The following is a 230,686-nucleotide window of genomic DNA, read 5'->3' on the forward strand; positions in this document are numbered from 1 at the left end:
GCTCAGGGCTAAAAAGCCTTGCTAGGGCGTCTTTCTTTTTTCTTAACGACTCTTCTGATTGGGCGCACCCTACAAAATATCCGCTTTCCATGCTTTTGAGTAGGTTGGTGTCGAGGCACGAGACCCAACAAAAACTCAAACCGTTGAGTTTCCTTCGTCAACCCAACCTACGTGCTAAATTTCCATATCATCGGTGCGCTGGATGCACCCTGCACCTATGATTTCAGCTTTTCCCCCAATGGTAAGCCCACACCTTTAGGAAATGGTTTTTCACCAGTTAGATAGCAATCTTTATCAAATTCGTAGGGTATAGCAGCGAGACTTCCATCAAATAGTCTTCTCACAATATGTTCATCCAACTTTTTCTTATAAAAGCTAGGTAGTCCTCCTGTATAGACATTTCCTAGAAAAGCTAAAGTAAACTCTGCTAAATACTTTGGATACTTATTGCTAGGATATAAAACAGTTAAACTTAAAGCTCCAGAAAATGTGACTACCAATGGACAAGTTTTTTTATTTAGTTCTAGCTTGAAGTTACCTAGAAGAAAAATTAAACAAAACATAAATTCTCTGAAAGATGGGCTATGTATATTTCTAGAGGATGGATAAATTCCCACCATTCCAAAAACCGAATACAATTCATCTAAGATTTCATTATTAAAGCCTATCGAAAACGGTAATTCTATTGTTGGCCGTTTGCCATCCAACATATCATCAGTGTTTTCTTCAAAATACTTGATAACAGGTTTGAGATTCTTAATTACCATTCCACGATCTTTAAGATTAGGATGCGCTATAAAGTCTCCTAATTCTTTAAAAATACTTCCATGATCAGTATCATCTCGACTTGCAGTAATAAAAAGCGCTATATCGTCTTGATCGAAAGTTTGATCCTTATATTTCTCATAGAAGTTTTTTATCTGATACTCGGTATATGCATTCATATGATTCCAGTACCTTATAGATAAGAATAAACAGCGGACTCAACTAAATAAGCCAAACCCGCCATCAATCAATAACCTAGATCTTACATGCACCGCCAGCACAATCATCTTCCATATCCGCTTGGGCATCGTTCGCACCATCACGAGTGTTATGGTAGTACAACGTCTTCACACCCATTTTATAAGCGTTTAGCAAGTCTTTTAGCAATATCTTCATTGGTACACGGCCACCAGCATAACGAACTGGATCGTAGTTGGTGTTGGCAGAGATACTTTGATCGACGAACTTCTGCATGATAGCGACCAGCTTTAGGTAACCGTCATTGTTTGGCATTTGCCATAGTAGCTCGTACTGATCTTTTAGCTTATCAATCTCAGGCACGACTTGCTTTAGGATGCCGTCTTTTGACGCTTTGATAGAGACCAGACCACGTGGTGGCTCGATACCGTTGGTCGCGTTGGCGATCTGACTAGAGGTCTCAGACGGCATCAAGGCGGTTAGAGTAGAGTTGCGTAGACCGTGCTCAGTGATATCCCTACGTAGCGTTTCCCAATCGAGATGTAGCGGCTCTTGGCAGATTTTGTCCAAGTCGGCTTTGTACGTATCAATCGGCAAGATACCTTGTGAGTAAGTGGTCTCATTGAACGCAGGGCACGCGCCTTGCTCTTTGGCTAATTTGTTTGACGCTTTTAGGAGATAGAATTGCAATGCTTCAAACGTCTGATGGGTTAGACCAAGCGCGCTGTCGTCTGAATAGCGTACGCCATTCTTGGCAAGGTAATAAGCATAGTTAATCACGCCCACACCTAGTGTACGACGACGCATGCTGCCGTTTTGAGCGGCTTTAACAGGATAGTCTTGATAATCGAGCAGGGCATCAAGCGCACGGACGATTAGCTCGGCTGGCTCTTCGATATCGCTGACGTTTTCGACTTTACCCAAGTTGACCGCTGATAGCGTACAAAGAGCGATTTCGCCTTCTTCGTCATTGATGTTATCCAGTGGCTTGGTCGGTAGCGCGATTTCCATACATAGGTTTGACTGGCGAATCGGGGCAACCGTCGCGTCAAACGGGCTATGCGTGTTGCAATGATCGACGTTTTGGATATAGATACGACCCGTACTGGCACGCTCTTGCATCATTAGGCTGAACAAATCAGCAGCTGGGATTTGACGGCTACGAACGTTAGGATCATTTTCGTACTTGGTATATAGCTCTTCGAATTTGTCTTGATCTTCAAAGAATGCATCATACAGGCCTGGCGTATCGCCTGGTGAGAATAGCGAGATGTCTTGGCCTTTGATCAAGCGCGTGTACATTGTCTTGTTTAACTGTACGCCGTAGTCCATATGACGGACACGGTTGTCTTCGACGCCACGGTTGTTTTTGAGTACCAGTAATGACTCAACTTCTAAATGCCATAGTGGGTAGAACAACGTCGCAGCACCACCACGTACGCCGCCTTGTGAGCAGCATTTAACTGCCGTTTGGAACAGTTTGTAGAATGGGATACAGCCAGTATGCTGCGCTTCGCCGCCACGGATAGGGCTACCAAGGGCACGAATGCGACCTGCGTTGATGCCGATACCAGCACGCTGTGATACATAGCGTACGATGGCGCTAGTGGTTGCGTTGATAGAGTCTAGGCTATCACCACATTCGATCAATACGCACGAGCTAAACTGGCGCGATGGCGTACGTACACCTGACATGATTGGCGTTGGTAGTGAGATTTTGAATTCTGAGGTCGCATCATAGAAACGTTTGACGAAATCAAGACGATCTGACTTGTCGTATTGGCTAAACAGACACATACCGACGAGCATGTATAAGAACTGCGGGCTCTCATAAACAGTTTTGCTCACACGATCTTGTACCAAGTACTTACCAGCCATTTGCTCAACAGCAGCATAAGCAAGGTTCATATCGCGCCAGTGATCCAGATACTCTTCTAACTCATAAAATTCAGCACGGCTGTAGTCAGCTAGGATGTGCTGATCGTATTTACCAGCGTCAGTCAAAGTTTTGACATGGTCATACAGATGCGGCGGGGTGAATTTGTTATAAGCAATCTTACGTAAGTGGAAGATAGCCAAACGCGCAGCCAGATATTGATAGTCAGGCGTGGTTTCAGAGATTAGGTCGGCGGCAGACTTGATGATGGTTTCGTGAATGTCACGAGTTTTGATACCTTCATAAAACTGGATGTGCGATTTTAGCTCAACTTGCGATACTGACACATTTTCTAAACCATCAGCCGCCCACGCGATTACCTTGTGAATTTTGTCTAAATCAATAGGCTCTAAACGTCCATCACGTTTGGTTACTTGGATTTTGTCAATATGTGTCATGCTGGCCTCTATTTTGATTGCTTATTGTGATGCTGCGCGCCAAAGCAGCGGCAGACATTCTTTATAACGCTATTATGCGGGGTTGTGCTAGCTGTTTTTTTGGGCAAAAAGCTACCACTACTCGTAGTGACGGTTAAAATCACTGAGTACTACATATAGCGTTTTTGTTAATTGGTAGGCACAATATAGCGGGAAAATTTTGAAAATACTATATTGATTTTAGAATAAAACTATGTTGCTACAAGGTTGTAGGCAGTCCAAATTTTGGCAAAGGACGATGGGATAAGGGTTAGACGCAAATGCGGTCAATAATAAAATTTTTGTAAAAATATCGTGAGATTTACTTTTCATTCTCTCGGTTATTGTCGACTGATAATGGGAGTCATGGCGGCAATAATGCGGGCGCAGATTGTACATCAAACCACAAAAAATCGCCACCCATATCTTATTACTAGCGAGTGACGATTTGGAACAAAAAGGCGTTAAAGTTTTTTATGCGACTTATAAAACAATACGAACCGTTTTTGCATTATCGAGTGAGGCATAAAGCGCATTCACTTGCTCAGCAGCCGTTAGGTACAAATTAACCCGTGCTGAGTGAAAACGACCCGTTTTAGACGGCTTAACTTCGATAGACGCCAAATCAAAATCAGGGAACTGGCTACCCAAAATTAGCTTTACTTCATTAAGCAAACTCTCACGCTCGCCTTCATGACCGATGATGCTTAATGGGTAGTTCATCGGGAACTCCCAAAGCTCTGGGTTTTGAATATCAGTCTTTTTGCCTACCAATGCGCCTTTATTTGGCGTCAGGTCAGTGACTTTAACTGATGGCTGATTGCTGGTTGGGTTATTTGCATTGTTGTCGTTGCTGTTGTTGTTGTTATCTTTTGAATCATCACTCATGATATGAGCCTCGCTTATATAGGTAAATAGAAAAAAGTTAATCAGTCATTAGCGGTAAATAAGTAACTAACATTAAGTCATTCGAAAATCGCTGCTTGCTATAGACATTTAGTTAGTTAGACATCTGCTCAAATCATGCCAAAAGCATAACGCCAGAAACTGAGACAGGCTCAGTATGGTCGTAAGTGGCATTTAAATCGGTCAAGCTATAGTCGATTCAATTTAAAAGTAGTACAAGGCAACCGAGTGTAGATGTACATGTGATACTTCAAGCGAGGTTAACGCTGTCATACTTTTATAGTGGAATGGCTATATTAGGCAGAGAATATATGCACTGTTTATAGTGGTCTATGGACGATTATTCAAGTAAAGTCTGTATTTAGTCCGTTCCATCTTGAAGTAAGCTAAGTGGCTTTTATTAAAACTGTTAATAGAAGCTATTGCAAATAACCATTGATAGGAGTGATATCAGGCGGAATATCCGTCTCTCCCAATGCTTCTCTTAGATTAATCTCGATGGTGCGTGATAAGGCAGTCAAAGGTAACTGATTAGCCGCCAAGCCAAAAGGTTCTTCTAACTCTTCACTAAGCGCGTCCAAACCAAAAAAGGTATAAGCAATCACCGCACAAACCAACGGGGTTGCCCAACCGAGTGATGCCACCAAACCGAAGGGCAACATAATGCAATATAAATAGGTCGTGCGATGTACCAGCAGCATGTAAGCAAAGGGCAGTGGTGTGTTATGAATGCGCTCGCACGCTGCCAGTACAATTGTCATGGAGGTCAGGCGTTCATCCATATTTTGTATGACTTGTTCCGATACCAGTCCTTGACGCCGAATATCGCCAAGCTGTTTACCCATTAGGCGCATTATATAATCAGGTACGTTTTTCGCTTGGCGCATACGGTCATGGTGTATCGCTGCAACAAGAGGCTCGATATCCGCCCAAGGTGGCGTACCACGCAATCGGTGGCGCACAGCATGGGCAAAAGAAATGGTCAGATATACCATCGTTCGCTGAGTATCGTGTGCAGTCGCATTGTCATCCTCGCCATCATCTATGGCATTCGCATCGTCATCATCTATAAAAGATAGCACTTGGCGCGTTAAGCTACGAGAGTCATATACCAGCTGACCCCACAGTCCGCGCGCTTCCCACCAACGCTGATAACTGGCATTGTTTCGAAACCCAAGAAACAACGATAAGGCAATCCCGAGCAAGGTAAACGTTGCCATACCATAATAAGGAAACGAGTCAGGCATCCAGTGCTGAATAATCGTGATGAGCGTACTAAGAATAGTAATCAGCAAAATTTGCGGATAAATTTTTGGAATGATTGATCCACGTAGAGTGAAAAATATCTTAAGGGCATTGGGTGTTTGCCGGACAATCATGTCAGTTTCCTAGCGATGGGGTACATGTAGACACTATTAAATGTCTCGTGTAATTCTAATACAGAATCAAGATCTGTAAAGCCCAAAAGACTATAAATTTATTCAAACTAAGAAGTAGGGTGGTCACTTAAGCTCGGTAATTGGGATAGCTAAAAAGTTAAATCCTCGGCGAAAAGGGCGATGTTTTTATTAATCTACTTTATGTATATTAAAATGACGCCAAATATCACTTCTTAACTCTATAAAAGCTGTCACCACAGAGATGAATACGCCACCCTAGTTGTACCCCTCCTCAGTAGTGATTGCTTCCTATAGCAATTACTCTCATAAAGCGTCTGACGCTTTTTCTTGTGCGCATGCACTGCTTTAACGTTTGTATCACTATTCGATATATCTAATGGATCGTAAAGATTACCCCACTAAAAGTACGTTATGACGATCACTCGCTAACTATGAACGTTCACATTTTTATATTTGTCATTTGATAGGCAATGGGCAAAGTATCTAGATAAAGATGTACCTAGATCGAGATGCGTCAAACTTTTCATGTGAGCTGATTTTTAACTACTTTTTAGATACTTTCCAAATAGATGTTTTCTAAATAGTGATTAGATACTTCGTTTATTGACAGACTAAAGCAGTTCTCCAAAACTGAGTTAAATATGTTAAATACAATTAAAGAGCATTGGCTATCCAATGCGCGCGGCGATGTCTTGGCTGGCATGGTCGTCGCTTTGGCGCTTATCCCTGAAGCGATTGCGTTTTCTATCATTGCTGGTGTCGATCCCCAAGTAGGGCTTTATGCCTCATTTTGTATCGCGGTAGTGATTTCGTTTGTCGGCGGTCGTCCAGCGATGATTTCGGCGGCGACTGGTGCGATGGCGCTACTAATGGTGACGCTGGTCAAGGATTATGGATTGCAGTATTTGTTAGCAGCCAGTGTGCTGACAGGTGTTATACAGATTATCTTTGGCTTCTTAAAGCTAGGGAATCTGATGAAATATGTATCGCAATCCGTAGTGCTCGGCTTTATCAATGCCTTGGCTATTTTGATTTTTATGTCGCAGGTTCCTGAGCTGATGCCGCAGGCAGGTTCAAATTTAGTACATGTATACGGTCTTGTGGCGCTAGGTCTAGTTATTATCTATGGCTATCCATATATTCCAAAGATCGGTAAAGTGATTCCATCGCCATTGGTCAGTATCGTACTGGTGACGGCTATAGCCATCCTATTAGGTGCAGAGGCTCGAACCATCAATGATATGGGACAGCTGCCTGACACCCTGCCGATGTTTTTGATACCTGATATCCCGTTGAACTTAGATACGTTGATTATTATTTTTCCGTATTCTATCAGTTTGGCGATAGTGGGCTTACTTGAGTCTATGATGACCATGACGATCGTAGATGATTTAACCGACACCAAAGGCGACCGTACGCAAGAGTGCAAAGGTCAAGGTATTGCCAATGTTGTTAGTAGCTTTTTTGGCGGTATGGCAGGCTGTGCGATGATTGGGCAGTCTATCATCAACGTCAAATCAGGCGGTTATACGCGTCTTTCTACCTTAGTAGCAGGCGTATTTTTATTATTGATGGTAGTGTTCTTAAGCGATTGGCTAAAGATTATTCCAATGGCCGCATTGGTCGCTGTGATGATTATGGTGTCTATCGGTACTTTTAACTGGGGTTCGTTTAAGGAGCTAAAAACCAAGCCGCTGCAAAGTAATGTGGTCATGATTACGACCGTCGCTGTGGTGGTCGCAACGCATAATTTGGCCTATGGCGTATTGATTGGTGTATTGCTGTCAGCATTGTTCTTTGCCAATAAAATAGAGCGCTATATGAGTGTGCATAGCCACATGGATGAAGCAGCGCAAACGCGTTATTATCAAGTTGACGGACAAGTATTTTTCTCATCAGCAGAGCGTATGACTGACTCCTTCGATATTAAAGAATCTGTCTCTAACGTGGTCATTGACGTGTCGCGCGCGCATTTTTGGGATGTGACAGCAGTCGCTGCCATAGATAAAGTGATTATTAAATTTCGCCGCGAAGGCACTGAGGTAGAGCTCATCGGTTTGAACGAGGCGAGCCAAGCGATGATAGACAATTTCGGTGTGCATGATAAGCCAGATGCTGAGCAAAGCTTAGGCGCGCATTAAATTAGCTACGTATTAGTAGTATTATATTCACAAATATAAAAAAGCTGAATGTATCTCGGCTTTTTTTATGCGAATTAAAACCAAGAATACATGCTATTTATTGAGAGAATTTACTATTCATTATTGGCTTATTAAGGACGACAGAAATGTAATGAGTATTTAGGCATCTGTTCTGGCGACTGACTAGAAGACTATATTCTTTTATGAATAAATATTTTAGAAGGTAATATGTCGGCAGAAGAGAAGGGATAGCTAGAAGGGAAGAAGTAACTGGTTTGGATAATGCGGTATGGAGATAGTTAATCGTTATATTGAAATATCTAGATGTTTTGTAACAAAGGAAAATAGCTCTATAGATTATGAGAATTTTTTAAAGCTTCAACAGCTCTTTTTCAACTTCATTGAGAAATGCTTCGATATTAGCTTCATGACGCTGATAAAACGTCCATTGTCCATGGCGTTCGGACGTAACCAATCCTGCTTTTTTTAACACACCCATATAGTTTGAAATGGTTGATTGCGACAATCCAGCTTTTTCTTGGATGTAGCTAACGCATACCCCATCCAGATTAGCATGCTCTGGTAATGACGCTGGAAAGTTCGACCTGTCCTTCAACCACTTTATGATTTGGCGACGCATGGGGTTGTTAAGTGCAGATATTATGTTTTCTGTATTCATAAAATATGTGATATCGATACCTAGTTAATAATCAACAACTGTCAGAGTGGAACATTAGATTTTTAGCTTACTCAATATGGGTCTAGACACCAAAGCGGTGTAGATTCTATTTACCGCCAATGTGCCAACCATATACAAATAAACGGCTACTAGTAGGATACTGCTTATAACTAGCGTTTATATTATGACTATACGTTTCTATAACAGTAGAGTATACAGCCAAAACTAGATTAATTATGACAGTTGTACTGTCTAGTCATCGGAATATTGTCGAATAGTAACAATATATGATGGACAAAAAAAGACTGTTTCAAATCGAACTTAACACTAAACGTTGTTACGACTGACTTATTAAATACACGTAAGTTTTGACATAATAAGCAGTAAAATAGTATTAGAAAGCTTCTGACATGACAAGGGCGTATTGAATATTCAACACGCCCTTAATGCTTTATGTTTTTCAATTTTATTAAGCTTTTTCATTAATCTGGTTAGCATCGCGGTAGAGTACCGAAAAACCTAATAAGCATAGTTGTGATATCTTAGCTTTTTAGAAATGCCTCAATTTTTGGTTTAATAGTCATAGAAACGATGACCATTAACGTCAATCCTACTGGTAATGCAACTAGAAACCCTTCTAACCAGCCATTTAAAAATGCCGTTTGATTAGCAAAACCAATCGTCTTTGAGGCAGTACTAAAGGCCAACATAGACTCCATTATACAAGCCATCAACACACCTGTAATGAGATTGCGCTTGTACGCTTTGGTATTAGGTAGCTTATGATTAATAAATTTTGTGACCAGACCCATCAGTAAGAAACCAATCGGCATGATCGCATACGCCGCTAGTAGCGCTCTAGACCAGTCTATAAAAAATGTATCGGAATATCCGACATTCATATAGGTCATCACACCTGTTAAGAGACCACCTATGATAGTCATTAAGACAAGGATTAATAACACTTTGTAGAGCAACGGTGTTTTTTTAGTGCCATCACTCTTAGCGCCACTATTTTTATTGCCACCAATGAGCAGGGTCTCGGTATTTGCCGGCATCGTTATTTTCCTCTCATAAAGAGCGTTTAATTAGTCAGTGTTTTTTTCTGCCTGTCGATCGCTTACAGATTGGTCTTCTGCAACACCTGCTTTCCAGTAAGAAAAGGCATATAGCTCATCTTTAGACCACTGTTGCTCGACCTTTAGATAATGACGAAGGGCTTTGATAGATGAGAATTCGCTAGCGATATAAGCAAAACGGCTCTGTTCTGCAGTTGGCAAATCGAGAGATTTCACTATGTCGATTAATTGGCTACCTTGCGTTGGATCTGGGTTGTGTAACCATGTCATGGTGATATTGGCTGCTGTCGACAACTCTTGCTCATCTTCTACACCGTGTACTTCGATGATGCATTGACCAGTCGCGCTGGCAGGCAAGGTTTCTAGTATTGAGCCGAGCACTGGTATCGCTGTGGCATCGCCAATCAGTAGAAAATTATCTGCATCAGGACAAAGCGCTTTGGTTTTAGGCTTCATTAAGATACCGAGCTCGTCGCCAACCTCAGCATGAGTGGCCCAGCCTGAAGCGGGTGCCTCATCACCATGAGCGACAAAATCAATCCAGATCTGTTGTTTTGCTACATCGGCGCCGCGATGAGTATAAGTGCGAACAACGAATGTAGTATTGTCATTTAGGTCAATTGGCTGAGCTTTATCGATGGGAATAAGCACTTTATTGTTTGCGCCAACTGTCATGGTCGCGATATTGGCAATAGTATCTGCTTGGCCTGTGAGGTATATACGGATGTAGTGCGGAGTAATCATTTGCTTGTGAGCAACGGTCATGATTTCGCGTACTGGTTTTTGATTTATTGTGTTATTCATACGGATCTGTCCTTACTTATTTATCGGTAGTCTTGCTGGTGCTAACGTTGTCTATCATGGTGCGACTGACACGGAAAAATAACGCAAGCTCTACGAGGCTTAAATCTTTTGTTAATTGCTGTCTTGTCCATTCTTCTGCTGCATCAAGCTTTGTCATAACATCTTCGCCTTTAGATGTCAGCTGTAGTAATTGGCTGCGACCATCAAGCGGGTTATCTGTCTTCAAGATTAGCTCAGCCGCCAAAAGGTCATTTAAGGCACGAGTGATTTGCGCTTTGTCTCGCTGCATATGTTTAGAGATAGATAGCGCAGTGCTATTGGGGTTATAACACACACCTTTTAAGGTTCTGATATTGGTTACTGACAACTCTACCCCTTGCTGGCGAATGCCTTCTAGCAATAGATTGGTATAGGTATGCATCAATTGATGTAGTGTTTCGCTCAATGAATTATTAGACATAAAAACTCTTTGATATAGTTGATAGAAGCAACTATATAGAATAAGGTTGATAGTGTCAACTATAAAGTGGTTTTTGAAAGAGTGTGTCTATCTATAATTTGATAATTTTGAATAAGAGAAGACAGTAGAGGGTTAGGAAAATAGGGATATATTGAACGAGGAGCTCTTAGATTGAAGGGTTTTATGAGTAGGAGACTTTGTAATTAAGAAGCTTTGTAATTAAACAGCTTTGCAATTAAAAAAATTGTAATTAACAAACACTATGATTAATAATTTCTAGAATTAAAAAACAGGCACAAAAAAAGCTGAGATATACTCAGCTTTTTTATTTTTAGCAACTATCTGAAACCTATTAACTAGGCTCAGTATTTCTCTGAGAATCTAATCATTTTCAAGGAAAGAGCGCAAGTGCTCAGAACGTGATGGATGACGCAATTTACGTAATGCTTTTGCCTCGATCTGACGAATACGCTCACGCGTTACATCAAACTGCTTACCGACTTCTTCCAAAGTATGATCCGTTGGCATATCGATACCGAAACGCATTTTTAGGACACGTGCTTCACGCTCAGTGAGGTTCCCCAGTACATCACGCGTCGCTTCTTGCAGACCAGCAGCAGTCGCATCATCAACAGGGCTTGAGATCGTACCATCTTCGATAAAATCACCTAGGTGCGAATCTTCATCATCACCGATAGGGGTTTCCATAGAGATAGGCTCTTTGGCAATTTTCAGCACTTTACGGACTTTAACTTCGTCCATCTCTAAGCGTTCGCCTAATTCCTCAGGTGTTGGCTCGCGACCCATTTCCTGTAGCAACTGACGTGAGACACGGTTGATCTTGTTAATCGTCTCAATCATATGCACAGGGATACGAATGGTGCGCGCTTGGTCAGCGATAGAACGAGTAATCGCCTGACGAATCCACCAAGTAGCATAGGTCGAGAACTTATAACCACGGCGATATTCGAACTTATCAACGGCTTTCATCAGACCGATATTACCTTCTTGGATAAGATCCAAGAACTGTAGGCCACGGTTGGTATATTTTTTGGCGATAGAGATAACCAGGCGTAGGTTAGCTTCAACCATTTCTTTTTTCGCGCGGCGAGCTTTTGCTTCACCGACAGCCATGCGACGTGCCACATCTTTCATGTCGTGGATTTTCATGTCGAGCTGCTGCTCATAATCACGGATACGACGTTGTAGTAAAATAACGTCATCAGTAACTTTTTCTAGCGTACCAGCAAATGCAGGCTTACCTTTGATACGCTCAATCAACCAATCAACATTGGTTTCATTGCTAGGGAAGGTCTTACGGAACTCTTCACGCGGCATACGACCACGGCGAATTACCAAACGCATGATTTGACGCTCTTGCTTACGCACGTCGTCATAGACATCATGCATGATGGCCATGACTTGGTCTGACAAGCGATTGTTTAGCTTTAGCATCATAAAGCGTTCAGCAAGTAGGGCATACGCGGTATCAGCCTGTACGCTACCACGGCCATAATCAAGCAATGCTTGCTTGGCTTTAATAAATAGATGCTCGATCTCTTCTAGGCGTAAACGAACTTCTTCTGGATCAAGACCGCTGGTTTCTTCTTCAGCTTCGTCTTCAACGTCATCTTCATCTTCGTCGTCATTATCAAGCGCGGCTGCTTTCGCATTGACCTTAGCTTTGATAACTGGTGGGTTTTCTTTTTCTTCTTTAATGCGCTCACGCTCTTCTTTCGCCGCTTCCTTTGCTTCTTGAGCTGCGATTTTGTCTTCTTCGGTCTCAGGGTCTAAGAAACCAGTGATGACGTCAGATAGCTTTTTTTCGCCGTCTTGGACTTTTTGATACTCGTCAAGGACAAACTGTACGGTACCAGGCCAGTAAGACATGGCATGCTGTACATCACGAATACCTTCTTCGATACGCTTAGCAATGGCAATTTCGCCTTCGCGAGTCAGTAGGTCAACCGTACCCATTTCACGCATATACATACGTACAGGGTCAGTGGTACGACCAGGCTCAGTTTCAACAGAGGCGAGTACTGCCGCTGCCTCATCTGCTGCCATATCATCATCACTTGAATCATCGTTCATCAAGATGTCATCGGCATCAGGAGCTGATTCAAAGATTTTGATACCGACATCGGTCAGCATTTGCACAATGTCTTCGATCTGATCGCTTTCGGTAATAGAGTCGGGCAGCTGGTCATTCACCTCAGCGTAGGTAAGATACCCTTGCTCTTTGCCCATTTGGATTAAGGTGGCCAGTTGAGATGTGGACTTAGAAACTGACTTATCGTTCATAAATACTCGCTTACTTGCATCGGACATTTTTATATTGTGACACGCTATCGCTCGCTCTTTGCGTTGATCTTATCAATCGATTGATCAAAATATGGCGTAGAGGTTGTCAATAATATCAAAAATGAGTTGATATGAATAAAGGCTCAAAACACTACAATAACAATGCTGATAAACAGCTAAAAATTAGAAAAGCTAAAAAGACTTCAATACAGTACCCAAAAAAATATAGTACTTAAAATTTAATACTCAAAAATAGTATCTAAAAGCTGATACGTAAAAATAATACCTAAAATTTGTGCTTAACGATGCATGCTCACAATCATTCACCAAGCAGTGCTGTCAATATACAGCGACACAGTTTAACACAGACCACAGTCGTCAAGCACGAGCTAGTGATAGCTACCGACCATTTTTTACTGATTATTTGCCATCAGCTAAATGATTTAGGAGCGACTCATGCTACTGGGCATAATCATTAGTAGTGGGGGCAGCTGCTAGACTTTTAAAGGGTCAACATTTGAAATTAAACATTAAGACTGCACAGTGACCATCTGTGCCGATTGCTCTGCCTGCTGTGCGCGTAGCCAATCATTCAATAATTGGGTTTGTTTACGGACGATCGCAAGCTTAATATGATCTGGGTTCTGTATCAGCTCTTGTATTTTTTTCTTCATGTTGCGCTCAAGCAGCTGACTGACTAGCTCTTCGATTAGGCCATCAAGCCCCAAAATATTACGTGCGGTTAGCGCTTTATAGAAGCCGCCCCAATTACGGCTGAGCATATCTTGAGTCGCAGGTTTTACGTTTGATAAAATAAAATGCGCCGCTGCATTGACGTCTTTTGGTAGGTAATTAAGACAGCGCTTAATAGTGCTTACGATGTCTAGCAGGGCAGCATCTTGCAAGTCTTCCCACGCAAGCGGACGCAGGGTATCAGGTGATGCTTTTTGTTTGATATGAGCAGGTAGGTGTAAACCATTAATCCCTGACTGTTGCCAAATCGACTCAATAGGGTCGTCGATTAACGCGCGCGGCTGAAACAAAAAGCAAAGCTGCAATTGCTGACTGATGGTCATATCACCATCAAAATCCAGCAGCGCATCTTTAGCCTCGACATTCTGACTGCGTTTACCGCCAAGCTTTTGATAAACGTCATTGTTGAGCAAATAGCGAAAGCTACTGCCTTTGGGCAAGGCGGTCGTCAATGATCGTACTTGGGACATAAGCTTGGCTTTGCCTTCAGCCAGACTCATGTCATAACGTTCACTCAAATACGCAAAAATATACTGTGATAGCGGCATGGCATTAGCGATTTGCTCACGCATGGCATCGCTGCCCTGACTCTTAATAAAAGTATCAGGATCATGATTGTTAGGCAGGGTTAAAAACCGCAGTTCTTTATCATCGGCTAGTACAGGCAGTGCAACTTCAAGTGTACGCCAAGCGGCTTTTTGTCCTGCGCTATCTCCATCAAAGCTCAAAGTAAGCGTTGGGTTGAGTGTCAGTAGACGCGATATTTGGCTTTCATTAATCGCTGTACCCATCGAGGCAATTGCCCCATAGATACCCGCTTGATAAAGGGCGATCACATCCATATAGCCTTCGACCACCAGCCAGCTGTCTGCGCGCTGCTGACGTGATTCATAATAGCCGTATAGTACATGCTGCTTATGAAAGACGGGCGAGTCTGAGGAGTTGATATATTTAGGCTTTACTTCGTCATCGAGCGCCCGACCGCCAAAACCAATAGTGCGGCCTTGGTTATCACGGATTGGGAAGATGACTCGGTCGCGCAATAGATCGTAGTCGCGGCCAGACTCTGACTGACGTACCAATCCTAAAGCTTTTAGACCTTCAATATCCTGTGGAAATTGATGCTCAAGATGCTGCCAACCAAATGGTGCATAGCCAAGACCGAAGGTCTCAAAGATGTCTTCAGTGATACCGCGCGATAAAAAGTAGTGCTTGGCATGGGGATGCGTGGTTAGGTTGTGCTGATAGAATTGTTGGATTTGCTCTAGTAGCTCATATAGATTGCCATCTTTATCATCGTTTTGGCCAATGTCATGAGCGCCCTGCATACCAGCGCTAGTATCGGTATCTGTCAGCCATGCTGGCGGATAGCCACTGTCAGCTGAATGGTTTGGTGAATACGGCTCTGAGGAATAGGAGTCCATCGAATATGACGCTGAATCATACGCCTCTAACGGCGGGAAATTCTCATAGCCCTGATTGTCATCATAAATGGGCTGGTCGATGTAGTTTTGGTCACTTTGGACGACATTGTTTTGATGACTGTCTTGATAAATGTCTTGACGATTATTTTGATGGTTGTCTTGATTTGTACCGTCTTGGCTTACTTTGCTATGTTCTACAGTTGGGCTAGGCACATTGTGCACAGGCGGCGGTGCAATAGGTTTGGGTGCGCGACGTTGATAACTAACGTTTTGCTGTTCTTCTTTCGGTACTTCAATGCCTGTTTGCTTTGCTAGTTCATTAACCGCTTCAATGAATGTCAAATTCTCATAATCACGCAAAAAACTGATGGCATTGCCACCGACGCTACAGCCGAAGCAGTGATAGATGTTTTTTTGTGGATTGACATAAAAGGAAGGCGATTTTTCACCATGAAAAGGGCAGCAGCCTTTATATTCACTACCAGCCCGTTTAAGCGTGGTGTGTTTGCCAATGATGCTGATCAGGTCAGCTTGGCTATTTAGTTGTTCAAGAATATGGTTAGGAATGCTCATACAAAAAACAGTTTACCATAGGTCGATTATGTTGGGGCAGAGGTAATAAGGTACTGCTAGAAAAATAAGGCCAACATAATGTTGACCTTATTATCAATGAATACAGACTGTGTTAGTTAGGCTAAGCTAAGAAGAGACTTAACGTAATCAATTATTATCCATATCACTCACACTGTCGTCATTTAGCGTAGTGCGACGTGTCGGATTGGTATTTAGGGGATCGACGTTGGCTTCTCTTGCAGTTGAGCCAGTGCTTGATTGACTGGTTACGCGCTCAGCTGACGCTTCAGGTAGACCTAAGCCTACGCTAATACCATTACGTGCAGCAGCATTATTAGCGACTGGAGTATTAGCAGGCGTCGTGTTAGCCCCTGCTAATCTCAACTGAGCCGCATTACGAATCATTTGTGTCTTAGTTGCGCCGTTATACTCGCCAGATGCGACTGATTTGTCAGTCGTGTTCGAACGACCAAGCTTGCCAAAGGTGATCTTGTTGAGCCAAGTACGGTCACGTTTGGTGCTTAATTTCACACTACCATTACTAGTTAGCATTTCTGGGTAGTTGATCTGCAACAGCGTTTTGTACTCATTGGCCAAATCGGTTAGACCCAGTTTTTCATGGCTATAAGCTAGTACCGCAAGAGCATCTGGGGTTGACTCACTCAGCGGGTAGTACTGGAATACCCATTTGGCACGGTTAACCGCTGCTACATAAGCTTCACGCTCGATATACCAGTTGGCTGCGCTCATTTCGCTCTCAGCAAACTGATTGTAGATGAACGTCATACGTTGAGCGGCATCTGGTGCATACGGGCTGTTTGGATATTTATTGATAAGCTCTTGGAAGTTGGCAAAGGCAATACGCAAATACGCGGTATCACGCTCAGCTTGGTTCAGTTTAAATAGCTTTAGGCTTTCAGATGAACCTTCCATATTGGCAACGCCGCGCACATAGTAGGCGTAGCTGACTTGTGGGTTAGACGGATACAGGCGGATGAACTGCTCAGCACTTGCTGCCGCCATTTCATACTTGTCGCCTTCGTATTGTGCATACATCATGTCAAGCAAGGCTTGCTCAGCGTACTGTCCGGTTGGGTAGAATGTGCGTAGATTGGTCAGCTCTTCGATACCTTGGATATAGTGACCTTTGTCAATTTGATTGACGGCTTCGTTATAATACCCTTGCTCTGATTTTTCAGCTGTTTCTACTGCCTCACCATCTTTGGCGCCAGTTAGATTTTTAAAAGTCTGGCAACCCACTAGGTTGACGCTAAGCGCCAGTAGGGTTATTGAGGACAGTTTGATAAACGTATTGCCAACAGCTTGCATACTTCTTCTCCGACACAAGACGCATAATAGCAGCGGCGCTATCATGCTATATAAAAGGTTAGTGATAAAAAACGACGCTAAATATTCAGCGATCCACCAGCAAAAATTTTTTATCGAATGCAGTTTTTGTTATGACGTATTGTACTGATAGATTGGGTCTGATACATAGTGCTTGTATAGTAAGCCAGTCATAGACCACGTGCATTCAACCATAATCAAACGGTTTAAATGGCAAACACGGTCAACAAAACCCAATGCCATTTTCAAACTGTATCTAAGTACGGCATTCGCATACAGTGCCATAGCATACAGCAAAACATGGCTATACTTTATAGAATAACATTTGCTACGTCTATTTTTTCGCCATCTATATTGTATAGGCAGTTTAACATGAGCGGCTGTCACGAGCGATATCGAATGTCGCTAGCATGAGTAAATATACAGTAAATTACAGCAATGTCATGTTCTAGAGAGTTAAACGATGCATCTTACAGCCCAAAGGTACGCTCAAAAATTAACAGATAGCATGCAGCTTCTATAGGGCTTATGCCTGCAACATGGTACACTAGAGCGGTATTGTCTTCGCTTTTTTGTACCTTGAAGGTTGTTATTTGCCATTTATAGGCAAAAAACGATAATTAAAAAACGACAATTTTTTATACTGCTATTTATAATACTATCTTCGAAGTCACCTCACAAAACACTGTCAGGGGCTTTGCCACGTATCAATGTATCAATCCGCTATGAATAATGATGCCATGACTACCAATTTATCACCGAATCAATCGCTAGATACTGATTCATCAGCACAAGAGTCACCAATGCCAAATGAAGTTTTGAACAATAATGAGTTACCTGATAATCAACCAATGATGAGTGATCAAGTGCATGATGATGCGCTTGATAATGAAGAGTTGCTCATCGATGATGGTAATGATCTGAACGATAGCGACATTGATGATAATGATATTGATGACAGCGACATGGACGGAGACGACGATGAAGCCCCAGTAGCGGGCCAAGCTGTACCAGTGATTGTAGACATGACGCATGTGGTCACAGAAGATCAAGCTGGTCTGCGTATTGATAAGGTCGCCTCACAAGCGTTTTCGGACTTTTCGCGTGTACAACTTCAGAACTGGATTACTGACGGCAGTCTGCTCTATAACGGCAGTGTTCAAAAACCGAAAGTTCGTGTCAAAGCAGATGATGTATTGCATCTATCAACGACGTTACAGCAGCATGGCGAAGACCAACCAGAAAACATAGATATCGATGTTGTCTATGAAGATGATGACGTACTGGTAATCAATAAACCTGTCGGTATGGTGGTTCATCCTGGCGCTGGTAACCAAAACGGCACTTTGGTCAATGCATTGCTATATCACTATCCTCAGCAGCATCATCTACCGCGTGCAGGTCTCGTGCATCGTATTGATAAAGACACCTCTGGATTGCTATTGATTGGCAAAACCAAACCTGCTCAGATGGCACTGATGGAACAACTAAAAGACAAGTCTGTTTATCGTCACTATAAGTGTGTGGTGGCAGGGGACCAAGCAAGTTTATCTCGTCATCGTCGTATCGATGCACCGATTGGCCGACATCGTAATCAGCGTACTAAAATGACGGTGATGACCGCTGGCCGTGAAGCGGTAACGCATCTATTAAATGTCACACCATTGAACGAAAACTACTGTCTGCTAGATGTCGGACTTGAGACCGGACGTACGCATCAAATTCGTGTGCATCTAAGTCACATTACTTATCCACTAGTCGGTGACCGTGTCTATGGTGGCCGTCGTCAGTTGCGCTCTGGATTGACAGAAGCTCAGCGTCAAGCTATTAATAATTTCCCGCGCCAAGCACTGCATGCCTATACGTTAGGATTCGTGCATCCGACGACAGGTGAGGACATTGAAGTCACGACGCCACTACCTGAAGACATGCAAAAACTGATGGCCGTACTAAGCGACGGTTATTATGAAGAGTAAACGCTAACGTTTACTAGATGAGAGGTGAGAGCGAGCAGCCATGACGAACACGTTCCCGATGACAATGATTGCGCAAATTGATGATGTGGCTGTTTTTCAGACGGCTGCTTTTGTGTATGATGATATTGATGATTCTGCTGCTAAAAACCAGCGTACAGGGTATGAGGGTCAGTCAAATTACGGCGAGCTAAATCTAGGTCTGCATGTCAATGATAATGCACTACAAGTATTAGATAACCGCATGAGTCTATTGGCTGCTATCAATGAGCAACTGACAGATAAGTCTGCACAAAATGAGCAGCATGAGGCTATTAATCGCTTGCATTGGGTCAGTCAGGTTCATGGTAAACATATTCATGATGTCGATGCTACTACACTGAATATGGCGCCACTGTCTGCTGATGCGATGGTCAGTCAACAAAATGGTCGCGGTCTGGCAATCATGACGGCAGATTGTGTGCCTATCGTGTTATATCAACCTACCAGTGGCAAAATCGCAGCGATTCATGCAGGCTGGCAAGGATTGGCCTGCGGTGTGATACAAGAAACTGTTAATCGCTTTACCGATTCAGGCCCTATACAAGCTTGGATAGGCGTTTGTATCAGTCAGGAAAACTATGAAGTAAATACAGACGTTCGCGATAAACTATTATCTGGGTGTATAGCTAACCAGACTTTATCACAGGCACATATCGATAACTTTGTGTCGCTATTTTCTATATCGTCTTATGATGACAAGATAAAGTTGGATTTACCGAAGCTTGCTGCCATGCAGTTAGAAGCTGCTGGTGCTACAGTCATGAATGACTTACCTGTTGACTGTAGTTACGCTGATACTCACTATTACTCGTATCGCCGTCAGACTCATATGCAGCAACCTGCAACGGGTCGGATGGCACTGGTCATCGTTCGTCGTTAGCAGCTTTATAGTCAGCGAACTACTAAACCGCTACGGTGTTACCCTCCCTAGATGTACAATCTACGGTCGGCTGCCTTGTAGCTGTTTTAGATTTCTTTGACTATATAATAATGAATAGTAGAAACAAAGTGATAAACAAATAAAAAACAGCAGATTATTCTGCTGTTTTTTATTTGAATGCTACATTTGTATTAATACAAGGTCTGTATTGGTACAAAATCTGTATTAACAAACAGAGTCGCTAGATTTTGGTACTGATAAGCCAAATAGAGGACGTAAATACAGTGCCAAGAACGTACCTGCCATTGCCAGTATGCCCCAGATATAACCATGTAAGCTAAAAGAAGCGATACCACCGAAGTAAGCGCCGATATTACAACCGAACGCGAGACGTGCACCGTACCCCATCATCAATCCGCCAATGACTGACGCTGCAAAGTTACCTGCAGTAATCTTAGTAAACTTAAACAAGCCACCCGCAGCAGAGGCGATAAACGCGCCAATGATAATGCCGATATTCAATACAGTGGTCGAATCTGCAAAGATAGAAGCTTCAAGAGCCGCTGCATTAGCCCCTTGCCAATAGCCCCAGCTAGCCACATCCATGCCAAAGCCGCTTGCAATTTTAGAGCCCCACAATGTAAATGCTGACGTAATGCCCCACGGTTGACCACGTGTAAGTAATGTCAGACCGTTAAGTAAAGCCAGAACGATTGCGGCAGCAAAAAGCGGCCAAGAACCACGAAAGATTCGTTTCCAACCAGACTCAGAAGGTACGGGCGCCATCTTTGGTGCGTTTCTTTTTTTCTCAACGACTAACGTCACCATGCGATAATGCCGAATATGGCCAGCGACACCAGCCATGCACCTGTATAACCAAGACCTGTAGAGGTTGCCAAAGAGAAAGGCGCATAAGCGGGCATCTCTTCTGTCCAGAATGGCAAGTGATAAGCACCAATCGTGGCGCCCACTATGAAGAAAATAAAGGTGATGAACATAACAGAGCGTCCACCGCCTACCGCATAGAGCGTACCAGAGGCACAGCCGCCACCAAGTTGCATGCCGATACCAAATACAAATGCACCTACGACTAGACTGACCCCTAATGGCGCGACATAACCTGCGACAGGACCGCCAAATAGCGTCGTGCCATAAGCAAGGATTGGCGCAAATAGCGTGACAGCAACTGCCAACATCAGCATGTGTGAACGCATCGCCTGACCGTTACCCACTGCCATCATACGTCTAAAAGCAGAGGTAAAACCAAAGCGAGCATGAAAAAGGGTATAGCCTAACAAAAGACCTATGCCAAGCAAGAGTGATTGAGAGATATGTTGAGTGGCTAGTAGGTATGCAAGCACAATCAATCCTACGATGCCACCACCCATAATTAAGGGTTTTTGTGGTGCATTTAGGGCCATATCATCTCTGACGATAGGATCTTTTGTGTCGTTTACAGGTTGAACGAGAGTAGTCAAGGTAATAGCTTCCTTATCCGATGATGTTATCAGATATCATTTTTATAAGAATTTATATGAGTATAGTTGCGCAGGTTTGCAGAATTGGAAACTGTACGGCTGTTAATTCGATTGATTTGGTTTAGCAGTAAGAAGCGCTACATCATAATCCTATTGTTATCAATGTAAATACGAAGTGGTTAGAAAAAGTAGAATTAGTATATGATGATATGGAATAAATAAACCGCTGTGTATATGACCTTATATCAATAGTTATCTATAGTGCTGATAATTATAGGTTTATTAGGTATCAGGAATTTGTTTGTGTCACATTATCAGTTAACGCGACTGACCCATTTATACAAAATATATTAAAAGTATATGTGATCTGATTAGCCAGACTTTAATAAATAACTTAAAAACAAAAATACGTCTGATACAATGGGCTTGAATTCAATGAAGGTCGTCGCATATATACTGGTATGTATACGCTGACGTATAGAGACTATGTAATTAAAGACAGTGCAGTTAAAGACTATGCGATTGCTCTATCATTATTGATGTTTTTACCAGTTAAATTGACTCAAAGAAACGTTGCTCGGCTCGATTCTATTGTATCGCCTGAAAGCTTAAGAGCTTGAGCTATCGATAAGCATTTATTGTGAAAGTGAGGCCACTAACTATCGACTGTGGCTAAGTATCCAATATTTTATAAGTTTCATTATTCAACCAATTATTTATTATTAGAGTACGTATGAATACACCTGCTAAATCGTCTAACACCTCTACATCTACTGATAACGCGCCTAATGTCTCAATCGCTGTTATCTTCCATAGTAATTATGGTCATACCAAGCGTGTCGCTGAGGCGATAGTACAAGGTGCGCATCAGCAGTTGCCAGAAGCGCAAGCCAAGGCTGTCGATGTGTATGATGTTGATTGGGACTACTTAGATCAGGCAGATTTGCTGGTTTTCGGCAGCGCAGTGTATATGGGCAGTGTGACGGCTGAATTTAAGACTTTTATGGATGAGACATCTAAGCGTTGGTATCATCGTAAATGGGAAGGTAAGTGGGCAGCAGCGTTTGCCAATTCGGGCGGCCTGAGTGGTGATAAACTTGCTGTATTGCAGCAGATTTCTCTATATGCGATGCAACATGGTATGAACTGGATTGGTTTGCCATTGATGCCGACAGGTCATGAGGCTCATGATTTGAACCGTCTGTCTAGCTTTTTGGGTCTAATGACTCAGTCGCTTGATGGCCCACCTGAAGAGACACCAGGTTCGGGCGATATTGATACTGCTATTTGGTTTGGTGATCATCTGGCCAAAACGATTATTAAGCATCAACCAGCTGATGCTAAGCTATAAAAGCAGCTAGAACCGACAGAGCAATCGAATAAAAAAGCAGACATTATTGATGTCTGCTTTTTTTTGCGCCAATTTTTATTGAGCGGTAAGTTCTATTAAGTGCTAGGATTTTTATGGAGTAACAAGCTTAATAGGGGCGGGCTTCACGGGGATAGGACTGTCAACGAATTGAAACGATTGACAACCTCCTAACAACATCGTTGCCACTAGCAAATAGGTAAAGGCAAATGACTTCATAGTAATATCTCAAAAACGATGCTAGCCCAACGATATGTCACGATTATCCATCATTAGAAATAATAGTAGTGAAGAGTCGGGCTTATTTGCAGACATTATATATAAAAATCAGCTGCTCATAGCAGTTTAAAGGCGATATATGTATTTGACACTGTTTTTACGCAAGCTATTATGCAAGCTATTATGCAAGCTATCTCACTGTTTGGAGTACGGCTTATCTAACGCTCAGCTTTATTATTCACTATGTATAAAATTAGAAATATTTATAAAAACAGTGTCTGGTTTTGAGTGGCTGAGTAATGAATAAAATCTACAAACCGTATAGATATTCCCTTAGATTTAAGTTATTCACCAATTATTTGCTAACTGTTCGATAGTATCTATAGGCATTTTAACGGGTTGTGTTATAAATAAGAATAGTGATAATATGTTGAAAGCTGACCAAATAGTCAAGTATCCTATAGTACGAGTTTTCTAACAAAATTGTTCGATGCTTGCTGATATTTGCAACCGATTTACCTGATATAAAAAGTGCGCTGTGCTGATTTTTTTATCTCTTAAGAATGTATTAGCAAATAAAACAGAATAACCGTACTTAAAAGGTTGCAGCATGATGTAAACCAAGTGCTTACGTTCAGCATTTAAGCCGTCAAATTCCTTAAGCCTTATGCTTATCTTCATTATTTTATTTTAGCCGAGTCTTGCTATGATTAGTTTTTACTTAAATGGGAAACGCCATGAGCTAACCCAGCTTAACCCTAATACGACGGTGCTTGAGTATCTACGATTGCATGAAGGCCAAACGGATACGAAGGAAGGCTGTGGTAGTGGTGATTGCGGAGCCTGTACTGTGATGGTTCAGCGCCTGGCTAACGCTAGTCAACCAACGCTTAATGATGAAAATGGCGACGAAAAAAATGCTACGCCACCGTTCTATACAGTCAACTCCTGCATTACGCTAGTGTCGCTTATGAATGGTCATCATCTGATGACGGCTTCTTATTTAGCAGATAATCCAGAACATCATCCAGAACGTGCTTTGCTGCATCCAGCGCAGCAAGCGATGGTTGAATGTCACGGATCACAGTGCGGTTTTTGCACGCCTGGGTTTGTGATGTCGCTGGCTTGTGTTTACGAAAACAATCGTATGCAGACAAGTCAAGAAGCAGCAAGTCAGAAGGATACCAAGCAATTAAGTTACGATGAAGTGGTTGCTTCAATATCTGGCAACCTATGTCGCTGTACAGGCTATCGACCGATTATCGAGGCAGGCCTATTGATGAGCGATATCGGTCAGCAGAGAGAGGCGGAGCATTCAGCGGTGAAAGACTTGACTATCAGTCTAGCCACAGACGCGATGCGTAGTACAAAAGAATCAGCAGTATCTGGAAACGTGCCAGATAACGTCGAATTAAAGAATGAAGAGTCGCAAGCGATTGCACCTGTAATCAGTGATGCTGGGCGACAGTTATATATGCCCAAGTCACTAGATGAACTTAATCAAGTATTAGCGGCCTATCCGCAGGCTACGATTTGGGCAGGCGGTACGGACTTGGGATTGAGCGTAACTCAGCACTTAGTCGATCACGAGGTCATTATCCAGCTTTCAGCTGTTGAGGCACTAAAATCATGGTCATTATTTGACGCAAAGTCTGACTCAAGCAATGAAGAATCGGATAACGAGCAAAGTTCTAGTCAAACACTAGTACTGGGCGCTGGCATGAGCTATCAGCAGATGTTGCCTGTGCTTGAGCAGTATTTTCCAAGCTTTGCGCAAGTATTTGAGCGTATTGCCTCTCCGCAAATCCGTAATATGGGCACCATCGGCGGCAATATAGCCAACGCTTCTCCAATTGGTGATTTACCACCGATTTTATTAGCGTTAGATGCGTCAATTCAGCTGCGTTATTGCGCGCCTAATCGTAAAGAATCAGGTGAAAATTTAGATAATAGCGATTCGATTTATACGGATGAAATCATACCGTTATCAGAATTTTTCTTAGATTATAAAAAGACCAAACTGCAAGCAGGCAGTTACGTAGTCGCTATCCATATTCCTCTGATGCATGACAATCAGCACTTATTTATTCATAAAATTAGCAAACGTTATGAGGATGATATTTCTGCTTGTTTACTAGCGGCGCGAATTGATATATCAGCAGACGGCATGACGATAGAGAATGCAAAGCTTGGACTTGGCGGAATGGCTGCCATACCATTATTAGCCACCAAGTGTCAGCAAGCGCTCATTGGGCAAGCGGCAGAAGTTGCGAGTTTTGAGCAAGCAGCACAAGTCTTGTCTGCAGACGTTACGCCTATGACCGATGTCAGAGCCAGCCGTGAATATCGCTCACATGTGGTACAGCGCCTACTGGTGAAGTGCGGTAAGCAATTGGTAGCAAGTAGAGAGACCGAGATTGCTTAACTAGCAGAGTTGTTGTTTGCTAATACTGCCTAATCGTTATATTTGCCAAGAATAAAAGAGCATTCATAAAAGCGTCCTAATAAAAGAGATCCGCCATGAGCCATCATTCGTCCTTATTTGACAGTTATAGTATCCGCCGCGTGCGTCCGCCAAAAAATAAAATTGGCACCTCGGCTAAGCATGATAGTGCGATTAGCCATGTCATGGGAACGGCGACTTATGTGGATGATATTGCAAAGCCGCAAGGCACGCTACATCTGGCAGTAGGTAAAAGCAGCCACGCTCATGCACGTGTACTGAGTATGGATTTGAGTGCTGTCAGAGATGCTGATGGGGTAGTAGATGTTTTAAGCTTCAAAGATTTGCCTGCGCAGACGGATATCGGTGCGGTGTTCGACGGTGAGCCACTGATGGTGGATGACATCACAGAGTATGTGGGTCAAACGCTATTTGTAGTAGTAGCGAGTAGTCATCGCGCTGCCAAAAAAGCGGCGACCAAGGCAGTGGTAGAATATGAGCCATTGCCAGCAGTACTTAGTATAGATAAAGCGTTAGAGCAAGAGTTGTTTGTGCGTCCGAGTCATTTTATGAAGCGTGGTGACGCAGCGACTGCGCTTGAGAACGCACCGATTCGCATTGAAGGTCATATTCATATGCGCGGGCAAGAGCACTTTTATCTCGAAGGCCAAGTGTCTTATGTGGTGCCTTGTGATGATGGCGGGTTAGAGGTGTACACGTCATCGCAGCATCCAAGCGAAGTACAACAGCTGGTCGCCGAAGTGACGGATTTACCATTTCATGCGGTAAACACAGTCGTGCGCCGTATGGGTGGGGGCTTTGGGGGTAAAGAAACGCAAGCCGCTGCTTGGGCTTGTCTGTGCGGTATCGTCGCCAAACGCCATAATGTGCCTGTCAGTATGCGTCTAGATCGTCAAGATGACATGGTGGTGACAGGTAAGCGTCATGAGTTTGCCAACCGTTATGAGGTTGGTTTAGACGAGTCTGGTCGTATATTAGGCGTCGATATGCAACTGGCTGGCCTGTGTGGTTATGCGCCAGATTTGTCTGATGCCATTGTTGATAGAGCGATGTTCCATTGTGATAATGCTTATTATTATCCAGCTGCTCATGTAGCAGGGCATCGTTGCAAGACGCATACCGTATCCAATACTGCCTATCGAGGGTTCGGTGGTCCACAAGGTCTGATGACTGCTGAGTATATGATGGACCATATTGCCTATACATTAGGGCAAGATCCGCTACAAGTGCGCCTAGCAAACTTATATCAAGATGGTCAAAGTACCCATTACGGTCAAACCATTGAGCATTTCGATTTGGCGACCATTATGACCAAACTGGCAGACGATTGTGATTATGACAATCGTCGTCAGCAAATCCTAGAAGCCAATCAAAAAGCTGCCGCTGAAGGCAGTGATAAACGTTTGGGTCTTGCTTTAACGCCAGTAAAATTCGGTATTTCATTTACGGTGCAAACACTAAATCAGGCAGGTGCATTGGTACATATTTATACTGATGGCAGTATCCACCTCAATCATGGTGGTACGGAGATGGGGCAGGGTTTATATATTAAAATTGCCCAGATTATTGCCAATGAATTTGATGTTGATTTGGACACGGTCAAAGTATCAGCGACACGTACCGACAAAGTGCCTAATACCTCACCAACTGCCGCGTCATCAGGGACAGATATCAATGGTAAGGCAGCACAGAACGCTTGTCTAAGTATCAAAACGCGCATACTCGAATTTGCCGCTGAGCATTTCGACGTAGCGCAAGAAGACATACGTTTTGAAAAGAATCATGTCTATATCGGTGATAAAGAAACGCTGACTTTTGCTGAGATGATTCAACTGTCGTACCAGAACCGTATCAGCTTGTCGTCTACTGGCTACTATAAAACGCCTAAGATATTTTATGATCGCTCTAAAGCATGGGGACGTCCGTTCTTCTACTTTGCCTTAGGCGCTGCCTGCGCTGAGGTTGAGATTGATACGTTGACAGGTGAGTACAAAGTACTACGCTGTGATGTGCTGCATGATGCAGGACAATCGATCAACCCTGCCATTGACATTGGTCAGATTGAAGGGGGGTTTGTGCAAGGTATGGGTTGGCTCACGGCAGAAGAGCTGATCTGGAATGATAAAGGTAAGCTCGCATCTGATAGTCCTGCTAATTATAAAATCCCAACCGCGCATGACTTGCCTAAGCAGTGGAATGTCAAATTGTACGATCGCAAAAACGAAGAACAAACGATTTATAACTCTAAAGCCGTTGGTGAGCCGCCGTTTATGTTGGCAGCCAGTGTTTGGTGTGCCCTTAATAATGCGGTCGCGAGCCTTGGTGATTACAAAAAGAATCCAGAGCTGACCATGCCTGCGACACCAGAAGCGGTATTAAAAGCTGTTATGCGCATGCAAGGCACGTCGTGGGATTTAACAACTAAAGCAGATACAGATACGATTGATAGTTTGGTCAAAGGCGCAGAAGAGAACAGTGACCTTTACAATGAAAAAGCAATGCCGCAAGACGTACGTCATTCCAAAGACATCGATCCAAAAGAAGTCGAAGGCAAACAAACCGATGACCAGCCTAAAGCGATAGAGCATCCAAATGTAGCAGGGGCAAGAGGTCCTGCGCACAGTGAATGAGTCGTTAGCACCGCCAGTCGTCTGGTATGAAGGTCTAGCGCAATATCAGCAGCGCGGCATCGCTCATGTGTTAGCGACGGTCGTAGCTGTGAACGGATCTGCTCCTCGAGCGCTACAGGCAAAGATGATTGTTACGCAAGATAGTATCGTGGATACGCTGGGCGGCGGCGGTCTAGAACACGACGTTGTCAATACAGCACGGCAGCTATTAAATGGTGAAATAGCGGCAACGGTATCAAAAGAAGTAAAACCAAAAGTTGCTGAAACTGACAGTGAAAGCGCGTCGACACCTGATAAAGCGGTACGTCGTGATGCTGTCTATACTAAGCACTATCCGCTAGGTGCAAAGTTAGCACAGTGTTGCGGTGGTAGCGTCACCGTTATGTTCGAATGCTTCAATGTAACGCCGCCGATGTCAGTACTAGTGTTTGGTGCAGGGCATGTAGCATCAGCGCTAATGACCATCCTCGCTGAGCTACCTTGTCAGGTAGATTGGGTGGACAGTCGCCCAGAGATGTTTAAGCGTTACTTAGTTGATGAATCTACTACTAATCAATCCAAAATTTATAACTTACCAGCGCATATCCGTCCGCATATCGATGATGAGCCTGTAGATTTTGTGCGCCCATTTATCGAGCAGGGTGGTCAGCGTTTTATTCTGGTTATGACTCATGACCATAGTGTTGATTTTGAGTTAGTGCGGGCGGCATTAGATACTATTTCTGACACTAGCTCACCTCATGATAAAAGCTCAGATATTTCAGCACCTTACATAGGCTGCATTGCCTCGGCAACCAAAGCCAAGCGTTTTAGAGATCGTTTGATGCAGCGTGGCTACAGTGAGCAACTGGTCAATCAGTTGGTCATGCCAATTGGATTGCAAATTGGCGGAAAAGAGCCGATGGCGGTGGCGATTTCTATCGTGGCACAGCTCCTACAGAAGTATCATCAGGCTACTCCTTGAACGGCTCACTTCATATAACCTTTATACTTTTTATCAAATTATTAAAGCGCTCAGTACTATTTATCAAAACGCTCAGGACTACTAAGCCATTGTGAGATCTACGAATGACCATACATATCTATCAAGCTCGACTGCTACACTATTTGACCGAAAGCGATCGTACTGAGCGTACAACCTCTGATTATTCACAGACATTAGCTGTGGAACGAGACATTACGTTGCTACCAGTGATTGAAGGTGTACAGGTTTATCCTGAATATATCACTGATGGTGCGCTTGTCGTAGATGGTGTGACAGGGTGCATTGTAGAGTATGGGCATAACGAGACAATATTAACGAAATATGTTAATACCACTGAGCAAGCAGGACAGTTAGTAGTCAAAGTACATGATTATCGCGACAAACTTATCATGCCAGGCTTTATTGATACCCATGTGCATTATCCGCAAATAGATATGATTGCTGCTTATGGTGAGCAATTACTTGACTGGCTTAACAATTATACTTTCGTCACTGAGGCCAATTTTGGCAATCCAAAAGTAGCACATGATACGGCGCAGTTCTTCTTAAACCAATTGCTTGCTAATGGTACAACGAGCGCAATGGTATTTTCTACCAGCCACCCTGAATCAGTGAACGCATTTTTTACGGAAAGTCACAAGCTCAATACTCGTATGATCACAGGTAATGTCTTGATGGATCAAAATGCGCCTGATAATTTGTGTGTGCCTGCTGAGCAGGGCATTCGAGATACCCAAAATATCATTGATAACTGGCATGAGCGCGGACGTCAGCATGTGGCGATTACCCCGCGCTTTGCTATTACTTCGACACCCAAGCAACTACAAATGGCAGGTGAGCTGTATGCCAGTTACGATAGTGTTTATCTGCAGACGCATCTTGCAGAAAATCATGATGAGATAGCTTTTGTGAAACAGCTGTATCCCAATCATAAAGGCTATCTAGACGTCTATGATACGATGGGATTACTGGGTCGACGTACGACTTTGGCACATGGTATTCACCTTGAAATATCTGAGTATGAGCGTCTGCGCGCAACTGGCACACAAATATCACACTGTCCGACGTCCAATCTGTTTTTGGGTAGTGGACTATTCGATTTACCCAAGACGTTAAGTTATACCGGTGTCAGTATCGCCACTGACGTTGGAGCAGGGACGAGTCTGTCGATGCTGACGACTTTGTCAGAAGCGTATAAGATCCAACAACTACAAAGCAATCAGCTATCCGCTCATCAAGGGCTATATCAAATTACGTTGGGTAATGCCCAGTCGCTATTATTGGACAATAAAATCGGTAACTTTATGCCAAATAAAGAAGCGGATTTTGTGATCATCGATATGGGTGCAACGGAATTGCTTGAGCGACGTATGGCGCAGACCAAAACACTGGAAGAGCAGTTGTTTGTACTAATGATGCTAGGCGATGATAGAGTAATTGATCAGACAGTCGTCGCAGGCGTGAGTCGCTATCGTAAATCTACTGCTTAATAAATGGGGCTGTAGTAGATAAGGATTAAATATCACACCATTTTCTCAAGGTTTTCAGCTGATTAGATGGTGAGCCATAGTTGAATCTAAACTCGCACTCTTTTAAAAACAAATGGAAGTTCTTCTTATTAATCCCATTATACTTTCTGAGTGTTCGTTTGGACTGATTCCAGAAGTTCTCAATGCCATTGATGTGATTGTTCTTACCGCAAATGAACTCTATAGAGTGATTGACTCTGAAATGTTTAAACTCGCTCACATCCAGTGCATTGTAACTTCGATAGCTATCCGTATAAACAAAGCTGTCAGGCTTGATTTTACGCTTAATAACAGGCATTAGGGTAGTCTGTTTGGTGTCTGCTACGACAATGGTATAAACCTTACCGTTTCGTTTTAGAATACCAAATACAGCGGTTTTACCAGCAGCCCCGCGACCTCTTTTGCCTTTGCGTACACCGCCAAAGTAACTTTCATCTAATTCGACCTCACCATCAAAAAGCTCATCAGCTTCTAATGAGAGATGGTAATCTATCACAAGTCTTATTTTATGATAAAAAAGTGCAGCAGTATTAGGCTGAATATCAAGCAAATCTGCGGCTGTTCTAGCAGTCACTTCAGCCGTAAAAAACTCTAACAGCCTTCGCTGTGCTTTTTTACTTAGTTTACAACGGGTTATCTTCATAAAAGTAGTCTAGCATAGTGCTTATCTACTACAGCCCCTAATAAATTAGCGAAAAATATGAATAACGAAAAAGCCCTGTTTATGTTAAACATAAACAGGGCTTTTATCAGATTGATTTGTGCTTAATGACAGCTTAGTTGCATTCATCTTTTAACTCAATAGACACATGCCAATCCGTGATATCAACCTCATGACAATTATTACCCTCGCCATTGATACGGTCAATAACTAAAAAGTCACTGTCACGCCCAAGCGCGAGTAGAGGGTGATGCCAGACATTGGCATCGTACTGTACACCTTGGTGAGATTTTGCATAAAATACGGCCAGATCGTCAGCAGACTGCGGCGGTACACTAGCTTTGGCCACGACGACAATGTAGTCTTGGCCTTCCATAGATACAAACGCCTGTGTTCCAAGCGGATGGTATTCCATGACTGAGAGTGCAATCGGATTCTCACGTTTCTTGGCCCGAAAGATACTCATACCAACTGTGCCGCCATCAAGCTTGCTTTCGGCGAGTGCATGATGGCGAACCGCATAGCCATTATTGATCTCATAAGTATTGTCAGCGGTTTGTTCATCAATACTATAGCGCTCAATGACCGAGCCGTAAGGTGCAAAATTTGCCTTAGTCAAAGGCTTAGCAGTTAGAGTGACACTCATTATTTAGCCTCTTTACTGTTAGTACCAGCACCAGTATCAACCTCAGCAATTTTGCCATACACGCGAACACGGCTAATGCCACCATCTGGGAAGATGTTGACCCGAATATGAGTAATGGGTGTATCAAGTTGAAGCTTGTCTTTGCCAAAGTGATGAACGTCGTCAGCACTGGTTTTTTGTGGTTCAAGCAAGGTATCCCAAAACATGCTTTGAGTCACTAAGGTTTGCTCTGGTGTATTTGGTGAGTAGACGGCTTGAATCGAGACTTTATCAGGATAATTGCCTTTAAAATGAGCAGTATCTATCTCGATAGAATCAACGATACCTGCTTGGCCTAGCGCAATGATACTCCAATCGTTACCTGGTTCACGGCGACGACGAGTCTCCCAGCCATCTCCCATATTAGGCGCTTTAGTCGGCAATAGTAAATTACTAGCAGCACCAAAATGCGCGTCGTTACTGGCAATAGCACGACCACCATTTAGCGCACCTGCCAAATCGAGCATTTCGCTCTGTTTGTTCAGACTAGCGTCAAGTTGAATATCACCATAAACCCGTAGTCGGGCAACGCCACCATCTGGATAAATATTCAAACGAATATGGGTTACCGTTTGTCCATGATCAATCTCGATAAGCTCATGATTGTGACCTTGTAGTGGAGTCATACCCACTAGCGCCTGCCATTTTTTACCATCCCAGTCTTCTTTGTTTAGACCAGCAAGCTCAGCTTCATCTTGCTGCAGCAGCTCGGGCGCGTATAATGCATCGACACTGGCAGAAGATGGAAAGTTACCCGTAAAATGACTGGTATCAATATCGAGACCGGCTATTTTGGTTGGGCGGGCCAGTTGGATAACCAAGTAATCGTAACCCAAATGACGCTTACGACGTGTTTCCCAGCCGTCCATCCATTTACCATTATTATCGAATTTACCCACAACAAAAATAGGCGCATCAGGGTTTAGAATACGGCTTTTATCTGCAAAGAAATCATCGGTAGCGAATAGGGATTTTGCACCCAAGCGACTGTCGGCTACGTTTGATTTTTTGGTGAATGCTGGCAGAGTATCAGGTAGATTGTTTGCGGAGATAATTTGTCCAACTTCTGAAGTGTTTTGACTCACAATGATTCCTTTTTTAATAATGGTGTTTATTAATAACGTATGGCTTATTTTATATATTAATCTATGCCAATTCGTACGCGCTTAGCTAAGCAGAACGAGTGCTATGACGATAGCCTAAGCTTACATCCAGTTAGCAGTGTTGTCTGACGTAGCAGGATGGTTTTCGTACCAGTGTTTAGCGATATCATCACGGCGGCATATCCATACGTCGGGCTTATTGGTGATATATTGCAAAAACTGCTTTAGTGCTTTGATGCGTCCTGCACGCCCAATAATGCGGCAATGCAAGCCAATGGTCAGCATTTTAGGGGTATGTGCGCCTTCTTCGTATAAGGTGTCAAAGCTGTCTTTTAGATATTGATAAAATGGTTCGGCATGAGTGAATCCTGGGCTAGAAGAAAAACGCATGTCATTGGTCTCGAGGCTATAAGGGATGACCAAATGTGGTTTACGCGTGATCAGATTGCCATCTTGGACCTTTACATTGAGCCAATACGGTAACTCATCACCGTACGAGTCAGAGTCATAGGTATAGCCGCCTTGCTCGGCGACCAGTTCACGAGTATTTGGACTATCGCGTCCTGTATACCAGCCGAGAGGTTGTCCGCCTAGCATACGTTTAAATATCTGGGTGGCGCAGCGAATGTGTTCACGCTCCGTCTCACGGTACATATCCTGATAAGTAATCCAACGTAGGCCATGACTGGCAATCTCATGACCGTCTTCTAATACACGCTCGATAATATGAGGGGTCTTTTCAGCAGCGGCGGCACAGGTAAACGTGGTGATAGGAATACCATAATCTTTAAAGACATCTAGCACACGCCATACGCCGACACGGCTACCGTATTCGAATGCAGATTCAATAGACTGGTGACGGTTGTTAAATTCTGGTGTGCCTAAAATATCAGACAAAAAACGCTCTGATTGACCATCGCCATGGATGACGCTATTTTCTGCACCTTCTTCGATGTTTAATACAAATTGTACGGCGATTTTTGCGCCGCCTGGCCAGTTCGCTTTTGGTGGATTGCCAGCATAGCCTTTTAGGTCGCGGGGATACGTGCTCAGATCAAAGTCACTGGTAATTTTTTTGCTCATTATCTATATTCCTATATCGCTTAGAGCCTTAGATATTTACTAAAATATTGCTTGTGAAGGACAGTTATTTTTTATCACAAATTAAAGTGATGACGCATATACCACAAGCTGTTGGCGCTCAGCATCCGTCAACTGAGTAATATTACCAAGCGGCATATAGCCAGTCTGTACCGCAGTGACGATTTTCGCTTTATAAATTTTTAAGTCTTCTGGTGTCTGCAAAATAATACCTGCTGGCGGCGCGGCGAAGCCTTGTTGCGTCGGTTGTACCGCATGACAGGTGCTACAGCGCGTATGCACGACATCCATCATGGCGTCATCTGCTGATGCGCTCACGGGTACGGCTTCAGCAGTAGCTGCATTAGTACTAATACGGTTATTAGCACTGTTAGTAGCATTACTATTAGAACTGTTATTAGCGTTAGCAACAGTATCAGTGCTTGAGTCAGTAGTCGCGCTCGTAACTGGCGGCGTGCTATCAGTCGTTGTAGGTGCTACGGAGGCAGTAGCAGGCATTGCAGGCACTGGCTCAATTGGTTCAGGTCGCATCCAGATAATCAACAATACGGTCAATACGGCTGGAATAACCAAGTAGCGTGGTTTTTTATGACCTAAATGCTTTTGGTTAAAGTAATGACGGGCAGTCGCGGTAATGATACCGACGAAGACCAATACCAACCAACCTTTCTCATGAGCATACATCATTGGGTAATGGTTGCTGATCATGGTAAAAATCAGCGGTAGGGTAAAATAGTTATTCATCAGTGAGCGATTTTTGGCTTGTAATGCCAATTCAGCCACTTCTTTACCCGGTTTTTCGCCGCGCCGTACACAGTCAACGAGCGCACGCTGAGCCGGCATAATACCGAAGAATACGTTACCTACCATCACCGTGCCCAAGATAGCACCGATATGTATAAATGAGGCGCGATCACTGAACAGCTGGTAAGAACCCCAGCTCGCGATGACCAGCAAGATAAAAATCAGCGTACTAAAGATAAAGGCGTTTTTACCCAAATGACTGCGCACGATAACTTCATAAATGAAGTAACTACCAAACAAGAAAAGCAAGCTGGTGGCAATGGCACCGATACTAGTAAAGGGCACTTTGCTTGGGTCAATTAGGTAGGCAGTTGCATTGGCATAATAGACGATAGACATCATCGCCGCACCCGTCAGCCAAGTGGTATAAGCTTCCCACTTAAACCAATGTAGCGTCTTTGGCATCTCTTCGGGTTCGAGTTTGTATTTGGCAATCTCATAAAACCCGCCGCCATGGATGGCCCAAAGATCACCCGAAATGCCTTTGTCTGTTTTCCACTGTGGCGGTTTGCGTAGGCTTAAATCTAGCCACACAAAATAAAACGATGCACCAATCCATGCTACCCCAGCGATAACATGAAACCAGCGGAAAAATAAACTCAACCATTCGAGAAGATAGGCGCCCATGTAATAGATGTCCTTTAATGTGACAGTGTCTTAATAAAATGTCTTGGTAATTTTTTTTGATAGTATTTCTTGAAAACTAAAAATAAATCAGAGAGCTAAACAGCACCAAAGCTATGATCCGCGATAGGTACTATAACCGTGCGCACTAAGCAGAAGTGGCACGTGATAATGACTGGCATCGTTTACCACAAAGTCGATAACCACTTGCGGGTAAAATGCTGTTAGCTGCTGAGCATCAAAATAAGACTGAGTATCGAACGTTACGGTATAGCGTCCGGTATCTAGCTGACGGTCAGTACTATCGATGGCTGTATCAAACTGCCAAGCGTCTGGTGTGACACGGCCATCACTATTGGTTGTACCATGCGCTAGTAATGTGGCGGCACCGTTGTCTTGTATGCGGTGTAAGGTAACGGCGACATCAGCGGCAGGTTTGCCAAGATGAGTGTCTAAGATATGTGATGATAGGGTGGCAGACATAGTGCTTCCTTTAAATTAGTGAAAAATATAAATAGGGTGAAAATGCTAGTCTAACTCTGCAACTACTATTTGCTTGTCTCAGCATTACCTAGCAATTTAGTTAAACGTAAACGCGTAATTTTGTTTTGTTCAGCGGCTGCATTTGCCAGTTCAGTAGCACGATCATTAGGCAGGCGCGCTAATAACAGATCCAGCATTTGCTGCGCGCTTTTACCCGTCGCAAAGACAATAAAAATAAAACCAAATTTATCGAGATAGTCTCGATTGCCTTTGGCAAGTGCTTTGAGCACCTCATCTGCTGCATCGTTAGCGCCTGATTGTTCGTGTGCAGCGCTACTTTGTGTGTTGCGGTATTTTTCTTTTAGAGATGCCACGTTACCGATTTGCGGATGCCCATCAAACGCTTCTAATAGGCTAGCCTCATCGTTTTGTACTTTGTCCCAGATAGCGTCGCTACTTGCTAACAGTACATCAAAGTCTGCAAAAGGGCGGGCGACTGCAAGTTTATAGGCCCAGCTTTTACTGGTGCAGCAAGTCAATAGCTGAGCGATGGCGACTTCTTGTGATAGGTCGTTGAATTGCGCTAAGGTTAAGCTCACGATGACATCCTTTTCTAATAGGGTAGCCCGTTATCTGTATTGGGCGATAAATGTTTGATAGAGGTTTATACCTTATGATTATTTGCATAAACTTATAGGTACAAGCAGTAATTTTGATAAGTAGCGGTTGCTTCAGCTTCATAGATGATTTGATTAAGCTAGCAGCTATTAATTGGCTTGAAAACAAAAGCCAGTAATCTATGTGTTCGTAGTCAGACCTTTAGCGCTTATATACGCTTTGCATAATTTCAAGTTATAGTGAACTGACAATATGAAACAGATTTGCTAAGGAAACACTGATATTTTGACCGTCCAAAACGTCTGGCAAGAAGTGATTAATGACGGCGTAATTGATTTACAGTTCCCATTTTGCTAAAACCTGACTAATTGGTCAACTGTTTTATGCGAAATATTTTTATTTAACAGGTTATGCTGCTCAAATCTATGTATTTACATAAGAATACACAGCAAAATATAGCGACTATTTTGTCGAACCTGTCTCTTAGAGTGAGATACCACTGCTATGACTCAAAACAATCAAAAGGAAGAAACCTCAGTGACTGATACGCCCTCGCACCGTAGCCAACAAGCCATTCGCGCACAGAATCAAGCGCTTATCTTAGCGGCAGCTGAAGAAGAGTTTGTGCTCCAAAGCTATCGTGGCGCTACGATGCAGGGCATTGCCGATAGAGCAGGCTTACCTAAAGCCAATGTTCACTACTACTTTAAAAACAAAAAAAACCTCTACATGGCAGTGCTACGCTCGATCATTCAAGAATGGAATGAAGGCTTGGTAACCATGACGGTAGATAGCGACCCAAAAACGGTCATCGAAAAATTCGTCCGTACCAAGCTACATCAAGCCTTTGTCAATCCAAGTCGCCATAAACTGTTTGCGATTGAAGTCATCGGCGGCGCACCGCATCTGCATGAATTTATGTCCACTACGATGAAGGAGTGGGTACACGATAAAGCACAGGTAATGAAAGAGTGGCACAAGCAAGGCAAAATTGGGATTACTGATCCTCTCCAACTACTGATTTTGATTTGGGCGACTACCCAACGTTATGCTGAATTTGAGATTGAAATCGTTGGATTGATGGATAAGACATCATATGACGCAGCAGATGAAGCGCGTGCGGCAGACTTTCTGGTGCCCTTTATTTTAAAAGGCTGTGGCCTTGAATAATGACAAGGTACCTATTTGACAGGGTGCCTATTTAATAAGTCAGGTGCTTAATCAGCGAAGTGCACAGATTATTTCTATTTTTCTGTGCACCTCGTTTACGGCGAAACACTTCGATATGTTCAGCCCTAGCTTGTGTTTAGCATTAAGCGACTTCTTGCGTTGGTTCTAATTTGTCTTTTGCATGCTGTGCTTTGGTATCAAACTCGATGCCATAGTTTTGAGGTAAAATCATATCAAGGGTGATGGCCACAATCCCTGCCATCGTTACCGCTGAGCCAAAGATATTCTGAAAGAACTGGGGCGTTTGTGACAGTACATCAGGGACAAAGGCGATACCCGTTGCCAGACCCAGTGAGGTGGCAATGATTAAGACATTACGATGCGTGAATTGCACGGTAGATAAGATACGAATACCAGCAGTCGCTACCGTCGCAAACATCAGTAGCGTGACGCCGCCAACAACAGGCTTCGGTAATTGGGTAAAAATAGCACCAAGGACGGGGAATAGCCCCATCAGGCATAGAATGCCGCCCACATAGAAACCCACATAGCGACTGGCAATACCCGTCATCTGGATTACACCGTTGTTTTGGCTAAAGGTTGTCACAGGGAAGGTATTGAATATCGCCGCAATCAGAGAGTTAACACCATCTCCTAGTACACCGCCTTTGATGCGTTTCTCATAGAGAGGGCCTTTGATCGGTTCACCTGATATCATTGAGGTAGCGGTCAAATCACCCGAGGTCTCAATACTGGTAATGATGTACATAAAGGCAATGGGAATAAATGCCTGCCAATCAAAACCAAAACCATATTTGAAGGGAATGGGAACGGTGAAAAAATCCGCTTCAGACACCAATGAAAAATCAATGCGCCCCATAAATACGGCCGCGATAAGGCCGAGCATCAGACCGATAAAGATAGCACTTGAGCGAATAACCTTATTGTTAATAATGCTAATGAGCACCACACTGACGAGTACGCCACCACCTAAGAGTAGGTTTGGAATACTACCGAAATCCTCAGCACCAAACCCACCTGCCAAATCAGTGAGACCTACCTTTGTTAGGGACAAACCAATCGTGACAATCACACAGCCAGTAACAATAGGGCTCATAAATGATTTGAGTTTGGTGATAAATTGACTCAAAAATATCTCAACAAATGCACCGAGAAACGACACACCAAAGATAACGGATAAAATCTCTTCAGGACTACCACCGCGGTTTTTTACTACAAATCCTGCTGTCAATACTGCCGCCAAAAAACCAAAACTGGTGCCTTGCAGTGCCATAAGGCCAGAGCCGATGGAACCGATTTTTCGAGTTTGAATAAAAGTCGCTACCCCAGATACGATCAACGACATGCTAAGAAGATAAGGAATATGTTCCCCTAGACCTAAAGTGCCACCGATGATTAATGAAGGGGTAATAATACCAACGAAAGCAGCAAGTACGTGCTGTATGGCACCTAAGAATGCTTTGATAGGGTTGGGGCGGTCGTGCAGTCTATATAATAAATCAGTATTTGCTGGAACGTTTTCACTCATGGTGGTTTCCTCCTAGAATAACTGCTTAGCACCCAATTAACTGTATATATCAGACAACGTAACAAATCATTAGATAAAAATTAAAACCCAATCCTTGACCTGTTTTTTATCGATTCAAATAATAGGGGTAAGTTCCCGACCTTAAAATAGACAACAGCAATAGTTTATATTTGTTGGCCAATATCTAAATAACCTGACCAATTAGTCAGACCTATTTAGGATATAGGTAAAATGAAAGTTAATGCAATGTTTTTTTTGGTACTACCAGGTTTACGGGTTTGTTACTAATAAAAAATAAAAATGAGTTCGAATGAAGGGTGCCTAAGAAGAGTGCATAAGACGGCAGGCAGGTTTTACTAACAGTAGGCTTTATCACTTTTCTTCTAGCAGCTTATGACACAAAAAAGCCTTAATCATAATGAATATGATTGAGGCTTTTTGTATGAGTAAATTCTAACGTTGTGTTTCAGTTGCCTAAGCTGCCTAAATTACTTTGGACTTGATGACCATACGGGTGAGCGGATGATGCCTTGTCCTGATTTACCGAACGCTTCGCCACCATTCAATGATTTAATCGTTAGTACACCTTTGCCGCCTTGGGTTGACGCATAGACCACGCGCTTGCCATTGGGTGAGAAGCTTGGGGCTTCATCGATACCCGTATTACCAAGGTTGGTCGTCACCGCACCATTGCTATTCATAATCGCGGCTGAGCGTCCACTTAAAAAGGCGATTTGTGTTCCGTCGCTGCTAAACTGCGGGCTAGTCGCATAGCCACCATTTGATACTTTGGTTGTGCGTCCCGAGCCAAATTCATAACGATAGACTTGTGGTTTATTGAATCCAGTTTTGTCACTGACAAATACAAATGACTTGCCATCAGGAGCGTAGCTTGGCTGCACCTCACTGCTTGGCAAATTAGTGAGGCGTCTAGGCGTACCGCCGCTTGCGCTTATCTCATAGATATCGGCGCTACCCTCAAAGCTACTAGAAAATAGGATTTTGCTGCCATCAGGAGAGAATGACGGACTCAAGTTACTACCAGAAAAAGGCGTTAGCACACTGGCGCCGCCGCCACTGACGTTTTGAATGTAGATGACGGGATATGATTTTTCACGTTGTACCGAGTAGGCAATGCGATTGCCGTCAGGTGACCATGCTGGTGAGAAGATAGACCCTGCTACCTCAGTGATGGTTTTGGCGTTTTCACCATCAGCATCCATCACTTTTAGACGAGAGACTTTTTGTTTGCCAGTGCCTGTTTCTTCTATATAAGCAATACGCCCTGAGAAATCCCCTGGAATGCCAGTAATCAGCTCATAGACTTTATCTGCGATGACGTGACCGGCGTAGCGCATGCTTTCTCTGTTATTGTCAGCGGTTAGGCTTTGCTTGCCTTCTATCACGCGACCAGATTTGACATCGATGACCTCATAATCGGTGACGATTTTGCCGCGATTGGTACGAGTGCTGCCGACGACCAAATAAGGTATGCCCATACTTTGCCATACTGGCAGTGTGCCTGCCAGCTCGCTACTGCTGCGTGGCTGCTGCGGTAGGTTTTGGCTGGTGACTTTTAGTTCTGTATTATTCAAATCATTTAAAATAATAGGGGACAAAACAGAATCGCCTGCGAATAGTACAAACGCGACTTGGTTTTGTTGGACAGGAATCTCATAGTCCAATTCTAGTACAACAGGTGCAGCGAGCACGCTTTGCGATATTAGCAATGCTGAAGTGCTGGCGAGTAATGAGACTAGTAGTTTCTTGTGGGTACGCATGAGTAAGTGGAGCTCCTAAAATTAGTATGATATTCATTTTTTATTTAATGAGACAAGCATCTAGATAAGGCAGCAACCTATGCGAGACAAGCCGCTTAACGTCACGTTACCAATATTATAAGAACCTAGCAACTGATTAATTGCTGCCTTTAAACTGTATGGTAAAAGTCGGGTATTTAGGGTCATCAGCATCAATTGGGAGACTGCCAGTATTGAGCACCGCTTGTCTGGCAGCTTCATTGACGACGCTATCAGGACCAGATGCGGTGACATTGACCACGTCACCATTGGCATTAACGGTGATGGTTAAGGTGGCACGCTGGGTAGAGCCTTTCGCTGCGGTAGGCGGCGTATAGTTGCGCTTGATTAGATTGATGATTTCACTATTGCTGGCACCGCGACTACCACTTGAGGCAGAGCGACTACTACCTTTAGAAGTGCTAGAGGTTGAGGTGTCGCCGGAGATGGTTGATTGACCATCTGAGAGACTAAAGGTTCGGCCTGCATTGCCAGAGCCGGCAGTATCAATCTCAATATTGCGATCGCTAGCAGTGGGACGTTTTATCTTTGGTGGATTGTTCTGCTTTTGACGAAACTCTCCCAGTCTTTTTTGTTCTTCTATGAGCTGGTCGCGTTTGCTTTGATCGACTTGGTCAAGCTCTTCCATGGCGGATTCGTCTAGTTGTGCTGCCCACTCAGCCATTTTGCGCTCATACTCTTGATTTTGCTCAAGCAGACGTTGTTGATGGTCTTCGCTCATCAGTATGGGTTGACCAGCTGGCTCCTCAGATCGTGTAAATACAGGCACGCGCTGAGAGCTTGACTGACTTGAATTTTGCGCACTGACGCTACTACCAGATATTTCTGGCTGGGCACTACTGGATGAGTCGCTAGTGCTACTATCCATCTGCATTGCGCTAGCTGCTGCACGGTTGGCCAGTATTTGTCCTTGCATTTCAGCAAGTTGCTCAGGGGATACCATGACCGTCTCAATACTACCAGCAATCTCAACTTCAGTGGTTTGATAGTTATAAACCAGTATGCCAATGACAAGGCCATGCGCCAGTAAGCTTAGCAACGTAGGCAATGTTAGGCCGTTGCTTTCTGGTTCGGTAGGTACATAGACGGCAGGAGCATTATGCATGGTAAGGATACTCATGAACGTGATTTGTCAGATTGATTACTAGGATTGGCTATCATGATATGAAACGTTTACTAAAGGATATTTATCACTATAAAGAAGGCGTGGGTAGAGGCGCACCGGTCAGTAATCCAACTTTTTCGATACCTGCTTGCTGCAAAGTTGCCATGAGCGTCATGATGGCACCATACTGATTGTTTTGATCGGCATTGATCATCACCTGTACTGGCTCAGCATTACTATTATCGCTCTGAGACTGTAGGTTAGATAATGTATTAATCAGCTCAGGCTCACTTACAGGCACGTCAACATTGCTTTCATAACTGATAAAAATATCACCCTTGTCAGTCAACGAGACAATCACAGGTAATTGGCTTTGACTCATGGTATTGGTTTGTTCTTTTGGCAAATCAACATCGACGCCTGTAATCAGCATCGGCGCTGTCACCATAAAGATCACCAGTAGCACCAGCATGACGTCAATGTAAGGTACGACGTTCATTTCTGCATTAAGAGCTTTTTTTTCACGGCCGTAGGGGTTTGGTTTCATAGCCCTGTCACCTGACCTGCATTAACTTGGGTTTCTTTGCTAATAGGTGCTTGTACGCTGGTCTCACGCTGCAGCATGCCCGTCATCTCATCACAAAATAAGGCACGCGAGTCATATAGCTGGCTCGATTTTGCTGTGAAGTGGTTGTATGCCAATACCGCAGGGATAGCGGCAAACAAACCCATGGCTGTGGCAATCAGTGCTTCGGCGATACCGGGCGCGACAGAGGCGAGGGTAGCTTGCTCAGTTTGAGACAGTCCCAAAAAGGCATTCATAATGCCCCACACTGTACCGAACAATCCGATGTACGGAGCAACGGAGCCAATGCTGGCTAGCGTCGTCAGTCCCGACTCTAGCAATTGCTGCTGGCGACCTAGGCCGACGCGTAGCTTGCGTTCAACACCATCGATAATGTCGTCTTTAGGTTGACGCTTTTTATGCATTCTTAGGTATTCTGAAAAGCCCACATAAAAAATCTGCTCAAGTCCCTGACGATCAGGAGAGCCTTGAATGCCTTGATATAGTTTGGCCAAGTCTTCGCCTGACCAAAACCAAGTCTCAAATTGTTGATCAAAGTTTTTGGCTGTACCAAGTCGAGCACTCATGCGAAAGATAATAACCCAGCTGAGCAAAGAAGCTAATAACAATAGTGCCATCACAATCTGCACCAATAGACTGGCTTGGGTAATAAGATCGACAATATTTAATGATTCAGGCATGTAATGGACTCACGAATAATTGATAACAGCTGGTTTAAATAAAGACATCCAAACCAAACGAACCCTAAAAATAATACTCACGCTTTCTTGCTCAATTCTCAAGATAGTACTGATATCAAAAATCTTGTTTGATAAAGATCCTCTGATCATAAGTCCAACCACTGAGACATCAACATAATAGCCTGTTAGTTTACTTCTAAATGAAAGAAACGTCATTATTAATGTGTTAAACGACTATTTAGTTGGGCTACTACTGATTCATTCAATAGTTAGTTGGATAACATGGATAATGACCGAGCAAATACTTATTACCTAAAACTTATGACTCAAACCGAATATTTCCTCAATGACGAGTAGAAAGTAGTTTTTCGAATAGCGTCGAGCAGCATGACTATATATAGCTTTTCATGTGGCTTTTCTGACCGATAGTCTTGAAGTCTCTCAAAATCCTATTTTGTACGAGATAGACATTATCAACGATTGAGTTTGTAAGATAACTGGTCTAATATGTTACGCTTTGTTACTACATTATTCTTATTGTGGCATCGTTATTTTTTCGCTGAGGTCATGTTCAATTTTAGGTAATGATGACTTTTTATTAGCCAGTCGGGGGCGACACTTATGAATGCAATTGAACGCTATTTTGGGATTAATGGTGAAAATACCACGATCAAAACAGAAATCATCGCTGGTATAACCACGTTCTTGACGATGGCTTATATTATCTTTGTCAACCCTAACGTCTTAGCCGATGCAGGTATGGATAAAGGGGCCGTATTTGTAGCGACCTGTATAGCAGCAGCAGTAGGTTGTTTCATTATGGGTATCTACGCCCGACTACCAGTTGCGCTCGCACCAGGTATGGGTCTTAATGCCTTCTTTACCTATGGTGTGGTGCTTGGTATGGGCTACGCATGGCAGACAGCGCTAGGTGCGGTGTTCTTGTCTGGTTGTATCTTTGTACTATTGAGTCTATTTAAGATTCGTGAAGCAATTATTAATGCTATTCCAACATCCCTCAAGAACGGCGTAGTTGCTGGTATTGGTGCGTTCTTGGCGTTTATTGCATTGCAAAGTGCAGGTATCATCGTCAATCATGATGCAACCTTAGTTGGCCTTGGTGACATGACGTCATTTGGTCCTGTCATGGCTTCATTAGGTTTTGTTGTTATCATTGGCCTGTCTTACAAGAGAGTCCCAGGTGCGGTAACCATTGGTATTTTATTGGTTGCACTGATTAGCTTATTAATGGGCTATACGCAGTTCACAGGTATCATCTCTTCACCGCCTTCTATTGCACCGACGCTGATGCAGTTAGACATTGCTGGTGCATTTGATGTGGGCATGATCAGTGTTATCTTTGCTTTCTTATTTGTCGATTTGTTTGATACTGCTGGTACTTTGATTGCTACCACTAGCCAAGCAAAGCTAACGGACAAAGATGGCAATATCCCGAACATGGGTAAAGCACTACTCGCTGATTCAACAGCGACAGTAGCGGGTTCTTTACTGGGTACTTCATCGACGACCAGTTATATTGAGAGTATCTCTGGTATTGCCTCAGGTGGCCGTACAGGCTTAATGGCTGTTACGGTAGGTGTGTTATTCCTGTTCAGTATTTTCTTCTCGCCACTAGCGGGTATGATTCCAGCTTATGCAACGGCTGGCGCTATCTTTTATGTAGCCGTGCTCATGATGGGTACCCTAAAGGACATTAACTGGAGCGACTTAACAGAAGCAGCACCAGTGGTCGTGGTATTGCTATTCACGCCGCTTACATACTCTATCGCTGACGGCATCGCACTTGGTTTTATTACCTTTACGGCTGTAAAAGCAATTGCAGGCAAGTTTGCAGATATCAGTATCGCTGTCTGGATTTTAACTGCTATATTGTTGTTCAAGATTATTTTCTTATAATGCAAAGTGTAGTAAGACATTAATAGTGTCTTAAACAAGAAACCCTCCTTATCAGCTGATGATAAGGAGGGTTTTTTTTGTCAGCATTATAAGACTATCGTCTTAATTTAATCCCGATATTCTTATGGTTAATGTTTAGTATTTCTGATACCAGTATTAAGTAGGGTGATGCCAAACTATGGGCAATAGTAAACAAAAAAACGTAACCAAAGCGTCATGGCCAATAAAGTGCTTGTAAGTTATTGTTATTTAGATATATATTAATTTATGAAAACAATAAATTTCGTTAGTTTGAAAAAAACTTTCGTGATATTATAGCCGAGTTAAGCGCATCACCTCAATCAACGCCGTAGAGGTTTTTCTTACAGTGAATTAGCATCATCAAAGATGACAGATTTGTAATTATTAGAGCGATTTTTCGGTTCAATAAGGCGATATTTGGTCATCACACTCCTTTCACTACTAACAAGAAGAAGGCACTAATGCCGCTTAGCTTTTCGTTGTTGCCTTTGTATTGTTAACGTAGCCCGTTTAACAGTCGAACGACCTACTTAACCGTCTCCAGCCTATGCTGGATTTTTAGTTTTGTGATGGCGCCGTTTGGTCTTTTGATTATTGCTGTGAATCTCCGTCAATAACCACTATTTTTTGATAGCGGTTATGAGCAGTTATACAGGACGATCAGACTTCCTAAAGCACCATTTATTATGGTTTTTAAACGATAGTTATGGAGTTATTATGAACCCAGTAGACCAGTTTACCCCGCAAGAGCCGATCTTGTTTAATCCTGTTGATATGCTGTCGCCTGAGTATCTCGCCCAGTCAGCAGAAGCGCTAAATAAGCGTATTTCGCCGCTATATAGCGCCGATGAAGAACGTTGGTTGTCTGAGTTATTGCCACTTGCCAAACCCAGTATAGAAGAACGCGATGCTGCTGCTGAGCAAACGCGCAAACTGGTCGAACACGTGCGTAATGATGGTAAAGCCGTCAAGATGGTTGACTCATTATTGCTTGAGTATAGCCTTGATACCCAAGAAGGTATTTTGCTAATGAGCTTGGCAGAAGCCTTGATTCGTGTGCCAGACAACTATACGGCTGATGCATTGATTCATGACAAAATGAGTGTGGCTGACTGGAAAAAGCACATTAAAAATGACAATGGCTTTATGGTCAATGCTTCTACTTGGGGCATGATGATGACTGGTCGCGTTGTCAGTATTGACAGCAGCACCACTGCATCAGGTTTCTTGGATCGCATGACTAAGAAGATGGGTGAGCCTGTCATTCGTAGTGCGATGCAAAAAGCCATGCGTATCATGGGCCATCAGTTTGTATTGGGCGAGACCATCGAAGACGCCAATAAAAACAGTCAACCATATCGTAATAGAGGCTATACCTATTCATTTGATATGTTAGGTGAAGCGGCCATCACGCATAAAGATGCGGAAAAATACTTCAACGACTATCTACATGCGATCAGAGCTACGGCGAACGTAAAAGTCAAAGAAGGCATGCCGAAGCCGTCAGTGTCTATCAAATTATCAGCACTGCATCCTCGCTATGAAGCGACGCAAGAAGCGCAAGTAATGGGGCTATTGCGTCAGCGCTGCCTGCTATTGATTGAAGCGGCACGTGAAGTCAATGTCGATATCAGTATTGATGCTGAAGAAGCAGATCGCCTCGAGATTTCTCTAAAACTGTTTGAGTCTTTGTACCGTGATAATTTAACGGCGGACTGGGATGGTTTAGGTATCGTTGTACAAGGGTACTCTAAACGCGCAATCGCTGTATTAGCGTGGCTTGCTCGTTTGTCTACTGAAGTCGGTGATCGTATTCCAGTACGTCTAGTAAAAGGTGCTTACTGGGATACTGAGATCAAACTTGCTCAGCAAAAAGGTCTATCAGGCTATCCAGTTTGGACACGTAAAGAAGGTACGGATACTGCATACCTTGCTTGTGCGCGCTTCTTATTGTCAGACCATCTGCGCGGGCTAATCTGGCCACAGTTTGCGACGCATAATGCGCATACACTGTCTTCAATCATGACCATGAGTGCACATAGAGACTTTGAATTCCAACGTCTGCACGGCATGGGCGATGCACTTTACGATCATATTTTGCAAGCTTATGAGATTCCTGTACGTATCTATGCGCCAGTAGGTGCACATAAAGACTTGCTACCGTACTTGGTACGCCGCTTGCTTGAGAACGGTGCCAACAGCTCGTTTGTTCATCAGTTGCTAGACAAATCTTACCCAATTGAAAAGCTAACGGTGCATCCATACGACAAGCTACTTGGTAATGCAACATTGCACAATCCAGACATCCCGTTACCGTTAGAGATTTACGGTGAACGCCGTGCAAGTTTTGGCCCTAATATCTTTGTAGAGTCACAATGGCTGCCGTTCAAATCAGCTATTGATAGCCATCTGCATAAGACATGGTCAGCAACCTCTATCATCAATGGTAAAGCTGTTGATACCTACGAAGTAGATGGTCAAACGAATCAGCTTGATACGCAGACTGTACTTGCGCCTTGGAACCACGAAGTTAGTGCTGGTAAAGTAACTTATGCCAACGCTGAAGTGGCTCGCCAAGCGATTGACGTTGCTGTTGCTGGTCAAGAGGTATGGAAAAATGTACCAGCTGCTAAGCGTGCTGAGATATTACGTAAGATTGCTGAGCTATACGAAGAAAACTACGCTGAGCTAATGGCACTATGCCAAGTTGAAGCGGGCAAAACCATGCAAGATGGCATCGATGAAATCAAAGAAGCCGTTGATTTCTGTCGTTTCTATGCTGACGAAGCAGAGCGCCTAGATGATGTCGTGCATGAATTTACAGACTTGGCTGGTAAGCAGTCTCGTCAAGTGTATAAAGCACGCGGTACTTTTGTCTGTATCAGTCCATGGAACTTCCCATTGGCTATCTATACGGGACAGATTGTAGCTGCACTTGCTGCAGGTAACACCGTAGTAGCGAAACCTGCTGAACAAACCAGTTTGGTCGCTCACTTTGGTGCACAGTTGATGTATCAAGCGGGTATACCTGCAGAAGCATTGCAATTGGTCATTGGTGCAGGCGACGTAGGTGGTGCTTTGACGGCGGCTGACAATATCGCAGGTGTGATATTTACAGGTTCGACTCAAACAGCCCAACGTATCAACCAAAGCTTAAATGACCATGCACAAACCAGTGGCGAATTGCCTGTCTTTATCGCTGAGACTGGCGGTCAAAATGCGATGATCGTTGACTCAACAGCATTGCCAGAGCAAGTCGTTAGAGATGCGGTACTATCAGCATTTGGTTCAGCAGGTCAGCGTTGTTCAGCTTGTCGCATATTGTGTGTACAAGAAGAGATGGCGGATGATTTAATCGAGCTGTTGCAAGGCAATATGGCTGAGCTGTCTGTAGGTAATCCTCTATATGCTGCGACAGATGTAGGTCCAGTGATTGATGCGGATGCTAAGCATGGTTTAGAGGCGCACATCGAACGTATGAGTGCTGAGCCGACTGCTACTATTTTGGCACAGACGCCGATGAGCTCAAGCTCAGTCGTCAGTCAAGAGAAGTCTACCTTTGTACTGCCAACCGCAATCGAAGTGAAGAGCATCGATGTGATCGGTGGTGAGCACTTTGGCCCAATCCTACACGTACTACGTTATCAAGCGCGTGATTTGAATAAGCTGATTGATGCCATCAACAATATAGGCTTTGGTTTGACGTTAGGTATCCATAGCCGTATCGAAAATACTGTTGAGCACATTGAGCGCCGCGCATTTGTCGGTAACACTTACATCAACCGTAACCAAATCGGCGCGGTCGTAAACGTACAGCCATTTGGTGGTTGTGGCCTATCTGGTACTGGTCCTAAAGCTGGTGGCCCGCACTATGTCGCGCGTCTCATGCAACTTAGCTCAGAATCAGTCAACGCTGAACAGTCAGCTGCTCATATGACAGCGACCGAAACCCAAACTACCACTCAAACAGAACTCGCATAAGGAGTAGCAACATGGCGACTGAATTCAAAAAAAATCATGCCCAGGTTTGTGAATCTTGGCGATTACTCGGCGCAGTGAATCGCGCAACGTATCTACAAGCAGCCATTCCAAAACTGGCATTGCTCACTGGTGATGCCAATAAAGCAAAGCGTTTATTCAACCATTTGTTGAGCGCTGCGCCTAGCTTGGATGAGATGCATCGTATGACAGGGGCAACAGGCGAGTCTAATGACTTGTATGTGACTGGTCGTGGTAAGACGATGGTCATCGGCGGCGAAACTGCTAGAGCCATGGCAGTATTAGGTCAGCTTATCGCGGCATTGTTGACAGGTAATGAAGTTATATTGCATTGCCCAAGCCAAGATGAGATGTGTAATGAAGCTGCTAAGATACTGCACGACACAGGTATCAGCGAAGATGTATTGAGTGTGGCTAACGATTCGCAAACTGTGACACTTTTATATATCGATCGTCTAGCACAAGTGGCTGTCTCTGGTAGCCGCAGCGAAGTGCAAGCCATCAGTCAAGAGCTTGCCAATACTGACGGTATTTTGACACAGGTTATTAGTGTCACTGATATGGAAGGCTTGTCAGAAATGCTAACGCCTGACTACCTACATCGTTTTGTCACTGAGCGAGTCAAGACTATCAATACCACAGCAATCGGTGGTAACGCGAGCTTGCTTGAGCTTGGTACAGAGTAGAATCACTGCATTAATTACGAATCCGCTTCGCTTTTATATCAACTTTCATAAAGGCTAAGCGGTATTTGGTAGCGCTATAACTACCAAACTAGTGATTGCATAAGATGTATAAGAAAAAACCGCTATCTGAGTCATTATCAGTTAGCGGTTTTTTTTGTTTGCGTTATTTAGCTGAAGATTGATTATGGGGCTGTAGTAGATAAGGATTAAATATCACACCATTTTCTCAAGGTTTTCAGCTGATTAGATGGTGAGCCATAGTTGAATCTAAACTCGCACTCTTTTAAAAACAAATGGAAGTTCTTCTTATTAATCCCATTATACTTTCTGAGTGTTCGTTTGGACTGATTCCAGAAGTTCTCAATGCCATTGATGTGATTGTTCTTACCGCAAATGAACTCTATAGAGTGATTGACTCTGAAATGTTTAAACTCGCTCACATCCAGTGCATTGTAACTTCGATAGCTATCCGTATAAACAAAGCTGTCAGGCTTGATTTTACGCTTAATAACAGGCATTAGGGTAGTCTGTTTGGTGTCTGCTACGACAATGGTATAAACCTTACCGTTTCGTTTTAGAATACCAAATACAGCGGTTTTACCAGCTGCCCCGCGACCTCTTTTGCCTTTGCGTACACCGCCAAAGTAACTTTCATCTAATTCGACCTCACCATCAAAAAGCTCATCAGCTTCTAATGAGAGATGGTAATCTATCACAAGTCTTATTTTATGATAAAAAAGTGCAGCAGTATTAGGCTGAATATCAAGCAAATCTGCGGCTGTTCTAGCAGTCACTTCAGCCGTAAAAAACTCTAACAGCCTTCGCTGTGCTTTTTTACTTAGTTTACAACGGGTTATCTTCATAAAAGTAGTCTAGCATAGTGCTTATCTACTACAGCCCCTTGATTATAGAATGTTATTCAGCAATATCAACCCATACCCAGCCGTTCTCTAGCCATTCGCTCAAATCATCTGCATCAACATCGGTGACGTCGCTATGTTGTAAGGCTTCACCATTGGCCAAGCGTACTAGTACTGCTATCGCCGATTTATCAAGCCCATCGATACGTTGACCATTAGCATACAGTACAGTGCCATCATCGGTCTGGCTATAGAGTAGGCGGTTGCTATAGTCCGCCTGCAATGTGGCCCCTTCTGATAGGGCCTGTATTAGCTCATCGGTATCTAACGTCTCTTCTGGCATCAGCGCATCATATTGGCGTTTACTAACTACTTCAGAAACTGCTTGGCGAATCATATCATCACCGCGATCAGATTGTAGCATCTCTAGCAATTGCGCCTTGATAGCGGCAATACTATCTGCTTGCAATTCACCTGACGCTTGTAGCGCTTGCGGTAGTAGCATCGGGATAAATAGCTTGCTGTCGTTAGTCGCAATATCGGCCACACTATCGATGATTTGCATCAGGTTTGGACGGCGGCAACCAAACGAGAAAGTCAAACAGTCATTTTGTGCTACACCGAAATGTGATAATTTCGGCGGTACATAAAGCACATCACCCGCTTCTAGTATCTCATCAAAAATAAGCTCGCCCATGTCGTCAAATAAACGAAGCGGCTCATCAGCAACAAATTCTGTCTGGTCATCACAGAATTTGCCTAACTGCCAACGTCTAGAGCCATAGCCTTGTGCCAAAAACACATCGTAGTCGTCATAATGCTTACCGACCGAACCACCTGCTGGCGCATAAGAGACCATGATGTCATCGCGCTGCCATTGCGGAATAAAGTCAAACGCTTGCCACAACTGACCAAGCTCTGGCGACCATTGCTCAAGATTCTGTACCAATACGGTCCATTGCTCTGGTAGGTTTTCAAAATCAGTCTCATTCAGTGGGCTTTTTTTAAGTTGCCACTGTGCCTGACCTTCTTTTTTACTGGCTGCTTGAGTCAGCAGTCTTGCGCTAGCATCTTCTTCAAGTGCAAGACCAATCATGTCATCTGGCTCAAACATATCAACTAGCTGCGGCAACCCTTGCTTAATAAGCAGTGGCTTCTTTTGCCAGTATTCAGTCAGGAATTGCTTAGGCGTGATAGAGTCGGGTAAACAAAGAGGAATAGAAGTCATTGATAAATCCATATTTTGGCGGTGTACAAGATTAATAATAAAGGATGCTTTATAGGAAGGTTTTAATAGTTTAAGATTGTCATCTATTTGATGTCTATTATTTTGGTGACGTTTATATAGTACATATAAGCAATAACGATTATCAAAATAATAGCTGTCAGCAGAGCACCCACTCAATCGTAGGAACGTTATGAAAAAGCTGCATTTTGTTGTCATCATCGCTAGCGTATTTTTGCTACAGGCCTGTGTCCATAAAATTGTCACAGTACCCGCAAAAATCGCTTATAAAACTACCAAAGGCGTGGTCAAAGGAACCGTTGCTGTGGGTAAAGCTATCATACCGGGCGACAGTGATGACGATGATGATAAAAAATAAAACCTTACTTATCGACTATGGGTTTTGAATCAAAAGCAATCGAATCAAAACCAGTCATAGTATTCAAAGTAAGGTTACTGTTTATTTAGACAATAGCTATCAAGATAGGAGCGAGTAAATAATACTAGGCGCTCCTACCTTTCTAGTCCGATCTTATTATCAGTATGCTCTTATTAGTTATTAAAGCTTGGCAATCCATTCTTTAATAGCGCGTGCTTGCTCAGCGGCATTACCGATATAAGTAGCAGGCGTCAATGCACGTAGGCGTTCTTTATCCGCATCACTAACTGCCGATAGCTCATCGCTTTCGACGAACGTTAGCATGGCTTCACGAGTCATGGCATTACCACGAGTCAAGGCTTTTAGTTTCTCATACGGGTTTTCAACACGGTAGCGACGCATGACCGTTTGAATCGGCTCTGCTAAAACTTCTTGTGCTTGATTCAAGTCATCATTTAAACGCTGTGCATTTAGCTCAAGTTTACCAACACCTTTTAGACAAGCATCAAACGCAATCATGCTCTGTGCTAGACCAACACCGATATTACGCAACACCGTTGAGTCCGATAGGTCACGCTGCATACGTGAAATTGGTAGCTTCTCACCCAAATGTGCCAGCATCGCATTGGCAACGCCTAAGTTACCTTCAGAGTTTTCAAAGTCAATTGGATTAACTTTATGCGGCATGGTAGAAGATCCAACTTCACCATCTTTAAGGCGCTGTTTAAAATAGCCTAAGCTAATATATTGCCAAATATCACGGTTGAAGTCGATCAAGATTGTATTGAAGCGTTTAACAGCATCAAACAACTCAGCGATATAATCGTGCGGCTCAATCTGAGTCGTATAAGGGTTAAACGTTAACTCTAGACGCTGATTGATAAACGCTTCAGCATGGCTCTGCCAGTCGACGTCAGGATACGCTGAAAAATGTGCATTATAATTACCGACTGCACCGTTGATTTTACCTAACAGCTCTACTTGATTGATTTGCTTGATTTGACGGGCTAGGCGATAGGCTACGTTTGCCATCTCTTTACCCAGTGTCGTTGGACTGGCTGTCTGACCATGTGTACGTGATAACATTGGCTGATCAGCGTGAGCAATAGATAAGTCAACGATGCTATCAGTCACTTGCTGCATTTTAGCAACGACAAGCTTGCGGCTATCTTTTAGCATCAATGCATACGATAGGTTATTGATATCTTCACTGGTACAGGCAAAGTGAATAAACTCAAGTGAATCAATCAAGGCATCCTGACCACGGAACTTGTCTTTGATAAAGTACTCAACCGCTTTTACATCATGATTGGTCGTCGCTTCGATGTCTTTGATAGCTTGAGCATCTGCTTCGCTAAAATCATCAACGATTGCATTCAAAAAAGCGTTGGTCTGGTCATCAAACGCTGCTAATTCACCAATTGCGCTGTTGTCAGCTAAAGACTGCAACCAGCGAATCTCTACCGTAACGCGAGCTTTGATTAGACCAAATTCAGATAAATAAGGACGTAAGCTGTCAGCCTTTGATGCGTAACGACCATCAATTGGAGAGAGAGCGGTAAGTGGGGTCATGATTATGCCTCAGTAGTTATGAAATAAAAAACTGCAAGAGTCTAGATAAAAAATTACCATATAATAAACGACGTCGAAATCGTTGCGCGTAATATAGCAGAAATATGATATTAAAAAAGCGGTCTATGCAAATAAAGCGATGTTGACCCTCGTTAAAATCAATCTATTTACTCCATCAACATCTATGCTTTAAGTTGGGTCTTAGGAATCAATTAAAATCCGCAAGGTGCATCGATAGATTCAATCACGCCGCCGCCTAGACATACTTCATCGATATAAAATACCGCTGATTGACCAGGGGTGACGGCACGCTGTGGCTCATCAAATACGACGCGCACTTCGCTGCCATCAGCATTGATCGCAAATACGCGACACGCTTGATCTGGCTGGCGATAGCGAGACTTTTCCATACAAGCTAGACCTTCGTCGCTAAACACATCTGCAGGCGGTAAACCATCGATCCAATCGAGCTTATAGGCTTTTAGCTCGTTGCTCATTAGCATGGGATGTTCATGCCCTTGACCAACGATTAAACGATTTTTCTCTAAGTCTTTTGCCAATACAAACCACGGTGCCTCTACACGGTCTTTAACGCCGCCAATGCCGATGCCGCCGCGTTGACCCAATGTGTAATACATGAGGCCATCATGAGTACCGATGACTTTATTATCATCAGTAAGTATCTCGCCTTTTTGGGCAGGCAAATATTGCTGTAAGAAGTCTTTAAAACGGCGTTCACCAATAAAGCAAATGCCCGTAGAGTCTTTCTTTTTAGCCGTCGCTAGGTCATGCTTTTCAGCAATCTGACGTACCACTGGCTTTTCAAGCTCACCAACTGGGAATAGCGTTTTGGCGATTTTGTCACCGCCAACCGCATGCAAGAAATAGCTTTGGTCTTTATTATTATCAAGACCGCGTAAGAGCTGTGCAACCTCATCACCTTCGGCATTGATATAGTTCACACTGCGGCGCGTATAGTGACCGGTCGCGATATAATCTGCACCAAGCGTCAACGCATAGTCCAAAAACGCCTTAAACTTAATTTCTTTATTGCACAAGATATCAGGGTTTGGGGTGCGTCCTGCTTTATATTCTGCCAAAAAGTGCTCGAATACGCGATCCCAATATTCCATAGCAAAGTTGGCCGTGTGCAGCTTCATGCCAATTTTGTCACATACGGCTTGCGCGTCTGCGAGGTCATCCATCGCTGTACAGTATTCGGTGCCGTCATCTTCTTCCCAGTTCTTCATAAACAGGCCTTCAACCTTGAAGCCTGCCTGCTGAAGTAATACGGCTGATACAGAAGAATCAACCCCACCTGACATACCGACGATCACATGCTTGGTGCTAGGATTTTCGACATCAGCAAGTGTTAAAGGGCGATGAGCATTAAAAGACTCAGAAACGGTTGTGCTTGAGGTATTTTGTATGGCTGACATAAAACGGCTCAACTATTTATACGTTATCCAAAGTACATGCCGACGCCAAGTATTATGTAATCACTACAATACGTAGTCTCAGCACAACAACGTCAGCTTGTCTTTTGGATCTGGTATTATGATAAAATAAACATCATATTATACCAGTTAATTGAAACTGGTGGCGACCGATGGTATCTGGCTACTAGTAAAACCACTTTGAAAATTCAGATAGTGGTTTTGAATTATTTTAATCACGTTTAATGCATCTTGGAATAATAATGATAAAAATTGGTCAAGGTATCGATGTTCATGCTTTTCATAATAATGGTCAGCAGCAACAATATGTCATTCTAGCGGGCGTGCCGATTGAGCATTCTCATAGTTTGCTCGCACACTCTGATGGGGATGTGGTCTTGCATGCATTGGCTGATGCGCTGCTGGGCGCACTTGCACTTGGCGATATTGGGCAGCATTTTCCTGATACCGATGCGGCACATGCTGGATTGGATTCAAGGATTTTGCTGCGTTATGTTTATAGTAAAGTGCAAGAGGCTGGTTATAGTCTAGGCAATGCTGATATTACGGTGATGTGTGAACGTCCAAAGCTGGCACCGCACAACAAAGCGATGCGCGCTAATATCGCGAGCGACTTGCAAACGGATATTAGCAATATCAGCGTGAAAGCCACCACGACTGAAAAATTGGGATTTACGGGTCGTCAAGAGGGCATCATGGCCAATGCCGTGGTATTATTAGTCCCTAATACTGTTGAACCTATATAGATCGAAATTCGTGCTTGTAATACAGCGGCAGTCGCCCCATGTATCAGCCACGTCTTTACACAATTATTTTTATATAAATGATCATTTTAATGAACCGCTTTATCAATAGGAGCTTTTATGAGTGAGCAAACCCCAAACACTGCTGCAAACGACGTTGAACAATTGATTCGCGATCAAATCCGTGACAATAAAGTCATTATCTACATGAAAGGCACACCGCAATTTCCGCAGTGTGGTTTTTCAGCGCGCTCTATCGAAGTGTTGACTCAGATTGGTCGTCCATTTGCGTTTGTAAACATTTTAGAAAACCCAGAAATCCGTGCAACGTTGCCAAAAATTGCGAACTGGCCAACGTTCCCACAATTATGGATTGATGGCGAGTTGATGGGCGGATCAGACATCATCTTGCAAATGTATCAATCAGGCGAGCTAAAGCCATTGGTTGAAGCAAACAGTCCTGCTGCTTAATACTTGAAAGTGTGAATTGGATGTCTTTAATGTCCAATTAGCCTTTGCAAGATACAAGCACAGCAAACCCAGATAGTCATTAATGGCTATTTGGGTTTTTTTATTGTCGCTATTAGTGTTGTTGGTAGCGTATCTATTCTTGTTCCTATTATTATTTCCACGCGCCTATGTCATTAGGTTTCGTTGTTTTTATAGGATTTACCCCCATATAGTTTCCAGGATGTCAGCGATATAAATAATAATTATCAGATGAGTAAGAGAGCTTTATGAATAACCAAACCAGCGAACAGTTAAACGAGCAAAGAGAAGCGGCTGAGCAGGCGGCGATTGAAAAGCGCCGTGAACGTTTGAAAAATGAATCGACACGCATTATTGAGATTGCCAACAATGAATCATACTCAGCACTTAAGTGTATTCATCAGCTTAGTGTGGCAGGTGGTGCAACTGAAGCGACATATGTGGCTATTGAGCAGCGTATCGTTGTAGACCAAGATCCTGCAGGTGCTTATCATTTGGCGTTGTTGGCTCAAAACACACCTGATTTGCCAATCGATGCTCGTCAGCTTATCGAGTTGGTAGTCAACAAGGGTGATAACCATCAGCGCTTGGCCTTGCTCAAAAACTTACCATTACCACCGGTTGAGCTTATCAAAGAGCAGATTTTGGCCAGTGATGATGGTGAGGCGATTGGTCAAATGAACGCCTATCTACAGATTAATCCAGAAGGGTATGGTAGCCATCATATGCTGTCTAGTGGTCAATCAGATCAGATCGTACCGCTTAGCCCTGGCAATAATAACTAAAATGATGATCAAAACAGTAACTAGGGCGTGTCTTCAATTCATCCGATAGTCATCTAAATGGGCTAAAAATGGCTAAATCTTGCCAAACATCGTCAAATAGCTGCTTAATATCCCGATATTATCTGCGCTATTTTTCTTGTTTGACGGCAATTTATCTCATTTTTACCACCATTTTTGAAATGAAAACACGCCCTAGTAAGGCAATAACTAGCAAGACAGTAACCAGAGTAGAGAACTTTTTGCTTAAATTTAATAGTTTTTGTTCTAACGTTTTTTAAGTATCAAAAAATTGTTATAATTATGGGTTATTCAGGGCGTGTCCTTAATCTGAACAAAAGCATCTGAATGGGCTAAAAATGGTTAAATATTGCCAAACTATGTCAAATAGCTGGTTAATATCCTGATATTATCTGCGCTATTTTTCTTGTTTGACTGCAATTTACCTCATTTTTATCACCATTTTCAAAATAAGAACACGCCCTAACCAATTATGAACGACTTATCTGAGTCGTTATCTTTTTTATAAATTCGACTGACGTTTATTTGCTGCCTGTTTTCTTATTTGAACATAGGATATGGCAATCAGCAGCGTTATGAGTCAAGTGAGGCACACATGCAATACCCAAAACATTACGACGTGATAGTGATCGGCGGTGGTCATGCTGGTACAGAAGCTGCACTAGCGGCTGCACGTATGGGCGCACAGACCTTATTGTTGACGCATAATATTGAGACGCTCGGGCAGATGAGTTGTAACCCTGCGATTGGTGGTATCGGTAAATCGCATCTAGTACGTGAGATTGATGCGCTAGGCGGTGCAATGGCGCTGGCAACGGACAAGGCTGGTATTCAGTTTCGCGTACTAAACAGCCGTAAAGGGGCTGCCGTTCGTGCCACGCGTGCGCAAGCAGACCGCATTTTGTATAAAGCGGCTATCCGTCATACGTTAGAAAATCAGCCAAACCTAGATATATTTCAACAAGCTGCTGATGATATCTTGGTCGAAAACGGCCGTGCGACGGCAGTCGTGACTTCTACAGGTATTATCTTTAAGACCGAAACAGTCGTATTGACCTCAGGGACTTTCTTAGGCGGCGTTATCCATATCGGTTTGGAGAACTCAAAGGGTGGCCGCGCAGGGGATCAGCCTTCTATCAAATTGGCAGATCGTTTACGTGAGCTTAAGCTGCCAGTTGGTCGTCTGAAGACAGGTACGCCGGCACGTATCGATGCGCGTAGTGTTGATTTCAGCGTGATGACTGTACAGCCGGGTGATACGCCGTTGCCAGTGATGAGCTATATGGGTGACGTCTCTATGCATCCTGAGCAGGTCAATTGTTATATAACCCATACCAATGCGCGTACTCATGACATCATTCGTGAAAACCTTGACCGTTCACCAATGTTCTCTGGCAAAATCGAAGGCATAGGCCCGCGTTATTGCCCATCTATCGAAGATAAAATTCATCGCTTTGCGGATAAAGACAGCCATCAGATTTTCATCGAGCCAGAAGGTCTGACCACGCATGAGCTATATCCGAATGGTATTTCGACCAGTTTGCCATTCGATGTACAATTAGACTTTATCCATAGTATGAAAGGCTTAGAAAATGCCCATATTACTCGTCCAGGTTATGCGATTGAGTATGATTATTTCGATCCACAAAACCTAAAGCCAACGCTAGAGACCAAGTCTATTGACCGTCTGTACTTTGCGGGTCAGATCAACGGTACGACAGGCTATGAAGAAGCGGGCGTACAAGGTTTACTTGCAGGGACCAATGCGGCATTGGTCACTACCAACAATAGCGAGTTTGACACGTGGACACCGCGCCGCGATGAAGCGTATCTTGGTGTGCTTGTCGATGACTTGATTACCCACGGTACTACCGAGCCGTATCGTATGTTTACGAGCCGCGCAGAGTATCGTCTATTGCTACGTGAAGACAATGCAGATCAACGTTTGACTGAGACTGGTCGTAAGCTAGGTCTGGTAGACGATGTACGCTGGCAAGCCTATCAAGAGAAAATGGAAGCTATCGCGACAGAAACTTCACGCCTAAAAGACATGTGGGCCACGCCTACCAACGCACTAGGTAAGCAAGTGACTGAGCAGACGGGTGAGGTGCTCTCCAAAGAATCGACTGCCTTTGATTTGCTAAAGCGTCCGCAAATACATTTTGCTGATATCGCCGCTATCACTGACTCAGCCGTTGATACGCAAGTGGGTGAGCAGATAGAGATTTCTGTCAAATATGCAGGCTATATCGATCGTCAGCAAGAAGATATCGATCAAATGAAGCGTTTAGAAAACACGGCGCTACCGTTAGATTTTGATTATAGTATCGTGTCAGGTCTATCAAATGAGATAGTACAGAAACTTACGCAAGTTCGTCCTGCGACGTTAGCTCAAGCGGGACGTGTTAGTGGTGTAACCCCTGCTGCTATTCAGTTGTTGGCGATGACGGTTAAAAAGCATAAAAAAGCAAAAGCTGCATTGGACTCATAACAGCTATGTAATAAAGCCTTTTATAATAAGGCACTTATAGTATAAGAAGCCCGTAACGATGTTTCGTTACGGGCTTTTGTTTATCAAAAAAATAGTCAGTTCTAAAAGAAAGTCACATGTAACCTTGTCCTACCTGCTACTTTGTCTCTATACTAGGTCAGTAAATTTTCTTAATACTTGTTAATTTTTCTCGCTGATGTCCATATATTGATGGGCTTGTCACCGAACTGAGTCTACTTATGATTGATGCTATTGTTTTTGCTATTACTATTGTCTTACCCAACCTTGCCTTAATGTGGTTGGGTTTTTTTATGCAAAGACGGGGTGAAGCAAGCCAAACTTTTATCGATCAGGCATCAAGTTTTGTCTTTAATTATTGCTTGCCGTGTTTATTGTTTTTTAGCGTGGTCGATAGCGACGTCGATTATGGTAAGCAAATTACGCTTATTCTTGTTGGTATCTTGGTGACGTTTATATTATTTATTGGCGCAGAGTTTTATGCCAAACGCTTCGTCAAGCGTCCTGAGGACCAAGGTGTGTTTGTACAAGGCGTATTCCGTAGCAACATGGCCATCATTGGCCTTGCAACCGTAGCCAACGCTTACGGCGCACAAGGATTAAGTATCGGTGCTGTCTATATGGGCGTAGTGACGATACTGTTTAATATCTTGGCGGTCATTACCTTGAGCCGCGTATCCAAAAGCGTGGATGACACATGGGTTAGTCGCGGCACGATGATTGTGAAAAAGTTACTGACCAATCCTTTGATTTTGGCATTGGTTGGGGCATTCGTCTATAAAGCACTACCATTACCGCCACTCACTGGTGTGATTCATACCACTGGTGATTTACTGGCAGCGGTGGCTCTGCCGTTAGCACTGATCTGTGCAGGTGCTAGTATTAACCTAAAGTCTATGTTGCATCCTTCGGGCTTATCTATGCAGGCGAGTATTGGGCGAATTGTCATTGCACCATTAATTGCTATCGCTGTTGGACTTGGCTTTGGATTATCAGGCGTGCATATGGGGGTGTTGTTTTTGATGGTCGCATCACCAACAGCTGCAGCCAGCTATGTCATGGCAAAAGCAATGGGTGGCAATGATGTACTCGCTGCCAATATACTTGCCTTTACTACCGTTGTCGGCATGTTTGGTATGGCGATTGGGGCAGCGTCGTTACGTGCCCTTGGATTGATGTAATGCAGATTTTATACTATTCTTAAATAAGTAAGTATTTTCGCTTTATCTAATTTTGATAGTCTTAAAAAAGCCCTCTTTTCAAATAAGAAAAGAGGGCTTTTGGTATTAATCTAGCGTTCGCTATTACGCTTGTCTTCACGGCGCTGCTTGCGCTTTGGACTAGTACGATAGGTTAAATAACCACCGATAGCCATAACTGCAAGAAAGGCGACGATATACATAAATATCGACGAGCCAATCATGAGCGATGCACCGATAATAGGAGTTGCTTCCATGTCAAAAATCCAGTTAAGGTTCATCAATAATTATGCAAGTGTCTCATTTCATTGTAAAGTAAATAAGTTTAGCTCCGGTGTAAGTTCAAGTGAACGAATACGGGCGGCTTGGTCGTAAATATTGGCCGTCACAATCAGCTCATCTGGCTGATAAGTTGCCAAAAACGCAGCGAGTCTTGGTTTGACCGTGTCGACAGAGCCAATGAATGATACTGACAATGCGTTATCTACCATCATTTTTTCTGCTTGACTCCAGATACTGTCCATATCGTGGGTAGGCTTAGGCATTTGACCTGTTTCGCCACGACGCAGACGTACAAAACTCTGCTGTGCTGAAGTAAAATGATACTCGGCGGTCGCATCATCATCAGCCAGCAATAAGTTTGCAGCTAGCATCACATAAGGCTTATCTAGATAGACAGACGGTTTAAACTGTTCACGGTAAGCCTCAATTGCTTGCCCAAGCATTTGCGGGGCGAAGTGAGAGGCAAACACATAAGGTAGTCCTAAATGTGCAGCCAAAGTCGCACCAAATAGAGAAGAGCCTAATATCCAAATCGGTATGCCTGATTTTGCGCCAGGGAATGCCTGTACAGGGCTGCCATCTGTATCATTACCTAAGAAATACATCAGCTCTTGCACATCTTGTGGAAAGCGTTCGGCATCTTTCATTTGTCGACGAAGTGCCTGAAACGTCGCACCATCAGTACCAGGTGCACGGCCTAGGCCTAGGTCCACACGGTCACCATATAATGCCTGCAAAGTACCAAACTGCTCAGCAATCACGAGAGGGGCATGGTTCGGTAGCATAACGCCGCCAGCACCAATACGGATACGGTCGGTTTTACTACCGATATGCGATAGTAGTACTGAGGTGGCTGCACTGGCGATGCCCGGCATATTATGATGCTCTGCCATCCAGTAGCGGTTTAAGCCTGATTTTTCTGCTTGCTGCGCGGTTTCCACTGTTTGGGCGATGCCTTCAGCGATGGTTTTGCCTTGAGGTACAGGCGCAAGATCTAAAAAAGATAAAGGGATTTTATTACTCATAAATGTTCCAGTAGTGTGTAAATTATTTTCTACTGATATGCTTATAGACAGTGGTAGTTTCAAGTGCCGCTAGTCACTGTTAATGAATCATAACAAAGTCAGTTGACTCTGTTTTTAATCTCGCTTAACAATTATTAAGGTGTATTTATAAAGGTTGTCGTTTGTCAAAATAAGCGATAAATAAACCATAAGTAAGGTAATAAAAGGATTTAGCAGCATTATACTATGGCATTAAAAAAAGCAGGCAACCTAAGTTACCTGCTTCTCTAATTATAAGATTATAATATAATGATAAATTAAATAATCGTTATCTTAAGAACCAAATGCAACATTATTTATCTTGGTCGCTAAGTTTGTAAGCTAAGACATAATCACCGATGGTTGTTCCAACTGAACCATGACCACCTGCGACCAATACGACCATTTGCTCACCTTTAGAGTTCAAGTAAGTCATTGGCGTGGCTTGACCACCTGCTGGAATACGGACATTCCATAGCACGTCGCCATTTTTTAAGTCATAAGCTCGGAAGTTGTTTTCTGTCGCCGCTGACAAGAATGCGACGCCGCCTTTAGTGATGATAGGTCCACCGATACCAGGTACGCCCAGTTCCAGTTTGATAGGAATAGGAGACAAGTCTTGTACCGTACCATTTTTGCGTTGATAAGCGATATCACCTGTGGCTAGGTCAGCACCAGCGATTGTGCCCCATGGTGGCTGCTGACAAGGTACGCCTAATGGTGACAAGAAGGGCCCCAATTCTACTGCATAATCTGCACCTTCATTGGCATTGACGCCTTGCTCGCCTTTATTGGTTTCTGCATCGCCCAACGTGTCTCTAGGAATGAGTTTTGAGGTAAATGCCAAGTAAGTCGGCATACCAAACATCACGCCATTCTCAGGATCGACAGCGATACCACCCCAGTTAAAGGTACCAAAGTTACCAGGATAGACTAAGCTACCATTGGTTGATGGCGGGGTGTAGCGACCATCATAGTTAAGCTTATTAAACTCAATACGGCACATCATTTGATCAACAAGACTGGCACCCCACATGTCTTTTTCAGTCAGTGGTTCAGGCTCAAAGCTCAAGCCAGAATAAGGCTGAGTTGGCGCTGCGTGCTCTCCCGCTATGAGATAGCCTTGCGGTGCAGGACGCTCCTTAATAGGTACAATAGGCTCACCTGTCGCACGATTCAAGACGTATACATCGCCTTGTTTGGTTGGTACAACCAGCGCGGGCTGTACACCGTCGGCCGTATCTAGATCAAGTAAGGTCGGTTGAGCAGGTGTATCCATGTCCCAAAGGTCATGATGGACAAACTGCTGAACCCAGCGTGCTTCACCAGTTTCGATATCTAGAGCGACAACAGACGTTGCATACTTTTCTTCAGCGGCATTTCGGTAGTTTCCTAGCTGATCCGGTGTGCGGTTGCCCATAGGGAAGTACGCTAATCCAAGCTCTTCATCGGCAGTAGCGACTGACCATGAATTTGGTGAGCTGGTCTTGTAAGTTTGAGTTGGATCATTGACATCAAAAGGCGCTGTATTATCAGGATCACCTGAGTCCCAGTTCCAAAGAAGCTCACCGGTATTGACATCATACGCACGGATTACACCAGAAGGCGAGTTGACATCATAGTTGTCATTGACAGCACCAGCTACGATAATGGTATCACCGGCGATGACTGGTGGTGACGTAGAATAATAGTAACCTGCTTGATTGAACGGCATGTTATGCATCAAGCCTAATGCACCATCATCACCAAAGTCTTGGCAGCGTTGCCCAGTATTTGGATCGAGTGCATATAGTTTCGCATCAGACGTTGGGATAAATATCTTGGCATCACATTGCTTAGATGCGTTTTCAAAGGTATTACCAGCAATTTTTTGTACTTGCACAGGACTGGTTGCTTGACCAGCATAATAAGATACGCCGCGACAGGTTTGGTGCTGGCGTTGTAAGTTTTCCTCTACTTGAGGATCAAACTTCCATAGCGTCTCACCAGAGTCGGCATCTAGCGCTAGTACCCAGTTGTGAGGGGTACATAGGTATAAGCCGTTACCGATTTTTAATGGCGTTGCCTGATAAGTGGTCTCGCCGACATCGTTAGGACCTTTGACATCACCTGTTTGGATTTGCCATGCCAGTTCTAAATCTTTGACGTTATCGGTATTGATTTTATCTAGAGGTGAGTAGCGCTGACCATAATCAGTACGACCATACGCGCTCCATTCGCCATCTGGCGTTTGCTGACCGTTTGATAACGGATCACCAAGGTTAGCTGACGTCTCATCTGAGCTGACGTTTTGCTCGTCATCATTTGCAGCAGTCAAATCAAGCTCACCGAGTTTGTCGGTGGCATTGTTGGCTAAACTACCAAAAGAGAGTAGTGCACCTACGGCCACGCTTACGAGCAGACCCCAATAGTACAGAGGGCTTTTCTTAACGTTGTTTGTAGCTGCAACATTTGCGGCTACGTGAGTTTTAGGCCCACGCATTTTGTTGGATACCCATGGCAGTAGCATGAGCAAACCAAATATAAGCGGGAAGCCAACTCGAGGTGCTAGCGCCCACCAATAGAACCCAGATTCCCAAAGCGCCCAAGCCATGGTTGCTACGATAAATAGTGCATATAACCCGTAAGCACTCCAGTGTTTTTTGAACAATAAAAAAGCTGTCGTTAGTATAATGACGCCAGCAATGAGGTAGTAAGGACTACCGCCTAAGGACAATAAATAAGCGCCGCCAATGAGTAGAGGGGCGGCAAAAATTGCCATAATGATCGCTACGAATTTTTCCATGAGCGGTATCACCTGTTTACAAAAGAGCAAGTTAATATGTATTGATATTTAGTCGCAAATCAATTTCATTCGACCAAATATCAATACAAGTGTGAATAATATATAAAAGAAACATTGAATAACGTTCTAGAATCTATTTTATCATCCACAGCTCAGTCTAGTAAGGGTGAGCAAGTCTGAGATACTTTATTTAACAAATGCTCATTAATTTGCAAATTGCTTTTGACATAGCTCTATGAAAGCGCGACCATATTGACGGATTTCGGCATCGTCACGTACGGCCATCCAACTGGTAAAGCGACCAAAATGATCGACGGGTATGGCAGTCAGGTTTTGATAATGGCTTGGCTCAAATGCCATTTCTGCGATGATACCAATACCTAAGCCCAGACCGACATAGGTGCTGATCACATCGGCATCGAGCGCCGCTAATACGATATCGGGCTCTAGTCCTGCTTCATCAAATGTCTTATCAATAGCGCCGCGTCCTGTAAAACCACCGTGATAAGTCACAATTGGGTAACTGGCAAGCGTGGGCAGGTCAATAGACTCTTGGCTAGCCAGTTCGTGATCACTCGGTACGATGACCCGATGCGTCCAATCATAGTAACGATAGCATCTAAGATAGTTATTATGCAGCAAGGACTCAGTGGCGATACCGATGTCGGCTTGACCACGTATGACCATCTGGGCGATGGTCTCTGGATCTGCCTGTTGCAAAATCAAATTCACTTTAGGGAAACGATCTTTGAACTCTTTAACCACTTGCGGCAGTACATAACGCGCTTGTGTGTGAGTGGTGGCAATCGTCAGCGTACCGATGTTAGGATTATTAAAATCTAAACTTAGGTTTTCAATGGTACGAATTTCAGCAAAGATAGACTCGATATGAGGCATGAGCGCTGTGCCCATAGTGGTCAGTCCCGTCAGGCGTTTGCCTTGGCGCACAAACACTTCCGTCTTTAACTGGTTCTCTAACGCAGCAATATGCTTTGATAAGCTTGATTGACTGGTATGTAGCACGGTCGCCGCTTGGCTTAAGTTATAACCGTTAATCACCGTATGCCATACTGTTTCTAGCTGTTTGAGCTGAATCTGCAAATGCCGTTGGTTGACCACTACGTCGATTGCCATAACTTAATCCTATTGTATAAATATACAAACCTCGTTTGTATATGAAAGTAAAAATGTCTGAACATACAGTAATAAAGTAGTGTAAAACAAAGCTATTATTCTTGTATATAATAAATAGCTATCAATTTATGATAATTATGAATATAGAAATTGTATTTTGCAATGCTAAAAAATTATCCGTTCCGTAAACGCTGTCTAGTCAATGAAGCCATTTGACCTAACAATTCATAAAGAACGGTCATTATTGAGCATAAAAAAACAGCTACCTTCTAAAAGATAGCTGTTTGTCAGTTATAAAGTTATTTATTACTATTAATATTTACTACTGTTAATCAGTTGATACTGACCAACTTCAAACTTGGTTTATTGTGCAATATCAAAGCGGTCTGCATTCATAACCTTGTTCCAAGCGCGGACGAAGTCACGAACGAATTTCTCTAAGTTATCATCTTGCGCGTATAGCTCAGCATAAGCACGTAATATAGAGTTAGAGCCAAATACTAAGTCTACACGGCTTGCTTGCCATTTGACGTTTCCTGTACCACGCTCACGTACTTCGTAGCTATTGGCAGTGTTGTCTGCTGCTTTTACAGGATGCCATGTGTAGTTCATGTCCGTTAAATTAACAAAGAAGTCATTGGTAAGCACGCCAGCACGTTCCGTAAAGACGCCATGTTGGCTCTGACTGTGGTTGGTATCAAGCACTCGCATACCACCAAGCAATACAACCATCTCAGGCGCTGTCAATCCCATTAGCTGCGTGCGATCAAGTAGCATCTCTTCTGGTGATACCGCATAGTCGCCCTGAATCCAGTTACGATAACCATCATGTAGCGGCTCTAAATCAGCAAAAGATTCAGCGTCAGTCATTTCAGCGTCAGCATCACCGCGACCTGGATTAAACGGTACAGTAATATCTACGCCTGCATCGTTTGCTGCCTGCTCAATAGCGGCGTTACCAGCCAATACAATAAGGTCTGCTAAGCTAACGTCTTTCTCAAAGCCAGACTGAATGCTGGTCAATGTCTCAAGTACACGTTGTAGCTGTTCGGGCTCGTTTCCTGCCCAGTCTTTTTGTGGAGCTAAACGGATGCGTGCACCATTTGCACCGCCGCGATAGTCCGAAGCGCGGAACGTACGAGCGCTGTCCCATGCTGTAATGATCAACTCACGACGACTAAGGTCACTGTCTAATATTTGCGATTTTAGCGTTGCAATATCATCAGCAGTCAAGTCCGCATTACCTGTAGGAATAGGGTCTTGCCATACAAAGTCTTCGCTCGGTACGTCGGCACCTAAGTAACGAGATTTTGGCCCCAAATCGCGGTGAGTCAGTTTGAACCACGCTCTAGCAAACACTTCATCAAAGTATTCTGGGTTGTTATGGAATTTCTCTGAAATCTCGCGATAGATAGGATCTTTGCTCAATGCCATATCTGCATCAGTCATGATTGGGTTGCGACGTACACTTGGATCATGAGCATCTAACGGACGATCTTCTTCTTTGATGTCAGTTGGTTCCCACTGCCATGCACCTGCTGGACTTTTGGTCAGTGCCCATTCATGGTTCAATAGTAGCTCGAAATAACCGTGGTCCCACTGGGTCGGATTTGTGGTCCATGCGCCTTCGATACCACTTGAAACGGTATCGCCTGCATTACCACGACCTTTAGGATTGCGCCAGCCTAGACCTTGCTCTTTAACGTCAGCGGCTTCTGGCTCATCTTCTAGTATCGTCGCATCACCATTACCGTGACATTTACCAACGGTGTGTCCACCAGCGGTTAGAGCGACCGTCTCTTCATCGTTCATTGACATACGAGCAAAAGTAGTACGCATATCTTGAGCGGTTTTTAGTGGGTTAGGGTTGCCGTCGACACCTTCAGGATTGACATAAATCAAGCCCATTTGTACTGCTGCTAGTGGGTTTTCTAGTGACGTACGGTCTTCGTCGCTGTCATAACGGTTTTTGGTTTCAGCTAACCATTCGCGCTCAGAACCCCAGTAGATGTCTTTTTCTGGATGCCAGATATCAGCACGGCCACCAGCAAATCCTAGAGTTTTGAAACCCATAGATTCATAAGCCATGTTACCTGCCAAAATCATCAAATCGGCCCATGATAATTTATTGCCGTACTTTTTCTTGATTGGCCACAATAGACGACGGGCTTTATCAAGGTTGACGTTGTCAGGCCAGCTGTTCAATGGTGCAAAGCGTTGGTTACCAGTATTAGAGCCGCCACGACCATCAGCACCGCGATACGTACCAGCTGAATGCCAGGCCATACGAATCATCAGTCCGCCATAATGACCCCAATCTGCTGGCCACCATTCTTGCGACTCAGTCATTAGGTTTTTTAGGTCAGTTTTGACTGCTTCTAGATCTAGCTGTTTAAAGGCTTTAGCATAGTCAAAGTCTTCACCCATTGGGTCAGTCTTTTTGTCTTGCTGATGCAATATGTCCAAGTTTAGAGCATTTGGCCACCAATCTGTCGCAGCAGAAGCAGTGGTAGTGTGCGCTTGATGCATAACAGGGCAGCCACCCATACTAGGACGTTGAGCCTCGTGCGAGTTATCAACGTTTTCGCTATGGATCGTTGGGCCTTGACCATCACCCTGATCATAGGTTGTGTTAGTAGGCGCATTATTATTGTTGCTTTCGTGATCTACAGGACAACGAGCAGCATCTGGGGCAGTGTTTTTGTCGGTGGTGTTATTGGTTGAGTCGGACATGGTATAACTCCTAGGCTATGATAATCGAAAGAACAAACCGTGAATCTCGGTAGTCGTTGTTTATGTACAAAGCATAACTAAGCTGAGTGGATTTATAAAACTAATATATAAGAATTATAAGTTTTAAATTACAAATCATAAAATGCTTGATGTTTTGTTTATCTCAATCATTATTAACGCCCTTGCTTATCATCGCCAGTTAAGAGTAAACCAATAGAGTGCACCTAACCAATCAAGCCTGCGTCAGTTTTACTACTACCTTTATATTACCTATAAATAATGTCATTGTCAGACATCCTTCAAAATAGAAATTAGCAATAAAAAAAAGAGCTAAGATAACCTTGGTAAAACACTGCGGTTTTTTGCGTTACTATTAAGAAATATAAGCGATTGTACATGGCCTGCAATCGCTAAGTTAATGCAAAAACATCTAGTCAAGATAAAGGTTCTCAAGTACCATAACTGGATTTTGTTGTAATCATAATATTGGTGCAACGTAGAGCAATTTTTATCGATTCTTTTGTCGATAACTGATTCTAAAGATTGATAAAAATTGTGCGCGGTTGTGTTCTTTGTCTGAATTGTTGGTGAGTTATTATGTCTGCTGTCAAATCTGTACCGCCCAATCAACCAATTGCCAAAAAGTCATGGGGCGAGGCTACAAAAGCTTATCTCGATCCTCGTGTCATTATTATGCTGTTTTTGGGGTTCTCAGCGGGTATACCTATTCTGCTGATTTTCTCAAGTCTGTCGCTATGGCTGAGAGAAGCAGGCATTGATCGTAGTGTCGTCACTATGTTCAGCTGGGCAGCACTGGGGTATTCGTTCAAGTTTATTTGGGCGCCATTGATTGATGCGCTCCCTGTACCGTTTTTGACCAAGTGGCTAGGGCGTCGTCGTAGTTGGATGGTGGTATCACAGCTGCTTATCGTGCTGGCAATCTTTTTGATGGCAAGGGTAAATCCTGTTAGCGAAGATGTCTTGGTTTATATGGCAGGCGCGGCCGTGCTGCTTGGGTTCTCTTCTGCGACGCAAGATATCGTGATTGATGCGTACCGTATTGAGCTTGCGCCGCCGTCTATGCAGTCTATCTTGTCCTCTATCTATGTGTCAGGCTACCGTATCGGTATGATTGTCGCAGGGGCAGGCGCGTTATATTTGGCTGATTATTTCGGCTCAAATGAGACGTTTTATAGTTATGAAGCGTGGCGCAACACCTATTACATCATGGCAGGGGTTATGACGTTAGGCGTATTAACGACGTTTGCTAGTTATGAGCCAACCGCTGAGACCCTGCAAAGTAAAAAGCAGAAGGGTAACTTAAAAGTATTCCTAATTTATTCGGCGTTACTGCTTATCCCAGGTCTGCTGTTTGGTGTTATTTACCTGATTAATATTTTGATCAATACAGTATTTGATAGCACAGTGGCCTTGATACCACTAATGGTAGTGCCAGCGATTAAATTTTACTTTTTAGCATTGGTCGCGTGCGCGCCATTGTTATTACTGTACTTTATTATTAATCAACCAAAAATCATTAACAAAGCCCCGTTGGTCGCTGAAACTCGTGAAGACTACGTCAGACTGGTAGCGTTGTTTGTATTTTCAGTGATTGCCTTCATCGCTGCTTACATATTGATGGGGCAAGTCCTGCCCGAGTTCGAAGGCGCGTTTTCTAGTTTCTTTGTAGAAACCTTGCATTTATTAGTAAGCTTAGGCGCGGCAATGGCAGCAGGTTATGCCCTGGTACAAATAGGACTGGTGAAAAAAGAAGTGGCCATGGCAACATGGATTGAGCCTGTTTTAGATTTTTTCCGACGTTATGGCAAAAAAGCCTTGCTGCTATTGGCATTGATTGGTCTATACCGTATCTCAGATATCGTCGCAGGCGTGATCTCCAACGTCTTTTATCAAGATATGGGCTTTAGCAAAACAGATATCGCCAATGCCGTAAAACTGGTCGGCGTGATTATGGCAATTGCAGGTGGCTTCTTGGGCGGGGTTTTAGCTCAGCGCTTCCGTATCATGCATGCCATGATGATTGGCGCGATTTTAGCGTGTGCAACTAACCTGTTGTTTGTGGTATTGACATACAACCCAGGTAGCCTGCCAATCATGTATATGGCAGTGATATTTGATAACTTGGCTGCGGGCCTTGCGAGCGCTGTATTTATCGCTTTCTTATCAGCACTGACCTCGATTCGCTTTACTGCTGTACAGTATGCGATTTTTTCCTCATTGATGACCCTGATACCAAAAGTGATGGGTGGCTATTCTGGTGCTATCGTCGATAATATGGGTTATCCATTTTTCTTTATCTTTACCTTTGCTATCGGTATTCCAATTCTGGCACTGATTTACTTTGTCGATAGACATATTGTCATTGGTGATAACGATGATATTTATGGTGATGACAATAATGATAGTAGCGGCGGCAATGGGGTAGGTGACAAACTGAGCAAAACCAATCCTAACCTGACCGATACCAAAGAGCCACCACGCGCATCAGAGTAGGCTAAACAGTATTTTACCTTTATTCATTCACTGTTATTTAAGAGCTATCTATGACCATATCGACCATTCGTCAAATCAAGCAGCAGATTCAACAACTGACGAATGATAATACGAGCAACCAGCTGCCGTCGTTTTGGCTAACGGACTGGTTGTTACATGTCACTGATAAGCCTGCGATAGCGTTGATGACGGATGAAGATTATCAGCTCACTGATAGTGAGGTCGCACGGTTCAATGACGGCGTGGTAAAAATGCAGCAAGGCATACCGCTTGCGTACCTAACCGGACAGCAGGAGTTTTGGTCGCTTAACTTTAGAGTGAACGAGCATACTTTGATTCCTAGACCCGATACCGAAGTACTGGTCGAGCAGGTATTAAACTGGATAAACGTTCAGCCAATACGTATTCGTAATAAGCGTTTGCTAGATTTGGGGACGGGTTCAGGTTGTATCGCTATCAGTCTTGCTCATGAACTTAAGCATGCCAATTGGCAAGTTGTTGCGGTCGATTTATCGCTCGACGCGCTGAAGATTGCTCAGCATAATGCCGCGAGTAACGACGTTGCCGATATTGAGTTCGTCCAAAGCAGTTGGTATCAGGCACTCGCTACTGGTGCTGAACATCAATTTGATGTGATTGTCTCTAATCCACCATATATCGATGAGACAGATGAGCATTTGGCTGCGTTAAAGGCTGAGCCGATAAGCGCGCTGAGTGCACCCAATCATGGCTTGGCAGATATTAAGCATATTATCCAGCAGGCACGGACATACCTATGTACAGATGGATTATTGGCTATCGAACATGGCTATGATCAAGGTGCTGCTGTTCGACAGTTATTTTTGGATAATGATTTTGAGTCGGTGCATACGGTACAAGATTATGGTGGTAATGACCGTATCACGCTAGGGCAAGTTCAATAAACAGTTTTATGAGTGGATTTCTTTGATTATAGGTTGTAGATAAATATGGTAGAAGAGGTGGTACCGCTATCCGATGATGAGCTGCTCCGTTATGCTCGGCACGTTTTATTAGACGGTTGGGATATGGATGCTCAACTGCGATTAAAATCAGCACGTGTGGTCATAATAGGGGCAGGCGGCCTTGGTTGTCCTGCTTCTGAGACATTAGTGCGTGCTGGGGTAGGTTATGTCCATCTGATTGATGATGACGAGATTGAGGCGAGTAATCTACAACGGCAAACGCTGTTTTTGCCAGAAGATATTGGTCAGTCTAAAGCACTGACCGCAGTGCACATGTTAGCGCGCATCAATCCTTTGATAAAGGCTCGCGGCACAGTCGCACGGTTAGACGAATACAACGCTTATGAATTGCTCGATATGGCATCAAGCAAGCCTGACTTACTCTTAGACTGTACGGATAATTTTGCCACACGCGACATCATCAATCGTATTAGTGTACGCTACCAGATTCCCTTGTTATCTGCCTCAGCAATTGCGATGCAAGGGCAGTTAGCACTGTTCGAACCTCAGCTCGATACTGGTTGCTATCATTGCGTGTTTGGCTCAGTGGTGCTTGACGAAGCCGCTGACGAACGTACGTGTGCCAACTCTGGTGTGCTAGCCAGTACCACTGCCGTCATGGGCAATTTGCAAGCCAATACTGCACTGCAATATTTAGGATTAACCAAAAATCTACTGACAAACAAGCTGCTCATATGGGATGGTAGTCAGATGCAGCAGCGGCTGATGGGCTATCGAAAAGACCCACAGTGTCCAGTCTGTAGCAGTCCTATAGTCAATCCTCTATAAATTGGATACGGTGTCAGGCTTGCTTAGTCTACGAGTTGTAGTACTTTCACTCGCCTTCCTTGTATCCAAATTATATTGAACCGACTATAACTGAGTAATCTGATTTTAACGCATTTTTATATTGTACTGCCTATCTTCAAACCTCCTTCTTATTACCATAGTTGTTTTTTATGAAAATTCATCGTCCGCATTTATTAAAGCATACTTTTAATGTTATGAACCGTGTTCGCCAAACAGCGAGCGTAGCAGGTCTGTCTGCGCTAAGAGTGGCAAAAGGTGAGAAACCTGACGCAATGCTACTCAAAGAAACCTTTGAGCAGTTAGGTACGACTTATATCAAAATCGGTCAATTTATCGCCAGTACACCGTCGCTGTTTCCACGTGATTATGTTAAGGCATTCCAGAGCTGCTTGGATCAAACCACGCCATTGTCTTATGCTTATATCGAGCAAGTGCTGACAGAGGAGCTAGCGACTGATGGTATGATGCTTGATGATACGTTTGCGCATATTGACTCAGAGCCACTAGCATCAGCTTCTATCGCTCAAGTGCATGCAGCACGGTTGCACAATGGTGATGAAGTGGTGCTAAAGGTACAAAAGCCTGGCGTCGAGACCATCATGCAGACCGACTTGGGTGTATTGCATGGCGTAACTAAGCTACTTGAAATACTAATGCCTTCAATGAAATTTGCGAGTATTGCGCCGATTATCGATGAGATTCGTTTGCGTATGCTTGCCGAGACTGACTTTATCGCTGAAGCACAGAATATTCGCGATTTTCAGCAGTTCTTAGCGGTATCAGGTAATACTCGTATCGTTGCACCAGCTGTCTATGAAGAGCTGACTACCAAGCGTGTATTAACGATGAGCCGTCTATATGGCGTCTCTATGGTCGATGAGTCACTCATGCGTCAGTACTGTGTAGATCCTGCCCAAGTCATGGCAGACACGTTAAACACATGGTTTGCCAGTCTCATGTTATGTAATAGTTTCCATGCTGATCTGCATGCCGGTAATCTAATGCTATTAACCGACGGCCGTATTGGATTTTTGGATTTTGGTATCGTCGGTAAGCTCAAAGCTGAGAGCTGGCGTGCATGTATGGGCATGATGCAAGCCATGCAAGACAGTGACTATCAAGCCATGGCTCGCCATATGATTGATATGGAAATGACGCATGGTGGCAATAAAGTCGATGTGGTTGCACTGGGGAATGACTTGCAACGCATGATGACAACCATCATGGCAGAAGATAAAACCTTTACCAGCGGTGTTCCTTTCAATAGTAAAGAGCAAGCCGATGAGCTTAATAAAATGATGCTTGAGATTGTCGAAGTTGGCAAACGTCATGGTATTCACTTTCCACGCGATTTTGCTCTATTGACCAAACAGATGTTGTATTTTGATCGGTTTATGCGTACGCTAGCTCCAGATATGGATATGTTTAGCGATCAGCGGGTGCAAATGCTAGGGCAGGATACAGTAGAGACACCAGCGTTAGACGTATCATAGTTTTCGCTAATAACTTTATGCTGGCCTAATATATCTAATAACTTCTCTATTTCTGCGTTTATTTATTACTGCTTTTGACTGTCTAACACAAAGGATTGTGTGCTAATTGCCACAAAAATGGCTCTGTCATGATGACTGCTTTTAAAAGCCGTATGATCCCGATGATTACCAACGAAGCTGCCATTGCCTGTATCGGTATGTACTGCATGGCAGTCGTCATGGGTTATGGACGCTTCCTGTTTACCGCCACCTTACCTGATATTATGGTGCAATTGTCGTTATCAACGACGATTGCAGGCTGGTTGGCATCAATCAATTATATCGGTTACTTTATTGGCGCTCTTATCGCTATGTTTGTGCCTCAGCGCTCGACATGGCAGGCGATGACGCTGTGGGCGATTATCAGTGTTGTCACCACGATGTTACTCGTCATACCAAATATGTCGCTCACGCTATGGTATATCATTCGCTTAATTGCAGGCATTGCAAGTGGCGTGGCGATGATTCTAAGCTCATCATTTGTGATTCAAACCCTCAGCCCTGAGCGCCGTTCTGTATTGTCAGCAGTCCATTATGCAGGTATTGGCGTTGGCATTAGCGCCTCTGCCATCGTGACGTGGTGGCTATTAAAACTAGGCTATCACTTCGATGTAATTTGGCTAGTCGCAGGTGTCACCAGTTTGCCGCTTGTATGGCTACTGTATGCGATAAAGCCAAGACAAGTACGGGCTGTTGATTCACAGCAGATTGATGCCAAACAACACGTGTCAGTGCACCAGACCTATGTAAACTTTAAACGCTCCTTATACGAAGCAATTTCTGGACACCATAAAGCGCTTACTTTACTTTTTGTCAGCTACGTACTGGCAGGGTTTGGTTATATCAGCTCAGCAACTTTTTTACCCGTTATGGCAGCACAACGTCTAACAACACAGACGTATGCTGGACTCATGATTTGGTTGGTCGTTGGTATTTTTGCGATGTTGTCAAACCCTCTATGGGGCGCGCTTGCCAAACGTATCGGTGAGATAAAAACCTTAATGGGGCTGACGGTATTGCAAGCATTTGGGATGTGCTTGCCGATATGGTTTGATGGTGCATTTGGATTATATGGCAATGCTGCGATTTTGGGATTGACCTTCGTCGGTATGGTATCGATGACACTGACGCTGTTTAAAAACATCAATCCTGCCTATTCTAATTTACTGATTGCTTTGGCAACGTTGGCTTATGCATTGGGGCAGTTTTTGGGACCTTTGGTGACAGTGGCACTGGCAGGGAGAGATGGCAATTTCAATGCAGGGTTGCTTGTCGCTGCTATCGGATTAATGATCGGATTTGTACTATTGGTATGGTTTCGTCGACAGTCGCCAAAGACAGCTAAGCTCGTCTAAACCACGCTACGGCTAAATACTTCTCGTAATTCAAAACTGGTATGAACTTGGGCCACACCTTCAATACGATTGAGGCGATGCAATAAAAACTCTTCGTAATGTGTCATATCACGTACCCTGACCTTAATCAGATAGTCTTCCGTGCGTCCTGTGACAATACTACAGCTAATGACTTCCTCAAAGCTCTGAACTTTGCGTTCAAACTGCTCAAAACGTTCTGCTGTATGTTGATCCATACTAATAGCGATAAACACGGCTAGCGGATAGCCAAGTTTTTGCGCATCGGTTTTGGTATGGTAGCCAGTGATTATGTTCGCATCTTCTAAGCGTTTGATACGACGTGCGCAAGGGGTGGCAGACAGGTTGACGCGTTCAGCGAGTTCAGTAATACTCATGCGTGCCTGCGTTTGCAATAAGTGTAGTAACTGTCTATCTATCTCGTCTATATCTGCAGTTCTTGTACTATCAATATAATTGTCTGGCATTTCTTAAGCCTTAATAGTGGATTTATTCGATTATAATGTCTAAATTGTGTTTTTCCACTAAAATAACAGAAAATAAAGTAAAAGAAAGCAGGTTTCTCTCCGTTAAACTTTGATATTATTATGGTATGAACACTAGTTATCTCGTATGATAAATACTGATTTAATCAACAGTTAATCGCCTAGCTAAATATATAAACAACCAAGTCATCTAAGGATTGATTATGTCTGACCAAGCCACGCACACTGCAGCCACAGGGACTGCAAAGATCACACCAAAAAGTGCTGCTTTTGACTTCCGTAAATACCGTCCATTTGCATTTGCGCCATCGCTGCCAGATCGTACTTGGCCAAGTAAAACGATTGAGAAGTCACCGATATGGGCAAGTGTGGATCTGCGTGATGGTAACCAAGCACTGATTGATCCGATGACCATTGAACAAAAAATGCGCTTCTTTAAGACTTTAGTAGATGTTGGTTTTAAAGAGATTGAGATTGGTTTTCCATCAGCGGCGCAGGTAGAATTTGACTTTGCTCGTAAGCTTATCGAAGAAAACCACGTACCTGAAGATGTAACGCTACAAGTATTGGTACAAGCGCGCGAGCATTTGATTGCCCGTACTTTTGAATCATTAAAAGGTGCTAAACGTGCGGTTGTCCATGTCTATAACTCAACCAGCCGTGTACAACGCGAAAAAGTCTATGGCAAAGATAAAGCCGAAATCAAAGAAATTGCTATTGCAGGCGCCAAGCTATTACAAGAATATGCAGCAAAGTATCCTGAGACAGATTGGGTATTTCAGTACTCGCCCGAGAGCTTTAGCCAGACAGAAACTGAATATGCCGTAGAGGTTTGCGATGCAGTATGTGACGTGTGGCAACCACAGCAGGGTCAGGAAGTTATTTTTAACTTGCCAGCGACGGTTGAAGCCTCTATGCCCAATGTCTTTGCTGATCAAGTAGAGTACTTCTGCCGCAATCTAGCGCAGCGTGAGCATGTGATTGTGAGCTTGCATACTCATAATGACCGTGGCTGTGCGGTAGCAGCAGCTGAATTGGGCGTACTTGCAGGTGCGGATCGTATCGAAGGCACATTGCTTGGTAATGGTGAGCGTACAGGTAACATGGACATCATGGTCATGGCCATGAACTTATTTAGCCAAGGTATTGATCCTGAGCTTGATTTTAGCAACATGAGTGAAATCGTACAGGTTGTGAGCGAATGCAATAATTTACCATTGCACCCACGTCATCCTTATGTAGGCGAGTTGGTCTTTACGGCCTTTAGTGGCTCACATCAAGATGCTATCAAAAAATCTCTCGATTACAATGAAAGCAATCAGAGCGAAACAGACAATGTCTGGGACGTGGCTTATCTACCCATTGATCCTGCACATATTGGGCGTAGCTACCAAGATGTAGTACGTATCAATAGCCAGTCGGGCAAAGGTGGCGTCGCATATATCTTGCAGCGTAACTACGGTTTCAACTTACCACGTTGGATGCAGATTGACTTTAGCCGTGTGGTACAAAAGCAAGCTGAAGCAGCTGCAAGAGAATTGCAGAATGATGAAATCTTGCAGACCTTTGAAGATACTTACTTGCAGCAGGGCAAGTTTGAACTACTAGACTATAGCGTCAACAATAAAGGCGGCGCGGTTTACTTTAGTGGTCAGGTGCAGATGAATAGCGATACCATTAATATTGATGGCACAGGTAACGGTCCATTATCATCGTTTATTGACGGACTTGCACAGCATACGGGCAAATCACTACACATTATTAACTATGCAGAGCACGCGATTAACCCGCATCATAACAGTGGTAATGGTATCGATGATGATACCAATAGTGATAACAAAACCAATGCTAACGCTGCTGCTTACATTCAGTTAAATGTTGATGGTGAAGTGTATTCAGGCATCGGTACTTGCAGCAGTACGGTGTCAGCCATGCTAAAAGGGGCGTTATCAGCTTTTGCTCAAACGCTAAATACAGAAGCTGCTTAGTGTTAAGTAGTCATTGATATCACGCAAAATTCTGTATGCTAATAACGCCATCGCTCCTTGTCTCTAGCAAGTAAAGCGATGGCGTTATTTTTTGCCATAAATACCTGCGCCATTTCAACTATATATTTATGAGCAATAGCATAATGTTACTTGTGTTTTTGGTGTCTAAGACTTACGCTAATGTGTATATTAAAATATTATAAATAAAAGGTTAATTATGGAACCTATCTCATTTGCTTCATTCACACTGGCATCTATTTTGGCTTCGTTGCCTGCGAACGGTGAGGCTATTACCAAGCCGACCATCACCACTCATATTAGTCCAGCCATTGCCGGACAGTGGGAAATAGATTTGGATAGTAGCGCTCATTCTACTCAGGCTATGATGACCAAGGAAGCCGAAGCTAACCAGTCGGCAAATACTGCGCAACAGCCTAGCAGTGTAGAGCCTAAGGTGATGACGGGCATGGATGGCGGCGTACTGACTCAAAGTGAAGAGCGGGTTCTAAACATTAAACCAACTACTAGTAAGAACTTACTTGCATCAGTTGGTAAGTCTAACCAGTGCCGCGAGCTATATAACTTTAGTGCGGATAATGAGATGTGGTCTGTCAGTGGCAAAGAGTGGACATACGGCCGCTATCTAGTCACCCACCGTGAAGAAGGGCTGCCAGTGATTGCGATCAAGACTGTTTATGATAATAATGAAGTAGATTGTTCAGGCAATCAGATCGACCAGACTGATGAAGCGTTGATTGCATTTATCAATCATGATGGCAATCAGATGCAATGGTGCGCTGACCCTGATGGTAACGAATGCTTTATGAACTTCAATAGAGTGTTACCGTAATCAGATATGCTCTTTGTACTTTACGTATAATTGATAGCTTATTGATGACATAAAAAAACCGCTATATTGATAGCGGTTTTTTTATGTGCTGTTTTAATTAAACTTAGCGAACTCTATAAGTATTTTAGCCTACAAGTCTTTTTTAGCTTTATTCGCAGTCAGCAGCTCTCTTTCGAGATAATGAATGTTTTGCGCTTCACGAGTGAAGTTATCATCCGCCAAAATTACATCACGATGCAAAGGTATGTTGGTTTTGATACCTTCGATAATCAGCTCATCAAGAGCATGTACTGTCTTAGCAATAGCTTGCTGACGAGTTTGACCGTGACATATAAGCTTACCAATCAATGAATCGTAATAGGTCGGTATCTCATAGCCAGGGTATAGATGAGAGTCAAAACGGATACCAGAACCACTTGGCGTGAACAATTGACTGATAGTACCTGGGCAAGGTACGAAAGTCGCTGCATCTTCGGCATTGATACGACATTCGATCGCATGACCCTGAATCTCAATCTCACTCTGACGATAAGACAGGCCGTAACCGGCAGCAATTTTGAGCTGTTCGACAACAACATCAATACCAGTAATCATCTCAGTCACTGGATGCTCAACCTGTACACGAGTGTTCATTTCAATAAAGAAAAATTCGTTATTTTCAAACAAGAACTCAAATGTGCCGGCACCGCGATACTTAACAAGCTCGCAAGCTTTTACACACGCCTTTAAGATTGGCTCACGTACATCATCTGGGATGTCAGGCGCAGGTGCTTCTTCTAGTACTTTTTGATGGCGACGCTGCAATGAGCAATCACGATCATATAGATGGATAGCATTACCATTACCGTCACCCAACACCTGTACTTCTACGTGGCGCGGGTTCTGTAGATAGCGCTCCATATAGACAGTGTCGTCACCGAACCAGAGCTCAGCTTCTTGCTTGGCCGCTTGTACCTGACCAATTAGTTCATCAAAGCGTTCAACCACACGCATACCGCGTCCACCGCCGCCAGAAGCCGCTTTAATCAATAGTGGGAAGCCGATATTGCGGGCTTGCTCTTCAGCATTATGCAGAGTCACAGCGCCAACTGAACCAGGTACAGTTGGTACGCCCGCTTTTTTCATAGCGTTGATGGCAGAAACTTTGTTGCCCATAAGGCGAATATGATCAGCATTAGGACCAACGAAGGTCAATCCTGCTTCTTCTACTTGTTCAGCAAATTCAGCATTCTCAGACAAAAAGCCGTAACCGGGATGGATAGCATCTGCACCAGTGATTTCAGCAGCAGTTAAGATGGTATTGATATCAAGGTAGCTTTGGTTAGCATTAGGCTTGCCAATACAAATTGCCTCATCAACAAAGCGCAAGTGCATCAAGTTGGCATCAGCAGTAGAGTAGACACCTACCGTTTCGATACCTAGCGCTTTACAGGCGCGGACGATGCGCAGGGCAATTTCACCTCTGTTGGCAATGAGCAATTTTTTTATCATGGGTTCATCCTTGTCGAAGCGTCAGTCATTGACTGAGTTTCGATACATAGCATCATGTTATTTAGCATTGACGCGGTATATATACCAAAAGTCAGCCATAATGAAATAAAGTATGGCAAATATCGTTACGCTTTATAGCGTATGACAGGTTGACCGAACTGTACGACTTCAGAGTTATCTACCAAGATTTCGTCAACAATACCACTTTGAGTCGCTTCAAGCGGGTTCATGATTTTCATGGCTTCGATAATACCTAAAGTATCACCTGCCTGAACCTTTTGACCGACTTTCACAAATGGTGGGTCATTAGGGCTTGGTGCTGAATAGAAAACACCAACCATTGGTGAAGACTCAACGCTACCCGCTTTTTCTGCAGGTTTGCCTTCAACAGCGGCAGCAGGAGCAGCGCTCGCAGCCATCATAGTTGGCGCAGGCGCGTCATAGTGACGAGTTAAGCTAATATGCTCGTCGTCAGAACTGATTTCTAAATTAACCAGTTCACTTTCTTCCATAAGGGCGATGAGGGTGCGTATTTTTTCAATATCCATAGTTTTTATCTGGCCTTGTACTAAATTCGAGAAATAGTGTAACTAAATATTGTCTAATTAATTGCTAATGATACCTAGATCCAGGGCAATGAGCAATCAATGTACAGTTGTTAACTGAGAATTTTTACATATTTTGACGTAAGCCATCTTTTTAGTAAGAAAATATCTACGATTTTTCATAGTCTGTATGATCAAATAACGCTAACAATGATTATAAAATGCAATCCATCAGCAATTGGCTCAACCCCATAGTATAGTTAAGCGTTTTTGCTGATAGCGTAGACGCAAAGTAAGTAAAATAGATGATAAGAACAAACCTGTAATCAACGCCATCCAAAATCCTTGTGCGCCAACGTCAGTGAAACGCACCAGATAGACGCCAAGTGGTAGGGCCACTAACCAATAGCAGAAGAGCGTTACCCACATCGGTATGGTGGTATCTTGCATACCGCGCAATATACCAGCGACGTTAACCTGCCAGCCATCAAACAACTGATAAGCAAGTGCAAAGATAAGCAAATGCATAGACTGAGCTCTAACCTCTGGGTTATCCGTGAATGCTGCTGCCAGTTCTGGTCTGAATAGCCATATTCCAAGCATACAGGTCAAAGCGATCAATACGGTCCATACCAGTCCAGTAGCTTGCACTTGGCGCAGTGCCAATAGGTTTTTTTGACCAAATCGATTGGAGACCATGATAGTGAGCGCCATGGCGACAGATATCGGTATCATAAATAGCTGTGAGGTCACTGACAGCGCCACTTGATGCGATGCTGTTGCTAGCTCACCCAATGGACTGATAACGAGTGCGCCTAAGCTAAATAAACTGGCTTCAAAGAAGATAGAGATACCAATAGGAATACCAAGTTTCAACAGTTTTTTAATCTGTGTACGATTAGGGCTAGAGAAGCCATAAAAGAATCGCGTGCTCACAAATTCGCGACGGTTTGTGAAGCTAGTATAGGCCGCCAATAATAGGACATTTATCCATAACACCAATGCTGTCGCCACCCCGCAGCCTGCACCGCCCATTTCTGGCATGCCAAATAACCCATGAATAAAAATATAGTTCAAAGGAATATCTGCAAGCAGGCCAATGATACTAATGACTGTCACAGGCTCAGGACGACCCAATGCCTCGCAATAACTGCGTAGTACGGCATATACAGCGAGCGCTGGGAAACCAAAGGACACGCCATGTAAATATTGCGTCGCTATCGGCTGAATGTTTTCTGGGACACCCATAATGCCAAGAACATTGGGAGCTAAATTAACAATGATAAAACCGATAATGCCAATAACACCTGCGGTCCATAGAGATTGCTGCGTGATATGCGGTACTTGGCCGTGCTGGTCTTGACCAATTGCTTCACCAATCAGAGGCGTGGTTGCGATAAGCACACCTGTGGCCAATAAAAACAGCGGTAGCCAAATACCAGACCCAACGGCTACCGCCGCCAAATCAAGCGCCGAAACTTGACCTGCCATGATGGCATCAACCACGCCAAGTGCGGCTTGGCAAAACTGAGTAATTAAGATAGGGAGGGCAAGTATGCCTAAACGTAAGCTGTAGCTTTTAAAATCTTTGAAAGACAATGGAAAAACCATGGTAAGCAACTTTTTATTCTTTGCGGTAATTGTTATTAAGGTAGTTATTATTAATAAACAAACATTGCTATCAATCGATTAAGATTGACGCAGCAAGGAGAGCGTAGTGCCGACGATAATACTCCGATAAATAATATGAGCAAGCTTATAATGTTGCATAAGTAGATAGGCAGAGTATGAAAATAAAAATAAAGACACTAAAATAAAAATAACCCGTCGATCCAAGTAGTGGATTGACAGGTCATATACATAGTAAGATGGTAAAGAAGCCACACTATGATGTCAACGCTTTAGCGCCGCTATACAGGTATTAATCTTAGGTTTTTTGTACTCTATTTCATAGTTAATGGATAACAGCCAATAGCCAATAGCAATAGCCAACTCAATGAGTTTACTCCGGCAACAACTCAAGTGTCTCCGCCATGTCCATAATTGCTCGCCAATGTTTGGGCTCTAATGGAATCACTGTTAATTGCTGACATCCTTTCCTTAGTAATAACGAATCTTCCAAAGTTGGCAAAAATTTTAGCTCTGATAATGGTAATACCTCTGTAAAAGCTTGCTCAAAGGTGAGATCGACCATATACCAGCGAGGTGCATCTTCAGTCGCAATAGGATCATAATGACGATGCTCAGGGTGAAATTGAGTAGGATCAGGATACCCTGCTGTAGTCACTGTCATAATACCAGCGACTCCAGACGGCTTGGCGCTAGAGTGATAAAAGAACACTTTGTCACCAACTTTCATATCATCACGCATAAAATTACGTGCACGATAGTTGCGAACGCCGTCCCAACCGTCGGTGCCCAGGCGCTGCAAATCTTCGATACCAAAAAATTTAGGGTTAGATTTCATTAACCAATACGCCATATACCTATCCTTCGATTTTTTATTTATTTTTCAATTTGTTCTTAAAATTATCAGAGTTAGTTTCTCTTAACTCATTTTCAAACCCGTTTTTAATAGTTTCTGTTCTTAGTAGAAGCTGTTTTTAACATATTCTCTATATATTGCCCATAAGTTGCGATGGTGAATAGGGCGTTTATACGTGTTTTTGTTAATAGTTTTATGATAGATAGGCTTTTCTTTATCTCATCTAGTCGCTATCCTAGCGTTACTTTTGATATCGATCATTATTGCTCACTACAAAATAAGTTTATTTATGCCCAAAGTGAATACAGACAGTATGCCAAATGACCTGAATACGTTAAGTCTTACTGAACCAACGACGGATACTATCGCGGTAGACGTGACCGACATTCCATTGTCTCTTTACATTCACATCCCGTGGTGTGTGAAGAAGTGTCCTTATTGCGATTTTAATTCGCATGAGCTATCGATGGACAGCGAACTATCCATGTATGAAGATTATGTCGATGCGTTACTGTTAGATGCCGCGATGCAGCAACCTTTAACTCAGGGCCGAAAAATTGGTTCGATATTTATCGGTGGTGGTACGCCGTCTTTGCTACCCATTTCTCAGTATCAGCGATTGTTTACTGGGTTACGGTCATGTTTTGAATTTGCAGAAGACATCGAAGTCACGATGGAGGCGAACCCTGGCACGCTTGAGTATGCACCATTTTCTCAGTATTTAGAGGTCGGTATCAATCGTCTGTCTATCGGCGTACAGAGCTTTGCCGCCGATAAGCTAAAGGTACTGGGGCGTATCCACGATCCTGTGCAAGCGTTATCAGCAATTCGAGCTGCCAAAGCGGCTGGATTTGTACGGGTTAATGTCGACCTGATGCACGGTCTACCGCAGCAAACCATGAATGAAGCGCTAGAAGATATCCAAATGGCGCATGATGCTGGCGCAACGCATATCTCTTGGTATCAACTGACTATTGAACCAAATACCGTGTTTTACCGTAGCCAGCCTATTTTACCCGATGAAGACAATTTGGCAGATATAGAACAAGCAGGTCAGTCGTTATTGCAGCAATTAGGCTATAACAACTATGAGGTATCTGCGTGGGCAGGTGAGTCAGACAAACCATGTCGTCATAATATCAACTATTGGCAGTTTGGCGACTATTTAGCAATCGGCGCAGGAGCACATGGTAAAGTGACGATCAGTCGTAATGACAGTATCGATAATGGCTCTTTAGAACTAAGAAATAAAATGGAAGATGACTTGTTAGTAACGCCAGGCATCTATCGTTTTAGCAAATCACGTTTGCCAAAAGATTATGTAGTGGTGAGTTCAGATGCCACAAAGGAATCTGACATAAACCAAATAACACCAAAAATGGTTGGCTGGCAAGCGATTGATCAAGAAGAGTTGGTGAGCGAGTTTATGTTAAATGCGCTGCGCCTACACGGCGGCGTTGCTTGGTCGATGTTTGAAAAGAGAACTGGATTAGCGCTCAATAGTGTTATTAAACAAGTAAACAGTCTAGTTGCACAAGGGTTATTGGTAGATAGTGATACGCAGTTGCAACCGACTGTATTAGGTCAGCGTTATCTCAATCAAATATTACGCGCTTTTTTATAAAACGGCACTTAGATGATTGTTTAATAGCAGCGAGGTACTAACATAAAAAAGGCTTATCAAATAAATGATAAGCCCTTTATAAAATCTAAAAAAATCAAACCTTAGATTTTATCTTGTACGTCTTGTGCGCCGCCAGTTACAGCATTTCCAGCGCTTGATACGTCTTGGCCAAGGCCTTTAAACGTGTTGCAACCAGTTAGAACGAACATAGCAGTTAAAGATGCGATGATTACTTTTTTCATAATAGTATCCCCAAAAATAAATGAGTGGTTATAAGTAACAACAGTGACGCTAAGCGTGTGCTCAAGCTTCACTGAAGAGGTATTGGATGAGACAGTCATACATAAATGCTATCGCGTTATCCATTACAGACATCATAATGAAAGTTAAAAACGCTGCACAGTATCAAAATGTAATTATTGGCAGTAAACTGTAACTTTCAATTACCTACCGTCCATAAACTTAAATAATAGAGTGCTGAATATTTTTGGAGTAAGAATGACCATCCATATTGTGCTAGTAGCACCAAAAATGCCGAGTAACACTGGCAATATTATTCGACTGTGTGCCAATAGCGGGGCACAGCTACATTTAGTTAGACCATTAGGGTTTGAGCTTGATGACAAAAAGCTACGCCGCGCAGGTCTGGATTATCATGAATATGCTCATTTACAGGTGCATGATGATTGGATAGCTGCAAGGCAAGCACTACAAGCTGCTGACTGCCATGTCGTTACGGCATTGACAACCAAGCTTAGCAAACCGTTTTACGATTATGACTTTGGTAAAAACTCGGACTCTGACGCATCTGATAATTCTGCTATGCCTAATATTGCGCTGGTTTTCGGTTCTGAGACAGCAGGTCTGGCAGACGATATACGTGAAGATATCGGTGCTGATAACTGGCTAAGACTGCCCATGCTAGCTGACTCGCGTAGTTTGAACTTATCAAATAGCGTAGCCATTTGTTTGTACGAGATATGGCGACAGCAAGGGTTTACAGGCGATGAAGGTCGTAGCGTTGGTTATGAGACATTGACAGTCTATGACCCAAAATAGCTATGTGTTTAAACAATAGCTATAGACTTAGAAATATTTGCGTACTCAATGAGCAGTGAAGTATTAGATACTGCTCATGCACATATGATAATTTTCTAGTGCGACATCGAGCATATCTTATCGTTTATAAAGCACTTATAAAGCACTTATAAAGTACTTATAAACAGTTTGGTGGTTTGGGTAATCCTGCCAAGCGATTGACATGACGCGCAACCAAACCTGTATTAAACAATTGCTGTAGCTTTTGATTGCTAATATCAAGTTCTGGCAAAGTCTTTTGTAGCCATTTAATTAGTGGACGGGTTGCTGGCGCGTGATTAAATTTGTCAAAAAACGCGCGCACTTGTTGCAAAACTTCTAAATGCTCATCGCTCAGATTAACCTCTAACGTGTCTGCCAATTGCTGCGCGATAGCAGGTGTCCAAATCGTATGGTCACATAGATGGCCGTCTTGATCTAATTCGATATCAGCCGCTGATAATGCAGCGTTGTGAGTGGTCATGTCATTACTCATAAGGCAATCGTCACCACTTTGTCAAACTGACTGCTCTGAGTCAGATTCACCCATTCTGCGTCGGTTAAAATAGCAGTCAACTTAGTCTCTAAATTAAGTTTGCCAGTTGTATTTGTTGTGAGCTGGGCGATGTCATCTGCTAATGCGTAAATACCAGAAATATCATCTATATCGCTATCATTTAAATAAGCATTGAGCCAGTCGATAAAAGCAGGGGTGGCGCCAAGCAGAAGGATACTATCACCTGTGCGCCAAGTGTGAGACATCTCTTCAGTACTGCGTCTAAGGGTAGCCATCGTGCTATGCAATTGATATAAAGTTGCCATAAAAGTGTCCGATTACGTGCTTTATTATTTTATAAATCTAAGTTATACAGCGATTTAAAAGGTAAGTATCTGCTCAAAGTCTTGCGAGTTAATGACCTCTGGCACGAGTGTGAGCTGTGATGCCAGATCTGTCGGCAACATACCAGTGACCCAGCCACTAAAGACATCATCAGGTAGCCAAGCTGCAGGCATATCGTAAAGCTCAAGTGACTGAATCATGCCATGCAGCCGCGAGTCAGATTGCATCAACAAGCCAAAGACTGGCGCATCTAAGAACAGTTGCACCTCATGACCAAATGTCGCTAAAGTTAGCGCAAGCGCACAGCCTTCGTAGCTTGCTGCTTCAGTAGGCGTATGCAGCTGAATTAATAATCTCATTATGTATTCCTAAAAATAGTTACCGCTACCAGTGATCTCAATAGACAAACTATCAAACGACATGCTATCAAAACTGTATCAAACGACAGTTATCCTGCATCATCATCGCAAGTTCACTGAGTCCCACTAATGTAAACCCTGTCGCAAGATTGGCACCGTCAAGCTGATGGCGTGAGCTGTTGTCTACATCACTCACGCCGCGGCTAAGGGCTGTACTGACACAGACAGGCAGGGGTAATTGATACTGCTCAGCCAAAGACTGCCATTCTTTGGTCAAGTCTAATTGATCGGCTGACTGCCAACGCAATCGATTGGCTATATGAGCCGAGTCGCCATAAAAGAAGACGTTGAGCAGGGGTTGTTCAGAGGTAGTATTATCGCTGCTGCCTGTACTATTAGTGTCAGTGTTATCAACATCATGACTATTCGCTGCGCGATTCAGGTAAGCGCGTGCATAGCGTAACGCCAAGTGTGCCAATGGGTGACTAGGGTCAGCAGTAATCAGTAGTAACGGGGTAGTGGTCGTCATAAGGCGCAGTATCACATATTATAAATAAGAGTTTAAAAATTATGGCCGAGTTGCTATAAATGCTTTGTATAAAGTCATTTGGTCGTTATTATTATAGTGCTTGTGTGCAAATTTGCGTGACAGAAAACAGAATTTATACTGATAATGAGACATGCAGCGGATCATACTGTCACATCAAATAGCGGCGCGTCGTCTCTATCAAAGATGTTTATGCTAACATAAAGCGCCGCAAACCAAGTAGAGTCACTGTTATTTAACGTGGTTTTATCTCAAGTGTAAGCACATTGAGTATTATTATTTGATGCTGTGACTGCCTCGTAAGAAAAAACAATAAACTTATGAGCTAGGTTCACGTAGTCTTACCATTCTATGTAAGGAGTTTTTGTCACTATGTTACCTGCTATGCCCCCACGTGTGAACAATGGTACAGATTATCAGCCTACCGTAGAACAACTGCAAGTCCTGCAGACAGCGAGCGAATTTGCTTATCAGATTTGGGAAAGTCGGACCGTTTCATGTCAGACGTTTTTGCGTAGCTATCCATTGAATAGTACGTTGACCCGCCAGCAAATCGATGATCTGATACAAGATTATACGTTAGATGAGAACTATCAACTCGCTGACGAAACCAAGGTCATGAGTGGTTTGCGTCACTTGCGCACGCTACTGATGATGCGTTGGATTTGGCAAGATGCTTTGCAGACGATCAGTCTGGAGCAGCTGACCGATGAGTTGTCTGAATTTGCAGATGGCTGTATCTCTTTTGCTAAAGATTATACCTATCAGCACTTGGTTTCTAGATATGGCGAGCCGACCTTTATCAATGAACAAGGCAATGTACAGATTGATGATATGGCAATCATGGCCATGGGTAAACTTGGTGCGCAAGAGCTGAATTTATCAAGTGATATTGATCTAATCTTTATACATCAAGCGCGCGGCGAGACCAATGGCAATAAAGCAAAAGGCACACGTAGCATAGATAACAAACGCTTTATGACCAGATTGGGCCAAGGCATTATTAAACTGCTTGATAACAAGACCGCTGACGGTTTTGTCTTTCGAGTAGATATGCGCTTACGTCCATGGGGTGATGGAAGTGATTTGGCCATTCATCTATCCGCATTACAAAAGTACTTTACGATGCATGGGCGTGCATGGGAGCGTTTTGCTTGGTTAAAAGCACGCGTGGTCGGACAAATAGACCAGCCATTCTATGAAGAGATACAATTCCTGATTAAGCCATTTGTCTTTCGTTATTACGTGGACTACAGTGCATTTTCGGCATTGAGAGAGATGAAGTCTCTTATTCAAAACCAAGTTGCACAGCGTGAAGACTTGGATAATATCAAGCTTGGCGCGGGCGGCATTAGAGATATTGAGTTTATCGTACAGGCCTTTCAGCTTATCTATGGTGGCCGGCATCCACAGCTGCAAATCAAACCTTGCTTGCAAGCGATGCAAGTATTGTCTGAGCTTGGCTACCTGGAGCATTCAACTTACGAGCAGCTACAGGCAGCGTATCGGTTCTTACGCCGGCTTGAGCATGCTATTCAAGCGATTAATGACCAACAGACCCAGCGCTTACCACACGATGAGCAGTGGCAGCATAATCTAGCAGTGACGCTGAATTTTGAAAACTGGCATGCCTTATTAGATCAGCTTAATCGTCATCGCGAGAGTGTCAATGTGCCGTTTGAGCGTATGGTCACTGAGCGCCAAGTACCTGACAACGAAGATACCGACCTAGAACCAGAGCACTTAGATGAGCAAATTGCCCGTTTAAATGAAGTGCTAACAGAAGAAAATCGCGAGTTATTACAGAGCTTTTGGCAATCAAAAATGGTAGCTAACTTAAGTGATGAGGCCAGAGAGCGCTTAGACGATGCGTATCCTGTCATTGTCCATGCATTGTTAGCGCATCAAGAGCAGCAGCAACTTGCCAATACTGCTTTACCGAGATTGATCTCACTGCTTGAAGCGATTTGTCGCCGTTCTATTTACTTGGTCATGATTGCTGAAAACCCCAATGCAACGATTGAGCTGATTCCAATGCTATCTGCCAGCCCGTGGATCGCAAAAGAGTTGGCTCAGTATCCTGTATTATTAGACACATTTTTGCAGCAGCGTTATCGCCATCTGCCAGATAAACGTGAGCTGCGTGATATCTTGCGCCAACAGTTGCTACGCGTCGAGCCTAACGATGAGGAAGAGCTGTTAAGCGTCCTACGTCTGTTCAAAAAGAATCAGGTGTTGGCGGTTGCTGCTAGTGATGTATTGGCTGAACGCCCGATTATGAAAGTATCGGATTCATTGACTTATATCGCTGAAGTCGTACTAGAAGCAGCATTAGAGCGCGCTTTTGCAGAGATTGTTAATCGTTATGGGTATCCTATTGGCCAAGATGGCGACCCAGTCACTGAAGCGGACTGCGGCTTTGCAATTATCGGTTATGGCAAGCTTGGTGGCTTAGAGCTATCGTATTCTTCAGATTTGGACTTGGTATTCTTACACAAGATAAAAGAGCAAGGCATGACCACTGGTGAAAAATCAGTCAGTGGTATGAAGTTTGCCGCGCGTCTTGTACAAAAACTGATGAATTATCTCAATACTCAAACACGTGATGGCCGTGCCTATGAGATTGATATGCGTCTGCGACCCTCAGGAAATGCTGGCATGATGGTAGTGTCTTGTCATGCGTTTGAAACCTATCAAATGGATAAAGCATGGTCATGGGAGCATCAAGCGTTGGTACGTGCTCGTGCGATTTGTGGAGACAGACGAGTCACTGCACGCTTCTGTGATATTCGCCGCGATGTCTTGTCGTTGCCACGGACACTGGATCAAGTACGTAGTGAAGTTACTAGCATGCGTATCAAAATGCAAAAGCATCTAGGCACGAGCCAATGGCAGCAGGAAGCGGGCAAATTTCATCTTAAGCAAGATGCAGGCGGTATTGTAGACATTGAGTTCTTAGCACAGTTTGCCGTATTGGCCTACTCGCATGAATATCCGAGTTTGACCAAATGGAGCGATAATGTGCGAATTTTTGCAGAAGTTGCCTTGCTTGGTATTTGGGATGACCAAGTCTGTCAGGATTTGACCGATGCCTATCTAAGAATACGTGCTGCCACGCATCAATTGGCACTATCAGAGCAGTCTTTGCTCGTTGATGAGTCATTGTGGCAGGAGACGCGAGCGTTAGTACAGTCACAATGGCAGCATCTTATGGGTGTGGAGACAGACGACGAGTAATATCGTAACTTGTATGATTAAGGCCTTGCCGATAGTCCAAGAGACGCTTAAACTGTAAGGCCTTGTGATAATTAAAAAGCGTAATTAAAAACTATAGGGTCTCAAACCAAAAGATTTCATTTGCCAATACGGCCAGTGATATAATCGGTCACACATCATCTTAATACTGTTAGCTGTTCGTCATAATCAAGCTGTGCTTTAAGCAATAAAAATGGGCACTGCGGTGTTATCATACGATGTTGATCACTACTGTTAAATAAAACCTACCTAAAAAAAGTTAGACGTCAGTGCTAGCATAAGGATTATAAAATGAATATGGCAACACAAGATGGTAAGCTTTGGATGAATGGCACAATGATCGAACAGCCAGATGCTAAAGTTCATGTGCTTACCCATAGCTTGCATTATGGCATGGCTGTGTTTGAAGGCGTGCGTGCTTACCAAACCGCTGATAACCGCACGGCTATTTTTCGCCTAAAGGAACACACTGAACGTCTACTTGGTTCGGCAAAAATCTTTCAAATGGACGTACCGTTTGATGCGGCCACTCTAGAGCAAGCACATAAAGATGTGGTAAAGCAAAACAACTTGGCAGAAGCCTATATTCGTCCGCTTATTTGGGTAGGTGCAGAAAAGCTTGGCTTATCTTCACGTGACAATAGCATCAATGCTATGGTTGCTGCATGGCACTGGGGTGCATATCTTGGTGAGGAAGGTATCAAAAATGGTATCCGTGTAAAAACCTCTTCATTTACGCATCATATGCCAAATGTCACTATGTGTAAGGCAAAAGCTTCAAGCAACTATCCTGTGTCTATCATGGCCAACCAAGAAGTCACTCGTAATGGTTATGACGAAGCTATCTTGATGGATCCGCAAGGGTATGTGTGTCAAGGTGCTGGCGAGAACTTATTCTTGGTAAAAGATGGCGTGCTACATACGCCAGATTTAGCGGGCGGTGCATTGGACGGTATTACCCGCCGTACTATCTTACAGTTCGCGGCTGACCTAGGTATCAATGTCATCGAACGCCGTATCACTCGTGATGAGTTTTACTTAGCTGACGAGATATTTATGACAGGTACTGCTGCTGAAGTGACGCCTATTCGTGAATATGACGATCGCATCATCGGTAATGGTGGCCGCGGTGAGTTGACTGAAAAACTACAAACCTTATACTTTGATGTAGTCCATGGCCGTAATGAGAAATATATGGACTGGTTAAGCTTTATTGATTAATACAATATCTAGCAAGGAGCTAAAAAAGAAAGCCAACGCTATTAAATAGTGTTGGCTTTCTTTTTTTGAAAGAAAAATCAGCATGCCCATTAATCGTTGTTTTTATATCACTGTTCGATATTATAATATTTAATTTTAGACTTTATTTTTGCTTCGACTTTTCTAACATTACGGCTATTGATTGTTTTGCTCATGGATCTAAATGGAATCAACAGCTTATCACCAATACCATCGACTAGTACAAACTCAGGAATACCGTGTCTTTGTTCTGTATACATGATACCTGCAATATTTACTTCACCAAATACAACGTGTAAGCTACAGCATTCATTAAAAAATTTATCCAAAGCATCTGCATGATTTTTATCAAAGCTATTATCTTTGTCTAAATCATACACAGACACAACTGAGCCATTAGGAGAGGTTATTTTTTCAGTAACTAGTGCTAGCCCTTGGTCTGTTCCAATCATACCGTAAACTGTTTCGATAGGAAAAGTATAAGTAAGCTTAGCGTAGCTGTTTTTACATAATTGCAAATACTGTAATAACTCTCTACGGAACTGTTTGTAAATCCCTTGAGAGCGATGTGCACGTAAATAATGTTGCTTAGCCCTTGCACCATCAGCAGTAGCATGTTTCGGATTCATAATTTTTATTATTTTGTCTGAATATACTGGATGCTCAAATACAATTTTCTGAGTACCTTGGCCTAGTAATTTGAGGTTTTTAGTCAAGAGCATGGTTATGTTTTTCCTATACTGCAGTATCTGAGATTTGAATATTTACGAAACAATAAAATATGATGTTTAATCATGACATATTAGACTTTCAGTTATAACGTTGGTAGAAGTTATTTGTTAGCTCAAAATAGTACTAATAAATGATTAACCAACAAATATTATTATTGAGGTTAAGCTCTAATTTATTAATATGAACCGCCCCGACTATATCGGAGAGTGGATTGCTTGAGTCAGGCAGCTTTGTCTGACTCAGTAAGACTATCATAGTATCGTCTCTCAAACTCAAAAGGCGACACATAACCAATCGTACTATGAATGCGAGTTTTGTTAAACCAATCGACCCATTCAAGGGTTGCTAATTCAACATCATTCACACCTTGCCACTGCTGTTTTAAATATTCAATCACCTCTGTTTTATAAAGCCCGTTAACCGTTTCAGCCAATGCATTATCGTATGAATCACCGGTTGTACCAACAGATGCAATAACGCCAGAATCAGCCATCTTATCAATATAGCGAATGGATAAGTACTGAACGCCGCGATCACTATGATGAATCACATCTTTTGGGTTATTTCTGTCTGCAATGGCTTGATTTAACGCTGCCATCACCATATCCGTGTTCATACGATCTGATACTTTCCAACCAACGATAGCGCGAGCAAACACATCAATGATAAAAGCAGTATATACCCAACCACTCAATGTCTTTATATAGGTAAAATCAGCTACCCATAGTTGGTTAGGGCGATGGGCGTTAAAGTTACGATTAACTAAATCATCAGCACGCTTTTGATCATCACGAGACTTAGTCGTTATCTTACCTTTACCTCGCCAAACACCTTGCATACCATGCTGACGCATTAACCGCTCTATAGTGCAGCGTGCAGGATGTATACCCTCTGCTTTCAACTGTTGCCAAACTTTACGAGCACCGTATCGGCATTTGCTGTTCTTCCAGATACGTTTAATCTCATTAAGGTAGAAATCGTCATGCTGACTACGCTGTGAACGCTTTTCAGGATTTTCTTCTAGTTCTTTAGCACGATAGTATGTGGATGGAGCAATCGGTAATACTCTACAGATTGGCTCGACTCCATATTGTTGTTTATGATCTTCAATAAAATCAACCATTACTTGGGTTTGCGGTCGAGCTCCGCCTGGGCGAAAAAAGCTGCAGCTTTCTTTATAATCTCATTGGCTTGCTTTAACTCTCTGTTCTCACGTTCAAGCTCTTTGATACGCTCCGCTTGGCTTTGAGCTTGAATGTTTGCAGGAATGGTTTTATCAATGTGCTTTTTATGCCATGATCGTAGGGTCTCAGGCGTGCAACCTATCTTTGGCGCTATGGCTTTGATGGCTGACCAGGTGGATGGGTAATCGTCTTTAGCTGCAATCAGCATACGGACGGCGCTCTCTTTCATTTCAGGGGTATAATTTCGTGTTTTCATTGTCATATTCTCTCAGAAAATTGAGTCTCCGACAATCCCGGGGCGGTTCAATAGTTCAATATCAAGTATTCTTCAATAGATACTCATAATACGAGTTAGGCTTTATGTCTTTCACATAAGACATTTTATGTATACTGGCTTGCGAGATAATATTTTGATATTCAGTTTCATTGTAAGGTTTGTCTAGTGACGCAACCAATAAATGAGGTTTAGTATCATCAATGATAGGGCATTGATATCTTGCAAGCTCGCCTTTTATAAGCGTATCAAATAAAATCTGGAAGAAAAAGTAGTGAGGGATATATTCTTGTGTTTTCCAAAAATTTAAAATTAAGTCTAAACAGGTATGAATAACCGGATCATTTTTTCGAGCAAAGATAACGCTATTTAACACATTGATTTTATGGTCACTTTCCCAAGAAAAATAGCTCTTGTTAAATTTTTTCCATTGTTCTTTATCTCGTGCATCTTCGGCACGTTGATACATAAAGAAACCACTATTTTTCAGCATGGCAGGTAGAGGTGCAGTGAGGTAAATCGTTGCATCTAACCAAATACCGCCATAAACATCGAGCAAGGCAAGACGCACTAAATCAGCAAAGAAGGCTGGTCTGAAACCTGGAGACGTTTTTTTATCCCAAATAAAATCAGGTAAATCTAGATAGTCGTAGATATTGCTGTCATCTAGACGGATGATTTTATAGTCAGCAGCATGTTTGTCTACTGATTTGAAATATAGTTTGACTGATTCAGGAAGGTGGTTTTCAGTAATACCTTGCCCCCAGTATTGCCAAATGATTTTTTCGTTCTTAAATTCTTTTTTTGGCTGCAATGAAAAAGTCATTAACTTGCCATGGTTATATAGCTCAATGAATTGTGCCCAACACTTTGCAACTTGGTTTTGCTGTTCGAAGTCAGCTTTCTTTTCAAAAGTTTTGCGCTTACTTCTAGGTGTGACTACGTTATAAAGATAGCGATAGGGTTTTTTCTTTTTTCTTTTTAACTTTGTATACGCTTTACTGTCTGAAAAAAAGCGAGGCGATATATTGTCTGAATCGAGTTTTGAGTTTTCTTTTACGTCTGCCATTATTCTTTTTCCATTCAGCTTGAGTAATCTTATTATTAGTCTCACCTCTGAGATATGAGTGCCCGCCAAAACGATAATGGGACTTATCAGAGAACATTAACTTAGAGGTTTTTTTCCAGTACTCACGTTCACCACGTGTGAAGTACGGGGGTAGTATTTTAATGTCTGTGCGCTCTAAAGCAAACTTATTTAGATGGCTTTCATCATGCCAAAGAGCAATAATGTCCTCTTTTAAATCAGCTTGCGTATTGTTGTACAGAATATGACATAACTCTAAGTAAGCATTACTTTCACCTCCATTTAGAGCGCCTGTGAAATAGTATTTACCTTTATTGTAGGGAATATAGGCTTTACTGTTCGAATTGCGATCGTAGGTATATTTCTTACGGTTGTGATGAAACATGTGAGGCTGAATACATAGGGTTAATTTTTCCTCAGACTTTAACGGCAGTAAAGCTTGCTTAGTGACTGTTTCTAGAAACTCCGTATTAGCATTGAAGAAAAAAACATAATCATGTCTTTTAATTAAAGGCTCTGCATCTAAGAAGAATTTAAATCTCATTAACGTACTAAATGGCCATTCAAGAGCATCTTTTTTTAGAGCTGTCACATTATTATCTAGTGCATTAAGTGAGTCTATCAATGACTCATCATCGGTAAATAGAATATAGTGTTTGTGACAGTCGGGTAGTAAATGTTTTTCAGCAGATTTATAGAAGTAATCCCAAAACACAGTATATCGACCAGTTGCAATATATAGAATGGCAACAGATGGTTGAGGGTGATTATCTATTGTAGAAATAGTTGATAGCATAGCAAACTCGATTGTCGTAATAAAATTATTGTCTATGATTTATAGTCGATATCGAAAAAATTATTTAAAAGGCACTTCTTTCGCGAAAAGGGCTTTTTTAGCTTGTGTCACTAATCTTCTAGCTTCTTTGTGTACTTTAGCGAATCCTTTTTGCTTTTCTAGCTTCATTCGATCTTTACGATCTGTTAGTAGTGCACTAGGTAGAGAAGGGTTATTCTTGTGTAAAAGCATTTCTTGGATACATAACGCAGGTACTAACTGTTGCACTGGCTCAGAGCCATTAATAATAAAATTATCGAACATTAAACTATCTAGAGGTAGTAAGTCATTATCTTTGATATAGTCTAGATATACTTTGGCACCTTGCAGAGATAGTATATAGCCTGCTGTGCCTAGATTTTTACCTTTTAATTCAGTTACATAGCGCTTACCATCTAAGACAGTATGTGTATCTTTTGATAAATAGGTTTTTTTGGCAAAAGCTTCAATTTTAACGATCTGCCAGTCAAGTTTAATCCACTTGTCGCAATTGAGTAACGTCTCAGCATCAGCACCTAAATAAATATCATCTTCAAAAATAGTGGCATATGCTAAATTCTCTTTAATGATTTTCTCCCAAATTGCTACGTGACTCATCATACATGCTAACTCACCTGGAGTTAGGTTTGTAGAGGTTAAACTTAAAGCCAAACGTTCAGCATAAGGTTTCGCAATATCCGGTGTTAAAGCATCAAAGAATTCATAGCTTACGTTATGTTTACCAAATTCTGATTCAATATGCTTTCTGCGGTCGGTTGCAGAGGCTAAGCTAATGACAAACTTTCTCATAATAGGGTGGTCCTACATTATTTGGTAATAATTAAGTTTTTAATGGCTATGGCTTTATCTTGCAACATTCTTTTCTGTTTTTTCAAACTATAAGATGAGTCTCTACCTTCTTTTTCTTTACGCTGTATATTTTGGGTCGCTTGTGTACCTAAGATATCGCTGTCGAATCCCATTGGGCTGATCAGTGCAGGCCACACGCCTAGGCCTTTACCATTTTGGCTAAGCCACCTTTGGAAGAAAATGTCGACAGGCATATAAATGGTTTTGCCTTGTTTAATAAACTCTTCTGCACCTTTGCGTGACCAAATAAGTCCTAAGCCGCGGATAGGGAAGTAATAAGCATGCCATAAAGTATGCGCATCAAAAGTAACAATGTCTTTAGCAAGCTTCTTCTTTTTAGCTGCGATATTTACGAGATACCAGTCCAACTCTGGGTGAGTATGTAGATACGTCAGTGTCTTATCAATAACAGGTTTAAAACTACTGGTCATCTTCATATCATCTTCTAATACAACCAAAATATCAGCATCAGTTTCCAAGAACTTTTGTGCACATTGATAATGGCTTAAATAGCAGCCGATTTCTGAATTTAAGAGACTACGACCTAAGTTACTTCTGGCACTTTTATCATCATAGTTTACAAACTCCGATAAATCCTTGCCGCGACCATCATAAGCAGATACGCGTTCAAATGGCCAGTCAATATTATTGAGCTGCTGTCTTGATCTTTCTAGTCGCTCATTGCTACCGTCTAGATTGATCAAGTAAGTAAGAACTTTCATATCATTTACCTTTTGATAGCACATTGGGTTTCTTCTCTCAACAACGATTTGGGTAAGTATAGATAGAACTTTTTAATCATTGCTTTATTAACCTTTTGTGAAAACCCTTCACTTAATAAGTCCATGCTTTGAATACAACCGTATTTTATAGATTCATCATCTAAATTTTTTATGAATTTCTCTACGCTATATTCATTTTTAAGATAGTTTAGGTTTAAATCAGGTTTCAGAACGGCTTGATTTTTCTGTATGCTCAAGTGATTAGCCAAAGAAACTGGATCGAATTGAGATATATCTCTAAAACGATGCTTTATCTGATTTTCCAAAAAAGTAAGGTTGCTTAGTAAATAGCTGCTTAATATGCTCTTGTCAACAATATGAGGATAATGATGTATCTTGAAGAATTGGTTAGTCTTAAGAGGCATAGAGCCTAACATTTGAGCTGTAGTATATTTAGGCTGAATCGGATTCTCTAAAAATTTGTTTAAGAGTTTTCGATATTTCATTTTAGTATTAAGTACTATTTTCTTTTGCCAATGGCCATGAATAATGATTTTTTCATTATCCAAAAAGTCATCCATTCTTACTGGTTGGTTAAAAAAGAAATCATCATTCATATAGATGAAGTAATCAGATAGCCCTTTAATATTCCATATCATTGTCTCGATTGAAGTGCTATTAAACGTAGGTAAAAACTGCTCGTAACCCGAAAATATGTCCTTATGATCAACGATGCGTATTTTATCTGCTGAGCAAATACCTTGCTTGGCAAACTCATCGATGAACGCTGGCTTTTGTTGATCTGTGACGACATATATATGACGACAAAAAGGCACATATTTGATGATAGAAGCAATATTATAATATATCTCATCGTCGCTAGCGAAACGCGTGTCAGTTATTGCGTCAGATGCCACTTCTTTAGTTGGCTTATACTGTTCTCGCTTTTGTTTGAGTATAGGGTCTGCGCCATCTACCCAAGCAATGACGATGTCTAATGTACTTTCATTAGGCTGCTTCATAACTGATCCTGCTCTCATCGGATATGCATCTATTTTAGTAGCTATATTAGACCAGCTATGATATTTGCTGATGCGATTATTAACAAGGTTTAATCGATTCAGATAGTTAGACTTATTATCATTTTTTATAGAGATACCGTTAAATCCTGCTCGTACTTTACTGAGTAAATGCCGAGCACCAGCGGTAGGTGAGACTAGCATATAAAGTCAGAACGCTGCAATAATTATGACCATAGATGCATTCATTTGGCTAACCTATCATGCCTATACCGTTAAAAAACCAAGCTGAGACACCAATGCCACCTATTATTCTATTTATTTTAAAAGCGCTTGAAGGTCGCGGTGCTGAGCGTATGGTTGCGACGTTGGCAAGCACTTATGCAGATATGGGCTATCGTACTCATATTCTATGTTTGGAAGCGACGCAAGATATGCTACTAGACGCTCGTGTGCAATATCACATCGTGCCATATGATGAGGTGTTTTCTGAGCAGAATCTCGACCCAGAATCTACGCAAGCACAAGCCTACGAATCAGTCGCTAAGCGTATTGACACTTACGTGCTTAGCCAAATAGGAGTGCCAGATTTGATACTGGCTAATATCTATAAGATAAACTGGATTATGGCATATAGTCAGTTGCCAAATATCGTAAATGTACTGCATACGACGCTATCAAAGCAGTTCCAAAACCAATTATTAGAGTCGCCAGTACAGACTATAAATCATTTGAAAATGGTCTATGGCGCTCATCCTTGTAGCTGTGTGAGTAAAGGTGCACGTCAAGATTTGATTGATATTATAGGAAATATTACCAAAACCACAACAATCTACAATCCTTGTGATGCTATTGCTATAAAGACCAAAGCAGCAGCATCTAGCCATCTTGAACATTTCGGATTAGTAGATAAAGAGTACATTATACATGTCGCCTCATTTGATGACATGAAAGGTCATCGAGACTTGCTACAGGCGTATGCTAAAACAGAACGAAAGCTGCCATTAGTGCTAGTAGGTAAAGGTAGGCTTGAAGCAGAGATTGAACAGTTGGCTGTCCAACTAAATATTAGCGATAGTATTAAATTTTTAGGCTTCCAGACCAACCCTTATCCATTAATTAGATCAGCTGCACTGATGGTACTCACCTCTAAGTTTGAAGGCTTTGGCTATGTCATCGTAGAGGCGCAAGCACTGGGCGTACCAGTAATCAGTACGGATTGTCCTTTTGGTCCACGAGAGTTATTACCTAAGAAAAACTTAATTGCGGTAGGTGATATTGATGGCTTGGCCACTCTCATCGATCAAGCCATAGACAACCTTACAGATTATATCGTGCCGCTAAACCAGCAATTACTGCCTGAACATATTGCAAGACAGTACTTAGCGTTTGGTTCTGTTTTAGATTCAGATAAAAATGAGGGTTTATAACTTGTAGTGGTTCTTAATTAAACGCAATTAAGTAAAGGTTATTAACTGCGAGTCATTAACTAGAAAGTGTCGAATAGCGATTTAGAGATAGGAGAGTGATTGATGACAGGAACACCATGCGATTGATAGATTCTGCCGAGCAAGTTAAACGAAGGGATAATGCGCTCGTTCATGACTTTGCTGAGCATACTTGGTGCACTATTGTTTTTATTTTCATAAAACCGTGGTTGCTTACTGTTAAGCAGGTCAATACCATATAGATGAATACACGCTGCTTGACGCGAAAACGCCAACTGCGCCGCTACATAGGCAACAGTTCCTGCTTCCACAAATCCATGAGTAATGTTAAGAGAGACGCCGATGTCAGCCGCTTTATGATCGCTATCAATAATAAAGTTTGGATTATTGATAAAGTACGATAGCGGCATTTTTTTATTGAGTAATTTTTTCTTAAAGATAAGCTTATTAAAAGATAGCTTGTTTGACTTGACTCCCCATGGCCTATCTACTGGGTACAACACTCGCATGGCATGATGGTACGTTCGCATAATATCAGGGTGCGTGGTAGCCATCGCTTCAAAGACAGCTAATGTTGCATATAGAGGTTGACCCTTATAGTACTGCTGTAAAATCTCCGGCTGATGACTGATAAAGCGCGCATCACTGATGACGTAACCAGCAATATCGGTAAACTGATGCTGCCCAACCAGGCTGATACTGCCATTAACAAAAATAGTAGGCGTATCTAGGAGCTCTGCTAACGGCAGCTGCTGTATAGATGGTCCTGAGGCGATAATATTGACGTCTTTTCCATGCAGGCTTTGTTCAGGTTCATTGGCATTAAAAGCATTGATAATGATGAGCTCATTATCAATGTTGAACCCAGCGGTAGCAGGTAATCTCAAATATAGCGCCATACTATTTTCCAGTCGTTTATTTCACCTATCTTATATCTTAATACACTGCCTTTATGCTAATTATAAATTGCCTACATATGGTTAATTACTAAGCATTTATTGCCAATGGTCTTTCAACCATGGGCTTGGCTTCACATGTCGATACCATTTACCACCACTACCAGCAATCGCATCGGGCGGGTTAATCTCACCGTGGAAGATAACGATTTTGGCATCATCCGGCAGAGTAGGTGTGCGTACAAAGTTAAAAGGAATCGGCGCAATACATTGGTACTTAAAGCTAACACACCATGTCTTATACCAATACTCTAAGTGGTGATGCTCACGCAAATAGTTAGAGAGATAGGCCTGCTCGTGACGTACTTGGGTGCGAATGGTTTCAAAGTTCCGCTCAAAATTGGACAGCAAATCAGGATAGGTATTCATACCAATATTAAAGCGATAGACAGAGCTATTACCAATCATGCGCCAAGGTTTTTTCCAGTCGCGGATGATGACGACACTGTCCTCATGCTCAGCTTGGTAAGTAAAAAACGCATCGATATTATCAACAATGACGATATCGATATCTAAAAATAGGGCCACACCTTTTAAATCATACAGCTCAGGCTTAAAGGTAGTCAATTTTTTCCAACCACGTTCAGGACCTGCTGGTAAATCCATGTCAGGTATCGGATAACAGGCAATCGCAGGGTCGATACCTGTGCTGTCATCGGTCAAGCAAACCATTTGAAAATCTAAGGTTAGATGTCGACTAACCATGTTGTAAAGACGATTGACGTATTCAGGACCATATTTGTTGCCCCATTTCATACAGATGATATAACGCTGTTCAGCAGTATCTGTGCTGGTTTGATTAGGGTCTATAGATGAGTTCTTAGTTACGTCAGATGTCATAATGCACTCGTATTGAGATAATAGTCAGATAAATGAAGGACTAATAAAAATAAAAGGATATAGAGTTCAGCCAATATTAGCATAGCTGTGACTGATGGTACGTCTAAACTGATGGTATGTATAAATAGGCAACACTAGGTTGGTGATGACTAATGATTGTCGAGCTTAGTGTTATCGCTTTTAACAGTACTATCGTTTTTAACATTGTCGATTTTAACATTGTCATTTTGAACGCTATCGTTGATATCGCTATCAGAACGATTAGAAACGCTAGAATGGTGAGATTGGATAAAAGCTGCTAAAGTCTCTTTATCTTTTCGGTAAGGATTGCCTAAGTTTGGTATACGCTTAAAACGTCGATAGCCCCACATATAATGACTGTAATTGTCTTTAATCATACGCTCCATGGCCTGATTGAGAGCATAAGTCGCCACTTCAGCATTGCGGTCATACAAGGCTGGATCATCGAGTTTGTAGCAGTAGATATCAAAACCGCGTCCATCGGTACGGCGAATACAAGATAAGCCAACCAGCGCACATTTGGTTTTGCTTGCCAGTTTGGAGGCAAGGGTACTGGTCAAGGTTTTGATACCAAAGAACGGAACGACAACGCCGCCTGATGGCTCTGGAACGTGGTCGGGCAATACAATACTAAAACCACCTTGCTTGAGCGTTTTAAACACGGCTTTGACGCCGCTACCATCAGTAGGTACCAAAGTCGCGTTAAGTCGCGCTCGTCCTTGAAGGATAAACTCGTTAGCGAATTTGCCGTCAACTGGCTTATACATAATGGTTGGCGCACCAAACTGGTTGAGCCAAGCATTCATCATCTCCCAAGTGCCGAGATGCGGTACGATAGCAAGCATGCCATTTGGATTGGCAAGACCCTCTAAAAAAATGTCTTTATTATGGACATCACAAATCTGAGCGATACTCCACTCAGGAGGCATCGCCCAGCTTTTTATAGATTCAATACTGGTCAAACATTGATGATAAATAATGTCTTTGGTCAACGCACGCTTTTGCTGCTCAGACAATGTATGAGTAATCAGCGCCATATTGATCTGAATGGTACGCATGATACTTAAACTGGGTATCTTAATGATAACCCACGCAACAAAACGTGCCAGCATCTGCAGTACAGACAATGGCACGACTTTGAAAATATGATACGGATTCATGACCACTCACATGGTAATGAATCACGTAACAAGCACTGTAGACAGCAACTGCGCATCATCAAACGATTTATTCAGCAGGCTTGTTGGTATCAGCTTGTGCTTTTTCACGCACACGGATACCAAGCTCACGTAGTTGTTTGCTATCAACGCCAGCAGGTGCTTGGGTCAATGGGCAGTCAGCTGTTTTGGTTTTTGGGAAGGCGATAACGTCACGGATAGAGCTTGCGCCTACCATCAACATAATCAAACGATCCAAACCAAATGCTAGGCCGCCATGCGGTGGCGCACCGAATTTTAGGGCATCAAGTAAGAAACCAAACTTGTCTTCAGCTTCTTGCTCACCAATACCCAAGGCTTCAAGTACAGCTTGCTGCATATCGTAAGTATTGATACGTAAGCTACCACCACCAATTTCAGTACCATTCAATACCATATCATAAGCGATAGAAAGGGCAGATTCTGGGTTGTTTTTCAACTCTTCAACTGAGCCTTTAGGCTTAGTGAACGGATGATGCATTGACGTCCAACGACCATCGTCAGTTTCTTCAAACATTGGGAAGTCAGTTACCCAAAGTGGTGCCCATTCACAAGTCGTCATTTCAAGATCTAGACCAATTTTTTGACGTAATGCACCAATTGCATCATTCACGACACTGGCTTTATCCGCACCAAAGAAGATAATGTCGCCATCTTCTGCAGCAGTACGCTCGATCAAGCTCACAAGCACGTCATCAGTCATGTTTTTGATAATTGGAGACTGTAGGCCTGACTCTTTATCCACACCGTTGTTGATGCTGCTAGCGTCATTGACCTTGATATAAGCCAAACCGCGTGCACCATAAATACCAACAAACTTGGTATAAGCATCGATTTGCTTACGGCTTAATGATGCGCCACCAGGGATGCGTAGGGCAGCCACACGACCTTTAGGATCGTTAGCAGGACCGGCAAATACCTTAAAGTCAACGTCTTTCATCAAATCTGCAACATCAACCAACTTTAGAGGAATACGTAAGTCAGGCTTGTCTGATGCATAGTCACGCATTGCTTCAGCATAAGTCATGCGAGGGAATTGCTCGAACTCAACGTCCATCATTGTCTTAAACAAATGCTTGATAAGGCCTTCGTTGATGTTCATGATTTCTTCTTCGTTCAAGAAAGAAGTCTCAATATCTACCTGAGTAAATTCAGGCTGACGATCAGCACGTAAATCTTCATCACGGAAGCATTTAGCGATTTGATAATAACGGTCAAAACCTGACACCATCAATAATTGCTTAAATAGCTGTGGTGACTGCGGCAGGGCAAAGAAGTTACCTGGACGGGTACGTGATGGTACAAGATAATCACGCGCACCTTCAGGCGTTGCACGAGTCAAGATAGGCGTTTCAACATCCAAGAAACCATGATCGTCTAAATAACGACGAATCGCTGACGTTGCCTTGGCACGGAACACCATACGCTCTTGCATTTGCGGACGACGCATATCAAGATAACGATACTTTAGACGCAGGTCTTCAGATACAGTTGTTTTTTCGTCATTCAATGGGAATGGCGGTGTTTCAGACTTAGCCAGTACTTCAATTTCTTTGCCCAATAGCTCAATCTGGCCACTGGTCATATTATTATTTTCAGTACCTTCATAACGGCGACGTACGCGGCCAGTTATCTTTAGCACGTATTCAGGACGTACAGCATCTGCTGCTGCAAAAGCTTCTGGGGTATCAGGGTCGACCACAACCTGTAAGATACCTGCGCGGTCACGCATGTCTAAGAAAATCACGCCACCGTGATCGCGACGACGATGTACCCAGCCTACGATACTAATGGTTTGCTCAAGCAAGCTCTCGGTTACGGCTCCGCAATACTCGTCTCGGTATTCGCTATGCGTCATAGTGCTTTGCGTCATAATATGGTTATCCAGTTATCAGCCCAATTCGAAGTACAATAATGCAGCCATTGTTGTGCGTTTCAAGCTATTTGCCAAAAAAACACACAAACAACGCGATCAAGACAAAGGGTCATCACGTTGGCTGCAGAAAATTTGATATAAACGCATATTATGCCTAATCTGCCTTTGTTATACAACCGGCTGAGGTCAATCAAAGAACGGGAGTCTGCAAGTATCTGACGTATTTATTCAGTGATATTTATATTGGGTTAAATATTGTCATCATGCTTGAAAACACCGCTTAGTGTGCACATATCAACCGCACGCTAATAAAAACAGCCATATCAATATATTTACTGACTTGAGGATTTGTAACCATGCTATTTCATCCCCCTAAAAACCCTGTCGAGCTTAAAATACGCCACTTAAATGATGCTCAAAAGCAGCGCCGTGAAGATTTGATGGAAGCCACCCAAGGCAAAGCTGCCCTCAAACAGTTCAAAAAAGTCATGGCCAAAAAAGCCAAGCAAGCATTGAAAGCAAAAACTAAAAATAAGAAAAAACATACTGATGATAAAGCACAAGTTTTTGTGCTCGATTTTGATGGTGATATCAAAGCAACTGCGGTCAAACATTTGCGTGAAGAAATCAGTACTTTAATTAGTACCGCAAATAAAGGTGACGAAGTTATCGTCCGTCTTGAATCAGGCGGCGGCTTGGTACACGGTTATGGTTTGGCCGCAGCGCAATTGGTTCGCCTAAAGGATGCTGGCTTAAAATTGACGGTCTGTGTTGATAAAGTGGCGGCGAGCGGTGGTTATATGATGGCCTGCGTTGCAGACATGGTAGTAGCTGCACCATTCGCTATCATTGGTTCAATCGGTGTGGTGTCACAGTTGCCAAACTTCCATAAATGGCTAAAAAACCATGACGTCGATTATGAAATGTTTACCGCTGGTGACTATAAGCGTACGGTAACTGTATTTGGTGAGAATGATGCCGAAGACCGTGCCAAATACCAAGAAGAACTAGAGCAGACGCATGAGCTATTCAAGCATTTTGTTAATACGTATCGTCCAGAACTCGATGTTGCCAAAGTAGCTACGGGTGAGCATTGGTATGGCGAAGATGCATTAAAGCTTAACCTGATTGATAGTCTACAGACTTCAGACAGCTATATTTTAGAGCGTATGGAAGACAACGAAGTGTATGCACTATATTCACGTCAGAAGCCGACGTTAGCAGAAAAGCTAGGATTGGCTCAAGCAGCAGAAGCGACACTGAGCATGGCTGTAGATAAATTACCTGATGCACTTGCACGTTTTGATTTGAACAGCCGCCTAAATATTCTGAAATAATGTTAGTTATCATTATGATAGTTAAATAATGGTATTTTAGTGCTCAGAAGTTTTTAGATACATTGTTTATATTTTGTAAAAGGCGTGGCCTAGCTGGTCGCGCCTTTTTGCTGTTTATTGACAATTGCTGTGTTATAAATGTAGCACACGGAAAACAGTATACGTGCGTACACTAAAGCTCTAGTAGAGCTTTTTATCAACATTTGATTTAGACAATCAATAAAGAAAAGGAAGTCATTTATGTCTAACGACAATTTAATGTTTACCGCAACAGAACATGGTCAAGCCATGCATGCCAAAGTCAAAGCGTTTATCGAAACGAATATTGAGCCTATCGAAGCCCAATTCTGGGAAGATTGTCATAAGAAAAACCCTGATGGTAATTGGGAAAATTGGGAGTGGCCAGAAGCCTACGAAAACCTGCGCAAACAAGCACGTGAAGAAGGCTTATGGAATTTATTCCTGCCAGATGACACACTAGGTGCAGGACTGTCAGTCACTGATTATGCGCCTATTGCAGAATTGACTGGTCGTAGTTTGCTAGCACCTCATGTATTTAACTGTAATGCACCTGATAGCGGTAACATGGAGCTGTTATGGCGCTACGGTACTCAAGAGCAGCAAGACAAGTGGCTTACCCCAATCCTAGAAGGTAAGACACGCTCTGTATTCTGTATGACTGAGCCTGACGTGGCGTCAAGTGATGCAACCAATATGCAAGCAACCGCCGTAGTAGATGGTGATGAGATTGTCATCAATGGTAGCAAGTGGTGGTCATCTGGTCTTGGTGATCCAGCGGTTGACGTCTTGATTGTGATGGCATATACCGCGGATGAAAGTGCAGACCGTCATCATCAGCATTCGATGGTGCTTGTGCCAGTCAACACACCAGGTGTGAATATTAAACGTATGCTTAAAGTGTTTGGTGATTATGATGCACCGCACGGCCATGGTGAGATTAGCTTCGAGAATGTGCGTGTGCCAGTCAGCCACTTTATTGGTGGACCTGGTAAAGGTTTTGAGATTGCACAGGGTCGTCTAGGGCCAGGTCGTATTCATCATTGCATGCGCTGTATCGGTGCTGCCGAAAAATCTCTTGAATTAGCGGTCAAGCGTGGCATGTCACGAACTGCCTTTGGTAAGCCGTTACTGCAATTGGGTGGTAACTTTGAGCGTATCAGCGAGGCCCGTATCAAAATCGACCAAGCACGCTTGCTCACATTGTACGCCGCCCAAAAAATGGATGCTCAAGGCACCAAAGCCGCATTGACTGAAATCTCTGCTATCAAAGTAGTGGCGCCAACTGTGCTACAAGAAGTCGTCGACATGGCGATTCAGATTCATGGTGGTATGGGCGTATGTCAAGATACCTTGCTACCGAATTTCTACGCGCAAGCACGTGTACTACGTTTGGCAGACGGTCCAGATGAAGTACATAAAACCATGATTGCTAAGCTAGAACTGAAACGTCAGGGCTTTAGTCGTTCTGCTAAATCTGACAAAGCTTAGTCTTAAGCTTAATCTTAACAAACGGTTGTGTGAGTTGGTTTTGATTTGCTCACGCAACTATCAAGAATAAGCCAATCAAAATGCTAATTGAAAATTCACTATTAACAATTTAGTAGTGAATTTTTCATCACTAGAGCGAGTCCTCATCTCAAAAATGGTAATAAGCATTAGATAAATGGAATTGAGAACTAGTTCGCATATCTGTTATAAAAATAAATGACCACATGATAAGGAATGTCTCATGGCAACTGATAATAAAGTACTAGACAAAGGCGGTGCCGTACGCGAGGGTGAAGAGCTTGATGCCAAAGCAGTAAGCGCATGGCTTCGCGGTCAAGGTGTCGACGTGATAGGCGAGCCTACAGTCACTCAGTTCTCAGGCGGCGCATCAAACTGGACGTATCGACTACAGTATGAGGGTGAAGATAAAAACCAAGATCTCATATTACGTCGTCCACCAAAAGGTACCAAGGCAAAATCTGCCCATGACATGGTGCGTGAGTACACCGTTCAAAAAGCATTAAAAGATGCTTATCCTTATGTACCTGAGATGATTGCGCTATGTACGGATGAAGCTGTTATCGGCGCTGATTTTTATGTAATGGAGCGGATGGAAGGTATTATCCCTCGTGCAGAATTGCCAGAAGGTATCGATCTAAATCCAGAACAAACGCGTCTGCTTTGCACCAATGTATTAGACGCTTTGGTAGAGTTACATCAGATAGACTATACCGAGCATCCTGATTTGGTTAATTTGGGCCGCGGTGAAGGTTACTGTGAACGCCAGATCAGTGGTTGGGATAAACGTTATGTTAAAGCAAAGACGCCAAACGTACCAAGCTTTGCACTGGTTAGACAATGGCTTGCTAAGCACACGCCTGCTGATAGCAAAACTTGTATCATTCATAATGATTGGCGCTTTGACAATGTCATACTTGATGCAGATGAGCCGACCAAAGTTATTGGCGTGCTCGACTGGGAGATGGCAACCCTTGGCGATCCATTGATGGACTTGGGTAGTGCGTTGGCTTACTGGATTGAAGAAGATGATAATATCATCATGCAGCAATTCCGTCGTCAGCCAACACATTTAGAAGGCATGATGACGCGTGATGAAGTGGTTGAATATTATCTAAAACAGTCAGGTTTAGAGATAGATAATTGGACCTTTTATGAAGTGTTCGGATTGTTCCGCCTCTCAGGCATTATTCAGCAAATCTACTATCGTTATTATCATAAGCAAACCACCAATCCAGCGTTCAAAAACGCTTGGCTCGTTATACATGTCATGCATGCTAAATGTTTGAAACTAATTGCGCAATATGAAGGCGAAGCCTTATTCAATGCGCATGTGCAGCCGCATTTAGAAGACATAGGGGTAGATGCTGCTGCTATCGAGCAGTTACCAAGCCCTGTTCAAAAAGTGGTCAAAAGTATTTTACCAAAAGGTTATTTTGCAAAAGCACCTGACTCTCCTGAAGCGTAAGTATTCAGCAAACCGTACTTTAGCAAATATGATAAAAGGTAATAATTTATGACAACCATACTTTTAGCACGTCATGGCCAAGCGTCTTTTGGACAAGAAAACTATGATCAACTCTCAGAACTAGGCACTGTTCAGGCACAAATGTTAGGTCAGCACTATGCAGCTACGCAGCGCCGTATTGATGCCATATTTACTGGTAGGTTGGTTCGACAGCAAGACTCAGCACGTCATTTTTGGGAGCGTTACCAATCATCTGTACATGTTAATAATAGCAATGGCACAGCTGTTGCGCCCGCAATCAACTTTGATCAGCCTGATAGTTATATTTTGCCGCAATTTGATGAATTTAATCATAAAGACGTGTTCGTTAAGTCAGCAGAGGCATCTGGTAATCGATCTGACATCTCAGCTGAAATCGCCAAAGCAGAATCGCCAGCGACACGACTGGCAGAGCTATTTGATCAAGCGATGCGACGCTGGCATGCTGGTGACAATGATCAAGACTATCTTGAAAGTTGGCCACAGTTTAATGATCGTGCACAGCAAGCCCTTGAACAAGTACGTACGAAAGTAGCAAGCATGAGCTTAGATCAGGACAGTACCGTACTCGTATTCACTTCAGGCGGCGTCATCGCTGCAATCACTGCACAGTTATTGCGACAAGGCAGTCAGACCGCTTATCAGCTGAATAAAAGCTTGGTTAATACGGGTGTGACCTCTATTACTTTAAAGAATCAAAGTTCTCGCTTATTGTCTTTAAATGAATACAGTCATTTATTTTCTGATGGTAAACCGTTTGTGACATGGCGATAAATTTACACATGGTTTGCGAATAATATAGTGTCATATCTGCTTAAAGTATAAGCCTTATCGACGTTTATACTAAATACCAATTTAATTCTGTGCAATATCGATATACAAAGGACGGTACATGCAAAATAAATTAATAAAATTGGTTGCTAAGAGTGCGCGCCATAGCAAAAACCAGATAGTAGGCGCGGTACGACCTGCAAGCTATCTAAAAGGCTTGAGTAAGCAGCAAGTAGGCAAAGGTAAAACGGTGCTTATTACAGGTGCCAGTTCAGGTCTGGGCGAGGGTATGGCCAGATTGTTTGCTAGCCTTGGCTACAACTTGGCTATATGTGCGCGTCGCACTGATCGTTTAGAGCATCTAAAATCGGAGATAATAGACAAGTATCCTGATATCCGAGTCGAATACCAAGCACTAGATGTAAGTGATTATGATACGGTTTTTCAAGTATTTGATACTTTTGCAGATGATTTTGGTAGCATTGAGCGAGTAGTGGTCAATGCTGGCATTGGTGATAGTCGCCGTATTGGTAAAGGGCATTTTGAAACCAATCGTCGCACTGCTGATGTCAATTTTGTCGCCGCACTGGCACAGTGTGAAGCCGCCATGAATATCTTCCGTGCTCAGAACAGTGGGCATTTGGTCGTGATATCGAGCATGTCAGCCATGCGCGGATTGCCTAGGCATCTGACGACCTATGGTGCAAGTAAAGCTGGTTTGGCTCACTTAGCAGAAGGCATTCGTGCCGATATGCTTTTGACCAATCTTCCTATCAAAGTTTCTACAATTTACCCAGGTTATATTCGCACTGAAATCAACGAAGGCTCTAAGCCATTGCCATTTGAAGTCGATACAGATACCGGTACTAAAGCCATTGTCGCGGCTATCGAAGCGGGTGTAGATGAAGCCTGTGTGCCGAGCCTGCCTTGGTCTATGGTCAGTCATGCGATGAAGCACTTGCCATTACAAGTAATGAATAAACTAAGTTAATCAAATTGGGTTTCCTAAGGTAAAAAAGAAGAAGCCCACTATAATAATAGTGGGCTTCTTCTTTTATTTACTCTGAAATAGCAGGGCAAGTATTACAACGTTTGAGGGTTATTTGACATATGCTGTTCACGCAATTTTTGACGTAGTACTTTACCAACATTACTCTTTGGTAGTTCGCTGACAAACTCAATATGGCGTGGACATTTATAACCAGTCAAATTTTCCAGTGCGAATTCTTTGATAACTTCTTTAGTGACATTGTTATCGGCAGGTACGATATAAATTTTAACCGCCTCACCTTGATTTTCATCAGGAATGCCAATCACGGCGCAATCGACGATAACATCACAATCAAGCATAACGGATTCGATTTCATTCGGAAATACATTGAAGCCTGAAACTAAGATCATGTCTTTCTTACGATCTAGTAGAGTAAAGTAGCCTTTCTCATCCATGCTGACGATATCACCAGTGCGGAAGTAGCCATCGCGAGTAAAGTCATTGCTATTGTCTTTATTAAAATATCCTGACATAACGTTTGGACCTTTGATACACATCTCGCCTGCTTGATGCATGCCAACACGCTCACCGTTTTCGTCAACCACGATAATATCGACACTCGGTACAGGTATACCAATAGTACCGTTGAACTTGCGGTCAGTGATAACGTTGGCAGTACCACCAGCCACGCCTTCAGTCATACCCCAACCTTCAACCATGGGGCAGCCAGTTACTTCTAACCAACGTGCTGCGGTTTGCTCGGTTGCCGCCATACCACCTGCTTGCGTAATACGTAGCGAGCTAAAGTCCAAGTCTTTAAAGTTTGGCTGGTCAAGTAAACCTTTAAATAGAGTGTTCACAGCAGGGAAGATGTGGAACGGTTGTTTTGATAAGGTTTTGACAAAACCTGGCATATCGCGCGGATTAGGTACTAGGATAAAGGTATAACCTGAACGCATACCAAGTAGACTCAGCATGAAGGCAAAAATATGATATAGCGGTAAGGCCATAACCATATTGATATATACTTCATTGATACCTGAGGTCACAGGACGATACCATGCCTCTGATTGCATAGCAGCAGCGACGACATTACGTTGTGTTAGGACAGCACCTTTAGATAGTCCAGTCGTACCACCTGTATACTGCAAAATAGCTTTCTGTTGTAGGGTGGTTTTTGGTGCTTGAATCGGTAGATTCTTACCTTTCTTTAGAACTTCAGGGAACTTAGTAACGTCATACTTAGGATCGTTTAGGTTGTACTTTGGAACCAAGCGTTTGACCTGACGGATGACCGTATTGACCAAAATACCTTTTAGACCCATCATATCGCCCATTTTTGACAGCACGATACGTTTGATATTGGTCTCTTCAATGACTTGCTCTAAGGCTTGAGCAAAGTTGTCAACGACAAAGATAACCTGAGCACCTGAGTCATTCAATTGGTGACGCAACTCGCGACCCGTATATAGTGGGTTTACTGGAGTGCAAACATAACCTGCACGTAGAATACCAATCATAGTTGGTAGATATTGGGGAACGTTTGGCATCATAAGAGCCACTACGCTGCCTTTAGGTAAACCTTGAGCCTGTAACCATGCTGCTACTGCCAGTGAAGCGTTATCAACATCACCATAAGTATGCGTCACACCCATACAGATAGTCATCGGATGCATACGAAAGCGGTTAAAACACTCTTCATATAACTCTATGAGGCTTTCATACTGATCCGGATTAATCGTCTTAGGTACGTTTTCCGGGTATTGAGAAAGCCAAGGTTTATCTACAGTCATGATTAGCGTCCTTAAATATTAAAATAAATTAAGGCTCTATAAAAAAGTAGTCACATCCATGTCAACAATTTATATTGCTGTTCCGTTAGCAAGAAATTGTCGAGTGTTATCCTATATATTCACATACTGCTAAAATACGAGGCCCTTATAAAGTTTGATTTAACCACAGAGCATAAATATCTCATCAGGTTAAAAAACTAATTAATGTTTTGATAATGAAAATAGCTACTAGTAATACTGCTAATCAATCGATATGAGTCATAATTATATAAGATTAAAATAACAGAAAGTATAGTGACACATTTTGGCAATACATTAACATAACTACAACCTTGCCTGTTATGCTTATACAAGAACTTGATAGTTTACAGTTAAATTTGATAAATGAAATAATATATGTTGAATAATCAGAAAATACCTAGACAAATAATTTACTTTCTTATCAAGTAATTAACATGAAATTTATTCAAAAGATGTCATATAACTGAATATGAAAGTAGATTTGTAGTAATTATAATAGAGAAATTTTATAGTTGAATGACAGAAAATAAATATACAAAAAGGCATCTTACAATTACTGTAAGATGCCTTTAGTAAAAATAAATTCATGTTTTTAGAATTTTTTAAAAATTGTCTCTATTTATACTTGAGGGTAGTCTGCATTGTGTTTTTCACGCAATTTTTGACGCAGTACTTTACCGACATTACTCTTTGGTAAGTCGCTCACAAACTCAATGTGACGTGGACACTTATAACCCGTTAGATTGTCTAACGCAAAATCTGTAATCACTTCTTTGGTAACATTATTGTCTTCAGGTACTACGTATATTTTGACCGCTTCACCTTGATGACTATCAGGAATGCCAATTACCGCGCAGTCAAGAATACCATCACAATCAAGCATCACGGACTCAATTTCGTTTGGAAATACATTGAAGCCTGAAACCAAGATCATGTCTTTTTTGCGATCTAGCAGTTTAATATAACCCTTGTCATCCATGCTGACGATATCACCAGTGCGGAAATAACCATCACTAGTAAAATCAGCACTACTGTCTCTATTCAGATATCCAGAGGTTACGTTAGGGCCTTTAATACATAGCTCGCCCCCTTCGTTTAGATCTACATGCCTGCCGTCTTCATCGATAATAATAACATCTACGCCAGGTGCTGGCACACCGATAGTACCGTTAAACTCACGATTGGTAATAACGTTGGCGGTGCCGACTGCAACGCCTTCTGTCATACCCCAACCTTCGATCATCGCGCAGCCAGTTACTTCTAACCAGCGATTCGCAGTTTGCTCAGTAGCCGCCATACCACCAGCTTGTGAGATACGTAAAGAGCTAAAGTCCAAATCTTTAAAATTAGGATTATCGAGCAGCCCCTTAAAGAGGGTATTTACTGCAGGGAAAATATGGAATGGTTGTTTTGATAAGGTTTTAACAAATCCAGGAATATCACGTGGATTAGGGATTAGTATAAAGGTATAGCCTGAGCGCATACCAAGTAGGCTAAGCATGAATGCAAAAATATGATAGAGCGGCAGCGCCATTACCATATTGATATACACTTCGTTAATTTCTGATGTGATAGGGCGAGTCCATGCTTCTGATTGCATCGCTGCTGCTACGATATTACGCTGTGACAAAATAGCGCCTTTCGAAAGGCCTGTGGTACCGCCTGTATATTGTAAAAATGCTTTTTGATCCAAAGACATTTTTGGTTGCTGAAAAGGTAGGTTTTTACCTTTTTTCAATACTTCAGGAAACTTAGTGACATGGTACTTAGGATCGTTAAGGTTGTATTTGGGTACTAAGCGTTTGACCTGACGAATAATTGTATTGACCAAAATACCTTTCAAACCCATCATATCGCCCATCTTCGATAGGATTACACGTTTGATAGCCGTTTCTTCAATAACTTGCTCAAGCGCTTGGGCAAAGTTATCAACCACAAAGATTGCCTGGGCACCTGAGTCGTTAAGCTGATGGCGTAATTCTCGGCCAGTATATAGTGGGTTAACAGGGGTACAAACGTAGCCTGCACGTAGTATTCCAATCATGGTGGGCAGATACTGTGGAACGTTTGGCATCATGAGAGCGACGACACTACCTTTTGGCAAGCCTTGATTCTGTAGCCAAGCAGCGACTGCCATTGAAGCATTATCAATATCACCATAAGTATGAGTCACTCCCATACAAATGCTCATTGGATGTCCACGGAAGCGATCGAAGCATTCTTCGTACAGCTCCATGATGCTGCTATATCTATCGGGATTAATGGTTTTTGGCACACCGGCTGGATATTGAGAAAGCCAAGGTTTGTTCGATATCATAGTTAGCATCCTTGCGATTTGATATAGGCTAAAGTATTTTAAGAAGGTATTTGTCAATCTATCAATAGTACAAACCACCACTTATTTAGGTGGTATATACCATATTCAATAGCATCCCTGTCTATTGATTAATAGCTAGTCTTTTTGCTGCTATAACAGCATTCTATTTAATGAGTATTTAGATAAAGCATTAAATAGAACAAACAAATAAAATGTTTAGTAAAAAAAACAATGCTCGTTCTAAAACTATTTATCTGCTGCTTACCAATAAAGTATCAAAAAAACGATACATTTGAGCAATACATTAGCATGAATTTAGTCTAAAACAATAACAGTAAGCGATACTGAGCAGTACATATATTAACTTATAAGAATATATAGGCTCTTTTATCTCATAAATGAAGGATTAAATAACTAATATTGGTGAGTTGATAAAATACAAACGAATGTAGATGCCAAAATTATTGCGGTAAAATAAATTGATCTTTTTTATTAAAGAAACGTCGATAGATGAGTAATGCACTGATAGTGCAGCCAAGCGTGCTGCTGACACATATCAGGAACATAGTGACTATTTGGTAGCGTACGGCTTGAGTGGGATCGGCGCCCGCTAGGATTTGACCCGTCATCATGCCTGGTAAGCTAACAATACCGACGACTAGCATAGAGTTTAAAGTTGGAGTCATGCCATTGGTGATAGCTGCTTTTATCTGCTCATGGACGGCTTCGAATGGCTTAGCAGATAGACTGAGCATCATTTCTACGCGCCCTGATTGCTCATGAAAGGATTCAATCAATTGATTGCTCGTCAACGAAATGGCAGTCAGAGAGTTACCTAATATCAGACCCAATATAGGAATAATGAATTGCGGTGTATACCAAGGCTCAACATTCAAAATCGCTATAATCGCAATCGCTGTTACTAGTATTGCTGAGATACCGACTGCCAATAACGTATCTGTCAATAATCCTCTATAACTGCGTTTAACGCGATTTTTGGCCGCACTTCCTGCAATTAAAGTCATGACCGTTAAGATAAGTAGTACTTCATACCATTGTTCACGTGCAAAAATCCACGCCAGTATCAGCCCAATAAAGCTAAGCTGTATAATCGTACGAAGTGCCGCTATTAAAAGGGTCTTGCTTAGCTTTAAACGTAACCGCCAAGAGATGAGTAACACGATAATAATTAAACTACTGGCAAGAGCAATATCACTATAAGTGAGAAATATTTGCATATCATTCGTACCACTCATATGAGCTTATTTAGAAAGTAATTATAGTAATAATACAAGGTGAGGGTTAAGGTTATTAACGTGCTAAATTGTCTGAGCAACTATACGAAGACTTACTCATTTGATTAAATGTTTCTGATAAAAGCTCTTCAAGAGTCCGCAGTGAGCACACCGGCTTGCATGTGCCAATGTCTATTTGCCAAAGGCATAATATCTTTTGTGTCGTGAGTCACCCATAGGAGTGTGCGCTGTGCATCTGCGCGCAACCAGCTGATGAGTAAGTTGACTAGCTGTGTTGAAGTGTCAATGTCCAAAGCAGCAGTTGGCTCGTCTAGCAATAGAACTTTTGGACTAAGTTGTAATAGACGCAATGTATTGACCAGTTGGCGCTCGCCACCAGATAAGTGCTTGGCGTCCTGTTGCAAAAAATCTGCACTTCTATCTAAGTGTTCAAGCTGAGCAACATGCCAGTCTATGTCAAAAGTCTGCGATTGGTGAGCATATAATTGATAAGGCATTTGTAAGTTTTCAAGGACACTACCGTCTAACAGTTGTGGATGCTGAGCAAGTAGGGCGACCTGCTGGCGCCACCGTATAGGCGCAGTCTCATGCATATCGTGATAAACATTACTCGACGTGTCATCGTGCAAACGAACAGTACCGCTGCTCATTGGTAATAATCCTGCCAATACTCGCAATAGTACTGATTTACCGCTACCAGACGCTCCTGTCAAAACAGTGACTTGCCCTGACAATAGCATACCGCTCGCACCGCTTATTAGCGTTCGATCAGGAGTTGATGGCTCTTTATCCAGTGAAGCGTCTGCGGTTAGCGTGCTTGCCCATTTTTGATAAATACTAGACGGCATAGAGATTTTATTCGAGGCTTCTTTGCTATTTTTAATGCTTTGAGCATTTATCGTCCGTTGGCTATGTACCCATAGGTTATCAAATTCAAGCAACACTCTACCCGTATCTATGCTCATAGCAGTTCTACTGCTGACCATTTACTTGCTCAGCGATAGCTTGTTCGATCGTAACGCGCAGTTTTTTTGGCACACGAATAGGACGCATTGGTGGGGTTGTCGCTGCAGTATCTTGTTTATCGCTGCCTATTTCATCATTACTCATTGGCTCTGGTTTGACGAGGTTTTGTACGCAGGCAATAACGATTTTGGTGCTGCTTAGTAGCTGGCTATCATCTGTTTCGGTAGTACTATGATTTGGTAGATTGCGATATATACTTTGGTAAAATATGATGCTGGCAGGTTTTAGCTCCACTTTATCAATACGTACGCTAATTACTTCATCTAATAGAATGGCTCTTTTGTATTGCAAGTCTGCCTGACTCACGACAAAATGCTGCACTTCACCGCTATCAGTCTGCAAAAAATACCCATTTAAGCCCAGCTCAGTAAACCAGTCGCGTCGGCAGTTTTCAAAAAACACCAAATGATTGGCGTGATAGACTATACCGCCAGCATCAGTATGGTTAATATAGACGTTATAATCTTTAGCAAATAATGGTTTGGTGTCATCATTCATGGCTGATGTCGTATTTTTTTGATTAATTGTTGTCATAGTGATGCTCGATATTTTTAATAAGTATTGTTGAATAAAAGTGTTTCAGATAGACCAATAATAGATAGTGCTTATAATAGAGTTACTCTAGCTCAAGATTTCAGACCATGCAACCGCTAGAACCGCTTACATTTGTTATCATAGCCGTTTATATCTCACCCATTTATAGAGCGCTATATTCTAACCAATCAGTATAGGACAGTTTATGACCCGTTTTGTCAGTTTTAACATCAATGGTATCCGTGCACGTCAGCATCAGCTCGAGGCGGTGCGCGAGGTAATCGATCCTGATGTCATGGGCCTACAAGAAACCAAGGTTCATGATGATCAATTTCCGCTTAGCGATATCGAAGGGCTAGGCTACCACGTCGAGTATTTTGGACAAAAAGGGCATTACGGCGTTGCACTCTTATCCAAAGCTGCACCTGTATTTGTACAAAAAGGCTTTCCTGGCGAAGATGAAGAAGCCCAAAAGCGCTTTATCCATGCACGTTATGAGTTTGAAGGTCGTGAAGTGGATGTGCTCAATGGTTACTTTCCGCAAGGAGAGAGCCAAGATCACCCGACTAAATTTCCTATGAAGCGCGCTTATTATGCCAATTTGATGGCTTATATTGATACGCTAAAAGCGGAAGGTCGTTCGGTTATCGTCATGGGTGATATGAATATCGCACCAGAAGATATCGATATTGGTATTGGTGAAGTCAATGCCAAACGCTGGTTGAAAAACAGAAAAACCTCATTTCTGCCGGAAGAGCGCGAATGGTATTCAGCATTGATGTCACGTGAGCTGACAGATACTTACCGTCTGCATTATCCAACGAGTACCGAGTTATACAGCTGGTTTGATTATCGCAGTCGCGGCTTCAATGATGAACCTAAGCGCGGGTTACGTATTGATCATATTCTATGTACCTCAGACTTAATCGATAAATGTATCGATGCTGGTATCAGTTATGAGCTACGTGCTATGGAAAAACCTTCAGACCATGCACCAATTTGGTCAGCATTTGACCTAAAAAAACCGTAATACTTATATACTGTGATACCTATATATAGTCAATTCTCATGTCAATTAGATACGATGATTAGCTTGCTCAGTCTGCTGGTTGTAGCATTATAGCTAGTTCTTCTTGTATCTGAACTGTCTTGAACTGACGCTAGTATTTATCACTTAGTATTCCGTAAATAACGATAAAAATTGAAAAATAAGGATTTTATTATGGCTGTTGGAAATGTATCAGTACCTGACGTTATCTATCCTATCGACGGCATCAAGCTCAGTGCCACAGCGGCAGGCGTTCGTTATAAAGATCGCGATGATTTAGTAGTCATCGAAATATCGGATAAGGCCACTACTGCGGTTGTAACCACTAAAAATACCTTTTGCGCCGCGCCAGTGCGAGTATTGCGTGAGCACTTTGCTAAGGTTAGTCCGCGCTATTTAGTCACCAATACGGGTAACGCAAATGCAGGTACGGGCACTGATGGCAAGCGCCGCGCTATTGATATCTGTACAGCATTGGCTGATAAAGCTGGTGTAGATACCAATACAATATTGCCATTCTCTACCGGCGTGATTGGTGAGCCATTAAATAGTGATGCGGTCATTGCAGGTCTGGATAATGCATTAGCTAACCTAGCGCCTGATAGCTGGCTAGCTGCTGCCAATGGCATTCGCACAACAGATACCATTCCTAAATTGGCCAGCCAAAAAATTGATGTAGCAGGTACTAGCTATCATATCACTGGTATGTCTAAGGGCTCAGGAATGATACGCCCAAATATGGCGACTATGCTGGGCTATGTGGCGACAGATGCTAATATCGCTGCTGACTTATTGCAAGAGATGCTAAGCGCTATCAATGAGCAGTCTTTCAACCGCATTACTGTCGATGGCGATACCTCAACCAATGATTGTTGTGTGTTAATCGCAACAGGTGCTGCTAGCTCAGAGGTGATTGATAGTCCAGAGCATCCACATTATCAGCCTGTATTCGATGCATTAGCTGATGTGTTTGTCCGTCTAGCACAACTGATTGTACGTGATGGAGAAGGCGCTACTAAATTCATGACGGTCAAAGTGACTGGCGGTCAAACCACGCAAGAATGCTGCGATGTGGCTTATGCAGTCGCACATTCACCCTTAGTAAAAACGGCATTTTTTGCTAGTGATGCTAACTGGGGACGCATATTAGCAGCAGTGGGCTATGCTGGTATCGAAAATTTAGATACAGAGCAAGTTGATGTGTATCTAGACGAGGTAATGATTTGTCAAAATGGCGGTGTTGCACCTGACTATACAGAGGAGGCGGGCAAAACAGTCATGAGCCGACCTGAGATTACCATTCATATCGACCTTGCACGTGGTGATGCTAGTGATACGGTGTATACCTGCGATTTATCATACGATTACGTCAAAATAAACGCTGATTATCGTAGCTAGTAATCTTCAATAAAACAGAATTTGCATAGTTGTATAAGAGCCAGCACAATATTTGTTCTGGCTTTTTGATGTCAAACTTCTGCTCAGTAGCAAATAACTCTGCTATTCAATACGCTTCATTAACATCAGTTGCAAAAGCTGACGTTACTTTACAAAGCAGTCATAGAGGGTAAGACGATTAGCGACCTATACTGGTTTCAGTAAGAAGCAAACAACCTTATTAGCTTGTAGCAAAGCAAGATCAGGTGTTCAAAATAATAAGTTTATTTAAGTAACAATGAATTACTAGCTAAATCAATAAATGAGCCAGTAACTAAGCTATCAATAAAGAATCAATAACAATTATCTGAGGATTGAATAATGAAGAAATTAGCACTTGCAGCATTGATGACGACTTTTGCCCTTTCTGGTTGCTCTACGATGGGTATGGACAATGAGCGTACGATGGTTGTTGAAGGACAACCTATGAATGTAAAAGTAGTAAACATCCCAAGTTTTGAAGTAGAAATTGCACCGCGTAAAGCAGTGTGTGACTTGACTGCTACTGATGGCAGCATGGTTGAATCACAGTGCTTGCAGTATCGTCAGACCTATCAGAAAAACTACACTACGCTAAACGGTAATATTCAAGGCTTTACCTATGAGCCGAACTATCGTTATGTCCTAGATGTACGCCAAGAAGCAGTAACAGCAGAAGGCTCAAATATAGTGCAGCCAGTTTGGATTCTAAATGAAGTGGTATCAAAAACTGCTGAATAATATTGATAGCAATATATAGACAATAAAGCAGTTATATATGACAAAAAGGCCTCTAACGAATTAGAGGCCTTTTTACGTGTTTATTATTAGTAAATTATGTTCTGAGAAATCAAATTAGCATTGACTGTAATTGACACTGACGCCACGCGTTGCCGTAGGAATTCTATTATCAGCATAGACCGCCAGACCCCCTCGTGCTGTTTCTTTATATTTATCAGACATATCGGCACCTGTTTGCTTCATCGTTTCTATCGCTTTGTCTAAAGAGACGAAGTGCTGACCATTACCTCTACAGGCTAGACGTGCTGCATTGATTGCTTTAACTGCACCCATCGCATTACGCTCGATACAAGGCACTTGTACCAGTCCGCCAATAGGATCACAAGTAAGACCTAGATTATGCTCAATACCAATCTCTGCTGCATTTAGGCATTTTGCTGGCGTGCCGTTCATGATTTCTGCCAGTGCGGAGCCTGCCATTGCACATGCCGAACCAACCTCACCTTGGCAACCGACCTCAGCACCAGAGATTGAAGCATTTTGTTTGATAAGGCTACCGATAGCAGTGGCGTTTAGCAAAAATTTACGAACGCCATCTTGGCTGTAGTTGGGCAAAAAATCACGATAGTAGTGCAGTACGGCAGGGATGATACCTGCTGCGCCATTGGTTGGAGCTGTGACTACTTTGCCGCCATTGGCGTTTTCTTCATTGACGGCGAGCGCGTACAAATCGACCCAGTCCATAGCGGCTAACTTATCAGTCTTGGTGATAGGTTGGTCTTTTTCAGCACACAGCTGCGTATGCAAATCTTGGGCACGGCGTTTTACATCTAATCCACCCGGCAAGATGCCACCATTTTCACAGCCTTGTTTGACGCAGTCTTGCATCACTTCCCAAATGCTATCTAAGTAAGCAAATACTTCTTCTTTGGCATGGAAGTGACATTCGTTTGCCAGTACCAATTCGCTGATGCTCAAGTCATGCTCACGACATTGCTCTAGTAGCTCTGCTGCGTTATTGAACGGGTAGGGAACTCTATCGATGGTCGGGCTGGCATGATCTTCGTCTGGGTTAGTTGCATCTTCTTCATTAATGACAAAACCGCCACCAACTGAATAATAAGTCTGCTGATAGCGAACACCTTCAGTTGAGATAGCGCGTAGCGTCAATGCATTAGGGTGATAAGGCAGCACAGTATCGTCATACCAGTAGATGTCTTGCTCTGTATCAAAAGCAATCGTATGCGTGCCTGATACATTAAGAATCTTGTCAGAGAAAATAGGAGATAGGTAGCTACTGGTCATACGTGTGTCTATCGTGCTAGGCGTGTGTCCAAGCAGTCCTAACAAGATAGCGGTATCTGTTGCATGGCCTTTTCCAGTCGCCGCCAAAGAGCCATACAGTTCAATCTCAATGGTCTTAATTGCAGTCAGTTCCATCTGCTCAGTTAGCGAGGTCAAAAATAAGTTTGCAGCGACCATCGGTCCGACTGTATGCGAACTGGATGGGCCGATGCCGATTTTAAATAAATCAAAAACACTGATCATAATAAGTCACCAAAAATTTTAAGCGCTTTAGCCTATTTTATCTATGGCATTGGGCGCTTTTGTGAAAAATATAATAGACAGCCGTCGCTCCTAGTCACCATTGATAGGTGGGCGCGAGACACTATTTATGAAGGTTATAAGGTAAATGAGCACTGAGGGCAATCGAATAATAACTTTTATTTATTTTGAAACTCCGTTATCATGCTCGCAGTCAACAACTATGTAACATCCTGTAAGTTGGTTATCATCGTAAAATAAGACGGATTAAAAAAGACTAAATTTTTCAGTCAAACATATCCGTATTCATACATCTAGCAAGATATGGCTATCATACCAAATAATACTTTTGGTTTGTCATATTACAACATAAATGAATGAATTGGGATGACATATTATAGATAGAAAGACTTAACGTTCTGCTATTTATACAAGCCCTTAGAAATATGTCCATTTATTAATATACTTATTTTATCAGTTATTCTAGCCTATTACTTTAGCTTAGCTCACATAGGACAAGCGCGCATGCCATCTCAAAAAGACCCTTCATCAGCGTCAGACAATAGCGCTCAAGATCTATCGACTCAAAATGCCTTGGAGTCTGCAGGCATTGATTCAGCCGCTATCAATTACCCGCACAATCCAGACTTCGAAAATGGCCGTTGGTTTCCGACATGGCGTCCTTATAAGGGTGACTTGGATCGTGATCCAGTTGGTATCAACGACTATCTACCTCCGTCAAAAAGCGTATTGCTCGGTATACAGCATACATTTGCGATGTTTGGTGCAACCGTGCTTGCACCTTTATTAATGGGGTTTGATCCTAACTTAGCTATCTTGATGTCTGGTATCTGTACGGTAATGTTCTTTATGATTACCGGTGGGCGCATGCCGAGCTACTTGGGATCAAGCTTTGCTTTTATTGGTCCAGTCATCGCGGTGACCGCTTATGCAGGCGCAGGGTTTAATGACAATCTAAATGTTGCGCTAGGCGGTATTATGGCCTGCGGTATCATTTATGCATTGATTGGTCTGCTAGTGATGAAGACGGGTACAGGTTGGATTGAGCGCTTGATGCCGCCTATTGTGACGGGTGCGATTGTCATGATTATCGGTCTTAACTTGGCGCCAGTGACCATTCAAGGGGTGTCTGCCAATCAATTTGATGCTTGGATGGCTACCTTGACCGTATTGCTCATTAGTGGTGTGGCAGTATTTACTCGCGGTATGTTGCGTCGTCTGTTGCTACTCGTCGGTCTGGTTCTATCGTACGTTGCTTACTTTGTCATGACCAATATTTTAGGCTTTGGTACAGCGATTGATTTTAGTACAGTAGCTGCCGCTTCATGGTTTGGACTCCCAAGCATTCATACGCCGCGCTTTGAGATGAGCGCTATTATCCTAATTGCACCTGTGGCCTTTATATTGGTGGCTGAAAACCTAGGGCATTTTAAGGCAGTAGAGGGCATGACTAAGGCTCGTGTGACCCCTTATATGGGTCGAGCATTTTTGGCGGACGGTTTAGCCACGACCTTTTCGGCAGGATTTGGTGGTACAGGTGTTACTACTTATGCTGAAAACATCGGTGTCATGGCGGTTACCAAAGTATATAGCACGACGATATTTGTCGTAGCAGGATTGGTTGCTATCATATTGGGACTGTCACCAAAGTTTGGTGCGATCATTCAGACCATCCCAGCGGCTCTATTGGGCGGTGCTTCTATTGTTGTCTTTGGTCTTATCACGGTTGCTGGGATAAAAATCTGGATCGATAGCCATATTGATTTTAGTAAAAACAGCAACCTAATCATCGCGGCAGTGACGGTCATTATGGGTACTGGTAATTTTAGCTTGCACTTAGGCGGCTTTGATTTAGGCGGTATCGGTACTGCTACTTTAGCCGCTATCGTGTTGAATGCTTTGTTTAACCAAAGCTCTGAAGCGAAATAAGTAATACTGATGAGATTGAAGTTTGAGCTTATCAAATAAAGATAGTCAAAGCATATCTCATCTAACAAAAAGCGCCCATGCTACCGATAGCATGGGCGCTTTTTTATGGCAGTGTTGAGCAACAGTAGTATAGAACAACAGTATCGGAACTATTTATAATCTCGCTTATAAAATCTTGAAAAAAAACGATAGCGGCGAAGGGCACGTGGTTTTGGCTTCAATGAGCCTAAGTAAATAGCAAACATCGTTAATAGTGCGCCACTCCACTGTAAAGTGTTAATCGGCTTGTCCAGCCAGCTATAGTCAATGACAAGGGCTGCAATAGGTTCAGTCAATAATAGCAGTCCAGTCAGTGCCAACGAAAGCTTAGGAATAGAGTAGGCAATCAACCCCCATGCCAAGCACTGCATTACCGTACCATAGATAAGCACCCAGCCAATCTCAGACCATGTATTGGGTAGGATATTACCTGTATCAAATACAAACATCGGTACAATCATGGCTAAGACGCCGCCGATACTGATTAGCTGCATTAACATAAATATAGGCGTCGGTTCCGTATCGTGCGTTTTGCGGATAAAGGTCATTGATGCCGCTAGCATGGCACCCGATACAATACCAGTGACAAAACCCCAAGTCGCAGCAGTGTTGTGTGCGAATTCAGGGCTACCTATCATCGCCACGCCTATCATGGCTAAGAACAAACTAATAAGCTGCACGATAGACTGACGCTCATTGAAATACATAAACCCAATCGCGGCCAAGAAAAATATTTGCAGACTATTCAGCAGCGTCGAAATACCAGGCCCAACCGCATAAATACTCTCATGCCACAGTGCCAAATCTAAGCCTAAAAACGCCCCTGATAGTAGCGCATAAAAAATGGCGCGTCTTGATTTGGGCATTCGTTGACCCATTATCTTAGCCAATACCGCAAATACAATACCCGAAACAGCCAATCGCCAAAACGACATGGCCCAACCACCAATATCGACGTGAGCGACAATTAAGCTGCCCAATCCAAAAATGATACAACCAATGACTAAGCCAATAGGTGCAGATCGCGTTGAAGCAATAGCCATAATTTGTCCTTATAACAGTATTTGAATAACAGCATTTTGAGTAACAGCACTCTTATTAGCATTGCATCATGTCAGAACTTATGTTGACATAGAGCCATATTGTCGTGGTTTTAAGTGCAAAATGAAATGGCAAAACCACAATTTATTATGCTGAATATAAATACTATCGCTATGCGGAACATTATTGGGCACGTTAGACGCAAATAAATAACCAAAGTATCTGATATAGCTACGTTTTTCACAATAGACTTATGACAGTTGGGTAATAGTACTTATATCAAAATATTTGTATCAGGGCGACGATTCGTAGGAGTAGGAAAGAGCATAATGTATACAAGTGATATTTCTGCACGGAGGATATGTGTGTAGCACTTTAAGCGACACTAACGATGCAACACATGTATAGTAGATTGACGATATAATGTACTCAACGTCTGATTAGTTATACCAAACAATCTATATTATTTGTCTAGGTTTATTTATGCTTCAACGATTGCTATCAAAAAAACAGCCACATACATTGTCTGGCTTGCTACCAAAAATATCGCAATACAGTGTCGTCGTGACGATGCTATCTAGCGCATTGTTTTTTATGCCTAGCGCACACGCCGCCAGTTGTAAAATCCCAAAAAGTTATTACAAAAACGTCTCCTGCACGGCTAGTAGCAGTTACTTTTTGGCGATCAAAGATTTTGGTGCGCCAGTGGCGTTAATCGATAAAAAAGGCAAACGAGTCGTTGATTTGTCACGTTATCAAAAAGTCGATGCCGATAAATTATCGGGCGGTCTGTTGCCTGTACTGCGTAACAGTCGCGTTGGTTATCTCAATATGCAGGGCCGCGAAGTCGTGCCTGCCATGTACGATATATTGACAGAGAGTCAAGGATGGGCGCGGCCTGTATCGGATGGGCGTATCGTGGTAAAAAAAGAGGGTAACTATGGTGTGATTAACACAGCCAATAGTACCGTTGTCTCATTTTCTGCAGCGATTGATGATATCGATAATTATCGTAATGGAGTAGCGCGTGTACGTAAAGGTCGTGCAACCAGTTGGGTGGATAAAAACGGCAATGCGGCGAGTGATCCGAATGCCCAGAATAACACTCAGGCAGTGAATAAACCTACTTCTTCTAACGAAAAATCTAGCACAGCATTACAGTCTGCACCGGCGCGTTTTACGACACTTCAATCGCGTCAGCAAGATGGTAAATGGGGTTTCGTCGATGACAATAATGTCACGATGATTACGTACTCATTTGATGAAGTGCGTCCGTTTTCTGAGGAATATGCTGGCGTGCGTATCGGTGAAGAGTGGGGCTTTGTCAATTTAGGCGGTGAGCTAGCGATCCCTTTTCGCTTTGCTAATAGTGGTGTGAACGCTAACGATAGCTATCAGGGCAAACCATCCTTTGTATTTACAGGTGGTAAGGCGTGGATTGGTAACCTAAAGAATGGGAATAAAATGTGTATAGATAAGGAAGGGGCTGGTGTCGCTTGTGATTGATGCAATTACTAGGGCGTGTCCTCGTTTTAAGAGTGGTGATAAAAATGAGATAAATCGCAGTCAAACAAGGAAAATAGCGCAGATAATATCGAGATATTAACCAGCTATTTGACACAATTTGGCAAGATTTAGCCATTTTTAACCCATTTAGATAGCTATCGATTGAATTGAGGACACGCCCTAGGATTAAATAGGCAATAAAAAAGAGTGTAAAACCTATGAGTTTTCGATAGGTTTTACACTCTTTTTTTTGACATTGATGTTTTTATTGATGTTTTTAAAGCTAGTTGCTCGATAAATGATTACTGATTAAGTCAACCATATAAGGCTGATAATACTCTGGAATATCGTGTGCCATGCCTTCGATGAGATGGAACGTAGCATTAGGAATGGTCTTGGCAACGACTCGGCCCTGTGAGGCAGGCAGGAGTCCATCAGCGCTACCATGTAATACAATCGTTGGTGCTTTGACTTGCTTACTAAATCGGCTGATAGAGCCTGATGCCAAGATAGCATTGAGCTGCTGTACTGTACCAAGCGGGTGGAAGTTGCGCTGATAGCGAATCTTAGCGATTTCACGGACCATACGCACATTCACATGACCTGGTGTACCAACGGTCTTCATAAACCAAACACTATGACGCACGATATCACGCTCAGAGTGGCTCTCTGGACGATTGATAAGGGTATATAGCTGTTTGGGCTTTGGCGGCTTCAAAAACGCACGATTGGTCGTGGTAAACATAAGCGCCATTCGCTGCACTAAGCTTGGATAACGTGCCGCCACAATTTGTGCAATCATACCGCCCATCGAAGCCCCAAGCAGATGTGTCTTGCCAAGCTTGAGTGCTTTAATTAGACGTGCGGTGTCTTCAGCCATGTCTGTCAAGTTATAAGCAACCTGTGTGCTTTTATTAGACAGCCCTGTTTGTAGGCGTACCATCATTTTAAGCTGGCTAATACGCGGCAAACCTTCTATCTGCACTTTAGAAGACAAGCCGATATCACGATTATCAAAACGAATCACAAAAAAACCAGCATCGATAAAGCGCTTAATAAAATTGTCTGGCCAAAATATCATTTGTGAGCCTAGCCCCATGATCATCAGCAGCGGCGGATTGTTGGGATTACCGCCAGCTTCGACACACAACTCAATACCATCACCGATGTCAATCATTGCTTGACGAAGGTGCTTACTCAAGTCAGAGTCGCGCCATTGATGCTCCCCAAACTTGCGCCACTCAGGAGTAGGGTAGTTATTCAGATGATCTTCTAGATTGTTATCTAGCGTTTCAGGCAATTTGGCACTATTGATGTCATTTGATTTTGTCATGAAGTGTCCTAATTAGAGGGTCATCTACTACAGCTCAAGCATCTCAAAATCAAGCTTACCGACACCGCACTCAGGGCAAGTCCAGTCATCAGGGATGTCTTCCCACTTAGTGCCAGGTGCGATACCTTCTTCTGGGCAGCCAAGCGCCTCATCATATATCCAGCCGCAGACAATACATTCATAACGTTTCATAAATAGTCCTATCGATCATTACCAGTATTACAGTTACAGCGTGCTATAAACGCTCATTTTTAATATTACAGCTATTATATTAGACTGCAAAAACGCACGTAGTTTAGCATATAACCGCAATTTTCATAGTTAAGTTTACACTTGTATATTGAGATGACTTTTCTTTTATCAAGTCAATCACATACGTTACCTTATTAACGCTTAATAACAAGACTGGACGCCAGCCCGCCACACGAAAACCAATTATGCTATAATAATCGCCGCTAAATTCACAGTAATGCTTAGCATTTATCGCTGATATATCATCCAGTTGTTGTCTTATCTAAACTAACTAAACCATCTAAATACATAAGCTAAGGGTCATCATGAGTACCAATGCCGCCGCCACATCCGCCACCAACAATGAGACGTCTCATGTGCTCAATACTGACCATCCGTTTTGGCAGATTATTCGCACAGTACCAGACTTTCCAAAAGCTGGCATTGATTTTTATGACATTACCCCGTTACTGCGCAGTCATATTGACGCTGTCATCGATGCGCTACTTGCCGCTTTGCCAGAAGGGCTTATGGACGAGGTAGATTGTCTGGGTGCAGTGGAAGCGCGTGGCTTTGTATTTGCCAGTATGCTAGCAGGCCGTCTGGGCAAAGGCATGATCTTGCTACGTAAACCAGGTAAGCTGCCGCCACCAGTTGCCAACAAAGCCTATGCACTGGAGTATGGTAAAGACACGCTTGAGATGCAAAACAACCTACCGCCTGAGCGCGTACTATTGGTTGATGACATCTTGGCGACTGGTGGTACGTTGACCACTGCTTACGAGCTATGTCAATCAGCTGACCATACTGTGGTCGGTGCGTTAGTGTTACTGGACTTGGTTGACTTGCATGGCGAGTTCCCAGTACCTGTTTATACGGTACTAAAAGCTTAAAATGAATTGCTATATTTTTGACTACTAGACACTTCGTATTGTCGATATAGTTAAACGATTCTCCAAATAAAAAAGCGCCCTGATACTATGTCAGGGCGCTTTTTTTGATACTGTATTAATGTTTTTTAGTATTGTGTTAAGTAGGCTGTGTTTATTGCTCTTCGTCTTGTTCGTAGTCCTTACAAGACTGCTCTATCACCGTACGACCGACTGTCTTTGGGGTAGTGACTTTAAAGTCTTTTGTAGTCAATATTGGTTTTTCTGACTGCCATGACTTGGTTACTTTGCCTTCAGCATCGTAGTTAACAAAGGCTCGTCTATAGTAACTGGCATCTTTACATGAAATGAGTAGTTGCTGCTCACTATGGTCAATATTGCTTTTTTCTTCCTTCGTGTCATCGGACTTGGTGTCTGTGTCTTTAGGATAGGTTCTAAGGATAGATACTGTGATATTTTCGACGTCTTTTTCATCTATGATACTGATGTCAGAGCTTTCAATAGAATCCAAATCTATACTAAAAATTGATCCAGAGCTGCTCTCGGACACCTCTACCCAGTTAACTGCCTGGGCGCTGATCGCTAAAGCACTGCCTGCCAATAATATTGATAGCCGTTTCATATAAGCCTTGCTTCTTGTCATTTGAAGTAGGTAATGATAGCCAACTTACTATTAGTAGGCAAATACCTTTTGTGCCAGCCCAGTATCCGTCGTGTGGCTATTATTGTCCGCGAATGGCTGCTAATGTCTTAGCCAGCTCGTCACGCGCCCCGATAAAACCGTCAATACCCTTAGGCAACAAGTCCTGTGTAACCTTGTCTTGCTGATACGCAGCACTAAACTCTTCATGCGTTAAGCTTACCTGAGTCATCGCCTTCATATCCATCGACATGCTTGGAGACAGTTGGCGAGTTACCTCGGTATCCATGGCTGCCAACTCATCAATGAGGTTGGGAGCTATAGTCAGTAAGTCACAACCTGCCAATGCCAAAATTTGCTCGGTAGAGCGGAAACTAGCGCCCATTACTTGTGTCTGGTAACCGTGCTGTTTGTAATACTGATAAATGAGCTTGACTGACTGTACGCCCATGTCATCAGAAGCCGGTACGTTTTGACGGCTTTGTTGGCGTTTTTGCCAATCTAAAATACGGCCAACGAAAGGTGATATCAGGGTCACGCCAGCATCTGCACAGGCAATCGCTTGGTGTTGTCCAAATAGTAAGGTCAGGTTACAGTGGATATTTTGAGTCTCAAGATAGCGTGCTGCCTCAATACCTTGCCAAGTTGCCGCCATTTTGATCAATACTCGCTCTGAATCGATGCCCGCTTTTTGGTAAGCATCCATAAAGGCCAGTGCCTTATCTATCGTCGCTTGAGTATCATAAGATAAGCGAGCGTCCACTTCGGTAGAGACTCGGCCTTCGATCAGCTCTAAAATATCGCAGCCAACCTGAATGGTCAGCGCATCGATCACGGCATCCACGTCACCATTGTGACGGCTCATGGTCTCTGACAACATGCCTTGGTTGTCAGGATGAATCAGAGCCTTGGTAATAAGGCTTGGGTTGGTGGTTGCATCGATAGGTTTTAAACGGGCAATAGCGGCAAGGTCACCAGTATCAGCAACAATCGTGGTCATAGTGCGTAGCTGTTGTAATGCGCTCATCAGGTATCCTTTTTTTTATTAATCATATGATGCTCCTCTTATATATAACAGGGTAGGGAGCTGAACTGGAACTGTAACACAGTTTTGGGCAGGTGTTGCCTCATAGTTATGCTATGCATCGCTGTTATCTGGCTCAACTGTGCTAATATTAATAACAGTTGGTATATTTATACGCATTTACGAATGGGCACTGACCTTAGTTTTTGCTATAGTAGAGCCGGCTATGTATCAAGCTGCTGTATTTGGCAGTAAGGGCGTGTTGAACATTCAAATATTAGGGCTGCTGATCGCTAAAATTGCACCAAACTAGGCGCAAGCCGACGATAATGTCGAGACCTTAACTAGGCTTGTAACGACGTTTGGGGTGATTTTAGCATCAGCCTTTCAGGGCAGTACTATTTTCTGCCAATATATGGCGAAATTGTTTAACCTAGAATGACTAGGCGTCAAAAATTTCACTGCATATTGTCTAAAAAATAGTCACTGCCAGCACCACATTTGAATGTTCAACACGCCCTAATATAGCATTAACGCCAAATGGCACTAGCAATATAGGGTGTTTTTGATAGACTGTTTTGAGGTTGGTTTTGAATATAGTTTCTATCATCAGTCTTAGCCTTTAACTAAAAACAGAAAACAGTCAGATTTGGCAATAGTGCTACCCTACGTAATAGCAATGTAATAGCAATATAGCAATGTAATAGCAATATTTAAATAATAGTAATATCTAACAGCGATAAAATCTAAAAAGGATGGGCGGTAATGAGCGAGCAGTCACCAGAGCAAACAATGGATAATCTAAATCAAACCACTACAGGCGCTAGCGATACCGCAACTGAAAAAGAGTTTTTAGACAATATTCGCCAAAATATTGACGCAGTAGACTGTGAGATCCAAACGTTAATCAACAACCGTGCAAAGTTGGCTCAGCAAGTAGCCATGGTAAAGAAAAATCATACCGCTGCTGATGACAATAGCAATCCTATCTTTTACCGCCCTGAGCGTGAAGCACAGGTACTAAAAGCTGTCATGGAGCGTAATGCAGGTCCCATCGCTGATGAAAAAATGGCGCGCTTGTTCCGTGAAATCATGTCAGTATGCTTGGATTTAGAAGCGCCGCAGCGTATTGCCTTCTTGGGCCCTGTCGGTACCTTTACGCATGCCGCTGCGCTCAAGCACTTTGGTAAAGCCGCGGATACCGTACCGATGACAACCATTACTGATGTGTTCCGCGAAGTCGAAGCGGGTACAGCGATGTATGGGGTGGTCCCTGTTGAAAACTCTTCAGAAGGCGTCGTCAACCATACTCTAGATGGCTTCTTATCTTCTACTTTGAAAATCATTGGCGAAGTTGAACTGCCAATTCATCAAAACTTCTTGGTTGCTGAGCATACCAAGATTGATGGCTTGAGCCGTATTTATTCGCATCAGCAGTCGCTTGCTCAGTGCCGTCATTGGCTAGATGTAAACTTCCCTAATGTTGAGCGCGTTGCTGTATCAAGTAATGGAGAAGCTGCTCGCCGCCTCAAAAACGAATGGCATTCAGCTGCGATTGCAGGTGACGTCGCTGTTGCAGAGTATGGCTTGCATAAGCTCTACTCAAATATCGAAGACAATCCAAGCAACACTACACGCTTCCTTATTATCGGTCATGAGGCGATTGCACCATCTGGTCAAGACAAAACTTCTATCGTCGTCTCCGCTCACGACAAAGCAGGCGCACTGATCGAAATATTAAAACCTTTGTCATATCATGGCGTATCGATGACCAGTATTGAGACGCGTCCTGAGCGTCCTAACAAATGGGCATACGTATTCTTTATCGATATGAATGGTCATGTTAATGATCCAAACGTTAGCGCTGCCATCAATGATATTCGTCCATTGGTCAAAGATTTGCGCATATTGGGCTCATATCCAAAAGCTGTCCTATAGGCGACTACCTATAGGTAACTATAGGCTTATTCACTGGTATTCATACATAATAGATGGGTCTTAGCTTTTGCAAATAGCATTAAAAAAGCATTTACAGATACCATCTAAGGATAAACCATGCAGACTACTCAATTGACCGCGTCAGATCTATCGCCGTTAACGCCAGCTTACGACAGTATTTTGGCATTGGCACCTTATCAAACCGGTAAGCCAATTGAAGAGCTGACACGTGAGTATGGTGTCTCAGACGTGGTAAAGCTGGCTAGCAATGAGAATCCAATGGGATGCTCACCACGAGTGACGCTAGCAGTGACTGAGCAGCTAGGGCAGTTGTCGCGCTATCCTGATGGCAATGGTTACTATCTAAAGCAAGCGCTGGCTGACTTTAACGATGTCAATGCCAATCAAATTACCTTAGGTAATGGCTCTGATGATTTGCTCGATATTTTAGCACGTAGCTTTGTGGGTGCTGATGATGCCATCGTCTATAGTCAGTATGCTTTTGTGGTATATCCTATGCTAGCGAAGATGCAAGGTGCCACGGGCATTGAAGTGCCTGCTCAGCGCTTTGGGCATAATCTAAAAGCCATGAGCCAAGCGGTACAAGATAATCCAAATACCAAAATTGTCTTTATTGCCAATCCGAATAATCCAACGGGTACGCAGCTAGAGCAAAAAGAGCTGTATCAGTTCGTTGCCAGTGTGCCAAGCTCAGTCTTGGTGGTACTAGATGAAGCTTATATCGAGTATAGTCCTGAGAGTAACAACCGCGCACTATTGGATGAGTTCGATAATGTCATTATTGTGCGTACTTTTTCTAAAGCTTATGGGCTGGCAGGTTTACGCGTCGGTTATGCTCTAAGCTCGGTGGCAGTGGCGGATTTACTAAACCGAATTCGTCAGCCATTTAATGTCAGCCGTGTTGGTTTAGCTGCTGCTGCTGCACTTGCCGATCAAGACTTTATCGAAAAAACTCGTCTGATAAACGATGAGCAAATGCGTTGGTTAGAAAAGCAGTTTGACGCGCTAGGATTGGGTTTTGTGAAGTCGCATGCCAATTTTATTATGGTCGAAGTGCAGGTTGAGATGGAAGATATAACCGCTGCTTCGATTCATCAGGCGCTACTTGAACAAGGCGTTATTGTCCGTCCGTTGGATGCTTATGGATTACCTAACTGGCTGCGTATCACAGTAGGTGTGGCTGAAGATAATCTGCGTTTGATTGATACTTTGCGTTCTATTTTGACTGAAGACTAAGCGCATCCATAAGTGCTTTGTAATTTAAAAATTGTTCTTAATTAGCCATTAAAATTTATAACACTAAGACTGGCTCTATCTATGTCTTAGTGTGTCCAACGAGAAAAGCCGTGAGTAGTCAGAAAAATAATAAACTTCAATCGTCTCTAAATACTACGCCACCTATATTTAAACAAGTTTGTGTGATTGGACTTGGGCTGATTGGTGCCAGTTTTGCGCAAGCCATTAAAGACAATGGCTTAAGTGAGCGTTTGGTAGCAGTCGATAGACATGCACCAAGTATCATAGAAGCTATTGAGCATGGTCTGCTAGATGCAGGTAGTGCAAACTTACAGGACATCATCGCTGGCAGTGATTTAATCATTATTGCAGTGCCAGTACAGGCAGTTCAAGTAGTGTTTGTTGATATCAAACAAGCGATGGATAACGGACAGCTTGCCAGTGATTGCATCATGACGGATGTCTGTAGTACTAAAGTCAATATCATTGATGCCGCTAAAGCAGTGTTCGGTTCGCTGCCGATAGGATTAGTGCCAGCGCATCCAATTGCTGGGGCTGAAAATTCAGGGTATCATGCTCGCCGCGCCAGTTTATTTGTCAATCATAGCGTCATTATTTGCGAGCTACCGACAACCAGTGCAACTGCTATTGCAAAGTTGCGACTATTGTGGGAATCAGTAGGCGCAAATGTCATGTCAATGGATGCTGAGCACCATGACCGCATATTAGCGCACACCAGCCATTTGCCACACCTGCTTGCCTTTAATTTGGTTGAGCAATTGGCAAGCCATGATGACAATTTAGATATGTTTCGTTATGCCGCTGGTGGATTCCGCGATTTTACCCGTATCGCTGCCAGTGACCCTAAAATGTGGCATGATATATTTTTTGCCAATCAAAGCGCGATTGTCAGCGCCCTTGATGAGTATGGTGACTACTTACAGACAATGCGCCAACTTATCATTGATAAAGATTCAACCGCCCTGATGGGACTTTTGGGCCGCGCGCAAGCCGCACGGCGACATTTTGGCCATATGTTAGCCAGCACCCCTTATACGGATACTTCTGCTATGTCAGCTTCTTATAATATTACCCCTAGCAATACTGTTTCTGGCACTATCGCCATTCCTGGTGACAAATCTATCTCGCATCGCAGCATTATGCTCGGCAGTCTTGCCACAGGCGTGACAAATGTGACTGGGTTTTTGGAAGGGGAAGATGCGCTAGCAACGCTGCAAGCATTCCGTGATATGGGTGTGACTATCGAAGGCCCTGACAATGGCAATTTGACCATTCATGGTGTCGGTATGAATGGTTTAAAACCTAGCAAAACCCCACTGTACATGGGTAACTCTGGCACCAGTATGCGTCTGCTATCTGGTATCTTGGCAGCGCAATCGTTTGATAGCGTGTTGACAGGTGATACTAGCTTGAATAAACGCCCAATGGAGCGCGTGGCGGCACCGCTACGGTCTATGGGAGCTGTGATTCAGAGTACTGGTCATAGTGGTACTGCGCCGCTCAGTATCACTGGTCGTGATACAGTTGGCAAGCCATTACAAGGTACTGAGTATGATATGCCAGTTGCTTCAGCTCAGGTAAAGTCTTGCTTGTTACTAGCAGGTCTATGGGCAGAGGGTACGACAACGGTCACACAGCCTGAGATTAGCCGTGACCATACTGAGCGTATGCTATCGGCCTTTGGTTATCCGGTAACCGTAGAAGGCAATCGCATCAGTGTCACCGGTGGCGGCACAATAACAGGTGGCGATATCGCGGTTCCTGCCGATATCTCATCTGCAGCGTTTTTTATGGTGGCAGCAGCCATCAGTCAAGACAGCGAACTGACCTTGAACCAAGTAGGTATCAATCCTACGCGTACTGGCGTCATTGATATTCTTAAATTAATGAATGCAGATATTAGCCTAAGCAATGAGACACATGTGGGCGGCGAGCCAGTTGCTGATATTACAATTCGCAGCTCAAACCTAGTCGGTATTGACATACCAGAGCATCTTGTACCACTGGCGATTGATGAATTTCCTGTGCTGTTTATTGCGGCTAGCTGTGCACAAGGTCGTACGGTATTGACTGGTGCCAAAGAGCTGCGTGTCAAAGAATCAGATCGTATCGCTGTGATGGCAGAAGGATTACATACGCTTGGTATTGATTGTACTGTAACTGATGATGGTCTGATTATCGAAGGCAAAGGCGCTGCTACTGAAAATGGTGAAGTCAATAATGACCAACCTGTTTTTGGTGGCGGTCATATTGTCTCGCATCATGATCACCGTATTGCAATGAGCTTCTCTGTTGCCAGTCTGCGTGCATCTCAGAAAATTACCATTGAAGGGGTTGAAACGGTCAATACTAGCTTCCCAGGATTTGCTGAACTTGCCAACCAAATCGGTATGTCTATCCAAGTGGATACTGGTGCTGAGTAAGTCGCTAAGCTACTATTAACTCTTAAAGATTTAATCTAACATCGTTAGCAATGTACTCATGTCACTATTGGCGTGAGTACATTGCTTTTTACCTTATAATCTCACTGTAGTAACCCTGCACTCTCACTATTCGATTGACAATAATAATTAGAATTAGGTGAGAGCGCGCTTTGCTCTAAAAAGTTGTCCTATATTATGACTACCCAAAATGTCATCAAAAAACCCGTTGCCCCAATCATCACAACCAGACGCGGCATTATTACTGCGCTTATCGCGTTCTTTATTTGGGGTGGATTTCCGCTATACTTCAAACAGTTATCTGATTATGATGCAACGGAGATCATTGGTCACCGTATCGTTTGGACGTTTTGTTGCCTACTGATTGTGTTAGTGGCTACCAAACGCTGGGGGTGGATAGAAACGCTCAAGCAAAACCCAAGATGGATTGCGCTATCACTGGTCTCTGGGTTAATTATCGCAACCAACTGGCTGACCTATGTATGGGCGGTCAATCATGATCGTATCCTTGAGGCCAGTTTGGGTTACTTTATTGGGCCGTTGGTTGGCGTTGCGCTATCCATGATTTTATTTAAAGAGCGCCTGCGCACGCTACAATGGGTAGCCATTGGCTTTGCATTATTGTCTGTGGTCATTCAAGTGGTGATGCTTGGTAGTCTGCCGTGGATATCATTGATTTTGGCATTTAGTTTCAGTACCTACGGGACGATTCAACGACAAACGCCATTGACTGCTGTTGATGCCATGTTTGTCGAGACCGCAATGTTGGTACCTTTATGTCTTTGGTGGTTTTGGCAGTCTGATGTGGCAAGTCATCAACTGAGCTTTTGGTTTAGCTCAAACATTTGGCTACTGATGATTGCAGGCCCGATTACGCTAATACCGCTTTTATTATTCAATAAATCTACCAAGCTCGTGGCATACAGTATTCTGAGCTTTATGAATTATCTGACGCCGACCTTCATTTTCTTTTTGGCAGTATTCTATTATAAAGAACCATTCGATTTACATCGTTTAGCAGTATTTGGTTTGATTTGGTTAGGTCTGCTATTATTCAGCATCGACCTGTGGCGCCATCGTCCAAGTAAAGTGTTAAAAGCGGCGCGCCTACGTGAAGAAGCGCTAAAATCGGCTAAGTAAATATTAAAAACACGAAAAAAATTAGCAAACAAGGATGAAAGCATGTTTCATACTCAGTCTGATGTTGTATTTATAAAAGGTCTAAAAGTTGAGGCAGTCATCGGTGTTTATGACTGGGAGCGTGCTATCACTCAGCCATTACTCATTGATATTGCGCTTGAAACGGACATTAGCCGTGCTGCTGTGTCCGATGATGTCAGCGATGCCCTGAGTTATAAAGAAGTCTGCGATGATGTGAGCGAGTGGTGCAAAGAGATTCAAGCAAAGCTGCTTGAGCATTTGGCTGGTCAAATCTCTGATAAGATATTTGCAAAATATGACTGTCAAAAAATAACGTTGAGCATTGCTAAGCCTACCGCTATTGCCCAAGCTGATGCGGTAGGGGTGCAAATAACGCGCTATGCGCCAGCATCAACCAACAAGCCAGCTACTAAAGAAGCTGCCAAAGAAGTTAACGTCAGCCAAGCTGATGATGCATAAAACGTCAGTGGATTTGAATTTGGCAATGTTCACACAATGCGCACCTGAGACTATACAAGCGCAGCCTGTGGTAGAGTTAGTGTTAGCGCTAGGCAGTAACTATCAAGCCGACAAGTATCTCCCGCTTGCTAGGCAGCGATTAGCAGCGCTAGGTGAGGTGCGATTGTCTACGGCCTTTCAAAATCCTGATTTTACCGCGACTACCCAATTACCAAAGCCTGACTATACCAATCAATGTGTCCATTTAGCACTGACCACACCGATAAGCCTGCAGCAACTACATCAAACCTTTAGAACGCTTGAAGGCGATTGTAATAGATGTCGACAGAATAAGCCAAATCAAGTACGGCGAGTGACAATGGACATTGATATTTTGATGATTAAATTGGCTAATATAGAAAATAGCCTAAGCAAAAATTTGATATTTAAATCAATATCTGATTGGATTGTCATGGCTGATCGTTATCCATTTAAAGCCCATGAGGAAGCTGGAGTTAGGGAATTAACCGTATCTACTAATTAGATGTTTAAATAGCGTTTTAAGAGAAGGTCGATGTTAAGTTGATAGGTGATAAAGTAATTTATTTTAACTGACACTGACTACATCTGATATTTCTGCAGTAGATAAAACTAAGGGGCGTACAGTATACTGTACGCCCCTTAGTTTTATTTCTTTTGCTGAAATTCTAGTAGTTACTTCTGCTCGTTATCTGCGTCATTGATATCAGCACGACCAATCACATCTAAATCTTCTAGACATAGCTTGTCATATTCTTTTTTGCAGAAATTGGGATCAATATCGCACATCGCTGACTGTAGTTGATCGAGACGATTCTCTGATTGTTGAATATGTTCGAGCATTTTGGCAAAAGCTTCTGCGACAGGGTCTTGTGAATAAGGGTCGATACCATAAGCACGGAAGGTATTGGTGCGTTTGGCAGTAGGGGTAGTATCTTTAGTTTGATCGTTGTTCTCACCAGCCTGCGCAACTTTTTCTTGTTGCTTAGCGTCTTGTACTTTTGTCGCGATTGGATTGCCTTTTTCATCGTGATGATCTGAGATCATACGCGCGGCACTGCCGACCATCGTAGCACCTGCTGGTACTGGCTTGACTACCACTGCATTCGAGCCGATTTTAGCGTTTTTACCGACTGTAAATGGTCCCAAAACTTTTGCACCAGCACCGACTGTTACACCGTCTTCTAGCGTTGGGTGACGCTTGCCATTATTCCAAGACACACCGCCCAAAGTAACACCATGGTATAGCGTCACATCGTTACCAATCTCAGCCGTCTCACCAATGACGACGCCGACACCATGATCGATAAAAAAGCGTCTACCAATCTTGGCAGCAGGGTGAATCTCGATACCTGTCATGATGCGCGATCCGTAAGAGATCACGCGAGCGGCTAGTTTTTGTTCATTGTTCCAAAGACAGTGAGCACCACGATGTAAAACAAGCGCATGTATACCCGGATAAGTTAGGATCACTTCCAAACTATTACGCGCCGCAGGATCTCGGGTGAATACTGCATCAATATCTTCTTTCAAATCGTTTTTGATAGTAACAAGTGATTTGAATAATTTGGATGGCAATGACATAAAGCGTCCTATCTATTCGTCGGTAGAGTGTCGTTGCGAAAACAGCGATGCCTCTAATCTGTGGTCATAAAGTTCGGATAATCAGGAATATATATTTTCGCTAAGCTTCTGCAAGTTATAACAGCTTTATACGGCAAAATATAGTAAAAAGCTATCAAATAAAGGCAAGCTCATAAACTATGATTTGTTTTAGTCTTTTGATAGTTTGGCAATTAAAGCGCTTAATAGCTGATACTCTTTTTGATCAAGCTGTAGACGTGACCCAAGTCTAGACAAGCGTGATGGCAATGACTTTAGATGTTCGCTATTGGCTAGGCCACGCTGCACCATAAGGTCAGTGGTGCGCTGAGTAAGCTGTTGCAGCTGCTGCTGATTAATAGCAGGCTCATCCCATTGCTGACGCAAATTCACATTGATTGTCGATTGGGCGTCTGTACTTGTATTCGAATCTAAACTATCCACTGTCTGAGTGTGCGTTTGAGCATAAGCAAAGATAAAGCTGGCGATGACTTGCACCGCTGATGCAACATTTAGCACAGGGTAAGCAGGATTGGCATCGATTTGAATATGATAATCGGCATAAGCCAATTCTTCATTGGTCAATCCACGGTCTTCACGTCCAAATAATATAGCAATATTTGGTTTGTTAGAAGTCGCGGTAGATGAGTTATCAACATTACTATCGTCTGCACTTAAAGCTGCCTGTGCATCGATAAAGTCAAACATAATCTTAGCGGCTTGCGTAGGTGTCACGACAGGGCGTGGTAAGTGACGGCTACGACTACTAGCGGCAAACACCAACTGACAGTTTGAGATAGCAGACTCTAAAGTGGGGGCAATCAAAGCTGACGATAATAACTCACTGCCACCCGCTGCATGAGACACACTGGTTTCGTCAATCGGTAATTTGGGATCGACCACCGTTAAACGAGACAAGCCCATGGTATGCATCGCACGAGCAGCCGAACCAATATTGGCAGGCAAAGTTGTATTGACCATGACTACTTGCAAGCAATCAAGGTAGTCGTTCACTGTGCGTGATGATACGGCTAATGAAGCGTCGTTACTCATTATTGTTCCAGTCTCTGATTGATTTCTTGTTCGGCACGGTGTAATGCAATGGCAATCTCTTCGATCAGGACGGCTTGCTCATTGATACGGCGCTCACGGCAGTATTCTTGTAACTGGCTACTAAGACGAACTAATTGAGTCGTACCTAAGTTGGCGCTGGCGCCTTTTAAAGCATGAGCAGTTTCGAAGCCATTGGCGTTATCGTCTTTTTGGTGGGCAATTCGCAGCGCTGCAACTCTTTGCTTACTATCAGCAAAATATACTTGTATCAAATCAACAAAGTCTTCTTCGAGCAGGTCACGCATGTCCTCGAAATGTTCATGATTGATGATTTCTTCATCAGTTTGTCCGAGCATATTATTATTTGTAGTGTCATCCATCGTGGTTGTCCAATTTATAAAAGTTAAAGCAATAAGATTACTATAATGAATTTTTAAAACGTAATGTACGTCTTAGCTGTAATGGAAATGTAAGTTTTCTTCACTGACCAAAGTCTTTAATGTCTGTAGGTTGTCGTCATTTGGGTAAACGCGCCAGTGCTCAGACAGTCCAACATTTGCGATGCCATAGACTTCATAAATGCTTAGTCCAAGTGGCAGACAGTTATCATTGATAGAAGCGTCAGTATTACTCAGGGCGTTATTGGCATAACTGGCTGGCATACCGTTTTGATTGGCCGCGTCATGGTTCATGTCGCTCTCTAATGCCAATAAATCATTACCGTTCTCATCATACAAGCTACCACCCATTGCAGGGTCGTAGACATTACTACCGCTGCCACCTTGCTCGTCTTGCTCTTGGTTATAAGCCAGACGCGGCTCGGGAATAATGTCAGCTTGGGCTGATTTAAGTAGTGGTTGTAGACGTGTGAGCAAATTAATATCGCTACCGTGAACTTTGATACTGATTTTTTTGAGCCAACGTAGTCTGGCATCTACCATGCTCATGGCACTATCAAGACGTGCGAACAAACGTCCATCCCGCTCACGGATGCTGCCTTTGATGATGACAACTTCATCGATTTTCAACTGCTCTTTGACACGATTAAAGCGTTCAGCGTAGCAGCTAACCTCGAGTCTCGATGTACCATCATCCAGAGTAATCACGTTGCGGTTACCAAAGTTGGCAATATCTATAATAAGCCCAGAAAAATAGCAGCTGCCGTTATAACCAGTATCGGTTAACTTATCGAGACGTGCACCAGAGGTATAGCGTTTGAGCTCATCCAAATACTCATTGATTGGATGTCCCGTTAAGTACAGTCCCAAGGTGTTCTTTTCAGCTTTTAGGCGGTGTTTATCACCCCAAATGAGTTCTGGCGTCATGACTAACGGCGGCGCGGCGACGACACCATCCATTTCACCAAACAAATCCATCATGCCTATTTCACGGTTCTGGCGGTCTTGTTCAGCAGCCTGTACGGCGCTTGGCAACTGACTCATTAAGGCACCGCGAATCTCGTACGCTTCATCGGCTGGCAAGTCAGGTCGCAAGGTTGCGGCAAAGTCGTCAAAACAGCCCGCACTGACCAATGCTTCAAGCGTGCGTTTATTGACTTTTTTGATATCGACACGGCGGCAGAAGTCATACAAGTCTTTAAAAGGACCTTCGCGGCGGCGTGCATCTACGATAGACTCTACTGCGCCTTCACCCACGCCTTTAATTGCGCCAAGACCATAGATGATATTGGTCGGAGTATCGGCAACGAAATGCCACTCACTACGATTGACTGAAGGATTGACTACGGTCAACCCAAAGTTTTCACGGCAGTCATTGATAAAGAACACGACGTTGTCGGTGTTGTTCATATCAGAAGTTAAGACCGCTGCCATAAATTCGGCAGGGTAATATTGTTTTAGATAGGCTGTTTGATAAGCCAATACCCCGTAAGCCGCAGAATGAGAGCGGTTAAAACCGTAACCTGCGAACTTTTCCATCAAGTCAAATACGCCACCTGACGTGACCTCATCGATACCTTGTGAGGTGGCACCAGTGACAAAAATATCGCGCTGCTTGGCCATCTCTTCAGGTTTCTTTTTACCCATCGCACGGCGTAGCATATCAGCACCGCCCAAACTATAGCCTGCCATCACCTGTGAGATTTGCATCACCTGTTCTTGATAGACAATAACGCCATTAGTGTTCTCTAAAATCGGCTCAAGATTGGGATGGTCATAAATGACTTCCTCGCGACCATGCTTACGGTCGATATACATCTCTACCATGCCTGCATCGAGTGGGCCGGGACGATACAGCGCACACATGGCGATGACATCTTCGATATTGGTCGGTTGCAGTTTGGCCAGATACTTCTTCATGCCCATACTTTCTAGCTGAAAGACCGCCGTGGTTTTGGCATCTTGCAGCAGCTTATAGGCTTTGCTGTCATCTAACGGCAAATCTTCCAAAACTAAGGCAGGTACGTTTTCTTTTGCACGGCGCAAGTTGATGTTTTCAACTGCCGCATTGATAACGGTTAGGTTACGTAAACCCAAAAAGTCAAACTTCACCAAACCAACAGCTTCTACATCGTCTTTATCAAACTGGCTGACGCGGTGACCTTCATCATCACAGTAAATGGCACTAAAGTCAGTGATTTTGTGCGGAGCAATCAATACGCCACCAGCATGTTTACCGACATTTCGGCAGACGCCTTCCAGCTTAATCGCCATCTCCCAAATCTCAATGGCATCTTCATAATCCATATTATCAGGATTAGAGATCAAGTCTTTGAGCTGTGGTTCTTGCTCAAGCGCTTGGCTCAGTGTGATGCCAGGCGTTTTTGGAATCAGCTTGGATATTTTATTGGCTAAAAAGTACGATTTGCTTTGTACGCGTGCCACATCACGCACAACCGCTTTTGCGGCCATAGTACCAAAGGTAATAATCTGCGATACGGCATCACGACCATAGGTTTGCGCGACATAATCAATGACGCGGTCACGACCTTCGATACAAAAGTCGATATCGAAATCGGGCATCGATACACGCTCAGGGTTCAAGAAGCGCTCGAATAGTAGATCGTAATGAATCGGGTCAAGGTCGGTAATGTTTAATGCGTATGCGACCAAGGAGCCTGCACCAGAACCACGTCCAGGGCCTACTGGCACGCCATTGGCTTTTGCCCAGCGGATAAAGTCCATGACGATTAGGAAGTAACCGGGGAAGCCCATGGATAGAATAATATCTAACTCATATGCAAGGCGTTCATCGTATCTCTGACGGAAATCGCTCCAATTGTCCGTACGTGCTTCGACAGGAAACAGCTTATCTAAGCGCTGCTCAAGACCGCGTTGTGACTCGGCACGGAAAAACGATTCAATCGTCTCGCCTTCAGGCACAGGAAAATCAGGTAGGACGTTAATACCAAGCGTCAAAGTTACATTGCAGCGTGTAGCGAGGCGTAAAGTGTTATCAATGACCTGCGGAATATCAGCAAATAATTGCTCCATCTGAGCTTGTGTTTTTAGATACTGCTCATCCGAGTAAGTCTGCGGACGGTTTGGATCAGCAAGGACATAAGAGCCTGCAATACAGACGCGAGCTTCATGAGCATCAAAATCATCCTGCTCTAAGAAACGCACGTCATTATGCGCAATGATAGGGATGTTGTGTTTGGCACCTGAATGAATGGCTGCTCTAATAAAGGCATCTTCGCCTGAACGATTGGTACGCTTGATCGCAAAGTACAAACGATCGTCAAACTGTGCCTGCCACTCAGTAAGTAGTTCATCGGCTTTTTCTGGCATCGAGCCGACCAATGCTTGACCCACGTCTGATTTCTCTGTGAGCAGTACAATCACACCTGCTGCATGCTCCAAGATATGACTGCGCTTAATAACCGGTGTGCCATGATTGATAGGATCAGCACGACCTTCGGTAAACCCAAGCGACACGATGCGAGTAATGTTTTGATACCCTTCATTATTCATCGCAAGTAGGGTAAGGCGTGTGTCTTCATTATCCATGATGACTTCACTGCCAATGATAGGCTTGATACCCGCACCTAAGCAGGCACGATAAAACTTCACCGTGGCATATAAATTGGACAAATCGGTCAATGCCAACGCGCGCTGATTATCAGCCGCAGCAGCTTTTACCAGCGGTTTGATACGCACGATAGAATCGGTGATGGAATATTCGCTGTGAATGCCAAGGTGTACAAATGCCATAGAAGACTCTTACTGGTACGATCAAAGAAATAAGCTACCGATAAAATAATTGATTATTATCAATCAATTATGCTGATATCTAGTGGCCGACAAGACCTCGATAGCTATATTGATACGTTTTAAATGGGGTCGTCAATAATAGCATTATTTGCCGCAGACAGCCACAGGTTCAAAGGGTTTAATCTGCGTGAGAGGATTCGTTTTTCTTATTTATTAACATGAAATTTTGCTGCGTGTTCTCTCAATAGTTGTTAGCATAAACATTTGTTTTTAAATAATTGTAATGCTATGCCGATTTCACTATATTATTCACGCAATCAAAGAAGACGATAATACTATGAGTAATATTACTAAGCTGCCTGCATTTGGCGACATGTTAAATGCTGGAATACAAACTATAAAAAATTTAAGTACGCGAAATACTATTGGGCGCACTGTATTTTACAGAGAGTTTGAGAAATTAGCGCAAATCGTAAATGATCATAAAGACATCAACTATATGAGTAACTACGATATACGCCATGAATGTCATGATGGTTCGCCTTGCTATGACGAAATTATTGATTTGATCTTAGTATGCTTATCTGCAATGGGCTTGGTTAAGGAGGATAAATTTAGTTTAGTTCCTAATCTAAATCAGAACTTTGCCAATTTTATTAATTTCGATGAGAAAGTAACGCCTAAAAATATCATACGTTTAGACCCTTTCGGTAAAGTTTATTTTTGGCTGGCGGGTAATAGTTTTAATCAATATATTAGTGAAGGAATACCAAATGGTGATTATATTGCCAACTTTAAACGCTTCGATAGCAAGTCTTTTGCTGATTTGCAAAAAGTTAATATTGCTGCTTATGGCAAAAATGGTGACGCGCTTATTAGCCATTTGATTGACGAAACTAAACGTCGAACCTCTATATTTATGAATAATTATGCAGATGTTGCTGTTGGTAATGATTTTGTCAAAGTGACGCCTGATATGATCATGGCTCAACTTGAAAGCTTATCACCTTTGCAGTTTGAATGGTTTTGTTTGAAATTGATTGAGAGATCCTTAGAGATAGAAAGTCCTGAAAGTAATCTAACATCTCGTCATACAGGGCGGTCTAACGATAATGGTATTGATGGACTAATTATTCAGGACTTTCCAGATGGTGAGGTGCACAATTATTATATACAGGCCAAGCTCTATAGTAATGGCAATAATATATCTAATGGCGATTTGAGAAATTTCATAGGTGCATATCCTCCACAAAAAACCAATCATCATGGCATCTTTATTACTACCACTAGCTTTACTAAGCCTGCTCAAGACTATGCTAATTCGACTGATTCGCACAGTCTTATTCTCATTGATCAAATGAACTTGATCGAGTTAATGATGCAACATAAAGTCGGTTTAAAAGAGGTGAATGCCAGACCAAAATTATTATTGGACAATGACTTTTTTGAAAGAATTAAGCTATATTAAAGCAGGTCAGTATTTACTTATTTATGCAAGAAAAGCTCTATGAGTTATAGCAACACATAGAGCTTTTTTATAATGACTAGAGACATATATTCATAATTTAGTAACCAACCACCGCCGCATCGACAATACGTGGATCAGACGATCCATAAACACCATTTGGGGTAAGCATAATCGACTGCGTAGAGCCCATCGCGGATTTTGGACTGACGGTATGACCCATTGATTCGAGCTTTTTCACGGTATCGATATTCAGTGCTTTTTCCACTCGAATCTCATCAGGTAGCCATTGATCATGGATACGCGGCGCATGTGTTGCTTCAGCGATATTCATATCATGGTCGATGACGTTGGAGATAATCTGAGTGACAGTCGTGATGATACGACTACCTCCTGGGCTACCAGTAACGATATAAGGTTTGCTGTCTTTGAATACGAGCGTCGGACTCATAGAAGACAGTGGACGCTTATTGGCTTCCACAGCATTGGCATCGCCACCAAGTAAGCCGTAGCCGTTTGGTACGCCCGGTTTGGCAGAGAAATCGTCCATTTCATTATTGAGCAGAATGCCCGTGCCATCCGCAACGAGACCAGTACCATAAGAGAAGTTTAACGTATAGGTGTTGGCTATCGCATTGCCATCTTTATCAACGATAGAGAAATGCGTAGTCTGATCACTCTCGTACGGCAGAGGATTGTTTGCTTTGATAGTGGCTGCTGGCGTGGCTTTATTGGGATCAATCAACGTACGCAGTTTATCTGCGTAGGCTTGTGAAGTTAAGCCGCTGGCAGGAACATCAATAAAGTCAGCATCTCCCAGATACTCAGCTCGATCTGCATAAGCCAACTGCATCGCTTCGGCCATTAAGTGAATAGTCTGTGCGCTGTTTTGTCCGTAGTCTTTGAGCGGATAGCCTTCTAAGATATTTAAAATCTGCACGATGTGAATACCACCAGAGGAGGGCGGCGGCATAGAGACAATCTCATAGCCACGGTAGTCGCCTTTGACAGGTTCTCGAGCGATGGCTTGATAATTGGCTAAGTCCTGCAGGCTCATGCTGCCGCCTGCTTCATTGACTGCTTTGACCAGTTTTTGAGCGGTTTCACCCTTATAAAATCCATCTATGCCCTGTACCGAAATCCGCTTTAGCGAACGCGCAAGCTCAGGCTGCTTTAAACGTTCGCCTGGCTGATAAGCGCTGCCATCAGGCTTAAAGAACACTTTTTTGGTACTTGGCCATTTTTGCAGGCGATCGCTCAACGCCGTGAGTGACTCGGACAAGCCAGCGGTGACTTCTATACCGTCTTCAGCCAGTGCTATCGCTGGTGCCATAACTTGCTCGCGGCTCATCGTACCATGCTCCTCTAATGCTTTTAGTAGTCCTGCTACTGTCCCTGGCACGCCAATGGCCAAGCCATGATAGCGAGATAAGTCGCTGACAGCATTGCCTTCTTTATCAAGGTACATATCGCGTGAGGCGCTACTCGGTGCTTTTTCACGGTAATCAAGCGCCACCGTTTTGCCTTGTTTGGCATCATAAATCATCATAAAACCGCCGCCACCGATATTGCCTGCGCGCGGCAAGGTTACTGCTAGGGCGAAACCTACTGCAACGCCAGCATCTACCGCATTACCGCCGTCCTTTAAAATCTGTAAACCGATATCAGAGGCAAGCGCTTCTTGGGTAGCGACCATGCCGTTTTTTGCCCAAACTGGATGATGAATGGCGTCTTCAGAATAGATGGCTTGGTCACTATTAGTATTGTTCGATGTGGTGCTAAGTGTATTGGTTTTCGCTCGCGTGATGCGCTTGGTTTCAGAGAGTACCGTTGGACTATCAGCCATGATGGCCAAGTTTATGGCACTGGTATTGATTGATGTGTTGTTGACCGTTGCATTACTTACTGAGGTTGTTGGCTCTACGGCCTGTGCGGATATAGATAGCAGTAGCGTACTGGTAATGAGCACGACGCTAGATTTGAGTAAGGTATTGATTTTTGGTTTACGCTGCTGAGCGGTTCGATGATGGCAAGATAATAACTGTGACATCGCAAAGTCCTTTTTACGCGAGTGGAAGGAATAGGGTTAGGAAATAGATAAGCATAAATAGTAACGAAAATATGAAATAGTAGAAAGTTGTTTATTATCTTTTGTGGCGTATGCTTTTGTAGCGTTTAGCTATATCAGCTCTATTTCAAATAAACGGGGCTAATTTTCAAGTAAATGAAGCTACTGATAAGACAACAGTTATACAGAGAAAATTATTTATGAATGAAGAAATCCTTTAAAAATATTCGCTAATATTACTAAGTTGTAACGTCTTGTGATATAAATAACGGTACCACTGTACACTCATTATCGACTGTCTATTCATACAAAGAGATTACTATGTCATCACACCATATTAATAACCGCAATCGACAGCGCTACTCTGAGACTGCGCCCACTTATTTATCTAACACTGATCATAAAAACTATAATGGTAAAAATAATAACGGTCATCTATATCCAGCCGGTAAATTGACTTCTATAGCATTGCTCGTTGGTAGTGCTTCACTTGTACTCGCAGGTTGCCAATCAACTCCAGCTAGCTCATCTTCCAATCTGTCGTCGAATAGCAGCGTCTCTAGTACCATGATGGACTTTAGTGTCGCCGATGCCGCGCAGAGCCAACGTCAGGGTCAAGCCTTTACTGCCAGTCAAAATGCTCAGGCCGCGCGTTATGAGCAGCTGTTTGATCAAGAGAAGTATTCAAGCACCGAAAACCAAGCCAAATCACACTTGCTTGCAGCCATTCGTCAGCACTTGGCGACCGAGCATGTCGCAGTCGCCACAGCCAATTATCGCTCAGCACCATTCATTGACCCAGATAGTATCGACGCAGGAGCGAGTAGCTTGCTCAGAACGATTATAGAAACCTATGCGTATCAGCCTGAGGGTATGTATGATAGTAGCGATGATGAAGCGCAAGCTGAGGCTAGAGCAGAATTAGCAGCGGTAGGTGTAGAGTCGAATAAATGCAATGAAAACGAAGATGATGACGCTTATGAAGTCTGTGTGGTAGAGGGTATTAACTACGATTATGATGACGCAAAAGATTCGATAGAGTCCGACTATCCTAGTGATTACGATAAGTCTAGAGCAGAAGCTGAAGCAGAGAGAAGAGCTATTGCTGCTATATTGGCTGAAGCGGGGGAAAATGAGCCGACGAGCAGTGATACCAACAGCGATAACGAGTATGCTTACGATACAGCAGATGATTATAGTAGCAATAATTTCAGTAGTGACGACTACGATAATTATGATGAATACAGCAGCGGTGCTGAAGGGATGCTCTCAGGGATGTCAGGGTTAAGTCCTAAGTCAATGGCTGCAAAGTATGAAGCCATGCAAATGGCAAAACAGCAAGCTAAGACAAAGACGGTAAATCGTGGCAGCCTACCAATGTCATCTACAGGCATGATTGGCAATATACTTGATATGTTCCACCGCACTCCTGAGCAAATAGCTGCATCCAATGCTTATCAGTATGAGCATTTAACATTCAATAGTGTCAGTCAATACCGTCCCAAGCAGCGCCAACTACAAAGCGTCTATAGCTACGACTACGCTACACCTACGATTAGCTCATCGATACAGATACCGTTAGCATTTGATTTTAATAGCAGCAGTGTCGTAGTAGATCCATCGGCCATCATGCCGATTGTTGCACTTGTCAACCCTGAAAATACGCCATTACCATCACAGATGACCTCGCATACGGTGAGCTTTGGTTTGCCTGAAAGTATCACGGCACAGTTGCCACCAGCGGTGCTCTACGATGCGGTGCTCAATGCGATACAGAGCAGCATGGCTGAGCTGGCGCCTGAGCATTTTAGCGCAGTGGATATCAGTGGTGATGCGTTTGCCCAAGAAGTCGGTGCGACTCGCGCCGTAAAAGTCTATTTCGGTAGTCAGCAAAGCGGTGAAATAATTGGCAAGACCCTCAAATACGTAACGAAATCACTGCAAGAATACGTAGATGCCAATCCAGACAAATACCCTGATGGTGCTACGTTGAAGGCAGCACTTGCTAAAGCGCAATTATACAATAAAGGTTATCAAAGCGCGGATGTCGGTTCGCTATTACAGCTTATCGAAGCTATCGGTCCTATCTCGTTTAATCAAATCAACTACTATTACTTAGACAGCTCAGATCGACTGTTGGCCAAGCAGCAGCGTGTCAATATCGGTGGTGATTTGATGGGGTCGACCACAACCATGCTAAACCAAGTGCGTTACGATAAAGCCAGCTTTAACCGTCACGCCTTGACGCCACTGCTTACAGAGTCTTTTGGTCCAAACGCGATGCCTCCTATCGATGGCAATGCATGGATAGCTACGCAACGCGAGAAAAAAGACAGATTACAAACGGCTCGCTATGCACGCTACGACTATCAAGATAATGGTGTCGAAGGTGCTTATAGCAGTAATGAATATGGCACTGATGAATACGGTAACGATAATGATAATGGCGCAGACGCTGTCGATGAGAGCCGAGTTGACGATGCTCAAGATGATATGAATGAAAAATAGAAGTCAAATGACCTCATCTCATTACATTTACGCTCATATCTATTAAGGATAAAAATGAAAACAGTACATCACACCATTGCACAACGTCTGCCATTTAAGACTGAAAATAATCTGTTAGTCACCAGCGCATTTTTGACAGGGGCACTGTTGTTAACAGGTTGCCAGTCTACCAGTTTGGGCCAGTCCAACACGGCGGCTGTAAAACAAGCGCCTAGCATTGCCAAAAAAACACTAGAAACAGCCCTGCAAAAACAGCGACGTCAGTCCTTTAGCTATCATAGCAATCTTGAAATTGGCAATAACCAAAAATTTACAGATGCCGATACTAATACTAGTACGGAGAAAATGGCGGTATCAGACTATGTAGATGAACACTGCGAAGAGGCACATGACCAAGCGTACGCCGCTCTAATCTTGCAAGCCGAACAGCAAAACAAAGATATCTTAGCGGTGGATTACGATACTAAGCGTGACAGCATAAGGCAGTCGTACTTTGAGTGCGTAGCTGCCTATCATGCATGGGATGACCATCAATACGATAGCGATGTAAAAGTAGCACCAGATTATCAAGCGCTATTTGATAATTATGAGGATAAACAAAGACCGTTAGATGTGAAGAAAGCACAGTTATTAGAGGAGTATCTACTAAAGCCGCTCTCTATCGACTCTCAAGGGATCTATCAACCGATGGCAGGCAAGGCTACGATGCTCGCTAGTGCGCAATATCAAGCACGTAATCATCACAGCAGTATCAACCAGCCTATTTATATGGATTTTAAAAACGGTGATATTTACCTATGGGCAGATAATTTTGCGATTCTAAACTCAGAATTGTTAGACGATAAACTCGGTACAAAATGGCAAAACAAGTGGTTAAAAATAGCCATTGATGATGGTACGTTACCTAAAGGGTTTGGTGGTGAAGTGATAAAAAGCCACTTTGCGGCGTTAGATGCGACTTATGACGCGGCTCCTGTCAGCCAGTTTAATTATGTTGCCCCTAACTCACTTGCTTCACTGTCTCCAAAGCTGCCCGCGCACCAGTTATTGGCTATGCTACCAAGCGATCAAATCATTCGCCGAGTACAAAGCTTTGAGGACTATCAAGCGTCGCAACAGAAATATATGCAGATTTTCTATGATCGAATCAGTGAAAAATACCCAGAGCTGGTACAAGAACCCGAACCGATGACAGCGTTTGAGTCGATTCAAAATCCAAAGGCATTCACCAGTAAGTCTGTTGTACAAAAAATACTGGCTATGATAAAAGATCAAATGAATGAGGAAGCCACGACAGGTGAGGTCGTTGCCGATACAGAAGTACAGGAGCTATACGGGTTTGATAAACGTGGCCAACTAAAATGGGAGCACTTACGTCGTCAGTTGGACAATACTAACACTACCGATACCGAAGCGAATAACAACAAAGGCATGAGGATAGATGTGTTGCAGCAGTATTCTGCTATCAGCACTAAGGATTTGGCGTTTCCTAACCTACCAAGTAATGTGCAGTCGCCGAACGCTAGCAATAGCATTGATTTACGAAAGTATGCTCCAGAGCTGCTGCAATACTACCAAGATGGTAATGGCACGGCAGTAGGTAAGATGGTCTTTAACATGTTGCCGATGGTCAGAGAGCGTATTGGTACGGTTGAGTAACTGATTAGAGTATTAATGAGTAAATAGAAAGCATTATTAGTTTTTGAACAGGATAATTTTGCATTAAAAAAAAGCGCACCTATTAACGGCGCGCTTTTTCATTTTATACGTATACAGCTGGGTAAAATAACACTTTTCCGGAGTGGCTTATTACATACCTTGATGCTGTTTGTCATGGCCTTTACGGTCTTTTGAATGCTTGCGACCTTTTTCCTGTCTCTCTGATTTCATCTGTTCCATCTTTGTACGTTGCTCAGCAGTCAACACTTGAGCGATGGCATGTTGGGTTTGTACACGTTCGATAAAGCGTTGCTTTTCTTTTGCCGCTCGTTGATCAGCCAGACGGTTTAAAGCAGCAGTATTCAAAGTGCTGGCATTGGTCAGTGCTTGTATTTGCTGATCCATTTGCGCGCGTTCTGCTTGATGTTCTGCACGGTCAGCAGTGCGATCGCCACTTTTGTTTTGCATGATGGCTTTGATTTGCGCTTGCTGTGTCGCTGTTAGATCCAATTTTGACATTGGGCCTCTCATCTCACCTTTTTTCATGCCATCTTTGTGGTTCTTTTGCATTTGTGCAGTTGGCGTTGTATCAGTAGTCGCGTTAACACTAGTGCAAGCCGTTACTGTAAATATGCTAGACGCTGCTAATACTGAGGCTAATAATAATTTTTTCATAACGATATCCTTTGTTGTATGGAATGTAACTATATTTAATGTGGTGATAGTGGGTTGATAGGAGCTATATTACGACAGTTAAAGGTTACGAACATTTATGAAGTATTAAGAAAGGTAACGTTTTTAGCGAATTGCTACGTGCTTGCCTGATAATATGGGTAACTAAACGAATTAAACCAATTAATACTATCGAAAGTGAAAGGAGATAAGTGTGCCAAATATATTGATAGGCGATGACGACGAAGAGTTGACTCAGTTATTGCAAGAGTACTTGGACAATCATGGCATTCGCTGTGACTGCGTGCATGATGGTGCAGCAGTCATACAACGACTCAAGGCAGTAGCACACGAAGATACGGTTTATGATTTACTCGTACTCGATATTATGATGCCAAAATTAGATGGATTAAGTGTCTTGCGCCAATTACCAAATATTATTGATATTCCTGTCATTATGTTAACGGCGAAAGGGGAGGAGATTGATCGTATTATTGGTCTAGAGCTTGGTGCCGATGACTATATCACCAAACCTTGTAACCCTCGAGAGCTGCTGGCTCGTATCAATGCAGTGATTAAACGTACCAATACGACCGCATCAGAGCATACTCCGTTGCCAGAGAGTCGTTTGCATCTCGATCAAAACCAACGCGCCTGTCAGATAGATGGGGTGACGCTACAAGTCACGGGTACAGAGTTTGATCTGCTCGTGGCCTTGCTCAAACAAAAAGGGGAGGTGGTCAGTAAAGCATGGCTGTCAGAAAATGTCTTGCAGCGTGAGTTGCAGCCCTTCGACCGTAGCCTCGATGTACATGTATCTCGCTTACGCAAAAAACTTCAACCTTTCCACGATGAACCAATAAAAGCGGTGCGTGGAAAAGGTTATCAACTGGTGCTGTAATGACGGACATATCGATGAAAGCTTCTGAGGAGACCCTCAAAAAAGCACCTAAGTTTAAGGTGCGCATTACCTTGTTTTGGCGTATGTTTCTGAGCTTATTACTAACGATTTTAATCACCTCTGTATTGTCTATCGTGGTAGAGCGCTGGCTGGCTGAAAAAGAGCTGACCTCTCGTATGGACGTGCAAATCGATAGTCTATTAATAAAGCGTGAAGAGATGGTCGCGTCGCTACGGACTGGTGATGTAGAGTCTGTCAGGCAGATGTATCGTCAAGACCGCCAGCTGATGAATCAAATCAGAGTCTATGATGAGCAAGGCGCTATTATATTCCCGCGTTATCGTGACAAAGATGAGCGCGCGCAAGGACAACTGCAAAGTGGTCGGCAGCTAATGGATCGTGCGATACAACCGGTGCGACCAGTGTCGCCTAGACCGCCTAGAGTAGAGAATAACGTTTATGGTGTAGAAGGCCGAAATGCTGACAATAGGCTGCGTGAGCACGACAATGAGATACCAAAAGATGAGCCGTCTTTCTGGCAAAAATTATTAAAGCCAAGAACGGCAAGTAGTGCCGCAGTAGCTGATATCGATACTCGTCCTGAATTGGCCGATATGTCTGTTGAATTACCTGATGGGCAGTCAATCATCATACAGTTGCGTCCGCACCTACGTTTTTCAGACGTGGTAGAGATACAGCACGGTAATTTTCCAATACGTTTGCTATTGATTGTTATCTTTAGTGTATTGGTCTGCATATGGCTCAGTCGTACGTTAACCCAGCGGATTGGCCGTGTACAAAATACCGTACACCGTATGATTGATGGTAATTATCAAGCCAATCCAGAACTGTCCAAGATGGGCGATGATGAGTTGGGGCTACTTGCCAAAGACGTCGCCCATCTGTCAACGAGGCTCGTCGATAGTGAGCTGGCACGTAAGCAAATGCTCAGTGATATCTCACATGAGCTGCGTTCGCCGCTTGCTCGTCTGGATGTAGCGACTGAGCTGACTCGAGACTTTGCGCCCAATGCCAATCGTTATCTAGACCGTATCGATAAAGAATCTACACGAATGAATGAGCTAATTGAGCAAATCATTCATATTCAATCCCTACAAATGCAGCAATATACCGTCGATAATTTGGAGAGTGAGGCAGTCGATATATCCGACATCATTAGCAATATCGGAGAGGATGTCTGCTTTGAGTTTCAACATAAAGATGTCCATTGGCAATGGCAACCGCCTTTAGCCTCAGCGCTAGATAGTTTGGAAGGATTTTGGACAGTCCAAGGTAATGCAGAGCAGTTGTATAGTGCACTTGAAAATGTCATTCGCAATGCTTTTATGCACACGGCAGCGGGTTCGACAGTGATTGCTGAAGTAAAGGCAATACAAATGGACAATAAGGCACCAGCTGTTCAAATTAATATAACAGACGAAGGTGGCGGTGTCGCAGAAAAAGACTTAGAACGTATTTTCCACCCTTTTGTGCGGCTTGATACTGCTCGGCATCGTGATACTGGCGGCTATGGTCTTGGATTGGCCATTGTTCATGCTGTAGTTATGGCGCATAAAGGATATATCAATGCTCATAACCGCCAAGATGGTATTCAAGGGTTGGTGGTTCAAATAGTGCTACCTAGCAGATAAAAAGATAAATAATGTAGAAACAAATTATGTAACCAATATGCGCTTATCATGTATTTGTAATGTGTATAAACGCATATTTAGTAGTAGATAAAAGATGACTCTTTTTAAAACCGACGTAATTTATTATAAATAAACAAAAATTAAAAGTAGTTATATTCATATATATGAATATAACTGACGAACGGTATCAAAACACGGATGAACGGTATTGTCTCTCTGTATATATTCGGTAATACTAATATATACAGAGAGTGATAAAGATTATACAAAACAGAACGTCTTATTCCTTAAAGACTACTACAACTATTATTTGAACAAGGTCTCGTTACTATAAGCTTATAACCCGTTTTATTTTGTCACATCGTCTCTCTGACATAGATCTTATCTCTGATTTTTTAAATCTGACAAGTCTGTAAGGGAGTACGCATCATGAACCGCATCTATAAAGTCATCTGGAATGAAGCCTTAAGTTGTTTTACCGCCGTTGGTGAATACGCGAAGGGACGTGGCAAATCTTCCAAATCTAGCGTTAGCTCTAACGCTACCATAAATACAACGTCTAACCTGTCCGTTATCCATACGTTACGTCTGAGCACTATAGCGCTTGGGCTACTAGCTGCTGGCTTTGGCATGCAGGCAAATGCAGATCTGAACTACACTAACAAAACTCATTATACCAGCCATCAGACCATGGGTAATGGTCATAGTAGCCATGGGAATGGCAATGGAGTTGGACACGATACCCATGGAAACGGCAATGGTTATGGTCACAACGGAAATAACGGAAATAATCATTTGTCTGGTTTAAAATTCACTGGCGATACAGGTGGTGTTATTACACGTAATCATGGTGAGAAACTCAACGTCAAAGGCGGTGCAACTGGAACGCTAACAACGGGTAACATAGGTGTGGTTGCTGATGGCTATAATACCTTAAACATTCAGTTGGCGAAAGATATCGACCTAGGAGGGACTGGTAGTATTACCACTGGTAATGCGGTCATGAATGATAGAGGCATTACTTTCTTTGGTGGCAGCGACGTAAGCTTAAGTGACACAGGTCTTAATAACGGTGGAAACCAAATTAAAGGAGTTGATGCTGGTAGTGACGGTACAGATGCTGTAAACGTCAATCAACTATACAAAGCTGTCATATCTAACAAGACCAAATATTACAGTGTCAATTCAAATGGAGGGGCTAATGTTCAAAACGAAGGGGCAACGGGTCAAAACGCCATGGCTATGGGCAAAAATGCGGAAGCTAAAGGTAGCCAAGCTATTGCCATCGGTAGTGTATCTGGGGGGCAACATACTATAGCAAATGGTGAGCAGTCTATTGCTATTGGCGCAAATGTTGTTTCAACAGGCGGCTCATCTATTGCTATTGGTGGGAATGACTTAGATGATGCCTCAAAGGTGAATGGGGTTAATGCATTATTCAACACTTATACAGGCATCACAGGCGGTCTTGTTACGGTAGGTGATTATAGTAATCATACTGAATCTGGTGGTGCGGCCTCTGTTGCTATTGGTGTCAAAGCGCATTCTAAAGGCAATCTCTCTACGGCTGTGGGTGTCCGTTCAAGCTCATCAGGTGATGCATCTTCTGCCTTTGGGATGGGCTCTTCAGCAACTAAGAAAGGCTCAGTGGCACTTGGTGCGGGTTCAACCACATTCACTGATGCGACTTACCAGGATAAGCTTACTATTGGCAGTAAGGATTATTTATACGCTGGTGAGACAAATGATAAAGGGGCACAGATATCTGTTGGCTCAGAAGGACGTGAGCGTCAAATCAAGCATGTTGCTAGTGGTGAGGTAAGTGCAGCCAGTACCGATGCGATTAACGGTAGTCAATTACATGCAACCAATGAGTCTGTTAAAGATTTAAGTACTACTGTTGTGGCTAACAAAACGCACTTCTATAGTGTCAATAGCACGGATTCAACCCGTGGCAATTACAATAATAATGGTGCGACTGGCGTTGATGCAATGGCAGCTGGAATTGATGCTCAAGCAGTTGGTAATCGCGCTGTTGCTATGGGAACTGGTGCCTCTGCTACTAGTTCTGAATCCACTGCATTAGGCGCTGCATCGCAAGCATTTGCAGCCTCGGCCACTGCAGTTGGTTTTGGCGCAAGAGCAGATAAGTATGGTACAACTGCGATGGGTGTGAATTCTCGTGCTCAAGGTGAGTATAGTACCGCTGTTGGTCAACAAGCTGAAGCTACAGGTGATGACTCCATTGCCATGGCTAAAGGCGCTAAGGCTACTAAGAAGAGTGCCACAGCAGTTGGTGTTAACGCTAAAGCTGAAGGCGAGCGTTCAGTGGCTTTAGGTGAAGGTGCACAAGCTACTACTTTGACAGGTACTGCTATTGGCTCACGTACGCTCGCTAGTGCAGTACAAAGCACGGCAGTGGGGGTGGGTTCTCATGCAACTAAACAATGGGCCACATCTGTAGGCTTTAGCTCAGAAGCAAAAGGTATTAGCTCTGTGGCTTTAGGTGATCGAAGCGTAGTAGATGGAAAAGAATCGATAGCGATCGGTAAAGGTAATATAGTGAGTGGTAAGAACTCAGTCGCTGTGGGTACTGGCCATACTATTAGTGGTGACAACTCAGGTGCCTTTGGTGACCCTAATATTATTAGCGGTACAGGTAGTTATGCAGTGGGTAATAACAATACTATTGATGCCGACAACTCCTTTGTATTAGGTAATAACGTCACAATCAACGCCAGTGACAAGCATTCAATCGCTCTGGGTGAAGGTGCTGTAATTAATGGCGAGGATAGTATTGCAATTGGTCGCGGTGCCACTGCTGCGGCCAGTACCAGAAACGGTCTAGCAATTGGTGTGAGATCAAGCTCTGGTAACCATGCTGCATCTTTAGGTGATGATGCTACGTCTGGTAATTACGCAGTAGCGCTTGGCTCTAAGTCCACTGCTCAGATCGGCGGTACGGCTATTGGTCGGGATTCTAGTGCAGTCAGCAATGCCACAGCTTTAGGTCGTGAGGCTATTGCAGGACAGTCAGGTAACGTCGCTTTGGGGCATCAATCCATTACTGCATTACAGCACATCGGCGCTTTTGCCATAAACAATCAACCAGTCGCTGGCTTAACTAGTGGTGCTAATACAGTATCAGTAGGGACTGTGGGTGCTGAACGTCAAATCCAAAACGTGGCACCGGGTATCGTGGATGCTACTAGCACTGATGCCATTAACGGCAGTCAGTTACATGCTACTAACAGCGCGATTGGTGATTTGAGCGATACAGTTGTAGCCAACAAGACTCACTATTACAGCGTTAATGATAGTAATGTGCAGCAGGATAACTACAACAACGACGGTGCAATTGGTTCCGATGCAATGGCAGCAGGTGCACGAGCATTAGCTACTGGTGAAAGAAGCACCGCACTTGGTAATGGAGCGAGCGCCTTAGGTAACGATAGTACGGCAACGGGGCGTAACGCGAAAGCTGCTGGTCTACAAAGTACTGTCGCAGGTGCAGGTTCTGAAGCTGGAGTCAGAGGTACGGCGACAGGTTATGGTGCAAAAGCAGTAGGTAATTCTCGCAGTACAGCGACGGGCTATCTTGCTAACGCGTCAGGCGACCGTAGTACAGCCATAGGTTCTGATACAACAGCAAAATATTATGCTACCGCATTGGGTAATGCTTCGAGTGCAGAGGGTAGTTTCAGCACAGCACTTGGTAATAAAGCCAAAGCTGAGGGTAAATCTAGTGTGGCTATCGGCGACAAATCTTTAGCAACTAAGGAAAGCAACATCGCACTAGGTGACAATGCACAGGCAACCGGAAACCAATCAATCGCCCAAGGCAGAAATACTAAGGCGACCGGAAGTCAGTCCATTGCACAAGGTACTCACGCTGAAGCGACAGGTAACTACAGCTCAGCGCAGGGCTATTTTGCTAAGGCGACTCAGTCTGGTGCGATTGCACAGGGTCGCGATGCAAAAGCGTTCGGCGAGAACTCAATCGCACAGGGCATAAAAGCCACAGCCAGTGGTAAGTCTAGTGTGGCTATCGGCGACGGATCGAAAGCGAGCGGTGTAAATAGTATCGCAATCGGTACAGGTAACGAAGTAACAGGTGATAACTCAGGTGCATTTGGTGACCCTAATATTATTAGCGGCAGCGGCAGTTATGCAGTGGGTAATAACAATACCATCGATGCCGATAACTCCTTCGTATTAGGTAATAACGTCAAAATCAACGCCAGTGACAAGCATTCAATCGCTCTGGGTGAAGGTGCTGTAATTAATGGCGAAGACAGCATTGCAATTGGTCGCGGTGCCACTGCTGCGGCCAGTACCAGAAACGGCCTAGCAATTGGTGTGAGATCAAGCTCTGGTAACCACGCTGCGTCTTTAGGTGACGACGCTACGTCTGGTAATTACGCGGTAGCGCTTGGCTCTAAGTCCACTGCTCAGATCGGCGGTACGGCTATTGGTCGGGATTCTAGTGCAGTCAGCAATGCCACAGCTTTAGGTCGTGAGGCTATTGCAGGACAGTCAGGTAACGTCGCTTTGGGGCATCAATCCATTACTGCATTACAGCACATCGGCGCTTTTGCCATAAACAATCAACCAGTCGCTGGCTTAACTAGTGGTGCTAATACAGTATCAGTAGGGACTGTGGGTGCTGAACGTCAAATCCAAAACGTGGCACCGGGTATCGTGGATGCTACTAGCACTGATGCCATTAACGGCAGTCAGTTACATGCTACTAACAGCGCGATTGGTGATTTGAGCGATACAGTTGTAGCCAACAAGACTCACTATTACAGCGTTAATGATAGTAATGTGCAGCAGGATAACTACAACAACGACGGTGCAATTGGTTCCGATGCAATGGCAGCAGGTGCACGAGCATTAGCTACTGGTGAAAGAAGCACCGCACTTGGTAATGGAGCGAGCGCCTTAGGTAACGATAGTACGGCAACGGGGCGTAACGCGAAAGCTGCTGGTCTACAAAGTACTGTCGCAGGTGCAGGTTCTGAAGCTGGAGTCAGAGGTACGGCGACAGGTTATGGTGCAAAAGCAGTAGGTAATTCTCGCAGTACAGCGACGGGCTATCTTGCTAACGCGTCAGGCGACCGTAGTACAGCCATAGGTTCTGATACAACAGCAAAATATTATGCTACCGCATTGGGTAATGCTTCGAGTGCAGAGGGTAGTTTCAGCACAGCACTTGGTAATAAAGCCAAAGCTGAGGGTAAATCTAGTGTGGCTATCGGCGACAAATCTTTAGCAACTAAGGAAAGCAACATCGCACTAGGTGACAATGCACAGGCAACCGGAAACCAATCAATCGCCCAAGGCAGAAATACTAAGGCGACCGGAAGTCAGTCCATTGCACAAGGTACTCACGCTGAAGCGACAGGTAACTACAGCTCAGCGCAGGGCTATTTTGCTAAGGCGACTCAGTCTGGTGCGATTGCACAGGGTCGCGATGCAAAAGCGTTCGGCGAGAACTCAATCGCACAGGGCATAAAAGCCACAGCCAGTGGTAAGTCTAGTGTGGCTATCGGCGACGGATCGAAAGCGAGCGGTGTAAATAGTATCGCAATCGGTACAGGTAACGAAGTAACAGGTGATAACTCAGGTGCATTTGGTGACCCTAATATTATTAGCGGCAGCGGCAGTTATGCAGTGGGTAATAACAATACCATCGATGCCGATAACTCCTTCGTATTAGGTAATAACGTCAAAATCAACGCCAGTGACAAGCATTCAATCGCTCTGGGTGAAGGTGCTGTAATTAATGGCGAAGACAGCATTGCAATTGGTCGCGGTGCCACTGCTGCGGCCAGTACCAGAAACGGCCTAGCAATTGGTGTGAGATCAAGCTCTGGTAACCACGCTGCGTCTTTAGGTGACGACGCTACGTCTGGTAATTACGCGGTAGCGCTTGGCTCTAAGTCCACTGCTCAGATCGGCGGTACGGCTATTGGTCGGGATTCTAGTGCAGTCAGCAATGCCACAGCTTTAGGTCGTGAGGCTATTGCAGGACAGTCAGGTAACGTCGCTTTGGGGCATCAATCCATTACTGCATTACAGCACATCGGCGCTTTTGCCATAAACAATCAACCAGTCGCTGGCTTAACTAGTGGTGCTAATACAGTATCAGTAGGGACTGTGGGTGCTGAACGTCAAATCCAAAACGTGGCACCGGGTATCGTGGATGCTACTAGCACTGATGCCATTAACGGCAGTCAGTTACATGCTACTAACAGCGCGATTGGTGATTTGAGCGATACAGTTGTAGCCAACAAGACTCACTATTACAGCGTTAATGATAGTAATGTGCAGCAGGATAACTACAACAACGACGGTGCAATTGGTTCCGATGCAATGGCAGCAGGTGCACGAGCATTAGCTACTGGTGAAAGAAGCACCGCACTTGGTAATGGAGCGAGCGCCTTAGGTAACGATAGTACGGCAACGGGGCGTAACGCGAAAGCTGCTGGTCTACAAAGTACTGTCGCAGGTGCAGGTTCTGAAGCTGGAGTCAGAGGTACGGCGACAGGTTATGGTGCAAAAGCAGTAGGTAATTCTCGCAGTACAGCGACGGGCTATCTTGCTAACGCGTCAGGCGACCGTAGTACAGCCATAGGTTCTGATACAACAGCAAAATATTATGCTACCGCATTGGGTAATGCTTCGAGTGCAGAGGGTAGTTTCAGCACAGCACTTGGTAATAAAGCCAAAGCTGAGGGTAAATCTAGTGTGGCTATCGGCGACAAATCTTTAGCAACTAAGGAAAGCAACATCGCACTAGGTGACAATGCACAGGCAACCGGAAACCAATCAATCGCCCAAGGCAGAAATACTAAGGCGACCGGAAGTCAGTCCATTGCACAAGGTACTCACGCTGAAGCGACAGGTAACTACAGCTCAGCGCAGGGCTATTTTGCTAAGGCGACTCAGTCTGGTGCGATTGCACAGGGTCGCGATGCAAAAGCGTTCGGCGAGAACTCAATCGCACAGGGCATAAAAGCCACAGCCAGTGGTAAGTCTAGTGTGGCTATCGGCGACGGATCGAAAGCGAGCGGTGTAAATAGTATCGCAATCGGTACAGGTAACGAAGTAACAGGTGATAACTCAGGTGCATTTGGTGACCCTAATATTATTAGCGGCAGCGGCAGTTATGCAGTGGGTAATAACAATACCATCGATGCCGATAACTCCTTCGTATTAGGTAATAACGTCAAAATCAACGCCAGTGACAAGCATTCAATCGCTCTGGGTGAAGGTGCTGTAATTAATGGCGAAGACAGCATTGCAATTGGTCGCGGTGCCACTGCTGCGGCCAGTACCAGAAACGGCCTAGCAATTGGTGTGAGATCAAGCTCTGGTAACCACGCTGCGTCTTTAGGTGACGACGCTACGTCTGGTAATTACGCGGTAGCGCTTGGCTCTAAGTCCACTGCTCAGATCGGCGGTACGGCTATTGGTCGGGATTCTAGTGCAGTCAGCAATGCCACAGCTTTAGGTCGTGAGGCTATTGCAGGACAGTCAGGTAACGTCGCTTTGGGGCATCAATCCATTACTGCATTACAGCACATCGGCGCTTTTGCCATAAACAATCAACCAGTCGCTGGCTTAACTAGTGGTGCTAATACAGTATCAGTAGGGACTGTGGGTGCTGAACGTCAAATCCAAAACGTGGCACCGGGTATCGTGGATGCTACTAGCACTGATGCCATTAACGGTAGTCAGTTACATGCTACCAATAAAGCGATTGGTGATTTGAGCGGGACAGTTATCGCCAACAAAACCAAGTACTACAGTGTAAAAAGTGGTGCTACAGGAAACAAAAACAACGATGGTGCACAGGGACCAAACTCTATGGCTATGGGCGGCAACGCCAGTGCTACAGGTGGTCAAGCCATTGCTATTGGTAGTGGTGAGAGTGGTCAGAACACCGTAGCTAGCGGTCAGCAATCTATTGCCATTGGTGCAAACACAGTATCAAAAGGACATTCATCTATCGCTATTGGCGGTGACGATTTAGATGCTGCCTCAATGGTAAGTGGGGTTAATGCATTATTCAACACTTATACAGGCAGCACAGGCGGACTTGTTACAGTTGGCGATTACAATAATCACACTGAATCTAATGGTGCCGCGTCTATAGCGATAGGTGTCAAGGCGCATTCTAAAGGCAATCTTTCTACCGCTGTCGGCGTCCGTTCAAGCTCATTAGGTGATGCCTCTTCAGCCTTTGGTATGGGATCGTCAGCAAGTAAGAAGGGCTCAGTAGCACTAGGTGCAGGGTCAGTGGCTAATCGTGCTGGTGGTTTGGCAGGTTACATTCCAACAGGCGTAAGCTTAGCAGATGCAGATGCAATCACAAATACTCAAAGTGGCGCAATATCTGGCGCTGTCTCAGTAGGAAGTGGTGCTAAGGGTGGCAATCGTCAGATTATCAATCTAGCAGCTGGTACCAACGATAGTGATGCAGTGAACGTTGCGCAGTTAAAAGGTGGTATCTCAAGTGTCATTGACCTAGGTCTTGACTTTACAGGTGATAATACAGCGACAACTGTCACTCGTAACCTTGGTGAGAAACTCGCCGTCAAAGGCGGCGCAACCACAGCCCTATCGGATAATAACATCGGTGTAGTTGCTGACGATACCAGCAAGACTCTAACCGTCAAGCTGGCAAAAAAACTAACCAGTCTTGAGAGCATTACTATCAATAACGGTGGTCCGATCATTAGCAGTACGGGTATTGATATGGGTTCCAACGCTGATGAAGAGGATTACCCAACCAACACAATCACCAACCTTGGAAAAGGTGTCAATGGTACTGATGCGGTGAACCTTGATCAGTTGAATGATGTGACAACGGATCTGACTGACTTAGGTTTCGACATTACTGCCGACAACGCCTCATTAGCGCCTGGTGAGACTAAAGACAAAGTCAAACTTGGTGATACGGTCAAATACACCAGTGCAGATGGCAGTATCGTCACTACAGTGGCAGATAATGAAATCGACTTTGCATTGGGCGACAACCTCAGTGTTGGTGGGCCAGGTCTAGATGGTGAAGATGGTGTAGATGGCTTCATCGGTGTGAATGGCGCAGACGGTGCATCTGGCGTGGCGATTAATGGCGCTGATGGCACAATCGGTCTAACGGGTCCTGCAGGGGCAGGTACCATCGGTGTCATTAATGGTGTACCCGGTGTGAATGGTGAGGACGGCATTACACGTATCGTCATTGATGATATCCAAGTTGCCACCATGGAAGATGGTATGAAATTCGCAGGAAACACGGGTGCTACCATTGCTAAGCAGCTCAACGAAACCTTGAACATCGAAGGTACGTTAGCTAACTCTGCTGATGCCTCAGGTGCCAACCTACGTGTTGACAGTGATAACGGTAAGCTAAATCTAATGATGGCTAAGAACCTAACGGATCTTGACAGCATCATGATTAATAATGGTGGTCCGATTATTAGCAGTACGGGTATTGATATGGGTTCCAACGCTGATGAGGAGGGTTACCCAACCAACACAATCACCAACCTTGGGAAAGGTGTCAATGGTACTGATGCGGTGAACCTTGATCAGTTGAATGACGTGACAACGGATCTGACTGACTTAGGTTTCGACATTACTGCCGACAACGCTTCATTAGCGCCTGGTGAGACTAAATACAAAGTCAAACTTGGTGAGACGGTCAAATACACCAGTGCAGATGGCAGTATCGTCACTACAGTGGCAGATAATGAAATCGACTTTGCATTGGGCGACAACCTCAATGTTGGTGGGCCGGGTCTAGATGGTGAAGATGGTGTAGATGGTTTCATCGGTGTGAATGGCGCAGACGGTCAATCTGGCATTGCCCTGAATGGCGCTGATGGCACAATCGGGCTAACGGGTCCTGCAGCGATAGATGGTGTGAGTCCAACGCTGACCATGCGTCCAGAAATCCGGCCTGGCGACGTATTTGATGATGACACAGACGTCACTCGCTTAAGTTACGAAGATGGTGACGGTAATAGTCATACCATAGCGACGTTAGAAGATGATGGTTTACGTTTCTCTGGTAACGACAATCCAACTGTTGGTTATGTCACTCGCAACCTAAACAAGGAGATGCAGATTGTTGGTAGTAAAACAGCTATTGGTACATATTCATCAGGCAATATCAATACGATTGCGACACAAGATGGTGGTATTGAGATTCAAATGGCTGATTCACCGAAGTTTGGTGAGGTAATCATCAATGCTGAAGATACCGGTAAAATCACGGGTCTTGCTGCTGGTGAGGACGATACTGATGCCGTCAATGTCTACCAGCTCAATCAAACCAATTCTACTATCAACCAAGGTCTAGACTTTGGGGGTGACAGTGGTACCGATGTCAACCGTAAACTTGGTCAAAAGCTAACTGTCAAAGGTGGCGATACCATCAATGCTGATCCAGCAACGAAAAACATTAGTGTCACTGCTAATGGTACTGATACCTTGACTATCAGATTGGATAAAGATATTAATCTTGGTAATACAGGCAGTGTTACCACTGGCAATACTCAGGTGAATAATGCAGGTATTACTTTATATAATGGTGATAATAACCAGGTAGCACTGACTAACAATGGTCTGAACAATGGCAAAAACAAAATTACTAATGTTGCTGATGGTTTTTTGAGTGCTACTAGTAAAGATGCGGTTAACGGTAGTCAGCTGTTTAAGACCAATAACGAAATTGCTAAAGGCATAAAAATTGGTGACGGCAATAGTGCTAATGATCAGCAATTTTCGCTAGGCGATACCATCAATGTCACAGGAGATAACAATCTGACTACTGTCGCTTCTGCGACTGGCGTCCAAGTGAAACTGAATAATCAGTTAGACCTCGGGGATGATGGCAGTATACAGATAGGCAATAGCATCATGAGTGATGCAGGCTTTACCTTCGTTGGAAATGGCGTGAATAGAATGGTTTCGCAGGTCTCATTGAGTAGCCGTGGTCTAGATAATGGAGGCAACACCATTCGCAACGTTGGGGAAGGTGTGCTAAATACGGATGCTGTCAATGTTGGGCAGTTGAAAGATGTCGCCATTGCCTTGGATCAAGGTTGGGGCATCACCGCTCAAGGTGATATCGCTACTATGGTAAAACAAGGAGATGCCGTCGACCTTAGTAGTAAAGACGGTAATATCAAGGTATCTCGGAAATCAGTGAGTGATGTCGCTGCTCTTAATGGTAGTCCATCACTACAAGCTGCAGCCATACCTACCAACGCTAATGATATTAGCTTTGATCTGAACCCAGATATTACTTTGAATAGCGTAACCACTGGTGATACGGTTATGAATGACAATGGACTGACCATTGCAGGTGGCCCAAGCATCACAAAAAGTGGTATTGATGCCGCTAATACCAAAATTACCAACGTTCAAAATGGGGAAGTTTCGGCGACAAGTCAGGACGCTATAAATGGTGGTCAGCTTTATGCCCAAGGAACTGGTATCAGCAGTATTATCGGTGGTGACACTGTTTACAATGCCGAAGATGGTACTTTTACCAACAGTGACATTGGTGGAACGGGTGAAAGCAATATCGATGGTGCGATTGCTTCTATCAGACAAGGCACGATTGAAATTAGTGAAAATGTTCAAATTAACACAGAGAGCATTACCACTAATACAACCAATATCGCGACCAATACGACAAATATTGCTACGAATACCAGCAATATCACGACCAATACTACGAATATCGAAACCAATACGGACAAGCTAAATGCTGGACTCAATTTTGGTGCAGACAGTGGTGCTAATATCAACAAACCAATTGGCGATGATAGTGTCCTAAGCTTCACCGGTGGTAATAACATTACTACCACGGCAGATGGCAGTAGTATTAAATTTGATCTAAACGGTAATATCAGCGTTGATAGTGTCACAGTTGGGACAACGGTTATCAATAGTGAGGGTATCAGTATACAAGATGGGCCAAGTATGACGTCTCAAGGTCTATATGCTGGTAACCAACGTATGACTGGTGTCGCCGATGGGGTCGAAGCGACAGACGCCGTCAATTATAGTCAGCTTAGCGCGCTTGATAGTCGACTCAATAACAATATGAGCGATCTTGGCTACAAAATCGACGAAGTAGAAGACGATGCAAATGCAGGTATCTCAGCTGCAATGGCAATGTCAGCAATGCCTCAGGCTTATATCGCAGGTAAGTCATTGATCGGTGGCGGTGTTGGTACCTATAATGGAGAGAGTGCTGTAGCGATTGGTTTCTCTAAGTTATCTAATGACGGTCGCTGGGTCATCAAGGTAAATGGTACGGCAGATACTCAAGGCAACGTAGGCGGTGCAGTTGGTGCAGGCTTCCATTTTGACTAACAGAGCTTTTCAACTGTAGTTATCGATAGACTATAAAAAAGCAAGACATTGGATGTCTTGCTTTTTTATGGTTTAAAGATGAATAGTTAATGAAACAATGATATCGATAAATCAAAATAAGCGCTTGTAAGTTGTATCTTACAGGCGTTTATTATTTCTAATTCAGGGCTTCTATATTCTGAACATTGCACCATTCGGTGTCAGTCCAACATAGGCCATACCTGCTTGATTCATCCAGTGAGGTTGAATAATGCCATGCTGCAAAATCGCATGAATGTCTCTATGTGCTCTTTCTATCTTGTGCTTTTTATATAGGGAGGCTGTGCCAGCGACTGCGTAAATTTCAGATACCATGTCACGAGCTTCTCTTGCGCCTTCACAAGACGCTGCCCATACATCTGCAAGCTGTATATCAGTAAAGGTGTTCTGCTGCTGCGCCTCTTCCCATAGTACCTCGACACTATGATGCAGTTGGGCGCGTTTTGATGCCAGTACGGTTTTGCTCTTAGCAATGGTAGCTTGTACCGTTGCACGGTCGCGTAGATCTGGACTCTTACCAGGCGTTACTCTCTCAAGGCACATATCAACCAAGTCATCCATAGCGGCTTTTAATACGCCTAGCGCCATAGCTGCACAGCCAGCAGCATTGATACAACCAATAGGCAGTCGACTGTAGGCAGTATCGACAGCCACAGGACTATCAAAGTCAACTGCATAAGCCTCTTTGACAAAAGCGTCTTTGACAACTATATCGTGGCTACCTGTGCCATTTAGGCCGCCCACGTCCCATGTATCAATGATTTTTACATCTTTCTTGGGAATAAAAAATAGCTTTAAATTTGCACCTGGGCCAAGAGTCGTAGGAGAGCCTTCGGAGATAACGAGACAACGTAGCACAAACCAGTCAGCCAATTGGCATCCAGAGACGAGTGTCCATTGTCCTGATACCATATAGCCATTATCTACTGTTTGGGCCACGCCTTCAGGACGTGCGGAATTGGCATAAATATGAGAGGGGTCGCTGTATACTTCTTTCATGCTGGATTCATCCAAAAATCGACCGAATGTACAGGCCAAATGGTTGTTCCAAACGATCCAAGCAACGGAGGCCTCAGCACTGGCCAACGTCTCATAAGTTTTTAGCGTCTCTATTGGGTTGCCTGCCCATCCTCCTAACGATTTAGGCAGCCCCATTCTAAATAATGCAAATTCTGAAAGTTTATTGACTACCACGGGTGCAATTTTTCTAGCGCTTTCTGTTTCATCTCTGAACATGATTGCTGATGCATAAATCTTGTTTGCTGCATCCGATGGTAGGGTGGTTATTTCTGCTGAGGATATATCATTCATATTGTTCAACCTTATTGTGATGAATAAAACAGTACTTTTTTCTACAACTGATAAAGTATAAATTTGAGCGATGACAAATGCTTATATAAAGAATAACCAACAGCTGCCCACCATACAACCGTTAATATGAATATATTAAAAATTATATTGTAAAAATTGAATAAATAATAATCAATGAGGCTAAATTTAGCGATAAAGCTAGAAATCAAGCTGTAAAAATAGGTAGGGGTAAAGAATAGCGAAGAATAAAGCTCGACCAAATATTAAGTGTTAATTCTAAGTCACTTAATATTTGGCCGAGAAAATAAATATTCTATAAAGATAAGTATCCTATAAAAACTGTCTTAAATTAGGCATCACGTTTCGGCGCATCAGGCTGCATCATAGGATCCGCATCTGCAAATGCTTCTAGTGTACGGCAATGAGTATCAATGGCGACGATATTGGGATAAGCGCTCAAATCTACTTTAAAGCGGCGAGCAGAAGAGACTTGTGGAATCAAATAACAATCTGCGAGAGTAGGGCTATCACCATAGCAGAACTGTCCGCGATTGTTATCCGCCGCCAAACGTGTTTCTAAAGCGGCAAAACCTTCACTGATCCAGCGATTGCACCATGCAATCACATCTTCCTCATTTACTGACAGCTCATTGCGTAGGTACTGTAAAATGCGGCGATTATTAATTGGATGGATGTCGCAACCAATCATGGCGCTCAGTGCGCGTACTTGCATACGCCCAGCAGCATCGTTAGGTAGTAGTGCGTGCTCAGGGTAGACCTCTTCTAACCACTCCAAGATAGCTGGACTTTGATATAATAATAAATCGTCAGTCTGTAGGACAGGCACCAATCCTTGTGGATTAATTGCTTTGAAGGCAGACTCTAACTGTTCATCCTGTGCCAGATTGATCGTGATATCATCGTAATCTAAGCCTTTTAGGTTCATAGCGATACGAGTACGGTAAGACGTGCTACTACGAAAGTAGCCATAAAGTGTCATCATGATTCATGTCCTTATGTAGTTGTGTTTTTATAAAGATAAAGGGGCTGTAGTAGATAAGCACTATGCTAGACTACTTTTATGAAGATAACCCGTTGTAAACTAAGTAAAAAAGCACAGCGAAGGCTGTTAGAGTTTTTTACGGCTGAAGTGACTGCTAGAACAGCCGCAGATTTGCTTGATATTCAGCCTAATACTGCTGCACTTTTTTATCATAAAATAAGACTTGTGATAGATTACCATCTCTCATTAGAAGCTGATGAGCTTTTTGATGGTGAGGTCGAATTAGATGAAAGTTACTTTGGCGGTGTACGCAAAGGCAAAAGAGGTCGCGGGGCAGCTGGTAAAACCGCTGTATTTGGTATTCTAAAACGAAACGGTAAGGTTTATACCATTGTCGTAGCAGACACCAAACAGACTACCCTAATGCCTGTTATTAAGCGTAAAATCAAGCCTGACAGCTTTGTTTATACGGATAGCTATCGAAGTTACAATGCACTGGATGTGAGCGAGTTTAAACATTTCAGAGTCAATCACTCTATAGAGTTCATTTGCGGTAAGAACAATCACATCAATGGCATTGAGAACTTCTGGAATCAGTCCAAACGAACACTCAGAAAGTATAATGGGATTAATAAGAAGAACTTCCATTTGTTTTTAAAAGAGTGCGAGTTTAGATTCAACTATGGCTCACCATCTAATCAGCTGAAAACCTTGAGAAAATGGTGTGATATTTAATCCTTATCTACTACAGCCCCAAGATAAATATTATGAAGTAAGGTCTGTATCTCAGTGGTATTTGATCGGGCAAGCCATTATTGAACAAACCACTAACAAGCAAAATTAAAAAATAACCAAGCACACCAGAATCGAGCAAATCATGCCAGCAGACAAAACCCTTGTAGACAGTTCTATCACCAGTAAAAACCAAAGTGGCGTCCAGTCGCTTGAGATTGGGCTGTCGATACTCGATGTGCTGATCGACCGTAATGAGCCTATGATGCTAAAAGATATCGCTGAAGCCATGCAAATGCACCCAGCAAAATCCCATCGTTACTTGGTCAGTCTCATCCGCAAAAACTATGCGCGTAAGCTTGATGATGGGCGCTATGGGCTTGGCGATAGAGTCAATGCATTGGCATCACTAGGACATACGGAACTCAACCAAAACAATCTTTTGGCGCGTCTCACGCAAGTGGCTAATGAAATCAAAGACACCTTAAATTGCGGTGTGCAAATTGCCAAATGGTTTAGTGAAGGCCCTATTATTATTCAGTCCGTTGAGCCAGACAGTCCGATTAGTATCATTACTCGCATTGGCTCACGTATGCCTCTGACGACATCGGCTACAGGGCAGTTATTTGCCAGTTATCAACCTGATGCCGTCATTCAGTCATTGGTCACAGCTGAATGGCATACGAGTAATACCGCCGCAGATATGGCCGAGAAGTGGCAGCACTTTACTCAGCTACAGGCCAAAATTCGTACTCAAGGCTATGCGACAGTGACGGGCGATATGCTTATGGGGATTAATGCCATTACAATTCCTGTTATATTGCCACAGCTTGCCAATAGTGCTGCTAAACCATCCACGAGTAGTGACAAAACTGATAGTGAAGATTTACCGCTAGAATATGCTATCACTATCATTGGAACAACAGAGCAATTGCCTATGAGTGAGCAACATAATGTGGTTAAGCAAATACTGGCGATAGCACAGCGTTATCAAATTGCCTAGCCAGTATGTGGTGCTATAAGCTAGGGCGTGCCTTCAATTCACGCCATAGTCATCTGATATGTATCCTTTAGACCATACAGGCGCTACTGGCCGCTTTTGCTTTTTCGTATACGTTGTCAGCGTCTAGGCCAGTTGCATTTACTTCATCTAGGTAATGCTGAGAGCCTTCCATTAATGGGCCTCTCCAATCTGGGTCATTGAGTGGATCAGGGATATCAATCATAATATCGCCTTTTGCTTTGGCGGCGGCCATCGCTTTGGCATTGCTGATGTCAAATACTTTAGAGATATGTGCTGCCAGCTCTGCGCCAGAATTGTCATCAATCACTTTTTTGAGGTCATCAGGCAAGCTGTTATATTTCTCTTTGTTCATGCTAATCACAAAGGTGGAGTTATAAAAAGGAATATCGGTGTGCGTATTGATCAGCTCATCAAGGCGAAACGCTTGAATGGGTTGCCAAGTAAAGCTGAGCCCATCAATGACACCGCGCTGCAGAGAGGTATAAGTATCACTGGCAGGCATGCCGACAGGTGCAGCACCAGTGGCTTCGATAATGTGGCTAGCAACCGCAGAAGGTTGGCGAATACGCAGACCTTTCATATCAGCTGGCGTGCGAATCGGTTTATCAACCGTATGAAGTGCACCTTGTCCAGTGCCTATCAGCGCTAGCAAGTGAGTGTCTTCGTACTCGTCTTTAATGACACCCTCGTCATATAGTTTATGAAGTATACAGCTCTGCTGCTGTGCAGTATTTGTGATGCCTGGCAACTCTACGATTTGAGTCAAAGGAAAACGTCCTGCTGTATATCCTTGCGCTTGCATACCAATATCTACGCTACCTTTAGCTGTAGCGTCATAGGTAGCACCTGGTTTGCTGAGCGTCGCAGAAGGGTATATCTCAACCTTTAAGCGACCTTTTGAATCTGCTTCAATTTTCTTTGCCCATGGCTCTAACGCTTCGGTGTTTATATTGTCAGTGGCAGTCATGAAATGCGAGAACCGCAATGTTGTCACTTCACCTGCATCTGTAGACGCGCCTCCTGCTTGGTCGTTATTGGAGCAACCAGTCATCGCAATCGAGGCGGCTAAGAATATTCCTAGAGGGGTTCTTATTTTCATCATAGAGTCCTTTCATGATGGTTAGATAGGGTTCGCTATTCATTAATACCTAGGGTATGTCGTCAATTAGCACTTTTATAATTAAAGCGATGATTAACTGATCATTTAAAAAGGCAGTAAACAGAATGACAGGAGAGTTACTCGCCGACAGGAGCAACTTCGCGTGCTTCAGCCAGCTCATCACTATGCAGAAACTGTGTATGTGCAGGAGCACGCTTGGTACGAGACCACTCATCTAGCATGTCTTGCTTGATGGCATCTGTAATCATCGATACTTTGTCTTCTGAGGTTGGATCATCATAGGTCAGCTCGAGACGATGACCGTTGGGATCAAAAAAGTAAATCGAGTGAAAGATGCCGTGATTGGTCACGCCAATGACATCGATGCCTGCATTTTCTAAATGCTCTTTGGCAACTATTAATTCGTCACGGTCCTTAACCTTTAGCGCCAAATGCTGCACCCAGCTTGGGGTATTAGGATCAAAGCCCATCTCAGGTTGGTTGGGTACTTCGAAAAACGCTAAGACATTGCCATTACCAGCGTCCAAAAAGACGTGCATATAGGGGTCAAAGGCTTTGGTCGAAGGCACATGGTCTTCTGCGAATGCCAAGATAAAATCCATGTTTAGATTTTTTTTATACCATTCGACGGTTTCTTTTGCATCTTTGCAGCGGTAAGCCACATGATGGATTTTCTCAATTTGAAAGCTCATATCAAACTCCTTTTGATAAGGCGTGTCATTCATTTGGCTTTATTCACATAACGATAAGTAGGTGAATGCGTTTGTCTTCCTATCAGCCTGCATGAGAATTTTCACGCCTATTTTGCTATTTCTCTATCTATGTTATTTCTTAAATGCTACTTGTCAAAATCAAAGCTAAGCGCTGGTAATACCTTACCGCGTACTTCACCAAAGCCAACACGGATGCCGTCTTTTTCGCTATAGCCTTTCATGATGATCGTGTCACCATCTTCGATGAAGCTGCGCGTCTCACCGCCTTCAAGCGTGACTGGTTTGGTAGCGTTCCAAGCAATCTCTAGCATTGAGCCATAAGAGTCAGGTGTTGGCCCTGAAATCGTGCCTGAACCCATCATGTCACCGACTTCAACTTTGCAGCCAGTGATGGTGTGGTGGGTAAGCTGCTGTGCCATTGACCAGTACATGTATTTGAAGTTGGTCTCGCAAATGACTGTCGCTGTTTCCGCATTTTCAGGCAGTAATTCAACTGACAGGTGGATATTAAAGCTGTTATCGCTCGCTTTTTCGTTCAGATAAGCAAGTGGCTTAGGTTCTTGTGTTGGACAAGCTGTTTTGAACGGGGCTAATGCATCCATGGTGACAATCCAAGGGGAAACCTCAGACGCAAAGGTTTTGGCATTGAATGGACCTAATGGCACATATTCCCACTTTTGGATATCTCGGGCTGACCAGTCGTTGAGCAGCACCATGCCAAAGATATAATCAGAGGCTTCATCCACCGCAATTGGTTGACCGATATGATTGCCTTTACCAACGACAAATGCGGTCTCTAACTCAAAATCAAGACGCTTACAGGCAGAGAAAATAGGGCGGTCGTCAGGGCTAGGCTTTAGCTGGCCGGATGGGCGTATGATATCCGTCCCGCTAACGATGACAGTGCTGGCACGTCCGTTATATCCAACTGGCATTTCAGTCCAGTTAGGCAGTAGGGCGTTATTTGGATCGCGGAACATGGTGCCGACGTTGGTCGCGTGCTCTTTCGATGAGTAAAAATCGGTAAAGCCCGGTACTTGCACTGGCAAATGCATGGTGACGTCTGCTTGCTTAAACAGGACTTTGTTCTGTAAGTCTGCATTGTCACGTAGGGTGTCATTGTCGCTAGACAGCAGTGTCTGAATCGTCGTACGTGCTTGCGTCCAATTGTCTCGACCAGAATCAATAAAAGCATTTAGAGTGGACTGGTCAAAATACGGACCACCGTTCAAACTTAATAATCCTTCGGCTTCGAGTACAGATAGATCCAGTACATGCTCACCGATGGCAACGCCTGCACGGCGCTTGCTATCACCAGCAGCGTCTTTGGTCTCGCTAAAGATGCCATAAGGAAGGTTGTGAATAGAAAAGTCAGAGTCAGCAGCGATATCGATAAAAGAGGTGAGGGTGCTGTCAGTCGTTGACATGATTTGCTCCTTGCTAATATACATTATGAATTACGTTATAATTAATTACTTACGTATAATGTAATTTATTGATATATGGATTGCAAGTTTTTTGTGCAATGTCTTTTGTGAAAAGGCTGCTTTGAAAAGTGGTTGTCGTTGTTTTGACTAAAGGGTTTTAGCTAAACGGTTCTGACTAGATGATTTTAATAAAATAATTTTGACGAAATAATTTTGATTAAATGCTAGACACAAAAAAAGGCCGAGCAATCGCTCAGCCTTTCTTATCCGCGTTTATTTTTTATAAAGTTACATATTGAGTAATATGTTAAGTAACTTGGACTAATTAATCTTTTAAGACGTCTGCCATGGCATTGGCCACATAGTCGATGTTGCTGGTATTTAGGCCAGCCACACACATACGTGAATTAGAGACCATATAGATACCAAACTCGGTCTGTAGGCGCTCGACTTGCTCAGGCGTCAAGCCAGTAAAGCTAAACATACCGTTTTGACGAGTGATGTAGTCAAAGTTACGGTTAGGGATTTTAGCTTCTAATACCGATTTTAGCTTTAGGCGCATGGCTTTGATACGGTCGCGCATCGCATAAACTTCGCCAACCCATTGCTCATGTAGTGCTTCATCGTTCATGACGATATCGACCACACGTCCACCATGTGATGGCGGGCTTGAGTAAATACGGCGTACGGTTGCGTTTAGCTGACCGAATACGCGCTCGGTTTCGTCTACGGTTGGGCAGACGACTGATAGGCCGCCGACGCGCTCGCCGTATAGCGATAAGTTTTTAGAGAATGAGTTGCTAACAAACAATGGGAGGCCCATCTCAACGGCTTTACGAATAGCGTAAGCGTCGCTGTCCATGTTTTCGCCAAACCCTTGATAAGCGATGTCCATGAATGGAATCAGCTCACGTGCCTTCACGACGTTGAGTACGGTATCCCATTGCGCTTGGGTCAAATCCATACCGGTTGGGTTATGACAGCATGGGTGTAGCAAAATGACGTCGTTTTTGTTCAATGTTTCAAAAAACGCAATCATTTCATCAAATTTGATGCTGCTGTTGGCTTTGTCGTAGTACGGGTATTTACCGACTTCTACATCAGAGCCTTCAAAGATAGCGATATGGTTGCCCCATGTCGGATCACTCACATAGCATTTGGCTTGTGGGAACCAGTCATGGATAAACTCAGCACCGACTTTTAGCGCGCCAGAACCACCGATTGTAGCGATGGTCGCGACCAAGCCGTCTTTTAAAATCTGAGCGTCTTTACCAAACAGTAATTCCTGACAGCCTTTACGGTGGCCTGGCAGACCTGCCATTGGTAGGTATGGACGCGGGGCGATAGGATCAGCAATACGCTCTTCGGCTGTTTTTACACAGTCGAGTACAGGCAATACGCCATTCTCATCATAATAAATACCAATACCTAAATTGACCTTGTTAGGATTGCTATCTGCTGAGTATTTTTCCATAAGACCTAAGATTGGATCACCAGCGTAATAATCGATACGTTCAAACATGCCATTTCCTTATAAAAATATAAATCGAGCAGCCGAAAATCATAGAGCAAATTGCGGCTGAACTCAACACGAGAGTGGGTTATATGAGGCAATTAATAAAATAAATAGCCAAATAGATTGTTTATCCGTCTATCAAGCGCATTTGACATGCTATACGTCATTCGCTAGACGATGATTCAGAGTGATGTAGGTCGTTATAATGAGTCGAAAAATACGTTTGCAAAAACTGCTTAAAAGCAATTGTCGCCGGAGAGAGCGCCCGTGAAGCACGTTGATAAATAAAAAATTGCCGCATTTTGACTGGTTGAGTGAGTGGTCGCATCAGCAGACCATTGGCGCTGACCCAATCAATAACTTCAGGCATATAAGGCAGACACAGCGTGATACCAAAGCCTTGGCGTGTCATCTCAAGCGCGGTGGACATAAAATTCACCTTGTATCGAGCTTGTTGAACGTGAGCGGAGATAGAGTCGTCGAGCTCTGCGGTTACTTGATCTAGGAACGGACCTTGTAAGGTAATCAGCGGCGTTTCTAATAAATCTTGCCAAGTAATTTCGTCTCTTTGTGTCAGTGCATGATTATCTGGCATAACCACGCAAAATGGTAGCTGATATAACAAGTCAGCCCTGATGTCATCATCAGTTTCTATAAAACCAAGCTCGGTGCCAACGCCTAAATCGACTTCGATATCTTGAATATGCTTAAGTAAATTTTCGGCTGAGCAGTCCAATAGTGAGACGCCGATATTTGGATATTCTTTGGCAAATTGAGCGATGACAGCAGGTAGGGAAGACGCTGCAAACTGTGATACCGCCAAGCGTACTTGACCTTGGGCTAAGCTGGTCAAGCTACTCGCTTCATTTTCAAACAGCTGCATCTCATTCAAGATACGCCGCGCTTGCGGTAGTAGATGCCGTCCGACTGCTGACAAAGATAACTGGCGAGTGGTGCGATCAAACAACACGATACCTAGGCCAGTCTCTAATTCCTTAATCAATCCACTGACGGCAGATTGGGTCAAATACATCTGTTCGCTGGCACGAGTAAAACTGCCGTTGTCAGCGACTTTGATAAATGCGGTCAATTGGCGAATGCTGATATTCATAAGTAAACCTAATAAATAAATCATAAAAAACAATTAGTCTTATAAATAAAGCTAATCTAATATAAATACAACGTCAACAATAAAGATTGATTATTAATCGTTTTATAGATTTTTACTAATAATCGACTTTTACCACTCATCGATTTTCTATTACCAATTGAAATTAAGGATAATTACAATGGCAGATTTATTTGACAACCCAATGGGACTAAATGGATTTGATTTTGTCGAGTTTGCTTCTCCGCAGCCTGATGCAGTCGACGCATTGTTTAAGCAGCTTGGTTTTGCCCATGTCGCCAATCATCGCTCGAAAGACGTTGCGCTATATCGCCAAGGTGATATCAACCTTATCCTAAATCGCGAGCCAAAAAGCCAAGCCAGTTACTTCGTTGAAGAACACGGCGCTGGTGCTTGTAGCATGGGCTTTCGGGTAAAAGATGCCAAAAAAGCATATGAGCGTGCGGTGGAAATGGGTGCGCAGCCAGTAGATGTGCCAACTGGGGTGATGGAGCTTAGATTGCCTGCTATCAAAGGCATTGGCGGATCATTAATCTATTTGATTGACCGTTATAAAGACGGCGAATCTATCTATGATGTCGACTTTGAGTTCTTTGCAGATATCGACAGAAACCCTGTCGGCTATGGCTTCAAAGTTATCGACCATCTAACGCACAACGTCTATCGTGGGCGCATGGCATACTGGGCAAAATTCTATGAGCGTATCTTTAATTTCCGCGAGATTCGCTACTTTGATATCAAAGGTGAGTACACGGGACTAACCAGTAAAGCCATGACAGCACCGGATGGAAAAATCCGTATTCCACTGAATGAAGAAGCCAAGCAGGGCGGTGGCCAAATCGAAGAGTACTTAATGCACTTCAATGGCGAAGGTATTCAGCATATTGCTTTAGCCAGTGATGACTTGTTTGCCAGTATTGATAAGCTAAAAGCAGCTGGTATTCCGCTGATGACCGCACCAAATGCCGCTTATTATGAAATGCTGAGCGAGCGTTTACCGAACCATGGTGAAAATGTTGCTGACTTGCAAACGCGCGGTATCTTGTTAGACGGCACAACAGAAGGCGGTGCACCGCGTCTGCTACTACAGATTTTCTCTGAAACTATTTTGGGTAGCCCAGTTTTCTTTGAGTTTATTCAGCGTAAAGGCGATTATGCCGATGGCTTTGGTGAAGGTAACTTTAAAGCGTTGTTTGAGTCGATAGAGCGCGACCAAGTACGTCGCGGCACAGTCGGTCAGCCAGAGACTGAAACGCTATAAAGCTACCTAACGCTTAGACCACATTTAATCAATGGACAAGACAAAGGGAGTTTGTGTTGTCCTTAATAAGTGCATTACCTAAAAGCATATTGCAAAGGTAATGCTCTCATTGCGATAAAAGGAATACAGGCATGGAACGCCTATCACAGATAGATTCTCTTAATACTGCCATCGGTACCAATAGCGTTGCGACTAATAAGCAAAGCGACAATGCGTCCAGTCATTCTAACGCAACAAATAAAAAACAGCCCTATATCTCACACCAGCCCGATAACCATGGTCGTATTCACTATAGTGATGATGAGCATGCGATGTGGCAAGCGCTGCTGGCACGTCAAGCGGAACAAACGCCCAATCGTGCGTGTACTGCATATCTAGAGGGTTTGACTAAGTTAAACTTGCCGACGACGCATATCCCGCAGTTGCACGATATCGATGAGGTATTGCAAGCGACGACAGGTTGGCAAACTGCTGCTGTGCCTGCATTAATTAGCTTTGGTAAATTTTTCAAATTACTGGCCAATAAGTCCTTTCCTGTGGCGACGTTTATTCGTCGATTTGATGACATGGACTATATTGAAGAGCCTGATATTTTTCATGAAATCGTTGGGCATTGTCCGCTATTGACCCATCCTGCGTTTGCGACGTTTAATGAGACGTATGGCAAGCTTGGTTTGAGTGCAACGAAAGAGGAGCGCTGGTTTTTAGCACGATTGTATTGGTTTACCATTGAGTTTGGCTTGGTTGGCAGTCGCATAGAAAATCGTAGAATCTATGGTGGCGGTATATTAAGCTCACCTTCTGAAACGATCTACGCACTTGATCGGACGCCGCAAGAGCTTTCAATCGCTCAAAATAAGCCGCAATCTCAACCAGAACACCGAGCGTTTGATTTGCTCGATGTGTTGCGTACGCCTTATCGTATTGATCAGATACAGCCTATTTACTATGTCATTGATGAATTAGATACCTTATTTGATATCGTCAATAGTGACATTATGAGTGCGGTCAAAAAAGCTATGTCGCTTGGACTATTTGAGCCGACCTATCCAGAAAAAACTCGTTAAAGATATCAATTTAAAATTAAACCTGAAAACCATCACTTCAGTACGGAATATTGAGATAGCAGCAAAGCTATATCAACATGAACGTACGAGTATTAGAAAGTAGCTATCAAAACAACCATTAAAAACTGACATCGAAAACAGCCACTATAAAAGGATTTTATTATGACAGCACTATCACAAAACAGCTGCGAAGCTTGCCGCATTGGCGCACCGAAAGTTGATGAAGCCGAAGCAAAAGAATTATTACCGCAAATTCCTGATTGGTCACTAATTGAGGTGGATGGTATTCAGCAATTGCAGCGTCAGTATAAATTTAAAAACTTCGTCTCAGCAATGGCATTTGCCAATCAACTGGCAGACATCGCTGAAGCAGAAGGGCATCATCCGGGTATATTGGTAGAGTGGGGTAAGGCTACGGTCACTTGGTGGTCGCATAGTATCAAGGGTTTGCATCGCAATGATTTTGTCATGGCAGCTAAGACCGATGACTTAATCGATAAGTAATAGGTTTCCTCATTAGCAAATCAATTTAATCATACCCCTACCATTAAAATTAAAATCAAACCCAATTTAGTGCCAGTATTTACTGGCATTTTAAGGATGTGTCATGCCACCAAAACCGCTTACATTAATCAGTGCCAAGCTCGCCTTTATCATATCCGCCATTGTCATCGGTATCATGGGCATCACCATGATCGGCTTTGGCTGGGTGCCTCATCTGTCTCTTATCTTGGCCATCTGTGTACTACTGGCTATTGGTATGTACAAAGGACTCAGCTTTGATGACATGCAAGCACAAATGGCCTCAGGTGTCATGCGCGGTATTGGTGCCATCTATTTGTTCTTCTTTATCGGACTGATGGTTGCGGCTTTGATGATGTCGGGTGCGATTCCTACACTCATGTATGTAGGTTTTCAGCTGATCTCACCTGAATATTACTATATCTCTGCCTTTATCTTGACCTCTATTATCGGTATTGCTCTAGGTAGTAGTTTGACGACTGCAGCAACGCTTGGCGTGGCGTTTATTGGTATGAGTAATGCGTTTGATGCCAATGTGGCAATAGCAGCAGGGGCGGTAGTATCAGGCGCGTTCTTTGGCGATAAGATGTCTCCATTGTCTGATACTTGTACTATTGCGTCTTCAGTAGTTGGTATCGATCTGTTTGAGCACATTCGCAATATGATGTATACGACCGTACCTGCATGGATATTGACAGTGATTTTGTTCTGGATGTTCTCAGGACAGACGACCAGTGCTGATCTGAGTCAAGTGACGATATTGCAAGGTCAGCTCATAGACAGTGGTTTGGTACATGGGTATTCAGTATTACCTTTTGTAATATTGGTTGGATTGGCACTGTTTCGGGTCAATGCGATTTATACGATTATCTGTACGATTGCCGCGGCACTGATCATTACTTATATCCATAGTTCACCAAGCTTTGGTCAACTGGGCGGTTATCTGTTTGCAGGCTATGCCCCTGCTGAATCATTAGAGCTGGGTGAGGTAGGTGGTATGCTGTCGCGTGGCGGTGTACAGAGTATGTTCTTTACTCAGGCGATTGTGATACTAGCCTTAAGCTTAGGTGGTCTATTAACGGCACTGGGTATTCTGCCAGCACTGCTATCTGGTATTAAGGATACATTGACGACATCAGGGCGAGCGATATTTGCGGCAGCGATGTCGGCACTAAGCATTAACGTGCTAATCGGTGAGCAGTATTTGAGTATTCTCTTATCAGGTACGGCATTTCGGTCGACGTTTGAGCGCTTACATCTACATCCTAAGAATTTGTCTCGGACGATTGAGGATGCAGGAACGGTGATTAATCCATTGGTGCCTTGGAGTGTATGCGGGGTATTTATCAGTCAGGCGTTAGGGGTGCCAGTATTGGATTACTTGCCATATGCGTTCTTCTGTTATTTGTCATTACTGCTGACATTGCTATTCGGGTTCACGGGGCTGACGATTAGTAAAGTGAAAGAAGGGAGAGTGGTCGAGACGTGATAGGTAATGATTGATAAAAAAAGGAGGGGCTAATATTAGCCCCTCCTTTTTTGTTTCGAAATACGTAATTACTGATCTTCCGTTTGTGCATCCTGACTTTTGACGATTTTATGCTGATCCTCTGTGCTATCGACTTTCCAGTAGCTAGAAACATATAAATGCGTCTTTGGTACCGCGCGCTCAACTTTGAAGTACTGGCGCAGTGCACGCATACTATGGAACTCACAAGCTGCCCAAACAGCAGGTTGACCATCAAGCCAGTTCAATGATTTAACACAGTCCAGTAAAGGGCTATCGTCTGCATTTGGATGCGCGTTAATCACCCAATGTATCTCGACGTTCTCTGGTTTTTTGAGCGTCTGACGATCTGCTTCAGTCGTCACTTCAAGTACTGCGTAACCACGAGCCTCAGTAGGCAACTGGGCTAAGTTGACCGTAATCGCTGGTAGAGCGGTCATATCGCCGACTAATAAAAACCAATCTGCTTCATTATTAATGAGTTTTTTTGGCCCTGGACCACCTATTAGAATCTGATCACCGATTTGCGTATTTCGTGCCCATGCCGATGCAGGTCCTTCCGTCTCATGTAAAGCAAAATCAATATCTATTGCGTCTTCACGTTGCACGCTCACCGTATAAGTACGCATCAGTGGGCGGCTACCTGCATCTTGAGGGAATATCAGTTTGATATAAGCACTTTCTTGATCGATAGGGAAATCAACCATGCCAGCACCGCCAAGCGTGACACGGCACATATTTGGCGTAATGTATTTAGTGCCAATAACTTCTAGTACTCTTGGAGTAGGTTTTGCCATATTGTGCTTTCCTTCTAACAGCGGGTTAGGGGTTAGCTTACTAATAGAACCAACCCGCTGCTTGTAAATTTGATTAAAAATTGGCTTTTAGGCTGACTGACATTTGACGTTCAGGGCCCATCCAGCAGTTATTGATGTCGTAACAAGCACCAACATAGGTCTTATCGAACAGATTGTTGATACTCGCACCCACCGCCAGCATAGGGTTGATCTGATAGCTGCCGCCAACATCTACTAGCGTCACACTTGGTAAGTCATCTGAGTTTTGTTTATCAATCTGCATACCATCTTCGTAGCGAATGCCAGCATTTAGAGTGAGTTTGTCTGTGGCATAATAGTCTGCCCATAGCGTGGCTTTGTGTTTGGCAGTTTGGGCAGGGGTATTACCGACTACATCAGGGTTGAACTCATCTTCTGTGATCTCAGCATCGGTATAGCTGTAGCTTGCCGCGAGATCTACCCAGTCATTGAGCATGCGACTGCCTGATATCTCAAAGCCTTTTGATTCAATTTCACCAGTTTGAATTTTTTGTTGAGAATTAGCGGGGTTGGTTACTATGACATTTTTCTGTGTGATATCAAATATGGAAAGTGTTCCTTGAGTTGCACGGTCTGGAGACAGATATTTGAAGCCAGCTTCGAGCTGATCAGCAGTGCTTGGTTCAAAAGGTTCATTAGTAATAAAGTTGCTACCAACAACGGGCTGAAAAGACTCTGAGTAACTAGCAAACGGTGATAAACCATTGTCAAAATCATAAATGGCAGCAAGACGTCCGCTGGTTTCTGACGCATCATTAATAATAGTTTTAGAGCCTGGTGCACCTAGATAAATTGAATATTGCTCATTAGTACTTTCAAAATCATCATGGCGTAAGCCTGCCACTAGTGTTAAATCTTTCCATTTCATTTCATCTTGTACATAAACACCAAGTTGACTTTGCTCGATATCATCTTTCTGATAATAGGTGTCTAGTGATAGCGTATCAGTGCTAATTTGAGAAAAACTAGGTCTAGATAGGTCAATAGGTAAGTCTTCGCTTTGGAGTGTATCTTGATAAGTAACAGTGCTATCAGTATCTTGGTATTCAACACCAAATAATAAGTTATGAGAAGTGTTTGCAGTATCAAACTTATAGGCCAGTTGGTTATCTGTGGTCCAGTTATTCATGCTCTCATCAGTGGTATAAGCGCTACGTTTCAAAATTTCGTCACTATCATCAAGAAACCCACGGTTATACATATTGCGTTGCTGCGCCTCGGCATCGGTATAGCGCGTAATATGTTTAAAAGTTAACTGGTCATTGATATCCCAGTTCACAGTAACACTTGGCATAAATACTTCTTTACTAAATTTATTCCATTCATCGCCTGCATAGGCATCACTGCCGAGCTTGCCATAGCTTGCCTTGTAGACAGTGCCGACAGCAGGCAATGGGGTAGATGGTACCATCTCTGGATCATCTTGATAAAACAGATTGGCAAGTACCGAGACATCATCAGTTGCCTGCCATTCAAGGGATGGATTAATCAGCAATCGCTCTTCTTCTGTGGTTTGCATTTGACCATCTTTTTGGCGTTTTAGCGCGACTAGGCGATAGTTTAAGGTGTCTGTGATAGGCCCTGTACTATCGACGGCCACTTCTTTTAGGTTTTGATTGCCGAATCGTAGCTGTACTTCGTTCTCTTGAGTGCTTTTAGGGGCTTTGGCTATTTGGTTCACCATACCACCGGGTGCTGCATAGCCATAGAGGGATGAAGCAGGACCTTTCACGACTTCTACCGCTTCAGTCGCATAGACATCGACTTGTGGCATCAGATTCCAAGCGCCATCGTAGGGCAGTCTTAGTCCGTCATAAAAGTTTGAGTAGGTTTTAAATCCGCGGATATTGTACTCATCAAAAACAGATACCGTACCGCGGCTCTCAGAGCTTACGCCTGGCTCATAACGTAATGCAGCATTGACACTATCTGCCTGACGCTTTTGCAACAGGTCTTGATCGATTCTAGTATAACTCATTGGCGCATCGTTTGGATCCAATGCAGTTTTGGTGCCAGTACTACGATAGCCATCTGAGTAGACGGTAATAGCATCTAAGGTAGCTGATGGTGTAGCAGCCTCATCGTTTTCAGTATTGTTTGTCGTCTCTACAGCGTAAGCGGCGTGACTCATACCCATGATCAGGCCAATTTGTACTGCTGTGGTGAGATATTTTTTGCGAATGACGTTAGTGGTTAGATGAGACCGCATCAGATTTCCTCTTGGACTAAAATGATTAAATATTATTTGCGACAGTTAAAGCAAATTTATAACGACGCTAATAATAACACTAATGATAATTATTATCATTAAAAAATTACAACGAGACAGTTTTGAGAAGTATTTGCACTATTAATAAGAGGCTAAAGATAGAGTATTGCGAATAGAGTCACACAGACTTACTGTTTTGAGCGATGTATTTTAAACGATGGTTTTTGTCAGACTTTTCTCGTATTATGCAGCAGCATTCTGAATACAATTATTTACAGTAGAGTTTTTACATCGCTGTATTGCCGTCACTGTACGGCTTTATTCTAGCTCGCTTTGAGATTCTTTAAGATTGGTCTTGCAAGCAGATATACCATTATTATCGATAGGTTTACGTTGTTCATTGAGCAACCAAAGATTGTTTAAGGTCACATTTATGGACACACCCTCCAACCAATCCACCAACAACCAACGCTATTTCACAGTGTGGCGTTGGCATTTTTATACAGGTATTTTTGTTGCTCCCTTTTTAATTGTCTTAGCGATAACGGCGCTCGGTATGCTGTTTATGTCCAACTCAGTAGGACGTGACAACGACCGCTTAACGGTTATCGTGCCAGAGTCTACAGTTCAATCACCTGTCTCTACTCAAGCAAAGAACGCGCTGAGCACCTTGCCTGATAGCACACTGGTTAAATATATCGCTCCTCGTGATACCGATACAGTGGCTTTGTTTCAGATAAAATCAGACGACCAAAGCAATATGGTGGCAGTAAACCCTTATACGGCTGATATCGTCCAAAGTGTGCCTACCAGTAGCGGCCTTTATAGTACGTTTAACGATATTCACAGTGATTTGCTGATTGGTAAAGTTGGTGATTATTTGTTAGAAACGGCGGCATCATTGATTATTTTGATGATTTTGTCTGGTTGGTATCTGTGGTGGCAAAAACGTAAATCAGTCAAAGCGATGTTGATACCTAATGAAAGGGTAACCAATAAGAAAAAACGCTCTTTTATCCGTACGATTCATGCGACATTAGGTAGCTGGATATCTGTGCTGCTACTGTTTTTCTGTATATCAGGTATGGCATGGGCAGGTGTGTGGGGTGAGAGAGTAGTGCAGGCATGGAGCCAGTTCCCTGCGGGTAAGTGGGGCGTTGCACCTGTCCCCGTATCGATTGACCACAGTCAACATGCTGCCATGCAAGAGTCTACACCAGCGCCGCATGTACATGGTGCGGCAGCGTCTGAAGCGCATACTGAAGCACCCACGCATGGCAGTGCCCTAAACTCAAGCGACACCAAAGAAGTTCCCTGGGTGCTTGAGCTGACGCCGATGCCTGTGTCAGGCACGACCATGGGTAAAGATGGTATCGCTGCTAATATCCCGATTATGATTGATACAGTGGATCGCTACGCTCGTGAAATTGGGTTTAACGGGCGTTATCAATTAAATCTGCCCCAAGGCAGTACTGGCGTCTGGACGATTAGCCAAGACTCCATGAGCTACGATATGAAGAGCCCAACGGCTGATCGCACGGTACATATCGACCGCTATTCGGGCAATATCTTGGCGGATATACGCTATGATGATTACAATGCTTTTGGTAAGTTTATGGCGGCAGGTCTCGCACTGCATATGGGCACGCTCGGCTGGTGGAGCTTACTGGCCAATGTGCTGTTTTGTCTATCGGTGATTGCCATGTGTGTGAGTGGCTATGTCATGTGGTGGCAGCGTCGCCCGCGTCATGTTAGTGAGTATCGCGGCCTCAACCCGCCAGCGCGTGGGCAGCGTTTTACCGTTTGGTGGCCGCTCGCTATTCCTTTATTGGCAGTGGCTATCATATTCCCAACTGCCATTATTGCGATTGTGATTATTGCGTTATTGGACTTTTTAGTGATTTCTCGAGTTGGGTTTTTGCAGAAATGGTTAAAATAAGCGCATAGCAGAATACAGCTGTTCCTTATATAGTAAAAGAGCGCCTTATAGTAAGGCGCTCCTTTTTTTGCTTAAAAATTGCTGATTTTAAAAGCGGATTATTTCAAAAACTACTCAGATTAACTGCTACTTAGCTTAAAGTTGATCAAACGTTTTATGGGATTGAAATAGCTCGGTCCATGCTAGTAGTTAAAGCATTGCTTACTTGAGCATAGCAATGGCATCTTTACTGGCACGCTGTCGCTCTTCGGCATTTAGCTCAATGAGACGGCCTTCTTTCATCAGTAATAATCGATCAGCATGCTCAAAATAACCGTCATCATGACTGATGATAAACAGTGTCTTACCCATGGCTTTTAGCTCAGGGATGAGCGTTTGGTAAAACACGCGGCGAAAAGCAGGGTCTTGGTCGGCTGCCCACTCATCGAGCAGTAATATGTCCTTTTGTTCGGCGACGGCGATTAGCATAGCCAAGCGTTTGCGCTGACCTTGCGACAACTTATCTGTAGAGAGTTTATGGTCAGACACACTTACTTTTTCTTGTAAATTGAGCTTATGCAGCCAGTCAGACACTAGGGCCGCATCAGGCTCATGGCCTTGAATTCCAATCAGTTGCTTAAATAGATGCTGGTCGCTAAAAATCGCAGAAAACAGCTGTCTAAAATCGGCATTGTTCTCTGAATTAACGCGTTGTCCATCGACTTGTACCGTTCCTGTAGTAGGAGTAAAGATACCAGTAATGATTTTGGCAAGAGTTGATTTACCGCTACCATTCGCACCGATTAAGAAAACCACGTCACCTCGTTGCAAGGTTAAATTGACGGACTTTAAGATATTATTGCTAGGGTTTTGATTGTTAGCACTGTTATCGCTATTTTGAGCATTATCATTAACTGCTGTGTCTGTTGCATGACTACTACTGCCTACATAGCGATAATTGATATTATTCAAAGTTATGGACTGCCAGTCCTGTGCAACCGTGTCTGTCGCAAAGCTCGGCTGATGCTCGGCCAATTCTAAAGACTGTATCTTTTCTAGCGCAACTTGAGCGGTCTGCAATGTTGGGTAAGCGCCAACCGCATGTAGGAGCGGCGACTGCATAAACAAAATCGTCAAAGAAAAAGTAGTAGCAACCCCCATTGGTATATCAAGATAATTAGCCACTGCAAACACGATACCAATCGATGCGAACATCATAATATTGGACCAGTTTACCGCTGATAAATGAAAAGTATCAGACTTGGTTACGGTCTTCTCGTACGATTTGGCATGAGCCAAGAAGTCATCTGTATACAGTTTTTCTGCTCGGTGTTGGTTAAGTGCTAGCTCTTTGCGACCTTCTATTATCGATTGATAATCCTGATATAACGCGTCATTAATCTCTCTCAACTCGGTCAAATGCGTATAGACATGCTTGACCAATATGGTACTGATCCAAATCGTCATCACAATCCAAAACATGACAATAAACAATAATGGCAACGATAACCAGCCCAAATATAGCCCAACGCCAACAGACAAAATAATACCCTGTACCAGCTCTGGCATACGGACAAAAGCAACGGTAATCGATTGAATGTCTGAGGATAAGCTGGCAAGTAAGCGTGCACTACCCAAATGGTCTATCTGAGGAACGGGAGTATCGATGATTTGTTTGACCAGTTTGGTTCTAAGCTCATAGACAAATCGATGCCCCAATCGCGTCAATGCATATTGCGACAAAAATGTCGTCACTAGCAGTAACAACACCAGCAGTGAAAACTGCCCCAAGCTGAGCCAAGATAAAGTATCAAATACTGGCTGACTGATAAAAGTATGATTGATATAGGCAATAATACCGACACTGACAGCAGCATTGACCAGATTTAGCAGAATGACTTTGAGAAAAGGCAGACGATAATTCGCCCAAATCATATGATATAAAGAAGCGGTCGTACGAGAGGACGCTGTGGTATGAGAAGACGCTTTGGTACGAGAAGACATAGTAACTCAGTAATAAAATAAATTTTTGATAGCAGAAAAGGGAGTAGGTCGCGCCTAATCCCTTTTATAGAACCTAATAAAGCCTACTAGTAAATCTTAAAAGTCGAACGTTGCTGATACTTTTAAGGCCGTTGGTTCACCCGCATTTAAATAGCCATAGCCTGGTAAACCACCTACAGACTGCCAGTAGTCTTCACCTGTGACATTGGTCACCATACCTTTTAGAGTAACGTCTTGCCCTGCCAGCATAGTGCGATAGCGAGCACCTAAATCTAGGGTAGTATAGCCATCAACTTTTAAGGTATTGGCGGCATCGGCATAACGCGCACCTGTATGGATAACATCGCCCGTTAAAGTTAATCCTTCAACGGCGGCCAAATCATACTCTAGGTTGACGTTACTCTGTAATGTGGGCAGGCCAATGACGCTATTGCCATCTAATGCACTATCGCCAGTATCTTTTTGCTTAGCACTTAAATAGGTAACCCCAGCATTGAGGCGCATGTTTTCGCTTGGGCTACCAAAGACAGTTAGCTCAGCACCTTGATGGCGGTTCTCGCCAGTCGCGGTAAAGGTATTATTGTCATCGATATAAGCTCGTGGTTCATCAGTATGGAAAACAGCGAGACTACTGCCAATCATACCGTTATCGTATTTCACACCCAGCTCAGTTTGTTTGCTTACATAGGGGTCTAGGTTTTGTCCTGCATTGGTTATGGCATTGCCAGAATTATCAACCAATGGCGCAGCGGCACCTTTGGCAAGACTTTCGATATAATTACCATATACAGACCAGTCCATCGTTGGCTGATAAACGATACCGACGCTTGGTGTCCATGCGCTTTCATCATAGCTAGCTGTTTTGGCTTGGGTGTTATAGTCATAGCTGGTCGTTTTGATATTCTGATGACGAACGCCTACCGTAGTTTTTAGCTTATCGTTGAACAGTGAGAACGTGTCTGCAAGCGCAAAACTCTGTAATTGAGTTTCACTCGTTCGCTTAGGGTCATCAAAACTTCCGCCAAAGAAAGCGGTATCTGACCATGCATTGTCATAATCTGTCGGGCGGTACAAATTGGTCGCGAGTTGATTGCCAAAGTCAAAAGCGTAAGCGCCTTTTTCCTCTTGATCATAAAGATCGGCAGCTAGTACCCAGTTGTGATCAATCTTACCTGTTTGCCATTGACCACGCAGACCAAGCTCAGCACTTTGTACTTTATCTTCTCGAACATTGTCAAAGCGGTAGGTTGAGCCAGTGCCATCTGCGTCAGATACTGTGAGGTTGGCTAACGAGTTGTCCTCATCACCATGTCTGATACCGTAGGCGCCATAACCAGTAATGCTGTCGTTAAAATCATATTCTCCGCGAATCGTACCAAAGACATCCTCTTCGTTTGAATAACTCCAAGGCTGCGCCCAGTTTTTTGAGCCGTCTGGTGCTTTTGGTACATGAGAGACACCGGCAAGCGTCACACTAGGACGAGTCTCTGATAGTTTGTTGTCTTGCCAGCCCAAGTCAGCCGATAGACGATACTGATCCCCTCTATATTCCAAACCAAGGGCAGCCAAACCCAAGGTCGATGACTCATCGTCGATAGCGCTGTCACCATCTTGATAAGCAGCATTAAAACGAACGCCAATCGCATCATCGCTACCGAAGCGATCACTGACATCTACTGCGACCTTACCTTGGTCGCCTTGACCATAACCAAGCGTTAGCTGACGTAGTGGCTCATTATCCGCTCGTTTGGGTAACAGGTTGATTGTACCGCCTGCGTTACCACCACTCGGTGCTGCGCCATTTAACATCGCTGAGGCACCGCGCTGGACCTCGACGCGCTCGAACAATTCAGTTGCGATATATTGTCTAGGTAGTATGCCGTATAGACCATTAAACATCGTGTCGTCTGAGGTGGTCACAAACCCACGCATAAAATATGCTTCTTGAAAGTTACCGAAACCTCTTGCCACACGAACAGTAGGATCTTTTTTGAGTAGATCGCCCACACTTTGCGCTTGCTGATTGGCGATATATTCATTGGTATATGAGGTGGTAGAGAACGGCGTGTCCATGATGTCTTGATTGCCCAAGAGTCCGACGCGGCTGCCTGTCGCCACCTGACCACCTTCATATGCGCTAGGTAACCCATCTGCTGACGCATCAGCACTACTGGTGACGACGATAGTATCAAGTACCACATTAGGGGTGGTTTGAGCATCTGCATCATCTACTAGCGCCCATGCCGAGTGACTTGTGGTTAGTATGATGACTGAACATAGTGTTTTTAGAGGTAGCGATTTCGTCGATAGCAAGCGTGAGGGTATGGACGCTAATCGTAGAGAAGCGCCAGACACATTCAGAGAGTTAAGACGAAACAAAGCAGCAGATAAGTGAGACAGTTGCATGAATATTTCCAGCATGTAATTTAAATCGTTATTATAATGATAATCATTTCTATTACAATGAATTACTGAGTCAATTTTAAATACACTAGCTTTGAGTAAAGCAGGGATTTCACTTAATGAAGTGCTAATAGCGTCGTTTATAAATAGGGCAGTGCTTTTACATCTGGTGAAGAGTAGGGTGGGCTCTTTAGGATCAGTAAAAAAGAAGTATAAAGCAGATGGTTGGTTTGCCTATTATAAGTAGTCTATATGGACAATTTATTCATTTGAGCCAGTTCACGTATCAATGTATGCTATTGTTTTATCAGGGGCATGGAGTACGCTGGTATCGCCCACCAGAGGTGCAGTCAAACGGAATTGACTGATTTATATAATTGAAATGGATTTTTAAGGTGGCGCTTATGTACGCAGTAATTGGAGCAGGTCCAATGGGGCTCGCTGCAGCTCGAAATTTGCAAAAACTCAATATTCCTTTTGTCGGCTTTGAGCTACATACAGATGTAGGGGGTCTATGGGATATCGACAATCCGCACAGTACCATGTATGAAAGTGCCCATTTGATTTCGTCCAAGCGTATGACGGAGTTCAAAGAGTTTCCTATGAGTGACTCAGTCGCGGCGTATCCTCATCATACCCAGCTCCGTCAGTACTTCCGCGACTTTTCAGATACGTTCAATCTAAAATCACATTATGAATTCTCCACGCGCGTGATCAGCATGGTGCCTGAAGAGGATGGTTGGCGCTTAGTTAGCGAGTGCAATGGTCAAAAGCAATCGCGACTGTTTGATGGTTTGCTCATGGCAAATGGTACTTTACATACCCCTAATATACCAAGTTTGCCAGATACGTTTGCAGGCACGTTGATGCATTCTTCTGAATATCGTAGCCCGTCAGTGTTTAAAGACAAACGTGTGTTGATCGTTGGGTGTGGTAACTCGGGCGCTGATATCGCCGTTGATGCGGTACATCATGCCAAATCAGTAGATATCAGTCTACGCCGCGGTTATTACTTTCTGCCCAAATTTATCAAGGGTCAGCCGATTGACACACTAGGCGGAAAACTAAAGTTACCGCGTCCAGTTAAGCAGCGCATGGATGCGGCGATGATTCGTATGGTCATCGGAAAACCTTCTGATTATGGACTGCCAAACCCAAGCTATCGCATGTACGAATCACACCCTGTGGTCAATTCATTGGTATTACATCATTTGGGTCATGGCGATATTAAAGCGCGTCGTGATATTCGCCGCATCGATGGTCATACGGTGAGCTTTAGTGATGGGGAAAGTCAGGATTATGATTTGATTCTTATGGCGACTGGGTATTTACTAGATTATCCATTTATTGAGCGCGCGCAGCTCAATTGGCCTGCCAATCATGACGCGCCGCAGCTTTATATGAATGTCTTTCATCCTGAGCATAATAATTTATTTATGATGGGTATGGTTGAGGCCGCAGGGTTGGGGTGGGAAGGTCGAAATCAACAAGCTCGGCTTGTCGCACTATATATTCAGCAGCGTCAGCAAAATACAGCAGCTGTCAAACAGTTCAATAAAGTGAAGCGTAAGCGAGCTGGCAAGACACTCGATGGGGGCTATGACTATATTAAGCTTGCACGTATGGCATATTACGTGAATAAAGATGAATACTTAGAGACGCTGTCCAAGCATATCGCTGAGCTCGAAACAGAACAGCCTGTATTGGCATCAGAGGTATGATAGCGGCAGTGGCGTTTGAGCCACGGAGCTTGATTCTGCTCAATCTCATCTTGGCGCTGATGATGTTTGGCGTGTCATTGAGTTTACGTCTCGAAGATTTTAAGCGTATCGTTTTGTCTCCCATTGCGCCGATAGCAGGTCTGTTTGCTCAATTCTTTCTATTGCCCCTAGCCACGTGTCTGTTTACGTGGGCGTTGAATATCGATCCCGAGTTGGCGCTAGGAATGATTTTGGTCGCGTCTTGCCCAGGTGGTAGTTTTTCTAACATTATGACTTGGCTGGCACGCGGTAATGTCGCGGTGTCAGTCAGTATGACAGCGGTATCAAGTCTTGCTGCGGCTATATTAACACCAGTCAATTTTGCCTTTTATGGTTGGCTTAACCCACACACACGTGAGTATCTGACAAAGATAACGATTGAGCCTAGTAGTATTCTGATACTGGTTCTATTAGTGCTAGCGTTACCTTTAGTGCTAGGGATGGTAACAGGGCGACGCTTACCTGATCTGGTCGTACGTATCCAAAAACCGCTACGTATTTTCTCGCTACTCGTGCTGATGGCTTTTGTGGCAATCGCCTTTTCTAGCAATTTCGCGCTATTTTTAGAGCGTTTTCATAGCTTCTTTTGGTTGGTCGTTGGTCATAATTTCTTGGCGCTTTCGTTAGGTTATGGCATGGGGCTGATGCTCAAGTTGCCAGTCGCGGATCGGCGCGCGGTGACTTTAGAAGTAGGAATACAAAACTCAGGGCTAGGACTGGTTATTTTATTTACTTTTTTCCCAGAGGCAGGTGGCATGATGCTGATCACGGCATTCTGGGGCGTATGGCATTTGGTGTCAGGACTGACACTTTCACAAATTTGGGCACGGATACCCTATGAATAAAAGCGTAATAAATAAAAGCATAGTGAACAAGCGTATATTAATCACTGGTGCCGCAGGTTACATCGGCCATCAATTGGGCAATCGTCTGGCTACTCATTACCATGTCGTCGGCACAGATATTCGCAAGCGCAATGATCTAGACTTTCCAATTCACGTATTAGACGTGCGTGATGAGGGTTTGGCAACGTTACTAAAAGAAGAGGGGATCACTCATGTCGTGCATCTCGCCTCTATCTTGCAAGCGTCAAAAGATCGTGCTCGTGACTATGATATCGATGTCAATGGCACGCATAACGTACTTGATTGCTGCATCAAAGCAGGTGTCGCACATATAACGATCACCAGCTCGGGTGCTGCCTACGGATATCACGCTGACAATCCTGAATGGATTGATGAGCAAGATGCACTACGCGGTAACCCTGAGTTTGCTTACTCGGATCACAAAAGGCAGGTCGAGGAAATGCTTGCAGATTTTCGCGAGCAGCAGCCACAATTACAGCAGCTGATCTTTCGACCTGGCACCGTACTAGGCGCTGATACACGCAATCAAATTACCAGTCTGTTTATGGCACCGCGTGTGCTTGCGCTCAAAGGCAGTGAGTCGCCCTTTGTGTTTATTTGGGATCAAGACGTGATTGGTGCTATGGAAATAGGTATTCGCGAGGATAAAACTGGCATCTACAACATGGCAGGCGATGGCGCACTGACGATGAAGGATATCGCAAACCGACTTAATAAACCGTTATTGACTCTGCCAGTGGGTTTGGTTAAAGCTGTCTTACAAGTGGCAAAATGGGGTGGCAAACCAACGGGACCAGAACAGGTTAATTTTTTGCGTTATCGCCCAGTACTGAGTAATAGGCGACTCAAAGAAGAGTTTGGTTACTCTTTGGCAAAAACGTCTGCCGAAACCTTTGAGTACTTCATCGAATGTAATGGATTGCGTAAACCTTGATAGGGAGATAATCATCGATGCCATCAATGTCATCAATAAATGTTACTTTAATCACTGGCGCTGCATCAGGACTTGGTTGGGCGATGGCACGGCACTGGTATGACGCTGGGCATCACTTAATACTCGCTGATATAGATGAGCAAGCGCTAATCGCCCGCACTCGTGAGTTAGAAGATTCTGCTAGAGTCATGACAGTCGTCACTGATATCACTCAAGTTGATGATATTGCTAGCCTTATTGAGCAAGTTAGTGAACGTTTTGGCCGTCTTGATCTATTGGTGAACAATGCTGGGATTACCCATCGATCACCAGCACATCAGACTGACCCTACGGTGTTTCGCAAAGTCATGGCGGTAGATTGGCAAGGAGCAGTGGAGCTGACCATGGCTGCGTTACCGATGCTACGAGAATCTAAAGGGCAAATTGTCTGTATCGGCTCAATGGCTGGCTGGATGCCAGTTCCTGGACGGGCAGCGTATTGTGCGGCAAAGGGTGCGCTGGCACAGTTCTTTGAAGTACTGCGCTTGGAGCTAGAGTCTGAGGGTATACATATCCTTATGGTCTATCCCAGCTTTCTTGATACACCTATCGAGAACCACGCGCTCGGCCGTGATGGTAGTATCGCAAAGCATCCGCGGTCAATTATCGGTAATATGCGTAGTGCTGAGTGGATGGCCGAACAAATCGATCAAGGTTTGCAGCGGCGCAAACGTTGGATATTGCCGGACCCTATCTCACGCTTTGGCAGTTTACTGTGGCGTATTGCGCCAGCTTTATACTTGCGTCAGGTGCGTAAACGTTTTGGAAGTGAGTTACGGTAGACTACGTTAAGTGAGAACCTAGAAGAGAGGCTAGTAGTTCATGAAAATTATCGATAGTGCTATGCTAAAAATGCTATGCTGAAGAGTGCTATATTAGAAGTTTATATATTAGAAATCTCTATGTTAAAAGTCTCTGTATTAGAAGGTGCTTTATTAGAAAACACTATGCTAGAAACAATAATCTAGCATAGCGTTTTAACTCATAGCGCTTTAGCTTTACTAGCTAGTTCAATATCACCTAGTTCAGTATTACCTTTATTAGTACTAATGATTTCTGATTGGTTTGCCAAGCTCTATGGTCTCTTTAGTCTCGATGACGGTAGGATTTTTCGCTTCTTGACGCTTATCCCACCAAGCAAAGATATTTGCCAATATAGAGCCGGATACAGAGTGCCAGATACAAGCGACGGCAGCAGCGATGGCAGATTCTGCATTACCAGGGAAAAACTTGGTACTTAAACCCGTGGCCAAGCCTGCATTTTGTACACCAACCTCAATAGATATGGTGCGTTTTTTGGGTTTGCTCATACCAAATAGTGCACCTGAATAGTAGCCCAGTATGTAGCCGACGATATTGTGTACCGCAATGGCCAAGATAACGACCAGACCTGACTGCAAGAACTGATCACCAAATACAGCGGCAACGCCACCGACGATAGCGGCGAAAGCTAATACGGCCACGCCTGGCATCACCGCACGTACATCATTAAACCAGTGTTTGTTTTGAAATAGTATGTTTAACATAGAGCCGATAGCGACTGGCAACAATGTCACTAATAGCATAAAGCGGAACATACCCCAGCCATCCATCTCTACAGATTGACCGACCAAGTAATTGAGCCAAAGTGGCGTCACTAACGGTGCAATGATGGTTGATACGGTGGTCATACCTACCGAAAACGCCACATCACCTTTGGCAAGGTAGCTCATAATGTTTGAAGACACACCACCAGGACAAGTCCCAACCAATACTAGACCCAGTGTCAACCCAGGCGATAAGTCGAACAATCTAGACACGCTAATCGCTAAAATCGGCATAATGGTATATTGGATAATTGAACCGATAAAAATATCAAGCGGGCGCTGGGCCAACACTTTATAGTCTTCTTTACCTAGTGTCATACCCATTGCGAGCATAATGACACCCAGAACGATGACTTGGGTATCACCTGTCACCCAAGAAAAAGTCGCAGGCTCTATAAATGTCACAGCGGCCGCTAAAATAATAACCAATGCCGTAAATCGACTCAACTGCTGACTTATCATCCTCAAAAACTGCATTTCTCAAATCCTTCTAAGTCCGGAAAATAGTCAAGTATAAGTTCAAAACCACTGTATTTCCAATGGGTTTGGGCGGTTTTTAGCCAACAATAAGTTGCTATTATAATAACTTTAGATGTATTTATATTTTTGAAGTTTTTTCTAGATGTTTATTCAATAGTTAAACGAGGTACTAGGTGCTACTAAATCTATCAACACGTTTCAGACACCTAGGTCTTGCGTTAGCGATATTTTATCTACTCTACAACTTGACGACTGTTTATAGTGTCTCCCTGTATAAACTTTATCCATCGAAAGTTCATAACCTAGCCACGCCGTTCGATAGCACCATTCCTTTCATTCCCGCTATGATTGTTCCTTACAGCTGGTCGTTGATTTTATTTGTGGCTAGTTTTTTCTTAGTGCGGACGTCTACGCAATTATTTTTATTGACCTACCGCTTAGTTTTGACGACCATTTTTGCCTGTTTGATTTTCTATCTCTATCCCGCTCGTTTCTCATTCAATCGATCGATACCTGATGATTGGACGCAGTTTGGCTATCAGTTTTTGCAGTTGGTGGACAAGCCATTCAATCAGCTCCCATCATTGCATGTCAGTTATGCCATGTTGCTTGGCGTATCATTATGGGATGTTGTAGCGTCTAAAAAGAGATGGATTTTAGCGGCTTATCGATTGTTGCTGACTGGCATATGTACATTGATTGCCCTGTCGACAGTGTTGACGTATCAACATCATTTGCTAGATATGTTCGGCGGGGTAGTGTTGGCAGTTTCGGTGCTTATGATCTCAAATCGAATCCGAAATGCACTGGTAATCAAGCATCTGACATTGGGAGTAATAGGGTTCTTATTGATAGCGATAGCAGGGTTTTACTTTGCTAATATGAGTATGATAGCGTTTGAATCTATAGAAACTTTAGCTCTTATTATTGCTTCATATTGGCTGATCAGTTTTACGATGTTGGCTTTGGCCTATCAACGGGACAAGCCAATACGGGATATACGCTGGTTTCAAAAATCCAGTAGCGGTCGACTCACGGTATATACTTGGATGAAGTTTGCGCCAATCATTATTATTTACAATGGCATGTCATTTTTGGGACAGTGGTATTTCAAAGTTTTCTCGAAAGGCCAAAAATATCCACTCACACCGTATGCTATTAGTGAAAGCCTCACCGTTGTGGCCTCACCTCGATTAATGCAGACGGATCTAAGTAGACATTTAACGTATTGGTTGTTTGGCTACGATTTACTAGAACGGTCGATTGTGCCAGAAAAACTACCGTACTCAGTTTATTGTCAGATTATCGTTGTTGATTTAGCTGCTGAGATATCTAGCCACGCTCATAATCTTAAAATAGCTGCTAATAGCAGCGTGAGTACGACAGTTCATTACTTGTATTTACCTTTGTTGGATTTGCAGCCATTAAATGACGTATTGCTCCAATATTATATTAATCTATTTCAACAAATTGACGCTTTAATACAATCCGCAGAGACACAAGCGATAACCGCTAATAATGAGAGTTTGGTAGAGGGTAATCAGGTAGAAGATAATCAGATAAAGGATAGCCTCATCACACTCATCAATTTTCATTGCGTAATGGGTCTGTCGCGTAGCATCGGCGTGCAGGTTTTATATTTATTATATTGTGGTACGCTAACTGTCCATAACTATCAATCGTGGATTGAGCAGCATTATCCGCACGCGCACCTGAAAGGTGCTTATCTGCCAAAGTCATTGATAGAAACTATGGCCACTTATAAGTCTGTCACCTATTCAACAGCGTCTTAATAACTATCGATGTCAGTCGATTTGTGTCTGCTGGTTTTTCTTTATTTTCTTTTTACCTATTGCTTAATTCCTATTCAACTATGGAGGAATCTATGAACACCTTATTGCCTCGCTTGTATTCTTTTCGTCGCTGCCCTTATGCTATGCGCGCTCGTCTCGGCATTCTATTTGCCGAGCTGTCCGCAGAGCTGCGAGAAATCACGCTAAAGAATAAGCCAGAGCAGATGCTAGCGATTAGTCCAAAAGGCACGGTGCCTGTGTTACAGCTTTCAGATGGATCCGTAATTGAAGAGAGTGCGGAGATCATGATGTGGGCGCTTGAGCAAAACGATCCTCAGGGACTGCTGGATGAAAAGGTTTCATCTGAGGCTAATGCACTGATAGCACAAAACGACAATGAGTTTAAGCAGTGGCTCGATCGTTACAAGTATGCCGATCGTCACCCTGAGATGACTCAAATAGAATATCGACAAAAAGGTGAAGTTTTTTTGCAGAAGTTAGAAGCGTTATTAACTAAGAATACCTATCTACTAGGCAATAGCGTGACGGTTGCTGATATCGGTATCATGCCGTTCGTTCGTCAATTTGCCCATGTAGATCGTGATGTCTTTTATAGTTTGCCTTACCCCAAGCTACAGCTGTGGTTACAATATTGGTTGGAACATCCGTTATTTGTACAAGCCATGACTAAGTTTCAGCCATGGCAGGAAGGCGATGAGGTAGTGGTGTTCCCTGCTTAATATAGCGGGTTCTACATAAGCTGTATAGGGTATCAATCTTGCTTGGTCTATCTTGACTTCACAACGACCATTTTTTGTGCTGGATGTTTGTCTTTCACAACGATTACTTTTTTGGCTTTAGGTTTTGCTTTAACCACGACCACTTGTTTCGCTTTGGGCTTTGCTTTAACGACGACAGCCTGTTTTGTTTGATGCTTGTCTTTGACCACGACAACTTGTTGGGCAGCACTCGCTGGACCGATCATAGCAAAGCAAGTAGATACGGCCAATAGTGAGCTAATAGCGATTTTTTTCATGTTGAAGTTTTTCATAGTAAGGTCCTTTAGGCTGATTATAAGTAAGCGTGTTTATTTAATGGTTAAAGGTATCTGAGTTGAACGTCGCTTTATTGAATAAGTAGATAATAGCGAGTTATAGCGTTACGTACTTTTATGAAAGTTAAAGAAAGGTGACTTTCTCTAGCAGATACTGAACCATTAATACAATCTTAGGAGCTTTTCGCTAAGGGTCGGCAGGCTAGCAACACTCTAGAGACGATACTTACTCAACTTTATCTGAAGTCATAGTTACAAAATGAGAGGCATGGTAGTTTTTGCGTGGACTCGAAAGGGTCTAAACGACTAACAGTGATGAGACATAAAAAGGGGCGACTTAAGATAAGTCGCCCCTTGTTTAGTAGGCATATTAAATGCGTTGATGATTAAGAAAGTTTAGTCATTTTTCAATGAACCAGACTGTTATTAACTCAATATTCATCCAGATCATTGGCTAAAGCAAATAGTGCTCCCCATTTCATAGCGGCTTTCACGATTTACTCTCCTAAATGATTAATAAATGAGTAATGTCGTTTAAACCTTACAAGCCGCACTAGCTTCTTTGGCTTTTTCATAGACAGCTTGAGGGTCTAGACCTAATGCTGCGACATCGTTATTGATAATAAATATAGCTGAGGGCACGAATGGATATTTAATGGCAGTGTTGTCGTGCAAGCTTCATCTTCTCCTCATGTGGGGCCCTTGCCTTATCCTGTTGAGGAAAATGTAGATCCTGAAGAGGCTTTTTTGGCCTCTCTTTCAGGCTGCCACATGCTTTTCTTTTTATCTATTGCCGCCAAAAGAAAATATATCATTGATTCATATATAGACAATGCAGTAGGAACAATGGAAAAAAACAGCGACGGTAAAGTCTCAATGACGAAAGTCATCCTAAAACCGCAGGTTAAATTCTCAGGTGATAAGCAGCCGACCATGGCGTAGCTAGGAAAAATGCATTATCAGGCGCATGAGCAATGTTTTATCGCGAACTCGGTGAAAACTAAGGTGGTTACGGAAATCCTTGTTTAATAAGCTGTTGAACACAGACAGATAACAGGTGATTTTTTACTTTATGACTATTTTCAGCTAACTATTTTTAGCTTCTTAATAAGGCGTTTAGGCTGTAGAATTACTCTTTTCTAAGAAAAACAGCCTGTTTTAAGGAGTCCAAATGCATTATTTAATATTCTAAAAACATTTAGAATTAATTGCAGTAACTCTTTTTTTAGTTAAATTTGGCTGTCAGGGTTATTCTACAGCCTTGTTGGGGCTCTTTTGAATATTGGAGATTATTTAAATAATGGATGCAATCTTTAATTTTTTCAACCAAGGTTGGGTTGGCTCAGCTCAGTGATAGGTGTTGTGGGTGTTGTTTTCGGTATAGTAGGAATGTTTTCTTACAAATTTTCACGAAGCACTGCCAAGCCATCATATCAAAAATCGTCACTAAGACTATTAGGACGCAGAGAGGATAACTTACCCGATGATGTGTGTGTTTTGTTTAAAGGTACCGAGGTCGAAAGGTTGACAAAGACAACTATTGTGATTTGGAATAATGGAACTGAAGTTCTAAGTGGAGAAGATATTGTTGAATCTGATTTACTAAGATTTTCTTTTCCTGAAGGTTCAAATATTTTAAGTTTTAATGTTATTAAAAACACTCGGGATATCAATGATTTTTCACTTTCTAAAGATGAAGATAGAAATAATGAATTAGTAATTAACTTTTCATATTTAGATCCTAAAGACGGAGCGACTATTGAGATTTTGCATGATAGTGAAAATCTTTACCCTAAAATTATAGGCACAATTAAAGGTCTCCCAAAAGGAGTCGAAGATCTCGGTAGCGTCTATTCAAATAAACCTATTAATGTTAAATCGCCATTTGGGTTTATCTTCGCTAATAGAAAATTAGTTTTCTGGATTGCAATAATATTGGGCTTGTCTGTATTTATTCTCGGGTTGTTACCAGATGAAATAGTAGAGATTGTAGTAAACGAAAAATCAGTAGACGATAAACGAGCGCTAAAAATTGCATTTATTATTACAGGCGCTCTTTATACTTTATTGCCTGCATCTATATTGTGGTACCGAAGAGAGAAGTATCCTAAAGCCTTAAAGGCCGATGAAATAGAGCTCTAACGAGTCAATTCAAAAGGAAAGAACAGTTGGTTTTCTCCTTCGGTACTAATTAGAGTCGACTATTCTTAGCCTATTAATAAGCCGTTATTTTTGGATATTTTAATTAGCTGTTTATATTGGAATTATTGAGCAATGTGATATATGTCGTTTTGGAGTATCATAAATTATAAATCATAAAAATGGGACAGAATAAGCTGTTAATTTTATTTATCGAGATCGAGCATGGATGAAAAAATTAAAGCATCATGGGAGCGAGTACTTCATCCTGAGACGCTTAAAACAAATATCATTACCGCCTCTATATTTTCGATGGCTTTCGAAATGCTCAAGAGTAGTATTATCGAAAAGATCGAAGGTTTCTTTATAAATGGATTCGATGAAAATGGGATGATTGTTAGCCCTGAATATAAAGAAAAGGTGCTTAGCCTAAACAGAAGCCAACTCTATGCATCGTTGAAATGGTTACAAGATATAGATGCTATTGATGATGAAGATTTAAAGAAATTTGAGCATATCAAAAGGTGTCGCAACACCTTAGCTCACGAGATGCTCACATTTACCTCGTCAGGTGTAGAATTTGATGTTGCCGAAGCATTTAAAGAAATAATTGGCCTATTGAGGAAGATAGAAATTTGGTGGTTTGAAAACTTAGAAATGGCAATAGACCCAGAAGCTTACCCCGCAGATCTAGACTTAGATCAGGTAGTACCTGGTCCCGTATGGAGTCTTCAAATGCTCATCGACGTTGCGCTAGGACCAGAGGATGAGGCGCGAAAATATTACGATCACTTTGTCGCAAATGCAGGCGTTACCAGATTCTCCTCATGTGCCTGAGCCGCCAATCGACACTCAAGCTATATTAACTTTTTCTTCCCTCTCAATTATTCAAAACAGACTAAGCTAGCGTTTTAGCGACTTCTACGCTGAAAAGCACTCGCTAAAGACTCTATTTGTAACAGCAAGGCTCAATAAGTTTTAGCCCATTGAGCCAGTATTGCCTATACAGTTATTCTATCGGAGACGGCTTGCCATGTGGGCTTGAGCGCAGATATTGTTTAGGCGCTTTGACAGTTGCGCCAAGCTCGGCAGCAGCGTGCCAAGGCCAGTGCGGGTCATAAAGTATACCGCGTGCCAATGCAACCGCATCCGCTTGCTGCTCAGCAATGATGCTTTGCGCTTGTTCGGCTTCGGTGATTAAGCCCACTGCGATGACGGGTATATTGACGGCTTCTTTTATTGCGGTTGCAAAAGGCACTTGGAAGTTAGGCTCTACAGGGATCTTCTGGTCTGGGCTAAGTCCTGCGGTGCTCACATGGATATAATCACAGCCTAACGCCTCCAAAGCTTTAGCCAGCTCAATCGTTTGTGTGAGATCCCAGCCGCCTTCAACCCAATCGGTTGCAGAAACACGCACACCCACAGGCTTTTCACTTGAAAACTCAGTCCGAACCGCTGTAAACACCTCAAGTAACAAGCGCATTCTGTTCTCAAGGTTGCCGCCGTATTGATCATCACGGTTATTAGAAAGTGGCGACAAAAACTGATGTAATAGATAACCGTGCGCCCCATGAAGCTCAATCAAATCAAGGCCCAACGCATCTGCACGTTTTGCCGCATTCACAAAATCATTTATTAGCGCATCAATGTCATTTTGTTCCATTGCTGTGGGTACAGTAGAGTTTTCGTCATAGGCAAGCGCCGACGGTGCGATCGTTTGCCAGCCATTTATCTCATCAGAGGCAATCGAACCGCCACCGTCCCATGGCTTTTCGGTTGACGCTTTACGCCCAGCATGGGCAAGTTGTACGCCTATCGGCATCGGGCTGTACTGTCTGATTGCTGTTAGCGTTTTATCTAGTGCCGCTTGCGTCCTGTCATCCCATAAACCTAAATCAGCATAGCTGATACGGCCTTGTGGATTGACCGCTGTTGCTTCTAAAATAAGTAGTCCTGCGCCGCTCAAACTCATTTGGCCCAAATGGATCGTATGCCAATCACTTGCCGCGCCATCATTGGCAGAGTACTGACACATGGGTGCGATGATAATACGGTTATCTAATGTGAGTTGCCCAAGTTTCAAAGGCGAAAAAAGCTGGCTCATGGTGAATCCTTAAAAAACACGGCTAAAGGCACTGAAAATAAAATGCAAAAGCGATATAAATGACTTATATGATTACCGCTTGAATAGTTGGTGGAGATGAATCTTTATTCTTATAGGGCACATTTGAGTGATGCTAGCTAATATATAGATTACTCTCAATCATATTTTTCATATGTAGTAGGCGAGGGGCAATGTCTTCTTCTAGTTTGGTGCGACTGAGGATAAAACTTGGTGCGCCGCAGTTAAAAGTGAGCAAGCCTTCCGTCGGGTGCATCAGCGCAATGGCTACCGCATTGACATCTTTTTGCCATTCACTAATTGAAAAACAATAACCATAGTCTTCATAGTCTTGAAAGGCTTTATCTAATCCTCGTCTAATCTTTAGCCAATCATCCTTATACTTACTACGAATCGCATTAAGAATAAACTCTTGCTCAGCAGGTGGCATACTCGCCAAGCAGGCTCTCCCCATCGAACTTAAATGAATAGGCAGATAAGAGCCGACATTGCGCTGCATGGTCGTGGTTCCTTGGCCTTGCACAACGTTTAGATACACCATCATCAGTCGATCACGAGTAGCCATGGCAACGGCACTATTGGCATAGTCTGCTAGCTCTTCCATATAAGGAGTCGCAAGGTTATTGATAGAGATATTGGTCATCATGGTATAACCAAAGCTTAGTACCCCTGTCGAGAGCTGGTACTTACTACTATTGGTCGATTGTTTTAAATATCCCAATTTGACCAACGTATAGGTCAGACGAGTGATGGTTCCTTTAGGAAGTCCTGTCAGCTGACTTAGGTCTTGGTTGCCTAAATAAGGCCGCTGCGGGGTAAAACAACGCAGCAGCTCTAACCCTCGAGCCAACGCTGTGACAAACTGTCTGTCGTTTTTATCTCTCATCTCTGCAATGGGTTCTAACAGTTCAATATGCATCTCATTGTTAGCGTCTTCATCGGTAAGGGTATCATTAGTCATATGTCGTCTATTATCCCCAATCAAATTCATACAAGCGTTATAAAATCACAAAACTTTATTATTCATAGCATTCTGTGAGCTAATATCAGCCCACAGTGACCCACTGTCTCTTTGATTATATTATATCAATTTACTTTCATATTCTCAGCATAGCATAATGAGAAACTATTGTTTCGCTATGCGGTATGAACGGTAGCAATAGTCGTTATAAGAGGTATGGTTAGGCTTGTTGTGGATCGTACTGCTTTTCTTTAATGAACAAAGTAGGGATAAGACCACATAAGAAATATGCACCTGCCATAAGTAATAAACCTGCGCCGATAGAGTTATGCATGGCCATATAACCGATGGCAACAGGAGCAATCACAGAGCCAAGCCGTCCAATATTAAATGCACCACCGATAGCAGTACCGCGAATAGCAGTAGGGAAGCTTTCGGTCAAGTAAGTGGCGTTGATGGCATAGGGGATACCATATAAGAAACCAAAGGTGATCATTAACCAACCAATATTTTCTGGCGTATGCATATACACTAGAACGGGAATAAACAATGCGGTGCCCATCGTACCAAAGGCAAATACTATCTTACGTCCGATTTTATCAGCCATGAATCCAGCCACGACTTTGGCAAACATCATAGTCAGGTACGTTCCCGCCATATACAGTGCCATTTCTTTGAACTTGATACCCAATTCAGTTTCTAGATAAGAAGGTAGCCAGTTACTGACACCAAAATAGCCAAATAACAAAAGTCCTGAACTCATTGACCATAGGATAAACATGATACGGTGTTTCGGATTTTCCATTATCGCTTTGTATGGGTTCTCTGCTTTTTTGAGTGTGTCTAGTGCGCCGCTCAGTTTTAATGCTCGAGCGTCTTTCCAAGACTGGGGTTCAGGGACTAAAAAGTACATTGATACTGCCAAAAGTATCGGCAAAAACGTCAGTAGATATAGTGTGCGCCAACCATAGCTAGGGATAATCCAAGCGGATACACTGGTGATAACCAATGAGCCTAAAGTAAATCCAGTCATTAATGCAGCAAGGACGGTGGTTCGATGTTTGGTAGGTACCATCTCTGACATAAGCGTATTGGTAGCGATATAAAGACTACCAAGCCCCAAGCAGGCAATAACCCGTAGCGTGACAAACTGCTCATAGCTCTGCACCAATCCACTAAAACCAGACAATATAGAGAACATGCCAGTAGCCAGGACGATGACACGTACTCGGCCAAAGCGGTCGCAAGCCCAACCACCAAAGAACCCACCGATTGCCATTCCAAATAAGGACCAACTGCCTAGAGCGCCAGCTTGTACATTGGTCAGTGCAAACTCTAGTTTTAGGCTGGATAAGGTAAAGGCAAGAATACCGATATCAGCCCCATCACATAATAAAACTAAGAAACAAAAAACAAAGGCCAGTTTCCAAGGTTGTTTTTGGGTGGAGCTTATACTTGGATCTGCAGTTATAGCGACACTTTTCACAATTTATATCCTTAACGTTGTGAGAATGAAAAACTAATTTGATGCGTAATGTTAAAAATAGAGGAGAACGGTATCAGCATCCTAGCAAATACCGCCGTGCATTTTGGTGGATGAAAAAGTGGTAGGGATTACTCGCTGGCCTCTTTAATCATATTGCGGGCAATGATGACTTGCTGAATTTGTGTGGTACCTTCATACAAACGATATAGACGTACATCACGATAAAAACGTTCAATACCATAGTCTGCGATATAACCGGCACCGCCATGGATTTGTACCGCTCTATCAGCAACACGGCCACACATCTCAGTGGCAAACATTTTGGCGCATGAGGATTCGGTAACGACGTCTTTGCCTTCGTCACGCAGACGTGCAGCGTCTAATACCATGGATTTGGCGGCATAGATTTCTGCTTTTGAGTCAGCGAGCATACCTTGGATAAGCTGAAAACTGGCAATCGGTTGACCAAATTGCTTACGCTCGACAGCATAGTTGAGTGCATCATTCAGCATGCGAGTGGCGGCTCCAGTACTGGCTGCTGCAATATGCAAGCGCCCTTTATCAAGCACTTTCATGGCCGTTTTAAAGCCAACACCTTCAACACCGCCGATGAGCGCATCCGCCGGTACGACGCAATTATCAAAGATCACATCACAGGTATGCGCGCCTTTTTGACCCATTTTTTTGTCAATTTTGCCCAAAGTAATACCAGGCGTGTCACTCTCCACAATAAATGCTGAAATACCGCCAGAGCGTTTGTTTTGTGGATCAGTACGTGCCATGACAGTGAATACACCAGCCTGCGGGGCATTGGTGATATAACGTTTGGTGCCATTAATGATATAAGTATCACCATCCTTAATAGCGGTCGTTTTCAATGAGGCGGCATCTGATCCTGACTCCGGTTCGGTCAAACAGAATGAACCGATGATTTCCCCACTGGCCAACCGAGGTAGATACTTCTGTTTTTGTGCTTCAGTGCCATCAATCACTAGGCCAGATGAGCCAATACCATTATTTGTCCCTATTAATGAGCGAAACGCAGGGGAGGTACGTCCTAACTCAAATGCCAGCGTGACTTCTTCTTCCATAGTGACACCAAGTCCGCCGTACTCTTCGGGTATGGTCAGTCCAAAAAGCCCTAATTCTCGCATTTGCTCAATGATCTCTTCTGGAAGGCGGTCATTTTCTGCAACCCAATGTTCCATAGGGATAAGTTGATCGTTAACGAAGTTACGAATGGTTTGGGTGATGTGGTCGAGGGTCTCTTTATCTCTAATCATATGAATCTTCCTTGTTTGATTGATGCCTGATATCAGTATCGGCTCTGTGACTGTATTAAATAATGTGACTTCCTTGGATAAACAGCATAATCGATGAATTATTAAATTACAATAGTTTTGGTTTAAAAAACCGCATTGCGGTATTTATATAATTGAATATAGCTTTTTAATTTACATTTATTCTAATTTATCAAATTTTTATGCTTCACAAACCAAAATAAACAGTATATATTGATATTAAATACCGCATAGCGATATTTAATATTCAAAATAAATGCTTTGTTAGGGTATTTATACTTTATGCAAGAATGATGTTTAAGGAGTCGATCATGGAAGAGCCACTCATTATTTGTGAGAAAAAAGGAGAAGGCGTGAGTGTCATTAGACTTAATCGCCCCAAAGTGCGCAATGCACTAAACAGCGAGCTACGTCAACAAATGGCAGATCTGTTCATTCAATTAAATGATGACCCACAAACCAAAGCGATCGTCCTTACTGGTGGTGACAAGGTGTTTGCCGCTGGTGCGGATATCAATGATTTCTTGACTACAAGTACAGTGGATATGTACCTGCGTCATAGTGAGCGCTATTGGGCTGCCATTACTAACTGCCAAAAACCTATTATTGCTGCCGTCAATGGTTACGCTTTGGGCGGTGGCTGTGAGCTAGCGATGCATGCTGACATCATCATCGCAGGCAAGTCTGCCAAATTTGGTCAACCCGAAATCAAGATAGGACTCATGCCAGGTGCTGGCGGAACGCAGCGTTTGTTTCGCGCGATTGGCAAACATAAGGCCATGAAAATGGTACTAACGGGCGATATGATCAGCGCTGATGAGGCGGACACAATGGGGCTAGTATCTGAAGTCGTTGAAGATGAGGCTACTATTACACGCGCCATTGAGATTGCTGAGCAGCTATCACATTACTCTCCCATTGCCTTAGCGCAAATCAAAGAAGTGGCAAATCTAGGTGTTGATATGCCTTTAGAAGGTGCATTGGCTCTAGAGCGCAAGGCTTTCCAGATTTTGTTCAATACTCACGACCAAAAAGAAGGTGCTAAAGCCTTCCTAGAAAAGCGTCCTGCAGAATATAAAGGGCATTAATCCCTAGCCGCGTCAATTCATCAGCATGTGAATTCATAAGCACGTTAATTCAAAGCCACATTGTGATCGCTTTTGAAGCAAGTTATCACCTTTGAACCGAAATTTCATAGCAAATCATGTAGAGAGTTATTATGACTGTGAACACAATTGCCATTATAGGCACTGGTATTATGGGCATGGGTATTGCTCAAATTGCTGCTCAAGCTGGTATCCAAGTACTGTTATATGACGCCAAATCAGGCGCTGCTGAACAAGGACGACAATCCTTGCGAAGTACCCTCGAAAAACTTACTGCTAAAGGCAAGTTTACCGATGAGCAGCTACAGGATATTTTAAGTAATTTGACGGTGCTACAAGAGCTTAGCCAAATTGCGACTGCTGAGATAGTAGTTGAAGCCATTATCGAAAATCTAGACATCAAAAAACAGCTTTTTGCCCAGTTAGAAGGTGTGGTCACCGCCGATACTATTTTGGCAACCAATACCTCCTCCTTATCAGTGACCGCAATTGCTGCTGACTGTAATTATCCAGAGCGCGTGGCAGGATTTCACTTCTTCAATCCAGTCCCTTTGATGAAAATTGTAGAGGTCATTCCAGGTCTGTCTACTCAGCAATCAGTGGTTGACGTTCTCTCCGATTTGGCCAAACGTATGGGTCATCTAGGTGTGGTAGCAAAAGACACACCGGGGTTTATCGTCAATCATGGCGGTAGAGCATACGGCACAGAAGCGTTAAAAATATTGGGTGAAGGGGTAACAACGTTTGAGAATATTGACCGAATTTTGCGTGAAGGCGCAGGATTTCGCATGGGGCCGTTTGAGCTGTTAGATCTCACTGGTATCGATGTGTCGCACCCCGTGATGGAGTCGATTTACAATCAGTTCTATCACGAAGCGCGCTATCGTCCGCATCCATTGACCCGTCAAATGCTAGTAGGTAAAAAGCTTGGTCGTAAGGTTGGTGCAGGGTTTTATCACTATGAAAACGGTCAGAAGTTGTCAGCAGCTACTGCTCAAGATCAGTCGTTCGAAGCACTCATATCTGATGCCGTTATTACCTCAGTTTGGGTTGGCGCTGATCTGGCAGAAGACAAAAATCAGCTGGTCGATTACCTAAAGTCTCAGGGTATCACTATCGACGACAACGACAAGCCAAACCCTGATAGTTTGGTGCTGCTCGCACCCTATGGCGAAGATACGACTAATGCTGCGATTCGTTATCAGGTCGATCCCAAGCAAGCCGTTGCCATTGATATGCTCACTGGACTAGCAAAGTATCGTACTTTAATGCCAAGTCTCGTCACGCAGGAAACATTTATCGCACAAGCTTATGCGTTATTCAGTAAAGGCTTGGCTGCCAGTGAGGCAACCACACAGCCTATGATCGGTGCCACGCTGATTGCCGAAAGCATCGGCTTTGTGGCACAACGTGTGGTCGCTATGGTGATTAACCTTGGTTGTGACATTGCTATGCAAGGGATTGCTTCACCTGAGGACATCGATAATGCCGTCAAGCTTGGGCTAGGTTATCCATATGGTCCTATCTCTTGGGGCGATCATCTTGGCGCCTCGCGTGTATTGCTTATTTTAGAGCGTATCTACGGGCTGACAGGTGACCCACGTTACCGTCCAAGCCCTTGGTTGCAGCGCCGTGCCAATCTTGATATGTCATTGTTTACTCAGCAAAACACTTACTAATTTGAACGACAAGATATGGTTATTAAACCATAAAACCATTATTCAGAATCAAAAAATACGACAAGGAAACGTTATGTTAGATGCCTATATTTATGATGGATTAAGAAGTCCTTTTGGTCGATATGTTGGCGCATTAGCAACCGTACGCGCTGATGATTTGGTCGCCACCGTGATGAAAGCGTTGGTCGAAAAGCACCAACTATCTGCTGATATCTTTGATGAAGTGTTGCTAGGCAGCGCTAACCAAGCAGGCGAGGACTCTCGCAATATCGCGCGTAACGCGGCTCTGTTAGCAGGGTTGGATGTAACTACCCCAGGTCAGACAGTCAACCGTCTATGTGCATCAGGTCTGTCTACTGTTGTCGATGCTGCTCGCAGTATTACGTGCAACGAAGGGGATATTATTTTAGCAGGTGGTGTGGAGTCGATGACGCGTGCACCGTTTGTATTTGCCAAGACAGAACAGCCTTTTAGCCGTGACTTCAAAGTATTTGATACGACTATCGGTAGCCGTTTCCCCAACCCGAAGATTATTGAGCAGTTCGGCAGTGATACCATGCCGCAGACGGGCGATAATGTCGCGCAGAAGTATGGTATTACGCGAGAGGAAGCCGATAAATTTGCAGCAGCATCACAAGCCAAGTACCAAGCTGCCAAGCAAGCAGGGTTTTTTGACGATGAAATAACACCTATTACTGTCTCCCAAGGTAAGAAATTGCCCGAAAAAGTCGTTACAGATGATGAGCACCCTCGCGCCAGCTCTAATATTGAAGCACTACAAAAGCTTAAACCATTAAACAAAGATGGAATCGTCACCGCAGGTAATGCTTCTGGCATCAATGATGGTGCAGCTGCGCTCATCATCGGCTCAAAGCAAGCAGAGAAAAAGCTAGGCTTTAAGCCAATTGCCAAGATCTTATCATCAGGAGCAATGGGTATTGAACCCAATATCATGGGCGTGGGTCCTGTTGAAGCGATTAAGCTGGCACTAAAGCGTGCTGGTTTGACCCTTGATGATATGTCTGTCATTGAGATCAATGAAGCTTTTGCCTCACAGGTACTGGGTTGTCTAAAAGGGTTGGACATTGATTTTGATGATAAGCGTGTCAATCCCAATGGTGGTGCCATCGCTGTCGGCCATCCGCTTGGCGCATCAGGTGCAAGAATCGCCTTGAGTACCGCTCGAGAGCTACAGCGTACGGGCGGAAAATATGCAGTGGTTAGCTTGTGTATTGGTATTGGGCAAGGGCTTGCCATGGTGATAGAACGCGTTTGATGCGCAAAAGCACGCTCGCCCCATTACTGATTATAGTTGATTCAGTTTAAAAGAGACACAAGGCAACCGAGCACAGATGTATGTGATACTTCAAGTGAGGGTAACGCTGTCACTCTTTTGTAGAAGGTTGCCTATATCAAGGACAATTTATTATCAAGGAAGATACCATGACAACCATACTCAACGAACACGATAACTACCATCAAGCCAAAGACGCGTATGGGTTCCCGTTAATTATCAAACAGTTACTAAACCGCGCCAAGATTGCTTCCACCAACCAAACCATTAGCTATGCCGACAAAGTCACTTATACCTATGCTGAGTTTTTTAAACGTATTAATCGCTTGGCCAATGTATTAAAAAATATGGGCTTACAGGCAGGTGATGTGGTCGCGGTCATGGACTGGGACAGTCATCGTTACCTTGAGGCATACTTTGCAGTACCAATGTCGGGCATGATTTTGCAAACCGTTAATGTGCGTCTGTCTGAAGAAAAAGTACTGTATACCGTCAATCATGCTGCGCCAAAAGCATTGCTGTTAAATGCCGAATTTGCACCAATGATTAAAGACTATCGTGACGATGCGCCTTCTATCGAGCATGTAATGTGGGCTGATGATGAAGAAGACGATAAAGCTGAGCTACCGGACTATGTCGATGGCGAATATGAGGCACTGTTGACCGCTGCTGGTGACAAGTTTGACTTCCCAGATTTTGATGAAAATACCGTCGCGACTACGTTCTACACCAGTGGTACGACAGGCGATCCAAAAGGGGTTTTCTTTACTCATCGACAGATTGTACTACAGACAATGGCAAGTACCTTGGCGTCAGCCCTCAATGCCGAAGGTCAAGGCGCGCGCTACAACGATGTCTATATGCCGATGACGCCTTTGTTTCATGTACATGCGTGGTGCTGGCCTTATGGTGCAACCATGATAGGACTCAAGCAAGTATATCCCGGGAGATATCTGGCACCAAAATTGGTCGACTTGATCGAGCAGCACAAAGTCACGCTATCACATGGTGTCCCAGCAATATTGCAGATGCTTCTCAAAGAAATGGCAGAACGCGGTCGCAAATTTGAAGATCTTAAACTGTTACTAGGTGGCTCAAAGCTTAACGAAGGCTTGGCAAAGGCAGCTATAGAATGTGGCATAGAGTTTATGTCGGGGTTTGGTATGTCAGAATCGTGCCCTGTACTGTCTCGAGCAGTATTCGATGACAAAACAGAGTCAATGACGCTAGAGGATAACCTTAACTATCGTTGTCTATCAGGTTCGCCAATTATGCTGGTATCGATGGAGATCTGGGATGAGAATGGTAAACCACAACCAATGGATGGCCAGTCAACAGGTGAGCTTGTGATACGCGCGCCTTGGCTGACCCAAAGCTACTTTAAAAACTCCGATGCAGGTGATGAGCTGTGGAAAGGTGGCTGGATGCATACTCAAGACATCGCCTGCATGACCGCTGATGGCACGCTAAGCATTACAGACAGGCTCAAAGATGTCATTAAATCTGGCGGCGAATGGGTATCCTCGCTTGAGGTAGAAACCATTTTGTCCTTTCATCCGAGTGTGGCTGATATCGCGGTGATTGGTGTGCCAGATGAGCGTTGGGGCGAGCGTCCCTTGGCATTGATCGTGCTAAAACCAGACCATGTCGACACAAAAATGGAAGATATTTTGGCATTGGGTCATCAAGCAGTAGAGAGAGGTCATCTGCCAAAATACGGTGTGCCAAGTGAAGTGAGGTTTTTGCCAGACATGCCAAAAACCAGCGTCGGTAAACTCGATAAAAAACGCATGCGTTCGATGTACTCAGAAAATCTTATCTAGTCAAACAATCTGGTCACCATTAAATCGACTTTGACAAAAGCGAAAGCTTGCATAAACCCTAGTGTTTGACTAAATGCTAGGGATGGGGAAGGTGTGTGAGTCACGAGCACCCTGAGTTACACTCATCATCTATATAACAAAACCTGTCTAATAAAAAGAGAAAAACTATGGAAGCTGCGCCTACGTTCCCAGAAATACAAGAGATTGTCACAAGCGATGATAATCACCCATTGCATGACTTTACCGTTATTTATCCTCAGCAAGTGGAATGGGGTGATATGGACTCCTTTGGTCATGTCAATAATGTGGTTTATTACGAATATGCTCAAAACGCTCGTATCTACTACAATAGGCGGCTTGGTTTATTTAACGAACAAACGTCTTCGGTGATGGCTGCCTCGTCATGTCGGTATTTAATATCCGTTGCCTATCCTGATGAATTATGGATTGGTGTCAAGGTCAAAAAAATTGGTAATTCAAGTCTGATTCATGAATATACCTATTACAGTACGGTTCAGAAAACTGTCGTTGCAATCGGTGAGTCGGTGTTGGTATATCTCGATAAATTGAGCGGGCAAAAAAAGCCTATCGATGAGTCGCAAAAAGAAGCGATTGCTGCGTTAGAGAATATTAATCAAGAAGCGTAACAGCTAATATATCGGTCGAATTATGATTAGGGTTTTTAATTGAACAGTAGTTATTAAGTAGCAGTTAATTTTCATCTAAAAGGATTATTTATTTTTATGGACTAGAGAAAATGTAGTAGCAATTGGATTGATAAGGATATCAACATAAAACAGGGAAGAAATGAATGATGCTTTATATAAAAAGGCTATCTGTAGGTTTTGCTATGGTTGTAACATGCGTATCTGCGCAAGCAATCGATCTTGTGACAACAGGTGACACGACTTTGAGTATCGGTGGTTACATCAAAGCAGAAGGTGCTTTTAACTCTCCTGATGAAGGCGAGTCGGAATTTAAGGGTAATTTACGACAGTCTCGTATCAATGTTAAAACGACCAAGTCGGTAGATGATAAAAAACTCACGGGGTTTATCGAAGGTGATTTTTATGGCGATTACGCCAAGGGCGGCTCAAATCTGCGCTTGCGTCATGCGTATGTTCAGGTTGATAATTTGACAGTGGGTAAGACTTGGAACGGTCAGTTTTTGGCAGTGGCGCCTCTTTCTACGGAGCAGCTTGACTTCTGGGGTACTGGTTTGGGCACGGCCTCTGGTGGAGGTTCTTATATTCGTCCAGATTTGACGTTGCACTATACTTATAAGGGGCTGCGTTTTACGGCGCAAGATCCTGTTTATGATAATGCGAGCTTACCTGATATGGTGGTCAGCTATAAAGATAAGATATCTAACTTTGATTATAACGTGGCTGTCACAGCTCGTGATGCTGAGAACGGAGATGGTTCAGATGTGGGTATCGGTGTTTCTTTAGCGGGCAAGCTGACATTGGGTAAAGATTCACTCCATGCCAGTATATACAATGGTAAAGGCATGGGTGCTTATTCTGCCATCTGTGTTGGAGGACCGCTAGTTATGAATGGCGGCGTAGACTGTGATGCTGAAGATGGGAAGCTTATCTCGCAAACTGGCTATAGCGTAGGATATAAGCATCAATTTACCCAAAAGCTGCGTGGCAACTTGCGTTATGGTGAGGTAAATGTAGACGATGCGGCAGACACTTCTGCCAATGTAAAAAGTGCAAACCTTATCTATGAGTATTTACCAGATCTAGATTTGGGTATTGAGTGGAGAAATCAGGACGTAACGACATTCCCATGGATGCCAGCAGGTCAGCAAATTGAAATAATGGCAAAATATGATTTTTGAGTTGAATAAGTATGGAGTAGTAGACTTTTATTAAGATAAGGCTTTATCCATGCATAATAGGGGTAAAGCTTTTTCTATAAAATCGCTAATAATGCTAAAGTAGCAATCAAAAGTTCAAATTGACTAAGGTTGCTATGTCTAATACAGAGTCCAATACAGAAAAACCAATATTCAAACAGAGTATCTCGCTATCAGAGAATAGTGAATATATATCTAATGATATAAGCACAGCGCGGTCTGCTTTCTTAACGCTACCAGTCGTTATACAGACTGCACTAGAGCAAGCTAAACGAGTCGTTCTAATTGCAAATAATCCTGCTGTCACCACGGTTCAGCTTGAGATGCTAATACAGCCCGACGATGTCTTAGTGTTATTTAATCACTTTATTCACGCTGATTTTTTTGCTAACCATCAGTTAGCTAGTTCACTACCTAAGCTGTTGTTTTTTCGTCAGATTGGTGACAGTAAGCTGCATTTTGGCCTACCACCTAGAAGCAATCATATATCAGTGATGGAGCAAATGTCAGAAACCGCCCCGTTAGGAGTATTGACGAGCAACCAGCCTTATCAGTTTCCAACATTAGCTGATGACCCAAGCCCTAATGACGATCCTATCACTACTCATCGCATCTTAGATATTCCTTCGAATATGCAAAAACTATGGTCAAGCCCTACCTATCACAGTGTGCTATCAGAGCGTCATGAAGTCGTTGCTGACTATCCATACTTTACCGATATTCATTCGTCAGCACCCTCATCAGGTTTTCTATTGTATCGGCTGATGCTGGCAGCTCGAGCATACTTATATAGTATTCGAAAAACGAAACTGCCATTAGAAGTAGCAATGATCGGTTTCAATGACAATGATAAAACTGCTCATTTTTGGCATGGGCATAACTGGGATTTTGAACGTCAGGAAATGAGTCGACCACCTACAGAAGTAACTATTCATCGGTACTAGAATGGCGTGACTACTCACCGGTACTAGAATATTGATTAACTAAGTTTTCGTTAGTTAGAAATAGTTAAACATAAGGAGCGTCTGGACGATGAGAAAGCTCCACCTCTTTGTCATTAGGCTCTCGTTGTATGGCTATCGGTAACGACTGTTCCTCTGTCCAATCAATCAGTTCCATATCGGAAAATTGGGACAACCATCCTGCCATGGGCCAACAGTGCCATTTTTGATAAAAGCGATTGGCATTGACAATGATACTGTCCAAATGATTGAGAGGTGGTCGGTAGACACTATGCTGCTGATGATAAGCGATATCAGCAGTGAGGTAAAAATCGATACCTAACCGACGTGCTGTAAAGGCAAAATCAGTATCCTCTGCGCCATAACCTGTATATTGGGTGTCAAAACCACCAATCTTATCAAAAGTCTGTCGCTTGATAGCGAAGCATAGGCTCCAAAATGCACCGTAATCCTCAGTCTGTTTGATAGCTGTTTGCTCTGTTTCAGTAGGATATGAGTCAGCTTCATCAAAATTATAACGATAAGGGTTATAGACAGACAGCTCATCTAAAACAGAGAAAGACAGATGATTGATTTTTAATTGCGTACTTTCTTCTGGTGATAAAGGTCGCGTTAGATAGCGTGGTTGACCCATCAAAAGCGCATTAGGATATTGCAAAAGCTTCTTATACATTTGCTCAATAAACGTAGGCGCTACGATACAATCAACGTCCAAAAAAATCAGCATATTGCGAGTTGCCTGCAACGCTCCAAGATTGCGATTATGTCCGATATCAAACTCTGAAGTTGTAGTATCACCACCACCATTCACAGTCGATTTAACCGTAGTCGGTAACTTTACAATGTTTAATGAGAATTCAGCTAACCGATTGGGATCGGCGTCGTCGTTGACGATAATGACTTCGGCTGGCTTTACACTACTATTTTCTAGACTGCTGAGTAGGTTATAGAGATGACGATTACGACCATAGCAAGTCGTAATGACGGTCATCGGTACAGTATCAGAAGTCGTGCTAGCGTTACTCGTTGGCTGAATGGTCATCGCTTGTCTTTGCCTTGCTATCAAGTTGCCTGTTATTTTTAATAAGTCAATATTTAATAAGTCAGAATTCAATTGTTGATTCGGGTGATAAGTTGAGTTGAGGAAGCAGCCAGTTTTCAAACCAAAGCTTAGTAGTAGGATAATCAATGGTGCTATGCATAAACGCTTGAGCAGCTGTTGACGTAGCTGCATTGATTTCCTCGCCGCTATCTTCCTCAATGTTATTTTTTTCAATGCTATCAACCGATGTAGTAGGGTGTTGTTTGCTTCGGCTATGAATTGTTTGGGCAATAGATTCAGGTTGACCGTCATTGACGCTCATTAAGGTTTTAAACTGCTGCCAATTTAGCGCTTTATTTTGAGTAACTAACGCTTCAGCCATGACGGCTTGTTCATTATGAGGTCTATCATCAGGTACTACTATGAGCGGCGTATCGTAATGATATGCTTGCGCGACAGCGTTTAGGCCACAAGCCATCATTAGATAATCGCTATGACAAATGAATGGTGTGACGTCATCTACCTCAGCTGAGATATCGACATAACATCGTTTGTCATCGTCTATAGGCCCGAGAGAGACAATTAATGTATCGGGTAGCAGTGAGCGCAACTCTGGTAATTTTTCGTCAATCGCTTTGTGTCCACCGTAGCCTTTAATGACGGTGATAATAGGTGTTGTAGCTTTGGACTTGTCTGTTAATTTAGCCTTGTCAGATGGTAAGCTTGTAGTTTTAGGAACAAAAGTTTCATTGTTCACGCTTAATTTTGCCAAAATATCTATAAAGCTCTCATAAGTATATGGCTCAGCTTTTTGAGAGTAGATAAAGTCAAGATAGAGCGTTTTATCACAGACCCACTCAGATGTCTGGGTAGACTCTAATGCTTTAGGATAAGGTGCTAGTAAGGCAAGCGCACCAGCAAATGCACCCAAATGTGGCGCATCATCGCGAATACCAGGAAGCCTAACGTAAAGGTAAGGAATACTTGCCGCACGGCAGAGCATTGCCACCTCGACGCTGACATCGATAATCATCAGATCAATCTTACATTGAAAGATAGTGTCTAGTATTTGGTGACTGCGTTTTTGAATGTCGCCATTGCCTACGGGCGAGTAATGTAGGCTGGCTGGTTGCCAATATTCTCCTGCACGACCTGCTAGTATGTCATCTGGGCGTTCATCTTCTGCATTTAAACGTACGATTTGTTGTTCATCAATAGCGGTAAAACGATAGCTATTTATATCTAAGCTCGTAAATACCGTTAATTGCGCTCTTGCATCATTAGGTAGCAATGCAGCCAGTTTGTCTGCCTGTCGGCAATGTCCTGAGCCATGATGATGAGCATAATATCCGATACGCATCATTATGATCCCTCAGAAAAGCTAACAAGACTGCTATCAGTTTCAACTGGCGCTTGAATGGCTTGATTGAAAAATTGCAGGGAGTCTTTTGTTAAATCAGACAGCTCATAGCTGTTGATACTGCTGATACTGTTGATGTAGCTTTCTGAATTATTTTCTATTAACACCGTTCCATTTTTTAACGCTGCTTGATACAGTGCTAGATAGCCGTCTACCATGGCTGACACTGAACAAAACTGCAAAGCACGGTCACGGCAAGCTTGGCGTGATATGTTTTTAATCGTAGAAAAACCATTGATAAAGGCGACTTTGTCTTTTTTAGGTACGATGACGCCTGTCTCTGGAGTAATAATTTCGGCACTGGCTCCTGCATCGAAACCAATGACTGGTGTGCCACATGCCAAACTCTCAGCTAAGGTCAATCCGTATGGCTCGTCCCAAGTGCTAGTAAATAGCATGGCAGTTGCTTGGCATAAGTAATTGTTAATCTCGTCCTTGGTGACATGACCTACATAACTGAATAGTTTGTCATCGCCACTCTTACTGTCTTTAAACAACAAAGGGGCTACTTTTTGATTGAAGTAGTCTTCGTTGCTTTTAGGTCCTGCAATGATAAGTTTTTTTCCAGCTTCCATGCAGTACCGCATGGCTAAATCAGTGCCTTTTTCAGGGCAAATACGTCCATACCAAAAATATACCTCGTCATCGCTACCATTAGTATTGCCAAGCGATTCTGTATTGGAAATAAAGGATTCGACATCGATGCCGTTATACACCACCTGTGAAGGGACAAACTCAGCGAATAACTGCTGTTGGTGCTTACTAATTGCTGTAAATTGAGTGGTTGTACCAGAGCGCAGTGTTAAAAGTGCCAAACGTAACTGCGGAAAAATAGGCGTATGGAAAGTGGTAAAAAACCTTTCGCCAAACGCTTGGCCTGTCATCATCGGAATATGATGCAGACTGTGGTTATGTACGATATCAATTTCACCGCGCTCATCACGTTCGATAATATCTCGTAGGGCTATCTGATAGGTGAGATATTGGTACATCTCTTCACGGCCCATGGCGACCGTTTCATGCTCATTATCATAAACCATCTTATTAAACTCATGACGAGTCAATAATGGCACCAACGTTGCTTTCGTCTCGCTATCTTTATGAGCGTAAAGCAATACCTCATGACCTTGCGCCACTAGCTCATCACAAATCAATTGGGTAATCATTTCTAGACCACCCGCATATGGCTGGGCGATGGGATACAGTGAATGCGCGATAATGGCAATACATAGCGGTGAATTCGAAGACCTAATCATGTTTTTAAGACCTTTATAGTTATAAGCATCATGGCTATAAGCGTTTTGGTTAGTAGAGTGGTGTATAGGGAACCTAGTATAGAAACGATAAAAGACAATAGAATGACCTTGGTTCAAAATTGGCTTATATAAATCGCAAGTTTTTACGAATTGCTGGCTTTATAAGTATTGTTTTTATAAGTACTGACTTTTACGAATCGATGGTTTTTTTATCTTTAAATAAAGACGTCGCATAAGATGTTGTGATAGTCGTCTTCTTTTCATGGGCTACTTTTAAAGTCTGCTTAAGAACCTTACTCATACTTGGCATATCTGCCCGAGCATCAGAGAAATTATCCATTGCGACCTTGGCTGCGCTTAGTTTTAGAATACAGACTGCCACTGCACAGATAAATAGTACTGGCGAATAGAGCGGTGAAAATGGCGCTACAACTAGGACTGTAATGATATTTAGCACCAATAGCAGTTTTGGTAACGCTGCTATATTCTTAAGGAGTAATGACTGACGACTTTGGATATAGTTTTGTTTTGGCGTACAGACAAAAGGTTTCTCTCGTCCCCATAGCACCGGAAGCCATGATAAGGCACCAATCTCCCAAAAGTTTAAGTGCATCAACCATGCACGTATTTTTCTACCAAAACGTGGTTGATGGCTGTCATCTATTTGTTGATTGAGAGGCGATTGATCACGGCAGTAAGCCCATAGACGTCTAAGGATAAAAAATGCATAGCCTGTATAAACCACATATAGAGGGGTAAGCATCGACACGTTAGCGTTATTTACCAAAAGCATATCAACCATCACCAGTAATGAGCAGATATGCAAAAGGATGAATAATCCTGTGAAATTTACCCAAGCACTCAATTGAGACAGATGAGCGCGTATATATGCTAGACGTTCACTCATACTTTTGGATTGCGAGACATACTGAACTGGGGAGTTGTACGGAACTGACAGGTAATCCGTGAGCACTTGCATATTGCCGTAGATCCAGCGTCGACGTTGACATATTAGGTCATCTAGTGTGTTAGGCAGTAAACCCGTGGCAATGACTTCTGGTACAAACTGACTGCGAAAACCTTGTCGATGCATAAGCACGCCCATCTGAGCATCTTCAGTGATAGAAGCGCCTGACCAACCTCCTATGCTCAAAAGATCTGAGCGTCGAATGACTGCGTAAGTACCCGTTGATAAGGCGCGATTGCGATTAAAAGGACGATATAAATGATGATTAAAATAGTGGTTCAACTCGCTATGCGCATCGAGCTGTCCTTCATTACGATAAAACTGCGGAAACTGAAGTAGGGTATGCTCAGGATATTGGGCAATAGCCTGCATGATAGAGGCTCTAGCATGTGGTAATGCTTGGTAATCACTATCGACCACCACAATGTGACTACAGTCTGGACTCATTAACCCAAGTGCCAAGTTTAAAGCACCCGCTTTGAATCCTTCGACACGATCAATGTGATAAAAGTGGACATTCAGCTCAGCGTTTAAGCTTTGGCAAAATGCTGCCAACGGCTCATACAACGACGACTCTTTATTATTATTATCGATAATCAATATCTCATCGCGTGCTTCTTTTACTGCTAATAACGACTTTATCGTGGCAATAACCAACTCTGGAGGCTCAGCTCGCGTCATCAACTGAAAACTGAGTGCTGCGCTAGTCAAAGCTTCTTGTGTGTTAGCAGTCATGTCTGGTCCTTAAGCATGTACAACAAATGAAATTTATATAAAAAGAATGGGCTTATATGTAATGTAAGTACTTGTATCCTCAGTCATTTAATGAATACCAATGCATACTAATACAAAATTAAGTAATAATTTAGCCGATAATTGTTCGTGATAAATTAACTGTGTAAGTTGTACGTAATGTGACATAAAAACTTAGTATTTTAATCACGTAAAAATAGGGTGTTTTTTGATTGAGAAGGGGGTAGGTAACTGTGTTTTATTTTTGAGTTAGGGTAGGTAGTAAAAGGATAAAGCGAGGAGAAAAAATGAGAAGCAAAAAAGTAGGCAAGCAAGTCTATATCAGTAGGTTGAAGCACGACTGTAGTAGGATAGAAAAACACGACTGAAATCGTAGTTAGTTTCAGAATCTAATTACGTTAATCAGTTTGAGATTAGATTATTTATATTGACGCTTAACTTAATGCTTAGCTAGCCCTAGCTAAATAAAGCCAGTGCTAAGCCTGTACTAAATGAGTGACACACCAGTTCCAGACAGCGTCGATAATTGGTGTTGATGACGAATTCTTTTTGCGAACGAGATAATAATCTGGCTCGACTGTTAGCGTTGACTCACTCACTTGCACCAATCTTCCTGCATTCAAATCCGCTTGTACAAACGCCTGACAAGCAATCGCAATGCCTTGACCCGCTAGCGCTGCGTCTAAAGCCAAAGCGGTCTGGTTAAATACAGCGCCGGCTAGCTTACCTGTAGTACCAAAAAATCGTGGCCAATGATGATGTGAGTCATGGAGCAATGGCATCTCTTGTAGCACCTCTGTTGATATGGGCAATTTTCTATTGGCCATTAAGTGAGGGCTAGCCACGGCCACGAGCGTTTGTTCAAACAGCAGATGAGTATCAAATGTCGCAGGGAATGGTGGGCGCGTTAGGCGTACCGCGATATCTACTTGATCACGGTTAAAGTCTGCAACGGATTCAGTCGCTACAGTACGCAACTCGACACCAAGGACCGCAGCGGTCAAAGCAGATAAGCGCGGCAGTAATAGCTTAGTGGCAAAAGTCGGTGTCACGCTGATAGTGACAGTCTTAGGTTCTCTTAGTAGCTGAGCTGTTGCTTTATCCAAAATTTTAAAAGCGCGCGTAACTTCTGCAAAGTAAACAGAACCTTGGCTAGTGAGCGCCACGCCTCTTGGTAGTCTTTGAAACAAAGGAAAGCCGATATGCTCCTCTAACATTCTTACCTGAGTCACAAACAGCTCATCAGCCGCCACCCGAAAATTAAGATGACGCCCAGCAGCTTCAAATGCACGTAAGGCATTGAGCGGTGGCAATGTACGATGACTATTTGACACTTTATTTTCCTAGACTGTAGATTTTCTGCAGTCTAGCATCTTTTATTATGATGTTAGGAATCTGATTTTATTGGTTATGATAAATGAAATGATAACTAATGGAGAAAGACAGATGAATAATATTACAACGACAAAAAAAGTAGCGCTTATCACAGCAGGTGGATCAGGCATGGGTGCTGCCGCTGCTCGTAAACTTGCAGCTGATGGTTATCATGTCGCTATTTTATCTTCCTCTGGTAAAGGTGAGGCCTTAGCAAAAGAGCTGGGCGGCATTGGTGTTACTGGATCCAACCTTATTAATGAAGATGTACAGCGCTTGGTTGCTTCGGCGATGCAACAGTGGGGACGTATTGATGCGCTTGTGAACTCTGCTGGTCACGGCCCGCGCGCACCTATTTTAGACATCACTGATGAGGATTGGCATAAAGGGCTAGAGGTTTACTTTCTTAGTGCGGTACGTGCAATTCGTTTGGTCACGCCAATCATGGTGGCACAGGGTAGCGGTGCTATCGTCAATATATCTACCTCTTGGGTAACGCAGCCGACTGCGCTTTTTCCTACGTCAACGGCTTTTCGTGCCAGCCTTGGCGCTTTTACCAAGATTTTCTCAGATGACTATGCAGCAAAAGGTGTGCGTATTAATAATGTCTTACCTGGCTGGATTGATAGCTTGCCTGAAGTCGATGAGCGACGTGATAGTGTACCGATGGGGCGTTATGGCACCTCTGAAGAAGTCGCCTCAACGATTGCCTTTTTATTATCCGAAGCTGCCGGATATATCACTGGTCAGAATATACGGGTTGATGGTGGCGTCATTCGCTCTGTGTAACGAATCAATCAATACAAGCCTATTGATACAAGATAGTTAATACCAGACTGTTAGTACAAGCAATAAAACACTATCGACGCTAGCTGCTTGAAAAAAGCAGCTCATCTATTTGTTAAGGCCAATGTTATGTTTCGAGCATACGCTGCACTGGTGCTCCTCGGTATCACCTGGGGGTCGAATTTTATTTTTATGAAATGGGCGACGGCTCTAATCAGCCCCTCACAAACCGTATTTTTACGCCTGCTATTTGGGTTTTTGCCGTTGGTTTCAGTTGCTTGGCACAGCAAAGTAATTACTCGGGCGCAGTTACAGCATTTGCCACACTTTATAGTGATGTCAGTGCTCGCAACGTCTTTTTACTATTATGGATTTGTCGCAGGTACGGCGCTATTGCCCAGTAGCATTGCAGGTCTATTAAGTGGCTCAATCCCTATATTTACCTTTTTGGGCGCGGCGCTGTTCTTACCTGATGAGCGTCCGACCAAGCAAATGGCGATTGGACTTGCGCTAGGATTTGCTGGTATCGCATTAAGTGCGCGACCATGGCAAGGCGCTACTGGTGTCTCTCTCGTTGGCGTTTTGTGGATGTTGGCAGGATCTTTGAGTGTGGGTGCGTCTTTTGTATATGCGCGGCGCTATCTGTCTCCTTTGAGGTTGCCGCCACTGGCGTTAGCCACTTGGCAAGTGGGGTTGGCTGTCATAACGCTTTCGATACTCATCGATTTCGATGGTATAACCCAGCTGTCGACAGATACTAGGGCAATGTGGGGAACGATACTTGGTCTAGGTGCTTTGGGTACTGGCGCTGCTTTTTTGATTTATTATTTTATTATTGAAACGTTAGGTCCAGTGCGGGCTGCTGGTGCTACTTATATTGCTCCAGTCGTTGCCGTCATCATTGGCGCGATAATTGGCGAGGACATCACCAGCTTAGAAATTATAGCGTTGGTACTGATTTTAAGTGGTGTCCTACGGATACAAACGGGTAGACAGACTTCAGGGTAGCGGTAGGAAGGGTAGGCTGTTAAAAATACAATACTCATACTTATGACAAGCTAGTCGATAATTTCATTTAAGCCTGCCATTGCTACTAGGTTTTTCGACGCGCTTACAGCACTAGCTCCATGACCAGTAACATGCCGACCATCAAATAATATTCGATGGTCGTCAGCATGATGAGCTCAACGATCTAATTATCTTACATTTTCTATGTTCAGATCAGCCTATGTCTAGGCAGTAGCAGTGAAATGTTGGCTTAATTCCTGAATATGCTCAGGGCCAATACCGCAGCAGCCGCCGATTAATGAAGCGCCTTGTGCCTGCCATTTTTGTGCCCAGAGCAGATAGGCAGGCGGGGTCAAATCATCACGTACTTCATTAAGCGTATCATTTGCGGCGGCATTTTTTGGTTGTGGCGGGAAAGCATTGGCATAAGCGCCAAGTTTGATATGCTGCGCTTGTTTTGCTTGCAGTACAGTTTGCGCAACATCTAGTGCTTGTTCGATGACATCAGGTTGGCAGCAGTTAAAGAGTATTGCCTCGACATCGAGAGCAGCCATCGTTGCTACGGCTTCCTCGACGGTTTCTCCTGAACGCAGACGTGGTACATCGATATCCATACTGTCTTCTAAAGTAAAAGCTACCCATAGCGGTTTATTATCTGTATCTAGCGTACTAAGTAGCTCACGAACAGCGATAGACTCGGCGATTAGACTCTGAGTCTCAGCGAGCCAAAAATCAACATACGGATTTAGACCTTTGATCAGTGGGGTGGCGATATCTTCTACGTGGTCAGCATCAAATAAGTCTGCACGGTAGGAGCCAAACAGTGGCGGGATAGAGCCAGCTACTTTGGTTGCTGTACCTTCTAGCGTCACTGCTGCACGTGCCATTTCACCTGACGCTGCTGCCAAATCTTGTGCTTGCGCTGCAAAACGTTCCTCGCCGATATGAAAGGGTACTAGCGCGTAACTGTTGGTCGTAATGACTGCCGCGCCGCTCTTGATATAAGCACGGTGTACATCACGAACGATCTCTGGCGCTTCTATCATTGCCAGTGCTGACCATTCAGGTTGACGAAACGGTGCACCACGCTTCGCCAGTTCTCGTCCCATGCCACCATCAATAATTGTGGTTGTATTTATTGGCATAACGAATCCTTCTTTATTGTGAGTAGACAAACCTGTAGAGGTGTTATCGTTAAAAATAGAGTTATTTAAAGGAGCGAAATACTAGGCGTAATAAACGTCAGATGCAACCACAGGTTTGTTAGTAACGTTAATTTATAGTTATTAACAATCAGTTGTTTACAAATAAGTTGTTTAGTGGAATATTAGATGATGAAATATAAGCTATTTTGGTATGTTATGAATCATTAAGGTGGAATCAAATAAGATGTCATATGCTACAAAAATATCGAGCAATATATGAGTGAAGTTAATGTACCAATTTTAATCGCGAATTTTAAGCCGTTCAGACTAATATCTCGTGATGAATCAGATAAATGGGAACCCAGTCTAGAAGAGATAAACAACTCTACTTATAACTACGTGAAGCTTCATAGGGCAAGTAAATTTTTCGACGCACATTTACCAAAGCCAATTCCTGCATGCTTTGGTTTTGATGGGAGCTTAATATTTCCATTCATTGAAGAGTTTAAAAATGATGATTTAGTTGTTGAGGAAGTTAATCGTATTCTTGCTTCAGTTTTCTTAGGTGGAATCTGTGTTGAATCAATCTCACCTCTAGATGTATCAAGAGGGCAGATGAATGAAACAGGCTATTATCGCCACTCATCAACTCATAGTAGTAATTCTGAATTTCATCGTGCTATTGGAGAATGTGATGCAGGCTCATTAGCTTCTATAAGGTTACTGAATCCTGAAATTATAGAAGCCGATAAATTTACAACAGCCTATAACTATGGTCATAAGGTTTTAGCTAGATTGCCAACATTATCACCGTCTCTTTTCATTGGTGCATTTACATATCATAAAAAATATCAATTGAGAGAGGCGCTAGCACATGCTTGGATTGGTATAGAACAAATACTTGAGTTTATTTGGAAAGAAACAATTGTTAAAGATGCTAAGTCTATAAATATACCTAAAAGACGAAAATTTATTGATTCTCAACAATGGAATTCAGCACATAAAATTGAAATGTTGTATCAGCAAGGATTCATACAAGAAGAGCTTTACTCGTCATTAAGTAAAGCGAGGTTCGCTCGGAATCACTTTGTTCACAAAGGAATAACTCCTTCATATGAAGAGTCTCACTCAGCGTTAATGTCTTTAATCATATTGGTAGAAGTTGCTTCAAAAATAAATGAAGTAAATTTTCATCGCTCTAATTTAGAACAGCATTTACCCGATAAATCAAAATTCTGTATACCGCAGACATACGTACCTAAAGAAAGAAGCAATGAAGGCCTCAATGTACAATATTGGCGGACTATCAAAGTAATTCCAGGGGATAAAGGTTGGAAAGGAAGTTATGAGTCTTATCCTGATATTACATTATCACCAATTAAGGTAAAAGAAGAGT

The 230,686-nt window shown here is 43.3% G+C and carries 175 protein-coding genes and 1 other annotated feature (1 of these 176 cut by a window edge); of the genes, 79 read left to right on the forward strand and 96 right to left on the reverse strand.

The genetic code is table 11. From position 1 onward, the window contains the following. Window positions 1–215 precede the first annotated feature (215 nt). The 4 genes from ACS8FA_RS20325 to ACS8FA_RS20340 all read right to left on the reverse strand — a co-directional run bounded on the left by ACS8FA_RS20325 (window position 216) and on the right by ACS8FA_RS20340 (window position 5,600). Window positions 216–944 carry a hypothetical protein gene (locus tag ACS8FA_RS20325; RefSeq protein WP_439267234.1) on the reverse strand — a complete coding sequence of 243 codons (729 nt, stop codon included), beginning with the start codon at window positions 942–944 and terminating at the stop codon, window positions 216–218. Window positions 945–1,020: 76 nt separating this feature from the next. Beyond that, window positions 1,021–3,297: a class 1a ribonucleoside-diphosphate reductase subunit alpha gene (gene nrdA, locus ACS8FA_RS20330; protein WP_439267232.1), complete on the reverse strand. Its 2,277-nt coding sequence runs from the start codon at window positions 3,295–3,297 to the stop codon at window positions 1,021–1,023. Between the two features lie 501 nt (window positions 3,298–3,798). Continuing rightward, window positions 3,799–4,089 (reverse strand): YbeD family protein, encoded by a 291-nt coding sequence (locus ACS8FA_RS20335; RefSeq protein WP_057762424.1) that lies wholly within the window; start codon window positions 4,087–4,089, stop codon window positions 3,799–3,801. Window positions 4,090–4,640: 551 nt separating this feature from the next. After that, window positions 4,641–5,600, reverse strand: a complete 960-nt coding sequence (locus ACS8FA_RS20340; protein ID WP_101204779.1) for a bestrophin family protein — start codon at window positions 5,598–5,600, stop codon at window positions 4,641–4,643. A 662-nt stretch (window positions 5,601–6,262) separates the two neighbouring features. On the opposite strand from ACS8FA_RS20340, the gene ACS8FA_RS20345 reads away from it, so the two are divergent. Next, entirely contained in the window at window positions 6,263–7,762 is a 1,500-nt protein-coding gene (locus tag ACS8FA_RS20345; protein WP_439267229.1) for a SulP family inorganic anion transporter, read from the forward strand. Between the two features lie 370 nt (window positions 7,763–8,132). Here the strand turns inward: ACS8FA_RS20345 and ACS8FA_RS20350 are convergent, their stop codons facing one another. The 7 genes from ACS8FA_RS20350 to bamD form a co-directional block, all read right to left on the reverse strand. Continuing rightward, window positions 8,133–8,441 carry an ArsR/SmtB family transcription factor gene (locus tag ACS8FA_RS20350; protein WP_101204781.1) on the reverse strand — a complete coding sequence of 103 codons (309 nt, stop codon included), beginning with the start codon at window positions 8,439–8,441 and terminating at the stop codon, window positions 8,133–8,135. Between the two features lie 542 nt (window positions 8,442–8,983). Next, on the reverse strand, window positions 8,984–9,499 hold the full coding sequence (locus ACS8FA_RS20355; RefSeq protein WP_439267227.1) for a DUF2798 domain-containing protein: 516 nt from the start codon (window positions 9,497–9,499) through the stop codon (window positions 8,984–8,986). Between the two features lie 30 nt (window positions 9,500–9,529). Beyond that, window positions 9,530–10,324 carry a siderophore-interacting protein gene (locus ACS8FA_RS20360; protein WP_439267226.1) on the reverse strand — a complete coding sequence of 265 codons (795 nt, stop codon included), beginning with the start codon at window positions 10,322–10,324 and terminating at the stop codon, window positions 9,530–9,532. Window positions 10,325–10,340: 16 nt separating this feature from the next. Continuing rightward, window positions 10,341–10,784, reverse strand: coding sequence for a MarR family winged helix-turn-helix transcriptional regulator (locus tag ACS8FA_RS20365; protein ID WP_439267225.1), 444 nt, complete (start codon window positions 10,782–10,784; stop codon window positions 10,341–10,343). A 381-nt stretch (window positions 10,785–11,165) separates the two neighbouring features. Further along, window positions 11,166–13,088 carry an RNA polymerase sigma factor RpoD gene (gene rpoD, locus ACS8FA_RS20370; protein ID WP_101204784.1) on the reverse strand — a complete coding sequence of 641 codons (1,923 nt, stop codon included), beginning with the start codon at window positions 13,086–13,088 and terminating at the stop codon, window positions 11,166–11,168. Window positions 13,089–13,618: 530 nt separating this feature from the next. After that, a complete protein-coding gene (locus ACS8FA_RS20375) occupies window positions 13,619–15,838 on the reverse strand; it encodes a DNA primase (protein ID WP_439267224.1) in 2,220 nt (739 codons plus the stop codon). A gap of 147 nt (window positions 15,839–15,985) precedes the next feature. Next, on the reverse strand, window positions 15,986–17,167 hold the full coding sequence (bamD, locus tag ACS8FA_RS20380) for an outer membrane protein assembly factor BamD (protein WP_424510056.1): 1,182 nt from the start codon (window positions 17,165–17,167) through the stop codon (window positions 15,986–15,988). Window positions 17,168–17,925: 758 nt separating this feature from the next. On the opposite strand from bamD, the gene ACS8FA_RS20385 reads away from it, so the two are divergent. Together ACS8FA_RS20385 and ACS8FA_RS20390 are read left to right on the forward strand one after the other, a co-directional pair. Next, entirely contained in the window at window positions 17,926–19,161 is a 1,236-nt protein-coding gene (locus ACS8FA_RS20385) for an RluA family pseudouridine synthase (protein ID WP_439267222.1), read from the forward strand. A gap of 40 nt (window positions 19,162–19,201) precedes the next feature. Continuing rightward, on the forward strand, window positions 19,202–20,080 hold the full coding sequence (locus ACS8FA_RS20390) for a purine nucleoside phosphorylase YfiH/LACC1 family protein (protein ID WP_101204787.1): 879 nt from the start codon (window positions 19,202–19,204) through the stop codon (window positions 20,078–20,080). A 225-nt stretch (window positions 20,081–20,305) separates the two neighbouring features. Here the strand turns inward: ACS8FA_RS20390 and ACS8FA_RS20395 are convergent, their stop codons facing one another. Beyond that, window positions 20,306–20,908 carry a YeeE/YedE thiosulfate transporter family protein gene (locus tag ACS8FA_RS20395; protein WP_265089092.1) on the reverse strand — a complete coding sequence of 201 codons (603 nt, stop codon included), beginning with the start codon at window positions 20,906–20,908 and terminating at the stop codon, window positions 20,306–20,308. Next, the gene (locus ACS8FA_RS20400; protein WP_265089093.1) at window positions 20,902–21,558 is read right to left on the reverse strand and encodes a YeeE/YedE thiosulfate transporter family protein; all 657 of its coding nucleotides are present in this window, start codon (window positions 21,556–21,558) and stop codon (window positions 20,902–20,904) included. Before ACS8FA_RS20400 ends, ACS8FA_RS20395 begins: the two co-directional genes overlap by 7 nt. A 733-nt stretch (window positions 21,559–22,291) precedes the next feature. Here ACS8FA_RS20400 and ACS8FA_RS20405 point away from each other — a divergent pair. The 5 genes from ACS8FA_RS20405 (at window position 22,292) to guaD (ending at window position 30,715) form a co-directional block, all read left to right on the forward strand. Continuing rightward, window positions 22,292–22,909: a flavodoxin family protein gene (locus ACS8FA_RS20405; RefSeq protein WP_102092149.1), complete on the forward strand. Its 618-nt coding sequence runs from the start codon at window positions 22,292–22,294 to the stop codon at window positions 22,907–22,909. Window positions 22,910–23,852: 943 nt separating this feature from the next. Further along, window positions 23,853–25,571, forward strand: coding sequence for a xanthine dehydrogenase small subunit (locus tag ACS8FA_RS20410; protein WP_439267218.1), 1,719 nt, complete (start codon window positions 23,853–23,855; stop codon window positions 25,569–25,571). A gap of 95 nt (window positions 25,572–25,666) precedes the next feature. Then, the gene (gene xdhB, locus ACS8FA_RS20415) at window positions 25,667–28,240 is read left to right on the forward strand and encodes a xanthine dehydrogenase molybdopterin binding subunit (protein WP_439267216.1); all 2,574 of its coding nucleotides are present in this window, start codon (window positions 25,667–25,669) and stop codon (window positions 28,238–28,240) included. Then, the gene (locus tag ACS8FA_RS20420) at window positions 28,233–29,204 is read left to right on the forward strand and encodes an XdhC family protein (protein WP_439267215.1); all 972 of its coding nucleotides are present in this window, start codon (window positions 28,233–28,235) and stop codon (window positions 29,202–29,204) included. The genes xdhB and ACS8FA_RS20420 overlap by 8 nt, the downstream gene beginning before the upstream one ends. Before the next feature lie 104 nt (window positions 29,205–29,308). Further along, the gene (guaD, locus tag ACS8FA_RS20425) at window positions 29,309–30,715 is read left to right on the forward strand and encodes a guanine deaminase (RefSeq protein ID WP_439267213.1); all 1,407 of its coding nucleotides are present in this window, start codon (window positions 29,309–29,311) and stop codon (window positions 30,713–30,715) included. A 25-nt stretch (window positions 30,716–30,740) separates the two neighbouring features. Here guaD and ACS8FA_RS20430 read toward each other — a convergent pair whose 3' ends face one another. The 7 genes from ACS8FA_RS20430 to uraD all read right to left on the reverse strand — a co-directional run bounded on the left by ACS8FA_RS20430 (window position 30,741) and on the right by uraD (window position 36,814). Then, entirely contained in the window at window positions 30,741–31,397 is a 657-nt protein-coding gene (locus ACS8FA_RS20430) for an IS1595 family transposase (protein WP_045455674.1), read from the reverse strand. 133 nt (window positions 31,398–31,530) lie between these two features. After that, window positions 31,531–32,061, reverse strand: coding sequence for an ureidoglycolate lyase (locus tag ACS8FA_RS20435; protein WP_439267360.1), 531 nt, complete (start codon window positions 32,059–32,061; stop codon window positions 31,531–31,533). Then, window positions 32,061–33,185 (reverse strand): allantoicase, encoded by a 1,125-nt coding sequence (gene alc, locus ACS8FA_RS20440; RefSeq protein ID WP_439267358.1) that lies wholly within the window; start codon window positions 33,183–33,185, stop codon window positions 32,061–32,063. Before alc ends, ACS8FA_RS20435 begins: the two co-directional genes overlap by 1 nt. 120 nt (window positions 33,186–33,305) lie before the next feature. Further along, on the reverse strand, window positions 33,306–34,286 hold the full coding sequence (gene puuE / locus ACS8FA_RS20445; RefSeq protein ID WP_439267356.1) for an allantoinase PuuE: 981 nt from the start codon (window positions 34,284–34,286) through the stop codon (window positions 33,306–33,308). Between the two features lie 81 nt (window positions 34,287–34,367). After that, window positions 34,368–35,735, reverse strand: a complete 1,368-nt coding sequence (locus ACS8FA_RS20450) for a urate hydroxylase PuuD (RefSeq protein WP_439267355.1) — start codon at window positions 35,733–35,735, stop codon at window positions 34,368–34,370. Between the two features lie 111 nt (window positions 35,736–35,846). Then, a complete protein-coding gene (uraH, locus tag ACS8FA_RS20455) occupies window positions 35,847–36,215 on the reverse strand; it encodes a hydroxyisourate hydrolase (RefSeq protein ID WP_439267353.1) in 369 nt (122 codons plus the stop codon). A 65-nt stretch (window positions 36,216–36,280) separates the two neighbouring features. Continuing rightward, window positions 36,281–36,814: a 2-oxo-4-hydroxy-4-carboxy-5-ureidoimidazoline decarboxylase gene (uraD, locus tag ACS8FA_RS20460; RefSeq protein ID WP_439267351.1), complete on the reverse strand. Its 534-nt coding sequence runs from the start codon at window positions 36,812–36,814 to the stop codon at window positions 36,281–36,283. A 523-nt stretch (window positions 36,815–37,337) separates the two neighbouring features. Between uraD and ACS8FA_RS20465 the strand changes: the two genes are divergently transcribed. Further along, window positions 37,338–38,003, forward strand: a complete 666-nt coding sequence (locus tag ACS8FA_RS20465; RefSeq protein ID WP_201579946.1) for a TetR family transcriptional regulator C-terminal domain-containing protein — start codon at window positions 37,338–37,340, stop codon at window positions 38,001–38,003. 142 nt (window positions 38,004–38,145) lie between these two features. Here ACS8FA_RS20465 and ACS8FA_RS20470 read toward each other — a convergent pair whose 3' ends face one another. From ACS8FA_RS20470 to tolQ, 5 genes are all read right to left on the reverse strand, one after another. Next, window positions 38,146–39,552, reverse strand: coding sequence for a nucleobase:cation symporter-2 family protein (locus tag ACS8FA_RS20470; protein WP_439267349.1), 1,407 nt, complete (start codon window positions 39,550–39,552; stop codon window positions 38,146–38,148). 488 nt (window positions 39,553–40,040) lie between these two features. After that, window positions 40,041–41,333, reverse strand: a complete 1,293-nt coding sequence (locus ACS8FA_RS20475; protein ID WP_439267347.1) for a beta-propeller domain-containing protein — start codon at window positions 41,331–41,333, stop codon at window positions 40,041–40,043. A 136-nt stretch (window positions 41,334–41,469) separates the two neighbouring features. Further along, a complete protein-coding gene (locus ACS8FA_RS20480) occupies window positions 41,470–42,477 on the reverse strand; it encodes a cell envelope integrity TolA family protein (RefSeq protein WP_439267346.1) in 1,008 nt (335 codons plus the stop codon). Between the two features lie 88 nt (window positions 42,478–42,565). Further along, the gene (gene tolR / locus ACS8FA_RS20485; RefSeq protein WP_101204804.1) at window positions 42,566–43,024 is read right to left on the reverse strand and encodes a protein TolR; all 459 of its coding nucleotides are present in this window, start codon (window positions 43,022–43,024) and stop codon (window positions 42,566–42,568) included. Next, a complete protein-coding gene (tolQ, locus tag ACS8FA_RS20490; protein ID WP_102092824.1) occupies window positions 43,021–43,743 on the reverse strand; it encodes a protein TolQ in 723 nt (240 codons plus the stop codon). Before tolQ ends, tolR begins: the two co-directional genes overlap by 4 nt. 621 nt (window positions 43,744–44,364) lie before the next feature. On the opposite strand from tolQ, the gene ACS8FA_RS20495 reads away from it, so the two are divergent. The 3 genes from ACS8FA_RS20495 to ACS8FA_RS20505 all read left to right on the forward strand — a co-directional run bounded on the left by ACS8FA_RS20495 (window position 44,365) and on the right by ACS8FA_RS20505 (window position 50,366). After that, window positions 44,365–45,660 (forward strand): NCS2 family permease, encoded by a 1,296-nt coding sequence (locus ACS8FA_RS20495; protein WP_101204806.1) that lies wholly within the window; start codon window positions 44,365–44,367, stop codon window positions 45,658–45,660. Window positions 45,661–46,398: 738 nt separating this feature from the next. Beyond that, window positions 46,399–49,662 carry a bifunctional proline dehydrogenase/L-glutamate gamma-semialdehyde dehydrogenase PutA gene (gene putA / locus ACS8FA_RS20500; RefSeq protein ID WP_439267344.1) on the forward strand — a complete coding sequence of 1,088 codons (3,264 nt, stop codon included), beginning with the start codon at window positions 46,399–46,401 and terminating at the stop codon, window positions 49,660–49,662. 11 nt (window positions 49,663–49,673) lie between these two features. Further along, entirely contained in the window at window positions 49,674–50,366 is a 693-nt protein-coding gene (locus ACS8FA_RS20505) for a 1-pyrroline-5-carboxylate dehydrogenase (protein WP_101204808.1), read from the forward strand. Window positions 50,367–50,572: 206 nt separating this feature from the next. Here the strand turns inward: ACS8FA_RS20505 and ACS8FA_RS20510 are convergent, their stop codons facing one another. Together ACS8FA_RS20510 and ACS8FA_RS20515 are read right to left on the reverse strand one after the other, a co-directional pair. Then, window positions 50,573–51,229 (reverse strand): IS1595 family transposase, encoded by a 657-nt coding sequence (locus ACS8FA_RS20510; protein WP_045455674.1) that lies wholly within the window; start codon window positions 51,227–51,229, stop codon window positions 50,573–50,575. A 52-nt stretch (window positions 51,230–51,281) separates the two neighbouring features. Next, window positions 51,282–52,454 carry a JmjC domain-containing protein gene (locus ACS8FA_RS20515; protein ID WP_439267134.1) on the reverse strand — a complete coding sequence of 391 codons (1,173 nt, stop codon included), beginning with the start codon at window positions 52,452–52,454 and terminating at the stop codon, window positions 51,282–51,284. Between the two features lie 190 nt (window positions 52,455–52,644). On the opposite strand from ACS8FA_RS20515, the gene ACS8FA_RS20520 reads away from it, so the two are divergent. Then, the gene (locus tag ACS8FA_RS20520; protein ID WP_057759633.1) at window positions 52,645–52,830 is read left to right on the forward strand and encodes an NF038104 family lipoprotein; all 186 of its coding nucleotides are present in this window, start codon (window positions 52,645–52,647) and stop codon (window positions 52,828–52,830) included. 180 nt (window positions 52,831–53,010) lie between these two features. Here ACS8FA_RS20520 and purB read toward each other — a convergent pair whose 3' ends face one another. Both purB and mnmA read right to left on the reverse strand, forming a co-directional pair. Next, on the reverse strand, window positions 53,011–54,402 hold the full coding sequence (purB, locus tag ACS8FA_RS20525; protein WP_439267133.1) for an adenylosuccinate lyase: 1,392 nt from the start codon (window positions 54,400–54,402) through the stop codon (window positions 53,011–53,013). Window positions 54,403–54,614: 212 nt separating this feature from the next. Continuing rightward, window positions 54,615–55,727, reverse strand: a complete 1,113-nt coding sequence (mnmA, locus tag ACS8FA_RS20530; RefSeq protein WP_439267140.1) for a tRNA 2-thiouridine(34) synthase MnmA — start codon at window positions 55,725–55,727, stop codon at window positions 54,615–54,617. Window positions 55,728–56,101: 374 nt separating this feature from the next. Between mnmA and ispF the strand changes: the two genes are divergently transcribed. From ispF to ACS8FA_RS20555, 5 genes are all read left to right on the forward strand, one after another. Continuing rightward, entirely contained in the window at window positions 56,102–56,605 is a 504-nt protein-coding gene (gene ispF / locus ACS8FA_RS20535) for a 2-C-methyl-D-erythritol 2,4-cyclodiphosphate synthase (protein WP_404692293.1), read from the forward strand. Between the two features lie 117 nt (window positions 56,606–56,722). After that, a complete protein-coding gene (grxD, locus tag ACS8FA_RS20540; RefSeq protein ID WP_057759647.1) occupies window positions 56,723–57,073 on the forward strand; it encodes a Grx4 family monothiol glutaredoxin in 351 nt (116 codons plus the stop codon). A 266-nt stretch (window positions 57,074–57,339) separates the two neighbouring features. Then, on the forward strand, window positions 57,340–57,876 hold the full coding sequence (locus ACS8FA_RS20545) for a hypothetical protein (RefSeq protein ID WP_439267130.1): 537 nt from the start codon (window positions 57,340–57,342) through the stop codon (window positions 57,874–57,876). 613 nt (window positions 57,877–58,489) lie between these two features. Continuing rightward, window positions 58,490–60,385, forward strand: coding sequence for a tRNA uridine-5-carboxymethylaminomethyl(34) synthesis enzyme MnmG (gene mnmG, locus ACS8FA_RS20550; RefSeq protein ID WP_439267128.1), 1,896 nt, complete (start codon window positions 58,490–58,492; stop codon window positions 60,383–60,385). 239 nt (window positions 60,386–60,624) lie between these two features. After that, window positions 60,625–61,584, forward strand: a complete 960-nt coding sequence (locus tag ACS8FA_RS20555) for an AEC family transporter (protein ID WP_290175859.1) — start codon at window positions 60,625–60,627, stop codon at window positions 61,582–61,584. Between the two features lie 110 nt (window positions 61,585–61,694). On the opposite strand, the gene ACS8FA_RS20560 is transcribed toward ACS8FA_RS20555, so the two are convergent. The 5 genes from ACS8FA_RS20560 to katG all read right to left on the reverse strand — a co-directional run bounded on the left by ACS8FA_RS20560 (window position 61,695) and on the right by katG (window position 69,393). Continuing rightward, window positions 61,695–61,859 carry a hypothetical protein gene (locus ACS8FA_RS20560; protein ID WP_156410686.1) on the reverse strand — a complete coding sequence of 55 codons (165 nt, stop codon included), beginning with the start codon at window positions 61,857–61,859 and terminating at the stop codon, window positions 61,695–61,697. A 48-nt stretch (window positions 61,860–61,907) separates the two neighbouring features. After that, complete coding sequence (locus ACS8FA_RS20565; RefSeq protein WP_102092171.1) at window positions 61,908–62,909, reverse strand: LLM class flavin-dependent oxidoreductase; 1,002 nt, start codon at window positions 62,907–62,909, stop codon at window positions 61,908–61,910. Window positions 62,910–63,240: 331 nt separating this feature from the next. Continuing rightward, window positions 63,241–65,712 (reverse strand): membrane-bound PQQ-dependent dehydrogenase, glucose/quinate/shikimate family, encoded by a 2,472-nt coding sequence (locus tag ACS8FA_RS20570; protein ID WP_439267125.1) that lies wholly within the window; start codon window positions 65,710–65,712, stop codon window positions 63,241–63,243. Between the two features lie 204 nt (window positions 65,713–65,916). Continuing rightward, window positions 65,917–66,846, reverse strand: coding sequence for a LysR substrate-binding domain-containing protein (locus ACS8FA_RS20575; protein WP_261868941.1), 930 nt, complete (start codon window positions 66,844–66,846; stop codon window positions 65,917–65,919). 363 nt (window positions 66,847–67,209) lie between these two features. Then, window positions 67,210–69,393: a catalase/peroxidase HPI gene (gene katG / locus ACS8FA_RS20580; RefSeq protein WP_439267138.1), complete on the reverse strand. Its 2,184-nt coding sequence runs from the start codon at window positions 69,391–69,393 to the stop codon at window positions 67,210–67,212. A gap of 783 nt (window positions 69,394–70,176) precedes the next feature. On the opposite strand from katG, the gene ACS8FA_RS20585 reads away from it, so the two are divergent. The 5 genes from ACS8FA_RS20585 (at window position 70,177) to ACS8FA_RS20605 (ending at window position 76,773) form a co-directional block, all read left to right on the forward strand. Next, window positions 70,177–72,093, forward strand: a complete 1,917-nt coding sequence (locus ACS8FA_RS20585) for an AmpG family muropeptide MFS transporter (protein WP_439267123.1) — start codon at window positions 70,177–70,179, stop codon at window positions 72,091–72,093. 50 nt (window positions 72,094–72,143) lie between these two features. Next, complete coding sequence (gene prmC / locus ACS8FA_RS20590; protein WP_439267121.1) at window positions 72,144–73,016, forward strand: peptide chain release factor N(5)-glutamine methyltransferase; 873 nt, start codon at window positions 72,144–72,146, stop codon at window positions 73,014–73,016. A gap of 45 nt (window positions 73,017–73,061) precedes the next feature. Continuing rightward, window positions 73,062–73,865 carry a HesA/MoeB/ThiF family protein gene (locus ACS8FA_RS20595; protein ID WP_439267119.1) on the forward strand — a complete coding sequence of 268 codons (804 nt, stop codon included), beginning with the start codon at window positions 73,062–73,064 and terminating at the stop codon, window positions 73,863–73,865. 170 nt (window positions 73,866–74,035) lie between these two features. Beyond that, complete coding sequence (locus ACS8FA_RS20600) at window positions 74,036–75,379, forward strand: ABC1 kinase family protein (RefSeq protein ID WP_439267118.1); 1,344 nt, start codon at window positions 74,036–74,038, stop codon at window positions 75,377–75,379. A 128-nt stretch (window positions 75,380–75,507) separates the two neighbouring features. Then, window positions 75,508–76,773, forward strand: coding sequence for a YbfB/YjiJ family MFS transporter (locus ACS8FA_RS20605; RefSeq protein WP_167514306.1), 1,266 nt, complete (start codon window positions 75,508–75,510; stop codon window positions 76,771–76,773). Here ACS8FA_RS20605 and ACS8FA_RS20610 read toward each other — a convergent pair. Further along, window positions 76,770–77,258, reverse strand: a complete 489-nt coding sequence (locus tag ACS8FA_RS20610; protein WP_101204823.1) for an Lrp/AsnC family transcriptional regulator — start codon at window positions 77,256–77,258, stop codon at window positions 76,770–76,772. The genes ACS8FA_RS20605 and ACS8FA_RS20610 overlap by 4 nt on opposite strands. A gap of 221 nt (window positions 77,259–77,479) precedes the next feature. Between ACS8FA_RS20610 and leuA the strand changes: the two genes are divergently transcribed. Further along, window positions 77,480–79,264, forward strand: coding sequence for a 2-isopropylmalate synthase (gene leuA, locus ACS8FA_RS20615; protein ID WP_439267115.1), 1,785 nt, complete (start codon window positions 77,480–77,482; stop codon window positions 79,262–79,264). A 217-nt stretch (window positions 79,265–79,481) separates the two neighbouring features. Beyond that, window positions 79,482–80,114 (forward strand): hypothetical protein, encoded by a 633-nt coding sequence (locus ACS8FA_RS20620; RefSeq protein ID WP_439267114.1) that lies wholly within the window; start codon window positions 79,482–79,484, stop codon window positions 80,112–80,114. Between the two features lie 129 nt (window positions 80,115–80,243). Here the strand turns inward: ACS8FA_RS20620 and accC are convergent, their stop codons facing one another. The 4 genes from accC to ACS8FA_RS20640 all read right to left on the reverse strand — a co-directional run bounded on the left by accC (window position 80,244) and on the right by ACS8FA_RS20640 (window position 84,632). Then, window positions 80,244–81,605 carry an acetyl-CoA carboxylase biotin carboxylase subunit gene (gene accC, locus ACS8FA_RS20625; protein ID WP_201571460.1) on the reverse strand — a complete coding sequence of 454 codons (1,362 nt, stop codon included), beginning with the start codon at window positions 81,603–81,605 and terminating at the stop codon, window positions 80,244–80,246. Between the two features lie 125 nt (window positions 81,606–81,730). Then, window positions 81,731–82,153, reverse strand: coding sequence for an acetyl-CoA carboxylase biotin carboxyl carrier protein (gene accB / locus ACS8FA_RS20630; protein ID WP_101204416.1), 423 nt, complete (start codon window positions 82,151–82,153; stop codon window positions 81,731–81,733). Between the two features lie 240 nt (window positions 82,154–82,393). Continuing rightward, window positions 82,394–83,761, reverse strand: coding sequence for an MATE family efflux transporter (locus ACS8FA_RS20635; protein ID WP_439267111.1), 1,368 nt, complete (start codon window positions 83,759–83,761; stop codon window positions 82,394–82,396). A 391-nt stretch (window positions 83,762–84,152) separates the two neighbouring features. Then, window positions 84,153–84,632 (reverse strand): EVE domain-containing protein, encoded by a 480-nt coding sequence (locus ACS8FA_RS20640; RefSeq protein ID WP_439267109.1) that lies wholly within the window; start codon window positions 84,630–84,632, stop codon window positions 84,153–84,155. Window positions 84,633–84,948: 316 nt separating this feature from the next. Between ACS8FA_RS20640 and hemW the strand changes: the two genes are divergently transcribed. Beyond that, window positions 84,949–86,259 (forward strand): radical SAM family heme chaperone HemW, encoded by a 1,311-nt coding sequence (gene hemW, locus ACS8FA_RS20645; RefSeq protein ID WP_439267136.1) that lies wholly within the window; start codon window positions 84,949–84,951, stop codon window positions 86,257–86,259. 101 nt (window positions 86,260–86,360) lie between these two features. On the opposite strand, the gene ACS8FA_RS20650 is transcribed toward hemW, so the two are convergent. Continuing rightward, the gene (locus ACS8FA_RS20650) at window positions 86,361–86,501 is read right to left on the reverse strand and encodes an entericidin A/B family lipoprotein (protein ID WP_101204419.1); all 141 of its coding nucleotides are present in this window, start codon (window positions 86,499–86,501) and stop codon (window positions 86,361–86,363) included. Window positions 86,502–86,757: 256 nt separating this feature from the next. Here ACS8FA_RS20650 and ACS8FA_RS20655 point away from each other — a divergent pair, with 256 nt between their 5' ends. Next, entirely contained in the window at window positions 86,758–87,318 is a 561-nt protein-coding gene (locus ACS8FA_RS20655) for a tRNA (cytidine(34)-2'-O)-methyltransferase (protein WP_439267108.1), read from the forward strand. A gap of 157 nt (window positions 87,319–87,475) precedes the next feature. Here ACS8FA_RS20655 and ACS8FA_RS20660 read toward each other — a convergent pair whose 3' ends face one another. The 4 genes from ACS8FA_RS20660 to tusD form a co-directional block, all read right to left on the reverse strand. Further along, entirely contained in the window at window positions 87,476–87,820 is a 345-nt protein-coding gene (locus ACS8FA_RS20660; protein WP_238053025.1) for a TusE/DsrC/DsvC family sulfur relay protein, read from the reverse strand. Between the two features lie 8 nt (window positions 87,821–87,828). After that, window positions 87,829–88,158, reverse strand: a complete 330-nt coding sequence (locus ACS8FA_RS20665; RefSeq protein ID WP_439267106.1) for a hypothetical protein — start codon at window positions 88,156–88,158, stop codon at window positions 87,829–87,831. A gap of 54 nt (window positions 88,159–88,212) precedes the next feature. Continuing rightward, window positions 88,213–88,536 (reverse strand): hypothetical protein, encoded by a 324-nt coding sequence (locus ACS8FA_RS20670; RefSeq protein WP_101204423.1) that lies wholly within the window; start codon window positions 88,534–88,536, stop codon window positions 88,213–88,215. 67 nt (window positions 88,537–88,603) lie between these two features. Further along, window positions 88,604–89,065 (reverse strand): sulfurtransferase complex subunit TusD, encoded by a 462-nt coding sequence (gene tusD / locus ACS8FA_RS20675; protein WP_261868953.1) that lies wholly within the window; start codon window positions 89,063–89,065, stop codon window positions 88,604–88,606. 390 nt (window positions 89,066–89,455) lie between these two features. On the opposite strand from tusD, the gene glnE reads away from it, so the two are divergent. Then, window positions 89,456–92,320 (forward strand): bifunctional [glutamate--ammonia ligase]-adenylyl-L-tyrosine phosphorylase/[glutamate--ammonia-ligase] adenylyltransferase, encoded by a 2,865-nt coding sequence (gene glnE, locus ACS8FA_RS20680; RefSeq protein WP_439267103.1) that lies wholly within the window; start codon window positions 89,456–89,458, stop codon window positions 92,318–92,320. 309 nt (window positions 92,321–92,629) lie between these two features. Next, window positions 92,630–93,559, forward strand: coding sequence for a branched-chain amino acid transaminase (locus ACS8FA_RS20685; RefSeq protein WP_439267101.1), 930 nt, complete (start codon window positions 92,630–92,632; stop codon window positions 93,557–93,559). 107 nt (window positions 93,560–93,666) lie between these two features. Here ACS8FA_RS20685 and ACS8FA_RS20690 read toward each other — a convergent pair whose 3' ends face one another. From ACS8FA_RS20690 to ACS8FA_RS20720, 7 genes are all read right to left on the reverse strand, one after another. Next, window positions 93,667–94,299, reverse strand: coding sequence for a YrbL family protein (locus tag ACS8FA_RS20690; protein ID WP_439267099.1), 633 nt, complete (start codon window positions 94,297–94,299; stop codon window positions 93,667–93,669). 230 nt (window positions 94,300–94,529) lie between these two features. Next, window positions 94,530–95,749 (reverse strand): IS3 family transposase gene (locus tag ACS8FA_RS20695; protein ID WP_439267503.1). Its coding sequence is split into 2 segments (ribosomal slippage): window positions 94,530–95,473 and window positions 95,473–95,749, totalling 1,221 coding nucleotides; the frame shifts between segments, so codons are not numbered across the junction. Next, window positions 95,358–95,474: a sequence feature (AL1L pseudoknot), on the reverse strand. Its footprint overlaps the gene before it by 117 nt. 61 nt (window positions 95,750–95,810) lie before the next feature. Further along, window positions 95,811–96,836, reverse strand: coding sequence for a capsular polysaccharide synthesis protein (locus ACS8FA_RS20700; RefSeq protein ID WP_439266657.1), 1,026 nt, complete (start codon window positions 96,834–96,836; stop codon window positions 95,811–95,813). Continuing rightward, window positions 96,766–97,650, reverse strand: coding sequence for a glycosyltransferase (locus ACS8FA_RS20705; RefSeq protein WP_439266655.1), 885 nt, complete (start codon window positions 97,648–97,650; stop codon window positions 96,766–96,768). Before ACS8FA_RS20705 ends, ACS8FA_RS20700 begins: the two co-directional genes overlap by 71 nt. Before the next feature lie 60 nt (window positions 97,651–97,710). Beyond that, entirely contained in the window at window positions 97,711–98,478 is a 768-nt protein-coding gene (locus ACS8FA_RS20710) for a glycosyltransferase family 25 protein (protein ID WP_439266653.1), read from the reverse strand. A 17-nt stretch (window positions 98,479–98,495) separates the two neighbouring features. Continuing rightward, entirely contained in the window at window positions 98,496–99,260 is a 765-nt protein-coding gene (locus ACS8FA_RS20715; protein WP_439266650.1) for a glycosyltransferase family 25 protein, read from the reverse strand. Between the two features lie 5 nt (window positions 99,261–99,265). Further along, window positions 99,266–100,282 carry a stealth family protein gene (locus ACS8FA_RS20720; RefSeq protein ID WP_439266662.1) on the reverse strand — a complete coding sequence of 339 codons (1,017 nt, stop codon included), beginning with the start codon at window positions 100,280–100,282 and terminating at the stop codon, window positions 99,266–99,268. A 260-nt stretch (window positions 100,283–100,542) separates the two neighbouring features. Between ACS8FA_RS20720 and ACS8FA_RS20725 the strand changes: the two genes are divergently transcribed. Then, window positions 100,543–101,709, forward strand: a complete 1,167-nt coding sequence (locus ACS8FA_RS20725) for a glycosyltransferase (protein WP_439266648.1) — start codon at window positions 100,543–100,545, stop codon at window positions 101,707–101,709. A 59-nt stretch (window positions 101,710–101,768) separates the two neighbouring features. Here ACS8FA_RS20725 and ACS8FA_RS20730 read toward each other — a convergent pair whose 3' ends face one another. From ACS8FA_RS20730 to aspS, 4 genes are all read right to left on the reverse strand, one after another. Further along, on the reverse strand, window positions 101,769–102,626 hold the full coding sequence (locus tag ACS8FA_RS20730; protein ID WP_522901990.1) for a WaaZ-like lipopolysaccharide core biosynthesis protein: 858 nt from the start codon (window positions 102,624–102,626) through the stop codon (window positions 101,769–101,771). A gap of 96 nt (window positions 102,627–102,722) precedes the next feature. Beyond that, window positions 102,723–103,523, reverse strand: coding sequence for a glycosyltransferase (locus tag ACS8FA_RS20735; RefSeq protein WP_439266643.1), 801 nt, complete (start codon window positions 103,521–103,523; stop codon window positions 102,723–102,725). A 149-nt stretch (window positions 103,524–103,672) separates the two neighbouring features. Continuing rightward, a complete protein-coding gene (locus tag ACS8FA_RS20740) occupies window positions 103,673–104,704 on the reverse strand; it encodes a lysophospholipid acyltransferase family protein (RefSeq protein ID WP_439266641.1) in 1,032 nt (343 codons plus the stop codon). Between the two features lie 67 nt (window positions 104,705–104,771). Beyond that, window positions 104,772–106,598 carry an aspartate--tRNA ligase gene (aspS, locus tag ACS8FA_RS20745; RefSeq protein WP_191115386.1) on the reverse strand — a complete coding sequence of 609 codons (1,827 nt, stop codon included), beginning with the start codon at window positions 106,596–106,598 and terminating at the stop codon, window positions 104,772–104,774. A 374-nt stretch (window positions 106,599–106,972) separates the two neighbouring features. Between aspS and sohB the strand changes: the two genes are divergently transcribed. The 5 genes from sohB to ACS8FA_RS20770 all read left to right on the forward strand — a co-directional run bounded on the left by sohB (window position 106,973) and on the right by ACS8FA_RS20770 (window position 112,749). Further along, complete coding sequence (gene sohB, locus ACS8FA_RS20750) at window positions 106,973–107,953, forward strand: protease SohB (protein WP_439266639.1); 981 nt, start codon at window positions 106,973–106,975, stop codon at window positions 107,951–107,953. A gap of 258 nt (window positions 107,954–108,211) precedes the next feature. Continuing rightward, window positions 108,212–109,462, forward strand: a complete 1,251-nt coding sequence (locus ACS8FA_RS20755) for an acyl-CoA dehydrogenase family protein (RefSeq protein WP_227526716.1) — start codon at window positions 108,212–108,214, stop codon at window positions 109,460–109,462. Window positions 109,463–109,703: 241 nt separating this feature from the next. Continuing rightward, a complete protein-coding gene (locus ACS8FA_RS20760) occupies window positions 109,704–110,948 on the forward strand; it encodes a phosphotransferase family protein (protein WP_439266636.1) in 1,245 nt (414 codons plus the stop codon). Window positions 110,949–110,996: 48 nt separating this feature from the next. Further along, window positions 110,997–111,761, forward strand: coding sequence for a histidine phosphatase family protein (locus tag ACS8FA_RS20765; RefSeq protein ID WP_439266634.1), 765 nt, complete (start codon window positions 110,997–110,999; stop codon window positions 111,759–111,761). 118 nt (window positions 111,762–111,879) lie between these two features. Continuing rightward, window positions 111,880–112,749, forward strand: coding sequence for an SDR family oxidoreductase (locus tag ACS8FA_RS20770; RefSeq protein WP_439266632.1), 870 nt, complete (start codon window positions 111,880–111,882; stop codon window positions 112,747–112,749). Window positions 112,750–112,841: 92 nt separating this feature from the next. On the opposite strand, the gene ACS8FA_RS20775 is transcribed toward ACS8FA_RS20770, so the two are convergent. From ACS8FA_RS20775 to ACS8FA_RS20795, 5 genes are all read right to left on the reverse strand, one after another. Beyond that, the gene (locus tag ACS8FA_RS20775) at window positions 112,842–114,542 is read right to left on the reverse strand and encodes an AMP-binding protein (RefSeq protein ID WP_439266630.1); all 1,701 of its coding nucleotides are present in this window, start codon (window positions 114,540–114,542) and stop codon (window positions 112,842–112,844) included. 640 nt (window positions 114,543–115,182) lie between these two features. Next, entirely contained in the window at window positions 115,183–116,880 is a 1,698-nt protein-coding gene (locus ACS8FA_RS20780) for an AMP-binding protein (protein WP_439266628.1), read from the reverse strand. Window positions 116,881–117,341: 461 nt separating this feature from the next. Then, the gene (locus tag ACS8FA_RS20785) at window positions 117,342–118,118 is read right to left on the reverse strand and encodes an ABC transporter permease (RefSeq protein WP_439266626.1); all 777 of its coding nucleotides are present in this window, start codon (window positions 118,116–118,118) and stop codon (window positions 117,342–117,344) included. A gap of 146 nt (window positions 118,119–118,264) precedes the next feature. Next, the gene (locus ACS8FA_RS20790) at window positions 118,265–119,101 is read right to left on the reverse strand and encodes an ABC transporter ATP-binding protein (RefSeq protein ID WP_439266624.1); all 837 of its coding nucleotides are present in this window, start codon (window positions 119,099–119,101) and stop codon (window positions 118,265–118,267) included. Between the two features lie 7 nt (window positions 119,102–119,108). Further along, window positions 119,109–119,696 (reverse strand): thioesterase family protein, encoded by a 588-nt coding sequence (locus ACS8FA_RS20795; RefSeq protein WP_439266622.1) that lies wholly within the window; start codon window positions 119,694–119,696, stop codon window positions 119,109–119,111. 205 nt (window positions 119,697–119,901) lie between these two features. On the opposite strand from ACS8FA_RS20795, the gene xthA reads away from it, so the two are divergent. The 3 genes from xthA to ACS8FA_RS20810 all read left to right on the forward strand — a co-directional run bounded on the left by xthA (window position 119,902) and on the right by ACS8FA_RS20810 (window position 122,901). Beyond that, entirely contained in the window at window positions 119,902–120,726 is an 825-nt protein-coding gene (xthA, locus tag ACS8FA_RS20800; RefSeq protein ID WP_427620527.1) for an exodeoxyribonuclease III, read from the forward strand. A 192-nt stretch (window positions 120,727–120,918) separates the two neighbouring features. Continuing rightward, a complete protein-coding gene (gene argJ, locus ACS8FA_RS20805) occupies window positions 120,919–122,142 on the forward strand; it encodes a bifunctional glutamate N-acetyltransferase/amino-acid acetyltransferase ArgJ (RefSeq protein WP_439266620.1) in 1,224 nt (407 codons plus the stop codon). 360 nt (window positions 122,143–122,502) lie between these two features. Further along, window positions 122,503–122,901 (forward strand): DUF4377 domain-containing protein, encoded by a 399-nt coding sequence (locus ACS8FA_RS20810; protein WP_439266618.1) that lies wholly within the window; start codon window positions 122,503–122,505, stop codon window positions 122,899–122,901. A gap of 114 nt (window positions 122,902–123,015) precedes the next feature. Here ACS8FA_RS20810 and ACS8FA_RS20815 read toward each other — a convergent pair whose 3' ends face one another. Further along, on the reverse strand, window positions 123,016–124,452 hold the full coding sequence (locus ACS8FA_RS20815) for an L-serine ammonia-lyase (protein ID WP_414559037.1): 1,437 nt from the start codon (window positions 124,450–124,452) through the stop codon (window positions 123,016–123,018). 519 nt (window positions 124,453–124,971) lie between these two features. Here ACS8FA_RS20815 and ACS8FA_RS20820 point away from each other — a divergent pair. After that, on the forward strand, window positions 124,972–126,396 hold the full coding sequence (locus ACS8FA_RS20820; RefSeq protein ID WP_102092484.1) for a solute carrier family 23 protein: 1,425 nt from the start codon (window positions 124,972–124,974) through the stop codon (window positions 126,394–126,396). Window positions 126,397–126,545: 149 nt separating this feature from the next. Here the strand turns inward: ACS8FA_RS20820 and ACS8FA_RS20825 are convergent, their stop codons facing one another. After that, entirely contained in the window at window positions 126,546–127,478 is a 933-nt protein-coding gene (locus ACS8FA_RS20825) for a DMT family transporter (protein WP_102092483.1), read from the reverse strand. Between the two features lie 481 nt (window positions 127,479–127,959). Here ACS8FA_RS20825 and ACS8FA_RS20830 point away from each other — a divergent pair, with 481 nt between their 5' ends. Continuing rightward, window positions 127,960–128,982, forward strand: coding sequence for a WG repeat-containing protein (locus ACS8FA_RS20830; protein ID WP_439266615.1), 1,023 nt, complete (start codon window positions 127,960–127,962; stop codon window positions 128,980–128,982). A 283-nt stretch (window positions 128,983–129,265) separates the two neighbouring features. On the opposite strand, the gene ACS8FA_RS20835 is transcribed toward ACS8FA_RS20830, so the two are convergent. Together ACS8FA_RS20835 and ACS8FA_RS20840 are read right to left on the reverse strand one after the other, a co-directional pair. Beyond that, complete coding sequence (locus ACS8FA_RS20835; RefSeq protein ID WP_057759800.1) at window positions 129,266–130,315, reverse strand: alpha/beta fold hydrolase; 1,050 nt, start codon at window positions 130,313–130,315, stop codon at window positions 129,266–129,268. Window positions 130,316–130,342: 27 nt separating this feature from the next. Further along, window positions 130,343–130,507, reverse strand: a complete 165-nt coding sequence (locus ACS8FA_RS20840; RefSeq protein WP_057759803.1) for a rubredoxin — start codon at window positions 130,505–130,507, stop codon at window positions 130,343–130,345. Window positions 130,508–130,872: 365 nt separating this feature from the next. On the opposite strand from ACS8FA_RS20840, the gene ACS8FA_RS20845 reads away from it, so the two are divergent. Next, the gene (locus ACS8FA_RS20845) at window positions 130,873–131,439 is read left to right on the forward strand and encodes an adenine phosphoribosyltransferase (RefSeq protein WP_057759806.1); all 567 of its coding nucleotides are present in this window, start codon (window positions 130,873–130,875) and stop codon (window positions 131,437–131,439) included. A gap of 151 nt (window positions 131,440–131,590) precedes the next feature. On the opposite strand, the gene ACS8FA_RS20850 is transcribed toward ACS8FA_RS20845, so the two are convergent. Together ACS8FA_RS20850 and ACS8FA_RS20855 are read right to left on the reverse strand one after the other, a co-directional pair. Further along, window positions 131,591–132,058 carry a hypothetical protein gene (locus tag ACS8FA_RS20850; RefSeq protein ID WP_439266612.1) on the reverse strand — a complete coding sequence of 156 codons (468 nt, stop codon included), beginning with the start codon at window positions 132,056–132,058 and terminating at the stop codon, window positions 131,591–131,593. Window positions 132,059–132,158: 100 nt separating this feature from the next. After that, window positions 132,159–133,103, reverse strand: coding sequence for a transaldolase (locus ACS8FA_RS20855; protein ID WP_439266609.1), 945 nt, complete (start codon window positions 133,101–133,103; stop codon window positions 132,159–132,161). Between the two features lie 762 nt (window positions 133,104–133,865). Between ACS8FA_RS20855 and pheA the strand changes: the two genes are divergently transcribed. The 6 genes from pheA (at window position 133,866) to ACS8FA_RS20885 (ending at window position 140,900) form a co-directional block, all read left to right on the forward strand. Continuing rightward, window positions 133,866–135,038, forward strand: coding sequence for a prephenate dehydratase (gene pheA / locus ACS8FA_RS20860; protein WP_102092477.1), 1,173 nt, complete (start codon window positions 133,866–133,868; stop codon window positions 135,036–135,038). 117 nt (window positions 135,039–135,155) lie between these two features. Next, complete coding sequence (hisC, locus tag ACS8FA_RS20865) at window positions 135,156–136,295, forward strand: histidinol-phosphate transaminase (RefSeq protein WP_439266607.1); 1,140 nt, start codon at window positions 135,156–135,158, stop codon at window positions 136,293–136,295. Between the two features lie 110 nt (window positions 136,296–136,405). Beyond that, window positions 136,406–138,739 (forward strand): bifunctional prephenate dehydrogenase/3-phosphoshikimate 1-carboxyvinyltransferase, encoded by a 2,334-nt coding sequence (locus ACS8FA_RS20870; protein ID WP_439266605.1) that lies wholly within the window; start codon window positions 136,406–136,408, stop codon window positions 138,737–138,739. 195 nt (window positions 138,740–138,934) lie between these two features. Beyond that, on the forward strand, window positions 138,935–139,897 hold the full coding sequence (gene rarD / locus ACS8FA_RS20875) for an EamA family transporter RarD (RefSeq protein ID WP_427566509.1): 963 nt from the start codon (window positions 138,935–138,937) through the stop codon (window positions 139,895–139,897). A 42-nt stretch (window positions 139,898–139,939) separates the two neighbouring features. Next, window positions 139,940–140,377: a dihydroneopterin aldolase gene (gene folB / locus ACS8FA_RS20880; protein ID WP_201571793.1), complete on the forward strand. Its 438-nt coding sequence runs from the start codon at window positions 139,940–139,942 to the stop codon at window positions 140,375–140,377. Between the two features lie 25 nt (window positions 140,378–140,402). Beyond that, the gene (locus ACS8FA_RS20885) at window positions 140,403–140,900 is read left to right on the forward strand and encodes a 2-amino-4-hydroxy-6-hydroxymethyldihydropteridine diphosphokinase (protein ID WP_439266659.1); all 498 of its coding nucleotides are present in this window, start codon (window positions 140,403–140,405) and stop codon (window positions 140,898–140,900) included. 170 nt (window positions 140,901–141,070) lie between these two features. Here the strand turns inward: ACS8FA_RS20885 and cysE are convergent, their stop codons facing one another. The 4 genes from cysE to dnaE all read right to left on the reverse strand — a co-directional run bounded on the left by cysE (window position 141,071) and on the right by dnaE (window position 147,222). After that, window positions 141,071–141,979: a serine O-acetyltransferase gene (cysE, locus tag ACS8FA_RS20890; RefSeq protein ID WP_439266599.1), complete on the reverse strand. Its 909-nt coding sequence runs from the start codon at window positions 141,977–141,979 to the stop codon at window positions 141,071–141,073. 189 nt (window positions 141,980–142,168) lie between these two features. After that, complete coding sequence (locus ACS8FA_RS20895) at window positions 142,169–143,050, reverse strand: RNA methyltransferase (protein WP_439266597.1); 882 nt, start codon at window positions 143,048–143,050, stop codon at window positions 142,169–142,171. Next, entirely contained in the window at window positions 143,050–143,430 is a 381-nt protein-coding gene (locus ACS8FA_RS20900; RefSeq protein ID WP_439266595.1) for an Hpt domain-containing protein, read from the reverse strand. The genes ACS8FA_RS20895 and ACS8FA_RS20900 overlap by 1 nt, the downstream gene beginning before the upstream one ends. Window positions 143,431–143,502: 72 nt before the next feature. Further along, window positions 143,503–147,222 (reverse strand): DNA polymerase III subunit alpha, encoded by a 3,720-nt coding sequence (gene dnaE, locus ACS8FA_RS20905; RefSeq protein ID WP_439266593.1) that lies wholly within the window; start codon window positions 147,220–147,222, stop codon window positions 143,503–143,505. 337 nt (window positions 147,223–147,559) lie between these two features. Between dnaE and ACS8FA_RS20910 the strand changes: the two genes are divergently transcribed. Further along, a complete protein-coding gene (locus ACS8FA_RS20910) occupies window positions 147,560–148,690 on the forward strand; it encodes a restriction endonuclease (protein ID WP_439266591.1) in 1,131 nt (376 codons plus the stop codon). Window positions 148,691–148,787: 97 nt separating this feature from the next. Here the strand turns inward: ACS8FA_RS20910 and ggt are convergent, their stop codons facing one another. Beyond that, window positions 148,788–150,737 (reverse strand): gamma-glutamyltransferase, encoded by a 1,950-nt coding sequence (ggt, locus tag ACS8FA_RS20915; protein WP_439266589.1) that lies wholly within the window; start codon window positions 150,735–150,737, stop codon window positions 148,788–148,790. Between the two features lie 339 nt (window positions 150,738–151,076). Between ggt and ACS8FA_RS20920 the strand changes: the two genes are divergently transcribed. Both ACS8FA_RS20920 and ACS8FA_RS20925 read left to right on the forward strand, forming a co-directional pair. Beyond that, window positions 151,077–153,263: a hypothetical protein gene (locus ACS8FA_RS20920; protein WP_439266587.1), complete on the forward strand. Its 2,187-nt coding sequence runs from the start codon at window positions 151,077–151,079 to the stop codon at window positions 153,261–153,263. A 54-nt stretch (window positions 153,264–153,317) separates the two neighbouring features. Beyond that, window positions 153,318–154,922 (forward strand): hypothetical protein, encoded by a 1,605-nt coding sequence (locus tag ACS8FA_RS20925; protein WP_439266585.1) that lies wholly within the window; start codon window positions 153,318–153,320, stop codon window positions 154,920–154,922. 150 nt (window positions 154,923–155,072) lie between these two features. Here the strand turns inward: ACS8FA_RS20925 and ACS8FA_RS20930 are convergent, their stop codons facing one another. After that, window positions 155,073–155,597 (reverse strand): Spy/CpxP family protein refolding chaperone, encoded by a 525-nt coding sequence (locus ACS8FA_RS20930; protein WP_439266583.1) that lies wholly within the window; start codon window positions 155,595–155,597, stop codon window positions 155,073–155,075. 211 nt (window positions 155,598–155,808) lie between these two features. Between ACS8FA_RS20930 and ACS8FA_RS20935 the strand changes: the two genes are divergently transcribed. From ACS8FA_RS20935 to ACS8FA_RS20945, 3 genes are all read left to right on the forward strand, one after another. Beyond that, on the forward strand, window positions 155,809–156,495 hold the full coding sequence (locus ACS8FA_RS20935) for a response regulator transcription factor (RefSeq protein ID WP_057759848.1): 687 nt from the start codon (window positions 155,809–155,811) through the stop codon (window positions 156,493–156,495). A gap of 14 nt (window positions 156,496–156,509) precedes the next feature. Next, window positions 156,510–158,147 (forward strand): sensor histidine kinase, encoded by a 1,638-nt coding sequence (locus ACS8FA_RS20940; protein ID WP_439266580.1) that lies wholly within the window; start codon window positions 156,510–156,512, stop codon window positions 158,145–158,147. 429 nt (window positions 158,148–158,576) lie between these two features. Further along, window positions 158,577–170,549, forward strand: a complete 11,973-nt coding sequence (locus tag ACS8FA_RS20945) for a YadA-like family protein (protein WP_522901991.1) — start codon at window positions 158,577–158,579, stop codon at window positions 170,547–170,549. A gap of 171 nt (window positions 170,550–170,720) precedes the next feature. Here ACS8FA_RS20945 and ACS8FA_RS20950 read toward each other — a convergent pair whose 3' ends face one another. Both ACS8FA_RS20950 and maiA read right to left on the reverse strand, forming a co-directional pair. Continuing rightward, window positions 170,721–171,899 (reverse strand): acyl-CoA dehydrogenase family protein, encoded by a 1,179-nt coding sequence (locus ACS8FA_RS20950; protein ID WP_439267445.1) that lies wholly within the window; start codon window positions 171,897–171,899, stop codon window positions 170,721–170,723. 349 nt (window positions 171,900–172,248) lie between these two features. Next, a complete protein-coding gene (gene maiA / locus ACS8FA_RS20955) occupies window positions 172,249–172,899 on the reverse strand; it encodes a maleylacetoacetate isomerase (RefSeq protein ID WP_439267449.1) in 651 nt (216 codons plus the stop codon). A gap of 81 nt (window positions 172,900–172,980) precedes the next feature. On the opposite strand from maiA, the gene ACS8FA_RS20960 reads away from it, so the two are divergent. Then, window positions 172,981–173,637, forward strand: coding sequence for an IS1595 family transposase (locus tag ACS8FA_RS20960; protein ID WP_045455674.1), 657 nt, complete (start codon window positions 172,981–172,983; stop codon window positions 173,635–173,637). A 142-nt stretch (window positions 173,638–173,779) separates the two neighbouring features. Beyond that, the gene (locus ACS8FA_RS20965) at window positions 173,780–174,637 is read left to right on the forward strand and encodes an IclR family transcriptional regulator (protein WP_102090596.1); all 858 of its coding nucleotides are present in this window, start codon (window positions 173,780–173,782) and stop codon (window positions 174,635–174,637) included. Window positions 174,638–174,704: 67 nt separating this feature from the next. Here the strand turns inward: ACS8FA_RS20965 and ACS8FA_RS20970 are convergent, their stop codons facing one another. From ACS8FA_RS20970 to ACS8FA_RS20990, 5 genes are all read right to left on the reverse strand, one after another. Next, window positions 174,705–175,757: a TRAP transporter substrate-binding protein gene (locus ACS8FA_RS20970; RefSeq protein ID WP_102090597.1), complete on the reverse strand. Its 1,053-nt coding sequence runs from the start codon at window positions 175,755–175,757 to the stop codon at window positions 174,705–174,707. A gap of 137 nt (window positions 175,758–175,894) precedes the next feature. Continuing rightward, the gene (locus tag ACS8FA_RS20975) at window positions 175,895–176,470 is read right to left on the reverse strand and encodes a VOC family protein (RefSeq protein WP_179797180.1); all 576 of its coding nucleotides are present in this window, start codon (window positions 176,468–176,470) and stop codon (window positions 175,895–175,897) included. A gap of 146 nt (window positions 176,471–176,616) precedes the next feature. Continuing rightward, window positions 176,617–177,918, reverse strand: coding sequence for a fumarylacetoacetase (gene fahA, locus ACS8FA_RS20980; RefSeq protein WP_439265124.1), 1,302 nt, complete (start codon window positions 177,916–177,918; stop codon window positions 176,617–176,619). Between the two features lie 325 nt (window positions 177,919–178,243). Next, on the reverse strand, window positions 178,244–179,440 hold the full coding sequence (locus ACS8FA_RS20985; RefSeq protein WP_439265126.1) for an amino acid aminotransferase: 1,197 nt from the start codon (window positions 179,438–179,440) through the stop codon (window positions 178,244–178,246). Window positions 179,441–179,597: 157 nt separating this feature from the next. Next, the gene (locus tag ACS8FA_RS20990; RefSeq protein WP_439265128.1) at window positions 179,598–180,545 is read right to left on the reverse strand and encodes a LysR family transcriptional regulator; all 948 of its coding nucleotides are present in this window, start codon (window positions 180,543–180,545) and stop codon (window positions 179,598–179,600) included. Between the two features lie 178 nt (window positions 180,546–180,723). On the opposite strand from ACS8FA_RS20990, the gene hppD reads away from it, so the two are divergent. The 4 genes from hppD to ACS8FA_RS21010 all read left to right on the forward strand — a co-directional run bounded on the left by hppD (window position 180,724) and on the right by ACS8FA_RS21010 (window position 184,902). After that, complete coding sequence (gene hppD, locus ACS8FA_RS20995) at window positions 180,724–181,824, forward strand: 4-hydroxyphenylpyruvate dioxygenase (RefSeq protein ID WP_057759888.1); 1,101 nt, start codon at window positions 180,724–180,726, stop codon at window positions 181,822–181,824. Window positions 181,825–181,955: 131 nt separating this feature from the next. After that, window positions 181,956–182,891 (forward strand): phenylalanine 4-monooxygenase, encoded by a 936-nt coding sequence (phhA, locus tag ACS8FA_RS21000; protein WP_439265130.1) that lies wholly within the window; start codon window positions 181,956–181,958, stop codon window positions 182,889–182,891. 162 nt (window positions 182,892–183,053) lie between these two features. Further along, on the forward strand, window positions 183,054–183,395 hold the full coding sequence (locus ACS8FA_RS21005; RefSeq protein ID WP_379544235.1) for a 4a-hydroxytetrahydrobiopterin dehydratase: 342 nt from the start codon (window positions 183,054–183,056) through the stop codon (window positions 183,393–183,395). 103 nt (window positions 183,396–183,498) lie between these two features. Then, complete coding sequence (locus ACS8FA_RS21010; protein ID WP_439265132.1) at window positions 183,499–184,902, forward strand: Na+/H+ antiporter NhaC family protein; 1,404 nt, start codon at window positions 183,499–183,501, stop codon at window positions 184,900–184,902. A 68-nt stretch (window positions 184,903–184,970) separates the two neighbouring features. On the opposite strand, the gene ACS8FA_RS21015 is transcribed toward ACS8FA_RS21010, so the two are convergent. Then, on the reverse strand, window positions 184,971–185,717 hold the full coding sequence (locus ACS8FA_RS21015; protein ID WP_439265134.1) for a siderophore-interacting protein: 747 nt from the start codon (window positions 185,715–185,717) through the stop codon (window positions 184,971–184,973). A gap of 73 nt (window positions 185,718–185,790) precedes the next feature. Continuing rightward, complete coding sequence (locus ACS8FA_RS21020; protein ID WP_439265136.1) at window positions 185,791–187,965, reverse strand: TonB-dependent siderophore receptor; 2,175 nt, start codon at window positions 187,963–187,965, stop codon at window positions 185,791–185,793. A gap of 433 nt (window positions 187,966–188,398) precedes the next feature. On the opposite strand from ACS8FA_RS21020, the gene ACS8FA_RS21025 reads away from it, so the two are divergent. Continuing rightward, the gene (locus tag ACS8FA_RS21025; RefSeq protein ID WP_439265138.1) at window positions 188,399–189,904 is read left to right on the forward strand and encodes a PepSY-associated TM helix domain-containing protein; all 1,506 of its coding nucleotides are present in this window, start codon (window positions 188,399–188,401) and stop codon (window positions 189,902–189,904) included. A 201-nt stretch (window positions 189,905–190,105) separates the two neighbouring features. Here ACS8FA_RS21025 and ACS8FA_RS21030 read toward each other — a convergent pair whose 3' ends face one another. Together ACS8FA_RS21030 and ACS8FA_RS21035 are read right to left on the reverse strand one after the other, a co-directional pair. Then, window positions 190,106–191,887 carry a multidrug ABC transporter permease/ATP-binding protein gene (locus ACS8FA_RS21030; RefSeq protein WP_439265140.1) on the reverse strand — a complete coding sequence of 594 codons (1,782 nt, stop codon included), beginning with the start codon at window positions 191,885–191,887 and terminating at the stop codon, window positions 190,106–190,108. Window positions 191,888–191,983: 96 nt separating this feature from the next. Beyond that, window positions 191,984–194,293, reverse strand: coding sequence for a TonB-dependent receptor (locus tag ACS8FA_RS21035; RefSeq protein ID WP_439265142.1), 2,310 nt, complete (start codon window positions 194,291–194,293; stop codon window positions 191,984–191,986). A 401-nt stretch (window positions 194,294–194,694) separates the two neighbouring features. Here ACS8FA_RS21035 and ACS8FA_RS21040 point away from each other — a divergent pair, with 401 nt between their 5' ends. Genes ACS8FA_RS21040 through ACS8FA_RS21055 form a run of 4 tightly spaced genes read left to right on the forward strand, consistent with a single transcriptional unit; the run spans window position 194,695 to window position 198,671 of the window. Then, window positions 194,695–196,011: a flavin-containing monooxygenase gene (locus tag ACS8FA_RS21040; RefSeq protein ID WP_439265144.1), complete on the forward strand. Its 1,317-nt coding sequence runs from the start codon at window positions 194,695–194,697 to the stop codon at window positions 196,009–196,011. After that, window positions 196,008–196,895 (forward strand): bile acid:sodium symporter, encoded by an 888-nt coding sequence (locus ACS8FA_RS21045; protein WP_522901992.1) that lies wholly within the window; start codon window positions 196,008–196,010, stop codon window positions 196,893–196,895. Before ACS8FA_RS21040 ends, ACS8FA_RS21045 begins: the two co-directional genes overlap by 4 nt. After that, window positions 196,888–197,850, forward strand: coding sequence for an SDR family oxidoreductase (locus ACS8FA_RS21050; protein WP_439265148.1), 963 nt, complete (start codon window positions 196,888–196,890; stop codon window positions 197,848–197,850). The genes ACS8FA_RS21045 and ACS8FA_RS21050 overlap by 8 nt, the downstream gene beginning before the upstream one ends. A gap of 26 nt (window positions 197,851–197,876) precedes the next feature. Further along, window positions 197,877–198,671: an SDR family oxidoreductase gene (locus tag ACS8FA_RS21055; RefSeq protein ID WP_439265150.1), complete on the forward strand. Its 795-nt coding sequence runs from the start codon at window positions 197,877–197,879 to the stop codon at window positions 198,669–198,671. A gap of 264 nt (window positions 198,672–198,935) precedes the next feature. Here ACS8FA_RS21055 and ACS8FA_RS21060 read toward each other — a convergent pair whose 3' ends face one another. After that, complete coding sequence (locus ACS8FA_RS21060) at window positions 198,936–199,952, reverse strand: bile acid:sodium symporter family protein (RefSeq protein ID WP_439265152.1); 1,017 nt, start codon at window positions 199,950–199,952, stop codon at window positions 198,936–198,938. Window positions 199,953–200,128: 176 nt separating this feature from the next. Here ACS8FA_RS21060 and ACS8FA_RS21065 point away from each other — a divergent pair, with 176 nt between their 5' ends. Together ACS8FA_RS21065 and ACS8FA_RS21070 are read left to right on the forward strand one after the other, a co-directional pair. Beyond that, a complete protein-coding gene (locus ACS8FA_RS21065) occupies window positions 200,129–201,748 on the forward strand; it encodes a phosphatase PAP2 family protein (RefSeq protein WP_439265154.1) in 1,620 nt (539 codons plus the stop codon). Between the two features lie 92 nt (window positions 201,749–201,840). Beyond that, on the forward strand, window positions 201,841–202,488 hold the full coding sequence (locus ACS8FA_RS21070; RefSeq protein WP_439265156.1) for a glutathione S-transferase: 648 nt from the start codon (window positions 201,841–201,843) through the stop codon (window positions 202,486–202,488). A gap of 47 nt (window positions 202,489–202,535) precedes the next feature. Here ACS8FA_RS21070 and ACS8FA_RS21075 read toward each other — a convergent pair whose 3' ends face one another. Together ACS8FA_RS21075 and ACS8FA_RS21080 are read right to left on the reverse strand one after the other, a co-directional pair. Further along, window positions 202,536–202,799 (reverse strand): hypothetical protein, encoded by a 264-nt coding sequence (locus ACS8FA_RS21075; protein WP_439265158.1) that lies wholly within the window; start codon window positions 202,797–202,799, stop codon window positions 202,536–202,538. Window positions 202,800–203,336: 537 nt separating this feature from the next. Continuing rightward, complete coding sequence (locus tag ACS8FA_RS21080; protein ID WP_439265160.1) at window positions 203,337–203,477, reverse strand: hypothetical protein; 141 nt, start codon at window positions 203,475–203,477, stop codon at window positions 203,337–203,339. Here ACS8FA_RS21080 and ACS8FA_RS21085 point away from each other — a divergent pair. The 3 genes from ACS8FA_RS21085 to ACS8FA_RS21095 all read left to right on the forward strand — a co-directional run bounded on the left by ACS8FA_RS21085 (window position 203,472) and on the right by ACS8FA_RS21095 (window position 205,778). Beyond that, window positions 203,472–203,744 (forward strand): OsmC family protein, encoded by a 273-nt coding sequence (locus ACS8FA_RS21085; RefSeq protein WP_439265162.1) that lies wholly within the window; start codon window positions 203,472–203,474, stop codon window positions 203,742–203,744. The two genes, ACS8FA_RS21080 and ACS8FA_RS21085, sit on opposite strands and share 6 nt — an antisense overlap. Window positions 203,745–204,344: 600 nt before the next feature. Next, window positions 204,345–204,944 (forward strand): hypothetical protein, encoded by a 600-nt coding sequence (locus tag ACS8FA_RS21090; protein ID WP_439265164.1) that lies wholly within the window; start codon window positions 204,345–204,347, stop codon window positions 204,942–204,944. 222 nt (window positions 204,945–205,166) lie between these two features. Then, entirely contained in the window at window positions 205,167–205,778 is a 612-nt protein-coding gene (locus ACS8FA_RS21095) for a hypothetical protein (protein WP_439265166.1), read from the forward strand. Between the two features lie 172 nt (window positions 205,779–205,950). Here ACS8FA_RS21095 and ACS8FA_RS21100 read toward each other — a convergent pair whose 3' ends face one another. From ACS8FA_RS21100 to ACS8FA_RS21115, 4 genes are all read right to left on the reverse strand, one after another. Beyond that, on the reverse strand, window positions 205,951–207,045 hold the full coding sequence (locus ACS8FA_RS21100) for an NADH:flavin oxidoreductase/NADH oxidase (protein ID WP_439265168.1): 1,095 nt from the start codon (window positions 207,043–207,045) through the stop codon (window positions 205,951–205,953). A gap of 133 nt (window positions 207,046–207,178) precedes the next feature. After that, window positions 207,179–208,024 carry an IclR family transcriptional regulator gene (locus ACS8FA_RS21105; RefSeq protein WP_101204500.1) on the reverse strand — a complete coding sequence of 282 codons (846 nt, stop codon included), beginning with the start codon at window positions 208,022–208,024 and terminating at the stop codon, window positions 207,179–207,181. 220 nt (window positions 208,025–208,244) lie between these two features. Then, window positions 208,245–209,510, reverse strand: a complete 1,266-nt coding sequence (locus tag ACS8FA_RS21110) for an MFS transporter (protein ID WP_439265171.1) — start codon at window positions 209,508–209,510, stop codon at window positions 208,245–208,247. 128 nt (window positions 209,511–209,638) lie between these two features. Next, window positions 209,639–210,793: an acyl-CoA dehydrogenase family protein gene (locus tag ACS8FA_RS21115; protein WP_101204502.1), complete on the reverse strand. Its 1,155-nt coding sequence runs from the start codon at window positions 210,791–210,793 to the stop codon at window positions 209,639–209,641. A 329-nt stretch (window positions 210,794–211,122) separates the two neighbouring features. Between ACS8FA_RS21115 and ACS8FA_RS21120 the strand changes: the two genes are divergently transcribed. The 7 genes from ACS8FA_RS21120 to ACS8FA_RS21150 all read left to right on the forward strand — a co-directional run bounded on the left by ACS8FA_RS21120 (window position 211,123) and on the right by ACS8FA_RS21150 (window position 219,521). Continuing rightward, window positions 211,123–211,899 carry an enoyl-CoA hydratase gene (locus ACS8FA_RS21120; protein WP_201547210.1) on the forward strand — a complete coding sequence of 259 codons (777 nt, stop codon included), beginning with the start codon at window positions 211,123–211,125 and terminating at the stop codon, window positions 211,897–211,899. 131 nt (window positions 211,900–212,030) lie between these two features. Next, window positions 212,031–213,596 (forward strand): 3-hydroxyacyl-CoA dehydrogenase, encoded by a 1,566-nt coding sequence (locus tag ACS8FA_RS21125; protein WP_439265174.1) that lies wholly within the window; start codon window positions 212,031–212,033, stop codon window positions 213,594–213,596. Between the two features lie 73 nt (window positions 213,597–213,669). After that, window positions 213,670–214,872: a 3-oxoadipyl-CoA thiolase gene (locus tag ACS8FA_RS21130; protein WP_439265175.1), complete on the forward strand. Its 1,203-nt coding sequence runs from the start codon at window positions 213,670–213,672 to the stop codon at window positions 214,870–214,872. A 167-nt stretch (window positions 214,873–215,039) separates the two neighbouring features. Then, window positions 215,040–216,713, forward strand: coding sequence for a fatty acid--CoA ligase (locus ACS8FA_RS21135; protein WP_439265177.1), 1,674 nt, complete (start codon window positions 215,040–215,042; stop codon window positions 216,711–216,713). Between the two features lie 167 nt (window positions 216,714–216,880). Continuing rightward, a complete protein-coding gene (locus ACS8FA_RS21140) occupies window positions 216,881–217,360 on the forward strand; it encodes an acyl-CoA thioesterase (RefSeq protein ID WP_439265179.1) in 480 nt (159 codons plus the stop codon). Window positions 217,361–217,563: 203 nt separating this feature from the next. Further along, entirely contained in the window at window positions 217,564–218,559 is a 996-nt protein-coding gene (locus ACS8FA_RS21145) for a DcaP family trimeric outer membrane transporter (protein ID WP_227511216.1), read from the forward strand. A 134-nt stretch (window positions 218,560–218,693) separates the two neighbouring features. Next, complete coding sequence (locus ACS8FA_RS21150; RefSeq protein WP_057759973.1) at window positions 218,694–219,521, forward strand: hypothetical protein; 828 nt, start codon at window positions 218,694–218,696, stop codon at window positions 219,519–219,521. 64 nt (window positions 219,522–219,585) lie between these two features. On the opposite strand, the gene ACS8FA_RS21155 is transcribed toward ACS8FA_RS21150, so the two are convergent. The 5 genes from ACS8FA_RS21155 to ACS8FA_RS21175 form a co-directional block, all read right to left on the reverse strand. Beyond that, entirely contained in the window at window positions 219,586–220,581 is a 996-nt protein-coding gene (locus tag ACS8FA_RS21155; RefSeq protein WP_439265181.1) for a glycosyltransferase family 2 protein, read from the reverse strand. 61 nt (window positions 220,582–220,642) lie between these two features. Further along, the gene (locus ACS8FA_RS21160) at window positions 220,643–221,944 is read right to left on the reverse strand and encodes a hypothetical protein (protein ID WP_439265183.1); all 1,302 of its coding nucleotides are present in this window, start codon (window positions 221,942–221,944) and stop codon (window positions 220,643–220,645) included. Then, window positions 221,944–223,257 carry a glycosyltransferase gene (locus ACS8FA_RS21165; protein WP_439265185.1) on the reverse strand — a complete coding sequence of 438 codons (1,314 nt, stop codon included), beginning with the start codon at window positions 223,255–223,257 and terminating at the stop codon, window positions 221,944–221,946. Before ACS8FA_RS21165 ends, ACS8FA_RS21160 begins: the two co-directional genes overlap by 1 nt. Before the next feature lie 190 nt (window positions 223,258–223,447). Then, a complete protein-coding gene (locus ACS8FA_RS21170) occupies window positions 223,448–224,959 on the reverse strand; it encodes a glycosyltransferase family 2 protein (RefSeq protein WP_439265187.1) in 1,512 nt (503 codons plus the stop codon). 494 nt (window positions 224,960–225,453) lie between these two features. After that, window positions 225,454–226,311 carry a LysR substrate-binding domain-containing protein gene (locus tag ACS8FA_RS21175; protein WP_439265189.1) on the reverse strand — a complete coding sequence of 286 codons (858 nt, stop codon included), beginning with the start codon at window positions 226,309–226,311 and terminating at the stop codon, window positions 225,454–225,456. A gap of 112 nt (window positions 226,312–226,423) precedes the next feature. Between ACS8FA_RS21175 and ACS8FA_RS21180 the strand changes: the two genes are divergently transcribed. After that, entirely contained in the window at window positions 226,424–227,140 is a 717-nt protein-coding gene (locus ACS8FA_RS21180; RefSeq protein WP_439265190.1) for an SDR family oxidoreductase, read from the forward strand. 126 nt (window positions 227,141–227,266) lie between these two features. Further along, on the forward strand, window positions 227,267–228,145 hold the full coding sequence (locus tag ACS8FA_RS21185; RefSeq protein WP_439265192.1) for a DMT family transporter: 879 nt from the start codon (window positions 227,267–227,269) through the stop codon (window positions 228,143–228,145). 224 nt (window positions 228,146–228,369) lie between these two features. On the opposite strand, the gene ACS8FA_RS21190 is transcribed toward ACS8FA_RS21185, so the two are convergent. Next, window positions 228,370–229,290, reverse strand: coding sequence for a homocysteine S-methyltransferase family protein (locus ACS8FA_RS21190; RefSeq protein ID WP_439265194.1), 921 nt, complete (start codon window positions 229,288–229,290; stop codon window positions 228,370–228,372). A gap of 276 nt (window positions 229,291–229,566) precedes the next feature. On the opposite strand from ACS8FA_RS21190, the gene ACS8FA_RS21195 reads away from it, so the two are divergent. Continuing rightward, window positions 229,567–230,686, forward strand: partial view of a hypothetical protein gene (locus ACS8FA_RS21195; RefSeq protein ID WP_439265196.1) — the 5' portion only. 2 nt of this gene lie beyond the right edge of the window; only the first 1,120 of its 1,122 coding nucleotides appear in the window; the start codon lies at window positions 229,567–229,569; only part of the stop codon is in view: it crosses the right edge, with 1 base visible at window position 230,686.

It is taken from the genome of Psychrobacter sp. 1Y1, from assembly GCF_051847395.2.
Classification (GTDB): Bacteria; Pseudomonadota; Gammaproteobacteria; order Pseudomonadales; family Moraxellaceae; genus Psychrobacter.

What these genes read in the sequence shown, in the direction of transcription:
- ACS8FA_RS20325 (WP_439267234.1), bottom strand. Translation starts at nt 944, where the DNA reads ATGAATGCATATACCGAGTATCAGATAAAAAACTTCTATGAGAAATAT.
- nrdA (WP_439267232.1), bottom strand. Translation starts at nt 3,297, where the DNA reads ATGACACATATTGACAAAATCCAAGTAACCAAACGTGATGGACGTTTA.
- ACS8FA_RS20340 (WP_101204779.1), bottom strand. Translation starts at nt 5,600, where the DNA reads ATGATTGTCCGGCAAACACCCAATGCCCTTAAGATATTTTTCACTCTA.
- ACS8FA_RS20345 (WP_439267229.1), top strand. Translation starts at nt 6,263, where the DNA reads ATGTTAAATACAATTAAAGAGCATTGGCTATCCAATGCGCGCGGCGAT.
- ACS8FA_RS20350 (WP_101204781.1), bottom strand. Translation starts at nt 8,441, where the DNA reads ATGAATACAGAAAACATAATATCTGCACTTAACAACCCCATGCGTCGC.
- ACS8FA_RS20355 (WP_439267227.1), bottom strand. Translation starts at nt 9,499, where the DNA reads ATGCCGGCAAATACCGAGACCCTGCTCATTGGTGGCAATAAAAATAGT.
- ACS8FA_RS20360 (WP_439267226.1), bottom strand. Translation starts at nt 10,324, where the DNA reads ATGAATAACACAATAAATCAAAAACCAGTACGCGAAATCATGACCGTT.
- ACS8FA_RS20365 (WP_439267225.1), bottom strand. Translation starts at nt 10,784, where the DNA reads ATGTCTAATAATTCATTGAGCGAAACACTACATCAATTGATGCATACC.
- rpoD (WP_101204784.1), bottom strand. Translation starts at nt 13,088, where the DNA reads ATGAACGATAAGTCAGTTTCTAAGTCCACATCTCAACTGGCCACCTTA.
- ACS8FA_RS20375 (WP_439267224.1), bottom strand. Translation starts at nt 15,838, where the DNA reads ATGAGCATTCCTAACCATATTCTTGAACAACTAAATAGCCAAGCTGAC.
- bamD (WP_424510056.1), bottom strand. Translation starts at nt 17,167, where the DNA reads ATGCAAGCTGTTGGCAATACGTTTATCAAACTGTCCTCAATAACCCTA.
- ACS8FA_RS20385 (WP_439267222.1), top strand. Translation starts at nt 17,926, where the DNA reads ATGACTACCAATTTATCACCGAATCAATCGCTAGATACTGATTCATCA.
- ACS8FA_RS20390 (WP_101204787.1), top strand. Translation starts at nt 19,202, where the DNA reads ATGACGAACACGTTCCCGATGACAATGATTGCGCAAATTGATGATGTG.
- ACS8FA_RS20395 (WP_265089092.1), bottom strand. Translation starts at nt 20,908, where the DNA reads ATGGTGACGTTAGTCGTTGAGAAAAAAAGAAACGCACCAAAGATGGCG.
- ACS8FA_RS20405 (WP_102092149.1), top strand. Translation starts at nt 22,292, where the DNA reads ATGAATACACCTGCTAAATCGTCTAACACCTCTACATCTACTGATAAC.
- ACS8FA_RS20410 (WP_439267218.1), top strand. Translation starts at nt 23,853, where the DNA reads ATGATTAGTTTTTACTTAAATGGGAAACGCCATGAGCTAACCCAGCTT.
- xdhB (WP_439267216.1), top strand. Translation starts at nt 25,667, where the DNA reads ATGAGCCATCATTCGTCCTTATTTGACAGTTATAGTATCCGCCGCGTG.
- guaD (WP_439267213.1), top strand. Translation starts at nt 29,309, where the DNA reads ATGACCATACATATCTATCAAGCTCGACTGCTACACTATTTGACCGAA.
- ACS8FA_RS20430 (WP_045455674.1), bottom strand. Translation starts at nt 31,397, where the DNA reads ATGAAGATAACCCGTTGTAAACTAAGTAAAAAAGCACAGCGAAGGCTG.
- ACS8FA_RS20435 (WP_439267360.1), bottom strand. Translation starts at nt 32,061, where the DNA reads ATGAGTGTCACTCTAACTGCTAAGCCTTTGACTAAGGCAAATTTTGCA.
- puuE (WP_439267356.1), bottom strand. Translation starts at nt 34,286, where the DNA reads ATGAGCAAAAAAATTACCAGTGACTTTGATCTGAGCACGTATCCCCGC.
- ACS8FA_RS20450 (WP_439267355.1), bottom strand. Translation starts at nt 35,735, where the DNA reads ATGGGCGCCTATCTTCTCGAATGGTTGAGTTTATTTTTCCGCTGGTTT.
- uraH (WP_439267353.1), bottom strand. Translation starts at nt 36,215, where the DNA reads ATGTCTGCCACCCTATCATCACATATCTTAGACACTCATCTTGGCAAA.
- ACS8FA_RS20465 (WP_201579946.1), top strand. Translation starts at nt 37,338, where the DNA reads ATGACTCAAAACAATCAAAAGGAAGAAACCTCAGTGACTGATACGCCC.
- ACS8FA_RS20470 (WP_439267349.1), bottom strand. Translation starts at nt 39,552, where the DNA reads ATGAGTGAAAACGTTCCAGCAAATACTGATTTATTATATAGACTGCAC.
- ACS8FA_RS20475 (WP_439267347.1), bottom strand. Translation starts at nt 41,333, where the DNA reads ATGCGTACCCACAAGAAACTACTAGTCTCATTACTCGCCAGCACTTCA.
- ACS8FA_RS20480 (WP_439267346.1), bottom strand. Translation starts at nt 42,477, where the DNA reads ATGCATAATGCTCCTGCCGTCTATGTACCTACCGAACCAGAAAGCAAC.
- tolR (WP_101204804.1), bottom strand. Translation starts at nt 43,024, where the DNA reads ATGAAACCAAACCCCTACGGCCGTGAAAAAAAAGCTCTTAATGCAGAA.
- tolQ (WP_102092824.1), bottom strand. Translation starts at nt 43,743, where the DNA reads ATGCCTGAATCATTAAATATTGTCGATCTTATTACCCAAGCCAGTCTA.
- ACS8FA_RS20495 (WP_101204806.1), top strand. Translation starts at nt 44,365, where the DNA reads ATGAATGCAATTGAACGCTATTTTGGGATTAATGGTGAAAATACCACG.
- putA (WP_439267344.1), top strand. Translation starts at nt 46,399, where the DNA reads ATGAACCCAGTAGACCAGTTTACCCCGCAAGAGCCGATCTTGTTTAAT.
- ACS8FA_RS20505 (WP_101204808.1), top strand. Translation starts at nt 49,674, where the DNA reads ATGGCGACTGAATTCAAAAAAAATCATGCCCAGGTTTGTGAATCTTGG.
- ACS8FA_RS20510 (WP_045455674.1), bottom strand. Translation starts at nt 51,229, where the DNA reads ATGAAGATAACCCGTTGTAAACTAAGTAAAAAAGCACAGCGAAGGCTG.
- ACS8FA_RS20515 (WP_439267134.1), bottom strand. Translation starts at nt 52,454, where the DNA reads ATGACTTCTATTCCTCTTTGTTTACCCGACTCTATCACGCCTAAGCAA.
- ACS8FA_RS20520 (WP_057759633.1), top strand. Translation starts at nt 52,645, where the DNA reads ATGAAAAAGCTGCATTTTGTTGTCATCATCGCTAGCGTATTTTTGCTA.
- purB (WP_439267133.1), bottom strand. Translation starts at nt 54,402, where the DNA reads ATGACCCCACTTACCGCTCTCTCTCCAATTGATGGTCGTTACGCATCA.
- mnmA (WP_439267140.1), bottom strand. Translation starts at nt 55,727, where the DNA reads ATGTCAGGTGGGGTTGATTCTTCTGTATCAGCCGTATTACTTCAGCAG.
- ispF (WP_404692293.1), top strand. Translation starts at nt 56,102, where the DNA reads ATGATAAAAATTGGTCAAGGTATCGATGTTCATGCTTTTCATAATAAT.
- grxD (WP_057759647.1), top strand. Translation starts at nt 56,723, where the DNA reads ATGAGTGAGCAAACCCCAAACACTGCTGCAAACGACGTTGAACAATTG.
- ACS8FA_RS20545 (WP_439267130.1), top strand. Translation starts at nt 57,340, where the DNA reads ATGAATAACCAAACCAGCGAACAGTTAAACGAGCAAAGAGAAGCGGCT.
- mnmG (WP_439267128.1), top strand. Translation starts at nt 58,490, where the DNA reads ATGCAATACCCAAAACATTACGACGTGATAGTGATCGGCGGTGGTCAT.
- ACS8FA_RS20555 (WP_290175859.1), top strand. Translation starts at nt 60,625, where the DNA reads ATGATTGATGCTATTGTTTTTGCTATTACTATTGTCTTACCCAACCTT.
- ACS8FA_RS20560 (WP_156410686.1), bottom strand. Translation starts at nt 61,859, where the DNA reads ATGGAAGCAACTCCTATTATCGGTGCATCGCTCATGATTGGCTCGTCG.
- ACS8FA_RS20565 (WP_102092171.1), bottom strand. Translation starts at nt 62,909, where the DNA reads ATGAGTAATAAAATCCCTTTATCTTTTTTAGATCTTGCGCCTGTACCT.
- ACS8FA_RS20570 (WP_439267125.1), bottom strand. Translation starts at nt 65,712, where the DNA reads ATGGAAAAATTCGTAGCGATCATTATGGCAATTTTTGCCGCCCCTCTA.
- ACS8FA_RS20575 (WP_261868941.1), bottom strand. Translation starts at nt 66,846, where the DNA reads ATGGCAATCGACGTAGTGGTCAACCAACGGCATTTGCAGATTCAGCTC.
- katG (WP_439267138.1), bottom strand. Translation starts at nt 69,393, where the DNA reads ATGGGTGGCTGCCCTGTTATGCATCAAGCGCACACTACCACTGCTTCT.
- ACS8FA_RS20585 (WP_439267123.1), top strand. Translation starts at nt 70,177, where the DNA reads ATGTCTGCTGTCAAATCTGTACCGCCCAATCAACCAATTGCCAAAAAG.
- prmC (WP_439267121.1), top strand. Translation starts at nt 72,144, where the DNA reads ATGACCATATCGACCATTCGTCAAATCAAGCAGCAGATTCAACAACTG.
- ACS8FA_RS20595 (WP_439267119.1), top strand. Translation starts at nt 73,062, where the DNA reads ATGGTAGAAGAGGTGGTACCGCTATCCGATGATGAGCTGCTCCGTTAT.
- ACS8FA_RS20600 (WP_439267118.1), top strand. Translation starts at nt 74,036, where the DNA reads ATGAAAATTCATCGTCCGCATTTATTAAAGCATACTTTTAATGTTATG.
- ACS8FA_RS20605 (WP_167514306.1), top strand. Translation starts at nt 75,508, where the DNA reads ATGATGACTGCTTTTAAAAGCCGTATGATCCCGATGATTACCAACGAA.
- ACS8FA_RS20610 (WP_101204823.1), bottom strand. Translation starts at nt 77,258, where the DNA reads ATGCCAGACAATTATATTGATAGTACAAGAACTGCAGATATAGACGAG.
- leuA (WP_439267115.1), top strand. Translation starts at nt 77,480, where the DNA reads ATGTCTGACCAAGCCACGCACACTGCAGCCACAGGGACTGCAAAGATC.
- ACS8FA_RS20620 (WP_439267114.1), top strand. Translation starts at nt 79,482, where the DNA reads ATGGAACCTATCTCATTTGCTTCATTCACACTGGCATCTATTTTGGCT.
- accC (WP_201571460.1), bottom strand. Translation starts at nt 81,605, where the DNA reads ATGATAAAAAAATTGCTCATTGCCAACAGAGGTGAAATTGCCCTGCGC.
- accB (WP_101204416.1), bottom strand. Translation starts at nt 82,153, where the DNA reads ATGGATATTGAAAAAATACGCACCCTCATCGCCCTTATGGAAGAAAGT.
- ACS8FA_RS20635 (WP_439267111.1), bottom strand. Translation starts at nt 83,761, where the DNA reads ATGGTTTTTCCATTGTCTTTCAAAGATTTTAAAAGCTACAGCTTACGT.
- ACS8FA_RS20640 (WP_439267109.1), bottom strand. Translation starts at nt 84,632, where the DNA reads ATGGCGTATTGGTTAATGAAATCTAACCCTAAATTTTTTGGTATCGAA.
- hemW (WP_439267136.1), top strand. Translation starts at nt 84,949, where the DNA reads ATGCCAAATGACCTGAATACGTTAAGTCTTACTGAACCAACGACGGAT.
- ACS8FA_RS20650 (WP_101204419.1), bottom strand. Translation starts at nt 86,501, where the DNA reads ATGAAAAAAGTAATCATCGCATCTTTAACTGCTATGTTCGTTCTAACT.
- ACS8FA_RS20655 (WP_439267108.1), top strand. Translation starts at nt 86,758, where the DNA reads ATGACCATCCATATTGTGCTAGTAGCACCAAAAATGCCGAGTAACACT.
- ACS8FA_RS20660 (WP_238053025.1), bottom strand. Translation starts at nt 87,820, where the DNA reads ATGACCACTCACAACGCTGCATTATCAGCGGCTGATATCGAATTAGAT.
- ACS8FA_RS20665 (WP_439267106.1), bottom strand. Translation starts at nt 88,158, where the DNA reads ATGGCAACTTTATATCAATTGCATAGCACGATGGCTACCCTTAGACGC.
- ACS8FA_RS20670 (WP_101204423.1), bottom strand. Translation starts at nt 88,536, where the DNA reads ATGAGATTATTAATTCAGCTGCATACGCCTACTGAAGCAGCAAGCTAC.
- tusD (WP_261868953.1), bottom strand. Translation starts at nt 89,065, where the DNA reads ATGACGACCACTACCCCGTTACTACTGATTACTGCTGACCCTAGTCAC.
- glnE (WP_439267103.1), top strand. Translation starts at nt 89,456, where the DNA reads ATGTTACCTGCTATGCCCCCACGTGTGAACAATGGTACAGATTATCAG.
- ACS8FA_RS20685 (WP_439267101.1), top strand. Translation starts at nt 92,630, where the DNA reads ATGAATATGGCAACACAAGATGGTAAGCTTTGGATGAATGGCACAATG.
- ACS8FA_RS20690 (WP_439267099.1), bottom strand. Translation starts at nt 94,299, where the DNA reads ATGCTCTTGACTAAAAACCTCAAATTACTAGGCCAAGGTACTCAGAAA.
- ACS8FA_RS20700 (WP_439266657.1), bottom strand. Translation starts at nt 96,836, where the DNA reads ATGGCAGACGTAAAAGAAAACTCAAAACTCGATTCAGACAATATATCG.
- ACS8FA_RS20705 (WP_439266655.1), bottom strand. Translation starts at nt 97,650, where the DNA reads ATGCTATCAACTATTTCTACAATAGATAATCACCCTCAACCATCTGTT.
- ACS8FA_RS20710 (WP_439266653.1), bottom strand. Translation starts at nt 98,478, where the DNA reads ATGAGAAAGTTTGTCATTAGCTTAGCCTCTGCAACCGACCGCAGAAAG.
- ACS8FA_RS20715 (WP_439266650.1), bottom strand. Translation starts at nt 99,260, where the DNA reads ATGAAAGTTCTTACTTACTTGATCAATCTAGACGGTAGCAATGAGCGA.
- ACS8FA_RS20720 (WP_439266662.1), bottom strand. Translation starts at nt 100,282, where the DNA reads ATGAAGCAGCCTAATGAAAGTACATTAGACATCGTCATTGCTTGGGTA.
- ACS8FA_RS20725 (WP_439266648.1), top strand. Translation starts at nt 100,543, where the DNA reads ATGCCTATACCGTTAAAAAACCAAGCTGAGACACCAATGCCACCTATT.
- ACS8FA_RS20730 (WP_522901990.1), bottom strand. Translation starts at nt 102,626, where the DNA reads ATGGCGCTATATTTGAGATTACCTGCTACCGCTGGGTTCAACATTGAT.
- ACS8FA_RS20735 (WP_439266643.1), bottom strand. Translation starts at nt 103,523, where the DNA reads ATGACATCTGACGTAACTAAGAACTCATCTATAGACCCTAATCAAACC.
- ACS8FA_RS20740 (WP_439266641.1), bottom strand. Translation starts at nt 104,704, where the DNA reads ATGAATCCGTATCATATTTTCAAAGTCGTGCCATTGTCTGTACTGCAG.
- aspS (WP_191115386.1), bottom strand. Translation starts at nt 106,598, where the DNA reads ATGACGCATAGCGAATACCGAGACGAGTATTGCGGAGCCGTAACCGAG.
- sohB (WP_439266639.1), top strand. Translation starts at nt 106,973, where the DNA reads ATGCTATTTCATCCCCCTAAAAACCCTGTCGAGCTTAAAATACGCCAC.
- ACS8FA_RS20755 (WP_227526716.1), top strand. Translation starts at nt 108,212, where the DNA reads ATGTTTACCGCAACAGAACATGGTCAAGCCATGCATGCCAAAGTCAAA.
- ACS8FA_RS20760 (WP_439266636.1), top strand. Translation starts at nt 109,704, where the DNA reads ATGGCAACTGATAATAAAGTACTAGACAAAGGCGGTGCCGTACGCGAG.
- ACS8FA_RS20765 (WP_439266634.1), top strand. Translation starts at nt 110,997, where the DNA reads ATGACAACCATACTTTTAGCACGTCATGGCCAAGCGTCTTTTGGACAA.
- ACS8FA_RS20770 (WP_439266632.1), top strand. Translation starts at nt 111,880, where the DNA reads ATGCAAAATAAATTAATAAAATTGGTTGCTAAGAGTGCGCGCCATAGC.
- ACS8FA_RS20775 (WP_439266630.1), bottom strand. Translation starts at nt 114,542, where the DNA reads ATGACTGTAGATAAACCTTGGCTTTCTCAATACCCGGAAAACGTACCT.
- ACS8FA_RS20780 (WP_439266628.1), bottom strand. Translation starts at nt 116,880, where the DNA reads ATGATATCGAACAAACCTTGGCTTTCTCAATATCCAGCCGGTGTGCCA.
- ACS8FA_RS20785 (WP_439266626.1), bottom strand. Translation starts at nt 118,118, where the DNA reads ATGCAAATATTTCTCACTTATAGTGATATTGCTCTTGCCAGTAGTTTA.
- ACS8FA_RS20790 (WP_439266624.1), bottom strand. Translation starts at nt 119,101, where the DNA reads ATGAGCATAGATACGGGTAGAGTGTTGCTTGAATTTGATAACCTATGG.
- ACS8FA_RS20795 (WP_439266622.1), bottom strand. Translation starts at nt 119,696, where the DNA reads ATGACAACAATTAATCAAAAAAATACGACATCAGCCATGAATGATGAC.
- xthA (WP_427620527.1), top strand. Translation starts at nt 119,902, where the DNA reads ATGACCCGTTTTGTCAGTTTTAACATCAATGGTATCCGTGCACGTCAG.
- argJ (WP_439266620.1), top strand. Translation starts at nt 120,919, where the DNA reads ATGGCTGTTGGAAATGTATCAGTACCTGACGTTATCTATCCTATCGAC.
- ACS8FA_RS20810 (WP_439266618.1), top strand. Translation starts at nt 122,503, where the DNA reads ATGAAGAAATTAGCACTTGCAGCATTGATGACGACTTTTGCCCTTTCT.
- ACS8FA_RS20820 (WP_102092484.1), top strand. Translation starts at nt 124,972, where the DNA reads ATGCCATCTCAAAAAGACCCTTCATCAGCGTCAGACAATAGCGCTCAA.
- ACS8FA_RS20825 (WP_102092483.1), bottom strand. Translation starts at nt 127,478, where the DNA reads ATGGCTATTGCTTCAACGCGATCTGCACCTATTGGCTTAGTCATTGGT.
- ACS8FA_RS20830 (WP_439266615.1), top strand. Translation starts at nt 127,960, where the DNA reads ATGCTTCAACGATTGCTATCAAAAAAACAGCCACATACATTGTCTGGC.
- ACS8FA_RS20835 (WP_057759800.1), bottom strand. Translation starts at nt 130,315, where the DNA reads ATGACAAAATCAAATGACATCAATAGTGCCAAATTGCCTGAAACGCTA.
- ACS8FA_RS20840 (WP_057759803.1), bottom strand. Translation starts at nt 130,507, where the DNA reads ATGAAACGTTATGAATGTATTGTCTGCGGCTGGATATATGATGAGGCG.
- ACS8FA_RS20845 (WP_057759806.1), top strand. Translation starts at nt 130,873, where the DNA reads ATGAGTACCAATGCCGCCGCCACATCCGCCACCAACAATGAGACGTCT.
- ACS8FA_RS20850 (WP_439266612.1), bottom strand. Translation starts at nt 132,058, where the DNA reads ATGAAACGGCTATCAATATTATTGGCAGGCAGTGCTTTAGCGATCAGC.
- ACS8FA_RS20855 (WP_439266609.1), bottom strand. Translation starts at nt 133,103, where the DNA reads ATGAGCGCATTACAACAGCTACGCACTATGACCACGATTGTTGCTGAT.
- pheA (WP_102092477.1), top strand. Translation starts at nt 133,866, where the DNA reads ATGAGCGAGCAGTCACCAGAGCAAACAATGGATAATCTAAATCAAACC.
- hisC (WP_439266607.1), top strand. Translation starts at nt 135,156, where the DNA reads ATGCAGACTACTCAATTGACCGCGTCAGATCTATCGCCGTTAACGCCA.
- rarD (WP_427566509.1), top strand. Translation starts at nt 138,935, where the DNA reads ATGACTACCCAAAATGTCATCAAAAAACCCGTTGCCCCAATCATCACA.
- folB (WP_201571793.1), top strand. Translation starts at nt 139,940, where the DNA reads ATGTTTCATACTCAGTCTGATGTTGTATTTATAAAAGGTCTAAAAGTT.
- ACS8FA_RS20885 (WP_439266659.1), top strand. Translation starts at nt 140,403, where the DNA reads ATGTTCACACAATGCGCACCTGAGACTATACAAGCGCAGCCTGTGGTA.
- cysE (WP_439266599.1), bottom strand. Translation starts at nt 141,979, where the DNA reads ATGTCATTGCCATCCAAATTATTCAAATCACTTGTTACTATCAAAAAC.
- ACS8FA_RS20895 (WP_439266597.1), bottom strand. Translation starts at nt 143,050, where the DNA reads ATGAGTAACGACGCTTCATTAGCCGTATCATCACGCACAGTGAACGAC.
- ACS8FA_RS20900 (WP_439266595.1), bottom strand. Translation starts at nt 143,430, where the DNA reads ATGGATGACACTACAAATAATAATATGCTCGGACAAACTGATGAAGAA.
- dnaE (WP_439266593.1), bottom strand. Translation starts at nt 147,222, where the DNA reads ATGGCATTTGTACACCTTGGCATTCACAGCGAATATTCCATCACCGAT.
- ACS8FA_RS20910 (WP_439266591.1), top strand. Translation starts at nt 147,560, where the DNA reads ATGAGTAATATTACTAAGCTGCCTGCATTTGGCGACATGTTAAATGCT.
- ggt (WP_439266589.1), bottom strand. Translation starts at nt 150,737, where the DNA reads ATGTCACAGTTATTATCTTGCCATCATCGAACCGCTCAGCAGCGTAAA.
- ACS8FA_RS20920 (WP_439266587.1), top strand. Translation starts at nt 151,077, where the DNA reads ATGTCATCACACCATATTAATAACCGCAATCGACAGCGCTACTCTGAG.
- ACS8FA_RS20925 (WP_439266585.1), top strand. Translation starts at nt 153,318, where the DNA reads ATGAAAACAGTACATCACACCATTGCACAACGTCTGCCATTTAAGACT.
- ACS8FA_RS20930 (WP_439266583.1), bottom strand. Translation starts at nt 155,597, where the DNA reads ATGAAAAAATTATTATTAGCCTCAGTATTAGCAGCGTCTAGCATATTT.
- ACS8FA_RS20940 (WP_439266580.1), top strand. Translation starts at nt 156,510, where the DNA reads ATGAAAGCTTCTGAGGAGACCCTCAAAAAAGCACCTAAGTTTAAGGTG.
- ACS8FA_RS20945 (WP_522901991.1), top strand. Translation starts at nt 158,577, where the DNA reads ATGAACCGCATCTATAAAGTCATCTGGAATGAAGCCTTAAGTTGTTTT.
- ACS8FA_RS20950 (WP_439267445.1), bottom strand. Translation starts at nt 171,899, where the DNA reads ATGAATGATATATCCTCAGCAGAAATAACCACCCTACCATCGGATGCA.
- maiA (WP_439267449.1), bottom strand. Translation starts at nt 172,899, where the DNA reads ATGACACTTTATGGCTACTTTCGTAGTAGCACGTCTTACCGTACTCGT.
- ACS8FA_RS20960 (WP_045455674.1), top strand. Translation starts at nt 172,981, where the DNA reads ATGAAGATAACCCGTTGTAAACTAAGTAAAAAAGCACAGCGAAGGCTG.
- ACS8FA_RS20965 (WP_102090596.1), top strand. Translation starts at nt 173,780, where the DNA reads ATGCCAGCAGACAAAACCCTTGTAGACAGTTCTATCACCAGTAAAAAC.
- ACS8FA_RS20970 (WP_102090597.1), bottom strand. Translation starts at nt 175,757, where the DNA reads ATGAAAATAAGAACCCCTCTAGGAATATTCTTAGCCGCCTCGATTGCG.
- ACS8FA_RS20975 (WP_179797180.1), bottom strand. Translation starts at nt 176,470, where the DNA reads ATGAGCTTTCAAATTGAGAAAATCCATCATGTGGCTTACCGCTGCAAA.
- fahA (WP_439265124.1), bottom strand. Translation starts at nt 177,918, where the DNA reads ATGTCAACGACTGACAGCACCCTCACCTCTTTTATCGATATCGCTGCT.
- ACS8FA_RS20985 (WP_439265126.1), bottom strand. Translation starts at nt 179,440, where the DNA reads ATGTTTGAACGTATCGATTATTACGCTGGTGATCCAATCTTAGGTCTT.
- ACS8FA_RS20990 (WP_439265128.1), bottom strand. Translation starts at nt 180,545, where the DNA reads ATGAATATCAGCATTCGCCAATTGACCGCATTTATCAAAGTCGCTGAC.
- hppD (WP_057759888.1), top strand. Translation starts at nt 180,724, where the DNA reads ATGGCAGATTTATTTGACAACCCAATGGGACTAAATGGATTTGATTTT.
- phhA (WP_439265130.1), top strand. Translation starts at nt 181,956, where the DNA reads ATGGAACGCCTATCACAGATAGATTCTCTTAATACTGCCATCGGTACC.
- ACS8FA_RS21005 (WP_379544235.1), top strand. Translation starts at nt 183,054, where the DNA reads ATGACAGCACTATCACAAAACAGCTGCGAAGCTTGCCGCATTGGCGCA.
- ACS8FA_RS21010 (WP_439265132.1), top strand. Translation starts at nt 183,499, where the DNA reads ATGCCACCAAAACCGCTTACATTAATCAGTGCCAAGCTCGCCTTTATC.
- ACS8FA_RS21015 (WP_439265134.1), bottom strand. Translation starts at nt 185,717, where the DNA reads ATGGCAAAACCTACTCCAAGAGTACTAGAAGTTATTGGCACTAAATAC.
- ACS8FA_RS21020 (WP_439265136.1), bottom strand. Translation starts at nt 187,965, where the DNA reads ATGCGGTCTCATCTAACCACTAACGTCATTCGCAAAAAATATCTCACC.
- ACS8FA_RS21025 (WP_439265138.1), top strand. Translation starts at nt 188,399, where the DNA reads ATGGACACACCCTCCAACCAATCCACCAACAACCAACGCTATTTCACA.
- ACS8FA_RS21030 (WP_439265140.1), bottom strand. Translation starts at nt 191,887, where the DNA reads ATGTCTTCTCGTACCAAAGCGTCTTCTCATACCACAGCGTCCTCTCGT.
- ACS8FA_RS21035 (WP_439265142.1), bottom strand. Translation starts at nt 194,293, where the DNA reads ATGCAACTGTCTCACTTATCTGCTGCTTTGTTTCGTCTTAACTCTCTG.
- ACS8FA_RS21040 (WP_439265144.1), top strand. Translation starts at nt 194,695, where the DNA reads ATGTACGCAGTAATTGGAGCAGGTCCAATGGGGCTCGCTGCAGCTCGA.
- ACS8FA_RS21045 (WP_522901992.1), top strand. Translation starts at nt 196,008, where the DNA reads ATGATAGCGGCAGTGGCGTTTGAGCCACGGAGCTTGATTCTGCTCAAT.
- ACS8FA_RS21050 (WP_439265148.1), top strand. Translation starts at nt 196,888, where the DNA reads ATGAATAAAAGCGTAATAAATAAAAGCATAGTGAACAAGCGTATATTA.
- ACS8FA_RS21055 (WP_439265150.1), top strand. Translation starts at nt 197,877, where the DNA reads ATGTCATCAATAAATGTTACTTTAATCACTGGCGCTGCATCAGGACTT.
- ACS8FA_RS21060 (WP_439265152.1), bottom strand. Translation starts at nt 199,952, where the DNA reads ATGCAGTTTTTGAGGATGATAAGTCAGCAGTTGAGTCGATTTACGGCA.
- ACS8FA_RS21070 (WP_439265156.1), top strand. Translation starts at nt 201,841, where the DNA reads ATGAACACCTTATTGCCTCGCTTGTATTCTTTTCGTCGCTGCCCTTAT.
- ACS8FA_RS21075 (WP_439265158.1), bottom strand. Translation starts at nt 202,799, where the DNA reads ATGAAAAACTTCAACATGAAAAAAATCGCTATTAGCTCACTATTGGCC.
- ACS8FA_RS21095 (WP_439265166.1), top strand. Translation starts at nt 205,167, where the DNA reads ATGGATGAAAAAATTAAAGCATCATGGGAGCGAGTACTTCATCCTGAG.
- ACS8FA_RS21100 (WP_439265168.1), bottom strand. Translation starts at nt 207,045, where the DNA reads ATGAGCCAGCTTTTTTCGCCTTTGAAACTTGGGCAACTCACATTAGAT.
- ACS8FA_RS21105 (WP_101204500.1), bottom strand. Translation starts at nt 208,024, where the DNA reads ATGACTAATGATACCCTTACCGATGAAGACGCTAACAATGAGATGCAT.
- ACS8FA_RS21115 (WP_101204502.1), bottom strand. Translation starts at nt 210,793, where the DNA reads ATGATTAGAGATAAAGAGACCCTCGACCACATCACCCAAACCATTCGT.
- ACS8FA_RS21120 (WP_201547210.1), top strand. Translation starts at nt 211,123, where the DNA reads ATGGAAGAGCCACTCATTATTTGTGAGAAAAAAGGAGAAGGCGTGAGT.
- ACS8FA_RS21125 (WP_439265174.1), top strand. Translation starts at nt 212,031, where the DNA reads ATGACTGTGAACACAATTGCCATTATAGGCACTGGTATTATGGGCATG.
- ACS8FA_RS21130 (WP_439265175.1), top strand. Translation starts at nt 213,670, where the DNA reads ATGTTAGATGCCTATATTTATGATGGATTAAGAAGTCCTTTTGGTCGA.
- ACS8FA_RS21135 (WP_439265177.1), top strand. Translation starts at nt 215,040, where the DNA reads ATGACAACCATACTCAACGAACACGATAACTACCATCAAGCCAAAGAC.
- ACS8FA_RS21140 (WP_439265179.1), top strand. Translation starts at nt 216,881, where the DNA reads ATGGAAGCTGCGCCTACGTTCCCAGAAATACAAGAGATTGTCACAAGC.
- ACS8FA_RS21145 (WP_227511216.1), top strand. Translation starts at nt 217,564, where the DNA reads ATGGTTGTAACATGCGTATCTGCGCAAGCAATCGATCTTGTGACAACA.
- ACS8FA_RS21150 (WP_057759973.1), top strand. Translation starts at nt 218,694, where the DNA reads ATGTCTAATACAGAGTCCAATACAGAAAAACCAATATTCAAACAGAGT.
- ACS8FA_RS21155 (WP_439265181.1), bottom strand. Translation starts at nt 220,581, where the DNA reads ATGACCATTCAGCCAACGAGTAACGCTAGCACGACTTCTGATACTGTA.
- ACS8FA_RS21160 (WP_439265183.1), bottom strand. Translation starts at nt 221,944, where the DNA reads ATGATGCGTATCGGATATTATGCTCATCATCATGGCTCAGGACATTGC.
- ACS8FA_RS21165 (WP_439265185.1), bottom strand. Translation starts at nt 223,257, where the DNA reads ATGATTAGGTCTTCGAATTCACCGCTATGTATTGCCATTATCGCGCAT.
- ACS8FA_RS21170 (WP_439265187.1), bottom strand. Translation starts at nt 224,959, where the DNA reads ATGACTGCTAACACACAAGAAGCTTTGACTAGCGCAGCACTCAGTTTT.
- ACS8FA_RS21180 (WP_439265190.1), top strand. Translation starts at nt 226,424, where the DNA reads ATGAATAATATTACAACGACAAAAAAAGTAGCGCTTATCACAGCAGGT.
- ACS8FA_RS21185 (WP_439265192.1), top strand. Translation starts at nt 227,267, where the DNA reads ATGTTTCGAGCATACGCTGCACTGGTGCTCCTCGGTATCACCTGGGGG.
- ACS8FA_RS21190 (WP_439265194.1), bottom strand. Translation starts at nt 229,290, where the DNA reads ATGCCAATAAATACAACCACAATTATTGATGGTGGCATGGGACGAGAA.